This window comes from Nocardia sp. CNS-044 (genome assembly GCF_059570515.1).
This window is the reverse complement of record NZ_JCANSX010000005.1, coordinates 522,682-753,367: the sequence shown is the minus strand read 5'-3', so window position 1 is coordinate 753,367 and position 230,686 is coordinate 522,682. Positions and strand designations below refer to the sequence as shown.

Below are 230,686 nucleotides of genomic sequence, written 5' to 3'. Positions count from 1 at the left end.
GAGGTCGGCGGTACTCTCGGGGCGCTGTACTCGCCGCGGCCGAGGTTCGTCACCGGCCGCGAGCCAGCGGCGGCAGGGGTGGGTGGGATGGCCCCGAGCAGGCGCTTTACAGTGGGTGCGGCGGTGAAGGTAGGGAACCGAAGGCTAGGCAGCAGAGTCGCGCATGGCAGAACAGCGGTGGGCCGTCTCGCGAAGATCGATGATTCGCGGCACGGTGGCAATGGGGGTCGCGTCGGCGGGGGTTCACACGGCCGGTGCGCTGAGACCGGGGCGCGCGTCGGGCGCCCCCGACGGCAGACGGGTGGCGGTGCTCGGCGGCGGGGTCGCGGGACTCACCGCGGCGCACGAACTTGCCGAACGCGGATTCCAGGTCACCGTCTACGAGAGGCGGGCGCTCGGCGGCAAGGCGCGCAGCATTCCGGTGCCGGGCAGCGGATCCGGCGGACGTCCCGATCTGCCGGGTGAACACGGCTTCCGTTTCTTTCCCGGCTTCTACCAGCACATTCCGGACACGATGCGGCGAATCCCGTTCGCGGGCAACGCCGAAGGAGTCTGGAACAACCTGATCGCGATACCCGAGGCGCGCATGTCCCGCCGCGACGGCGACGACTTCCAGATCCCGCTCGGCTTCCGCGCCCGACCGAATCCGCGGCCGGAGGACTTCCGCGAGACCGTCGGCGCCGCCATCGCGACGGCACTGAAAATGCCCGCCGCGGAAGGACTTTTCTTCGCCAACCGGCTGCTCGTGTTCAACACCAGTTGCGACGCCCGCCGCTACGGCCAGTGGGAGCACATGGCCTGGCGCGATTTCGTCGGCGCGCACCACCGTTCGCACGAATTCCGCGCGCTGATCTCGCGCACGCTGACCAGCATCATGGTCGCCGCCAAGGACAACCTCGCCAGCGTGCGCACCATCGGCAACATGGGCGAGCAGTTCCTCGGCAACCCGTTCGAGGTCGGCAACGACGGTGCGCTGGACCGGGTGCTGAACGGCCCGACCAACGCGGCGTGGATCGATCCGTGGACGGCGCGGCTGCGTGAGCTCGGCGTCGAGTTCGCGCTGGGCGCGGAGGTGCGCGGTTTGGAGGTGCGGAACCGGCGCATCAGCGGCGCTCGCATCGTCGACGGCAACGGCAGCCGCACGGTCGAGGCCGATTACTTCGTGGTGGCGCTGGCCGCCGAACAGGCCCGCGCGCTGTGGTCGCCCGACGTGCTCGAGGTGCGCCCCGAGCTGGCCGCGATGGACCGGCTGTTCGTGGACTGGATGACCGGCATCCAGTTCTACCTGCGCAGACCGGCCGAGATCTCCAGGGGCCACACCGCCTACATCGACGCGCCGTGGTCGCTCACCTCGATCAGCCAGAACCAGCTGTGGACGCGCAAGCTCGCCGAATTCGGTGACGGCACTGTGCAGGACTGCCTTTCGGTCGACATCTCCGACTGGAACACCCCGGGCATCCTGTACGGCAAGACCGCCAAGGAGTGCACGCACCAGGAGATCGCGCGCGAGGTGTGGGCGCAGTTGCAGGCCCACCTCAACGATCGTGGCGAGGAACTGCGCGACGCCGACCTGCATTCCTGGTTCCTCGATCCCGCGATCGTCTGGCAGTCCGAACAGCGCCGCAACACCAACGCCGACCCGCTGCTGATCAACACCGCCGGGTCGTGGGAGCTCCGCCCCGAACCGCACGGCGATCTCGAAAACCTGTTCCTCGCGGGCGATTACGTGCGCACCAACGTCGACCTGGCCACCATGGAGGGCGCCAACGAGTCGGCGCGGGCCGCGGTGAACGCGCTGCTCGACGTCGCGGGTTCGGACGCGCCGCGCTGCCGGATGTACACGCTGTACCGCGCGACCGAGCTGGAACCGTTGCGGCGCATGGACGCCGATCGGTACGCGGCGGGTCTGCCGAATCTGTTCGACTGAAGCGGGTGTACCTGCCCAGCAGTGGTTCTCCGGGTCAATGCCTGACAACGGGAGAACACACGCCCGCTGCGCGCCGTCGCCGCACAAGCACACCTGCCAAGGCGGGGGCGTGTGTACTGCCCAAGGGGGCGCTTGTGCGGAGACGGCGCACAAGCAGACCCTGTCTTCCGTTGCCAGGCACTCACATTGAGACCCACCGTCTGTGCAGGTACCCCCGGTATTCGATCGCGCGGGCCGTCGCCGCGGTGCTTCAATCGAAGTATGGGCGAGACCACGAAGATCACCGACCCCGACGACCTGCGTGCGCTGCTCGGTGCGGTGATGCCGCGCGCGGCGACCAAGGAGCGCGTCGCACTGCACCAGCGCGATCGTGAGTGGATCGCCAGCTCCCCGTTCCTGGTGATGAGCACCTGCGACGCCGACGGCAACTGCGACGCCTCGCCCAAGGGCGACCCGGCGGGTTTCGTGAAAGTGCTCGATGATCGCACCATCGCCATCCCCGAGCGCCCGGGCAACCGCAGGGCCGACGGCTACCTCAACATCCTCGCCAACCCGCACGTGGGCCTGCTCTTCCTGATCCCAGGCCGCCGCGACACCCTCCGCGTCAACGGCCGCGCCCGCCTGGTCAGCGACGCCGCCTACTTCGACGACATGGTGGTCAAGGGCCACCGCCCGATCCTCGCCGTCGAGGTCGCCGTCGAACAGATCTTCTTCCACTGCGCCAAGGCGTTCCTCCGCAGCCACCTGTGGGAGCCGGAGCAGTGGCCCGCCGACACCCTCCCCAGCACCGCCTGCCTGGTCAAGGACGTAGACCCGAACATCAAGGAAACGGTAGACGACCTAGAGCACTACTACTCCCCAGAAAACTACGCCGCAAAACTGTACCGCGACTGACTCCCGTCGCAGCCGCTCCCACACGCCCCGTGTACGCGTCACATAGCCACCGCCTATGTGAGGAGTGCACAGACTGTGTGGCCACCACCCCTACCTCGGTGCGACAGCCGTAACTTGCCCGGCGCGCGCCGTGACCCCGACCTCACCGACCACGCTGTCGCGGCGCACCCCGAACCCCGCACATAGACTCTCGGCGTGGCGAAGATATCGATGCGTGGGCGGATCGCCCTGCGGGCCGCGGCGGCAGCGTCGTGGGCCTCGCAGAAGGCGGGACGCGGCAAGGGTTCGATGATCGGCGGCCTGATCGCGCTGAAGATCGACCCGACGATCATGGACCAGCTCGGACGTGGCAGGCGGACGGTGCTGGTCACCGGCACCAACGGCAAGTCGACGACGACGCGGATGACCACCGCCGCGCTGAGCACCCTCGGTCAGGTCGCCACGCAGGCCGACGGCGCCAATATGGACGCGGGCATCGTCGCCGCGCTGAGCACGCACCAGGGTGTGCCGCTGGCCGCCATCGAGGTGGACGAACTGCATCTGCCGCACGTCAGCGACTCGCTGAACCCGGCCGCCGTGGTGCTGCTGAACCTCAGCCGCGACCAGCTGGACCGGGTCGGCGAGATCAACATGATCGAGCGCAAGCTGCGCGCCGGTCTCGCCCGTCACCCCGACACCGTGGTGATCGCCAACTGCGACGACGTGCTGGTCACCTCGATCGCCTACGACCACCCGAACGTGGTGTGGGTCGCCGCGGGCGGCGGCTGGGCGATGGACGCGACGAGCTGTCCGCGCTCCGGCGAGCCGATCGTCTGGGAGGGCGAGCACTGGCGCAGCACCGGTACGGATTTCCAACGGCCGCAACCGGATTGGCACCTACAGGGGAACGACCTCGTCGGCCCCGACGGCGAACGCCACCTGCTCGAGCTGGCGCTGCCCGGCCGGGCCAACCGGGGTAACGCCGCGCAGGCGGTCGCCGCCGCGGTCGCGCTGGGCGCCGAAACGGCCAAGGCCGTCGTCGCCGCGGGTACCGTGCGCGAGATCGCGGGCCGCTACCGGACCGTGCAGGTCGGCGAGCACGCCGCGCGGCTGCTGCTCGCGAAGAACCCGGCGGGCTGGCAGGAAGCCCTGTCGATGATCGAGCCGAGCGCGGCCGGGCTGGTGATCGCGGTGAACGGGCAGGTGCCCGACGGCGAGGACCTCTCCTGGCTGTGGGACGTGCGCTTCGAGCACTTCGAGGGCGTGCAGGTCGTCGCCTCCGGCGAGCGCGCCACCGATCTCGCGGTCCGCCTCACGTACGCGGGCGTCGAGCACACCACCGTCCCGGATCCCTTGCGCGCCATCGCTTCCTGCCCGCCCGGGCAGGTCGAGGTGCTCGCCAACTACACCGCCTTCCGCGACCTCAACCGCGACTTGGAGAATCATGGGTGACTCGACGGTACGGATCGGCCTCGTACTGCCCGATGTGATGGGCACCTACGGCGACGGCGGCAACGCGCTCGTGCTGCGCCAGCGGCTGCGCATGCGCGGCTACGACGCCGAGATCGTGGAAGTCACGCTGCCCGACCCGGTTCCGAACTCGCTGGACATCTACACCCTCGGCGGCGCGGAGGACTCCGCGCAGCGGCTGGCCACCCGGCACCTGCAGCGCTACCCCGGCCTGCAGGAGGCGGCCGCGAAAGGCGCTCCGGTGCTTGCCATCTGCGCGGCGATCCAGGTGCTCGGCAACTGGTACGAGACCTCCTCGGGCGAGCGCGTGGACGGCGTCGGGCTCATCGACGTCACCACCTCGCCCCAGGCCAAGCGCGCCATCGGCGAAGTGACCACCAGTCCCATGCTCGACGGCCTCACCGCCCCGCTCACCGGCTTCGAGAACCACCGCGGTGGAACGAAACTCGGCCTCGAAGCGACCGGCCTCGCGCGCGTCACCCGCGGCGTCGGCAACGGCGTCGGCGACGGACTCGAGGGCGTCGTCCAGGGCTCGGTCATCGGCACCTACATGCACGGCCCGGCCCTCGCCCGCAACCCCGAACTCGCCGACCTCCTCCTCACCCGAGCCCTCGGCGTCGACACCCTCGAACCACTGCACCTCCCCGAGGTCGACCAACTACGCCGCGAACGCCTCCGCGCCTGAGAGCAGCCTTTTCGCGCGGAGTCGCTGGTGACCTCGAGAAGGGGCCGAGCCGAAGGTTGTCGCGAATTGGGTATTCACACTTCGAGCGGAGCGACGTCGACCGAGACGGTGATCGAGCTCTCCTTGGCCTCGGTGTAGATGATGCCGCGCAGTGGCGGCACATCGGCGTAGTCGCGTCCCCACGCCGCGACCACGTAGCGCTCGTCGGCGAGCTGGTCGTTGGTGGGGTCGAAGCCGATCCAGCGGCCCGCGCGTTCGGACGAGTTCCGGCCGGGGACCCACACCGCCGCCCAGGCGTGGGTGGCGTCGGCGCCGACCATGCGCTCCTTGCCCGGCGGCGGGTCCGTGGCGAGGTAACCGGAGACGTATCGCGCGGCGAGCCCGTGCGACCGCAGGCAGGCCGCGGCGATCCTGGCGAAATCCTGGCAGACGCCCGCGCGCGCGAAGAACACGTCGGAGACCCTGGTCGAGACGTTCGTCGAACCCGACCAGTAGGTGAAATCGGTGTAGATGCGGGTCGTCAGATCGGTCACCGCGGCGAGCAGTGGCCGCCCCGGAGTGAGCGAGCGCGCCGCGTAAGCGGTGATCTCCTCGGTGATCTCCGGCGGGTGCAAGTCGAGGGTGAACTCCACGGCCAGCGGGCCGTTCGCATGACTGGGCCGCGCGGACTCCCACGGCAGCCGGGCCGGATCGTCCGTCAGCTCGGCGGGCGGGTCGACCTCGACCGTCGACTCCGCGCTGACGACCAGCTCCCAGTGTTCGGCCGTGACGTGGAAGTAGTGCGTGGTGTTGCCGTACACATCGGTGCCGATGGACCGGTCCGACGGCGCCGGGTCGACGTGCACCTCGTGCGCGAGCACCCGCTGACCGGGGAACTCGCGCGGGGTCAGATAGGCGCGCCCGTAGGAGCTGGTGACCTCCTCGGAGTAGGAGTAGGTGGTGCGATGGGCTACCCGATACCGCCGCGTCGCGCCGTCGCCGCCGATCATCCGACCACCCGCGTGCTGCCCCACAGCGGCTGAATGCCCACCGGCAGCGAGAGTTTCGTCGTCTCGAAGGATTCCGCCACCTTGCGCAGCCGCAGGTGCACACCGTCGAGCAGTTCGGCCAACTCGGTGCGCCTTCCGTTCTCGTCGGTGACGTTCAGGTCGTCAGGATCCACGCGGCGCAGCATGCGCTGCGCGTCGGCCAGCAACCGTTGCGGCCGTGAGGATCCCGAGGCGCCGGGAAGCGCGGCGAAGTTCGCGTCGAGTCGTTCGAGCTGGTAGGCCAGCGATCGCGGATTGCCCCTGTCGAAGAGCAGCAGCCCGGCGACCGCCGAGACCCGCACCGAATCCCGGTGTCGCCGACGGTAACTCACCGACGATTCGGCCGCCTGCAACACCGCTTCGGTGACCACCAGCTCGGCTTCCGCCGGATAGGTCTCGGTCAGCGCCGACGAGAGCAGCGCCGTCACAGCCAGCCCGCGCTCGATGCGCTTGCCGATATCCATGACGCACCAACCGATGTCGCGCACCAATGACTCGGCCTCGATGCCGGACAGCGAGAGCAGGGCGGCCAGCGTCAGGGAATGCACCGCCGAGAGCGCCGTCTCGTCGCCGTCGCTCTCGCGATACTCGGCCAGCGCCCGGTCCACCGAGCCGAGGATCATCCAGGTGTCGTGCGAAAGCTGGTCGCGCACGGCGCGCGCCGAGGAGCCGTACCGGTCGATCGCGTAGGCCAGCGATCCGGGCAGCTCCCTATCGATGGTCAACGCTTCGAGATAGTCGTGCCCCTCGCGGGACGCACCCGCCACCGCGGCCACCCCACCGTTGCCCTCCGATGCGCTCGCGGCTGTGAATCCGTCTGCCGCGCCGCCCAACTCGGACTCCGCACCGCCCGACCCCATCTCGCCACCCGACGCGGGCTCGGCGCCACCCGCCTCCCGCTGCTTCCCACCGCCCGACTCGACCTGTGCACCACCCGGCCCCAGTCCGCCACCGAAGGCTCGGGATTCCCCTCCGCGAGGCTCGGGCTTCGCACCGCCCCGCCCCAGCTTCCCGCCGCCGAGCCCAGGCTTCCCGCCGCCGAGCCCGGGCTTCCCGCCGCCCGATCCGAGATCTCCGCGGCCCGACTCGGCCTCCGCGCCACCCAACCCCGGTCCACCACCGAGGGCTTCGATTTCCCCGCCACCTGACCCCGGCTCACCACTACCAGGCCTGAGCTTGCGATCGTCCGAGCCCTGATCCTCGCGGCCCGACTCGGCCTCCGCGCCACCCAACCCCGGTCCACCACCGAGGGCTTCGGGTTCCCCGCCACCTGACCCCGACTCACCACTGCCGGGCCCGAGCTTGCGATCGTCCGAGCCCTGATCCTCGCGGCCCGACTCGGACTCCCTGCCACCCAACCGCACTTCCCCGCCGAGGGCTTGGGGTTCTCCTCCGCCCGACTTCGGCTCCCCACCAGCCGACGTGGCCTCCGGCGCACCGCCGCCCGACCCCGGCTCCCCGCCGCGCGACTCCAGCTTCGCGCCGCCGTCCCCGATCACCGCGTCCGGCGCGGCCGTGCAGGTCGTCGCGGCCAACGCCGCCATCAGGACCGGCAGCGCCTCCGCGCCCTCCAACCACGGTCGGTAGCGATAGTCCTGATAGCGGTCGTGCGTGGCGATCAGCAGGCGGACCGCCGCCTCCGCGCGCTCGCAGTATCGGCCCATCCAGAACATGTCGGTGAGCACGCGCGGCGAGCTGATCTCCTCGACGATCGGCGCGACCCGCCGCTCACGCTCCTCGCGCGGCGCTTCGGCGCCGACCGCGGTCGTCGTGGCGGGCGCGGCCCGCACCCAGACGTCCTTGGCCGCGATCTTGATCACCGCCCGGTCCGGCTGGGTGCGCTGACGCAGCTGACCGAGGCCGCCCGCCATCGCCGTGTAACCGCCGCGGCGGGCCAGCGAGAACAGCCGCATGCCCACCGGCGCCGCGGCCAGACCGCCGTACCCATGCACCGCCGGGGCCACCGAGAACTGGGCCGGTTCCTGGCCGACCCACTTCCAGCCGTCCGCCTCGATGCGCCGCCGCAGCTCCTCGCGCATCGTCGCCGACAGATCCGGCCCGAACAGCGTGGCTCCGTCCACCGTCGAACGGATGATCAGTTGGTCCAACTCGGCGAGCAGATGCGAACGCTCGCTCGCGTCACCGCCCCAGTACGCGGGTGCGCTGTCCAGCAGCAGTTCCTCGCCGAGTAGCGCGCGGGAGATCCGCGGCAGGAAGCCCGCGAGCGCCGGATTCTCCAGCAACCCGCTGCCCAGCGTGTTCACCACGGTGACCGCGCCGCGGCGCAACACCTCGACCAGCCCCACCACCCCGAGATGCGAATCCGGCCGCAGATCGAGCGGATCGGAGAACTCCGCGTCCACCCGGCGCAGCACGACGTCCACCCGCTTGAGAGTGCCGAGCGAGCGCATCCACAGCGCGCCGTCGCGCACCACCAGGTCGGCGCTCTCGACCAGCGGGAAGCCCAGCGTCGAGGCGAGATACGCCTGATCGAAGGCCGTTTCGGAATGCACGCCCGGGCTCAGCACCACCACGACGGGATTGTCCTCGGCCACCGGCGCCGCCTCGATCAGCAAGAGCCGCATCGCCCTGGCGAACGGGGTGAGCGGGCGCGGGCTGGAGTGCTCGAAGGCCTCCGGGATCGCGGTCGAGACGACGCGGCGGTCGGCCAGCGCGTAACCGGCCCCCGAGGGGGCCTGTGCCCAGTCGGCGATGGCGCGGAACTCGCCGTCGCTCCAGCGGCTGATGTCGCAGGCGTGCAGGAACAGCTGGTGGCGTCCGGGGATCGTGATGCCGTGCGCGGCACGCACGTAACCCACGTTGCCGAACACGAGCTCAGGCGGCAGCAGCCCGGACGTGATGGTGCGGCGCGAGCCGTAGATGTCGGTGAGCACTTCGTCCAGCACCCGCGAGCGCTGCACGAGGCCCGCCTCCAGCCGGGTCCAGTCGTCGGCGGAGACCAGCAGCGGGATCGGATCGAGTCGCCACGGCGTCGGGATCGCGGCCTCGCCCGCGCGCATCACCTCGGTGTAGGTGATGCCGTCGTCATCGATCAGCCTGCGCACCCTGGTGTCCAGCCTGCCGAGCCCGGCCGGGCCGATCTCGACGAAGTCGGCCGAGAGTTCCGACCACATCTGCCGCACGACGCCGTCGGTGTCCACCAGCTCGTCGTAGTAGCCGCCGGTCGGCCTGCCGACCTCGTCGTAGGCGCCGGTGTGGCCGCCCTCGGCCCGGTAGCGGGCGAGCTGCTCGGCGATCTGCGCGCGCACGTCGGCGGCCGTCGCCGCCGGGGGCACCGCATCGGCGACCATGCCGACCTCACCTCCGCTGTCAGACGTTTCGCCATGACGAACGTGCGTCCGGCTCGTGCCGCACCGGTCGCCGGTCGGGTCCGTAGGGGACGCGGTCCGGCGTAGCTCCAGCTTGCCGGGTGCGCCGACGTCGGTCGACCGTGCTGCCATCTTCGCACGCGAATCCGCGGGATCACCCCGAGTCGCGGTAGGTCCACCCGCCCTGACACGCGATCGCGACCCGGTCGCACCGCCCCGCCATGACGTCCGGGCTAGGCGCGCAACATCTTCGGCGGCGATCCCAACCCGTTCAGGTCGCCGACACGCCCACCCGGCCTCCCACCGTCGTCCGGACTCGAGTGCTAAGACCGAATCACCAACCGATCTCGTCAGGAGGTCCCATGCGCGCGACCTGCCCAGCCTGCGAATCCGCGGTAGATCACTGCCACGGCACCCTCATCGTCCACGCCACCCGCGTCCTCGAATGCACCGACGACGACTGCGTAGCATTCGACCACGCCCGCCACACCTTCATCGTCGACTGCGCCGACGTAGCGGGCGGCTGCGCCTGCACAACGGACTCGACCCCCACCCGCCGCCGAGCCTGACCGCCCCTGGATCAATCGATTCCGTCGTCCAGGTCCTGCCAGGTGGCATAGGTATCGAAAGGCACTACGGTCTCGATGGCCGCGGAGCTGCTCCCAGACACGGCTCGGCCGATTCACGTTTGGCTCGGCCCTCCAGCAGCGCGCGTTCGATGTTGCGCGCGATCGCGTTGTGATCGGGTGAGGCCGACTCGCGGTGAACGATCATCCCGTCCTTGATCTCGACGTCGCGCGACATCTCCTCGGGCATGGCCAGGTAGTCGTCCATGTCTACCGGCAGGATGTAGGTCTTCGGCGAAGACCAGTCGAACAGTTCCGACATGTGACCGTCCTTCAGGCTGGTAGTCGCAGGAATCGTAGGTCAGTCCGCACGTCCCGGCCCGTGGCAGGCGGAGAGCCGGTAGGTAGCTCCCCGTACGCTGGCCGGGTGAACTACGACCACGTGTTGTTGCCGTCCGGTGTCGCTGCGAACCTCGCCGAGGTGGAGGCGTATCTGGTCGGGCAGCAGGGGGTGGACGAGGCCGAGGTGGTCGCCGAGATGGCGGCCGAGATCAACGAGGCGAATCTGGAGCTGCCGGAGGAGGACAGCTTTCTCAGCGGTGAGTCGGTGGGCGGGGCGGCGAACGGGTCGGTGCTGCACGTGGCGTGCCCGTACGACGCGATCGGCTACGTGCGGCAGCTGCTGTTCGATATCGCGACGCCGCGCGACTACGCGATCTACGATCCGCAGCTGGCCTGGCTGATCGACCCTGCGGGGCACGTGCCGGTCACCGTCACCCACGGCGGCGCGGGCGCGTTCCCGTACCTCACCAAAACCCTTGTGGACCACTGGATTCCGGAGCTCGCGCCGCCGAACCCCTACCTGATCGTGGAGCGGGGCGACCACGACTACATCCAGACCTACCGGGGCAAGCCCGGCGAGTACACCGTCGAATACCGCGACGGCGGTCCGGAACGACACTACGGCGCCACCCTCGCGGACCCCGCCGCGGTCGCCAACCTGATCTGGGCCTGGACAACCGGCGAACGGGAGGAACTGGCGCGGATCCCGTGGACCCGCGTGGAGTTCTGACCCCTACTGGTTCTGCACGGCGAGCCGCCCGGCGAGCGCCACGAACGACGCGCCGAACACCCGCCGCATCCACGTCACCACGACCGGCCGCGCGATGACGTACGTGCGCACCGCCGCCGCGCACGCGCCGTATCCCGCGAACACCACGAAGGTGGCCAGCATGAAGATCCCGCTCAGCTCGAGCATGCGGGCCAGCGCGTTCGGCGCGCCCGCGGGCACGAACTGGGGCAGGAACGCGAAGAAGAAGATGGTCAGCTTCGGGTTCAGGATGTTGAGCAGCACCGCCGAGGTGATCACCTGGCGAGCTCGCGGCGCGGCCCGTTCCGTTCCGGCGTCCGGGATGGCGAGAGCGCCCTTGTCGCGCAAGGTGTTCCACGCCATGTAGAGCAGGTAGGCGACGCCGAGGTACTTCAGCGTCTGGAAGGCGACGGCGCTGGTGTTCAACAGCGCGGCGAGACCGGTCACCGCCGCGATCATGTGCGGGATGATGCCGAGGGTGCAGCCGAAGGCCGCGACGACGCTGGCGCGCACGCCGCGCGAGAGTCCGGCCGCGAGGGTGAACAGGACGCCGGTACCGGGCGTGGCGACGATGACGAGCGTCGTCAGCAGAAACTCGATGCTCATCCCCCGCACAGTAATCAGAGTGCGCGGCCGGGCGAAAGCCCTTTCGCGGACCACGCACCGCCGGAGCCGAATGCGGAGGTACGCCCAAAGGGCGCAGCCGGACCGCACACAAGCATCGCTCTTACAACGCGCGCCTGCCGGAAAGCGCTCGCCCGAGGGTCAATTCGTCGGCGAACTCCAGATCGCCGCCCATCGGCAGGCCGGAGGCCAACCGCGTCACCGCGAGTCCCGGGAAATCGCGCAGCATCCGCACCAGGTAGGTGGCCGTCGCCTCGCCCTCGGTGTTCGGGTCGGTCGCGATGATCACCTCGCTGACGTCGACGCCGTCCTCTTGATTGCCGATGCGCGTCAACAGTTCCCGTATCCGCAGCTGATCCGGCCCGATGCCGCTGAGCGGATCGAGCGCACCGCCGAGCACGTGGTAGCGGCCACGGAACTCACGGGTGCGCTCGATCGCCTGGACGTCCTTGGGCTCCTCGACCACGCAGATCATGCTGCGGTCGCGGCGCGGGTCGGCGCAGATCCGGCACAGCTCGCCGTCGGAGACGGTGCCGCACACCACGCAGAACTGCACGCCGTCGCGCACCTTCTGCAGCGCGGCCTGCAACCGGTCGATCTCCGGCGGCTCCACCTGGAGCAGGTGAAACGCGATGCGCTGCGCGCTCTTCGGACCGACGCCGGGCAGTTTGCCCAGCTCGTCGATCAGATCCTGTACCGGACCCTCGTACAACCGTCCCGTCCTCGATCAGAAATCCGGCAGCCCGGGCAGCGAACCGCCGCCGAGTCCGCCGGAGAGCGGGCCGAGGCGCTCGGCCGCCAGCCGCTGCGCGTTGCTCATCGCGTCGTTGACCGCACCGATCACCAGATCCTGCAGGCTCTCGACGTCCTCGGGGTCGACCACCTTCGGGTCGATGGTCAGCGAGACCACCTCGCCCGTCGCCTTGATCCGCACCTGGACGAGACCGCCGCCGGCCTGTCCGTCCACCTCGGAGGCCGCGATCTCGGCCTGTGCTTCCATCACCGCCTGCTGCATCTGCTGTGCCTGGGCGAGTAACTGCTGCATGTCGAACTGACCACCGGGCTGCACTGCTCGTCCTCTCTCAGGGGAGATTGTCACGGTTCAGACTAGTCCTCCCGGATATACCCAGACAGTCAACCCCGACCCACCTAACCTGGACCTGGGTCGGTTACCGGTTCGGTGAATTCTGGAGACAGTAATGAACACAAGCCGAGTACTCCTCGTGGGCGCCCTGGCACTTTCGGTGCTCTGCGCTCCGGCGGCCACCGCGGATTCCGATGTGCAGCCTGCGGATTCCGACGTCGTCCCCGCGGCGTCCGACTACGGCGGCGGGTGCGTGCTGTATCCCGACGACAAGGCGGCCACCCTGGATTCGCTGCGGCTGCGCTGCTCGCCCGAGCAGCAGGACGCGATCTTCCACGACGCGCCGCAAGGCGCGGTCCCGATGGGCGTCAAGGACGGCTGGGTGATCCGGCCGAATTACGCCCAGGGCATCACAACCGGTCTGTGGCTCGGCAAGAACTTCTACACCGGTCCCGACGGCGGCTGGCTGCTGAATCGCCTGACCAGATGGGACATGGAGGGCTGGAAGGCCGACGTGTACCGCGCGCCCGCGTTGCTGGACGGCCGCCCGGCTTGGGCGCTGGACTACGCCCCGTCGCCGACGCCGCCCGTCTACGACGAGATCCGCGAGGTGACCCCCGGCGTGTGGTTCGGCTACTCGTGGTGGCGCGGCGCGGTGCAGAACACCCTGCTGTTGACCTTCGCATTGGCGTGAGCGAACGGAGTGAGCGAACCATGTGCCAGCCTGCCTCCGGCATGCCGCAGCCGAGCGTCAGCGAGGCGGTGGCGTGACAGGGTCGCTTGACTCTCCAGTCGCTGGAGGGTGTTCGCTGAACGCATGACCGCGACCGTCTCGATCGGTGAGTTCGCCAGGCTGACCTACCTCAGCGTCAAAACGCTGCGGTACTACCACGACATCGAACTGCTCGAGCCGGTCGAGGTGGACCCGGCCTCGGGTTATCGGCGCTATTCGACCGAGCAGGTGGCGCAGGCCCATCTGATCCGGCGGCTGCGCCGCCTCGACATGCCGCTGCCCGAGATCAAGTCCGTACTCGCCGCGCCGGACATCACCTCCAGGGACAGCGCGCTGCGTGCGCATCTGGAACGCATGGAGGCGGAATTGCAGCGGACCCGGGCGGTGGTGGCGTCGCTGCGTTCGCTGCTGACCGAGCCCGCGCCGATCGCGGTGAGTTACCGCTCGATCCCGGCGTTTCCGGCGCTGGCCCTCGTCGACTTCGTCGAGCGCGACGGTATCGATTCCTGGTGCGGCGGTGCGTTCACGCTGCTCTACGAGACCTTGGCCGCGGCGGGCGTCGAGCCCGCGGGAGTCAGCGGCGCCACCTACTCGCCGGAGTTCTTCGAGAACGACGCGGGCGAGGTGGTGGCCTTCGTGCCGATCCCGTCCCGCGACGCCATCGAGCCTCCCGCGGGACTCGTGGTCGTCGAACTGCCCGCACGTCGCTTCGCCATCGCCGTTCACAGCGGCGCCTTCGAGGACTTCGACCGCACCTACGGAGCGCTGGGCAGCCACGTCGCCGAACACGACACCGCCCTGACGGAGCCGGTGCGCGAGCTCTACCTGGTGGCCCCGAACGACACCGACGACCCGAACGAATACCGGACCGAAGTCTGCTGGCCCATCGGCGGGCTCCGAGAAAAGGAGTGAACGACCATGACGTTGTCCATCGCCCACGTCACCTTCGACTGCGAGAACGCCGCGGCGCTCGCCGGATTCTGGGCGGAGCTGCTCGATCAGCGCGTCGACGAAGGAGCCAGTGAGTTCTTCGCGACGGTGGGACGGGAGTCCGGACTCGCGCCGGTGCTGATGTTCATCAAAGTGCCCGACAAGACGCCGGGCAAGAACGTAGCGCACCTGGACCTGCACGCGGCCGATTGGCGCGAGCACATCGAGCGCGCCATCACCTTGGGCGCCAAGCACATCGGCGATTTCGAGGAGTACGGCGGTCAGTGGACCACACTGGCCGACCCGGAGGGCAACCTCTTCGACATCGGCAAGGCTTGATCGTCGGCCAAGTCCGCACACGACAGCGCGGCCGGACCCCTTCGGGTGTCCGGCCGCGCCGCTACTCGATTCGCTTCGCGCTCAGGCCAGTTCGCGCTTCAAGTTCTCCAGCACCTCGGCCTGGATCTTCTTCAGGCCCAGCGGCGCGAAGATGCCCTCGAAGATGCCGGAGATGCCGCCCGCGCCCTTCCACGTGGTGCGCAGCGTGACCTGGGCGCCAGCGCCCTCCGGCGTCACGGTCCAGGTGTTCACCATGGTGGAGTTCGAATCACGCTCGGTGACAATCGAATCCGCCACCGAGACGACGGCGTGCACGTTGCGCGTGCGCTTCTCGGTGGCCTGCAGGGTCCACTCGGCGACGGTGCCCGCGCCCTTGCCGCCCTCGACCACCTTGTAGTCGCGGTAGTGCGGCGAGAGAATGCGCGGACGCACCGTCTCGTAGTCGGCGATGGCCTCGAGCGCGCGCTTCGGATCCGCGTCGACGGTGATCGAACTGCTGGCGCTGACCTGTCCCACAATGAGCTCCTTGTCCGGATGCGGTGTCTCGACCGCCCCCTATCCTGCCCTGCGCCCGCGCGTGCGTGGCGTCCAGGCTCACGTTGTCCCACCGCGTGTTCGGCCGGGCCCCTGCCACGTCGAACACCGAGTATTCCCGATGCAACATTCCCGTGACATTTCTCCCGGCTCGAGCATTTCTCGGTGGTCGAAGATCACGGTGCGTACTAGCGTCGAGGGGTGGCAGTGAGTCTGTTGGGGAAGGCCGGTCACAGTCCGGCCGCACGCGAATCAGGGTTTGCCGCGCACCGAGCGGGTGTGGATCGCCTTCTGGCGAGTTACCGCGCCATACCCGCGGACGCCAACGTGCGGCTGGCGAAGAAGACGTCCAATCTGTTCCGGGCCAGGGCCAAGAACACCGCACCCGGCCTGGACGTTTCGGGTCTCACCAAGGTCGTCGCGGTGGATGCCGACGCGCGGACCGCCGACGTGGCGGGCATGACCACCTACGAGGACCTGGTGGCCGCGACCCTGCCGTACGGGCTGGCGCCGCTGGTGGTTCCGCAGCTCAAGACGATCACCCTCGGCGGCGCGGTGACCGGCCTCGGCATCGAGTCCACCTCGTTCCGCAACGGCCTCCCGCACGAGTCGGTGCTGGAGATGGACGTGCTGACCGGGGCGGGCGAACTGATCACCGCCCGGCCGGAGGGCGAGCACGCGGATCTGTTCCGCGGGTTTCCCAATTCCTACGGCACGCTGGGATACACCGTCCGGCTGAAGATCGAGCTCGAGCCCGTTCCGCCCTACGTCGCGCTGCGCCACGTGCGGTTCCGCGACCTGCGGGAACTGGAGGCCGCGATCACCCGGATCGTGAACGAGAAGTCCTACGACGGCGAGCGGGTCGACTACCTCGACGGCGTCGTGTTCACCGCCGAGGAGAGCTACCTGACCCTCGGCAGGCAGACCGACGAGCCCGGTCCGGTCAGCGACTACACCGGGATGGACGTCTACTACCGCTCCATCCAGCACGACGGCGCGCGGCCCAAGCGCGATCGCCTGACCATCCACGACTACCTGTGGCGCTGGGACACCGACTGGTTCTGGTGCTCGCGCGCCTTCGGCACGCAGAACCCGAGGATCCGCCGGTTGTGGCCGAAGCGCTATCGGCGCAGCAGCTTCTACTGGAAGCTGGTCGCCCTCGACCACAAATACGACATCGGCGACAAATTGGAAGCCCGCAAAGGCAACCCGCCGCGCGAGCGGGTGGTGCAGGACATCGAGGTCCCGGTGGAGCGCACCGCGGATTTCGTCGAATGGTTCCTGCGCGAGATTCCCATCGAGCCGATCTGGCTGTGCCCGCTGCGCTTGCGGGAGACGGGCGCGCCTGCCGCGACCGGACGTCCCTGGCCGCTGTACCCGATCGAGCCGAACCGCACCTATGTCAACGTGGGGTTCTGGTCGGCCGTGCCCACCGTTCCCGGGCAGCCGAAGGGCGCGGCCAACCGCGCCATCGAGCGCACCGTGACCGAGTTCGACGGGCACAAATCGCTGTACTCGGACGCCTTCTACGACGAGGACGAGTTCGCGGCGCTGTACGGCGGCGAGACCTACACCGAACTGAAGAAACGCTACGACCCGGACCAGCGCTTGCTGGATTTGTATTCGAAGGCGGTGCAACGGAAATGACGACATTCAAGGACCGTTCCGACGTGTTCGCGGACCTGGGAACCAAGCTGAGCATTGCCGAGATCTTCGAGACCCTCGTCGACGGCGAGGTCCCGATTCGCCTGACCGCCTACGACGGCAGCGCGACCGGGCCGGAGGATTCGGACTACACCCTCGACATCAAGACGCCGCGCGGCATCAACTACCTGGCCACCGCGCCCGGCGATCTCGGCATGGCGCGCGCCTACATCGCGGGCGACATGACCGCCACCGGCGTGCACCCCGGCGACCCGTACGACGTCCTGAAGGCGATGCAGGACTTGAAATTCCGCCGTCCGTCGGCGCTCGCGCTGGTCACCATCGCGCGCTCGCTGGGCTGGGAACGGCTCAAGCCGGTCGCGCCGCCGCCGCAGGAGACGCTGCCGCGCTGGCGCCGGATCGCGTTCGAGGGTCTGCGCCACTCCAAGACCCGCGACGCGGAAGCCATCCACCACCACTACGACGTCTCGAACACCTTCTACGAGTACGTCCTGGGTCCCTCGATGACCTACACCTGCGCGACCTACGGCGACGAGAACTGGACGCTGGAGCAGGCACAGGAGAACAAGTACCGCCTCGTCTTCGACAAGCTGCGCCTGAAGGAGGGCGACCGGCTGCTCGACATCGGCTGCGGCTGGGGCGGCATGGTGCGCTACGCGGCGAGGCGCGGCGTCGAGGTCATCGGCGCGACCCTCTCGGCGGAGCAGGCCGAGTGGGCACAGCGGAAGATCGCCGAGGAAGGTCTGTCGGATCTGGCCGAGGTGCGGCATTCCGACTACCGCGACGTGCCCGAAGGCGAGTTCGACGCCGTGTCCTCGATCGGTCTCACCGAGCACATCGGCGTGCACAACTACCCGTTCTACTTCGAGTTCATCAAGAGCAAGCTGCGCGACGGCGGCCTGTTCCTGAACCACTGCATCACCCGCCCGGACAACACCCGCACCACGAAGGCGGGAGATTTCATCGACCGGTACGTGTTCCCGGACGGCGAGCTGATCGGCTCCGGTCGCATCATCTCCGAGATCCAGAACATCGGGCTCGAGGTGCTGCACGAGGAGAACCTGCGCGAGCACTACGCGCTGACCCTGCACGAATGGTGCAAGAACCTGGTCACCAACTGGGACGCCTGCGTCGCGGAGGTCGGCGAGGGCACCGCCAAGGTCTGGGGCCTCTACATGGCGGGCTGCCGACTCGGGTTCCAGCGCAACGTGGTTCAGCTGCACCAGGTGCTCGGCGTCAAGCTACCCCCCGACGGCGCGTGGACGGTCCCGCTTCGCCCCTGGTGGGAGGCCTGAGCTGACGCTGCCCGCCCTTCAGTCCAGGAGCTGCTCCAGGAAAAGGGCGGGTAGCGCCGCATCCTCGAGCTGCTCGGGGGCGGTGTGCATTTCGGAGCGCAGCACGCGCAGGATGGCGACCACGCCGGGGCCCGCGTCCAGGAGCGGGCGGGTCCAGCCCAGTTCGGCGCAGGTGGCGGCGGCGGGGAGCAGCAGGCCGGTGGCCTCGCCGACCCAGCCGGACGCGGCGAGGCATTCGGCGAGCAGCAGCGCGGTGTCCAATTCCGCTCGGGGACGGTCCTGTTCGAGCATCCGGCCGTGCAGGGCGCGGGCGCGGCGCACCGCCGTGTCGTCCGAGCGCAGCGGCTTATGCGCGAGCAGGCCGCGAATGCCCGCGATCTCCTCGGCCTCGGCGGTGAGCGCGGCGGAACCGACCAACCGGTGATGGACAACGCCGAGCGCTTCGGCATGCCCGTCGCCGTGCGCCAGGTACTCCACGGGTAGACCGAGCCGCAGCCGTTCGGCGCGGATGTGCGCGGCGAGCCGGACCAGGCGCTGTTCGGCGGCCACCCGGTCGCCCTCGTCCAGCCGGGCCGCGGCGGTCGCCAGATCGCCGAGCACCGCTTTGACCCGCGCGCCGGTGACGTACGTCGAGATCAGGAAGTCGACTGTCCCGATCCGGGTGACCAGCTGGTGACTCTCGTCGAACAGCCGGTCGGCGACGTCGAGATCGCCTCGGCGGTAGTTCAATTCGCCGAGCAACGCCGAGGCCACCCGCACCGCGTGCGATCGCGGACCCGAGCGGAGCCGCGCCGTCTCCCACGCCTGCTGGAAGCACTGCATCGCCGTGGCGATGTCGAGCTGCTCGTAAGCCGCCGCGCCCTGACCGCAGAGCCCGAACACCACGCCGAGCGGGTCCTTCGAGCTGGCGTGGTACGGGGTCGCCCACTCCTGGATGCTGCGGGCGCCGTCGAAATCGAATTGGCACAGCCGCACGAACGAGGTCAGGTTCGCCGCGGTGGAGACCGTCCACGCGGGCAGCTCGTCGGGGCGCTCGAGGCAGTCCGCGACGCGGTCGAGCACGCCCTCGGTGTGATCGCGCGCGATCTGGTCGGCGGCGGCGAGCACTGCGGCTTCGCATCGCTGCTGGATCACGTCGGCGTCACCGGACGAGCCGCGCGCGAGCATGTTCGACAGCCTGCCGAGCGCGCTGCGCGCCGCGCTGGACTGTTGCAGGTTCACGTTGGCCCGCGCCACCGCCATCAGCAGTTTGGACCGCGAAGCCACCTGTTGCACCGGCAGTTTCGACACCGTGCCGAGCAGGGTGGCCAGCCGGGCGGTGTCGATCAGATCCATGCCGCCGCCCTCGACCAGATCCAGCGCCATCTTCAAATCCGTCGCGGCCAGCGCGTGGTCCACCGACTTACGCAACAGCTGGTGTTCGGCGTACCAGCGGGAAGCCTTGCGGTGCAACGCCTTCAGCCTCCCTGGCTGAGTGCGTTCCAGCCGAGCGCGCAGATGCTCGGCGAACAGCGGCTGTATCCGGTACCACTCCGGGTCGTGCTCGATACGCCGCAGGAACAGCTCGCGCTGCTCGGCCTGGGCGAGCAGCAGCTCGGCCTCGCTGTCGTCGGACAGGGCGGCGGCCAGCGACGCCGACACGCGCTCGGTCACCGAGATCGAGCTGAGGAAGTCGAGCATCCGCGGTTCGAGCGCGTCGAGCACGTTCTCGGCGAGGTATTCGCGGATGCCGTGACTACCTTCGGAAAGCGTCGCGATCAGCTGTTCCGGGTCGATGTTGCCGCGCAGCGAGAGGCTGATCAGCTGGATGGCGGCGGGCCAGCCGTCGGTCGCCTCGTGGATCTGCTCCACCTGAGCCTCGGTGAGCTCGAAACCGTTGCGATCCACCAAGATCTGCTTGGTCTCGGCCACGGTGAGCCGCAGCGCCGCGGACCCGATCTCGACCAGTTCGTCGTGCACCCGCATCCGGCTGGTCGGCAAGCCGGACTGCTCCCTGCTGGTCACCACGAAGCGCAGGTGGTGGCAGCCGTTGTCGAGCAACGCCTCCATCGCGCGGTGCGTGCCGGGATCGGTGATGCGGTGCCAGTCCTCGACCACCACCACGATGGTCTCCCCGCCCTCGTGGATCTCGTTGATCAGAGTGGTGAGGGCGTAGGGCACCGCGTCGCCCGCGCGTTCCTCCAGCGTCTGGTCGAGTCCGGCGCCGATGTCGGGCCGCACCCGGTGGATGGCCTGGATGAGGTGGGCGAGAAACCAGATCTCGTTGTCGTCGTCGCGGTCGATGCCGATCCACGCGACCGGTACCCCGCCGCCGCTCAACTCCGCGCGCCACTGCGCGGCGACCGTGCTCTTGCCGAATCCCGCAGGCGCGTGCAGCACCGCGAGCCTGCGTCGCCCGCCCGCACGCAGGATGTCCAGCAAGCGGGGTCGAGGCACCGGATCGCGAGCCGGGGTCGGTGGGTGGAATTTCGTGGCGGCGGTGGGCGGCAGGGTGGTCGAGCCGCCCGGGTGCTGCGAGACGGCGGGGCGCAACGTCAGCGGCCAACTGCGCCGGGTCACCGCCGGACGGGTGCGCGTGGACGGGTGCGCTTCCACCACCGGACGCGTGCTGTCGAATTCCTCGAGCAACACCGTGGGCTCGAGCAGCGCCATCTCGTCGGGCAGCTGGCCGTGTTCCACCTGGACCGAGCGCAGCAGTGTGCCGAACTCGTACGCCGACTCCGGTCGATCGGCCGGATTTGGCGCCATGGCCCGTTCGATCGCGTCGGCCACATCGGGCGGGATGTCCTGCTCGCGCAGATCCGGCACCGGCTGGCTGGTGATCCGCAGGAACTGCGCCACCACCCGCTCCCCCGCCTGCCGCTCGAAGGCGGCGTGACCGGTGAGCAGGGCGAACAGCGTGGCCCCGAGCCCGTAGATGTCGGAGCGGACGGTCGGCTCCTCGCCCTTGAGCACCTCCGGCGCGGTGAACGCGGGCGAACCGGTGATCAGGCTGCTGGAGGTGCGAAAGCCGCCGGGAATCCTGGCGATGCCGAAATCGGTGAGCTGCGGTTCGCCGTAGCCGCTGAGCAGTACGTTGGCCGGTTTGACGTCGCGGTGCAGGATCCTGGCGCGGTGCGCGCTCTCGATCGCGCCCGCCAGTTTGACGCCTGCCCGCAGTGAATCCGCCCAGGTGAGCGGGCCTTGCTCGCGGATGAGCTGCTCGAGCGAGCCGTGTGTGCAGTACGGCATCACGATGATCGGCATCCCGCTGGCGGTGACGTCGACCTGCAGGATGTCGACGATATTGGGGTGGCCGGAGAGCCTGCCCATGGCCTGCTCCTCGCGCAGGAAGCGTTCGCGGCTCTCGATGTCGATCTCGGAGGAGAGCACCTTGACCGCGACGACCCGTTCCAGCGCGACTTGCAGGCAGCGGTACACGACGCCGAAGCCACCCCTGCCGATCTCGACAGCGCCGGAAAGCCCCATCGCCTCGAGCTCGTCGGCGATGCCGGCCAACTCGGGGCGTGGTGTATCGCGCTGGGTATCGACGCCGCGCTGCGTATCCATGCCGCGCGTATTCGAATCGGCCGGGGCCGGTTCGGGACTCATCTTGCCCGAACCCCTCTGTGGATTCACGTGACCACCTCGAATGCACATCGAATCGGCGTCACCGGCGATCGTGGGACACACCGACATCGGGCACCGGGGCCGACCTGGTGTCCGAATTGTCTGCGCATACTCCAACGTAGCGCGGTGCGGGGCCGGTTGGGCGGAGATTGCCGCAGTGTCGTCCCGACCTGTGATGGGCCCGTCGGCGGCATTCGGCGATGGATCGGGCGCCGGGCTTGTAGGCTCTTTCTTCGTCGAAGACTTCTCTTCACTGGAGAAGTGATCGAGCCGGAGGTGCCGATGGAGCAATCGGAGACGAGCACGGTCTATCGCCGCTATCTGAGCGCGCTGATGGCGCACGGACAGGCCGGAGCGCGGGCCGTGGATCTCGGCGCCACCGATCTCTACGCACTCAACATCCTGGAACTCGGCGGCCCGATGACGCCAGGGGAACTCGGCGCGCGCGCCGGACTCACCACCGGGCCGACAACCCGGCTGGTCGACCGTTTGGAAGAGGCCGGGTACGTGCGGCGGGTCCCGGTTCCGGGCGACCGGCGCAAGATCACCGTCGAGCTGGTCGAAAAACCCGCTGAACTGGATCGCGTGCTGGCCCCCGCCCGGCGGCGCGTCGGCGAGATCATCGCCGGATACGCGCCCGAGCAGCGCGAGCTGCTGTTCGACTATTTCCGCAAAGCCGCCGACGCGTATTTCGAAGCGACAGAAGAATTCCGCGCCGACTGAGCCCGGTTTTTCGAAAGCTCAGCGCACCGCGAGCGCGACGATCTGGGTGATCTGGTTCTCGGCGAAGTTGTCGTCGCTGACCAGCACCAGCGTCCGCTCGCCGGACGGCAGCCGCGGTCCCCAGGTCATGCCCTCGATGTTGTCGATGTCCGGAAGGCCGACGTCGTCCAGGTCGACGAGCAGTCGTTTGGCGACCGGGCGCGCGTCGCCCAGCGCAGCGTCGAGCACGTTGGTCGCGCCCGCGATGTCGGCCTCGTACACGCGGATTTTGTTGCCGACGCCGTCCACGAACGCGCGCTCGAGCACCAGGAACTTCGTCGGATCGAGCGGGTCGGCGGCCAAGATCGAGGCGACGCCGTTGCCGCCGCGCCCCGGCTCGGGCCGCGACTCGGCGAACACCGGCTCCATCGGGTACGCGTACTGCGCGAGCAGCGGCCCGGACCGTGCCCGCACGGTGATGCGCGAGATCGCGCCGGAGGTCACTGTCGCCTCGGGTCCGTCTTGGAGCAGCGGCCCCTCGACGGCCGTGACGAACAGCGCGCCGCCCGCGGCGAAGGTGGCGGCCTCCAGCACCGCGTTGCGGCGCGGCCCGGAATCCGGCCGCATCCGCTCGTTGTCCGGGATCGGCAGTTCGGCCACGAACGTCCCGTCCGGCCGCGCGACGCGCACGGCGGGATCGGCGAGCACGTCGCCCGCGCGCTCACCCTCCTGAGTCCAGAAGTAGTCACCGGTCCACGGATCGACCCGGATCTCCTCGGGATCAACGGATTTCGGCGGATAGAAGCCGCCGTCCGCAGTGCGCAGCGACCGGGTCCCGGTGAATGTCACCGGTCCGACCCCGTTCGCGTCGACCGGGAAGCGGGCGGTGTAACTACGGGCCGGTGCGCGTTCCGAGCGGTCGTCGCTGATCAGCAGGTACTCGCCCGTGGCGGGCAGATAGTCGATGCCGGAAAGCCCGCCGACGACAGTGCCGTGAAAGTCCATGCCGTGCGGCAGGATTCGCTGACCCAGCAGCCGCACGTTCGGCTCGGCCTGCGCTACGGGCAGCGCGACGGCGGAGGCCGCGAGGACGAGAAGGAATCCGATCATGCTGCGCACGAGCCACACGGTATCGGCACTCGCGAACCGCGCGGTGAACTCCATCGGAAATCGGGCCCGGAGACGGCGAAAGCCCGCCACCGCGAAAAGCGATGGCGGGCTTCGCCGTTGCGTGACTACCTACGCGGCGTCGTTACTTCCGCAGCGAGGCGGGAACCTCGAAGCGGTCGCCGTACTTGGCCTTCAGCTCGTCGGCGCGAGCCACGAAGGCCTCCTGGCCGCCCGGGTAACCGACGATGAACTGGTGCACACCACCGGTCCAGGCCGGGTAGCCGATGCCGAAGATCGAGCCGATGTTGGCGTCGGCGGTGGTCTCGAGCACACCCTCGTCGAAGCACTTCTGGGTCTCGATCGCCTCGATGAACAGCATGCGGTCGATGAGGTCCTGGAGCGGCACGTTGAAGTCGGTGACCGACTTGAAGTGCTCACGCAGGCCGCCCCACAGGCCGGTCCGCTTGCCGTTCTCGTCGTACTCGTAGAAGCCGGCCTTCTCCAGGCGACCCGGACGACCCTCGTTCACCATGTACTCGATGACGTCGATGGCCGGGTGCCGCTTCTTGCCCATGGTGGCGTCACCGCGGGCGATGGCCTCTTCGGTCTCTTTGGCGATCTTCAGCATGAGCTTCATGTTCAGCTCGTCCGACAGCTGCAGCGGCGCGGCCGGGTAGCCCGCCTGCGAGCCGGCCTGCTCGATGGTCGAGGGGTCGATGCCCTCGCCCAGCATGGCGATCGCCTCGTTGACGAAGGTGCCGATCACGCGCGAGGTGAAGAAGCCGCGGCTGTCGTTGACGACGATCGGGGTCTTCTTGATCGCGAGGGTGTAGTCGAACACCCGGGCCAGCGCCTCGTCCGAGGTCTTCTCACCCTTGATGATCTCCACCAGCGGCATCTTGTCGACCGGCGAGAAGAAGTGGATGCCGATGAAATCCTCCTGGCGCTTCACGCCGGTCGCGAGACCGGTGATCGGCAGGGTGGAGGTGTTCGAGCCGAGCAGCGCGTCCGCGTCGACGATGTCCTCGATCTCCTGGAACACCTTGTGCTTGAGCTCGGTGTTCTCGAAGACGGCCTCGATCACGAAGTCGACGCCGGCGAAGTCGGCCGCGTCGGCGGACGGCTTGATCCGGTCGAGCAGCGCCTTGGACTTCTCCTCGGTGGTCTTGCCACGGGAGAGGGCCTTGGCCTCGATCTTCTCGGAGTAGTTCTTGCCGCGCTCGGCCGCCTCGATGGTAACGTCCTTCAGCACGACCTCGTAGCCGGCCTTGGCGGAGACGTACGCGATGCCCGCGCCCATCATGCCCGCGCCGAGCACGCCGATCTTCTTGATGTCCTTCTTCGGCACGTCCTTCGGACGCGAACCGCCGTTGTTGATCGACTGCAGGTCGAAGAAGAACGCCTGGATCATGTTCTTCGCGACCGGGCCGGTCAGCAGGTGGACGAAGTAACGCGACTCGATCAGCGAGGCGTTGTCGATGTCGACCTGCGCGCCCTCGACCGCGGCGGCCATGATGGCGCGCGGGGCGGGCATGTTGGTGCCCTTGAGCTGCTTACGCAGGTTGGCCGGGAACGCGGGCAGGTTCGCCGCGAAGGCCGGGGTGGACGGGGTGCCACCGGGGATCTTGTAGCCCTTCTTGTCCCAGGGCTGCACGCCGCCCTCGGGGTTGGCCTTGATCCACGCCTTGGCGGCCGGGACCAGCTCCTCGATCGAGCCGACGACCTCGTTGATCAGGCCGATTTCCTTGGCCTTGCCCGGGCGGTACTTCTGGCCCTGCAGCAGCACCTGCATGAGCGCGCCCTGGAGGCCGAGCATGCGCACGGTGCGGGTGACACCGCCACCGGCGGGCAGCAGGCCCAGGCTGACCTCGGGCAGGCCCAGCTGCACACCCGGCACGTCGGCCGCGATGCGGTAGTGGGTCGCGAGGGTGATCTCCAGGCCGCCGCCGAGCGCGGCGCCGTTGATCGCGGACACGACCGGCTTGCCGAGCAGCTCGAGGCGACGCAGCGCGCCCTTGATGGTGCCCAGCTCGTCCATGAGGGCCTGGCCGTCTTCCGGGCCGACCTTCATCATGTTCTTCAGGTCGCCGCCGGCGAAGAAGGTCTTCTTCGCGGAGGTCAGCACCACGCCGGTGATGCTGTCCTTCTCGGCCTCGAGCCGGTCGACGGTCGCGGTCATCGACGTCTTGTACAGCTCGTTCATCGTGTTGGCGCCCTGGTTCGGGTCGTCCATCGTCAGCACGACGATGCCGTCCGAATCCTGCTCCCAACCGATCATGTTGGTCTCGCTCACAGCTCTGTGTCTCCTTGGTAAATGCTGTCGGTTGGGGTCAGACCCGCTCGATGATGGTCGCGACGCCCATGCCGCCGCCGATGCACAGGGTGATCAGCGCGTAGCGGCCGTTGCGGCGCTCCAGCTCGTCGACCATGGTGCCGGTGATCATCGCGCCGGTGGCGCCCAGCGGGTGGCCCATCGCGATGGCGCCGCCGTTGACGTTCAGCTTCTCGTCCGGGATGTTCAGGTCCTTCTGGAACTTCAGCACCACGGAGGCGAACGCCTCGTTGATCTCGACCAGGTCGATGTCGTCCAGGGTCAGACCCGCCTTGGCCAGCGCCTTGTTGGCGGCCGGGGTGGGACCGGTCAGCATGATGGTGGAGTCGGCGCCACTGGTGGCGGTCGCGACGACGCGCGCACGCGGGGTCAGGCCCGAAGCCTTGCCGGCCTCCTCGGAGCCGATCAGCACCAGCGCGGCGCCGTCGACGATGCCCGAGCTGTTGCCGCCGTGGTGCACGTGGTTGATCTTCTCCACGAAGTGGAACTTCTGCAGCGCCACCGCGTCGAAGCCGCCCATCTCACCGATCACGGCGAAGGAGGGGTTCAGCTTGGCGAGGTCCTCGGCGGTGGTGCCGGGGCGCATGTGCTCGTCGCGGTCCAGCACGACGAGGCCGTTCTGGTCCTTGACCGGAACGATGGACTTGGCGAAGTAGCCGCCGGTGGTGGCCTTGGCGGCCAGGTCCTGCGAGCGCACGGCGTAGGCGTCGACGTCGTCGCGGCTGAAGCCCTCGATGGTGGCGATCAGGTCGGCGGAGACGCCCTGCGGGACGAAGTAGGAGTCGTAGTTGGTGGCCGGGTCGAGGGCCCAGGCGCCACCGTCGGAGCCCATGGCGACGCGCGACATCGACTCGACGCCACCGGCGATGACCAGGTCGTCGAAGCCGGAGCGCACCTTCTGGGCGGCGATGTTGACGGCCTCGAGGCCGGAGGCACAGAAGCGGTTCAGCTGGACGCCGCCGACGGTGTCGGGCAGGCCGGCCACGGTCACCGCGGTGCGCGCGATGTCCATGCCCTGGTCGCCGACCGGGCTGACGACACCCAGGACGACGTCGGAGATCCGGTCCTCGTCGAGGTTCGGGAAGCGGTTGCGCAGCTCCTGGATCAGACCAACAGTCAGGTCGATCGGCTTGACCGAGTGCAGCGAACCGTTCTTCTTGCCGCGGCCGCGCGGAGTGCGGATGGCCTCGTAAATGTAGGCCTCTGTGGTCATATCGGAGTGTTCCTTCCTTGGGGTGCGCCTGCACCGCGTTGTGCGGCACGGCCGCGGGTAACCTCGCCGACCGGCCATGAGACCGACCGTCCGTATTCAGTTTGCCGTGCTCCCGAGGCCCAGCGTGGTGACGCGAGGTTCCGTCTCCGGGCCCGTCGCTCGCACCGCATAACGCTGTACAAAACTTGGCAAGCACCTGCGGACGCACGTTCCGGACACGCCCGTACGCCTGGGCATACCATAGAACGCCGCCACACCGGAGCTCACGGCCACCCGTTCATACTACCGTCGTGTGCGAACTCCGGTTAACTTAACGTGCTCGAGGCGGTGGTTGTCAACCATCCAGCCGTGTGGCACCCAGCTCACTCCTGAGCAATTCCAGGGCGACCTCGTCGGGGTCGTGGCGAGCCTCCGGAGCCACCGGTTCGGCGGCCTGGGCCAGCATTTCCTGCTCCTCTTCCGGAGTCGACGGGCCGGGCACTCCGCCCGAGCCGTAACCCGTGCCGCCGGAGGTCGATTCGTAGTCGCCCGGATCCGGCGGCGGGTAGTCGCCAGGACCGGGATCGTCCGGTAGGTCGGGGTAGTCGGGCGGCGGGATATCGTCGTCGCCGGACCGCGGTGCCGCGGCGGGCCGCTGCTGCCGGGCGGGCGCGTCACCCGCGGCGTTCGCCCTGGTCTGGCTGGGTCGGGAGAACCGAGGCGGGCCGCCCTCACCGCGTCCCGCCGGATTGCCCGAACCGCGTCCGGCCGCCTGCCCGCCTCCCCGTGCGCGACTCGCCTGCTGCGCAGCGGCACGCGGCGCCGCGCCGCCCGCCTCCCACCGGATCTCGTGGTCGCCGCCGAGGACGGCGCGCACCGCCGACCGCACGGCCTCGACATTGCGCGGATCCGACAGTCGCTGCGCCAGCGGCGCGTGCTGATGGGCGAACACGATGACCGCGCCGTCGACCCGCGCCACCGAGGCACCGGACAGCAACGCCTGCACCGTCGGCCCGAACTCCCGAACCTTGGCCCGGATCTCCGTCCACGCCCCTTCCACGGCCCTCAGCAGCTCGTCCCCCTGCGCGCCCGCGGGCTCGTCCGGCAACGCCGCGGTCATCGATTCGGCGCTCGCGGCGGTGCGCGCACCCGCCGCGTCGTCGGCGCGACGGCCTGCCACCGATTCCCCGGTCACTTGACCATAATCGGACGTAGCATCCGTAATCGCTTGCGGCGCTTCATATCCCGCGCGATCGGCGGGACCCGTCGTGGCGCCACGCGGAGTCGCGGGCCGGTCGGCCGAACGGCTCGCCTCGGCCGCGGCGTCACCGGGCGCGACCGCGGCGCCCGCATGGTTCGCGGACCGCCCGGTCGGCGCCGCCGCGTAGCCCTCGGCATCCCGAGGAGCGGCGGGCCGCCCCGACCGAGGCTCCGCGCCGCCCGGCCTGGGATGACCCGCGCTTCGGCCGTCGGCGGGGCCATCACTCGGCGCAGGCTGGCGTGTTGGTGCGTCGTCGGCCTCGACGACCCGAGAAACCGACTGGGCTGCCTGGGCATCGGTGTCGCCCGGGATGGTGCTGGGCGCGACCGAAGCGCCTACGTCGCCGCGCACACGCGGCCCGGATTCGGCGGAAGCACCGGCAGCGGCGGCGTCCGCACCGACGACGTCCCGTTGAGCGAGGGGCGCATCCGCCGAGCCCTCGGCTTGCCCAGCCGGGCGATCGTCGGACCGCCGCGCCGGACGATCCGCATCGCTGAGCCCGGACCGATCCACCGCCGCGCCGCGGTCCTCGACCGGTCCGCCGCCTGAGGTGGGCGCATTCGTGTAGCCCTCGACGGGTACGGAACCGCCGGGGTGTCCTGACCGAGCACCGGCATCGTCATCGGCCGAGCCCGGCGCGGAGTGAACCGTCGTCTGCTGGGCGATGGGCGCACTCACGCCACTTTCGCCGCCGCCCGGTCCGGAGTCGGCTCCGCGCGTCTTGTTCTCGCGCAGCGCGGCGAGCGCCTCCGCACCACGACGACGCGGGGGTTCGCCCGGTGCGCGGGCAGGCGCGGGAGCGGAAACGGGCCCTGCGTCGGCGGCGGAGGCAGCGGTCGAGGCAGCGGGCGGGAGTGGCGCGACGACTCCGCCCGCGAAACCGCGCTCGAGTCGTTCCAGGCGCTGGAGGGTGGCGGATTCGGTGTCGGAGACCGAGGGCAGCAGCATGCGGGCGCAGACGACCTCGAGCAGCAGCCGCGGCGCTGTCGCTCCGCGCATCTCGCCGAGACCCTCGTGCAGCAGTTCGGCGTAGCGGGTGAGGGTGCCGGGGCCGATGCGCTGGGCTTGGTCGCGCATGCGGTCGAGCACGTCACCGGGGCCGGAGACCAGGCCGCGGTCGGCGGCGTCGGGCACCGCGCGCAACAGGATCAGGTCACGGAAGCGCTCGAGCAGGTCGACGGCGAAACGGCGCGGATCGTGCCCGGCCTCCATGACGCTGTCCACGGTGCCGAACAGCGCGGCGCCATCGCCCGCGGCGAGCGCCTCCACCGCGTCGTCGATGAGCGCGACATCGGTGACGCCGAGCAGCGCGACCGCGCGGTTGTAGGTGACGCCCTCCGGCCCGGCGCCAGCGAGCAGCTGGTCGAGCACGCTGAGGCTGTCGCGCGGTGAGCCGCCGCCCGCGCGAATCACCAACGGGTACACCGCTTCCTCGACCGGAACGTCTTCCTGTTCGCAGATCCTGCCGAGCAGGCCGCGCATCGTCGCGGGCGGCAGCAGCCGGAACGGGTAGTGGTGGGTGCGCGAGCGAATGGTCGGCAGCACCTTGTCGGGCTCGGTGGTGGCGAAGATGAAGATCAGGTGGGCGGGCGGCTCCTCGACGATCTTGAGCAGCGCGTTGAAGCCCGCGGTGGTGACCATGTGCGCCTCGTCGACGATGAAGACGCGGTACCGGGATTCGGCCGGTGCGTAGAAGGCGCGGTCGCGCAGCTCGCGGGTGTCGTCGACGCCGCCGTGGCTCGCGGCGTCGAGTTCGATGACATCGAGATTGCCGGGCCCGCCCGGTCCGAGCGCGACGCAGGACGGGCAGACGCCGCACGGCCGCGAGGTCGGACCCTCCACGCAGTTCAGCGAGCGCGCCAGGATGCGCGCCGACGAGGTCTTGCCACAGCCCCGGGGACCGGAGAACAGATAGGCATGACTGATCCGTCCGGTGTCGAGCGCGATGCTCAGCGGGTCGGTGACGTGCTCCTGACCCACCACCTCAGCGAACGTTGCCGGTCGGTACTTCCGGTACAGAGCCACGGCCAGAGGTTACCGGCGACCACCGACAAAGCGGGCGGCGACCGGGGGGTCACGACCGACAGCCCGCCACGGACCTTCGCACCAGCACGCACAGTGTCGCAAAACCCGGCGAATTGTGAGATAGATCACAGAATTCTCCGGGACTTCTTCCGCCGCTTCGTTCCTCTCACGAATTAGCAACTCGGCAGCAATCTTGAAACCGCAGACCGTCCACCGAGGTACGTAACCGTCCGTTCACCTTCCAGCCAGCGGAAATACATACTCACGCCCCGGTTTATCGAAATTTTACGGAGGTAACGAATAAGTCAACCCGTGTGACAGTTACCCCCGGCGCTGGCTACGGTGGCTATTGGCAACTTCGGTAGCCAAACCTTCATCAGGTTGGTGACCCCGGCCGGTCCCTCATCCCGACCGGGGCACAACCTGGCAATCTCCCGGCCCCAGGGCGACATCGCCGAACTCCCACCGCGTATATCGGAGGAACGTTCCCCGTGCCGTCGTGTGACGACATCGCCGCCGCCTGGCTCTCGAATACCGACTTCGCGGACGATCGAGCCGCCGTCGGACTGCTCAGCCGTGCGATCAGCCCCCAGGATTTCGCGCTCAAACGCGATTCGCTGCCGGTGGCGGCCGCCGCCGATCCGTGCACCGCCTCGGCCATCCTGGAACTGCTCGAACGCGGCCAAGTGCCGACCATGGCCGCGATCCGCACCCTCACCGCGCAGAACGAGATGCGCCGCGAGGCCGAGCGCATCGAGCGACTCGGCCGCCGCGCCCAGCGCAGCATCGACGACTTCGGTCGCGTGCTCGCCCGCCTCGCGCACGAACACTGGACGACGCACGGCACCGGCCCGACCCGCCGCGACATCCTTTCCTCGGAGCCGGTGACGACGCTGATCAGGGAGCGCATCGGCGTGATCGCGCCCAACGCGGTCAAACATCTGTGGCTGATCGAACGCGCCCAGCGCGCCGGCTGGATCGCGTCCAACGCGAATCCGCAATCCCTGTGCGCGGCAAGGCGTTTCCACGCGGCCAAGTACGGCAACCGGGTCTCGCTGCGGCCGGTCAACGCGATCGGGACGCTGGTCACCGGATATCTCGCCGAGCATCTCGACGAGCACGGCCGCCCGCCGCGCTGGTCCAACCTCGCGCGCGACCTGCGCGACGATCGCGGGCGGCGCGTCTTCCACGACACCGCCGACGCGCGGGCGCAGGAACTGTGGCTCACCACCGCCGAATGGGTCGCCGTCGAGGACGATCTGCCACTCCCCGGCCGCCGCGGCAGGCGTGCGCTGACCCGCAAGAACCGCGGCTGAGAGGCGATTCCCAGCACGCTGGCGAATTGCCACGCGGCGTCGATTCACCGTCTCGGCCCCTCGACATCCGTGAGTTAACAGCGTTACGCTAACCCCGTTAACTCACGGAGGGGAGCCTCGATGCTCTATCGGATCGCACGACTGACCACGCGATACCCGCGTGCCATCCTGATCACCGCGCTGGCGCTGGTGATCGGCTGCGGTCTGTTCGGCGCCACCGCCGCCGCGCACCTGAAGTCCGGCGGATTCACCTCCGACGACGCCGAATCCTCGCAGGTAGCCAAGATGCTCGAGGACAACTTCGGCGGCTCCTCCCCCAACTTCGTACTGCTGGTGAGCGCCGAGGACGGCGTCGACAGTCCAGCCGCGCGCGCCGCGGGCCTCCGGCTGGTCGATGCCCTGCGCGCGCACGAGGACGTGCGGGCCGTCCAGTCCTACTGGACCACGCCGCCGCCCTTCTCGACCGCGCTGCGCAGCACCGACAACGGATCGAGCGCACTGATCGCCGCGTTCCTCACCGGCGACGATACCGCCGTCCAGAAGACCGCGGGCGACCTGACCGAGCAGCTCACCGGCACCGCCGACGGCATCACCGTGCGCCAGGGCGGCATCGCCGCGATCTATCACGATGTCAACGAGCAGACGACCCGTGACCTGGCCGTCGCCGAGGGCATCGCGATACCGCTGTCGATGATCGTGCTCGTTCTGGTGTTCGGCAGCCTGGTCGCGGCGTCCCTTCCGCTGGCCGTCGGCCTGTTCGCGATCGCCGCCACCCTCGCCATCCTGCGGCTTTTCACCCTGGTCACCGACGTGTCCATCTACGCGCTGAACATGACGACCGCGCTCGGGCTCGCGCTGGCGATCGACTACAGCCTGTTCATCGTGAGCCGGTACCGCGAGGAACTGGGCAACGGCCTCCACCCGACGGCGGCGACCATCCGCGCCGTGCAGACCGCGGGACGTACAGTGCTGTTCTCCGCGCTCACCGTCGCGCTGTCGCTGGCCGCGCTGAGCGTGTTCAACCTGTACTTCCTGAAATCCTTCGCCTACGCGGGCGTCGCGGTGGTCGTGACCGCTGCGGCGGCCGCGATCGTGATCCTGCCCGCCGCGCTCGTGCTGCTCGGAGACCGGGTCAACGCGCTCGACCTGCGCGTCCCGCTGCGGCGGCTGTTGCGCCGACCGGCGCCCGCGGGCCCGGTGCCGCCGGAGCAGTCCGGCTGGTACCGGCTGGTCACGCTGGTGATGCGGTACGCGATGCCGGTGGCGGTGGTGATCATCGCGCTGCTGCTCTTCCTCGGCGCGCCGTTCCTCTCGGTGAAGTTCGGCTACCCCGACGACCGGGTGCTGCCCACGTCCTCGACCAGCAGGCAGGTCGGCGACGAGCTGCGCGCGCACTTCCCGCAGGCCGACCCCGGTGCGAGCACCACGATCGTGCTGGACGGCTACACCGGCGACGCCGCGACGGTGGGCGCCTACGCCGCGCGACTGTCCGAGCTTCCGGACGTGCCCGCCGTGCTGTCCAGCGCGGGCACCTTCGCCAACGGAGCGCGGGTCGGTATCGCGCCGCCCGGCATGGCCAACGACACGGGCACCTACCTCACCGTCGTCAGCTACGTCGATCCCTTCTCCCCGGACGGCGAACGTCAGCTGGACGCGGTCAAGGCGGTGCCCGCGCCCGCGCCCGCGCTGTACGGCGGGGCGGCGGCGGTCAACGCGGATTCGCTTGCCGCGCTGGGCGACCAGCTGCCCTTGGCGGCCGCGCTCATCGTGCTGGCGACCTTCGTCGTGTTGTTCCTGTTCACCGGCAGCGTCGTGCTGCCGATCAAGGCCTTGGCACTCAACACCTTGTCGCTCGCGGCGGCCTTCGGCGCGATGGTGTGGGTGTTCCAGGAGGGGCACCTGTCGAACCTGCTCGGCTTCACCGCGGTGGGCTACATGGTGCCGACCATGCCGATCCTGATGTTCTGCTTGGCCTTCGGCTTGTCCATGGACTACGAGGTGTTCCTGCTCTCGCGGATCCGCGAGGAGTGGCTGCGCACGCACGACAACGACCGCGCGGTCGCCATCGGCGTCGCTCGCACCGGACGGATCTTCACAGCCGCGGCGGTGCTGATGGCTATCGTGTTGGGCGCGATGGTTACCTCGAACGTCTCGTTCATGCAGCTGATGGGTCTCGGCCTGACCTTGACCGTGCTGGTCGACGCGACGATCATCCGCGCCCTGCTCGCGCCCGCCCTGATGCGCCTGCTCGGCTCGGCCAACTGGTGGGCGCCGAAGCCGCTCGCCAGGCTGCACGACCGGATCGGCCTCACCGAGGACGTCGACCACCGCACCAGCGCACGGGAACCGGAGCACGCAGGACGTTCATGACCCTTCACCGCCGACCTCGATCACCGCGCGGTTCCGGCGCCCAGTTGCGTACCGAGATCCTCACCGCCACAGTGGAATTGCTCGCACGCACCGGCCGGGCCGACGCGGTGTCGATCCGCGAGGTGAGCAAGCTGGTCGGCGTCAGCGCGCCGTCGATCTACCGGCACTTCGCCGACAAGGACGCGCTGATCGAGGCGGCGGTGGCCAAGGCCTTCGAGGATCTGGCCGAGGCTCTGCGCGCGGCCACCGACCCCACCGTGTCGCCGATGAACCGGCTGCGCGACCAGGGCCTGGCCTACGTGCGCTTCGCGCTGGAGCACCCGGAGCAGTACCGGGTGGCGACCGGGCCCACCGAGAGCGGCAGCGCAGTGGACCAGGTGCTCACCAGCGGCGCGTTCCAGCATTTCGCGACGACCGTGCGCGACTGCATGGCGGAGGGCTCGATCGCCCCCGGCGATCCGCTGCCGATCGTGCTGGACATGTGGACCGTCGCGCACGGCCTCGCCTCGCTGCTGATCGCCAAACCTCATCTGCCGTGGGGCGATCACGAGCAGCTCGCCGATCGCATCATGAGCGCGGCCTGCCTCGGGCACACGGTGCTGAACATGATCGGCGGCACGCCGAGCCCCGACGAGATCGATACCTGGCTGGACCAAAACCTCCCACAGTGGCGGAAGACATCGTGAGCGTTCGGTAACTTCTTCGCGACGCACGCCCGCGTAGAAGGAGTTACCGCCATGCCACCCACCATCGATCCCGCGGCCACCGCCTGGCTGCTCGGCAGCACCGCGCTGGTGCTGCTGATGACGCCGGGACTGGCCATTTTCTACGGCGGCATGGTGCGCTCCACCGGCGTGCTCAACATGCTGATGATGAGCTTCATCGCCATCCCGCTCGTCACGGTGACCTGGCTGTTGTTCGGCTACAGCCTGGCCTTCGGTCCCGACGCGGGCGGCGGGCTGATCGGTACCCTCGACCACGTCGGCCTGGCGGGCATCGACCCGACCACGGTGCGCGGCACGGTGCCGGAACTGCTCTACGCCACCTTCCAGCTCACCTTCGCCATCCTGACCGCGGCGCTGGTCAGCGGCGCCATCGCCGACCGGGCCAAGTTCTCCGGCTGGATGGCCTTCGTGCCACTGTGGACGCTCGCGGTCTACGTGCCGATCGCGCACTGGGTGTGGGGGCCGGACGGCTGGCTGGCGAAGTTCGGCGCGCTGGACTACGCGGGCGGCTTGGTCGTCGAGATCGCCTCCGGCGCCTCCGCGCTGGCGCTCGCGCTGGTGCTCGGGCCGCGCATCGGCTTCAAGGTCGACGCCATGCGCCCGCACAACCTCCCGTTCGTGCTGCTCGGGGCGGGTTTGCTGTGGTTCGGCTGGTTCGGCTTCAACGCGGGTTCGGCGCTGAACGCCAACGGCCTGGCCGCGGCGGTGTTCCTGAACACACTCGTCGCGGGTTGCCTCGGCATGCTCGGCTGGCTCGCGGTGGAGCGGGTGCGCGACGGGCATCCGACCACGTTCGGCGCCGCCTCCGGCGTCGTCGCCGGTCTGGTCGCGATCACCCCGTCCTGCGGATACGTCGACACCCTCGGCGCGGTCGTCGTCGGACTCGCGGCGGGCACGATCTGCTCCTTCGCGGTCGGCTGGAAGTTCAAGGCCAATTACGACGACTCGCTCGACGTGGTCGGCGTGCACTTCGTCGGCGGCGTGGTCGGCACCGTGCTGGTCGGCCTGCTCGCCAGCCAGGTGATGACCGGCGGCGTGGAAGGTCTGCTGTACGGCGGCGGGCTCACCCAGCTCGGCAAGCAGCTGCTCGGCGCGATCGTCGTCGCGGCCTACGCCTTCGGCGTCTCGTTCGCGCTCGGCAAGGGCATCGACAAGGTCATCGGCTTCCGGGTCAGCAAGGAGGACGAGACCTCGGGCATCGACTTCGCGCTGCACGCGGAGACCGCGTACGCCGAAGGGGTGCACGGGCATTCGCCGCGCGGGCACTTCGGTATCGGCGGCGGGCACACACCGCACGATCGGGACGAGAGCTAGGCCGACGACCGGATGTCGCCGTCACCCACGCGGACCGACCGAATGCCCCCCGCGGTCGATCCTCGCGCACGGGCGCGAAGGCGATAGTCGGTCTGTCTCGAGGACGTCCCGGGGCGAAAGACGGCTACCAGCACGGGGGCTCAGGACACCGCGTCGGCCGAGGCCGCCCAGGCATTGCACTTCTGGACTCGGTTGTTCCGGTAGCCGTACTCGTACCAGAGACCGTAGTTCTGCTTCGATCCGTGGTCGCGGGCGTCACCGGGATCGTCACCGCGTTTGTAGTTGTCCCGCACTGCGTACTCGGCCTGGGTTCCGGTGACCGAGCCGACGTAGGCGGACGAGCCGATGAACATTCCGCCGAAGCACTGCGCGCCCAGCTCCAGGCGACGCGACAACTCCAGACCCCGTGCGCTGCGCGGCCCAGCGTTGTACCGCTCCTCGTGCGTGCGCTTCGAAATACCAGTGATCGCCTCCACGTGGTGACCGTATTCGTGCGCGAACACCATCAGGTAGATGATCCAGTTGTCCCCGTACACGTTGGTCTGGATCTTGTCCAGCGGCATGTAGATGGTGTTGTTCATCGAGCAGTAGAACGCCGCGTAGTCGCCGCCCGAGCTGGTGCACGGCGAGACCGCGTCGACGCCACGCGCGGGGACGCTGATGTTCGGCGGCGAGAACGGCAGATTCTCGTAATCGAGCAGGTCTTTCCACATCTGCCCGAGGCACGTCGAGGCGGACTGGTAGAACGCCTGGGCCGCCGCCACGTTCGGGGCCCAGCGGGAGAACGTGCAGTGGATGTTGTTCAGTCCCGTGTCCGCGTGAGCGAACAGCGGATGGTCACCGAGCTTCGCGACCGGTTGCGGCCCCGCGGGTCTGGTCGGCGTCGCGGAAGTGGTGCGGACCGAACTGCTCGCCCTGGTGGTCGGGCGTGCCGCCGACGTGGTCGTAGCCGCCGCGGAGGTGGACGGAATGGTCGGGGTATAGGTGTAGCTGGGCGTGTACGCCGTTGTCCTGCGGTCGTTCTCGCTCTCGCTGCTCGCCACCGCGATCGCCGCGGCGACCAGTGAGCCGACCATCAGGAAGATGCCGAGCACCCCCAGCACCGCACCGAATCCACCGCCCCCGCGTCGCGGCGGCGGGTAGGGACGCCCGTATCCCGGCGGGCCGTACGGCGGAACGGCATAGCCGGGCGGGCCGTAGGGCGCCGGAGCGTGCCCGGGGTACGGGTAGCCCGGCGGCGGATATCCCGGCGGCGGCGCGTACCCGGGTGGGCCGTACGGCGGCGGGTAGTGCGGCTGGTGGCCGTAACCATATGGGGGCGTGGTCATCTCAGCTCACCCGGTTGGCGGGCGCGGTGAAGGTGTTGCACTGGTTGGTGCGGTTCTTGTCGACGCCCTCTTCGAACCAGTCGCCGCTGTTCGCCGAGGATCCGTGGTCGCGCGCGTCGGTCGGGCCGTCACCGCGGCCCTGCGCGTCGCGCTTGGCGACGCCGATCTGCGCGGAGGTGAGCGCGCCGCCGTCCTCGGAGGAGCCGAGGTACATGCCGTTGAAGCACTGCGCCTGCAACTCGATTCGCCGCGAGAGCTCCAGTCCGCGCTGGCTGCGCGTGCCCGCGTCCACCCGCTCGCTGTTGGCTTTGCGCAGGATGCCGGACACGGCCTGCACGTGGTGGCCGTACTCGTGCGCGAACACCGACAGGTAGACCACCCAGTTGTCCTTGAACAGATCGGTCTGCAACTGGCTGATCGGCATGTAGATGGTCTTGTTCGCCGGGCAGTAGAACGCGGCGAAGTTGGTGGTGGTGCCGGTGCACGGCGTGGAGATACCCGCGGTGGACGCGCTGACGTTCAGCGTCGGCGGCGTGAACGGCAGATTCGCCTTCTGCAACACCGGTTTCCACGCCGACTCGAGGCAGCCCGCCGCGGTCTCGAAGAACTTGCGCGCGGTCTCGACCTGCGTGCTCCACGGGGAGTAATCGCAGTCGGCCGGGATCAGCGTCGCGTTCGGATCGGTGAGCAGCGGGTTGTTGCCCGTCTCCGCGGGGCCCTGGGAGCCGTCCGGGGTGTAGGTGAAGCTGGGCGAGGGTCCGGAGGCGCGGTCGTTGCGGTCGCTGCGAATCGCGGTGCGCACCAACGCGCCCGCCACCAGGAACACCACCACGAGCAGCAGCGAGACGATCCTGCTTCCGCCGCCCTTGCGCGGCGGCCGCGGCGGACGTCCCGGCGGGCCGTACGGCATCGGGGGCGGCATCGGCGGGCGATACCCGGGCGGCTGGCCGTAGCCGTGTGGCTGTCCGTAGCCGGGCGGCGCCGAATAGCCAGGTGGCGGACCATATCCCGGGCGCTGACCGTACCCGGGCGGCGGGCCGTAACCGGGCGGGGGCGGCGAGTAACCGGGCGGCGGGCCATAACCCGGACGCGGCCCGTAGCCGGGCGGCGGAACCTGGTGTCCACCAGGTGGAACCGGTCCATATCCGTACGGTGGTTGGGTCACTCCCCCGTACCCCCTCGCCTCAGATGATCGTCGACAGCCGCTGACGAAGAATAGCAACCTGTCTAGAGTAGGCACCCATGCTGACATTTCGGGGGGCCGCCGCGGGCGCGCTGATTCTCGCCGCCGCGGGATTGGTGGCGACCGCGCCGGGTGCCCAGAGCGAACCGACGCCCGAGGGCGTGACCATCGTCGCAGATCTGAAACTCAGCCGCGAGGGCGTGCTCGAGGTCGACGAGACGGTGACCGTGCCGCCCGGCGAATCGTTCAAGATGTCACTGCCACTTCGCCTTCAGTTGAAGGACGACGTGGAACGGCGGTTCGAGGTCACGGGTATCGACGCGCAGGGCGCGGGCACCGCGACGGTCGCCAACGATCAGTTCACCATCGACGCCAAGCCCGGCGAGTCCAGCTACAAGTACTCGATCCACAACACCGTCAGTGACGCGCCCGGCACCCAGGTCTTCCACTGGCTCGGCGTGATGAACACCGACATCGCGTCCATCAGCGCCTCCCTGATCAGCCCGAGCTACGAAATGGCCATCGTGGACTGCAAACTCGGGCCGCCCGGCAACACCAGGCCGTGCGCCGATGTGCGCATCGAGGCCGACGGCGTGCTCTGGCTGGAGCAGACCGACCTGAACAAGGGCGACGCGATCGACCTGACCCTGCAACTGCCGCCCGGCACCGTCCCCGCGAACGCCGACATCGAGGACAAAAGCGCGCCAGGTCCGTTCTCGGTGACCGGTCCGGTGCTCGCCGCCTTCGGCGTGCTGCTGCTCGCGCTGGCCGGTCTGGCGGCGTTCGTACTGCGCGCCCGTCGCGAGAACGCCGTGGCGGGAAGCGGTTCCGAAACCGTCGACCCGCTGCTGCGCGATGGCAACCAGGTGCAATTCACCTCACCGGAGGGCATCCTGCCCGGTGAGGCGGGCGTGCTGCTCGACGAGCACGCCGACGCGATCGATATCGCCGCCACCGTCGTGGATCTCGCGGTGCGGCGCTACATCTGGATCACGCCCATCGGCGAAAAAAACTGGCGCATCACCAGGGTGAACGCCGCCGACGACCAGCTGCGCGATTACGAGAAGGCGGTGTACGCGGCGCTGCTGCCGGAGGGCGCCGACGCGGTCACCGTCGCCGAATTGCGCGCTCCCGGGCGGGTGCAGGCCGAGCCGATCCGCAAGGCCATGATCGACGACGCGGTGCGCCGCGGCGCCTTCGCCGACCGGTCCCGCATCGGGCTTCCGGTCTGGGTCGGCGGTGCGTTGATCGTCGCGGGTATCGCCGCCACGGTCGGGTTGGCCGTCACATCGGGCTCCGCGCTGGTCGGCGTCGCGATCCTGCTCGCGGGCGTGGCGACCGTGCTGATGCCGAAGTACCTACCGGTGCGCACCCAGGACGGTCGCAGGTTGGCCGGCCAGGTGCGCGCCCTGCAACGCGGTCTGGACGCCACTCGGCGCGAACAGATTCCGCCGACCGACCAGGAGACGGTGTTCTCCCGCGCGCTGCCGTTCACCGTGGTCGGCGGCCGCGCCGACAACTGGATTCGCGCGTTCCGCGACCTCAATCCCGCCGCCGACGCACAACCCGGGCTCTACTGGTTCGGCAGCTTCGAACGCGACCAGAATCTGCACCGGTTCGCCGCCCACTTCCCGTTCTTCATCACGGCGCTCGAGGGACTGTTCACCGGATCGCCGGCCCGCTGACGCACGCCGAAGGCCGGGTTCTCCGAAGAGGACCCGGCCTTCGGCGTTTTCGACGCAATGCCACCGGCGAACCGGGCGTTGGTGTCGGTCGACGAACGCGAACCGCTGTCGGTCGTCGATCGCCAATGGCGCTGATCGGCGAATGCGAACCGCTGCCAATCAGCGACGGCGATGCGATCCGCTGTCAGTCGGCGAACGCGGTCCGTCGCATGGCGGCGAGCGGGTCGGCGTAGAGCGTGCTGAGCGAGGTCACCACGGCGGCGAATTCCTGGACCTTGCCGCCGAATCCGCTGATGCGGATGTCGGTGGGCGGGAGGGTGGAACTCCGCCGGAACGCCTCGGCGACGTGCGCGATGCCGGGACGGTAGCCGGTGAACGCCTGCCCGCCCAGGATGACGCGGTCCGGGTTGAGCATGTCCCGCACCAGCGCGACGGTGCTCCCGAGCATGGCGGCCCGCTCCGCGAGCAGCTCGCGCGCCGGGACCGAACCGCCCGCGGCCGCTCGGTACAGGTCCGCGATGGTCGAGCCCGCGGTTCCGTTGTACGCCGGGATGATTCCGCGCCCGACCGCCCGCGCGTGCAGGGCACGGTCACCGACGGTGACCTCCAAGCAGCCGCGCCTTCCGCAGGTGCACTCGACGTCGGAGCCGGTGGGCAGGTGCGCGATCGAACCCGGGCCGTTGCTCGGGGTGTGCACGCGGCCGTCGAGAGTGACCGCGATGCCAGCGGTTTCGCGCACGTAGAAGAACAGGCTGCTGCCGCGCTGCTGACCCTCGCGCGGTTCCGGGGTCGGCAACAGCAGTTCCGAGCCCGCCATCGCCTCGACGTGCGGCGCCACCGAGACCGGCAGCTCGAGCACGTCGCCGAGCACCGCGCCGACCTGGGCGCCCTTCCATTCCAGTTTGGGGTGGTCGACCACGCCGGTCAGCGGGTCGACGCGGCCACCGATCGCGACGCCGGCCCACAGCGGTTTTCGCCGATGCCAGCGTTGCAGAAAGGCTTTCGCGCTGCGCGCGACGGTCGTGGTCGCGAATTCCTGGCCGGTCTGCGGGGTGGCGATCGCCAGACCGCCGAGGATCCGGCCACGCAGGTCGGCGGCGACGATCTTGGTCGCGGCGGCGCCGATGTGCACGCCGAGGGTCAGATAGGTGTCGTGATCGACCTCGAACGGCACCCGGGGACGGCCGACCGCACCCGAGGTGGTCAGGTCCGGACGCTCACGCAGCAGTCCGGCGTTCAGCAGCGCCGACACCTGACGGTTGACCGTCGCGATGCTCGAACCCGTTGCGCGCGCGGCATTGTCGCGCGAGATGGGTCCGCCGGTCGCGGCGCGCAGCACGGCGGCCGCCGGGTTGTCGGAGATGCGGAGTTCCGGAGCGACGACGGGGCGCTGCACACGGACGCGACCGGTGGCGACCCGCGAAGCGGATCGTTCCAGGGTAGGGATCGACATATGAAGAGTCCTTGCTGAAGTCCCGTCCGAGAAACGGGACGTGCCTACACGAGCGGCGACGAGGCAGCGCGCGCGCCGAAAAGGCGGCTCAGCTGCGACGACGGGAGCGACACAGCTCCCGCGTCAGCGGCAGCCGCAGGCCGAGCGCGGCGGTCACGTAGGTGACCCGCAAGGCGGAGGGGCTGCTGTTGGACATGCAAAAAAAGGTAACACCGAATTCACCGGCGCACCAAGCTTCCGCGATTCTCGGTGTTCGAGGACACAGCGTTTCGCCTGGTCAGCGGCGGGCACGCCGAAGCCCCGCCCACGCGAAAGGCGTTGGGCGGGGCGGTTTTCCACGGCGGCGACGACCGAGGAACCGCGAACGGACCTACTTCGCCGGAGCGGGCGGGTTGAACGGGGCGTTGACCGTCGTGAAGTACTGGATGAGCGCCCCGATGGCGACCGGCGCCGTCACGAAGATCTGGCCAGCGATGGTGCCGAGCGCGCCGACCGCGGCCGCACCGGCGACGCAGCCGACAGCGGCGGCGGGCAGGAAGGGCCCGAACAGGCCGACGATGGTGCCGCCGACCGCCGCGCCGCCCAGGATGCCGCCGACAACGCAGCCGACCGCCGCGCCGCCGAGGCCGCCGACCAGCGTGCCGATCGTGGCGCCCATGCTGATGGTGCTGGTCAACCGGGTCCAGGCCGCGACCTCACGGTCGTACTCGGACTTCCACGGCGCCTTGTCCTCGAACGGGAGCGCGACCGGCTTGTAGGTCGCGTGGTCGAGATCGAGCTGCGGCGTCAGCGTCGCGGTGCGATCCGAGATCTGCGCCGCGATCGGGAACTCGAACTCGTCGAGCCGGAACTTCAGCGGCGTGCCCGCGACCACGGTGCCGTCCGCGGCCTTGATCTTCAGCGCGTCGTCCTCTGCGACGATCGAGCCGGCGTCGGTGCTGATGATCGCCGCGGTCTCGGTCTGCGAGGCAACGTAGTTGATGACGTCCCCGGCGGGGGTCTCCGGACCGGCGACCGCGGTTCCCGCGGTCACGCCGGTCGCCATGGTCACGAGTGCCGCGACCACGGCGAGCTTCCTGATTCTCATACGTACTGCTATCCCTCATCCGATGGAGCTGGTTCGAGGGGAAAGCATCGAGCACCGGCGCATCCGGGACGAGGGAAAAAAGCAGCGAGATTCGAATGGGCAACCGCCGAGCGAAAACCTATTTCGCCGCGGACTCCTTCGCCTCCGCCTTGATCCGCTTCTTGAACGCACGCACCTCTAGCAGGGACTGGGCGTCGGTGATGTCGGCCGCCGAGCGTCGCGAATCCTTCTCCGAATAGGCCCCGGCCGCCTTTTCCCAGCCCTTCGGGCGCACCCCGAGTTGCTTGCCGAGCAGGGCGAGGAAAATGCGCGCTTTCTGGTCGCCGTAACCGGGCAGCGCCTTCAGCCTGCGCAGCACTTCCTTGCCGTCCGGATCGCCGTTCGTCCAAATCGCGGCCGTGTCGCCGTCGTAGTGTTCGACGACGTAGCGCGCCAGTTCCTGGGTACGCCGCGCCATGGAGCGTCCGTAGCGGTGGATGGCGGGCGGAGTCGCGGCCAGTTCCTCGAACGCCTCCTGATCGGCCTCGGCGATCTTGTGGATGTCGAACCCGTCCATCCGGTCGGCGATCTTCTTCGGACCGCGGAAGGCGTGTTCGAGTGGGAACTGCTGATCGAGGAGCATGCCCGTCAGCAGAGCGAACGGGTCCTCCGACAGGAGCTTGTCGGCCTCCGGTTCCTGCGCGAGACACAGTGTGACGGTCACCGTCGTTCCTTTCGGCTTGTCGGCGCGTTCCGTCCGACGATCATCTCACCCGCGTCCAACTGTGCGGTACGCCACAGCCGCGCGTAGGCTCTGGCCATGCCTCAGACGACGGCAATACCTAGGGACGGACACGCGCCCATGGACACCTATTCACTACGCCCGGATCGCTTCGACAGCGCGGGTCAGGATCAATTGGTAGACGTGCGCGACCTGCAGGCCGCGCTGCCCGGTATCCGGCGGCTGCGCACCTGGGCGCACGACGCGCTCGCGCTGCGACCCGGCGAACACGCCGTCGACGTCGGCTCCGGCACCGGCACGGAAACTCTCGCCTTCGCCGACGCGGTCGGACCGACCGGCGAGGCGGTCGGCGTCGAGCCCGATCCGCACCTGCTCGCCTCCGCCGAGCGCCGCGCGAACCAGCTGGGCTCGCGCGCGAAATTCCACTCCGGCGACGCCTACGGCATTCCCTTCGGCGCGAACACCTTCGACGCGGTGCTGTGCGAGCGCGTCTTCCAGCACCTCACCGCCCCGGGTCGCGCGGCGAACGAGATCGCCAGGGTGCTGCGTCCCGGCGGGCGCGCGGTGGTGGTCGACGTCGACTGGGACACCGCGATCGTGCACCCCGGTGACCGGCAGGTGGTCCGAGCGGTGCTGGACACACTGGTCTCGGCGACCACGAACCCGCTCTCCGGCCGCAGGCTGCCCGGCCTGCTGACCCAGGCGGGCCTGGTCATCGACGAGATCGGCTCGCACGCGCTGGTGCAGGACCGCAGCGTGGGTCCCGGCTCGCTGGTCACCCGTATCTCGGCCATGGCGGTGGCGCGGGGCGCCATCACCGAGGCGCAGCGCGACCAGCTGCTCGCCGATCTCGAACGCGGCGCGGACAGTGGCGACATCCATCTGTCGGTGACGATGTTCGCGGTGCTGGCGCACAAGCCGCACTGAGTTCTCTCGCCAGACGTCACAGACGTTCGTTCGCCAGGGCGTCCACACACGCCGACGGCCCTCCGCACCGGGTGCGGAGGGCCGTCTTCGGTTCCGGTGGCGACTACTTGCCGAGCAGCTTCTCGGTGGCCGCCAGCAGCACGCAGGTGGCCAGGCCGTCCATCGCCTTCTCCAGTTCCGGGAGCTTCGGGAAGCTGGGGGCGATGCGAATGTTCTTGTCTTCCGGGTCGTTTCGGTAGGGGAAGGCCGAACCCGCCGCGGTCAGCGCGATGCCCGCGTCCTTGGCCAGCGCGATCACCCGCGCCGCGGTGCCCTCCAGCACGTCCAGGCTGATGAAGTAGCCGCCCTTGGGCTCGGTCCAGGAGGCCACCTTCGACGCGCCGAGCCGGTCCTCCAGGATCTTCAGCACCAGGGCGAACTTCGGCTCCAGGATCTCGCGGTGCTTCTGCATGTGCGCGCGCACGCCGTCGGCGTCCTTGAAGAAGCGCAGGTGGCGCAGCTGGTTGATCTTGTCGGGGCCGATGCTCTTCTTCGCGGCGTGCGAGAGGTACCAGTCCAGGTTCGCGGTGGACGCGCCGAGGAAGCTGACGCCCGCACCGGCGAAGGTGATCTTCGAAGTGGAGGCGAACACGATGGGCCGGTTCGGGTTTCCCGCGGCGGCGGCCATGCCGAGCACGTCGAACACGGGCGCGGCGGTGTCGGTCAGCGGGTGCACCGCGTAGGCGTTGTCCCAGAACAGGCGGAAGTCCGGCGCGGCGGCGGGCATCGAAACCAATTCCCGCACAACGTCTTCGGAGAAGACGACGCCGGTCGGGTTGGAGTAGTTCGGCACCGCCCACAGACCCTTGATCTGCGGGTCGGCGGCGAGCAGCTCGGCGATGCGGTGGGTGTCCGGGCCGTCGTGGCGCATCGGGATCGGGATCATCTCGAAGCCGAGCGCCTCGGTGATCGCGAAGTGCCGGTCGTAACCCGGTGCGGGACAGAGGAATTTCAGCGCGGGCTCGGCGGCCCAGCGGCGCTCGGAATCGTTGGTGCCGTACAGCATCGCGTAGGTGATGACGTCGTGCATCAGCTCGAGGCTCGCGTTGTTGCCCGCCAGCAGGTTGTCCACCGGGATGCCGAGCAGCTCACCGAAGATGGCGCGCAACTCCGGGAGACCGTGCAGCCCACCGTAGTTGCGGCAGTCGGTGCCCGTGCCGTCCCGGTAGTCGCCGTCACCGGGCAGCGAGAGCAGTTCCGCGGAGAGGTCGAGTTGTTCCGGCGAGGGTTTTCCGCGCGTCAGGTCCAGCGTGAGCTTCTCGGTCTCGAGCGTCGCGTAGTTCGCGGTCTGGGACTCGTGTTCGGACACGAGCTCCTCATGGCTCATCAAACCGATCTGCGTTTGCCGGGGCATCCTGAGCAGCCTTTCGAAGCAGCGAAGTGGCGTGGGGTCGATGTCCGTACCGAAGTCGTCCGACCGTCGGTGGACCGTTGACCACGTTACCCGTGTGTTGCTCGGAATTGGGCCGATACCTCCGCCCGCGCTACGGGCATCCGCGGTTCGACGACAGCCGCGTCCGCTCGGCGATCATCCGGAACTGAGGGCAAGCGCCCGATCTTCGGCATGGGCCGGAAATATAGGGGACCCCGCGCACCCGGCAGAGCCCGTTGACCCTTGCTGCCTTCCGGCCCTGGGGGAGTTCACAGGATGCGCGCCGCGCGGGATCCGTCGGCCAGTGTAGCGGGTCCCCGCCGCCCCGTCCGCACGGGGCCGAGACACCTCGCCCATCCCCGCCGCCCGCCCCCTCCGGAAACCGCCTCGACCAGCGCGAAGCCTTACCCCTCGCCCCGACGCCCGGCCCCAATTTGGTGTCCGACCGGGGGCAACCGGTATGCTGCTCCACGGAGGATTCGCCTAGTGGCCTATGGCGCTCGCCTGGAACGCGGGTTGGGTTAACGCCCTCAGGGGTTCAAATCCCCTATCCTCCGCCACAACGGCCCAGGTCGGACACGGTTTCCGTTCCCGACCTGGGCCGTTCCGCATCTCCCCCCCGGCGAACAATTCATCCGCAGCCTGGCGAAGCTCCGCTGGGTCCGCGAGGTGAACACCGAACCGGCGCGTTCGCGCGCCCGCCTCAGCCGTCGAGCCCCATGCCCTGGGCGAGCAGCGGCCACGAGTCGTGCAGCGCCTCTTCCCAGTACGGCCAGTAGTGCGTGCCGACCGGGTTGAATTTGTAGGTCGCCGGGATGTCCAGCGAGTCGAGCCGGTTCTTCAGGTTGGCGGTGCAGCCGTTGACGGCCGCTTCGATGATCACACCGAGGCTGAGGGTGACCGCGCCCATCGGTCCGGGTGCGGCGTTCAGGTAGTACTGGACGTCCTCCATCACCGGGATGCCGCTGCCGCTCGAGACGTACAGCAGCGTGCCGCGCAGCTTCTCCGCGTTGATCACCGGGTCGTTCGCGGCCCACAGCGGGCTGTCGGCAGGGCCGTACATGTTCTCGGTGTCGCCCCCCGCCCAGGTTTCGGTGGCCAGCTTGACGAACTGCTGCCCCATCGGGTCGGCGATCTGCGCGCACCCGCTGTAGGCAGCGACGGTTTTCCACAGGCCGGGCTTGGCCTCGGCCAGCTGCAACACCGATGTGCCCGAGGTGGAGAGACCGGCCAACGCGTTTTGTCCCGTCGAGTTCAGCGTCTGGTCGAGCAGCGGGGGCAGTTCCTCGGTGAAGAAAGTCGTCCACTTGTTCAGCCCGAGAACCGGGTCCCGCTGCTGCCAGTCGGTGTAGTAACTGCCGCGACCGCCGATCGGCAGGACGACGTTCACCGGCTTGTCGGCCAGCCATTCGAGCGCGTGCGTGGCGGCCTGCCAGCTGGCAGTCCCCTCGCCGCCATCCAGACCGCTGAGCATGTAGAGGTTCGGCGCGGGCTCGGACTCGTCGGCCGGACGCTGCACATCGACCTCGATTTCGGTGTCCATCGACGCCGAGTACACCTTCAGGTGCCAGGTGCGCCCCTCTTTGACGACGGAGGTGACGGCCGAGTGCTGCTGCGGATCGGCCGAAACCGTACCGCTGGTCAACGGCACGAACAGCGCGGCGGTCAGTGCGACAGCGGCGGTCCGCGGAGCGGCGATGCTGCGTAGTGCGGAAAGCTTCATCGATAAGTCGATTCCAGTCCATGGGCCGTTTCCGGCCATATTGTCGTCGAAGTGGTCCGGGAACTACGTCTTTCGCGCAGCCGAAATCGTTACCCGGCAAGGTATTCAACGAAGAAGACGCCGGCACGGCGGCCCGGATGGCGACCGCCGTGCCGTCTCGGCCAGCTCCTGCGCCGATCGGACGTCGGCGGGTCGATGTTATCGAGCCGTGCCGACCGGAGCCGGTGCGGAGCTCCGGAAGCGATCCGCGTGCTCGGCCGCCCACTGGGCGAAAGTCAGCGCCGGGCGGCCCAGCACTCGGGGGACGGTGTCGTCCACGGTGGCCGCTTCGGTCGGCGGTGCGGCGTACCAGCCGATGACGTAGTCGGCGTCGGCCTGGGAGACACCCCTGGCCAGGAGCCGGTCGATCGCCTGCTGATGCGAGATCCGGTCGAAGGCGATGTCGCGGTCGATCGCCTTGGACAGGATCGCGAGACGTTCCTGCAAGGTGAGCGATTCCGGTCCGGTGAGGTTGTAGGCCTGACCGGCGTGGCCGTCCTCGAGCAGCGCCGCGGCGGCCACCGCGCCGATGTCGGCCTCGTGCACCAGCGCGCTCGGGAAGTCGTAGGGTTCGCGCACCACGCCCTCGGCGCGGATCGAGTCGACCCAGGTCAGCGTGTTGGACATGAACTCCTGCGGTTCGAGCCGGGTCCACTCCACACCGGAGTCCGCGACAGCCTGTTCGACCGGGCCTACCGCGCCGCCCCACACGACGGTGATGCGACGAACGCCCGCGTCGACGGCGCGGCGAACCAGTTCCTCGCCGACCTCCGCGAGCCCGGCCGTCACGGTGATGTGCAGCCGGGTGATTCCGTCCAGTGCCGGGCCCAAGGTCTCGGGTGCGGTGTGGGTGCCCGTCGCCAGCTCGACGCCCGAGGGGAGTTTCGCGGCCGCCGGATCGCGGGTGAGCGCACGGACGCGCTCGCCTCGACGCAATAGTTCTGCCACGACATGGCGGCCGGTGTTGCCGGTCGCGCCAGTTACCAGTGTTGTCACGGTGTTTCCTTTCCTCGGCGCCGACGCTAAGAGCTCAACCTTGCTCGAGGTCAATGCCGTCGATTCTGGTGTCCCCCGCCGCATCCACGGACCTCGAACGAACCGCCCGTCATCGCGGGCGTGCCGACATCCGAACGCGTTGTCGGCGAGGCCGACGCCGGGAACGCATGTCGGCTGCGATGATTCCGGGGTGACTCAGTGGCTTCCCCTCTTCAGTTCCCTGGTCGTCGCCTTCGTCGTGCTGGTCGGCGTCCTCCTCACCAACCGCACGAACCGTCGCGCGATCGACGCGGCCGACGAGCGCGGCAGCATCGCACTGGAGGCCGCGCAGCGGAACGTGGAGGCGGTCAACGCGGCGGCCGAACAGCGCAGCAGGGCCGCGCTCGAAGCGGCGCAACGGAATACGGAAGCGGCCGAACAGCGTGAGCACGAGAAGTGGCGGCGCGAGTCGGTGCTCGCGGCAGTCACCGCCCTGCTGGAGACCTCGGCCGCCGTCCGGCAGCAGCTGTCCAGCCAGGACTTCGCCTACATCGGGGAGATCGACAGGTTCGGCCTCGATCTGCACGAAAGCATCGGGCAATGCGGCGGATCGGTGACCCGGTTGCGCATCCTGTCGAGCCCGCGTCTCCCGAATCGCTGTGAAGACCTGCTGCGCACGCTCACCGCGGCCGCGAACATCACCGTCCAGAAGCTGACGCTGACTCTCGACGGCGACGCGACCATCGAGGACCTCGACGACATCCGGACGTTGTGGCACAAAGCCATTGCCAGCACCGCCGAGCAGGAGCTGTCGGTCGTCAAGGCCACCAGGGCCGAACTCGGCATCGAACCGCTCCCCACCGCCGAACGCGTTCCCGCTTCGGCCGCGTAGGGCGAAAGGCCGGGCAGCCAGCGCCCCTATGCCCTCGTCAGACCGCCTCAGCGGCCTTGCGCCGGAACGAGATATGCCGGTGGCCGAAGAAACTCGCGACCGCGACCAGCGCCATCACCACGACCGCCGACGGAATGCTCGGCAGGTGCAGCAGTGATACGGCCGCTTGCAGCAGCACCATGTTCATCAGCAGCCCACCGGAATTCACCGCGACGAAGGCGCAGAAATCGCGCAGCACCTGCCCCCGCACCCGGAAGACCAGAGTGCGGTGCAGCACGAACGCGATGACGATGCTGATGCTGTAGGCGGCGGCGGGCGCGAGCGCGGCGGAGACGCGGCCGTCGAAGATCGCCAGCCACATCACCGTCAACGCGATGCCCAGTCCGGTGTTCACCATGCCGACCATGGCGAACGCGATCTCCTGCCGCCGCACGACGCGCAGCAGCGGCCCGGGATCGAGTTCGGCCTGGTCGACGGAGTTCATCGGACGGCGTCCGCCAGCTCGGTCACGCCGGTCTCGTCCGCTGGGGTCGGAGCGGACTCGTCTTCCCGGCGGCCGCGCCGGTACAGCCAGTGCAGCACGCCGACACCGAGCAACCCGGCCAGTGCGCTCGCCGCGCCGATCTGCCAGCAGGGCGGCCGCCAGGCGAGTTCCAGTTCGGCGTTCTGAGTGCCCGCCGGAATATCGACGGCGACAAAGGTTTTCGCGACGTTCTGCACCGGCAGTTCGCGACCGTCGAGGGTGACGCGGTAGCCGGGCCAGGCCAGCCGCGCGAACACCACCCGGCCGCCGCGCTCCGAGCTCACCCGGACGCGGCTGGTCGTGTCCGATTCGGCGAGGGAGGTGGCGGTGACGCCGTCGGTGGCGGAGACGCGGCCGTCGACGGTCGAGAGCAAGCCGTTCTCGCGTTCGAGCACGGCGATGTACTTCTCGTGGCCGGGGTAGTCGACCCACTTCCAGCCCTGCGGTGCGGGCTGGTTGCGCGCGTCCGGGTACAGGGCGGTGTGCAGCACGACCCGGTCCACCTTCATCAGGTCGACGATGGTCTTGCCGGTGGTCGGCTCGACGGCGAAGGCCCTGCGGAAGGCGTCGGGGCAGACGCTGGTGTCCCAGAGCATGCACAGCAGCTCGCCGAACTGGAAATGGCCGTTCGGCGTGTATCCGCTGACGTAGGTCAGCTCCAAGTCCTTGGCGTAGTTGCCGAAGACCAGCGATCCGTACGCGCCGTCCAGGGTGCGTTCCGCGCGCGGAATGAGGGCGCGGTCGCCCAGTTGCAGCGTGGTGCCGGGGAAATCGGGGAAGGCGGCCTTCATCTCCGAGCGCTGCTCCGGCAGGTTCCAACCGAGCGGGGTCGGTTGGGCCGACCACACCTGGAGATAGGCGATCGGGAAGATCGACACCAGCACCAGCGCGCACGCCGCCGCGGCGCCACGACTACGGGCCAGCCACACCACGGCCGCGCCGAGTGCCGCCACCGCGAGGGCGGCGACCACGTGCCACACCGCTTCCTGCGGTGCGGCCGAAACCGAGCGCAGCAACAGCAAGCCGATCAAGCCCGCCGCGATCAACCCGCGCCTGCGCCAGTCCGCGAACGTCGCGAAGCGGCCGAGCAGCACGCAGACGAGCACCAGCAGCCCGAGCGCCACCATCGGCAGCACGCGGGCGGGCCAGCGCAGCGGGCCGATGGCGCCGGGACCCGCGGTCCACATCAGCATGATCGCCGTGAACAGCGCGGGTGCGGTGAGTTCGCGCGCCGAGTCCAGCGCTTTGCGCCAGTCGATGAAGGCCAGCGCCGGGATGACGAACCAGGCGATGTAGACGACCGGCATCGGCTGCACGTAACCCCACCAAGTGGTGAACGCGGGCAGGGTGCTGGGCAGGCTGGCGTTCAACGACTCCGACCACGGCACGGTCAGCAGCTGCTCGTTGTTGATCTGCGCGGTGCCGCGCCAGGTGACCTTGGCCGAGAGCATGCTCGGCAGGTACGTCGCGAGCCCGGCCAGCGCCGCGCAGGCCGACACCGCGAGCAAGCGCAGCGACGGCTGCCACTTCCGCTGGTGGACCAGTTCGCCGACGGCCACCGCGGCGATCATGATCCCGGCCTCGACCGCCGGGAAGATGTACTGCACCGAGATGGCCAGGTACAGGAAGACGAAGGTGGGGATCGGCCCCGAGCGACCGCGCGCGTAGCGCACGCCCGACGCCCACGCGTGCGCCAACCAGGCGGTGCCGGTGAACGCGGTCATCCAGCTGCCCTCGTCGAAGAACAGCAGCCAGCCGCTGAACGGGATGGCGACGCCGGCCAGCGCCGCCCACGGCGCGCGCGACCCGTACGCCAGGCAGATCCGGTAGACGCCGAGGCCGAGCACGATCGCGAAGATCAGCTTGACTACCGTGGCGTACAGCGCGAGATTGTCCACCGACGGCGCGATCAGATCGATCAGCAGCTGCGGCGGATTCAGCAGGCCCGCCTCTTCGATGGTGTAGTTGCCCGCCATCCAGTGCTCCGGCACCAGCATCGGGAAGTCACCGTCGCGCAGCCGCCTGCCCATCATCACCCACAGCGGGGCGTACTGGGACTCGGTGTCGTCGGTATAGAAATGCCGAGCGTTGGCCAGCAGAACCGCGACATACCCCGCGACCACTCCGAGCGCCGTGATGAAGCCCCACTTGTACACCTCGCGCGGAGCGAGAGTTCCACTGTCCACCACGAGTCCCAGACCCTACAGGCAACCGTCCGCGACCGAACGCAAGATGAGCCCCAGCACGCCCCGCGTGGGCGTCACCGCCTTCGCTCCGGCCGTGCACGGGTCAGGGACGGACGTCGTCCGGCAGCGCCCGTCACGCGGCCGGTTCGACCGTCATCTCGACGTGCATGCCTGCCGCGGTCACCATGTTGACGAGCGAGTCCAGGCTGAACAGGTGAACTTTGCCGCGCACCAGATCCGAGACCCGTGGTTGGGTGACGCCCAGCCGATCGGCCGCCGCGGCCTGCGTCCAGCCCTGCGCGGTGATCCGCTCGGTCAGCTCGATCATCAGCCGCGACCGCAGTCGCATGTTCTCCGCCTCCTGTGGGGTGTCCTCGATCGCATCCCACACGCTGTCGAACGTCTCGTCCGCCATCAGCGCTCTCCCTTCTCGCACTCCGCCACGACCTGCTTCAGCCGCTTGGCCGCCAGATCCAGATCCGCCGCCGGGATCTGTTGGGTCTTCTTCTGGAAACAATGCAGGACGTAGATGTAGTCGGCGAGCTTCGCTACGTAGATGACACGAAACGCGCCGTTGTGGTCCCGGACCCGGATCTCACGAACGCCGAGTCCGACGGTCGACACCGGCTTCCAGTCCGTCGGGTCCAGACCACGTTGAACCCGGTCGAGTTGGTACCCGCACTCTCGGCGTGCGGCGAGAGGGAACTCGCGAAGGTCGTCGAGCGCGGTGGCAACGAACCTGATCGGCTTCACGCGGACAATATACAAATTTTTGTATGCGAGCCTACCTTGTTCGACGGATTCGAGGAACCGCCTCGAGAACGGGACGCCGTTGTGGCAGGCCGAAGTCTCGAGTCAAAGGTGGTCGGCGGGCCTAGACTCGGGCTCTGCGAGCTTCGGGGGTTAGCGAGGGAGATGCGTACTCGGTTCGAGTTCGACCTGCATACCGTGGCTTCGCCGGAGCAGGTCGTCGAGTTGTACACCGATTTCTCCGCGGAGCGGCCGCGGCGGTGGCCCGCGCTGTCGGCGCGGCAGTATCGGGTGTTCGAGGTGGGTGAGCACACCGCGGACGTGCTGGAGGGGCAGGACTTTCCGAAGATCACGGCGCGCTGGCGCTACGACTGGTCGACGCCGGGGACGGTGCGCATGCGGGTGGTCGACAGCGATTACCTCGCGCCGGGCAGTTTCCACGAGCTGACGATCCGACCGGCCGACGACGGCGGCAGCGATGTGCACGGGGTGTGGGACAACACCGCGCTGCGCCCGTCCTCCCAGGTGGGGTTGGCGATGGCGCGGGTGATGGGGCGGCGGTTCTTCGTCGCGTATTACACGCGGGTCTTCGACGGGCTCGTCGAGGAAGGCGAGTAGCGGCAGCGCCGACTGTCCTCGTTTCGACGGTCACCACAGTCGTGCGACTATCGCGCAGCGGCAGCGGCAGCGGCGAGCGTGACCGTAGCAAGGTGCGCCGCGCGGGACGAGCCGCGAGACCGGGCCGCATGTTCACTGTTCAGCGGGCCGCGAGCATCGCCGCCACCTCGCGCAGCGCCGTGCGGAGCAGGTCCGCGTATGAATCCACATCGACGACCGCCGCATCGGCGTGGATCGAGACAGTGACGGTGTCGCCGAGGCCGTGCACGCCGTGGGTGAGGTGCATGACCGCGCCTAGGGCGGGAAAGCCGCCGGTACAGCGGACGGGTCCGCCGCCGAAGGTGAGATCGGCGGGTCCGCGGTACACGCTGGAGACGACCGTGTGACCGGCGATCGAGTCGGGCACGCTGTCGATGGGATACCGGTCGACATCGCGGCGCAGGATGCGGGCCGGGGTCACGGCGGTCACGCGATCCTGCGCGGACAGCAGCGGATGCTGGGCCCGCAGCCGACGTTCGGCGAGCGCGGCGGCGATCCGGTCGGCTCGCAGGCGCAGATCCGGTTCGTCGGTGCACAGCTCGACGCCGAGGCTCCGATAGTGGTTGCGAGACACGGACTCACCCGACAGCGCCATCGGCACTTGCGCGCCGAGCCGCAAAACCGGTTCACCCCGCGCCGCAAGGTATTCGGCGAGGGCAACCGACACGGCGGTCAACACCACCACGGTGATCGTCCAGCCCTGTACGCGAAGCTCCTCGGCGTCGCACACGATCATCCGCGCCCGATGATCGATAACCCCAGCCGCCCCGATCTTGTTCACCGCACTCGGCGCGAAGCCCGGCCCCGGCTGCGGTACCGTTCCGGCCGCCGTCAGCTCGGCCAACTCTGTCTGCGCCCGATACGCGCGAAACCCACGAACCGCCGTACGAACCATTCCGGCAGGTAACCGAGCGGCACCCCATGCGGCCCCGGCTATCCCCGACTCTCGCAGGCGCGCAAAGGATTCAGCGATGATGCCGAACAGGTCGCCGTCCGCCGCCCGATCGGCGCCTCGCCCTGCCCCGAGCTCCGCCGCGAACCCCTCGGCCGCTCGCGCCCGGCTGCCAGCGCCGTTATCTACGGCGCGTCCTGTCGCTTGCCCACCGCTGGCAGCACCCGACGCGCTCGGCCGCCCCGTCCCGCCGACGATGTCCTCCCCGGAGAACAACTCCCGCGCGACAGCCGCCGCCCGCATCCCATCCGCCAGCGCATGCGACATCTGGAGCACCACCACCGTGGCGAGCTCGTCGTCCGAGGCCCGCATCGGCGCGCCCGCGACGCCCCGGAAGACGTGCAACTTCCACGGGTGCGACGTGGCGTCGACACCGGTGGCGAGCAGATCGCCGAGCGCGGCCCGCACCGCTGCCCAGTCCGGGCGCGGCAGCGGGTGCTCGATGAACTGACTTGCCGAGTATTCACACGGCACCCAGGACGGATAGCCGAGGTCGCCGGGCGTCTCACGGAGCCGGACCCGCAGGTCCGGTATCCGCGCGCTGCGGGCCGCCACGGCGGTGCGCAGCGTCTCGGTCGACACGCCCGTGTCGGCGAAGCTGTAGAGCAGGAACAGATCGTTGCGGGTCCGGGCCGACAGCCAGAACATGGTCGCGTCCTGCGGCGCCATCGAACTCACGTGGGAGACCCTATAGAAACTATCGATTCCGCGCGGCAACGCTGCTACCGTCTGTAGTAGACCCATTCCACACACGCACGAGCGGAGTGTCGGCCATGGCGAACGGACTCGCGCGAACAGTTGGCGAACAAGCTGATGCGGCGGATCAGCGATATCGCGGCGCGGCATTCATGAAGCGGTCGATCAACAAGGTCTTCCCGACCCACTGGTCGTTCCTGCTGGGTGAGATCGCGCTCTACAGCTTCATCATCCTGCTGCTGTCGGGTGTGTATCTCACATTGTTCTTCGACCCGTCGATGGCGCACGTCACCTACGACGGCGCCTACCAGCCGCTGCGCGGCGTCGGGATGTCACGGGCCTACGAGACCGCGCTGAACATCTCCTTCGAGGTGCGCGGCGGTCTGTTCGTGCGCCAGGTCCATCACTGGGCGGCGCTGCTGTTCGCGGCCTCGATCATCGTGCACCTGTTCCGCATCTTCTTCACCGGCGCGTTCCGCAAGCCGCGTGAGGCGAACTGGGTGATCGGCTCGCTGCTGCTGATCCTGGCGATGTTCGAGGGCTTCTTCGGCTACTCGCTGCCCGACGACCTGCTCTCCGGCACCGGCCTGCGGGCCGCGTTCTCCGGTATCACGATCGGAATCCCGGTGATCGGCACCTGGATGCACTGGCTGATGTTCGGCGGCGACTTCCCCGGCGAGATCATCATCCCGCGCCTCTACATCGCCCACGTGCTGCTCTTCCCCGGGATCATGCTCGCACTGATCGCCGCGCACATCGCGCTGGTCTGGTATCAGAAGCACACCCAGTTCCCCGGGCCGGGACGGACCGAGAACAACGTGGTGGGCGCGCGCATCGTGCCGGTGTTCGCCGCCGATCAGGGCGCGTTCTTCGCCTTCACTCTCGCCGTCGTCGGCCTCATGGGCGGTTTGTTCCAGATCAACCCGATCTGGAACCTCGGGCCGTACAACCCCTCCCAGGTCTCCGCCGGTTCGCAGCCGGACTTCTACATGATGTGGACCGACGGCTTGGCGCGTCTGATGCCGCCGTGGGAGCTGTATCTGGGTCGCTACACGGTCCCCGCCTCGTTCTGGGTGGCGCTGACCATGGGCTTGGTGTTCGTCCTTTTGATCTCCTACCCCTGGATCGAGAAGCGCCTGACCAAGGATTACGAGGCGTACCACAACCTGCTCCAGCGCCCACGCGACGTGCCGGTGCGCACCGCGATCGGCGCCATGGCCATCACGTTCTACGTGGTCCTCACGATCTCCTGCGTCAACGACATCATCGCCTACAAGTTCGACATCTCGTTGAACGCGACGACCTGGGCAGGCCGCATCGGTGTCCTCATCGGGCCGCCGATCGCGTACTTCATCGCCTACCGCCTGTGCCTCGGCCTGCAACGCAGCGACCGCACGGTGCTCGACCACGGCATCGAGACCGGCGTGGTCAAGCGCCTGCCGCATGGCGAGTACATCGAGGTGCATCAGCCGCTCGGCCCGGTCGACGAGCACGGCCACCCGATCCCGCTGGAGTACCAAGGCGCGGCGGTGCCGAAGAAGATGAACCGCCTCGGTTCGGCGGGCAAGCCGGGCACGGGCAGCTTCTTCCGCGCCGATCCGACGGCCGAGTCCAACCGCAACCGCGCCATCGAGCACGAAGAGGAACACCGGCAACTCGCGGTGTTGCGGAGCTACCAGGATCGCATCACCGGAAACGGACACGGCCGCGACGAAACCCAATAGCTCGCAGTCGAATTCGAGCGCGCGAAGGCCCCGAGCCGATTGGACCCGGGGCCCGTGCTGACTGCTCGTCGGACCTGACGTTCAGGCCTTGTCGAACTCCCCCGCCGATACTCCGCTGAGGAATGCGTCCCACTCACCCGGGGTGAATGCCAAGACCGGGCCGACGCCCTTGTCCTTGGTGTCGCGGACAGCCACATTGCCGCCGTCGAGAAATGCCACTTCCACGCAGTTCCCGTCGGGGCCGCTGTATGTGCTCTTACGCCACACAGCGCCCGTCGAATCTACTTCCACGGCACTAGCTCCTTTGCTGCGTCGAGAACGAGAATTTCCAACCGAGATTGTTCTAACTAGCACCGGTATCCGGGCGCAGGGAACGCCGAATACCGTGGTGCGCTTGGTGGTAGCGCGCAACAGTATCGGTGCGCGGTATCGCACTGAAGTTCGGGACGAATACGCCCCGCGGGTTGCCCCCGCGGGCTAAACCCTAGCAGGTTCTTCGAAGGATTTGCCGGTCTCTTGCCAGTTCAACCATCCCATTTGCCAAGCTTGCGAAGGCATTAAGTTGCGGGGACATTGCCAGCCCTGAGCTTTCCGGCGAAAAGCCGCGGAGGGCAATCATTTGTTCCAGCGTGATTGGTCTGTGATCCGTCGATGGAGGCACCGAGGGCCACCCTCTCGCGGCGTCGCCTGGACACGGCGTGGATCATGGATCTTATGGTCGAACGTCCACGCGACGAGGCAGGTCGCGCCCGCAACCCCCGCCCACGAGACCGGTTCGGCCGCCCGCTACCGCTCGGTAGCGAGGGCGTGCCGCGAATTCCGGACGATCTGAATCTGCCGCCCCAGCAAACTCTTACCCTCGCCCAGCAACTCTTGGATGACGGTCTGGCATTCAACGCACACGAGGTATTGGAGGCGGCATGGAAGAACGGGCCGTTCGCCGAAAGGATGCTGTGGCAGGGTCTGGCGCAATACGCGGTCGGTCTGACACACATACAACGCGGTAATCCGAAGGGAGCGCGCACCCTGCTCGGTCGCGCGGTCGGCCGACTGCGGGCCTACGAACCAGGCGATAGCGGCAATTCGGACGACGATTGTCACGACCAGGGTGCGGACGACTCGACAGAACTCCGAAACCGCGCTCTGCCCTATGACATCGATGGCGCGGGACTGATCGCGCGCGCCGAAACGCTTCTCGCCGCGTTGGACTCCGGCGCGGCGATCACCGAGGACGACCTCAAGCCGCGGCTGCGCGTCTGAGCGCCGTCGGTGCGGACGCCTACCATGGCAGTCGTGCCCGCCGCCCAGCTCGACTCACTCGCCCGAGGCGCGGGCCGCTATGCGCCGAGCCCGTCGGGCGACCTGCACCTGGGCAATCTGCGCACGGCACTGCTCGCCTGGCTGTTCGCGCGATCGAGCGGACGCCGGTTCCTGATGCGGATCGACGATCTCGATCGGGTGCGCCCAGGCGCGGCGGAGCGCCAGCTCGCCGATCTCGCGGCCATCGGACTGGACTGGGACGGCCCGGTGGTGCGCCAATCCGAACGCCTGCCGCACTACGACGCCGCCATCGAACGACTCACCGCCGCCGGTCTGACCTACGAGTGCTATTGCACCAGAAGGGAAATTCAGCAGGCCGCGACCGCACCGCACGGGCCGATGGGCGCCTACCCGGGGATCTGCCGCACCCTGAGCGCCGAGGCTCGCGCGCGCCGCAGGGCCGAGGGCAGATCCGCCGCGCTGCGCCTGCGTGCCGCGGCCGCCGAGTTCGAAGTAATCGACGACCTGCACGGCCGCTACCGAGGCCCGGTCGACGACGTGGTGCTGCGCCGCGGCGACGGCACCCCCGCCTACAACCTCGCGGTGGTGGTCGACGACGCCGCGCAGGGCATCGATCAGGTGGTGCGCGGCGACGACCTGCTGCCATCCACCCCGCGCCAGGCCTACCTGGCCAGCCTGCTCGACCTGCCCATTCCGCGCTACGCGCATGTGCCGTTGGTACTCAACGAAAATGGTCAGCGGCTGGCCAAACGCGACGGCGCTGTGACGCTCGCCGACCGACGCGCCCTGGGCAACACGCCCGAACAGGTTGTGAGCTTGCTCGCCGACTCGCTCGGCTACACCGCGAGCACCCCGTCGCAGCTCCTCGAACATTTCGATCCGGCGCGGTTACCGCGAGAACCTTGGATCGTGGCCGCCGACGGGTTGTTGCAACCCAGCGGGTGTCCGTAACGTACCGAATCGACCACTGATCAACCGATCACCACGAGGACAAAAGCATGACGAGCGGTGGGTACGACCCCAACCAGAATCCCCAGGGCGGGTACGGCCAGCCGTACCCCCAGGGCCAGCCGCAGTACGGGCAGCAGCCCCAGTACGGGCAGCAGCCGCAGTACGGTCAGGACCCTTACGGCCAGCAGCAGTACGGCCAGCAGCAGCCGCAGTACGGCCAGCAGCCTCAGTACGGGCAGGACCCCTACGGGCAGCAGCAGCCGCAGTACGGTCAGCAGCCGCAGTACAACCAGGATCCGTACGGCCAGCAGCAGTACCCGCAGCAGCAGGGCTATGGCGCAGGCGGTTTCGGCGGCGCGCAGCCCGGTGAGCTGTGGCCGCGCTTCGCAGCCCGTTTGATCGACAACATCATCGCTGGTATTCCATCGGCCATCGTGCTGACGATGCTCCTGCTCTTCCTGCCCGCGAACCTGGGAACCCAGATTCTCGCGTACGCGGTCTACTTCGCTCTGATCACCGCGTACTTCGTCGGTATGGAGGTGACGCAGGGCACCACCCTCGGCAAGAAGATCCTCGGCCTCCGGGTCGTCGGGCCCGGCGGCGCCAAGATCGACCCGGTCACCTCGCTCAAGCGCAACGTGTTCCTCGCGGCCAGTGTCGTCTACTGCCTTGGCTGGCTGGTCTCGTTCGGCCTCGGCATCTACATCGCCGTCACCATCGAGCAGGACCCGAACAAGCAGGGCTGGCACGACAAGTTCGCGGGCGGCACCCAGGTCGTCAAGGGCTGACCCACCCCCGGCAAACACTCAGGGGCGCTCCCGGCAACGGGAGCGCCCCTGAGTCGTCTTCGGCGCGAGTCGTTTTCGCGGCTCAGGCCCCCGCGATCACACCGATGATGTTGAGCACCCAGTACAGAATGCCGAGCACGATGCCGCCGACCCCGACCCACACGCCGGCTTGGGCCATGCCCTTGCCTTCGTAGTTGCCGGACTGCTTCATCTGGTTCAGCGCGACCACACCGAGCACCAGGCCGATGATGCTCGGCAGCAGGAAGCAGCAGGACGCGACGCCCGCGATGGAGACGATCATCGCGGCGATCGCCAAACCGTTGGAGCCCTGGCTCGGTGGCGCGCCGTACGGCTGATAGCCCTGGGGATAACCGTAATTCGGCTGCTGCGGATAGGGCGCCGGTCCCGACTGGTACGGTGCGCCGCCCGCGGGCTGCTGGTAGTTCGGGTACTGCGACTGCTGCGGATATTGCGGCTGCGAGGGCGGCGGCTGCTGCGGGTACTGCGGGGCGGAGGGGTACCCGGTCGGTTCGGAGTTCGGATACTGCGGTACCGAGCCCTGGGCGCCGGAGTCCGGCGACACGCCTTGGCCGCCGTACTGCTTCCACCACTCGTCGGAATCGCCGGGATTCGTCATGGGTACAGCGTAATGGGCGCAGACGGACGTGGTCTGTCCTTCATGACCGGACCGTCCCACGCGACCCGGTCCCGGCTGGGAGGATGATGCCCGTGAGTGATGTGCATAAATCAGAAGAACACGACGGGTCTGGGTACCCCGCGCCGGACCACGCGGCATTCGCCCAGGTCGCGCGGGGGTACTACACACCGATCGTCGCGCTGTTCACCGCGACGCTGATCATTTCGAATATCTGCGCCACCAAGGGCGTCGAATTCTTCCGCGACGAATCGGTCACGGTGGGACCGTTCCAGATCCTGCCGATCGTCACCGACGGCGCGTTCTTCCTCTTTCCCCTGGCCTACGTCCTCGGCGACGTGCTGAGCGAGGTGTACGGCTTCCGCGCCACCCGGCGCGCCATCTACTACGGGTTCGGCGCCCTTGTGCTGACCGTGCTGTGCTTCGCGATCGTGCTCCGCCTGCCCGCCGCCGGTTTCTACGAGAACCAGGAGGCGCTGCGATCCATCGTCGGTCCGGTGCCGCGGCTGGTGATCGCCGGTCTCGCCGGGTATTTCGTCGGCCAGCTGCTGAATTCCGCGACGCTGGTGCTGATCAAGGAACGGACCAAGGAGAAATACCTGTGGGCCAGGCTGATCGGCTCGACCGTGGTCGGCGAATTCGCCGACACCCTGATTTTCTGCTCGATCGCCGCGGCCGCCATCGGCATCGAAACCTGGCAGCAGTTCGTGAATTACGTGATCATCGGCTTCCTGTGGAAGACGCTGGTCGAGGTGCTGGTCATGCCGCTCACCTACCGGGTGATCGCACTACTGAAGAAGCACGAACCCGGTTACGCGCCGCGCGCCGTCGACCCGCTGCACGCTTAGGACGCGGCCCTACACCCCACTCCGCACACGGCCGGAGCGCAGGCGGAGGTCCGCCCGAAACACGCTGCGCGATGGCGCCCGACGGACCAGTGCGTGCGCCGGGGCCAGCGCATGCGGCCGGGCGAACGCTTGCGTGCGGCCAGCCGAGCGCGCGTGCCGCCGGGCTCCGCAACGTGCAACCGAGCCCAGCACGTGCGCCGCGGCAGCGCGTCTGCCGGACCAGTGCGTGCGCCGAAACCAGCGCATCGGCGGGGCGAGAGTGTGCAACCGGAGGGGGTCGTGCGGACGGAGCCAACGCGTGCAGCCGACTCAGCAGCGCCTGCGCCGGGGCTAGCGCGGCTGCGCGGCTAGCGCGTGTGCTGCGGCTGGCGCATCTGCCGAGCCAGTCCGTACGCCGGTGCCAGCACGTGCGCTGACCGCACCGGGGATCAGGGCGTGCGAATCCGCCCCTTCCAGCGGCCCAGCGTTTCGGCTTTGAACTCGTCGAAGCTGCCGTCGTCGATGCTGGCGCGGATCCGGTCGACCAGCCGAATGGTGAAGCGCTCGTTGTGAATCGTGCACAGTGTGGCGGCCAGCATTTCCTTGGCTTTGAAGAGATGGTGGATGTAGGCGCGGGTGTAGTGCGCGCAGGTGTAGCAGTCGCAGGTCTCGTCGATCGGGGTGAAATCGCGGCGGAAGCGGCTGGTATTGATGTTGAAGCGGCCCTCGGCGACGTAGATGGCCGCGTTGCGGGCGACGCGCGAGGGATTCACGCAGTCGAAGGTGTCCGCGCCGTTCTCCACCGCGACGAAGATGTCCTCCGGCTCGCTGATGCCGAGCATGTGCCTCGGCTTGTCCGGGGGCAGTTCGTCACAGCACCAGCCGACGATGGCGCCGAGGTTGTGCTTCTCCAGGGCGCCGCCGATGCCGTAACCGTCGAAACCCGTTCCGCCCGCGCCGCGGATCGCCTCCAGCTCGCGACATGCCTTGCGGCGCAGGTCTTCGTATTGCGCGCCCTGGATGACGGCGAACAGCGCCTGGTAGGGGCGGTGTGTGCGGGCCGCGGTCAGCCGCTCGTGCTCGTCGATGCAGCGCTGCGCCCATTCGTGCGTGCGCTGTAGCGACTTCTCTTGGTAGCCACGGGTGTTCAGCAGCGTGGTGAGCTCGTCGAAGGCGAACATGATGTCGGCGCCGAGCTGGTGCTGGATGCCCATGGAGATTTCCGGGGTGAACCGGTGCTTGGAGCCGTCCAGATGCGAACGGAAGGTGACGCCGTCGTCGTCGACGGTGGCGAGGCGCTCCTTGCCCGCCGCGATCACATCGTCGCTGCGGACGTCGACGGCTTCCATCGCGAGCACCTTCTTGAAGCCGACGCCCAGCGACATCACCTGGAAGCCGCCGCTGTCGGTGAAGGTGGGCCCCGGCCAGTTCATGAACGCGCCGAGTCCGCCCGCCTCGTCCACGATGTCGGCGCCCGGTTGCAGGTAGAGGTGATAGGCGTTGGCCAGCAGCGCCTGCGCGCCGAGTTCGCTCATCGCCTCCGGCAGCACCGCCTTGACCGTCGCCTTGGTGCCGACGGGGATGAACGCGGGCGTCGCGATCGCACCGTGCGGCGTCTGGATGACACCCGAGCGACCGTGCCGTCCGTCCAGCCGGGCGCCGACGGTGAAGGAGAACGATTCCGGTGCTGACACGCCCTTCATCCTCTCAGGCGCCCCTGTGCGCCCCGCGCCGCGCCCGGGGCGCTGGTCGAAGGGATTCCTTACTAGAGTTCAACTCTAATCAGATATAGACTTCGGTCATGAGCGCCGTCAAGGGGACGAACAAGCGAGCCCTCAAAGCCCAGGAGACGAGACGGCGAATACTCGCGGCCGCCGGCGAGTTGTTCGTCGAGCAGGGCTACGGCGCGACCAACCTGCAAGAGATCGCCGCGCGGGCGGGCGTGGCCGTGCAGACCATCTACTTCACCTTCACCAACAAGCGCACGCTGCTGAAAGAACTGGTCGACGTCACGATCGCGGGCGACGACGAACCGGTGGCGACCATGGAACGGGAGTGGTTCCGCACCGCCATGGCTGCCGCGACCGCGCAAAAGCATCTGCGCGCGCACATCGCGGGCACCCGCCCGGTGCTCGAACGCATCGCGCCGATACACAAGGTGATCGAGACGGCCGCCGCCACCGACCCGGAAGTCGCCGCGATGTGGCCCGCGGACCAACCGGACCCGCGCTACACCGTGCAGCTGCACACCGCCACCGTCATGATGACCAAACCCGGTGCGCGCCGAGATGTCTCGGCGGAAGAAGCCGCCGACCTGCTCTACGGCCTACTCAGCACCGAACTGTTCCTCCTGCTGGTCCGCAACAGAGGCTGGACCGCGCAGCACTGGGAGGACTGGGCCTACACCACCCTCCTCCCCCAACTCTGCGACTAGTCCGTCAAGCCTCCGCCGCGGCCGCCGCGAACTGGGCGCTGTAGAGGCGGTAGTAGGCGCCGCGCTCGTCGAGCAGTCGCTCGTGCGTGCCGTGCTCGACGATCCGGCCCGCCTCCATGACGACGATCAGGTCGGCGTCGCGGATCGTGGAAAGCCGGTGCGCGATGACGAAACTCGTGCGGTCGCGGCGTAGCGCCGCGGTGGCGTGCTGGACGAGCAGTTCGGTGCGGGTGTCCACCGAGCTGGTCGCCTCGTCCAGGATCAGGATCGACGGCTTGGCCAGGAAGGCGCGGGCGATGGTGATCAGCTGCTTCTCACCCGCGCTGACGCCCGAACCCTCCTCGTCGATGATCGTGTCGTAGCCGTCGGGCAGCGCGTGCACGAACCGGTCGACGTACGCGGCCCGTGCGGCGGCGAGGATTTCCGCCTCGCTCGCATTGGGATTGCCGTACGCGATGTTCTCCCGGATGGTGCCGCGGAAGAGCCAGGTGTCCTGCAGGACCATGCCGATACGCGACCGCAGGTGATCGCGGGTGATCTCGGTGATGTCGACGCCGTCGATGGTGATCGTGCCCGCGTCCAGCTCGTAGAAGCGCATGAGCAGGTTCACCAGCGTGGTCTTGCCCGCGCCGGTCGGCCCGACTATGGCGACGACGTGTCCGGGCTCGGCGACCAGCGAGAGCCGCTCGATGACCGGCTTCTCCGGCTCGTACCGGAACGAGACGGCCTCGAACTCGACCCGCCCGCGATCCACCGGCCGGGTGTTCTCCATGACCGGATCCGGGCTCTGCTCCTCGGCGTCGAGGATCTCGAAGATGCGCTCGGCCGAGGCCACGCCCGACTGCAGCAGGTTCGCCATCGCGCCGATCTGGGTCAGCGGCTGACTGAACTGCCTGGAGTACTGGATGAACGCCTGCACCTCGCCGAGCGAGAGATGGCCCGTGGCCACCCGCAGACCGCCGACCAGCGCCACCAGCACGAAATTCACGTTCCCGAGGAACATGATCGCGGGCATGATCAGGCCCGAGATGAACTGCGCCTTGAAGCTGGATTCGTAGAGCGCCTGGTTGCGCTCGTCGAACTCCCTGCCGACCTCGCGGCCGCGGCCGAACGCGGTGACCACCTCGTGGCCGGTGTACGCCTCCTCGACCTGCGCGTTGACCAGGCCGGTGTACTTCCACTGGTCCACGAAGTGCGGCTTGGACCGCTTGGCGATCTGCGCGGTGACGACGATCGCGCCCGGCACGGTGAGCAGCGCGATCAGCGCGAGCAGCGGCGAGATCCAGAACATCATGATCAGGATGCCGAGCACCGAGAACACCGACATGATCAGCTGGCTCATGGTCTGCTGCAAGCTCTGCGAGACGTTGTCGACGTCGTTGGTGACGCGGCTCAGCACGTCGCCGCGCGGCTGGGAGTCGAAGTAGCGCAACGGGAGCCGGTGGATCTTGTCCTCGACCTCGCCGCGCAGCCGCTTCACCGTCCGGTTGATGACGATGTTGAGCAGGTAGCCCTGCAACCAGCCGAACACCGAGGCGCCGACGTAGAGCGCGAGCACGAGCACCAAGACCCGGCCCACCGCGCCGAAATCCACGCCGACGCCGGGCACGACGTTCATGGCGCTGAGCATGTCGGCCAGGGTGTCGTTGCCGCTCGCGCGCAGCCGCTCGACGGCCTGCTCCTTGGACAGTCCGCGCATCGCCTCGAGGTTCTTGCCGACCACGCCGTCGAAGACGAGGTTGGTCGCCTTGCCGAGCAGATACGGGCCGAGGGTGTTGAGCACCACCGAGGTGACCGCGAGGCCGATGATGCACCCGACGTAGAACCGTTCCGGGGCGAGCCTGCGCAGCAGCCGCTTCAGCGACGGCCCGAACGACTTGGCCTTGGCGTCCGGTGCCCCGGGAGCCGGAGCTCCTGGCCTCATCGCGCCTCCTCCACACTCAGCTGAGACGCCACGATCTCCTGGTATTCGGGACAGTCGCGCAGCAGTTGCTCATGGGTGCCGATGCCAGCGATCACGCCGTCTTCGAGCACGATGATCTGGTCCGCGTCCCGGATGGTGGCGATGCGCTGGGCCACGATGATCACCGAGGCGTTCTCGGTCTCCGGCTTCAACGCCTCGCGCAGCCGGGCGTCGGTGGCGACGTCGAGGGCGGAGAACGAGTCGTCGAACAGGTAGATGCGCGGTCTGCGGACCAGCGCCCGCGCGATGGCGAGGCGCTGGCGCTGGCCGCCGGAGACCGTGGTGCCGCCCTGCGCCACCGGCGTCTCCAGACCCTGCGGCATCTCCCGCACGAAGTCGGCGGCCTGCGCGATCTCGAGGCAGCGCCAGAGTTCCTCGTCGGTGGCGTCCGGGTTTCCGTAGCGCAGGTTGCTGGCGACGGTGCCGGAGAACAAGTACGCCTTCTGCGGCACCAGGCCGATCTGTTCGCGCAGCACTTCGAGGTCGAGGTGGCGGACGTCGGTGCCGCCCACGTACACCGCACCGTCGGTGACGTCGATCAGCCGCGGTATCAGGTTCAGCAGCGTCGTCTTGCCGGAACCGGTGGAACCGACGATGGCCGTCGTGGTCCCTGGCTCCACTTGGAAACGGATGGCGCGCAGCACCGGCTTCTCCGCGCCGGGAAAAGCGAACTCGCAGAACTGCAAGTCGACCGAGGCCGGGTCGCCTTCGAACGGCTGCGGCAGCCGCGGCGGCAGCACCGAGGACTCGGTGGCGAGCACCTCGCCGATCCGGTCGGCCGAGACCGCGGCGCGCGGCGCCATCATGGCCAGGAACGACGCCATCATGACCGCCATCAGGATCTGCATGATGTAGGACAACATCGCGGTGAGCGAGCCGATCTGCAGCTCGCCGGAGTCGATCAGGTGCCCGCCGAACCAGATCACCGCCACCGCGGTGACGTTGCTGATCAGCATGACCAGCGGGAACATCAGCGCCGTCAGCCTGCCGACGCGCAGCGAGGCCTCGGTGAGCTCGGTGTTGGCGATGCCGAACCGCCAGGTCTCCTGCCGCTCCCTGACGAACGCGCGCACCACCCGGATGCCGGTGATCTGCTCGCGCAGCACCCGGTTGACCGCGTCGATGCGCTCCTGCATGTCGCGGAAGCCGGGCACCATCCTGGCCACGACGAGCGCCATCGACAACCCGAGCGCGGGCACCGCGATGAGCAGCAGCCAGGACAGACTCAGGTCTTCGCGCAGCGCCATGACGATGCCGCCGACACACATGATCGGCGCCATCACCAGGATGGTCGCCGACATCACGATGAGCAGCTGCACCTGCTGAATGTCGTTGGTGTTGCGGGTGATCAGCGAGGGCGCGCCGAACATGCCGACCTCGCGCGCGGAGAAGGTGCCGACCCGGTGCACCAGCGCGCCGCGCAGGTCGCGGCCCGCGCCCATGGCGGCCTGTGCGCCCAGATAGACCGAGAACGCGGACGCGACGATCTGCACGCCCGTGACCGCGAGCATCCACAGCCCCGTCGTCCAGATGTAGCCGATGTCGCCCTTGGTGACGCCGTTGTCGATCAGATCGGCGTTCAGGCTCGGCAGGTAGAGCATCGCGATGACCGAAACCAACTGGAGCGCAACGACCCCCGCCAATTGCGCGCGGTAGGGGTACAGATGAGCTCTGAGCAGTCTGATCAACATGATGCTTGGCAGGCTACCGGCAATCGGTGACAGCCGTCGTGGCGATTCTCTCTGGGCGGAACCGCAGCTCAGCGCCGCTCCCAGGCGCCGGGATCGCCGGTGAGCGCGTCGACGAACTCGGGCAACCGGTCGGCGACGATGTCGGCGACGGTCACGTTCTCCAGCACCGCGCGGATGTTCACACGCAGCGCGATCCACACCGATTGCAGAGGTTCGGCCGCGCCCGGATACTTCACGTCCTCGGGCCGCTGCCCGCGCACCGAGGCGAGCGGGCCCTCGATCGCGCGGATCACGTCGGCGATGGAGATCTCGGCCGCGGGCCTGGCCAGCGAATATCCCCCGTCGGGTCCGCGCCTGCTGACGACCAGCTCGGCGCGGCGCAGCTCACCGAGCACGGTCTCCAGCACCTTGGGCGGAATCCGCTGCGCGGACGCGATGGCGTCGGCTTTGATCTTGGCGTCGGGCGTGGCCCGGGCGATCTCCAGCAGGGTTCGCACCGCGTAATCGACCTTCGCGGTGATGTGCACGGCTACTCCCAGGCGTGTTCGACGACGCGCACGAATCTACGCGGTGCCGCAGGCGGTCAACACGCAGGTGGCCGAGTCCAGGAGCGTGTTCTCCAGCAGCGAGTCGTCCGCGCCGGGCACTAGTTCCTTGGAAATCAACGCCACCCCGAGAACCTCGAGCGCCGCGCAGGCACGAACCCGCGCCTCGTCGGTGGGATCCGGACCGGCCAGCCAATCGCGCAGCACCCGGTTGCTGTCCATCAGGTCCGGATATCGGTCGGCCATCGCGTTGACGATCGCCACCGCGTCGCGCACACACAGCGCCCCCGCGTCGCGGTGCCGGATGAGCCCGCGCAGGTGCGCACGCAACACCGCCCGCACCCCCTCGGCGTTGTACGGGACCGCGTCGATGTCTTCGACGACCGAACGCAGATGGTCGATGATCGGATCGATGATCGCCAATAGCAGATCCAGCTTCGAGGGGTAGTGATAGTACAGCGAAGCCTTTGTGATTCCTACCGCATCCGCGACCTCGCGAAGGCTCGTCTGCTCGAAACCCTTGGCGGCGAATAGCTTCACAGCGGCGTCGCGGATCGCGATCTTAGTGCCGCTACCTGCGATAACGCTGTCGGGTGCGTCGGGTCCGGCCATTGGATGATCCTCTCGTCGATGCTGCGCGGCGCTAACGTCGCCACCAAAATTGAGGTTGTACCTCCACTTACTCGGTCGGTAGTCTACCTACCGCACGGTAGGCAGAAAGCGTCAGTGGAGGCGGGGACAAGCAGGGAGTCCCGCGAAAGTGCTGTCTACGCGCCACGATCCAGCACGTACCAGTCACCGCTAGGAGTACCCGCGTGTCCGTTTACCTCTATAGATTCGGAAAGTTCGCTTTCCGCCGGAAATGGATAGTGCTTCCGGTCTGGCTTGTCCTCTTCGTGCTCCTCGGTGGTCTGGGCGCGCAGCTCAGCAAACCGATGAGCAACGATTTCAGCATGCCCGAGCTGCCCTCCGCCCGAGCCAACGACATTCTCGACAAGCACTTCCCCGGTGCGTCCGAGGCCTTCAAGTTCGACGCCGTGACCGGAACTTACGTCATCGGCGCGCCCGAGGGTCAGAAGCTGACCGATCCCGCGAATCGCGCGGCGGTCGAGGCGTTCATCGCCAAGCTCAACCAGCTCGACATCGTCGACCACGAGAAGCCGATCGTGAACCCGATCGACGCCGCGGAGAAGATGGGCTGCCTGGAGAACCCCGATCCCTCGCAGTGCAGTGGCTCCCCGCTCAACGTGCTCGGCAAGGACGACCCGAACTCCGTCGCGTTCATGAGCGTGCCGTTCAGCATCGCGAAGTTCACCGACGTCACCGACGAGAACCGCAAGGCCGCCTACGACGTGGGCGCCGACGCGCGGAACTCCGGCCTCGCGGTCGAGGTGAGCGGTTCCATCGCCCAGACCCAGGAGCAGCCGAGCGGTACCGCCGAGCTGATCGGCATGGGCGTCGCGCTGATCGTGATGATCGTGGCCTTCGGCGCCATCGTCGCGGCCTTCGTGCCGATCGTCACCGCGATCGTCGGGCTCGGCGCGGCCACCTCGGTCATCCTGTTGGGCACCTCGTTCATCGAGGTCCCGAGCTTCACCACGTTCCTCGCCTCGATGATCGGCATCGCGTTGTCCATCGACTACGCGCTGTTCATCGTCTCGCGCTACAAGCACGAACTGGCCGTGCAGGATTCGCCGGAAGAGGCGGCGGGCACCGCGCTCGGCACCGCCGGTTCCGCTGTCGTGTTCGCCGGTCTGACCGTGATCATCGCGCTGGCCGGTCTGAGCATCGTCGGCGTCGAGTTCCTGACCTTCATGGGTCTGGGCGGCGCGATCGCGGCGGGCTTCGCCGTGATCACCGCGACCACGCTGATGCCCGCGCTGCTCGGCGCGTTCGGCCGGTTCCTGTTCAAGCCGAAGCTGCCGCTGGTCGCCAAGCACGACCCGGAGGACGACGCCATCGTCACCAACGGCATGCGCTTCGGCCGTCTCATCGGCAAGGCCCCGTGGGCCGCGCTGGTGCTGTCCATCGTCGCGCTCGGCGCGCTCGCCGCGCCCGCGGCCGGTCTGAACCTGGGTCTGCCCGGCGAGGACAGCATGCCCAAGACCTCCACCGTGCGTAAGGCCTACGAGCTGCGGACCGAGGGCTTCGGCGAAGGCAGCAACGGCGTGCTCAACGTCGCGGTCGACCTGAGCAACGTCGCGCCCGAGCGGCGCGACGAGGCGGTCAACGCCCTGCGCGAGCGGCTCGCATCCTACGGGAACATGGACTACGTCACCGAGCCGCAGTTCAGCGGTGAGGACAAGGCGGGCGCGCTGCTCGACGGCGTGCCGAAGTCGGGCCCGAACAACCAGGACACCAAGGACCTGGTGCGCGACGCCCGCGACGCGGAGGCCGAACTGAAGGCGCAGTACGGCATCGAGTACGGCATCACCGGCACCACTGCCATCTACGCCGACGTCGACCACGTGCTGCTCAGCAAGATCGCGCCGTACCTCGCCATCGTGGCGGGCGCCGCGTTCATCCTGCTGATCCTGGTGTTCCGCTCGATCCTGGTGCCGCTGACCGCGGCGCTCGGCTTCCTGCTCTCCATGGCCGCGACCTTCGGCGCGACTGTGCTGATCTTCCAGGAGGGCAAGCTCGGCCTGATCGACGATCCGCAGCCGATCGTCAGCTTCATGCCGATCATGCTCATCGGCCTCGTGTTCGGTCTCGCCATGGACTACCAGGTGTTCCTGGTGACCCGCATGCGCGAGGAGTACGTGCACGGCAAGTCGCCGAAGGAAGCGGTGGTGGCCGGTTACCACCACGGCGCGCGCGTGGTGACCTCCGCCGCGATCATCATGATCTCGGTGTTCGCCTCCTTCATCCTGGAGTCGGACGTGACCGCGAAGTCGTTCGGTTTCGCGCTGGCGGCGGGCGTGCTGTTCGACGCCTTCATCGTCCGCATGGTGCTGGTCCCGGCGCTGCTGGTGATCATGGGCAAGTGGTCCTGGTGGATGCCGAAGTGGCTCGACCGGATCGTGCCGGATATCGATGTCGAGGGTACGAAGCTGCGTGATCTGCAGCAGAAGTCCGTCGAGCTGAAGAAGGAACCGGTCACTGTGAGCTGATCGGATTCGCCAACCGTCGGCCCCGCACCCATGCCTTTGGGTGCGGGGCCGACGTGTTTCCGGGGGTTCTTGCTCTCGTGCCCGGTACGCAGCAGACTCGGGGTGTTCGACTCTTTGCTCGGTAGACCGCCTGCATCGGCGCGGCGGAGGTAATTCGCGAGCGCGGGCGGGTGAGCCCGCGTGTTCGTTCCCGAACCGGCTCGACCCGATCAACCGCGAGGAGAACCCGTTGTCCGTGTATCTATACCGGTGGGGAAAGTTCGCCTTTCGCCGCAAGTGGATAGTCCTGCCGGTCTGGCTCGTCCTGTTCTTTCTGCTCGGCGCGCTCGGCGCCCAGTTGAAGGAACCGATGACCGACGACTTCAGCCTGCCGAACCTGCCGTCCGAACGGGCCACGGAGATCCTCGACGAACACTTCCCCGGCATGTCGGCCGCGTTCGAGTTCGACGCCGTCACCGGCACCTACGTGATCGGCGCGCCCGAAGGGCAGAAGCTCACCGATCCGGCCAACCACCAGGCGATCGAGGCGCTGATCAGCCGACTCGACCAGCTCGACATCGTCGACCACGGCAAGCCGCTGACCGACCCGATCGCCGCGGCCCAGCAGATGGGCTGCCTCGTGCCGGAACCGAACGTCTCCACGTGTAGCGGCGCCCCGCTGAACGTGCTGAACGAGACCGCGCCCGACACCGTCGCGGTTGTCAGCGTGCCGTTCACCCTCGAGGAATTCGCCGACATCACGCCGGAGAACCGCGCGGCCGCCTACGACGTCGCCGACGACGCCCGCGCCGCCGGGCTGACCGTAGAACTCAGCGGCACCATCGCGATCGAGCAACAGGTCCCGAGCGGCAAGTCGGAGATGATCGGCATGGGCGTCGCGCTGATCGTGATGATCGTGGCCTTCGGCGCCATCGTGGCCGCCTTCGTGCCGATCGTCACCGCGATCGTCGGCCTCGGCGCGGCGACCTCGCTGATACTTCTCGGCACCTCGGTGCTGTCCATCCCCAGCTTCACCACCTTCCTCGCCTCGATGATCGGCATCGCGCTGTCCATCGACTACGCGCTGTTCATCGTGTCCAGGTACAAACACGAACTGGCCGTGCAGGATTCGGCCGAGGAAGCCGCGGGCACCGCGTTGGGCACGGCGGGTTCGGCGGTGGTGTTCGCCGGTCTGACCGTGATCATCGCGCTGGTCGGACTGAGCATCGTCGGCGTTCGATTCCTGACGTTCATGGGTCTCGGCGGCGCGGTCGCGGCGGCCTTCGCGGTGCTCGTCGCGCTGACGCTGATGCCCGCGCTGCTCGGCGCGCTCGGGCGGTTCCTCTTCAAGCCGAGGCTGCCGCTCATCGCCCAGCACGACCCGGAAGACGACACCGTCGTCACCAACGGCATGCGCGTGGCCCGGCTGATCGGTCGCATCCCGGTCGTCACGCTGGTGCTCAGCATCCTTGTGCTCGGCCTGCTCGCCGCACCGGCCGCAGGTCTGAACCTCGGTCTGCCGGGCGAGGACAGCATGCCCAAGACCTCCACCGTGCGTAAGGCCTACGAACTGCGCACCGAAGGGTTCGGCGAGGGCAGCAACGGTGTCCTCAACGTCGCGGTCGACCTCACCGACGTGCCGCAGGAGCGCCGGGCCGAAGCGCTGACCGCGCTGCGCGACAAGCTGATGTCCTACCCCGACATGGACTACGTCACCGAGCCGACGCCGAGCCAGGACGGCAACGGCGCGCTGCTCGACGGCGTGCCGAAGGCGGGCCCGAACAACCAGGACACCAAGGACCTGGTGCGCGACGCCCGCGAAGCCGAGGCGGGACTGAACGCCGAGTACGGCATCCGGTACGGCATCACCGGCACCACCGCCATCTACGCCGACATCGACCACGTGCTGCTCAGCAAGATCGTGCCGTACATGGCGATCGTGGCCGGGGCGGCGTTCGTCCTGCTGATCCTGGTGTTCCGCTCCATACTCGTGCCGCTGACCGGCGCGCTCGGGTTCCTGCTCTCGATGGCCGCCACGTTCGGCGCGACCGTGCTGATCTTCCAGGAGGGCAAGCTCGGGCTGATCGACGATCCGCACCCGATCGTCAGCTTCCTGCCCATCATGCTGATCGGCCTGGTGTTCGGTCTGGCGATGGACTACCAGGTCTTCCTGGTGACGCGCATGCGCGAGGAGTATGTGCACGGAGCGTCGCCCAAGGAGGCCATGGTCAACGGCTACCACCACGGCGCGCGCGTGGTCACCGCGGCGGCGATCATCATGATCTCGGTGTTCGGTTCGTTCCTGCTGGAATCCGATCCGACCGCCAAGTCCATGGGTTTCGCGCTGGCGGCCGGTGTGCTGCTCGACGCGTTCCTGGTCCGGATGGTGCTGATCCCCTCGCTGCTGGTGCTGATGGGCGAGTGGGCGTGGTGGATGCCGAAGTGGCTGGACCGGATCGTGCCCGATATCGACGTGGAGGGCGCGCGGCTGCACGCGCTGCGTGCCGAATCGGCCGCGGCGCGAGAATCCGTCGCCGTTCGCGATTGACGCCTCGCGCGGTCGAAGCGGCTCCGCACCCGTTCGGGTGTGGAGCCGTTCTCGCGATAGTCCGACGCTACCGGATTGCTACCGAGTCACTCGCTCGGCCGCGGCATGACACAGTTCGATATTTTGGGGTTCAGTCCCAGGTAATTCAGGGGGCCGGAGACCGCGGTGAGCGCGATCGTGCCGAATCCGGCGCAATTGATCGGTCCGCTGGAGAAGTACTGACGCTGGCCTGCGGCGATCATGCCGACGGCCAACCACACCAGGAGCAGCAGACTGAACCACCGCATCCCGGATTCGCGCGCAGCCCGCCCGTGAGTCACTCGCTCGCGCATAGTCATCGCTTCCTTCCACAATCGCGCCAGGTGGCGTAAGGGGGGAGATACCCCTATGCCCACCGGTTACTCCCAGTGCGCTCGACCACAATTCGGCCGACATTTCGCCACCGGGGAAGGCTTGCGCGGCAACCGGACAGTCAATTTACTTTTACTTCGCACACCTACCTTTCCGCCCGTGGTCGTCACTTCGGTCGAAAAACCGCCGCGCACCTTTCTCCCGCTTCCCACTCGAAGCCCCGTCGATCGGGTGCCCGTGCCGATGCTCGTGCTCGGCGCGATGGTGTCCATTCATCTCGGGGCGGCCGTGGCCAAACAACTCTTCGCGCTCGCGGGCGCGGACGTGGTCGCCTGCCTGCGCATCGTCGTCGCCGGTGCGATCGCACTGCTGCTCTGGCGGCCCGCTCTCCGGGTCGACCGGCGCGCGCTTCGCGGCATCGCCGGGCTCGGAATCGCTATCGCCGCAATGAATCTCAGCTTCTACGCGGCGATCGAGCGGATACCGCTCGGCGTGGCGGTCACCATCGAATTCCTCGGGCCGCTCACTGTCGCCCTGCTCGGATCACGCAAGCCGCGCGACGCGGCGCTCGCGCTCATGGCAGGCGCCGGTGTGCTTCTGCTCATGGATGCCGGCGGGCCGATGTCGTGGACCGGCGTGCTCTTCGCCCTGCTCGCCGGCGCCGGATGGGGCGCGTACATCGCCTGCGGCGCGGTGGTCGGCCGACACACCGCGGGCCACGACGGACTCGCGCTCGCCATGGCGTTCGGCGGCGTGCTCGTTCTGCCTTTCCTTGTGACACAAGGTGGTTCGGCGCTACTGAACCCGGTGCTGCTGGCCGGGGTCGCGGTCGTCGCGGTGTGCTCGTCGCTGGTGCCGCACGCCATCGAACTGACCGCGCTACGGCGGATCGAGGCGTCGGTGTTCGGGGTGTGGATGAGTTTGCAGCCCGCGGTCGCCGCGGTGGCGGGGATGTTGTTGCTCGGTGAAGGTCTGCGCGGGGCGCAGTGGGGCGGCGTCGCGATGGTGGTCGTGGCCGCGGCTGCCTCGGCTTGGTTCGCGGCCGATTCGGGACTGCGCGCGCAGGCCGAAACGGCGCGGCGAGGCGATCGGTCAGGCCGTACGCCGAAAGGTGCGGCGATAGGTGTTCGGGGAGGTGCCGAGAACCGAACGCATGTGCTGGCGCAGCGAATTGGCGGTTCCGAAACCGGCGCGGTGGGCGACGAGATCGATGCTGAGATCACTGTTCTCCAGCAGGTCGCGGGCGCGTTCCAGACGCTGAGCGAGCAGCCAGCGACCGGGCGTCGAGCCCACTTCGTCACGGAAACGGCGGGTGAAGGTGCGCACACTCATGCGCGCGTGGGCGGCCATCTCCTCCAGCGAGATCTGCTCTCCGAGCCGATCGAGCAGCCAGGCGCGGGTGGCGGCGGTGGAGGTCATCGTCGGCTCGGGCACGGGACGTTCGATGAACTGTGCCTGGCCGCCGTCGCGCCAGGGCGGGACGACGCAGCGGCGGGCGACCTGGTTCGCGATCGCGGTGCCGTGATCGCGGCGCACCAGGTGCAGGCATAGATCGATGCCGGCGCCCGCGCCCGCCGAGGTGAGCACATCACCGTTGTCCACGAAGAGCACATCCTCGTCGAGGCGCACCAGGGGGTAGGCGCGGCGGAACTCCTCGGTCCGCATCCAGTGTGTGGTGGCCGGTCGGCCGTCGAGAACGCCCGCGGCGGCGAGCACATAGCTGCCGGTGCAGATGGACACCAGCCTGGCGTCCGGTCTGATCCGGGCGAACGCGTCAGCGAGGCGCGGCGGAAGCGGTCCGCCGACATGCGAGTCATCGCTGTCGCACGGGGGCGGTATGAGCACCGTGTCAGCCTGTTCGAGCGCGTCGGGTCCGTGCTCGACGGCCAGCATGATGCCCGCGTCGGAGCGGACCGGCGCACCGTCGACCGAGCAGACGATCACCTGATACAGCGGGTGCCCCTCGGCGTCGAATGCCTGGCCGAATACCCGGGCTGGCATACCCAATTCGAACAGCGGTACGCCGTCGAGGGCGAGCACCACGACGCGGTGCGGTCGAGCGGTCATGGCCAGATCCTGTCACATATTGTCCGTCCAGCCAGCACTGCGGACAGGAAACGGACGGCAATCTGGTCTCCGCTCACCGAACGAGCAGACAGAAAGGACCGCGCGAATGCCGACCATGCTCGCCGTCACCGCCCGCGAATGGGGCGCGCCCGAGGTGCTCACCCCGATCGAGATCGAGCGCCCGGAGCCGGGCCTGACCGAGATCCTGGTGCGAGTGCACGCAGCCGGTGTCAACCCGGTCGATTGGAAGACTCGGGCCAGCGGCGCCTTCGTCACCTGGGGCGAAGTGCCGATCGTCGGCTGGGACGTCTCGGGAACCGTGGAGGCCGTCGGGCCCGGCGTCACCCGGTTCGCACCCGGCGACGAGGTTTTCGGCATGCCCGCCTTCCCGCGCCAGGCCGGGGCGTACGCGGAATTCGTCGTCGCGCCTTCGCGTCACTTCACCCGCAAGCCGGGCAACATCTCCCATATCGAGGCGGCGGCCCTGCCGCTTGCCGGTCTGACCGCGTGGCAGGCGCTGATCGACACCGCCGAACTGCGTGCGGGACAGCGGGTTCTGATCCACGGCGCGGCGGGCGGTGTCGGACATCTCGCGGTCCAGATCGCCAAAGCGCACGGCGCCTACGTCATCGGCACGGCGCGCGCGGACAAGCACGACTTCTTGCGCGCGATCGGCGCGGACGAGGTAATCGACTACACCGCCGTCGATTTCGCCGCCGAGTTGCGTGATGTCGATATCGTGCTCGACAGCGTCGGCGGGGATTACGGTGTCCGCTCGCTTCCGGTGCTGCGGCGCGGCGGCCGCCTGGTGACGCTGGCCGGACCGGATGGCCTGCCCGACGCGGCGGATGCGGACGCGCGGGGTGTCCGTGCCGACTGGCCGGTGGTCGAACCGGATTCGGCGGGTCTCGCCGCCATCGCCGAGCTCGTCGCGGCGGGCGAACTTCGAGCGGAGATCGACAGGGTGCTGCCGCTCACCGAGGCCGCGAAGGCGCACGCCTACGGCGAGACGGGACGCACGCGCGGCAAGATCGTGCTCCAAGTGGCCGAGCCCGCTACGTAGCCGTGGTTGCGGCGTCGGCGCGTGCTCGAGATCCTCGCCGGAGCAGGCCGTGCCGGAACTCGTGCAGTGACCGAAGTCGGGCCCCGGAGGTCACGCGAGGACCACCGGGGCCGCGATTCCGTCACCGGACGCGCTGACCGCGCCGATTACGGACTCGGTTCCGGCACATTGCAATCCGCGATCTTCGGGTTCACGCCCATGTAGTTGAGCGGGCCCGCGATCACGGTGACCGCAATGGTGCCGAATCCGGCACAGTTCACCGGACCGCTGTCGAAGTAGTCCCGCTGCGCCGCGGCGACCACACCGATCAACAGCCAGATCAGGACAATCACACTTCCGATTCTCATGTAACTCTCGCGCATCGTTCCCACGCGGACGGCTCGGCGGCGCATTAGGCGTCACATCCCTTCCCGCTTCCATCTGTTCGGCGTATACCCGGAATTCGCGGTTCTACCGCCCGAATCGCCCTTTCATCCGCTGGTGCGCGGAGGCCGCGCCCGAGGCACTACCCTTGGCTCGCGGGTCGCCGCCGGGGGGAGTCGTGGCCGCCTGGATCACCGGCTTCTTCGGCGGGGTCTTTCTCGCCATCCCGCTGGCGATCTTCGCGCTGTTCCGCACGCCGAAGGAGGACCGGAACAGCCGGGATCTCGCGATCGGCGCACTGATCTCGTCCGTCGGTTGGATCCTGGTGGCAGCGCTGATCTTCGTCACCCGCTGAGGTCTCGAAAGGCACTGCGGCGGAGCCGATCCGCGGCAGTGCCTTTCGACTTCGACAACAACGGGCATCGGACCGACAAAACGAGACCGCTCCTATACGACGTGCAGCCGTACCGCCGGATCGAGGGCTTTCAAGTCGTCGGGGTCGGAGGTGAGTACCAGCGTTGCCCGCAGTGCCCGCGCCAGCACGATCACGTGCGCGTCCACCACGTCGGCGGTACCGGTGTCAGCGAGCAACTTCCCGACCGCGTAGGCGTGTGTCTCGGCGAGGTCCACCACACGGACGGCGCGAGTCTTCAAGAGCCGAGACACCGCGTGCTGGCGGGGACTGTTGCGCCAGCACTGCGCGAGAACCGTTGCGGGCACGATGACGTCGTAGGTGTTGCGCTGCGCGTACTCGAGGGCGGCCACCGCTGCCGCGCCGCGCTTCTCCAGCCCGATCAGTGCGCCGGAGTCGAGAACGACGATCACGCGGCACCGCCGAGAGCGTCAGCAGCGGCGGCGTTCTCGGCGGCGGTGAATGCGGCGGCGGCCTCGGCGCGGTCGGCGTCGGTGACTCCGGCCTCGGTGGCAAGCTCAGCGACGATCTCAGCGGCAGCAGCCCAATCCGGCTCGCGCTGCGCGAGCTGAGTGAAGTACGCCGACACCGAACCCGCCAGTCCAGCGGCTACCGCGTTGTTCGCCTTCTCGGCGATGTCGTCGGGAATGCTGATGGTGATCTTGGCCATGAAGCCATTCTACCCAGCGGTATGACCGAGTCATACCGCAGAAGCCGAAGTGGCGGGCAGGCGGCGAGTCGTGACGGTGTGTTCGTGCACTTGGAAATAGAAAGCCCCTCACCCGAATGTGGGGTGAGGGGCTTTGGCGGTGGCGGAGGGATTTGAACCCTCGGAGGGGGGTTACCCCTCACACGCTTTCGAGGCGTGCTCCTTAGGCCGCTCGGACACGCCACCGCCGACTAGGTTACCCGACCGGGTCCGGATCGCTAAATCGGCTGGCGAGCGGGGGTGCGGCGGCCGTCAGCGCTGGGTGCGAAAGAAGTCGTCGAGGAGGGCGGCGCATTCCGGTTCGAGGACGCCGCCGCGGACCTGCGGGCGGTGGTTGAGCCGTCGGTCGCGCACCACGTCCCACAGCGAGCCGACGGCGCCGGTCTTCGGCTCCCACGCGCCGAAAACCAGCCGCCCGACGCGGGCCAAGATCAGCGCGCCCGCGCACATCGTGCACGGCTCGAGAGTGACGGCCAAGGTCGCGCCTTCCAGCCGCCAGCCGTCGCCGTGGACCTCGGCGGCGCGGCGCAGCGCGAGCACCTCGGCGTGCGCGGTCGGGTCGCCAAGGACTTCCCTGGCGTTGGCGGCGCGGGCCAGTTCCCGGCCGGACGCGTCGAAGACCACCGCGCCGACGGGCACGTCGCGCGGATCGGCGGCCGCCGCCGCGTCGAGCGCGGCGCGCATCATCGCGACGTCGGACACGAGCGGGTTCTCGGGCAGCACGTTCATGCGCGCACCACGATCACCGCGGCAGCTTGTCCAGCACCGCCGAGAGTTCGTTGGCGAAGCCCAGGCGCTGCGCGATCATGCCGAGCTGCTCGTCCGGGTACAGGTCGGTCTCGGCGAGGATCACGCTCAGCACCGGCTCGGGCAGACCGAGGTCGGCGAGCACGGCGAGATCGCCCTCTTCCCACGGTTCGATGTCGTCGAGTTCGTCGGGCTCGATATCGGGGATTTCGATATTCAAGGCCTCGAGCACATCGGCGGCGATGTCGTAATCGATCGCGGCGGTGGCGTCCGAGACGAGCAGCCTGGTGCCGCTCGGCGCGGGGCGCAACACGATGAAGAACTCGTCGTCGATGTCGAGCAGCCCGAAGACCGCCCCGGAGCTGCGCAATGCCTTCAGCTCGTTTTCCGCGACGGACAAATCGCTGAGCGCTTCCTGGCTCAGCGGACTACACCGCCATTTGCCTTCTTCGCGGACAACCGCAACTGCGAACCCTTCCACGTCGTCGTAATCTTCCGACGCCGCCCTGTTCGTGCCCGAGCGCTGTGCTGCCATGGCCGCAACGGTAGTCGGCTCGAGCTCAAATGTTGAAGTCGTATGCGAATCTGTTCCGGTGACTCGCGACCAGAAAGCACCGGTGTGTGTCCTCGGGACGGGCCTGATCGGCGGTTCCCTGCTGCGCGCCGCCGCGGCGGCGGGTTATTCGGCGTTCGGCTACAACAGATCGCGGGCCGGGGTGGCGGCCGCGCGGGCCGACGGTTTCGACGTCGACGACGACCTGCCCGGCGTGCTCGGCCGGGCCGCGGCCGACGACGCGCTGATCGTGATCGCGGTGCCGATGCCCGCCGTCGACCACATCCTCGCCTCCGTGGCGACCTTCGCACCCGGCTGCGTGCTCACCGACGTGGTGAGCGTGAAGGCGCCGGTCGCGGCGGCCGTACGACAGCACGGTCTGGCCGCACGCTACGTCGGCGGGCATCCGATGGCCGGGACGTCCGAATCCGGTTGGGCGGCCACCGATCCCGAGTTGTTCCGCGGCGCGGTGTGGGCGGTGGGCGTCGATCCCGGCACGCACGCGGACCCGTGGCGGCGGGTGGCGGCGCTGGCGCTGGACTGCGGGTCGGTGGTGGTTCCGGTGGTCGCCGAGGAACACGATCGGGCCGTCGCCCGGATCTCGCATCTACCGCACGTGCTCGCCGAGGCGCTGGCCATCGCGGGCGCGGGCGGCGGGCCGCTCGCGCTAGGCCTGGCCGCGGGCTCGTTCCGGGACGGCACCAGGGTGGCGGGGACCGCCCCGGAACTGGTGCGCGCGATCTGCGAACCGAACGCCGACGCCCTGCTCGCGGTGCTCGAGGAAACGCTGACGGTGCTCGGCGCGGCCCGCGACGCCCTGGCCGAGGACGGTTCGCTCGCGGATCTGACGCGGGCGGGCCACGACGCGAGGAACGGCTACGAGACCGCGCGCCGCTGGGAGATCACCGACGTGCGCCCCGGCGACCACGAATGGCTGGACCGGCTGCGCGAGGCGGGGCAGCGCGGCGGCGTGATCACGGCGGTGGACTTGTGACCACCGTCCGAGAGGAACTGCTGATCCGGTCGCACAGACAACCCGGTGGGCACTGCTGATCCGGGGCGGCACCCTCGTCGCCATCACGTAGACGGCCGAATCGGAGGACGCGGAAACCACCGCGGCGCAAAAGCCTCGGGCTGCTCCGCGACCTCGCGACGGGCTGAGCCGCGTCTTCAGATGCGTTCGGCCAGCCCCGGGTAATCCAGCAGGAAGCCGTCCTCGTCGACGGTGACCGTCGCGCTGGAGACCGGCGACAGCACGCTGATCCCGTCGGCGCCCGCGCTGTAGATCAGGCTGGCTTCCTGCACGAGCAGATCGGGCAGGCGCACGTACACCACCGGCACCTCCAGGTCGTCGACCGCGTGCTGGAGTCCGTAGCGGCGGATCGGCAGGGTGTTGAAGAACGGGCTGAGCACCACGTCCACGTCCAGCGCGCCCGCGAAAGTGGAGCGAACGTGACTGCCGCCGGCGTCGACCAGCCAGTAGTTCTCCTCGTCCCTCGCGATCGATGCGTGCCGCTCCCCCGCCGCCGTGGTCGTGCGCAGCGAGAGCCGTTTCGTGACGCCGTTCTCGTCGGTGACCAGGTCATAGGACGCGCTGAACGCGGGATGGTCCGCACAAGCGCCGCCGATCATGCGACCGGCGGCGCGGATGCGATTGCCGTTCAGCGTCACACGCACCGACTCCATCCGTGTCGCGTTGTGCGCGCGCCACGTCAGAATCGCCGGCCACCGAGGTGCCGCCGGTTTGCTGTCGGGGGCAGGGGCTGGATTGGTCACGTATCTACCGTAAGCGAAAAAAGCCGCCACCCTGATTTTTTGCGGCGCTCGCGGGTCCCTGTGTGGTCACGGCGCGCTACCTCCTCCGGGCCACTCGCGCGCATCACACGAGCGACTCGCGCCACGCGGCGTGCAGTCCGGCGAACCGGCCCGCGCCTTCGATCAGTTCGGCGGGTGCGCCGTCCTCGACGATCCGGCCGTGCTCGAGCACCAGCACGCGGTCCGCGATCGCGACGGTGGACAGCCGGTGCGCGATGATCACGGCGGTCCGGTCCCGCAAGACCGTCTCCAGCGCCCGCTGCACCAACCGTTCGCTGGGGATGTCGAGACTGGAGGTGGCCTCGTCGAGCACGATGACCGCCGGATCGGCGAGGAAGACCCGCGCGAACGCGACCAACTGCCGCTGACCAGCGGAGAGCCTGCCGCCGCGCTTGCGAACGTCGGTGTCGAACCCCTCGGGCAGCTTCACCACGAAGTCGTACAGCCCGACCGCGCGGGCCGCCGCGTGCACCTCGGCGTCGGTGGCCTCCGGCTTGCCGAGCCGGATGTTGTCGGCCACCGAGCCGGAGAAGAGGTAGGACTCCTGGGTGACCATCACGACATTGCGCCGCAGGTCCGCGTCGGAGATGCGGCGCAGGTCGATCCCGTCCAGCGTGACCGTGCCGCCGGACGGGTCGTAGAACCTGGTCAGCAGCTTGGCCAGGGTCGACTTGCCCGCGCCCGTCGCACCGACCAGCGCGATGACCTGCCCAGCCGGAATCTCCAGCGAGAACTCGGGGAGCACCGGCCCGCGTCCCGGCGACCTCTCCGCGTCGAGCGCTTCCGGGCCTGGCGCGGAGTCGTAGCCGAACCACACCCGGTCCATCCGCACCGCGCCCGCGGCCTTGCCCATCGGCGCCGGATCCTTCGGTTCCGGCACCGAGGGCTCCTCCTCCAGCACGCCGGAGATCTTCTCCAGCGCCGCCGCGGCGGACTGGTAGGAGTTGAACACCTGGGCTAGTTCGTCCAGCGGACCGTAGAACTCGTTGAGGTACAGCAGGTAGGCAGCGAGCACGCCGACGGCGAGATTGCCCTCGATCACCTGCCACGCGCCGACCACGATGACGATCACCGTGGTGAGGTTGCCGAGCAGCCGGGTGAGTCCGGCGTAGTCGCCCATGCCGCGCATGGCGGCGGTGGTCGCGGTCCGGTACTCCGCGTCCTCGGCGGCGAGCACCGCCTCGTTGCGCTGCTCGCGGCGGAACGCCTGCACCGCGCGCATACCGCCCATGGACTCGACGAACTGCACGACGACCTTGGCGATGGCGCCGCGGGTGCGCCGGTAACCCGCGCGCTGCCTGCGCTGCGCCCACCTGGTGACCAGCGCGAGCGGCACGAAACCGACGAGCACGATCGCCGCGAGCGTCTGGTCCAGGTACACGAGCAGCACCGCGATGGTGACCACCGAGAGGATCGCGCTCAGCGCCTGGTTCAGCGCGCTCTCCAGCAACTCCTGGAGAGTTTCGATGTCACCGGTGAGCCGGGCGACCGCCTTGCCCGAGGTGTACTTCTCGTGAAAGCTCACGCTCAGCCGCTGCATGTGCTCGAAAAGCCGCACCCGCAGGTCGAACAGCACGCTCTGGCTGAGCTTGCCCGAGACCCGCAGGAAGGTGAAGGTGGTGAGCACGCTGATGCCGAGCACGCCGAGGTAGCCCGCGACGGTGAGTGTCAGCGGCGTCCAATTGCCTTCGGCGCCTTCGGCGATGCCGGTGTCGAGCCCGTAGGCGATGAACAGCGGCGCCGACACGGTGGCCGCGTTGTCGACCACGATCAGCACCAGCGCGAGCACCGCGAGCCTGCGGTACGGGCGCACCAGATCGAGCAGCAGCCGCCGGGACCGCCCGGCCAGCACCAGGTTTCCGGTCTCGGTGACCTCTTTGTCCTCACTGGCGATACCGCGCCAGTCGGCGACCTCGTCGCGCGCCCCCGAATCCGGCTCGCTCGCGGCGTCTTTCGAGGCCGTCTCGGTCGCGTTCACGACACGCCTCCCATCAGTTCGCGATAGCGGGCACTGGTGCGCAGCAGGTGATCGTGGCTGCCCTCGGCGACGATGCGACCCTCGGCGAGCAGCGCGACCCGATCGGCCAGCGCCGCGGTGGAGGGCCGGTGCGCGACGAGCAGCGTGGTCGCGCCCGCCAGCACGGTGCGCAGCCGCTCCTGCACCCGTTCCTCGGTCTCCACGTCCAGCGCCGACAGCGGGTCGTCGAGCACCATGATCCTGCCGCGGTCACCGGCGCCGTCGCGGCCGAGCACCGCGCGGGCCAGGGCCAGCCGTTGCCGCTGGCCGCCGGACAGGCTCAGGCCCTGTTCGCCGATCCTGGTGTCGAGACCCCACGGCAGCTTGTCCACGAATTCCGTTGCCTGGGCGACGTCGAGCGCACGGCGCACGTCCGCGTCGGTGGCCTCCGGATCGCCGAGCGCGACGTTCTCGCGCACGCTCGCCGAGAACAGCACCGGGTCCTCGAACGCCACCGTCACCAGCGAGCGCAGGTCCGCGACCCGCATCGCGGCGACGTCGATGCCGTCGATGGTGATCGCGCCGCCGGTCACGTCGTAGAGCCGCGGAATCAGGTTGAGCAGCGCGGTCTTTCCGCTGCCCGTCGCGCCGACCAGCGCCACGGTTTCGCCCGGCCGCACCGTCAGCGAGACGCCGCGCAGCACTTCGCGTTGCGCGTCCGGCGTCGCGTCCTCGCCCTCGTCTTCGCCGCGCGGGAACGCGAAACGCACATTGTCCAAAGTCAGTTCACCCGCGACGCGCTCGGGCAAACGCACCGGGTCGGCGGGATCGGTGATGTCGATCGGGGTGTCGATGATCTCCCAGTAGCGGTCGGCCGCGGTGCGCGCGTCGTTCAGCTCGGCGAGCAGGAAGCCGGTCCAGATGATCGGCCACTGTAGAAAAGTCGCCAGCGTGATGGCCGCGACCAGGGTGCCGAGCGTCATGGTGCCGTGCGCCACAGCGTAACCGCCGTAGCCGAGCGCGAAGGCGATGGCGAGCTGGGGCATGCCCATCATGGCCGACCAGAGCTTGGCGTCGAGGCGCACCTTCGCGAGTTCGGTCTGTTGCAGCTCGCGCGACTGGGTGGTGAACCGCGAACCGAAGAACAGGCCGCGGCCGAACGCCTTGAGGACGCGCACGCCCTGCACGGATTCCTCCGCGGTGGTCGCCAGGTCACCGGACTGGTCCTGCGAGCGCCGGGAGGCCACCGCGTAGCGCCGCTCGAAGTTGGTCGCGACGAACACCAACGGAATCGCGATGAGGCCGAAGATCAGGCCGACACGCCAGCTCAGCGCGCACAGCACGAGCAGACCGACCGGGATCACCACGATGTGGATCACCAGGAACGGCCCGGCGAACGCGACGAACCGGCGCATGGTGGCCAGGTCGTCGACGGCGCGCGAGAGCAGCTGACCCGACTCCCAGGCATCGTGGCGACCGATCGCCAACGCCTGCAGCTTGCGGAAGATCTTGGCGCGCAACGTGATCTCGAACGCCGTCGCGGGCTTGGAGACCAGCCACCGCCGACCCCAGATGCCGAACGCCTCCAGCAGACCGAGCAGCAGCACCAGCAGCACCGGCACGACAGCACCGCCGAGATCGCGGTGCGCGATGGGTCCGTCGATGATGCGCGCGATCAGCAGCGGAATGACGACCGCGGTCAGCGTCGCGAGCACCGCCAGTGTGGTCGCCCCGATCAGGGCGGCCCGGTGCGGGCGCAGGTATGGCGCGAAGCGCCGCAGGGAATGCAGGCGGCCCGGCGGCGTAGCGGCGGGCCGCTCGGGTCTGTCCGCGTCCGATTCGGCCGACGGCAACTCCAGCGTGACTGACAAGGCTCCCCCTCGTGGTTCGTGGATCGCGGTGTCCGAGAATCGGCCGCCCGGCGATGTTCGCACCGGCATCCGACATCTCAGGGTCGCATCAAGGCTCGCTCCGGCCAACCGATTTTTTCGCACACCGCATTCCCGCAGCCGGTCTAAGCTGCGGGAATGCTGATCGTCGCCGGATATCTACGGGTCACCGATCGCGACGACTACCTGGCGCGCTGCCGGGTGGTCGTCGAACAAGCGCGGGCGGCCGAGGGGTGCCTCGACTTCTGTCTCGGCGCGGATCTGCTGGAGCCCGATCGGGTCAACGTGTACGAGCGGTGGTCGACCCGCGCCGACGCCGAACGCTTTCGCGGCGAAGGCCCCTCGGACGGGCTGGAGACCCGGATCGTCGGCGCGGACGTGCGCGAGTTCGACTACACCGCCGAGACCCGCCTGTAGCGGATCAGCGAATTCCCGCGCCCTCGGGTTCCCGCTCCACCGAGTCCGGGAACGACTGCTGCCGGTAACCGCCGCGCAGCGTGCCTTCCAGATAGGCGGCGCGGCAGGCGCGCCGGGCGATCTTGCCGCTGGAGGTGCGCGGAATCGAGCCCGCGGGCACCAGCAGCAGGTCGCGGACCGTCACGCCGTGCCGCTGCGCGATCGCGCCGCGCACCGCGTCGGCGATCGGGCCCGCCTCCGCCTTGGCCGCGCCGGTGCCGCGTTCGGCGACGACGACCAACTGCTCGGAGGTGTCCTCGGCGTCGAATCCGCTTGCCGCGCCGCCCTGTTCGAAGCACTCGGAGGGCAACTGGTTCGCGGGAACCGAGAACGCGGCCACGAAGCCGGGGCGCAGCGCGTCGCTCGCTTCCTGCGCCGAGTACTCGAGGTCCTGCGGGTAGTGGTTGCGGCCGTCCACGATCACCAGGTCCTTGACGCGGCCGGTGATGAAGAGTTCGCCGTCGAAGTAGGCGCCGAAATCGCCGGTGCGCATCCAGTTCGCGTCCGCCGCGGCGCCTTCCGCGCGGCTGCCCTCCGGCCGCCGGTGCAGCCGGTTGCGGAAGGTCGCGGCGGATTCCTCCGGCCTGCCCCAGTAGCCGATGCCCATATTGTTGCCGTGCAACCAGATCTCGCCGACCTCGCCGTCGGCCCGCTCGACGCCGGTCTCGGGATCGACGATCGCGGCCCACTGCGACAGCGACACATAGCCGCACGACACCTGCGCGATGGCGTTGTCGGCGCCGGGCTCGACCTGCACCATCCGACCCGCGTTCAGTTCGCCGCGATCCACGTAGACCACCTTGGCCTCGTCCTGCGCCCTGGTCGCCGAGACGAACAGGGTCGCCTCCGCCATGCCGTAGCAGGGCTTGATCGCGGTCTTGGACAGGCCGTAGGGGGCGAACGCGTCGTTGAACTTCTTCATCGACGTCACCGAGACCGGCTCGCTGCCGTTGATCAGCCCGATGACGTTCGACAGGTCCAGTTCCTCGCCCGGTTTCGGCAGACCGCGCGCCGCGGCGTGCTCGAACGCGAAATTCGGGGCGGCGGCGAATGTTCCGGCGCCGTCGGAGACCGCGGCCAGCTCCTTGATCCAGCGGGAGGGACGGCGCACGAACGCGCTCGGGGACATGATCGTGATGAACCCGCCGCCGACGGTCGGCAGGATCACGCACAGCAGGCCCATGTCGTGGAACAACGGCAGCCAGGTGACCCCGCGCGAGTTCTCGCTCACGCCGATGGCATCGATCATCTGTAGCAAGTTGGTGCCCACCGCGCGGTGGGTGATCTCCACGCCCGCGGGCGTCCTGGTGGAGCCGGAGGTGTACTGGAGGTAGGCGACGCTGTCGATGTCGATGTCCGGGCGCACCCAACTGGTGCCGACGCCGTCCGGGATCGCGTCCACGGCGATGATGCGCGGCCGCTGCACGGCGGGCAGGTGCCGGAAGAAGTTCCGCACACCCGCGGCCGCCGTGGAGACGGTGAGGATCACCGCGGGAGCGCAGTCGGCGAGCACCGCGTTCAGCCGGTCGGTGTGCCCCTGCTCCTCCGGGTCGAACAGCGGCACCGCGATCGCGCCCGCGTACACCGCGGCGAACAGCGAGATCACGTAGTCCAGACCTTGCGGCGCAAGGATCGCGACCCGGTCGCCCGCCTGCGCCACCTGTTGCAGCCGGGCCGCCACCGCGCGCAGCCGCACGCTGAACTGGCTCCAGGTCAGGTCCTGGTACTCGCCGTCGCGCTCGCGCGAGTAGTCGATGAACCGGTACGCGAGACCGTCCGGGTTCGCGGTGGTGTGCTGGTCGACGAAGTCGATCAGAGTCTTGTCACCCAGGATCGTGATGTTGCCCTGCTCGTCCAGATATTCGCCGAAAGTCTCGGGGATCATCGCCATCCTTTTCCAACGCACTGCGCGAAATCGCGCGGTGACACCGAACACAGATCGACAGCGGAGCGTCGGGAAGGCTAGCAGGTCTGCGGATCGCAGTCATGCGGCACGAGTATCACCCGCTGCCTTCCCCTTGCCTCAGTACCTTCCGAACGCGATCGCCACGTTGTGCCCACCGAAACCGAACGAGTTGTTGATCGCGTAGTCGATGCGGCCATGCCGCGCGCCGCCCTTGACGACGTCCAGGTCGACCTCGGGGTCCTGGTTCTCCAGATTCAGCGTCGGCGGGACGACGCCGTCGCGCACGCTCAGCACGGTGAGCACCGACTCCAGGGCGCCGACCGCGCCGATCGAATGGCCGAGCGCGGATTTCGGCGCGTAGACCGACGCGTGCGAGCCGACCGCCTTGCCGATCGCCAGCGCCTCGGCGGTGTCGCCGATCGGGGTCGCGGTGGCGTGCGCGTTGATATGCGCGACATCGCTTTTCGTCAGTCCGGCGGTGTGCAGCGCCCTGGTCATCGCGCGCGCGGCGCCGGTTCCCTCCGGGTCGGGAGCGACGAGGTGGAAGCCGTCGGAGGTGACGCCCGCGCCGAGCAGCCGGGCGTGGATGGTCGCGCCGCGGGCCTTGGCGTGTTCCTCGGTCTCCAGCACCATCATCGCCCCCGCCTCGCCGAAGACGAATCCGTCGCGGTCCACGTCGAACGGCCGCGAGGCCGCCTTCGGATCGTCGTTGCGGGTGCTCATCGCCCGCATCATGGTGAACGCCGCGATCGGAAGCGCCTGGATGGAGCCCTCCACTCCACCGGTGACGACCATGTCCGCGTCGCCCATCACGATCATCTTCCAGGCGTTGGCGATCGCCTCCGAGCCGGACGAGCACGCCGAGACCGGTGTGCAGACCCCCGCCCGGGCACCGACTTCTATGCCGACGCACGCGGCCGGGCCGTTCGGCATGATCCACTGCACCGCCAGCGGCGAGACTTTGCGGTAGCCGCCGTTGTGCAACTTGTCGCGCTGGTCGATCATGGCCTCCGCGCCGCCGAGGCCGGTGCCGACGGAGACGCCGAGCCGATCCCGATCCACCTCGGGACTGCCCGCGTTGCGCCAGACCTCGCGGGCGAGCACGGTGGCCATCTGCTCCACGTACGCCAGCATGCGGACCTCGTCGGGGGACAGGGCGGTATCGGGGGCCACCTTCAGGTGCCCGCCGATACGCACCGGCAACTCGAACTGGTCGATGAACGGATCCTCGAGGACATCTATGCCGCTCTCGCCGTTCAACAACCCCTTCCAGGTGGAGTCGACATCACCCGCGATCGAAGTGGTCGCCGCGAGGCTGGTCACCACGACATCGGGGAAGTTGCCACGCTTGGTGGACGGAGACTGCATCAGGACTCACTTTCCTGGCGTTCGCATGAGTGTTCCGGGAACTGCGCGCCGACGCCGTCGGCGTCGGAAGGCCAAGCGGAAGAGCAGGAGAAGCAGCCGTGATCTAGATTCGGCCGATTGGGATTATCGAGGAGGCCGAGCTAATCCGCAGCAAGACGCGCGAATCGACACGGTGGCCGCGACCTCCGAGTCGACGCGTACCGGCGGGTCCTGCCGGTGGTCCGCGCGGACGGGCTCGAGTAACGTGCTGTGCGGGACACGGAGCGCGGACGTGTTGGCGCCCGTCGTGGAATCGCGAGAAGGGATGACTGTGACGGGCGGGCGGATGGTCGGGCTGTTCGCCGGGATCGGCGGGCTCGAGCTCGGTCTCGCCGAGCACGGCTGGCGTTCCGAGTTGCTCTGCGAAATCGACGCGGGCGCTCAGGCGGTGCTCGCCGCGCACTTCACCGACGTCCCGCTGCATTCCGACATCACCCGTCTGCGCGGCATTCCCGCGGGCACCGAACTCGTAGCGGCCGGGTTTCCCTGCCAGGACCTCTCGCAAGCGGGCCGCACCGCGGGCATCACCGGCCAGCGCTCGGGCCTGGTCGACGAGGTGTTCCGTCTGGTGCGCCGCAAGCGCGGGCCGCGCTGGCTGCTGATCGAGAACGTCCCGTTCATGCTGCAATTGGGCCGCGGTGCGGCCATGCGGCACATCACCGAGGCGTTGGACGAACTCGGCTACACCTGGGCATACCGCGTCGTCGACGCGCGCGCTTTCGGCCTGCCGCAGCGCCGCCAGCGCGTGCTGATGCTGGCCTCGCGCACCGAGGATCCGCGCCGCGTGCTCTTCGGCGACGACGCGGGACCGCTCGACCTCGGTGACGCGGACAGCGACCCCTGCGGGTTCTACTGGACCGAGGGCGTGCGCGGGCTCGGCTGGGCGGTGAACGCGGTGCCCACCCTGAAAGGCGGGTCGGCGCTGGGCATCGCGAGCCCGCCCGCCGTGCGACTGCCGTCGGGCGAGATCGTGACACCCGGCCTGGTCGACGGAGAACGGTTGCAGGGCTTCGCCGCCGACTGGACCGCGCCCGCCACCACGGTCCGCGGCATCCGGCATGGACACCGCTGGAAACTGATCGGCAACGCGGTCAGCGTGCGGATGGCGGCCTGGGTCGGCGCGCGACTCGCCGCGCCGCTGGATCCGATTCCGCACGATCGGGTCCTGCTGACCGGTCAGCCGTGGCCGACGGCGGCGTGGGGCCGGGGCGGAACGGCCTACCGGGTGCCGGTGTCCACCTGGCCGGTGCACGAGCCGTACGAGGACCTGAAGAACTTCCTCACCGATTCGCGCCTGCTCTCCGCGCGCGCCACCGCGGGATTCCTGCGGCGGGCGGGAATGGGCTCGCTGCGGTTCCCCGACGGTTTCCTCACCGACGTGGAGAACCACCTGGACCGCATGGGCGGCTGGGCGGCCTGAGCCGATGATCGAACGCCCACGCACCGATGCCGCGACCAGCGCCCGGCTGGCCAGGCAGCGGCGCAGCGGGACCGCGCCGGAACTGGCCCTGCGCCGCGAACTGCACCGGCGGGGGCTGCGCTATTTCGTGGACCGTGCGCCCCTTCGCGGCCAACGCCGCCGCGCCGACGTGGTCTTTCCGCGGCGCAAGGTCGCGGTGTACGTCGACGGATGCTTCTGGCACAGCTGCCCTGAGCACGCGACCTATCCGAAGAACAACGCCGAATGGTGGGCGACCAAGCTCGCGGGCAATGTCGCCCGCGATCGCGCCACCGACGCGACCCTGCACGCCGCCGGATGGCAGGTGGTGCGGATCTGGGAACACGAGAACCCGGCCGCGGCGGCCGATCGAGTGCAGGCCGCGCTGGGCCGGAAACCCGGCTGACGCAGGGGTTACCGGTGGCGCACGCGCACCAGCGTGCGCGGCGCGTTGGCGGCGAGATAACCCGACAGCACCATCGTCGCCATCATCGCCAAACCTGCTGCGGCTGTCGCGTATCCGATCATGGAAACCTCCTCGCTTCCACTCCAGACTTGCCGGACAACCTGACAGTAGCCTGTGCACCGCGTGTCGAAGTCGTGCGAACCGCGGGAAACACGCATCTTTCGCCTCGGACTCCGCACCGAACGGTTCGCCGACAATGGGCAGGGTGACCGACGACGGGAGCAGGATCGCCGAACGACGCGCGCAGATCGCGTCCTGGGTGATCGCCGCCGCGATCGCGATCGCCGGGCTCTGCTACTCGTCCTGGGTGCTGGAGTTCGTGCTGCCCATCGACGCCGACCCGGTGAACTCCTTCCTCAGCGAACTCGACGCCGAAGGCAAGCCCTACCGCGAGGTGTTCGGTACGGCGGACAAGATCGTCGGCGCGCTGCTCATCCCCGCAGCGCTCGCCGCGCTGCTGATCTTCCCTCGGCGCAGGCTGACCACCGTGGGCTGGGTGGCGCTGGCTTGCTTCGGCGCGGCGACCATCGCCGACGTGCTGCTCCCGCTGCGCGACTGCACCCCGGGCGAGCCGGGTTGCGGCGAGCAGGACGGGCTGTTCCCGCAGCTGCACCAGCCGCACGCGCTGACCAGCACGCTCGCGGTCACCTCGATCGCGGTCTCGGTCTTCGCGTTCAGCCTGGCGGCCTTCCGCTATCACCGCTGGCGGATCCTGCGCGAGTTCGGGGTTGTCGCGCTGGTCGCCGGGTCCGCGGCGACGGTGTGGATGCTGGTGGCCGACAACCTGTCCGGCGACTACGCGCTCGGCATCGCCCAGCGGATCCAGGTGGGGTCGATGTCGCTGTGGTTGCTCACGCTGGCCGTCGCGGTGGTCGTCGAGGGCAGGGAGTGGGCCGAACCGGTCGGCGGACCTTGACGGGTTCGCGTGGCTGGGGGGCTGTTCGAAATCAATGGTGGCAACCCCGGTTGGTCCTGAAGCATGCTGTCGTCATGGCAGAGCGCGTGAACATCTCCTCGGAATCCGAGTTCGAAGACGTCGTCGGCTACTCACGGGCGGTGCGCGTCGGCGACTTCGTCGCGGTCAGCGGGACCACCGCGGCGGGACCGGGCGGGACCGCCGTCGGAGGCGACGACATCGGCGAGCAGACCAAAGAAACCCTGCGCCGCATCGCCGTTGCGCTCGACCAGGCCGGAGCGCGGCTGGCCGACGTCGTCCGCACGCGGATCTTCGTCACCGACATCGCGCGGTGGCCGGAGGTCGCCGCCGCGCACGCCGAAGTGTTCGGATCGATCCGGCCCGCCGCGTCGATGTACCAAGTGCAGGCCCTGATCACGCCTGCCCTGCTGGTCGAGATCGAAGCCGACGCGGTCGTCACCGATCAGCGCCTCGATCGGCTCGTCGCCGAGTAGTCCTGCGGCCGTGCGCGGTTCGACGGACCTCGCCCGGCCGCGCCCACTAAGGTCGAGAGCGTGACCAGCGACGCGCAGGATCCCACGCCGCACGAACTGCTCGACCAGGTCGCCGACGCGACCGCCCGGTTGCTCGACACCGCACGCGGTCTGGGCGACGGCGACGTCATCGACCCCTCGCTGCTGCCGGGGTGGACTCGCGGGCACGTGCTCGCCCACCTCGCGCGCAACGCCGACAGCCTGCTCAACCTCCTGATCTGGGCCCGCACCGGCATCGAGACACCGCAATACGCGAGCCCGTTCCTGCGCGAGTTCGACATCGACGCGGGCGCGCCGCGGCCGATCGCCGAACAACTTCGCGACATCGAAGCCGCCGCCGACCGCTGGTCGGCCCTCGCCACGACAGCGCCGCCGGAAGCCTGGACCGCCACCGTCCGCACCCGCCAGGGCCGCGCCATCCCCGCGGCCGAAATCCCGTGGATGCGGCTGCTCGAAGTCGAAATCCACCATGTAGACCTCGCCGCCCCCTACAGTCCCGCCGACTGGCCCGCCTCCTTCGTCACCCGCGCCCTACCCCGCGTCGCAGGCGACATCGCCAACCTCCTCACCCCCGACACTCCACCTTTCGACATCCAAGCCACCGACCTCGACTTCACCACTTCCCTCACCCCCGGCGCCCCTACCCACACCGTCCTCGGCCCGGCCGCCTCCCTGCTCGCCTGGCTCACCGGCCGCTCCCCCGGCCGGGATCTGTCCGGCCCGCTGCCGGAACTACCCGCCTGGCGCTGAGCGGCGTCACCGATCCGGCCGAGTGAACCACTCGACGCCATCGTTGACGGTCTTGACCAGCGTGCCGTTCTCGACCAGCTTGTCGACCAAGGAGATGGCCTGATCCGATCGGGCGCCCGTCCTGGCGAGTACCTGCGGCAGGTCGAGCTTGTCGGATCCGATCGTTTCGACGATGTCGCGTTTACGCAGCGTGTCCAGCGCCGTTGCCACATTCAGCCGTCGCACGACCCGCCCGTCCGCGAGCCGCGTCTTCTCGGCGGTCTCCAGCAACAGGGTTCGGACGTGGGCGGCGTCGAGCGTGCGGGCTGTCGCCCAGACGATCAGCGCCGCGATGGCCGCTTCGATCTCCGCCGACGTGCCGGGCTGCACCGGGTCGACGACGACATCGACCGGCCCGGCATGGTCGACGGAACCCGCGATCAACAGGCGCCGCCGAGCAGCACCCGCGGCGTGCTCGACCCCCGAGGCCGCGGTACCGACGACGAGGTGGTCCCGGCCGTGCAGCATCGCCGCGTCCGAGACGTCGTCCACCACGACGATGTCCGCGCACGCCTGCTGGGCGAACCGATCTCGATCCGTCACGCCGTCGAGGGGAACCACTTCGGCGAATACGGCCGCGCTGTCGCCGGTTCCGAACAGCACCGCCCGCCCGGCGACGCCGCGTTCTCCGGCGAACTGGGTGATCGTGCGCGCGAGCTCACCGGCGGTGTCCGACGCCGCCCCGGCCAGCGCGAGCCGCAGCGGGCGCTTCGTCCTGCCCGGGTCCGTCGCCGCGGTGAACAGGTCCTGCGCGTCCACCGGTGCGGTTACCTCCTCGACGTTCTCGCGTGCGAGGGCCGCGAGCGCTTCCGCCGACGGAGGTGTGGCGAGTGCCCGCACTCGGTCGGCGAGCTGGTCCCACTGTTCGAGGCGCGACAGATCGGCGTACAGGCGCGAGAGGACGGCGGGTCCGAAGCGGACGAGGATCGGCTGATTGCTGCGGATCCACTGCCACACCTCGGGCCAGGCCAGCAGGTCCAGCCGTATTTCCCTGGTCCGCGACGGCATGTCGGGGCGGTCGGTCAGCCCGGCGACGCCGTTGGTCGAGGTGATCGCGACCCTGGCGGGCAGGCGGCGGTCCAGCAGTTCACTCAGCGCGCGCAACGCGGCGGCGCCGCGCTCGTCGCCCGCGAGCAGTTCCGCCTCGTCGACGGCGAGCACGAAGCGTGTGTGCTCGAGCTTGCCGAGCAGGTTTCCCCACAGATCGATCGGGTCCTTCGCCAGGCTGCCGCGTGGCAGTTTCATGCCGCTGTCCGTCATCGCGGCCGCCACGGCGTCGTGCAGTATCCCGACCGGGTTGTGATCCCGGCGCCTGCACTTGGACTCGTCGAGCAGCCAGCGAGCGGCGACGAACACCCGGACCACCTCGTCGTCGAGATCATCGAGCACGCGGTCCACGAACGCCGATTTACCGCTGCCCGCGACACCTTTGACGTGCAGTAGCCGGGCGGGCGTCTTTCCGCCCAGCACGTCGATGGCTTGGCGCAGCTCGGTCAGGCGCGAGATGAACCTCGGGTCGCCCTGCGCGATGCCGAACGGGCGGTAGACGCGCGGCCGCAACACGATCGGCCTGCCGCGGGTGCGCTTGTCGATCAGCGCGCCCGGCTCGTTGGCGCCGACGTGCAGCGTCGGCACCACCCAGTTCAGCAGTGCCCCACCGGAGAACTCGTCGGTCGCGATCGCCTGTCTGGCCAGGCGCAGCGCCGTCGCCACCGTGTGCCCGGCGGCGAGCGATTCGTAGAAAGAACTGGTGAAGATCTTCTCGGTGCCGAACGGCAGCACCGTCTGCATGCCGATGACCATCGGGCAGACGTCGCGCACGAAGTAATCGGCGGTGGACATCTGACCACGCCAATCGTCGTCCGCGGCAGCGGCGGGGGCCCGCGCGGTCTCGCATCCCGCGAAGACCGCCAGCCGCAGGTCGGGTAGTTCGGAGAGAATTTTGCAGAGTTCCGCGTTGTGCACGAAACGGCCACGGCCGCTGGCGTCTTCGAGTTTGAAGCCGTTCGGCGCGGCATGCCCGAGGTAGTGGAATATCTGGAACCCGTCGGCTTGGCGGCGAATGGTCTGCCGGATTCGCTCGGTCGACGGACGGTCCTCGACGACGATGTTGAGCCTGCCCTGCCGCACGAGCGGTTGCAGCCCGTCGAGCAAGGCGCGCTTCGCCGCGTACAGGTCGAACAGCGCCTCCCGGTTCTGCTCACCGACCTTCGGCATCGGGCTCGACATGACGATCAGGACGTTCAACGGCGCCTCGATCGGGTCCGGCGCTTGCTGAACCGGGTAGGTGCGAAAGCGCCCGAGCCGCAGGATGTGCGTATCCCGAGCGCAGCCGAGGAAGTCGACCCCTCCGGCGATGCCGTCCTCCGGATCGAGCAGCAGCTCCCACGGCCAGGCGTTGACGTGCTGCGGCGCCGATTGGACGCGGACGAGCACCTGCGCCCCGGCGTGCCTGGCGGCGCCTCGGGTTCGCGCGAACAGATTGTCGATCTCGGGTACTTCGAAGATCAGTCGCGTCAGGACACGCCCGATGTCGACGGCGGTCGATTCGACGCCGGAACAGGCATTGCGCACGACCGCGTTGAGCCACTCGGACGGCGCTTCGAAACCGTCCGGCAGGGTCCAGGTGGGCGGCGGGCGCGGCACGGCATACACCGCGCCCTGGGGCGAGGACGCCGAGACCCACACGCGCCCACCGGCATCCAGCACACTGATGTCGAATCGGTGGAAGGCCTGCGCGGGGTCCGACGGCATCGCTATCCCGGCCCTTCCGCACTGCGGGCGACCTCGTCGAGGTCTACCACGCTCACCAGATCGGTCACCGGATGGACGGTGTCGGCGGACACTGTGATCCGGTAGTCACCGGGGGGCAGGCTGGCCAGGGTGACCTGTCGCCAACCGTCGGACGCCTCGGTCAGCGGATACCTGCTGGACAGGCCACGGCCGAGATCCTTCACCGTCGCGACCAAGGCCGCCGCGGGGTCGACCGTTTTCGCGCGAACGACCATCGGCTCGTCGGTGGTGACGTCCTCCACCTCGAGCGCGACCGGGTCCTTGACGGCGGGGAAGACGTCGACGCCACCGAATTCGGCGGTACGCAGAACGCCGCCCACATGGTCGAGTACCGGATCGTCGTTCTGCAACGACCCGTGCTTCTGGCTCACGAACGAGGCATTGCGCCAGCCGTCCATCAGCTCGTGCGGGATCGCGGACACCTTCGGGACCGTGCCGTCGCCGCCGTCCTCGCCCGCGGCCTTGCGCGCCCACAGCACCTCGATCCGGCCGTCGGTGAGTCGCGCGGCCCACCGCGTCGGCTGGAAGTCGCCGATGACCGGCCGGATCTCGTAACCGGGTCCGGTTTCGGCGATCCGGTCGTCGACCTGCTTGCGCAAGCCGCGGTGCAGCTCGACGGCATCCCGCAGCCGGGCGGCGTCCACGCCGGTGCCACTCCAATCCAGGCTGGCGTCGTCGAGATTCAGCCACTTGCCGTCCGGCCCTGCCACGCAGCGGTACGACGGCAGCAGCTGATACGCCGAGGTGAACGAGCGCAGCAGGTCGGAGAGGTCGACGTCGAACGGTCCCCAGCTCTTGCGGAACCCGTTCGCGAGGAAGTCGAGGGCGTTGATCGACCCGGAATAGGGCGTGCCGAAGGTGATCAACCTGCGGGTGTCCTTCCATCCGTCGAGCTGCTCCAGATAGAGCCGCGAGACGATGCCGCCCATCGAGTGCCCGATCAGGACCAGTTTCGCGTCGGCGGCGCCGGACTTCTCCCGCCAGTTCCGCAGCCAGTCGTGCGCCGACCTGGCGAGTTTCGCTGCGGCCGCCCGGTTGTCGCGCCGCCAGTCGTAGGGGAACTCGAAGTAGTTCTCGCCCTCGACCGCCCCGAACCGCTCGACCAGCTGGTTGCGGAACCGGGTGTAGCCGTCGATCTTCCAATCCAGACCGGGCACGATGTGCAGATCCGGCACGACCCGCGTCGCGACGACGCCGTCCACGTCGGCGGCGGCGGGATCGTCGCCGTCCAGCCGCAGCTTCTTGATACTGCGCCCGAGGGACAACACGCCGCGCAGGACCGCGCCCGGCGTGGGAGCCCACAGCTCCTTGCCGTCGCGGGCCAGCACGGAACCGCCGATTCCGGGGATCAACACGACCACGTCCCGCATGACTGGCCTCCGTCCGATCGTCTGCGGAAGAGTTCGATCTTCATGGTCGCGCGTTTCGCGGGCGCGATCACGAGTACTCGACTACTCGAAAGCCGTGGTCAGACGGTGTGCGCGGGCGCCAGGGCGTCACCGGTGGATATCGGCCCCTGACCCGATCCCCACGCCCGGCCCGCCTCCCCAAGACTCCCGCACCCCCCACCCCTCGGGCACGCGTACTCCGCTACCCGCGTTCTCGGATATCCACTACGCATACCCACCGGTCGGCCGCGACGGAGACCGGTACCGGCGCGCGACCATCACGGCCCGCTGACCGCGCAATCCCGCCGCAAGCCTCCCGCCTGGCGTGACATCATCGTCGATCGGCGTAGCCGGAAATGCGAGAAGGCCTCTCCTTGTACAAAGGAGAGGCCTTCTGAAGAGTGCGCCCGAAGGGATTCGAACCCCTAACCTTCTGATCCGTAGTCAGATGCTCTATCCGTTGAGCTACGGGCGCATAGCGTTGTTCAGTTGTCACCCGGCGAACCGGGTGTGGCGGAGGCGAGAGGATTTGAACCTCCGGTCCCCGTGAAGGGACAACTCATTAGCAGTGAGTCCCATTCGGCCGCTCTGGCACGCCTCCTGGAGCCTTCTCTTCGAGGGCACCGGTCCTTTCGAACCGCCGAGCATGAAGGTTACATGACCCAACGACCAGATAACAAAACGCCTGGTTATCAGCGTAAGTTGCTGTCGAACCAGTCGAAGATCCTGGTTTGGGAAGCGATGGCGGTGGCGTTGTCGTCGTCATCGGCGCCGGGGTTGTCGGCGCGGTGGTGCAGACCGGGGTAGGAGACCACCAGGCTGGCTACGGAGGCGCGGGCGGCGGCGTCGCGCAGCCGGTCGACGTCGGCGGGCGGGGTGGCCGGGTCGTCGGAGCCGAACAGACCGAGCCAGGGGGCCTGGAGGTTGGGGGCGACGCGCAAGAGGGCATCGGCCTCGTCGGTGAGCGGTTCGGTGATGCCCGCGGCGGCGATGCTGACCGCGGCGCCGATCGGGCGGTTGGTGGCGACGAGGAAGGCGGCGGTGCCCGCGTGGTCGAAGCCGAGCACGCCGATGCAGTCGGGGAAGACGCCGCGCCTGGTCAGCCAGTCGAAGCAGGCGTCGAAATCTTCGAAGAGCTCGTCGCCGAAAACCTCGTGCGGGGGCTCCTCGCCGTTGGCCCGGTGGAACAGATTGGGCGCGACGACCGTCCAACCCTCGGTCGCCAGCGCCCGCATGAACTCCAGCAGTGCGCCGCTGAACTCCCGGGATTCGTGCAGCACCACGATTCCGCCGCGCGAGTTGCCCTCCGGTTCGATCACGGTGATGGGCACCCGGCTGCCTTCGGTGGGGCGCTGCTCGAGGTCGTCGCCACCGCGTAGCGGGGCGATATCGTCATAAATGCCCGACATGAAACCAGCGTAGGGCGAGCCGCTGTTCTTCGCGAGAATTTGCACGTGAGCAGCCATTACCCGCAACTTTTCCGGTACGGAAGGGGCGATTCCGGCCTGGGGAATCGGCTCGTGGGCGGACCTCAGGTGGGGACCGGACTCCCTGCTGTCGCCGATTAGGGTGGAGGGGTGACACCGCGCATCCGTCCCGACCTCTCCGCCATCCCGGCCTACACCCCCGGCCGCAGCCACCCGGGCGCGGTCAAGCTGGCCAGCAACGAGACCACGCTGCCGCCGCTCCCCGCGGCGGCGAAGGCGATCGCCGAGGCCGCGGAGCTCGCGCACCGGTACCCGGACAATCAGGCGGCCGACCTGCGCGCCGCGCTCGCCGAGTTCCTCGGGGTCACGCCCGCGCACGTGGCGGTGGGCTGCGGCAGCGTCGCGCTGTGCCAGGAGCTGGTTCAGATCACCTGCGCCGCACCGACCGACGAGGTGCTGTTCGCCTGGCGCTCGTTCGAGGCGTATCCGATCGTCACCCAGGTGGGCAACGCGACGGCCGTGCAGGTGCCGCTGACGCCGGAGCTCACGCACGACCTGGACGCGATGGCGGCCGCGGTGACCGAGCGCACCCGGCTGATCTTCGTCTGCAACCCGAACAACCCGACCGGCACCGCGCACGGCCGCGAGGCGCTGATCCGCTTCCTGGACGCGGTCCCCTCGCACGTGCTCGTCGTGCTGGACGAGGCGTACTACGAGTACCTGCGCCTCACACCGCAGGACCGCCCGGACGGCGTCGAGCTGGGCCGCACCCGGCCGAATGTGGTTGTGCTGCGCACCTTCTCGAAGGCGTACGGTCTGGCGGGCCTGCGGGTCGGCTACGCGGTCGGCGATCCGGAGGTGATCGCGGCGCTGATGAAGGTGCACATCCCGTTCAGCGTGAACCGGGTGGCGCAGGCCGCCGCGATCGCCTCGCTGGAGGCGCGCCTCGAGCTGCTGGACCGCACCGACGCGGTGGTCCTGGAGCGCGACCGGATGCGGGCGGCGCTGCTCGCGGCGGGTTACTCGGTGCCGCCGAGCGAGACGAACTTCGTCTGGCTGCCGCTGGGCGCGCGCAGCGCGGAGTTCGGCGAGGCGAGCGCGGAAGCGGGCGTGCTGGTGCGGCCGTACGGCGCCGACGGCGTGCGGGTCACCGTCGGCGACTCGCACGAGAACGACCAGTTCCTCGCCTTCGCCACCGACCCCGGCGTCCTGGCCCGCTTTCTCTGACAGCGGCGGGTCCGGGCCGATTCCGCGAACTGCGGCGCGTCAGACCGGCGAACCCCCGCGCCGCGTCAGCGGATCGCGGGGTAGATCGTCGGCCATGAGGTGGCGAGCTCGTCGCCCCAGTACGGCCACGAATGCGTCCCGGTTGCACGGAAATTCGCGGTTACCGGAATCCGGAGCGAGGTGAACCGGTCGACCAGCCTGCGGGTGCACGCGTTGGTCGCCGCCTCCAGCGGTCCGCCGAAGGCGATGGTGCTGACCAGGTCCGGGTTGCCCGGCGCGTCGTACTTGCCCGGTAGACCGCTGCCGACGGACAGGTAGATCGCCTTGCCGCGCAACGCTTCCGCGTGCAGCAGCACGTCGTGGGCGAGCCAGTCCGGGTCGTTCTCGTCGCCGAACATGTTGTCCGGCTCGCCCTGATAGGTGGCCACCACGGCACGCGCCTGGGCCTGGCCCATATCGGTGCCCGTGGAGAAGCAGCCGCTGTGCGCGGCCACGGCGCGGTAGAGCTCCGGCCTGCGGAAGGAGAGCATCATCGCGGCCTCGGCGCCCATCGAGACGCCCATGATCGCGTTGCGCCCGTTGCCGTCGAACTCCGCGTCGATGAGCGGCGGGAGTTCCCTGGTCAGGAAGGTCTCCCACTGGTTGGTGCCGAGCACCGGGTCGGGCCGCTGCCAGTCGGTGTAGAAGCTGGCCGGGCCGCCGACGGTGAGCACCACGTTCACGTCTTTGTCTTCGAAGAACCGGTCGGCCTTGCCGAGCTCGATCCAATTGTTGGTGTCGGGTTCGGCGCTGCGCCCGTCCAGCATGTAGACGGTTGGCCTGCTGCGGCTCTGGTCACGCGGCAGCAGCACCTGCACCTGCACGGTGCGGCTCATCGCGGGCGACTTCACGAATACGCGCACCCGGCGGTCGGTGATCGGTTCGATGCGCTCGATCGCGGGCGTGGCGGGCGCCGCCGTGGTGGGCTCGGCCGGAGCGGGTCCGTCGGAGGAGCCGGTGCTCGGCTTGTCGGGCGCGGCCATCGAGAGAGGCGCGCCTGCGCCGAAAGCACCGATGAGCAATGCGGCGCTCATGGCGACGACTGCGAGCCGTCGCCGCGCCCAACGCCGAGACAGCATGCTTGCCATGGTGCCAGAACGCGGGCCGCCATCTCGAGTCCCTGCCCACATTCGAAAGATTTGTGACCAGCGCCACTTTCACGATCCGGGCGTTCACGATTGTTTCGAATTCGGGCACACCGCCAGCACACCGGCCTTACGCTCCCACTCGGGCGATTCTTCAGGCGTCGATGGGGACCGCGATGACCGCACACAGCCGTGACCCCGGCAGAGGTCGGCCTTACGCGCGCCCGCGTCCACACCGCCCGATCGGTTTTCCGGCTACGCAGAGGCTAATTCGGCGAGTCTTGCTAACGCCGGACCGCGCGCCACCGACCAGACGGGTGTGTCCGACGCGCCCCTGAGCGCGAATTCTCTGCTCGATCGTTGTGTCCGTCTGTTTCGCCGCAGTACCTGATGCCCGACCGGAGAAAAGATCGTGAACCACGTGTTGCCCGTTCCGCCGCTCGAAAACACCGCCGACACCGTGCCTTTGGATATGGCGCTGGCCCGTCGCCTGCGCGAGTGCGACGACTTCTACCGACAACCCGAACTCGCCCACCTCTGTGCGCAGCGCCGCCGCACCGCGCTGGAACAGCTGCGCCAGACCGGCACTTACCTACAGACCGCCGAGGAGATTTTGATCGGGGCCAAGCTGGCTTGGCGCAATCACGCCCGCTGCGTCGGCCGAAAGCATTGGCGCTCACTGAAACTGCTCGACGCGCGGCGGGTGCGCTCGGCGCGCGACCTGGCCGAGGTGTGCTGGCAGCACCTGCACATGGCGACCAACGGCGGCGCGGTGCAGTCCATGATCACCGTCGGTCCGCCGCGCCAGGGTGACGGGCGCGAGTACCGCATCGTCAGTCCGCAGTTGCTGCGCTACGCGGGCTACCGCAACGGCGACGGGACGGTCACCGGCGACGCCGCCAATGTCGCGATCACCGAGTTCGCCAGGAAGCTCGGCTGGCGCGGCGCGGGCACGCCGTTCGACATCCTGCCGGTGCTGATCAGCACGCCCGACGAACCGATCAGGTGGTTCGACGTGCCGAGGGAGCTGGCGCGCGAGGTGCACATCGAGCATCCCGACTTCGACTGGTTCGCCGGGCTCGGCCTGAAATGGCATGCGGTACCCGCTGTTTCCAACATGAATCTGGAGATCGGCGGCGTGACCTACCCGTTCGCGCCGTTCAACGGCTGGTACGTCGGCGCCGAGATCGGCGCGCGCAATCTCAGCGACACCAACCGCTACAACATGCTCCCGCTGATCGCCGACATGATGGGCCTGGACACCTCGCATCCGCGCACCCTCTGGCGCGACCAAGCCCTCGTCGAACTGAATCGCGCTGTGCTGCACAGTTATCGCAAGGCAGGCGTGCACATCGTCGACCATCACACCGTCGCGAAACAGTTCTGCGACCACGTGGCGAAGGAGCAGGCGGCGGGCCGCGCCTGCCCCACCGATTGGAGCTGGATCAACCCGCCGATCTCCGCCGGCCTCACCCCGACCTTCCACCGCTACTTCGACCCGCCCGACGACAACTTGCGCCCGAACTTCGTCCGCCGCGAAACCACCTGAGGCCCCGCCGGTCCGACCCGAGCTGTTCCTCGGGTCACAGACCGGTTTGCCAACGCGCAGACGCTGTTACGGTAAACGGAGTATGTACCTCCGGTTAAACGTTTCGGGCGTTTTGTTCAATGGCGAAGGAGGCCACGGGCGATGGTGGCTGTCGGTTTTCCCGGTCCGCGGCTGGAACTCGGGGCTTCGGTCGCCGGAACGCTCGAACGGTGGCGGGCGGCGGTGCACGGCCGCGGCGGCGAGGCGATCCGGCAGCTGGCGCTGATCACCGTGCTCTATCTCGGTTATCGGTTCGGGCGGCTGATCACGGCGGACGACACCGCGCGCGCCTTCGGCAACGCGCACGATCTCCTCGCTGTCGAAGACCGGCTCGGGATGCTGGCGGAGACCACCGTGCAGGCGCCGTTTCTACGTTGGGATCCGCTGGCCGTCTCGGCCAACTTCTATTACGCGACAGCGCACTTCACCGTCGCCGTCGGTGTGATCGTGTGGCTGTGGATCTTCCGCCCCCGGCACTACCGGTTGACGCGCAACCTCATGGTCGGGCTGACCGGCACGGGCCTGCTGCTGCACGTCCTGCTGCCACTCGCCCCACCACGCATGCTGCCGGAACGCGGATTCGTCGACCTCGCCGCCCTGCACGGTCAATCCGTCTACGGCCCATCACATTCCGACGGCATGTCGAACCAATTCGCCGCCATGCCCTCCCTCCACGTCGGCTGGGCCCTGCTGCTCGCCGTCGCCATGATCGCCGCGACCCGCACCCGCTGGCGCTGGCTCGCCCTCGCCCACCCCGCCCTCACCACCGTCATCGTGATCGGCACCGGCAACCACTACTGGCTCGACGCCATCATCGCGGTGCTGCTGCTAGCCGGAATCGCGGTGGCGCACCGCATAATCCTGCCCGCCTCGGCCGCGTGGGAACCATCCGCGCAACCTCATGACGCCCTCCGAATCACGAGCTAGCCGCGTAGGCCAATCCCCGTCCGTCGATCAGCCAGCGGAACCGCTCGAGGGCACCACCTACTCGCAGGCCGAGAGGATCTGGCCGACGGCACATCAGATGCCGCACAACCTAGCTGGACGACGATCCAGATGTCGGTCCGCGACTCGGCAGCCGGGTAAACCATTCGGATCTCTGCTGCACCTGAGCGGACGGCTCAACCATTCGGATCTTTGCTCGCCCTGAGCGGACAGCTCGACGACTCGAGGCTCCGCATCCCCGAGCCAAGTATCCGAATCATGCTCAGCCCAACCACAAGCTGGGGGTCCGGGGGCGAAGCCCGCCGGGCGGGGCGTGGGGGTTGCACCCCCACAAAACATTGCGAAGCGAACCAGGCCCACGCTTTCCGTGGGCATGGGCCACCCATGAGCGGAGCGGAGACGGAGGGATTTGAACCCCCGGTCGCTCTCGCGACGCTCGCTTTCAAGGCGAGTGCATTCGGCCGCTCTGCCACGTCTCCAGGCCCACGATCCTAACGGACGGCTCAATCGGCTCGCTCGCCGATTATCTTGTCGATGCGGGCGAACACCTCGCCGACGACGGCGAGGTGTTCGGGGACGAGCAGGTCGATGAAGTCGGTGCGGACGGCTTCGACGTGGCCGGGGGCGGCCGCTTCGAGGCGGCGCATGCCCTCGTCGGTGAGCTCGGCGACAACGCCGCGGCCGTCCTCTTCGCAGGTGTTGCGGCGCACCATGTGCTGCGCTTCCATGCGCCGGATCTGGTGGGTGAGCCTGCTGCGGGAGGAGAGCACACCGTCGGCGAGTTCGCTCATGCGCAGCGCGCGGCCCGGCGCTTCGGAGAGCAGCACCAGGATTCGGTATTCGGCGAGACTGAGATCGCTGTCGCGCTGCAACTGCTTGTTCAGCGCCGTCATCAGCCGCTGATGGCCGTCCATGTAGGAGCGCCATGCTTGCTGCTCCGTCGGGCTCAGCCAGCGGGGCTCGGCCGTGCGACCGCTTGGTTCGGGTTCCACCGCCTTATTCTAAGCGGCCCTGAACTGGGCAAACCCCGGTTCTGTTCACCGGACGGCGGCGATCGTGCCGCGGTTCAGGTCGGCGACGTTCGCGCATCCGGACAACCCGAGCGCCGAGTCCAGGTCGGCGAGCAGCAGCCGCAGCGCGTGCCGGGCGCCGTCGCGGCCCGCGATGCCGAGACCGTACGCGTACGGCCGCCCGTACAGCACCGCCTTGGCGCCGAGCGCGAGCGCGATCAGCACGTCGGAGCCGCTGCGCACGCCGGAGTCGAACAGCACGTCGGCGCGGTCACCGACGGACGCGACGACCGCGGGCAGCGCGTCGAGCGCCGCGATCGAGCCGTCGACCTGTCGGCCGCCGTGGTTGCTCACCACCACCGCGTCGGCGCCAGCGTCCACCACGAGGCGAGCGTCGTCGGGATGCAGGATGCCCTTCACGGCGATCGGCAGATCGGTCCATTCGCGCAGGTGGGCGAGGTCGGCGGCGCGCAGATTGTGGTTGCCGAACAACCCGACCCAGGTGAGGATCGCGATTCGCATGGCGTCCTCGCTCTCCTCGGGCGGCGTCGGCAGCTTCGCGCGGAACACCGGGTCGGACAGATAGTTGGCGATGCCCTTGCCGTGCAGGAACGGTAGGTGCGCGAGCTCCAGATCCTGCGGCCGCCAGCCGAGGGTCGGGGTGTCGACGGTGACCACGATGGCCTTCGCCCCGGCGCGCTCGGCCCGCTGCACGAAGGACCGCGCCAGCTCGGGATCGTTCGGCCAGTAGAGCTGATACCACCATTCGCCCGCCGCCGCGCCGACCTCCTCGATGGTGGACGAGGCCGCGGTGGACAGCACCGACCCGATCCCGAGTTCCTTCGTGACCTCGGCGACGATCACCTCGCCACCCTCGTGCATCAGTTCGAGAACGCCGATCGGCGCGGTCAGCACGGGCGCGGCCAGCCGGGTGCCGAGCACGTCCACGGAGAGCTCGCGCGCGCCGGGACCGGTGGTGCCGCGCAGCATGCGGGGAATGATCCGGTACCTGTCGAAGGCGGCGCGGTTGGCCGCCGCGGTGCGTTCCGCCGACGCGCTGCCCGCGACGTAGGCGTATTCGGCAGGTCCGAGGACTTCCTTCGCGCGTCTTTCCAAACCCGCGGCCGTCATGGGCAATTCGGGCACGATGCCGCCCAATCCGCCCAGGTAGATCTCGTTCTGGAAGTCGATGAAGCTGCTCACGCGGGGAACGCTAGTCCGTTGTGTCCGTTCCCGCAGGGTCCTCGGCCGATCGGTGGTTCGTCGAGCGGTCGGCGGGCACTATGGGTTGATGCGCGCGATCGAGTTGACCGAATTCGGCGGACCGGAAGTACTCACCTGGGGCAAGGCCCCAGACCCTGTGCCCGGTCACGGCGAGGTGCTGATCGACGTGGTGGCCGCGGGGGTGAACCGCGCGGATCTGCTCCAGCGCCAAGGCCGCTACAACCCGCCCGCGGGCGCCAGCGAGATCATCGGTTTGGAGTGCTCGGGCGTCGTCGCCGAGGTCGGCGAGGGTGTGCGGGACTGGCGGGTCGGCGACCGGGTGTGCGCGCTGCTGTCCGGCGGCGGCTATGCCGAGCGCGTGGTCGTCCCGGCGGGACAGGTCCTTCCGGTGCCGGACGGTTTGGACCTCGCCGCGGCGGCGGCGCTTCCCGAAGTGGCGGCGACGGTGTGGTCGAACCTGGTGATGACGGCCGGTCTGCGCGCGGGTCAGCTGGTGCTGATCCACGGCGGCGGCAGTGGCATCGGCACGCACGCCATCCAGCTGGCGGTGCACAAGGGCGCGCGGGTGGCGGTCACCGCGGGCTCGGCCGAGAAGCTCGCGCGCTGCGCCGAACTCGGCGCGAGCGTGCTGATCAACTATCGCGAGGACGATTTCGTCGCCGCGGTCCGCGCCGAGCGGTCCGGCGCGAACGGGCCGGGCGCCGACATCATCCTCGACAACATGGGCGCGGCCTACCTGTCTCGCAATGTCGAGGCGCTGGCCGAGCACGGCCACCTGGTGGTGATCGGCATGCAGGGCGGGGTGAAGGGCGAGCTGAACCTGGGCGCGCTGCTGTCGAAATGGGGTTCGGTGCACGCGACCAACGTGCGCAACCGCCCGGCCACTGGCGCGGGAAGCAAGGCCGAGATCATCGCCGAGGTGCGCGGGCACGTCTGGCCGCTGATCGCCGACGGCACCATCGTGCCGGTGATCCACGCCGAACTGCCGATCGCGGAGGCCGCCGAGGCGCATCGGATGCTGGACGCCGCCGACACGTTCGGCAAGGTCGTCCTGCGGGTGGACGCGAGCTGAACCCGCCTCACTCCAGCGCGGCGAGCGCGCGGCCGAGCTGATCGATCTCGAATTTGGTTGTGTAGGGCGCGAGTCCGACGGTCACGGCGCCGCCCTCGTCGTTGACGCCGAGCGCGTCGAGCAGCCTGCTTCCGCCGTGCACGCCGCTGAGCGTGCCGATACGGGCGTCGGCCAGTTTGGCGGCGATCTTCTCCGCCTGCATCCCGGCCATGGTGAAGCTGACGGTCGGGATGCGGGTGGAGGCGCGGCCGATCACGGTCAGGTTCGGGATCTTGTCCAGGACGTCCATCAGGTGCTCGAACAGCTGGTCGTGGTAGTCCTGCAGCGAGGTGATGGAGATTTCCAGCCGCTCGCGGCGGGTGCCCGTGGCCCGCTCGTCGAGACCGGCCAAGAAGTCGATCGACGTGGTGAGCCCCGCCAGCAGCGCGTACTGGTGCCCGCCGACCTCGAGCCGTTCGGCGCCTTTCGCGTACGGATTCAACGACATCGACGGAATCCGGTCCAGGAACGCGGGGTCGCGGAACACCAGCGCGCCGATCTGCGGCCCGCCCCACGCGGGCGCGCTCAGCGCGACCACGTCGGCGTTGAGTTCGTCGATATCGATGAGCGCGTACGGCGCCGCGCCGAACGCGTCGGCGACGAGCAGACCGCCCACCTCGTGCACGCGGTCGGCCGCCACCCGCACGGCGGGCGCGGAGCCGACGATGGGTGAGGCCGCGGTGAGCGCCACCAGTCGTGCCGTCGGCCCGATCAGTTCCTCGAACTGCCAGGACGGCATCTCGCAGGTCTCGATCTCGACCTCGGCCCAGCGCACGTGCGCGCCGTATCGATTGGCGATCCGCAGCCAGGGCGCGACATTGGCCTCGTCGTCCAGGCGGGACAGCACGATCCCGGTGCCGAGGCCGAGCCGGGAGCTGAGCGACTCCGCGAGCCAGGCGAGCAGCACCGCCCGATCCGGGCCGAGCACGACGCCCGCCGGATCGCCGCCGACCAGGTCGGCGACGGCCTCGCGGGCGGCGTCGAGGATGGCCGCGCTGCGCACCGCGGCGCCGTTGCGGCCGATATGGGAGAACGACGACGTGCGGAAACCCGTTGACACGGCACGAGATACCGAGTCAGGGACAAGCATGCCCGCCTGCGGATCGAGGTGGATCCAGCCGTCGCCCAGGGACGGTATCAGGCCCCGAACCCTCGCGACGTCGTAAGTCATGTTGGCCACTCTAAGGGCAGCGGGCGAGGCTGCGTAACCGCCTTCCCCTCCCCGGCCGCTCGCGAACGCGACGGCGAGGGACCCCGCCCGGACCGGCCATCGGCACCCGGCCGCGGCTTCGAGGGCGCCGCGGAGCTGGGCATTCGAATCAGCATGGCAACCGACTTTCAGCAAAATCCGAACCACACGACCCGCACAGAATAGTCGGCGCCGCCCTGCCGCGGCACCGACCCGCCTGCACCGGGACCGGCCCGTTCAGCGCGTCCGGCGACTGGCCCGTTCAGCGCCTTCGGCGACTGGCCCGTTCAGCGCGTCCGGCGACTGCCCCGTTTAGCGCCTTCGGCGAGTACGCGACATGATAGGGAACATGACGCACTCGGATGAGTCACCCGATTCCATCGTCGTGGTCGGACCCGACGGGCAGCCGCTGGTCATCCCGGCCGACGCGGGCACCCCGCTGACCGGACAGGTGGTCACCGACAGCGACAAGAAGACCGACGGCTCGGACGACCGCGACGACTCGGGCGAATCGCTCGCCGACATGGTGGAACAGCCCGCCAAGGTCATGCGTATCGGCACCATGATCAAGCAGCTACTCGAGGAGGTGCGCGCGGCTCCGCTCGACGACGCGAGCCGCACCCGGCTCAGGGAGATCCACAAGTCCTCGGTGCGCGAGCTCGAGCAGGGCCTCGCGCCGGAACTTCGCGACGAGCTCGAGCGGCTGACCTTGCCCTTCACCGACGACGCGGTGCCGTCCGACGCCGAACTACGGATCGCCCAAGCCCAGCTGGTCGGCTGGCTGGAGGGCCTGTTCCACGGCATCCAGACCGCGCTGTTCGCCCAGCAGATGGCGGCCCGCGCGCAGCTCGAGCAGATGCGTCAGGGCGCGCTGCCGCCCGGCATCCACACCGTCGACCCGCGCGGCGGGCGCGGCGACCAGTCGATGGGCGGTTCGGGCCAGTATCTGTAACCCCGCTTCGCGGGTGAGGAGTTTCGCGCGTCCCGCGTGTACCAGCGGACCCGGTGCGAGGATGCAGGGGTAGGGTCGAGCACCGTGCCCGCCGCTGCCGCTCGCCCCGACTCCGACGAGAGTTCGGCGCGTCCTGAAGAGAGCCCAGTGCGTTCAGATGACAGCTTGCGTTCTGACAGTTCCGAGACCACCGAAGAGGGTCCGGTGAGTGCCGAGAGCACCGCGCCGGCGCAACCGAGCGGAGCCGAGGCGATGCCGCCGCTGCCCTCCGACTCGCAGACCTTCCGGCGCGCGATCAAGGACATGCGCGACGGCTTCAGCCAGCGCGAACTATGGCTCTCGCTCGGCTGGCAGGACATCAAGCAGCGCTACCGGCGCTCGGTGCTCGGCCCGTTCTGGATCACCATCGCGACCGGCGTGCAGGCCGCGGCGATGGGCATCCTGTACGCGACGCTGCTCGATCAGCCGCTGCGCGAATACCTGCCGTATGTGACCGTCGGGTTGATCGTCTGGAATGTGATCCAGGCGAGCATTCTCGAGGGCTCGGAGGTGTTCATCGCCAACGAGGGCTTGATCAAACAGCTTCCGTCCGCGCTCAGCGTGCACATCTACCGGTTGGTGTGGCGGCACTTGCTGTTCTTCGCGCACAACATGGTCATCTATGTGGTGCTGCTCGCCGCGTTCGGTATATGGGAGAACCTGCGCTGGTCGAGCCTGCTCGCGATACCCGCGATCGGCTTGATCTTCCTGAATTCGATGTGGGTGTCGATCGTGTTCGGCATCTTCAGCACCCGATACCGCGATATCGCGCCGATTCTCAGCAGCACCACGCTGATGCTGTTCGTGCTGACGCCGGTGATGTGGACGACCAAGACCTTGGAAGAGCAGATCGGCGGCGCGAGCGATCGGGCCCGGCTGGTGGAGATCATCCCGACCTTCCACTACCTGGAGATCGTGCGCGCTCCGCTGCTCGGCGAGCCGCAGGAGCTTCGGCACTGGGTGATCGTCGGCGCGATCACCGTGGTGGGCTGGATCGTCGCCGCCTTCGCCATGAAGCAGTACCGTTCGCGCGTACCGTACTGGGTATAGGAGCCGCTGCGATGAGCCGTGTGAGTATCGAAACCCGTCAGGCGTGGGTCGAGTTCCCGATCTTCGACGCCAAATCGCGGTCACTGAAGAAGGCGTTCCTCGGCAAGGCGGGCGGCGCCATCGGGCGCAACCAGTCCGACGTGGTGGTGGTCGAAGCGCTGCGCGACATCACGCTGTCGCTGAAAGAGGGCGACCGGGTCGGCCTGGTCGGCCACAACGGCGCCGGGAAATCCACGTTGCTGCGGCTGCTTTCGGGCATCTACGAACCGTCGCGGGGTAGCGCGCGCATTCGCGGGCGGGTGGCGCCGGTGTTCGATCTCGGCGTCGGCATGGACCCGGAGATCTCCGGTTACGAGAACATCATCATTCGCGGGCTCTTCCTCGGCCAGACCCGCAAGCAGATGCTTTCCAAGATCGACGAGATCGCGGAGTTCACCGAGCTCGGCGAATATCTGCAGATGCCCTTGCGCACCTATTCGACCGGTATGCGGGTGCGGTTGGCGATGGGCGTGGTGACCTCCATCGACCCGGAGATTCTGCTGCTCGACGAGGGCATCGGCGCGGTCGACGCGGAATTCATGAAAAAAGCGCGGCTGCGGTTACAGGAACTCGTCGCGCGTTCTGGCATCCTGGTGTTCGCCAGCCATTCCAACGAATTCCTCGCTCAACTCTGCGATTCCGCGCTGTGGATCGATCATGGACAGATCCGGTTGCGCGGCGGCATCGAAGAGGTGGTGCGCGCCTACGAGGGTCCGGACGCCGGAAACCATGTCGCGACCGTGCTGAAGGAAATGGCAGCGGAGCGGGCGGCGACCGAAAAGACCGAGGACAGCGCACGAGAACTGGAGCGGAACAACGCATGAACGAGCCGACCGGGCAGAACGCCCCGATCAGCGCTGGGGCCGACGCCCCGGTCGACTCGCCCGCGCCGGAGGTGGTCTACACGCCCACCGACACCGGGCCGGACGCCCGCATCATCGCCGTCGTGGTCACCCACAAGCGCCGTGACCTGCTGGCCGAATCGTTGAAGGTCGTCGCCTCGCAGTCGCGACCGGTCGATCACCTCATCGTGATCGACAACGGCAACGAACCCGAGGTCGCCGAACTGGTGCAGCAGCAGCCGGTCGAGACGACCTACCTCGGCTCGGCCCACAACCTCGGCGGCGCGGGCGGTTTCGCGCTCGGCATCCTGCACGCGCTGTCCCAGGGCGCGGACTGGGTGTGGCTGGCCGACGACGACGGCAGGCCCGAAGGCGCCGAGGTGCTCGCCACCTTGTTGGACTGCGCGAAGCGGCACGGCCTCGCAGAAGTCTCCCCCGTTGTCTGCGACATCGATGACCCGGACCGGCTGGCCTTCCCGCTGCGCCGCGGCGTGGTGTGGCGGCGGCTGCGTTCCGAGCTCGGCGACGAGGACTTCCTGCCGGGCATCGCGTCGCTGTTCAACGGCGCGCTCATCGCCACGGCGGCGGTCGACCTGATCGGCGTGCCGGACCTACGCCTGTTCGTGCGCGGTGACGAGGTCGAGGTGCACCGCAGGCTGGTCCGCTCGGGCCTACCCTTCGGCACCTGCCTGCAGACGGCCTACCTGCATCCCAACGGCGCCGCCGAGTTCAAGCCGATCCTGGGCGGCCGGATGCACACCCAGTACCCCGACGATCCGGTGAAGCGCTACTTCACCTACCGCAACCGCGGCTACCTGATGGCTCAGCCGGGTATGCGAAAGCTGTTGCCGCAGGAGTGGATCCGATTCTCCTGGTTCTTCCTCGTCACCCGCCGCGATCCCGCCGGGCTGAAGGAGTGGTTCCACTTGCGCTCGCTCGGGCGAAACGAGCAGTTCGGGAAGCCGGAGAAGTAATTCCGACCCCGGCGCAGACCGAGCCGCCATTCGATTACCGCCGATTTCGGCGTGCGCCCGCTGAGTCGGGTAGGCAATCCAGCCCCTCCGAGCGCGAAGGTGTGCGCTCGATGCGGGCAGCCGGGTAGCGGGCGATAAATCGGTTGCGGGGGTGTCGGGTGTCTGGCAGGGTCTTGGGAAGTTGGCGGTTCGAGACGGAAGTGAGGAGGTGGAGATCGTGACGACGAATGTCCGGGTTGTCGTGCCCGCGTGCGCCGCGCTGCCGCGTGCCGCCGCACCGCACTCCACCTCTGTTTCCTCTCGCTGAACCCGGGTCGGGTTCGGCGCCCGACGAATGGATTCTTCCCATCATGGTCGACTACGACCTGCTCGTTCCCTACGGCTGGACGGAAGCCGTAGCCAATGAATACGCCGCGCTCATCGATGACGGGTGCGTGCCCGCGCGGGTGATCCGGATGGATCGCAGCGAATGCGATGTGGCGACGCCGGACGGCTGGGCGCGCGCGAAATGCCCGCGCTCCGATGCCGATCCGAGCGGCTTGTGCACCGGCGACTGGGTGAGCCTCGACGCGCAGCGCAACGTGCGCGCGCTGCTGCCGCGCCGCTCCGCGATCGTGCGCTCCACGGCCTCGCGGCGGTCCGAGGGCCAAGTGCTCGCCGCCAACGTCGACACCGTGCTGGTCTGCACACCCGCCGACGGCGACGTCGACCTCGGCCGGATCGAACGGATGCTCGCCCTGGCCTGGGAGAGCAACGCGCGACCGGTCGTCGTGCTCACCAAAGCCGATGCGGCCGAGGACATTCCGATCGAGACGGTGCAGGCCGTCGCACCCGGCGCGACGGTGCTCGCGGTCAGCGCGAGCAGCGGGTACGGGATCGAGGTGCTCACCGCCGTTCTCGACGGGACGGTCGCGCTGATCGGCCCGTCCGGCGCGGGCAAGTCGACGCTGGCCAACGCGCTGCTCGGCGCGGAAGTGTTCGCCATCAACGCCGTTCGCGCGGTGGACAAGAAGGGCAGGCACACCACCGTGCACCGGGAGCTGCGCCCGCTGCCCAACGGCGGAACGCTCATCGACACTCCTGGTCTGCGTGGCATCGGCCTGTGGGACGCCGCGGAAGGCATCGAGAAGACCTTCAGCGACATCGAGACCTTCGCCGCGCTCTGCCGTTTCGGCGACTGCTCGCACGAGGGCGAACCCGGCTGTGCCGTGTGCGAGGCCATCGAGACCGGGGCCCTCACCCAGCGCCGGTTCGACAGCTATCGCAAGCTCGCCAAGGAGAACGCGTGGATGGAGGCCAGGGCCGACAAGCGCTTGCAGGCCGAACGCGACCGCGCCTGGCGTGGCATCAGGAAACAGCAACGTCAGATGTATCGGGAGCGAGGGTCACGGCGCTGATTCCCTGAGGTAAGCAGTCCCCTATGCAACTAGTTGCATAGGGGACTGCGCTACGCTTAGCCTGCAAGACGTGGCGTCGCGGGCGCGTCTCGTCCGCGGCACGAACGACAGGAGCAGGTCATGACGGAACCGGGTTCGAAGCCGCTGGCGGGCAAGACGTTGATCATGTCGGGCGGCAGCCGCGGCATCGGTCTGGAGATCGCCAAGCGCGCCGCGGCCGACGGCGCCAACATCACGCTGATCGCCAAGACCGATCAGCCGCACCCCAAGCTCCCCGGCACGATCCACACCGCGGCGGCGGAACTCGAGGAGGCGGGCGGGCAGGTACTGCCCTTCGTCGGCGACGTGCGCCTCGACGAGTCGGTGGCCGAAGCGGTGCGCCAGACCGTCGAACGCTTCGGCGGCATCGACATCGTGGTGAACAACGCCTCGGCGATCGACCTGTCCAACACCGACGCCCTGTCGATGAAGAAGTACGACCTGATGCAGGACATCAACTGCCGCGGCAGCTTCCTGCTGTCCAAGCTGAGCCTGCCGTACCTACGCGAGTCGGCCAAGGCCGGGCGCAACCCGCACATCCTGACCCTTTCCCCGCCGCTGAACCTGGACCCGAAGTGGGCGGGCGCCTCGCTCGGCTACACCATCGCCAAGTACGGCATGTCGCTCACCACGCTCGGCCTGGCCGAAGAGCTGAAGAACGACGGCATCGGCGTGAACTCGCTGTGGCCGCGCACCACCATCGCCACCGCCGCCGTCCGCAACCTGCTCGGCGGCGACCAGATGATCGCGACCTCGCGCACCCCCGACATCTACGCCGACTCCGCCTACCTGGTACTCACCTCGCCCGCCGCGAAGACCACCGGCAACTTCTTCATCGATGACGAAGTGCTCGCCGCCCACGGCATCACCGACCTCGACAAATACCGCGTCGTCCCGGGCGACGCCGAGCTCACCACCGACCTCTTCCTCTGATACTCGAACCGGCCCGGCGGACCCCAACTTTCGCCGGGCCGGTCCCGACTCACCACACCCGCCGAACCGCTCCCCACGAACACCGGCCGCCGCCGACTCACAACCGGTGGCAGGCCCGTCCCCGCAGACCGCGCCAACGCCTCAGCCCAGGCCACCTTGCGAAGCATGTGAACCCTTTGCGAGGCCTATTGCCTGAAAGTCGCTGGCGGAGAAGTGTGGAATGTACCGGTGGCGCCACCGGGCGCTGCCTCGTGCAGAAAGGAGGTGGATCGTGTTCGCACGTTCTACCACTGTTCACGCGCAGCCCTCCGCCATAGACGCCGGGATTGCGCACGTGCGCGACGAAGTAATGCCCGCTGTCGAAGGCATGCAGGGCTGTATCGGGTTGTCGTTGCTGGTCGACCGAGGATCCGGGCGTTGCATCATCACGACGGCGTGGGAAACCGAGCAGGCGATGCGCGACAGCGCGGTCCGGGTCCGGCCGATCCGGGAGCGCGCCGCGGAGACGTTCCGCGGCAACGCCGAAGTCGAGGAATGGGAGATCGCAGTGCTGCACCGCGACCATCGCACGCAAGAGGGCGCCTGCGCACGCGTGGTCTGGGTCGAGGGCGACCCGAACCGAGCCGACACGGCGATCGAGACCTACAAGACCCGCGCGCTCCCGGGGATGGAAGAGCTCGAGGGTTTCTGCAGCGCGAGCCTGATGGTCCACCGGTCCTCCGGACGCGGCGTCTCCTCCACCACGTTCGACAGCGCCTTGGCGATGGACCGCAACCGCGAGCAAGCCGCCCGGATTCGTGAGACCAACACCCAGCACATGGGCCTCCGGGTGACCGACGTCGCCGAATTCGAGCTGGCACTCGCGCATCTGCGCGTACCCGAGCTGGTCTGATACCAGCGCGGCGCCGTCGGCTAGACGGCGCCGCGGCTCGGCTCAGTCGTTGATGCCGTAGAGGCGCTCCCAGTTGGCGCGACTGGTGAGTTCCGGCATGGCGGCGCGGTAGCGCTCCTGCAGCTCGGGCAGCTCACGACGCAGGCGGCGCAGCACACGGAACGTCCGCAGCAGCAGCTGGCGGGCGCGAGCCTTGTCGCGCTGCCGCACCCGGACGCCGGACTGCGAGGCGTCGGTGACCACGACGTGATCGAACAGCGAGACGTGCCACCAGTGCGCGTCCTCGCGGGTGATCCCGATCAGGCCGTGCTGGGTGCGGCCGAACCACTGGTTGATCGCGCGCTTGACGAGCACAAGCGCCTCCCGGCTCGGCTCGCCGCTCGCCCTGCGCAACTGGATGTCGGCCGCGCGCACCGGCGGCGTCGCGGCCGGGTGCTTGATCGTCTCGCCATAGTCGTTGCGGCTGGTGCGGGCGGCGGCCAGCGCGGCGATGCCGCCGTCGCGCAGGATCTTCGGACCCTCGAGGAAGTCCTCGATGCCCTGCAACGTCGTGTGCACCAGCCCGTACTGCATGGCGACCAAGTGCTCGGCGATGTTGCGGAAGAGCTGCTTGGTGATCTTCTTGCCGTCCAGATCGGCGTGCATGGCTCCGACGATGAGCGAGTTGCGCGTGCTGAAGTAGCGCGCCCAGTCGTCGTAGTCCTTCCAGTAGAAGTCCGCGTGCCAGACCGCCGCGTTGGGCAGCGTGACGGTGACGAACCCGTGCTCACGCGCCCGCACGCCGTACTCGACGTCGTCCCACTGGAAGAAGATCGGAACCGGCAGGCCGATCTTGGCGACCACCTCGGCCGGGATCAGGCAGGTCCACCAGGCGTTGTAGCCGGCGTCGACGCGGCGCTCCTGGTTCTTCTTCAGCATGCTGGTGTTGCGCAGCGCCTTGGGCACCTTCTGGCCGTGCCGCAGCTCGTGCAGGTGCACCTCTTCGGCGCCGACGTTGAGGTAGTCGGGGTTGAGCAGGAACAGCATCTGCGCGCCGACCAGGGTGGGTTCCACGGTCAGGTTGGCGAAGGCGTTGAGCCGCAGGACCGTTTCCGGTTCGCAGAGGATGTCGTCGTCCATCAGGATGACGTCCGCGTGCTCGTTGACCGCGGAGACCTCGTAGAGACCGCGCGTGAAACCGCCCGCGCCACCGAGGTTCGGCTGCCGGATGTAGCGCAGCTTGTCGCCGAAGACGGGCTGCACCTCCTGGTAGCGCGGCCGGTCCTGCACCAGATCGGTGCCCTGGTCCACCACGTAGACCGCGTCGATCGCGGCGAGCACCGTGGGGTCGGAGGCCAGCGCGGCCACCGTCTCGGCGCAGTCGGCGGCGCGGTTGAACGTGCAGATGGCGATGGCCACCGGGCGCACCCGCTCCGGCGCGACCGAGGTCCAGGTGAGTTCGGAGATGCCGAGCTCGCCGCCGTCGGCGTCGAACTCCAGCCAGATCGCGCCGCCGTCGACGTACTGATCGAGCGGCGCGGTCAGGGTGAGCGGGCCGCTCGCGTCGACCTTGGCGGTGTCGACGATCCTGCGGTGGCCCGCGATGTCCGAGGCGACCAGACGAACCCTGGCCTTCTTCGTCACGTCGAGCACCATCGTGGCGCGCACCTCGGTGACGGTGGTCCAGCGCTGCCAGTAGCTGGCCGCGAACCGGCCGAAGTAGGTGTTGGTGTGGGCGGTGGCGCCCTTCTCCAAGCGCAACGCCAGTCGTTCCCGCGCCGCGCGGCCCTTGACCACCGCGTAGAGTTCGTCGCTCACCTTGGCCGATGGACCGGTGAAGATGCCCCGCTGCAGGACCATCCGGTCCGGCGCCCGATGATCGGCACGCAGCGAGGCGGGCGCGGCGGCGGGCGTAGCGTGATCGTTCGGTTCGGTAACGGCCTGGGTAGCCGACTGCTCCATGAAGTCCTCGAAATCCTCATTCTTGCCGACGGGACAGACACGCCCCTGGATGCCGTGCGCGGCGGGAGCGAGGATATCAACCGACGTCGGAGCCCGCCCGTCCAGCAACCAGGGGTATCACACCCGTTATTGTTGCTGACTATTTGCTACTTTGCCGGTGAAGACGAATTTGTCGTACGCCCAATACCGGAAGACCACCGCGACGATCTGACCTACCAGTGTTCCCGAGATGTTGTCCGACAGCGGGCTGGAGAGGTCGAGAACGTAGCGGGAGAACCCGAGGCAGCCCAGTTGCAGACCGATGGCGACGACATTGAACACGGCGTAGAGCAGGTACTCGCGCGCCGGATTGTCGGTCCGCTTGTCGCCGAAGGTCCACCACTTGTTGCCGAAGTAGGTCACCACCGTCGCCACCGCGATCGCGATGATCTTGGCGGGCAGCGGCGCGTGGTACAGCACGCCCTCGCCGCCCCAGAACACCAGCACGTTGTAGGTGCCCGCGTCGACGAGGAAACCGATCGCGCCGACCACCAGGAAGGCCGCGCCCTTGCGCAGCGCCGCGACCAGCTTCGTGATCAGCGACTCGCTCGACGGGACCGGGGCGGGCGCGGACGCCTCGGCGGACTCGGAGCGCTCGGGCGTCGACACGGGCTGCTCGGGGAAAGACACCGGGCGACGGTACCCCAGCACCCGAATGCCTCGGGTGCGCGCCGGATGTCCCGAGCCATGTACCCTCCCCCGTGTTCCCCATTCGCGCCGACATCGAGGAATGACCCCGGGTGGACTCCACCGAGCTTCGTATTGCCGCCGTGGTCCCGTGCCACAACGAAGAGGCCTCGGTGGCCAAGGTTGTCGCCGACCTCCAAGCCGCTGTGCCGGGAATCGTCGTCTACGTCTACGACAACCTGAGCACCGACCGGACCGCCGAACTGGCCCGCCAGGCAGGCGCGATCGTCCGCCAGGAACACACCAAGGGCAAGGGCAACGTGGTGCGGCGCGCGTTCGCCGACATCGAGGCCGACGTCTACCTGATGATCGACGGCGACGACACCTACGAGGCGGCCGACGCCCCGCTGATGATCAAGACGCTGCTCGACGGCCCTTACGATCACGTGCTCGGCGTGCGCAAACAGGACGCTTCCGGCACCGCCTACCGCGCGGGCCACGAGGCCGGCAACCGGGTGCTCAACGGCGTGGTCGGAAAGGTGTTCGGCGAGAACGTCGAAGACATGCTCAGCGGCTTCCGGGTGTTCTCCCGCCGGTTCGTCAAGAGCTTCCCCGCGGTCTCCCGCGAGTTCGAGATCGAGACCGAGCTGACGGTGCATTCGCTGCACCTGCGGGTTCCGCAGACCGCCGTTCCGGTCGGCTTCCGCGATCGCCCGGCGGGCAGCGAGTCCAAACTGCGCACCTACCACGACGGTTTCAAGATCCTCGCGCTGATCATCGGCTTGGCCAGGCACGAGCGGCCCGTCGCGTTCTACGGTCTGTTCGGCACGCTGAGCTGGCTGGTCTCGATCGTGCTGACCATTCCGATCGTCATCGAATTCACCAGGACGCACGAGGTTCCGCGCTTCCCCACCCTGTTCCTCGGCTTCACGCTGCTTCTTCTCGGCAGCCTGGCCTGGACCGCCGGGTTGATCCTCGACGGCATCCGCCGGTCCCGCCACGAGGCGGCGCGGCTGGTCTACCTGCGCTATTCGGCGGTCGTCGCGGAGGACGACCCGTTCCGAAACGGCGGTGACGCGTCAGGCCCAGGGGACGCGCGGTGACGACGTCCGCCGATCGCGGCAGCACGGTGGGGGCCGACGGGCACGAGGGGGAGCAAGGTCGGGACGTGTCGGCGAACGGGTCCGCGAAATCGACCGACGGTGCGAAGGTCACGCCGGGCACGGAACAGGCCACGGCCACGCGTGAAGAGGACGCGGCCGACACCACGAAGACGATCGACGCGTCCGGCACGGAACAAGCCGCCACACGCGAAGAAGGTTCGACGTCTTCCGGCGCGTTCGGCACGGTCCGAAAGGCCGGTCGCGCCATCGTCACTCGCTTCGGCGCGGCGACTGTCGCGTTCGCGGTGATCACCGCCCTCTTCGGCTCGCTGTTCGCCGTGCTCTCCCCGCCGTTCTGGGGCCACGACGAGATCACCCAGTTCGGCCGCGCTTACCAGGTCGCGTACGGCGGCTTCCTGCCGCAGCAGATCGAGGACGGTCGCGGTCTCGCCTACGGCGGCGATGTGCCCGTCAATGTCGACGCGCTGATGGGCTATTCGTTCCGCGACTACCAGGACAACCCGCAAGAGCCGGACCCCATGGTGGCCGATCCCGGCGCGTACGACCGGCTGAAGAGCGCCCCGGTCGACTCGCCCATGACGTCGGTCTGGTTCACCAACACCGCCGCCTACTCCCCTGTGCCGTATGTGCCCGCCGCCGTTGGCATTCGGGCCGCGGGGCTTTTCGACCTGGACGTGGGCTCGATGGTGCTGCTGACCCGGCTCGCGGGTCTGCTCGCCTACCTGATCGTGGTCGGCTTCGGCCTGTACGCGCTGCGCGCGCATCGGGTGCAGTGGCTGGCGTTCACCGTCGCGGTGCTGCCGATCGCGGTGTTCCAGGCGGGCACGGTCACCGCCGACACGCTGACCAACGCGCTGGCCATCATGGTGTCCGCGTTGCTGATCAAGGCGCTGTTCCTCGGCAACGGCCTGAGCCGCGCCGAAACGGTCGCCCTGCTCGGCGCGACGCTGCTGCTGCCGGTCAGCAAGCCGACCTACGTACTGCTCGCCATGCTGGTGGTGCTGGTGCCGGTGGACCGCTTCGGATTCTTCGGCGGTGCGGCGGATTCCGGCTTCACCTGGCGCCGACTGGTGCCGTGGGCTTTCGCCGCCGGAGGCGCGCTCGCCTTCGCGGTCTGGATGAAGATCGCGGCGCCCACCGGCGACGGCATGAGCCTGATGCGTCCGCCGCACCAGTGGTACACCGTCAAGCCCGGTGAACAACTCGGCGAGATCCTCGGTGATCCACTGCATTTCCTGAGCGTCTTCGGCGACAGCATCTCCTACCGCGACCAGCGCTGGTTCACCCAGTTCTTCGGCGAACTCGGCTTCGCCTACATCGATGTGCCCGCAGTCGCGGTGCTGGCCTGCCTGCTCGCCTTCGCGGTGAGCGTCGGCATCGCGGACCGGATGAACCCGCGCACCGCCACCTTCGTGCGGACGCTGGTCGTGGCGCTCACGGTGGCGGCCAGCGTCGCGATGATCTACGTGACGCTGTACATGTCGTTCACGCCGGTCGGCTACTACATCATCGACGGCGTGCAGGGCCGCTACTTCGTGCCGCTCGCGCTGGTCGCGTTCGCGGCGCTGCTGCGCTGGATGCCGTTGCGGCTCACCGACGCTCGCGGGAAGACGCCGACGCGGGGACCTGCGGTGACGATTGTCGTCGCGAGCTCGGTCGCGCTGATCGCCTCGGTCGCGAAGTACAGCACCATCGTCTGGGGCTGAGCCTTCCGAGCCGCACGGTGGCCGGCGTCCAGCTCGGGGCCGGCTTCGGCGCGACGGTGGTGTGCGCGGTCGCCGCGGATCGTCGAAATGGCGGCTACCGCTGTCGCAGCGGGCAGATCTAGGGATTCACCGGGCCAGGCCGGTGAACTACGCGAGGTCCAGAGTCTGCTCACCGGCCGCCGTGTAGGCGCGTTCGGTCGCGGCTTTGTCCGGACGCCACCAGGATTCGTTGTCGCGGTACCACTGGATGGTGGCCGCCAGGCCCGCGCGGAAGTCGGCGTAGCGCGGGGTCCAGCCGAGTTCGGTGCGCAGCAGGGTGGCGTCGATCGCGTAGCGCTGGTCGTGGCCGGGGCGATCGGTGACGTGGTCGAAATCGTCGGGGTCGCGGTCGAACGCCTCGAGCAGCATCCGCACCACGGTCTTGTTGTCGAGTTCGCCGTTCGCGCCGATCAGATAGGTCTGGCCGACGCGGCCGCGGTCGAGGACGTCCCACACCGCGCGGTTGTGGTCGTCGACGTGGATCCAGTCGCGGATCTGATGGCCCGCGCCGTAGAGCCGAGGACGCACGCCGTCGATCAGGTTGGTGATCTGGCGCGGGATGAACTTCTCCACGTGCTGGTACGGGCCGTAGTTGTTGCTGCAGTTGGACAGCGTGGCGCGCACGCCGAACGAGCGAGTCCAGGCGCGGACCAGCAGGTCGCTGGACGCCTTGGTCGCGGAGTACGGGCTCGACGGGTTGTACGGGGTGGACTCGGTGAAGGCGGGCGCGTCGGGGGTGAGATCGCCGTACACCTCGTCGGTGGACACGTGGTGGTAGCGCACGTCGTGCCTGCGAACGGCTTGCAGCAACGAGTAGGTGCCGACGATGTTCGTCTGCACGAAGGGCCACGGCTCGGTGAGCGAGTTGTCGTTGTGCGATTCGGCGGCGAAGTGCACCACCGCGTCCACTCCGCTGACCAGCTCGTCGACCAGGTCGAGATCGGCGATGTCGCCGTGCACGAATTCGATGCGGTCGGCCACCGGATCGAGCGACGCCTTGTTGCCCGCGTAGGTCAGGGCGTCCAACACGGTCACCCTCGTGCCGGGCCGCTCGGCCACGGTCTGCTGGACGAAATTCGCACCGATGAATCCGGCGCCGCCGGTTACGAGCAATCGCACGCTACGACCTTACGTGGGCAGGCACCCGACTTCTATGGCGGAGGGCTATCAAAGGCTCTAGCCCGAAGAGTGTGACCTTCGTCTCTTTACGTTTCGCTAGGAGAATGACGACCGGTTTGGTTCGCCGCCGAAAACCCTGGATTCGGGTGCACGTTTCCGGGACCGCACCAAGCCGTGAGGCGCAATGGTGAACAAAATTTGAATTAACGGTCACAAACGGTTCACCACGCGTTAGCTGCTCTAGATTTCGATCATCTAGTCCCCTCCGAACGCTTCACATCGAGGTTCCAAACAAAATGCTGATGAGGAAATTCGCCGCCACCTCGGCGCTGCTGATCGCCGCGCTCGGCGTCACCGCTGGCGCGGTCAACGCGTCGCCCACCGCTCCGGCCGCTGATGCGCCGATCAACTTCACCGCCAGCTCCACCGACACCCAGTCCATCATCTCCCTCGACTCCGGCTCGCTGGTCGTCGAAGACGACGCGCTGAAGATCAAGGCGGCCGACGGCACCGTCGTCGCGGGAACTCCGCTGAAGTTCCGCGTCGACGAGTTCGAATTCCCGATCGCCGCGGAGATCTCCGACCGCACCGCGACCCTGACCCCGCAGCTCGACGTCGACAAGGCCGTGTACAAGCCGGTCGCCCTGCCCTACGAGGACAAGGCGCCCTGGAAGAGCGAGTACGACCGTGAACTCGCCGCGTTCAACCGCATGAAGGACACCATCGGCATGGGCGCCACCATCGGCACCCTGGTCGGCGGCCTGAGCGGCGCGGCCGTGGGCTGCGTCCTCGGCGGCATCGCGGGCGCGACCGTCGCGTCGGCCACCATCGTCGGCCTGTTCGGTCCGTTCATCCCGGCCGCGGCCATCGGCTGCATCGGTGGCATCCTGGCCGTCGGCGCGCTCGGCACCCTCGCGGGTCAGATCCTCGTCACCGCCCCGGTGGCCATCGGTGCCGCGATCCAGTACTTCGCCACCATCAACCAGCCGTTCGTGCCCCCGGCCAAGTAATTCGAACGGCTTGCCGCACAACTGAATTCGCGCGACGGAGTCGCGCTTCAGCAGGCCCCGCCCGGTCCGACCGGGCGGGGCTTTCGCATGCCGGGCGGCCCGACCTCGACGCACCCGCGCCACGACGCGGCGCACATTCTCCGCAACCCGTTCGGTTCCGCTGTGTTCCGCGCCACCGCGCGCTTGACCCGAACAAAAGTTCAGGTTCTACCGTCGAGGCGGAGCCGAGGACCGAACGGCTCCGAACAGGGAATTGTCGAAGCGGATGGTAATCGAGTGAACACAATCTTAACAATACTGATTCCTATGGTTACCAATTGTTTGCGCCTGAGCGCACAATTCCCGGCACATCGCGGATAAGGGGATACGGACAAATGCTGATGAGGAAATTCGCCGCAACCGCCTGGCTGCTGGTCGCCGTCGTGGCGAGCACCGCGGGCACCGCCACCGCGGACACCGAGGGAGCGGGGTTCACGGCGAGCGCCGATGGGCCCGCCGCGACCGGCCACACCGAGACGGCGCGCTTCACGGGGAGCGCCGACGGCACCGCTGTGACCGGCCACCCCGAGACGATCGGCTTGACGCCACGCACCGATGGCATTCCCGTGACCGGCCACCCCGAGACGATCGGCTTCACGGCGAGCACCACCGGCGACACCGCCGTGATCGGCATCGACGCCGGAGCGCTCGTGATCGCGGACGAGGTCCTGGAGATCCGGGCCGACGACGGCACCGTCCTCGCGGGCACGCCGCTGAAGTTCCGCGTCGACGACTTCGAGTTCCCCATCGCCGCGGAGATCTCCGGCCGCACCGTCACCCTTACGCCGCGGCTCGCCCTCGACGAGGCGCGCTACCGGCCCGTCGCCCTCCCGTTCGAGGACAAGGCCCCGTGGAAGAGCGAATACGAACGTGAGCAGGCCGCATGGTCGCGGATGACCAGCACGATCGGCCTGGGCGTCAGTATGGGCGCGCTGCTCGGCGGACTCGGCGGCGCGGCCGTCGGCTGCGTCCTCGGCGGCATCGCGGGCGCGACCGTGGCGGCAGCCACCATCGGCGGACTGTTCGGGCCGTTCCTGCCCGCGGCCGCCGTCGGCTGCCTCGGCGGCATCGCCGCGATCGGCGCGCTGGGCGCGGTCGCGGGTCAGTTGTTCGTGACGGCTCCCGTCGCCATCGCGGCGGTCGCCCAGTACTTCACCACGATCAACGCGCCTTTCCCGGCGAAGTGAGCATTTCGGTCCTGTTGGAAGCGGCGCGCGCCGATGGTGGCGCGCGCCCGATACTCGAGCCCGATCAACGCGCCGTTCCCTGCGACGTGAGCCGGTCCCGCAGGAAGCGGCGCGCGCCGATGGTCGCATAGCCGCCGGTCAGGGCGACCAGCGCGGCGGCGACACCGCGGTGGATGTCGCCGCGGACCACGTGCGCCGTTCCGCTCGCGGTGTCGAGGACGTCGACCATGAGAGCGAGACGCTGCCAGCGCGGTCGGTCGGCGGGCGCGGCGGTCAGGTAACCGAGACCGAGCGCGAGCGCGCGAGCGCCGAAGATCCGGGTCATGTAGCCGAGTTCGGGAGTCGGGCGGGTCAGCGCCAGGCGCGCCGCCGTGCGCGGCGCGGCCAGCGCGGTCGCACCGAGCGCGATGCGACCGTAGGCGAGCGCCGAAAGAGCCCGGTCGAGTGTCATCGGGGTCGTCTCTGTAGCCACCATGAGCTCAGCCTGCCGAAACGCGACATCGGAGTCGATTACGTCAGAGGTAATACGACAGCATCCCGCCCCGGGCGCGGGCCCGGGGCGGGACAAGACTCGTCCGGCCGACCGTGATCAGGCCGTCCGAGCCTGCTCCAACTGCTCGAACCTGGTGCGCACGAAACGCGCGACCCGGCCGAGCGCCGCCCGGGATTCGGGCAGGTTCGGCGCGATGCTCATGAACGCGTGCACTTGGCCGCGCCACAGCTCGACCGCGTGCGGCACGCCCGCCGCGACGAGCCGCCGCGCCATCAGCTCGCAGTCGTAGCGCAGCACCTCGTCCTCGGCGGCGATCATCAGCACCGGCGGCAGCCCGGCGAGCGCGCCGTTCACCGGCGAGAGCAGCGGATCGAGCGCGCCGTCGATCTCCGCGCCGAGTTTCACGACGGCTTCCAGCGCCGACAGCGGGATGTACGGATCGCGCGCGACGTTGACGTACTCGCGCTTGGCGGCGTAGTCCAGGTCCAGCAGCGGGCTCAGCCCGATCAGTCCGGCGGGGACCGGAAGTCCGGCCTGCACCGCGCGCAGCGCGGTCGCGAAGGTCAGGTAGCCGCCCGCCGAATCACCGGCGAAGACGATCCGGGCCGGATCGGCGCCGTGCCGCAGCAGCCAGCGGTAGGCGGTGAGGCAGTCCTCGACCGACTCGCCGATGCTGCCGACCGGCAACTGCCGATAGTCGACATTGACCACCGGAAGACCGATGCGCCTTGCCAGGCTGGCCGCGACCGGCCGGTGCGTCTCCAGTCCGCACACCGCGAAGCCGCCGCCGTGCATGTACAAGACCGCGCCGTGCCGCAGCGCCCGCGCCGCGCCGGACGGGCGCACGATCTCCATCCGGAAACCGCCGAGGGTGACCTGCTCGCGTTCGATGCCGCGCGGGGCGGGGCGCAATCGGGCCAGCCCGTCGATGGCGAAGGCGCCGACGGGAATGGTGGCCCGGGTGATCGGGGCCATCCGCAGCATCGGCCGCACCACACCGCGGCAGGTCGCGAGCAGCAGCCGCGCCGCGGCGCTTGGGCCGTCCGGATTCATCACGATGGCGGAGCCGTCGGCCCTGGTCGCTGTCATCGCGCACCTACCTCACACTGGCGCGCCGACGACCGGACGGAGCCGAACCCCATTCGGGCGAGGCCACGGGCGAGAGTCGACGCTGACATCTCACGCTGCGCACATTCGCGACGCTCCCGGGGCCCTGCGTGGTCACGCAAGCTACCTACCGCGCCCGTCGCTCACGTCGCAGCGCTTTTCAGAAGACCACGCGAAAGTGATCTATGCAACATCAATCGCCCGCCGCGCCGGGCGGCGAAACGTTCGTGATGAATTCGTGCACGAGTCGGAACCTCCCCGAATCCGAGAGCGGTCGAACTGGCAGACTCCAGGACATGCGCGGAATCATCTTGGCGGGCGGCACCGGCTCGAGGCTGCACCCCATCACGCGCGGGGTGAGCAAGCAGCTGGTCCCGGTCTACGACAAACCGATGGTCTACTACCCGCTGTCCACGCTGATGCTCGCGGGCATCAAGGACATCCTGGTGATCACCACGCCCGAGGACGCCGAGGCGTTCGCCAGGCTGCTCGGCGACGGTTCCCGGTTCGGCATATCGATCAGCTATGTCGTCCAGCCCGAACCGGACGGTCTCGCGCGCGCCTTCGTGCTCGGCGCCGACCACATCGGCGGCGAGTGCGCGGCGCTCGTGCTCGGCGACAACATCTTCCACGGCCCCGGCCTCGGCACCAGCCTGAACCGGTTCGCGGGGATCGACGGCGGCGCGGTGTTCGCCTACTGGGTCTCGGACCCGACGGCCTACGGCGTCGTCGAATTCACCGAGGGCCGCGCGGTGTCGATCGAGGAGAAGCCGAAGGTCCCGCGCTCCAACTACGCCATCCCCGGGCTGTACTTCTACGACAACGACGTGGTGGAGATCGCCCGCGGCCTGCGGCCTTCGGCGCGCGGCGAATACGAGATCACCGACATCAACCGCGCCTACCTGGAACAGGACCGGCTGCGCGTCGACGTGCTCGCCCGCGGCACCGCCTGGCTGGACACCGGCACCTTCGACTCGCTGCTCGACGCCGCCAACTACGTGCGCACCATCGAGGAACGGCAGGGACTGAAGATCGGCGTGCCCGAGGAAGTCGCCTGGCGGATGGGGTATATCGACGACGAGCAGTTGCGCGCCCGTGCCGAGCCGCTCGTCCGCTCCGGCTACGGCGCCTACCTGCTCGATCTGCTGGAACGCGGACGGGATTGGTGAGCATGGAGATTCGCGAGCTCGCGGTGCCCGGCGCCTGGGTGATCACCCCGCGCCGGTTCGAGGACGAACGCGGCACCTTCCTCGAATCGTTCAAGGCCTCCGAGTTCGAGAAGGCGACGGGACGCCCGTTCGAGCTGCACCAGGTGAACTGCTCGGTTTCGGCGGCGGGCGTGCTGCGCGGCATCCACTACACCGAAGACCCGCCCGGTCAGGCCAAATACGTGACCTGCGTGCGCGGCGCGTTCCTGGACGTGGTCGTCGACCTGCGGCGGGGCTCGCCGACCTACGGCCGCTGGGACAGCGTGCTGCTCGACGACGTGGACCGGCGCTCGGTCTTCCTGTCCGAAGGGCTCGGGCACGCCATCCTCTCGCTGGAGGACGAGTCCACGGTCACCTACCTGTGCTCCATCGAGTACACCCCCGAATTCGACAGAGACCTGGACGCTTTCGATCCCCGGCTGGCGATCGAATGGCCGAAGGTCGGCCGCGACGGCGCACCGCTGACCTACCTGCGCTCGCCCAAGGACGCCGCCGCGCCGCCGTTCTCCTGAATCCTCTGTACAAAGCCGGAAGCCACGTCCGGCGGCGCGTGCCGCTGGACGTGGCTTCCGATTTTTCGTCGGCCGCTGCGGTCAGCCGACGAGCTCGAGTTCCGGTTCGGCGGCAGCCTGGTGCTGCTTGCCGCGCTTCGGAACGAAGGCCAGCAGGGCGACCAGCGCGCCCACGATGGCGACGCCCGCCGCGAATTCCAAACCGGGACGGTAGGTGTCGAGCATGTCCGCGGGCGAGGCGCTGTGCCCGCCGGAGGAGATGATCGCGGTGGTCACCGCGAGCACGATGGCCGCGCCGACCTGCATGGAGGTCTGCAGCACGCCCGCGGCGAGACCCTGCTCGTCGTCATCGATGCCGTTGGTGGCCTGGATGTTGATGGCGGGGAAGCCGATCCAGCCGATGCCGATCAGCAGCACCGCGGGCAGGATCACTGTCAGGTAGGACGGGTCGGTGTTCAGTCGCAGGAACAGCAGGTAGCCGACGGCCATCACGACCATGGTCACGGCGATGATCGGGCCGGTGCCGAAGCGGTCGACCAGCTTGTCGGAGAACACCGCCGAGAGCGCGACGAGCAGACCGACCGGCAGCAGCGCCATGGCCAGCTTCAGCGGCGACCAGCCGAGGGTGTCCTGCATGTACAGGGTCACGATGAACTGCCAGCTGAAGTACGAACCCGCGACCGCGACGATGGCGAGGCTGGCGCGGACCAGTGACGACTTGCGCAGGATGCCGAGACGAACCAGCGGGTGCGCGACCCGCCGCTCGACGGCGAGGAAGGCCGCGAACAACGCGATCACCGCGACGAACGAACCGATGGTGCGCGCCGAAGCCCAGCCCACTTCGGGCGCGGTGACCACCGTGTAGACCAGCAGCAGCATGGCGGCGGTGGAGAACACGGCGCCGAGGATGTCGTGGCCGCCCTCTTCGGCGGGCTTGTCCTTGGGCACAAGCACCCACGCCGCGGCCAGCGCGGCCACCGCGATCGGCACCGGGAGCAGGAAGGTCCAGCGCCAGCCGACGCCGGTCATCAGTCCGCCGAACAGCAGGCCGGAGGAGTAACCGCCCGCGCCGAACACGGTGTAAATGGACAGCGCCTTGTTGCGGGCCGGGCCCTCGGCGAAGTTGGTGGTGATGATCGACAGACCGGTCGGCGCGGTGAACGCGGCGGCGAGGCCCTTGATGAAACGGGTCAGGATCAGCAGCGGACCCGAGCTGACCAGGGCGCCCGCGAGCGAGGCGATGGCGAAGACCGCCAGTGCGATGAGGAAGACCTTGCGCCGCCCGAGCAGGTCGGCGGTGCGTCCGCCGAGCAGCAGCAGGCCGCCGTATCCGAGGACGTAGCCGCTCACCAGCCACTGCAGGGTCGAGGTGGACAGATCGAGTTCGGCGCCGATGGACGGGAGCGCGACACCGATCATCGAGACGTCGAGGCCGTCGAGGAACAACACGATGCAGAGAGTGATCAGCATGCCCCAGAGCCGTGCGGACCATCTGGTCGGATCGGTCGCCGTCGCGGCGGCCGAGAGCGTTGCCGGTGAAGTCATGCGGAGGACATTACATGCGCACGCATTAAATGCCAACACATTAAATGTCGTTGCATGAACTGGCCTCGGCCACTAAGATGGGGCCATGTCGAAGCCGGCCACAGACACCGCTCGGCGCACCGTCGCGCCCACCGAGCTGGTTGGCGAATGGCGCGAACTGCTCGATCGGCACGCCGCTGTCAGCTGTGCCTTGGAGAAAGCCCTGCAGGGCAAGCACAAGATGGGGCTCAGCGAGTTCGAGACGCTGGACCGGCTGGTCGACGCCGCCTGCGGCAAGTACCGAATGAGCGATCTGGCCAACGACATCTACCTGAGCCAGAGCGCGCTCTCCCGCGCGGTGGCGCGACTGGAACGCGACGGGCTCGTCGAGCGCAGCATGTGCTCCGACGACCGGCGCGCGATCTTCGTCTGCATGACGGAGAAGGGGAAGCAGGCCTACGACGAGGCGCTACCGACGCACCGCGACGTGCTCGGCCGCACCTGGCAGTAAGCCGAACCCCCACGCCGCTCCAGCCATGCGGCCGCACAAAGGCAGATCCGACGGCGCCGATCAGGCGAATCCCACGCCGCCCCTCGGACGTTCACGGCCGCATCGACCGTCCAGTTCGGCCGCCGCCCGATACCGCCCGAGCGGTATCAGACGATCGCGGCGCGGGCGTCGTCCAGCACCTGACGCGCGTCGACCGCGACAGACTTTATGTCGGCGAAAGCCTTCCGGTACCGGTCGATCTCGTTGTCTTTGTCCAGGTAGACCGGGCCGGTGAAGGCCTCGACGTAGACCACCGGCGGCTCCGGCGCCTCACCCATGCGCCCCTCGGGGAATTCGAGCATCACGAACCGGCCCGCCTCCATCCCGGCGTGATACCCGGACTCCGGCGGCACGGTCTCGAGCCGCACGTTCGGCAGATCGCACATGCGCCGCAGGTGCTCGAGCTGGCCCGCCGTCACATCCGCGCCACCGACGCGCCGCCACAGCACCGCCTCGCTGATCACCGCCGTGAGCTGCACCGGCGATTCGCCCCGGGTCACCAAAGCCTGCCTGGCCAGGCGCAACTGGACCCGGCGCTCGATCTCGGCGGCCGGGGCGTCCGGCCGCGCCGCGCTCAGCAGCGCCCTCGCGTACTCCTCGGTCTGCAAAAGCCCTGGCACCAGCTCGTTCTCGTAGGTGGACAGCTGGCGCGCCGCCTCCTCGAGACCGATGTAGATCTCGAAGCCCTCGCCGAGCACGTCGCTGTAGGAAGTCCACCAGCCCCTGGCCTTGGTCTCCTTGGCCAGCGCGGTGAGCGGGCCGACGAGATCGCCGGGGGCGCCGTAGATCTTGCACATCGCCTCGACGTCCAGGCTGCGCAGCGACGTCTGGCCGGTCTCGATCCGCCAGATCTTGGCCTCCGACCACTCCAGCTGCTGCGCGGCCATCCTGGTGGTCATCCTGGCGCGGTTACGCAGGTCCCGCAGGTGTCGGCCGAGTTGCCGACGCGGCATGGTCGATCCGGTTGTTGCCTGCGGTAAAGCCATGCTTTCCCCCTCGCGCCATGCGCCGACGAGACACGGCGAAACTCCCGTGTCACCCGAAATCGGCGCTCCCTACCCAGTGCCCGGAGCCTTCCCGGACGCTCGAACAGCATTGTTTCACAGCAAAACTGACATAGTGCAGGATTGCTGTCACAGGCAGGTCGATGTCGCAAGAGAGACAATGAGGTTCGGCAAGGCCCCTACGTGGAAACTCTGTCTAGTTACCTACTTGCGTGAACCCCGCTTGCGGAAGCGCCAGAACTGCACGGCGCGCACGTCCTCGGAGAGCTGATTCACCGGCTCGGCCACATCCGACAGCGCTTGGAACAGGTCGTCGGCCAGCTCGCTGATGTGCTCCACCCTTGTGGCCAATCGCGAAGCGTTGACCAGGAACTCCAGCATCAGGCGCACGGCGGCGGCGATCGAGAGGCCGAGCGGCACCGCGACCAAACCGGCGAGCACACCGAGCACCGCGGAGATCTGCCACATCCACACGGTGATCGCGATCGGCAGCGCGAGGGCGAAGATCAGGCCGAGCATGTAGGCCAGCGGCAGCAGCGTTGTGGTCGCGGTGCGGTGGAACTGCACATCGATCAGGGCACGCGCGGTCTCCGCGCTCCACTGCCGGAAGGCGCGCGGGCTGCGGAACGGCTCGGCGGGCTCCTCGTCGCGATCCTGTGCCCGGAAGCGCTTGGCGGCCGACTCTTTCCAAGCGATCCAACGAGATTCGGTCTCGTACTCCTCGGGAACGAGCTCCGCGGGAGTGGTCGGTTCGTCGGTCATGTCGCGCATCTTCCCCGCATTCCGCTCCCCGAACCAGCCCCCAGGAACCTCACAGCCCGAACACAGCGGCCCGACAGCGGGATCGCTGAAAGTTGGCCGATGTCAGCGACCCGAACGACCCCGACCGAACCTCCGCCGAATGAGACCTAGTCCACAGTTCAAGAAACTTTGCCGAATCGCGTAACGCCGGGGCCACCGCCCCTCGATACGAACCATGAACGCAGGACCCAGATCTATCGGGGAATGGAGAAAACAGTGCGCACCTCGTTTCCGACTTCCGTCTCCGCGGCCGACATGGACGCCGCGGCGCAGGACTACATCCAGCGCGGGTGGACGGTCGCCGAAACGGCCAACGGGATCTGTCTGATCACCGATGACGAGATTTCCGGCATCGAGGTCAGCGGCGAGCTGGCCGGTGCGGTCCGCCGCTTCCTGCGTGCCAACAACCTGTCCGGGCCGGTGATCGAGTTCCCCGGCGCCGACCGTCGCGAGATCCACCTCGTCACCGGCCTGCGCAAGGCCGCCATGGCGCTGGAGGCGCTGCAGGAGGCGGGCGCCGTCGTGTACACCGACGGCGCGGGCATCCCGCTGCCGCCGAGCAAGCTCTCGGCCGGTTCGGCTTGCTGGGGTGTCGCTCCGCACGAGGCCCGCTGGGTGCCGCCGGTGGTCGCGATCAGCGCCGCGGTCCGTTCGGCGGGCATCCGTCGCCGGGCCCAGCTGACCAGCGTCGCCTGCTGATTCGCTCCCCGAGGTAGGGGACGGCCCGCACTACCGGCCCTGTACGACCGGCATCCGCCCGACGGATGCCGGTCGTCCTCATTTCCATCGCACGTCGCGGCTATGGGACATTCACCAGAAATGTCGCAAATTAGCCTTCCCTTCCGAGCCGCCGCCGGGTCAAGATGGGGTATGGCCCCGATCACAGAGCTCTCCCGCAACCTGTTGCGCACCTGCCCGCTGTGCGAAGCGGTGTGCGGGCTGGAGATCACCCTCGACCGCGACGATCACGTCACCTCGATTCGCGGCGACAAGCAGGACCCCTTCAGCAAAGGCTTCATCTGTCCCAAAGGCGCCAGCCTCGGACATCTCGACGAGGACCCGGACCGCGTCACCGAACCGCTGATCCGCGACCGGGAGACCGGCGAGCGGCGCACCGCGACCTGGGACGAGGCATTCGACTACATCGCCGAGCGCTTTCCGCCGATCGTCGCCGAGCACGGGAACCAGGCGGCCGCACTCTATCTGGGCAACCCGAACGCGCACACCGTGGCGGGCGCGCTGTACCTGCCGGTGCTGATCCGCGCGCTCGGCACCAGGAATCTGTTCTCCGCGAGCACCGCCGATCAGATGCCCAAGCAGGTGGCCAGCGGACTCATGTTCGGTGACCCGCTCACCGTGCCGGTGCCGGATTTGGACCGCACCGACTATCTGCTGATGCTCGGAGCCAATCCGCTCGAATCCAACGGATCGCTGTGCACCGCGCCCGATTTCCCAGGTCGCCTGAAGGCGCTGCGCCGCCGCGGCGGAAAGTTCGTCGTGGTGGATCCCCGGCTGACACGCACCGCGAAGCTGGCCGACGAGCATCTGTTCGTCCGGCCGGGCACCGACGCGTACCTGTTGTTCGGCATCGTGCACACGCTCTTCGCCGAGGAACTGACCGACGTGCGGGTCGAAGTAGCGGGCCTGGACGAAGTGCGCGCGGCGGCCGCCGATTTCACGCCGGAGGTCGTCGCGGCGCGCACCGGGGTGCCCGCCGAGACCGTCGTCCGCATCGCCCGCGAGCTGGCCGCCGCCCCGACCGCGGCGGTCTACGCCAGGATCGGCACCTGCACGGCCGAATTCGGCACCCTCACCCAATGGCTCGTCGACGTGCTCAACGTCCTCACCGGCAATCTGGACTGCCCTGGCGGCGCCATGTTCGCGACCGCCGCGGCGGGCGGCATCACCCGCACCAAACCGTTCCGCACCGGACGCTGGACCAGCCGGGTGCGCGAGCTGCCCGAGTCCATGGGCGAACTTCCGGTGGCCACCCTCGCCGACGAGATCCGCACACCGGGCGCGGGCCAGGTGCGCGCCATAGTGACGGTCGCGGGCAACCCGGTGCTCTCCGCGCCGAGCGGCGCGCGGCTGGACGAGGCGTTCGCCGGGCTGGAGTTCATGGTGAGCGTGGACCGCTACGTCAACGAGACGACCAAGCACGCCGATGTCATCCTGCCGCCGCCGCGCCCGCTCCAGTCCCCGCACTACGATTTCGCGCTGCTCCAATTCGCGGTGCGCAACTATGCGCGCTACTCGCGGCCGCTGGTGCCGCTCGGCGACCGTCCGTCGGAGGCCGGGGTGCTCGCCCGGCTCGGCGCCGCACTGACTGGCAAGCCGCACAACGGCACCGGGGACACCGATCCGCTGACCATGGTTGACGAACTGGTCATCGCCGGAATGCTGCACAAAGCGGGCATTCCGGAACGTCGACCGGAACTGCACGGGGAGACCAGCACCGAGCAGCGCATCGATCTGATGCTGCGGCTCGGGCCCTACGGCGAGTGGAACGGCGGCACGCTGAATCTGAATGTGCTGCTGGACAATCCGCACGGCGTCGATCTCGGCCCGCTGCGACCTCGACTGCCGGAGGCGCTGCGCACCGCTTCGAAGCGGGTGGAGCTCGCGCCCGCGCCGCTGCTCGCGGACGTGGCGCGGCTGCGCGCCAAACTGGCCGCGGACGCACCGGAGTTCGTGCTGATCGGGCGGCGGCACCTGCGCTCCAACAACAGCTGGATGCACAACGTCGCGAGCCTGGTGAGCGGTACCAACCGGTGCACGCTGCAGATCCACCCCGACGACGTCAGCAGGCTCGGACTCGGCGACCAAGCCGTGGTGAAGTCCGCGGCGGGGACGCTGACCGTGCCGCTCGAACCGACCGAGGCAATCATGCCCGGCGTGGTGAGCCTGCCGCATGGTTGGGGCCACGACGGCAGCCCGCAGACGGTGGCGAAAGCCAACGCCGGGGTGAATGCCAATGCGCTGACCGATGATTCGGTGGTCGACGTGCCCTCGGGGAACGCGGTGTTCAACGGCGTGCCGGTGACGCTGACGCCCGCGTGAAACGAAGGCCGCCTGATGCGGCGCCGACCGGCCGGAAACAATTCCGGTCGGTCGGAATTCAGCAAACTTGTGGAAAGCCTTGCGCTAACTTCACATTCAGTGCATCCTCGATGTCGGTTTCGTAGATTTGCCCTGCCCGATCCCATTAAAATGGACAGGATTTCGGTCAAGTCGCGGTTCAGCGTCGAGTCGCGCGGTACCCCGGATTCCGGCGACCAGAGGGGGCTCGATGCCCGGTACACGATGTGGCAGCGACGGCGAGCACGAACTACAGGAAAGATACGGTACGCAGGGCAGAGCCGACCGATTCTACGCAGATCAGGTGGTGGATCGGCTCAACGAGACGATGATCGAATTCATCGGCAGGATGGACATGGCGTTCATCGCGACCGCCGACAAACACGGTGAATGCGACAACAGCTTCCGCGCCGGTCCGCCCGGTTTTCTGCACGTGCTGGACGACCGTACGGTCGCTTACCCCGAGTACCGCGGCAACGGCGTGATGGCCAGTCTCGGCAATATTCTGGAGAACCCACACGTAGGCATCCTGCTAATGGATTTCGTACGCGATCTCATCGGCCTGCACATCAACGGGTCGGCCCGCATCGTGGAGGACGAGACGTTGCGGCGCAGCGTCCCCGACCTACCCTCGAACGTCAAGGGAAGGGCCGCGGAACTCTGGGTCGTGGTCGACGTCGAGGAGGCGTACATCCACTGCCGCAAGCACATTCCGCACCTCGTGCCCGCGGAACGCGAGCGGGACTGGGGCACCGACAATATGCGAGCCAAGGGGGGCGACTATTTCGGTGTGAAAGCCCAGGCGCGGTCCGAACTCGCGGACCTACCGGAATCGGCGCCCGCGCTGGTCAGATGAGCGGAACTCTCGCGTTCGCCGTGCGCGGCTGGTGACGAGCTACGTCCGACAGTCGAGCGGAACCCTTCGCATTCGTTCGGCCGTGCGCGGCCGGTGACGGACCGCGTCTTCGGACGGCGCCTCAGTGGATCTTGAAGATCACCAGCCGCTGCACGACGAAGTTGATGACGGTCGCGGTGCCCTGCGCGACGACGAACGCCAGCGGCACCCGCCACCACTGTTCGCCGATCGCGTAGTACACGACCTGGTTGATGCCGACCTGCACGGCGAAGGTCGTGGCGTACAGCGCGACGACGGCGGCGAAGCGGGCTCGGCTCGGCGGCGCCTGGAACGTCCACCTGCGGTTGATCAGGTACGCCGTGGTGGTGCCCGCGATGAAGCCGATGGACTTGGCGAGCCAGACCGGCAGGCCGAGCGCGTAAAGCAGGACGTACAGCCCGAAGTCCACGATCGCAGACAGGCCGCCGGTCACGGTGAACCGGATGATCTGCGTCTTCAGGTCGACATCGGTACCGGCCGGTTCGTCGACCAGCGGCAGTTCGGCCGGGAGCGGCAGGTGGGGTTCGGCTTGCACGCGCACGAGCGTAACCGGCGCGGCCGGACCTCGTCCGTCGTCTGCCCGCGCAGGGCGCCAACGCCGGAGAGACCGATCCCATACTGACGAGTACGGTGAGATCGACCCGTCCCGCCGTCATGCCTGTAGCCTCTATGCCGATGTCCACGAAAGCTTCGACCGCCACCACGACGAACGGTGTCAGCGGGACCGCAGGTAGCACCGCCAACGGCGCTGCGAGCGCCGACAGCTTCGCGCTGCCGACCCGGACCCTGGCGCTGACCGGGTGGGGTCGCACCGCGCCAACCTCCGCCGAAGTGCTCTCGACCAGCGATCCAGAAGTGATCGCCAAGGCCGTCGCCATGGTCGCGGAGGACAACGACGGCAAGCCCGCCCATCTACGCCGCGGCGTGATCGCGCGCGGGCTAGGCCGTTCCTACGGCGACAACGCCCAGAACGCGGGCGGCCTCGTCGTCGACATGACCGCGCTGAACAAGATCCACCGCATCGACCGCGACACCCGCCTGGTCGACGTGGACGCGGGCGTGAACCTCGACCAGCTGATGAAGGCCGCGCTGCCGTTCGGCCTGTGGGTTCCGGTGCTGCCCGGCACCAGGCAGGTCACCATCGGCGGCGCCATCGGCTCCGATATCCACGGCAAGAACCACCACAGCGCGGGCAGCTTCGGCAACCACGTGCGTTCGATGGAACTGCTCACCGCCGACGGCACCGTGCAGCACATCACGCCGAAGAAGAACGCCAAGCTGTTCTGGGCCACCATCGGCGGCTGCGGTCTGACCGGCATCATCCTGCGCGCCACCATCGAGATGACGCCGACGGAGACCGCGTACTTCATCGCCGACGGTGATGTGACGCCGACGCTGGACGACACCATCGCCTTCCACAGCGACGGCTCCGAGGATCGCTACGAGTACAGCTCGGCGTGGTTCGACGCGATCAGCCCCGAACCCAAGCTGGGCCGGGCCGCGATCTCGCGCGGCAACCTGGCCAAGCTGGATCAGCTGCCGAAGAAGTTGCAGAAGGATCCGCTGCGGTTCAACGGCAAGACGTTCTTCACGCTGCCGGACGTGTTCCCGAACGGGCTGGCCAACAAGTACACCTTCACCCCGATCGGCGAGCTCTGGTACCGCAAGTCGGGCACCTACCGCGGCAAGGTGCAGAACCTGACGCAGTTCTATCACCCGCTCGACATGCTGGGTGAATGGAACCGCGGCTACGGCTCCAACGGCTTCCTGCAGTACCAGTTCGTGGTGCCACCGGAGTCGGTGGACGAGTTCAAGCGGATCATCGTCGACATCCAGCGGTCCGGGTTCTACTCGTTCCTCAATGTCTTCAAGCTCTTCGGCCCGGGTAACCAAGCGCCGCTGAGCTTCCCGATGCCCGGCTGGAACATCTGCGTCGACTTCCCGATCTCGGCGGGCCTCAACGAGTTCGTCACCGATCTGGACCGCCGGGTCCTCGAATTCGGCGGGCGGCTCTACACCGGCAAGGACTCGCGCACCACCGCCGAGACCTTCCACAAGATGTACCCCCGGATCGACGAGTGGATCAAGGTCCGCCGAAGTGTCGATCCCACAGGCGTTTTCATGTCCGATATGGCGAGAAGGCTGGAGCTTCAGTGATCAATGCCGTAGGCAACCCGCAGACCATCCTGCTGCTGGGCGGTACCTCGGAGATCGGGCTCGCGATCTGTGCCGAGTACCTGAAGAAGGGGCCGGCGCGGATCGTCCTCGCGACCCTGCCCAACGATCCGCTGCGCGAGGGTGCGGTGGCGCAGATGGAGGCGGCCGGCGCGAGCAAGGTCGAGGTCGTCGACTTCGACGCGCTCGACACCGACTCGCACCCGAAGGTGATCGACGCGGCCTGGTCCGGCGGTGACGTGGACGTCGCCATCGTGGCCTTCGGCCTGCTCGGCGACGCCGAACAGCTGTGGCAGGACCAGCGCAAGGCCGTGCAGATCGCCGGAATCAACTACACCGCAGCGGTTTCCGTCGGCGTGCTGGTCGGCGAGAAGATGAAGGCGCAGGGTTACGGGCGCATCATCGCCATGTCCTCGGTGGCCGGCGAGCGGGTGCGCCGCTCCAACTTCGTCTACGGCTCCACCAAGGCCGGCCTGGACGGCTTCTACCTCGGCCTCGGCGAGGCGCTGCGCCCCTTCGGCCCCCGCGTCCTCGTCATCCGCCCCGGCCAGGTCCGCACCAAGACAACCCTGGACCACTGGAAGGCCACCGGCGCCAAGGAAGCCCCGTTCACGGTCGACAAGGAAGAAGTGGCGGCACTCGCCGTAGCGGCCTCCGAAAAGGGCAAGGACCTCATCTGGGCCCCCGGCCCCGTCCGCTACCTCATGTCCATCCTCCGCCACATCCCCCGCCCCATCTTCCGCAAACTCCCCCTCTGAGTTTCGGCTCGGACCAGAACTGCCGCGCCATCACCCGATGCTGCGGCAGTTCTCGTTCCATCGCGCGCGGCGATGTACAACAGCGGCCTCGGGAGTCGTAGCTGTTTGTCGTCCGTCGGCCTGCTGCGCATCTGCGCCACCGTGTGCGGGTCGGCAGACGGGCGCTAACCTGAAGACATGACGGCGGCGTACGACCACATGAACCTGCCTGAGCTCGTCGGTCTGTTGACCAAAGAAGAGCAGCAGGACCTGCGTCCTGTCGTCCTGCGCTTGGTCGCCAGCCACGGCGAGCGGACCGAGCCGGAGGCCGAAGGCACGTCGCCGCAGCCGCGCCTATCATTCGCCGGAACAGTCGAAGCTTCGCCAGATTTCGCTGCTACCTCACAGGAAGTTCTCCGGCGCGAGCTCGGCGGCCGCGAGTGATCGTCTGCGATACCGGGCCGCTCCGGGCCGTCGCCAACAAGAACGACAGCGAGCATGCGGCGTGCCTGGCCGCGCTCGAGAATGCGCCCAGGCCGTTGATCGTTCCCGCACTGGTAGTCACCGAAGTCTGCTACATGCTCGGCAGGTTGGGACCGCAGGCGGAAGCTGGTTCCCTCCGATCGTTGGCCGCGGGCGAACTTCAGGTCGAGTCACACACGTCTGCCGACTACACCCGCATAGCGGACCTCGTCGTCAAATATGGGAGCTTCCCGCTCGGCGCCGCCGACGCTTCCGTCGTCGCGGTGGCAGAGCGGCTCGGCGTCACGCGGATCGCGACCCTGGACCATCGCCACTTCCGCCAAGTCGTGCCGACACACTGCGATGTCTTCGAGCTAATGCCTGGCGAAGAGGTGCTTGCTCGGCGGCGGTGAGACCGCTCCCCAGCCTCGGTGCGGCGAGTTTGTTAGCGTGCGGTTCGGATCCGCGGCGGCGACCGGTGCGTGACGAGCCCGGAGCCGACCTACTGAAACCGGAGGCGCTATGAGCACACCTGTCACGGAACAGAGCACCGCGACCGCACCTGGGCGGACGACGCTGTTCCTGAAGCAGGTCGGGGAAGGGGCGCTGGCCGCGGTGGTGGCCGGGGTGGTGGCTGCGGTGGGGCTGGTCGCGTTCTCGTTGGTGGAGTGGCCCGCGTTCAATTCGTCGAATGTGACGCGGGCGTTGACGACGGTGGGGCAGGTGGGGGCGGCTGTACTGCTGGTCGCGTCGATTTGGTTGTTGCGGGTGCGGCGGTGGCCGTTGGTGGCGAAACTGCTTTCCTGGGTGGGGATTTCGGCGTTCGTGACGGTGACGCTCGGGATGCCGTTGGCGGCGACGAAGCTGTATCTGTTCGGCGTTTCGGTGGATCAGGAGTTTCGGACGGAGTATCTGACGCGGCTCACCGACAGTGCGGCGCTGCGGGATATGACGTACGTGGATGTGCCGCCGTTCTATCCGGCCGGGTGGTTCTGGGTCGGCGGGCGCGTGGCGAATGTGCTCGGCATGGACGGCTGGGAAGCGTTCAAGCCGTACGCGATCGGGTCGCTGGCCGTGGCGGCGGTGCTCGCGCTGGTGCTGTGGACGCGACTGATCCGCACCGACTGGGCCGTGGCGGTGACGGCGGCGACCACCGCGGTCGCGGTGACATACGCGTCGCCCGAGGCGTACAGCGCGGTGATCGTCGTGCTGTTGCCGCCCGCGTTGGTGCTGGCCTGGGGCGCGCTCTATCGGCCTGTCGAGGACGCGGCCCGCGCCACGAACCCGCCGAACGGACCCGGTGCGATCCGCGCGGACGAGGTCGCGGCGGATGCGCGAGCGGAAGCGCCTGCCGTCGAGGCTCCGCGGGCTCCCCGGACCGCAGGAGGTTGGGGCGCGGTCGTCGGCGCGGGTCTGTTCCTCGGCGTCGCCGCCACGTTCTACACCCTGCACTTCTTGGTCGCCGCTTTCGCGATCGCGCTGATGGGTCTGGTCGCCGCGGTCGCCGAGGTGTACCAGCGGCGGGCCGCGCGACACCCGAGGGCCGCACGCCGGGCGGCGACCGCGCCGACCGCCGTTCCGTCCGGTCCGGCGTGGCGGGCAGCCGTACCGCCCCTGGTGCGTTTGGCGGCGATCGCGGTGATCTCCGGTCTCGTCGCGTCGGTGGTCTGGCTGCCGTATCTGCTGGAGTCGCTCACCACGACAACCCCCAGCTCCGGCACCGCCCTGCACTATCTCCCCAAGTCGGGCGCGGAACTCCCCCTGCCGATGACCGAGTTCACCCTGCTCGGCGGCCTGTGCCTGATCGGAACCATCTGGCTGGTGGTGCGGGCGGGCTCCTCCCGGCGCGCGCAGGCGCTCGGCATCGGCGTGGTCGCGATCTACCTGTGGTGCCTGCTGTCCATGGTGGCGACGGCGGCGGGGACCACGCTGCTGTCGTTCCGGCTGGAGGCGCCGCTGCTCGTGCTGCTCGCGGCGGCCGGCGCGTTCGGATTCGTGGAGGGTGCGCGGGCCGCGTACCAGGCGTTCAACGAGCCCGCCCGGTTCCGGGTCGCCGTCGTCGCGCTCGCGATCGTCGGCGCGCTCGCCTTCGTCCAGGACATTCCGCACGTGCTGACCGCGGAGATCACCACCGCCTACACCGACACCGACGGCGACGGCAAACGCGCCGACAAGCGCGATCCGTCGGCGGTCTCCTACTACGACGAGATCGACGCCGCGCTGCTGACGCAGACCGGCCGCCCGCGCGACGAGTCGGTCGTCCTCACCGCCGACACCAGCTTCCTTTCCTTCTATCCCTACTGGGGTTTCCAGGCCCTCACCTCGCACTACGCGAACCCGCTCGCCGATTTCGCGGGCCGCGCGGCGACCATCAAGGACTGGAGCAAGCTGGACTCGCCCGCGAAGCTGCTGGAGGCGATGGACAAGAGTCCGTGGCGCGCGCCGGACGCTTTCCTGTTTCGCCGCGGTGGCGACGCCTACACGCTGCGCCTGGCCGAGGACGTCTACCCGAACGACCCGAACGTCAAGCGCTACTCGGTGAGCTTCCCGAAGGAACTGTTCGAGGACCCGGCCTTCACCACCACCGATATCGGCCCCTTCACGCTGATCACCGTCCGGCGCTGACCGCCCAGCGAAGAGAACCCGCAGGTCACAGCCTCCGGCGCCGGACAAATGTGTCGGCGCGGCGATTTCTGGGCAACCGAAGTCTTGGTGCCAGGTTCCGTCCGGCTCGGTGAGCGCGCGCTCTCGGCCTCCGGCGATACCGTTGGCGGCTGATTTCCGGTAGGGCAGAGGGAGAGTTTCACGCGTGCGGTCGAACAGCGCCGATCAGGACACAATGGACGAATCGGCGGAGGACGGCTCGGCGGACAGACGGGTCCTGCTCGAACGGTCCGCGACAGCGCGAAGGCCCGCGCGCGCGATCACCCGTCGAGCCCGCGAGCGGATACGCTCCCGCATCCACCCGGCCGACCTCCTCATCGCCTTCGCCTACCTCGCGCTGGCAGCGACGGTCCTGTCCGCGCAGTGGCGCGACACCGACAGCGGCTACCTGATCAAGAGCGGTCAGGACCAGACGATGTGGGAGTGGTTCTTCGCGGTGACCGCGCATTCGGTCGCGAACCTGGAAAGCCCGCTCGGGACGAATCTCCAGAACTTCCCGGCCGGGGTGAACATGATGGCCAACACCGCCATGTTCGGCGTCGGCGTCCCGTTCACCCCGGTCACCCTGCTCTTCGGTCCGACGGTCACGTTCGTGCTCGCCCTCACCCTCGGCCTGGCCACGACGGCCTACGCCTGGTACTGGCTGTTCGCTCGGGAACTGGTGAGTTCGCGGGCGGCCGCGGCGATCGGCGGCCTGTTCTGCGGCTTCGCTCCCGCGATGATCTCGCACGCCAACGCGCACCCGAACTTCGTCGCGCTGGCGCTGCTGCCGATCATCGCGGGGCTGCTGATCCGCATGGCGAAAACGGGTTTACCTGCCCATAAGTGGTTCTCCGAGTGCGTGCCTGCAACGGAAGGACACGGTCTGCTCGTGCGCCGTCTCCGCACAAGTGCACCCGCCAGGGCGGGGGCAGGGTTACCTGCCCATAAGTGGTTCTCCGAGTGCGTGCCTGCAACGGAAAGACACGGTCTGCTCATGCGCCGTCTCCGCACAAGTGCACCTGCCAGGGCGGGGGCGGTCGCCGCGGCCGCGCCGCGCAACCGGATCAGAGACGCGGTAGCGCTCGCCCTGCTCGTCGCCGCGCAGATCGCGCTCGGCGAGGAGCCGCTGCTGATCTTCGCGCTCGCGTTCGGGCTGTTCGTTGTCGTGTACCACCTGCGCGAGCCGCGACAGGGCGTGCGCGTCCTGCGTGCGCTCGCCCCGACGGTGGCCGCGGCCGCGGGTCTCACCCTGCTGCTCACGGCGGTCCCGCTGTGGTGGCAGTTCTTCGGTCCGCAGAGTTATCGCTCGATCGACCACGGTCCGATGGGCAACGATCTGAAGACCCTGGTGCAGTTCCCGTCCGAATCCCTTGGCGGCGCGTGGGCCCCGGGCCAGAACGTCGCCATCAACGAGACCGAACAGAACGCCTACTTCGGCTGGCCGCTGCTGCTCGTGCTGATCGCCACCGTTGCGCTGCTCTGGCGCGACCGGGTGGTGCGCGCGGCGGCCGCGGTGATCGCGGTGTTCGGCGTGCTCTCGCTCGGCTCCGTTGCCACCCTCGGCAAGCGCCCGACCGGCGTCCAATTGCCGTGGGCGCTGGCCGAACAGATCCCACTGCTGAATTCGGTGCTGGAGACCCGGCTGACGATGGCCGCCGTGCCCGCGATCGCCGCGGTGTTCGCGCTGGCATCCGATCGTGCCGTCGCGTCCTGGAAACAGTCGGCGGTGGACTGGAAGCCGCTCGCCTGGTTCGCGGCGCTGACCTTCGCGCTGTTGCCGTTGACGCCGACCGTCCTGCCCGTGACCGAACGCGCGCCCGCGCCGCGCTTCTTCACCGACGGCGCGGTGCGACAGTACGTCGACGACGGCTCGGTCGTCGTGATCCCGCCGCCGCGTCCGCCCGACGCGCGGGCGTTGCGCTGGCAGGCCGACACGGACTTCGCCTTCCCGCTCGCCGACGGCTACTTCGTCGGTCCGACCGGAGTCGAGAAGAAGGGCAGCTACGGACCCGAGGCCCGGCAAACCGCGATGCTCCTGGTGAAAGCGCAGGACACCGGTGCCGTACCGCCGATCGGCGCCGAGGCGCGGGCCGCCGCGCTGGCGGATCTGCGGTTCTGGCAGGCCGATGTGCTCGTGCTGCCGACCGCGAAGAACTCCGACGTGCTCACCAGCACCGTCACCCAGCTGCTCGGCTTCGCCCCGACGCGCGTCGAGGACGTGTGGATCTGGGACGTCCGCGCACTGGTCTGAAGCGGGCCCCGCCCTCGGTGCCGAGAGTCACGTTCGGGCGGTGATTAGCATGAACGATCGTGCGACCGGACCGATCTACTCGAGCGTTCTCCCGATACCGCCTGATCGCCCTCGTCTCCGGACTTCTCGGATTCGTGCTGGCGCTGCTCACGCCGCTGCTGCCGGTGGAGCAGGACCGGGCGACGCTGGACTGGCCCCAGCCGGGCGCCACCGACGTCGAGGCGCCACTGGTCTCCTATGTGCCGCTGCGGCTGGAAGCCACGCTGCCGTGCTCGACGCTCCAGTCCGGCGCCGACACGGTGCTGTCCACCATCCCGGTCGCCTCCGGCCAGGCCAACAGCAAGGGTCTGGTGGTCTCGATCGCGGACGGCACGCTCTCGGTGCTGCAACGCGACATTCCGCTGTTGTCCGCGCCGGTGGCCGAAATCGCGTCCTGCGGCGGGATCGAGATCGTCTCGACCGCGGCCGCGACCACCGTCGAATTCACCGGCGTGCGACGCGAAGACGGCACCGCCTTCCGCAACACGATCGACCGTGACATCCGGCCGCAGGTGGTCGGCGTGTTCACCGATCTGACCGCCGAACAGCTCGGCGGCGCGAAGCTGCGCGCCGACATCGACTCCCGGTTCTCCTCCACACCGAGCGCACTGAAACTGGCCGCCATGATCGCGGCCGCGGTCTGCACGATCATCGCGCTCGTCGCACTGCATCTGATCGACACCGGCGACGGCAGGCGGGCCCGCCGCTTCCTGCCCGCGCACTGGTGGCGCTTCTCCCCCGCCGACGCCGTGGTGCTCGGCGCACTGGTGGCCTGGCACGTCATCGGCGCGAATACCTCCGACGACGGCTACATCCTCAATATGGCGCGGGCCTCGGAGCATTCGGGCTATATGGCCAACTACTACCGCTGGTTCGCGGTGCCGGAGGCCCCGTTCGGCTGGTCCTACGAGGTGCTGGCCTGGATGACCAAGATCTCCGACGCCAGCCCGTGGATGCGCCTGCCGACGCTGCTCGCCGGGATCGTCTCGTGGCTGGTGATCAGCCGAGAGGTGCTGCCGCGCTTGGGCGCTCGGGTGCGCCGCGACCGGGTCGCGCTGTGGACGGCGGGACTGGTCTTCCTCGCCTTCTGGCTCCCCTACGACAACGGACTGCGCCCGGAACCGCTGATCGCCGCGGGCGCGCTGCTCACCTGGTGCTCCATCGAGCGCGCCATCGCCACCGGCAGGCTGCTGCCCGCCGCCGTCGCCGTGCTCATCGCGGCCTTCTCGCTCGCGGCCGGTCCGACCGGCCTGATCTGCGTCGCCGCGCTGATCGCCGGATCGCGGCCGGTGCTGGAGATCATCGTGAAGCGGGCGCGCGGCTCGGCCACGGACTCCTTCGGCGCCAAGGTCTTCCGCTACTCCGCGCTGGTGTTTCCCGGTCTCGCGGCCGGAACCCTCGTGCTGATCGCGGTTTTCGCCGATCAGACCCTGTCGACGGTGATGGAGGCGACCCGCGTGCGCACGGTCGTCGGCCCGAACGTGGCCTGGTTCGACGAGCGCACCCGCTGGGACTCGCTGCTCATGCTCGCCCCGGACGGCTCGCTGTCCCGACGTTTCGGCGTGCTGCTCATGCTGCTGTGCCTGCTGGTCTGCGTGCTCCAAGTGCTGCGCAAGGGGCGCATTCCCGGCACCTCGCGCGGTCCCTCGGTGCGCATCCTCGGCATCGTGTTCGCCTCGCTGTTCCTGATGATGTTCACGCCGACCAAGTGGACCCACCACTTCGGCGTCTACGCGGGCCTGGCCGGATCGCTGGCGGCGCTGGCCGCCGTCGCGGTGGGCACGGCGGCGATTCGCTCCGCCCGCAACCGTGCGCTGTTCGCGGCCGCCGTACTGTTCCTGCTCGCGATCACCTTCACCGGCTCCAACGGCTGGTGGTACGTCTCCAGCTACGGCGTGCCGTGGTGGGACAAGGCGCCGCTGGTGGCGGGCAAGGGCATCTCGACGCTGTTCCTCGGCCTGACCGGCGTCGCGCTGCTGCTCGCGCTCTGGTTCCACTACCGCGAGCCCTACCGGCGCGAAAGGACCAAGCCCGCCAACGGTTTCGACCGGCTGGCGTCCGCGCCGCTGACCATCGCCGCCGCGCTGCTCGTGCTGTTCGAGTTCGCCTCGCTGGCCAAGGCCGCGGCCACCCAGTACCCGGCGTACTCGATCGCCAAGTCGAATGTCGAATCCCTGCGCGGCAATCCGTGCGCGCTGGCCGACGAGGTGCTGGTCGAGACCGACACCGCCGACTCGCTGCTGCTGCCCTACGAGGGCACGCCAGCCGACGGTCTCGACGCCGAATCGAAGGGCTTCTCCCCCAACGGCGTCGCGAGCGACCTGACCGCCGACGCGGAAGAGACCACCACGGGCGGCGCGAACACGGTGGACAAGGACTCGAAGAACAAGACCACCAACACCACCGGCGCGGGCACCGGCGGCGGCTCCACCGAGCAGGCGGGCATCAACGGCAGCACCGTGGCGCTGCCGTTCGGCCTCGACCCGGCGCGCACCCCGGTCATGGGCTCCTACCAGGAGGGCGAGCAGAAACAGTCGTCGCTGACCTCGCAGTGGTACCGCCTCGAGCTCACCGACAGCATGCGCCACGACCCCGCCTACCGCGTGCTCGCCATCACCGCGGCGGGCCGGATCAGGTCGGTGGACGCCGACGGCGTGGTCACCTACGGCCAGGACCTGCGCCTGGAGTACGGAACCCGCGGCGCCGACGGCGCGGTGACCGCGCTGGGCTCGGTGAACCCGCTCGACATCGGCGGGGCCCCGTCCTGGCGCAATCTGCGGGTGCCGCTCGATCGGCTGCCCGCCGAGGCGAACGCGGTGCGCCTGGTCGCGGTGGACAACGACATCACCTCGAAGCAGTGGCTCGCCGTCACCCCGCCGCGCCTGCCGCGCCTGGCGACCCTGAATTCGGTTGTCGGGGAATCGGATCCGGTGCTGCTGGACTGGCACGTCGGCCTGGCCTTCCCGTGCCAGCGACCGTTCGACCACCACGACGGCGTCGCCGAGGCGCCGAAGTGGCGGATCCTGCCCGACCGCGTCGGCTCCGACGCCTCCAACGCCTGGCAGGACGACATCGGCGGCGGCCCGCTCGGCTGGACCGGACTGCTGCTGAAGGCCGAGACGGTGCCGACCTATCTCGACCACGACTGGGCACGCGATTGGGGTTCGCTGGAGCAGTTCACGCCGTATGATCCCGAGGCGCGGCCCGCGTCGATCGGGGTCACGACGGTGACGCGCGGCGGCATCGCGAAGGACGACCCGATTCGGGTGAAGTAGGCGTCACGGCCACGCGCGGAGTCGAGGCGTCTTCGCTCGGCCGAGCGAGGATTCGAATGCGTCGTCCCGGCACGAATCGGCCGGGACGACGGGGAGTTCGACGCCGAACAGATCGCCGGTCGCCCTACCGACCGGGAGGCCGTACGGTCGGTTTCGAACTGCCGCCCCGCGTCTCGGGCTGCCCACGAAACCTCCTGACGCACTGTCGGTTTCGATGAGGTGACACCTCCGTAACCGATGATTCGAATACGAGACGCGGCCGCGTTTGGACCGTAATCTTGTGGGTATGACAGCAGCCTTCGATGACATGGATCTGCGCGATCTCGTCGATCTGCTCACCGACGAGGAAAAGCGCGAAATACGCCCTGCGGTGCAGCGGGTACTCGGCCGTCTCCCTTCCCAGGAGGTCCTGCGCCGCGAACTCGGGCGCCGCATGCTCGAGGTCTGAGCCGACCCCCCGAAACCTCACCCGCGGCGGCCCGGCGAAAGCCGAAAAGCCGTGAGTACGAGTCTGTCCGAAATCCCTACTACGTCCCCCCGAAAACGCACAGGGCCGTGCGCCGGTGAATTCTCACCTGCGGCACGGCCCTGCCTACGTTTCGGGTCAGAACACCCGCATATCGCCCGGCGACCACATGCCGGAACGGTTCGCCGTCCCGGTCTCCAGGCGGGCGGGCTTGGCGTTCGGGTCGTACTGGTCGTAGCGCTCCAGCGAACCCCAGTCGCGCGCCCAGTCGTCCTTCAGATAGGTCGGCATGGTGGTCGACTTGGCCAGCATCTGCGCGAAACCGAGCGGGCCGCCGAATTCCTCGGCCTGCCAGGTGTTGGTGGAGCTGATGGCCAGCGGCCGGTCCGGCAGGATGCGGTACTTCGGCACCTCGGCCACGCCGTTCTCGTGGTAGAACGGCCGCTGGCACGGGAATTGCAGACCCACCGCCCAGTCCAGCAGGATCGGCTGCTCGGAACCGAGGAAGTCGTTGAGCGAGTTCAGCTTCGGCATCCGCGGCGGGGTGAACGCCAGCCACTGGTCACCGATCAGGATCGGGTCGTTGGCGACGATGCGCACCGCGTCGGCGTCCGGCGCGAGCTCGTCCAGCGGCACCCGCAGGTTGCGCCAGGACGGGAACGGGCCGATGTCGCGCGGCAGGTAGGTGCCGAGTTTCTGCACGCTGCCGTCGGGCTGGCGGCGGCCGTAGTCCACCGTCAGCGACTGGCCGTACTTCATCGAGCCGGTGTCGTCGAAGGAGAGGATGCGTCCGGCGGCCGAGATCACCACCAGTGGGCGTTCGGCCGAGCGCGCGGGCAGCTCGTACCAGCTCGAGGTCAGGTTGGCGGGCTGCTGCACGCCCTCCTGGTAGCTGCCCATGATCGGCGTGGTCGCCGGGTCGAGACCGAAGGGCAGGGCCACGGTGCTGCCGTTGACGCCGAGCGCGCCCTGACCGCCGCCGGTGCCCGCGCTCTCGCCCTCGGCGAAGGCCGCGCCGACCGACTGGGTGGAGGTGTTGCCGGTGCCCGGCTTCACCTCGACGCTGTCGGCGGACAGGTCGTCCGGCACGCCGTTGGGATCGAAGCCCACCGGCTTCGCGCCCGCCAGCGGGTCGCCGTTGGCAGGCGGGTCGGCCGGATCGATGATCGGGTTCAGTCGTCCGCCGTTCGGGTCGGACTCCACCAGCACGTCGTTGGCCAGGCCGCACATGTTGCCGCCGAGCGCGTCGAAGTTGGAGCGGGCCAGCGAGTACGCGGGGTACTGCGAGTAGGCGCCCTTGGCCAGCGAGGCCACTTCGAGCAGCACCATCATCGCGGCGACCACGGTCAGCGGGATGGCGGCGAACTTGCGAATCCGCTTGCCCCGCACCGTCTTCGCCGAGGGTTGCGGCTTGGCGTAGTCCTCGCGCAGCGCGGACCAGGCGACCAGCGCGAGCGCGAGGCCGAACAGGACCAGCATCACCGTGTTCGACTGGTAGCCGCTCAGCGAGATCCGCTTGTCGAACCACGGCACGCCGAAGCTGGACACGTACCAGTAGCCGTTGATGCCGGAGAACGCGATCGCCAGCACGAACAGCAGACCCGCGAGGAATATCGCCCGGTTCTTGCGTGCGCGCAACGCGCTCGCCGAAACAGCGACGGCCGTGACCGCCGCCAGCGAACCGGCGATGCCCGCGTACGCGCCGAAGTGGTGGGTCCACTTCGTCGGGTTGAACATCATGAAGAAGATCGTGCCGAGCACGATGCCCATCAACCGCCAAGTCGGACCGCTCGCGATGCCGGGCACCCGCCTGCGCCGTAGCAGCACCAGCATGGTGGTGAACAGGCACAGCAGCATGATCAGGAAGGCGAAGCGGCGCGAGAGCGAGCCGTCCACCGTCTCCACGAACAGGTAGTAGTAGCGCAGGTAGTCCTCGTACCAGGCCAGGTTCGGGCCGGTGGCCTGACGCACCCGGTTCGCTTCCTGGATACCGGCGAAGGTCTGATCGCTGTAGACCACCGTCAGCACGAGCACGCCCGCCGCCGCGATCGGCGCGAGCAGCGGCAGCGCGCTGTGTTCGCGGTGCCTGCGCACCACGACCCGCACCAGCGGACGGATACCGGCGAGCAGCGCCGCGACGCACATCAGACCGGTCGGCGCGGCCGCCAGCGTGAACGCGGCGATCAGCACCGCCGCCGCGGCGGGCAGCAGGCGTCCGGTCGCGATGGCGCGCTCGATGGAGACCCAGGTCAGCAGCGCGCCGAGCGCGACGATCGGCTCCGAGCGCAGGCCGTTGTCGAACGGGAGCCAGAAGGCGAGGAACACCAGGCCGCCGGTCCACAGCGCCACCTTGCTCGCGCGCACGCCGCGCCCGAGGCGGGGCACCACCTCGCGGCTGATCACCATCCAGCAGAGGATGGCGCAGGCAAGCGCGGGCAGGCGCACCCACGGGCTCGCCGTGGAGATCTCGGCGAACACCTGGATCACGTAGTAGTACCAGCCGAACGGCGCCTCCGGCACGCCGTACCAGCGGAAGTAGTTGGCCATGTAGCCGGCTTCCGGGGCCACCCGCACCATGCTCAGGATGTAGCCGTCGTCGGAGGTGTTGGCGCCGACGAAGTGCCACAGCAGCAGGGTGCCGATCACCGCGCCGTCGGCCCAGGTCGGCTTCAGCCAGTTGGCGGGCAGGAAGCGGCGGTGTCCGCGGCCATCGCTGCTGTCCAGGCGGGCCAGCGCCCCCAGCGCGACGAGGGTGCACAGCAGCGCCGCGATCATCGCGATCATCTTGACGAGCGTCGGGCTGGAGCTGAACCGGGTGTCGACAGTCATGTCGAAGGCCAGACCGGCCGGGACCGCGCCCTTCAGATCGGAGAAGACGCCCACCACCTGCGGCCGCAGATCACCGATCAGCTGACCCTCGACCGGAACCTGGACGCTCTCGACGCCGCGTCCGCCCTCGACCGGCTGGTCGACGGTCCTGGTCAGTCCCTCGAACGCGGCGTGGGTGCGCTCGCGATCGGAGGTGATGACGATCGAGGAACACTCGCCCATCCGCTCACGCTCGGCCGACGCGACCACCGCGTTGCGGTCCACCACGTCGACCGACGACTCGGAGACCCGCACGAACATGGCCTCCAGCGCCGCACGGTCGCCCTGCGGCGGCGCGGTGGCCAGCAGCATGCCGCCCTGCGCGGGCAACGACGCCACCGCGGAACACGGGATGGTCGCCCGCAGGCCGGTCGGCACCTGCGACATCAGCGGCGCCTGCACGTTGCCCAGCGTGCCGCCCTGCGGCCACTTCAGCACCGCGGTGGTCTGCTCGACGGGCAGGAACGGCGTGGCCAGCGCCAGCAGCGCACCGAGCACCCCGGCCACCAGCGCGATTATTCGCGCCGTTCGATAGTCCTTCGGTCGGACCTCGGGTGCGGCGGGAGGCTTCGTCAAGACAGCGGTTGCGGCGTCGGGCACGGTTGGCAATGCTAGCGAATAACGGGACGGCACCGGGTCCCGGAAGCGTGCTGTGAGTTCGCCGAATTTCGATCCGGGGTACTTTTCACCCCGAAACACGACCCGACGTGCTGACCCATTACCGGTCGAATGGAAAGGTGTGGGTATGACCAAGGTGAATCTCGAGACGAATTTCGGAGCGATCGTCCTGGAGTTGGACGCGGAGAAGGCGCCCAAGACGGTGCAGAACTTCGTGGACTACGTGAACGCCGGCCACTACAACGGCACGATTTTCCACCGCGTGATCCCGAACTTCATGATCCAGGGCGGCGGCTTCGAGCCCAACATGCGCCAGAAGGGCACCAACGCCCCGATCCAGAACGAGGCGAACAACGGCCTGAAGAACAACAAGTACACCGTCGCGATGGCGCGGACCAACGACCCGCACTCGGCCACCGCGCAGTTCTTCATCAACGTCGCCGACAACGACTTCCTGAACCACTCGGCGCCCACGCCGTCCGGCTGGGGCTACACCGTGTTCGGCGCGGTCGTGGACGGCGCCGAGGTGGTCGACAAGATCGCGGGAGTGCGGACCGGCTCGGCGGGCATGCACCAGGATGTGCCGCTCGAGGCCGTCGTCATCGAATCCGCGAGCATCGGCTGAGCGCCGAACATAGGAACGCGAATCGGGCCGTCTCCCAAGGGAGTACGGCCCGATTTCGATTCGCTGGGAAGTTACAGCGGCAGCAGGTGATGCTTGCGCGGGTTGCGCTCGAGCTGCTTGTCCTGCAGCAGCTGCAGAGCGCGGCGTAGCTCCAGGCGGGTGCTCGACGGCTCGATGACGGCGTCGATGTACCCGCGCTCGGCGGCCACCCACGGCGTCGCCACGGTCGCGTTGTAGAAGTCGATCATCTGCTTGCGCACCGCGTCGCGCTGCTCCTCCGGCGCCGCCTCGATCTGCCGCGCCCCGATCAGGCTCACCGCGCTCTCCGCGCCCATCACCGCGATGCGGGCGGTCGGCCAGGCCAGGTTCACGTCGGCGCCGAGCTGCTTGGAGCCCATCACGGCGTAGCCGCCGCCGTAGGACTTGCGGATCACCACCGTCACCTTGGGCACGCTCGCCTCGACGAAGGAGAACAGGAAGCGGCCGCCGCGCTTGATGACGCCGATCTTCTCCTGCTCCACACCGGGCAGGAAGCCGGGCGTGTCCACCACGAAGACCAGCGGGAGCTCGAAGGCGTCGCAGAGGCGGACGAAGTGCGCGGCCTTGTCCGAGGCGCGGGCGTCGAGCGCACCGGCGTACACCATCGGCTGGTTGGCGACCACGCCGACGCTGCGACCGTCCACCCTGGCGAAGCCGGTGATGATGTTGCGTCCCGCGGTCGCGCCGATCTCGTGGAAATCGCCGTCGTCGAAGATGCGCAGCAGGATCTCGTGCATGTCGTAGCCCGCGTTGTCGGAGTCGGGCACGATCGAGTTCAGTTCGCGGTCGGAATCGGTGACTTCCGGCTCCAGGCCGGGATTCACGATCGGCGCCCGCTCCGTGCAGCTGGTCGGCAGGAAGCTCAGGTAGTCGCGGACCCACTGGAACGCGGCCGTCTCGTCCTTGGCGACGTGATGGATGTTGCCGTACTCGGCCTGGCTCCGCGCGCCGCCCAGCTCCTCCAGGCTGACGTCCTCGCCGGTGACCTCGCGGATCACCTTGGGGCCGGTGACGAACATGTACGCCTCTTCGGTCGCCACCACCACGTCGGTGTTGATGGGGGCGTACACCGCGCCGCCCGCGCACTTGCCGAGAATCATCGAGACCTGCGGAACGAGGCCGGACAGCGGCTCCTGGCGTCTGCCGAGCTCGGCGTACCAGGCCAGCGAGGTGACCGCCTCCTGAACGCGCGCGCCGCCGGAGTCGTTGATGCCGACGACCGGGCAGCCGACCTTGGCGGCGTACTCCATGATGTAGGCGACCTTGCGGCCGAACATCTCGCCGACCGACCCGCCGTACACGGTCTGGTCGTGGGAGAACACCGCCACGGGTCTGCCGTCCACGAGGCCGTGGCCGGTGACCACGCCGTCGCCGTACAGCGCGGTGGGATCACCGGGCTTGCGCACCAGAGCGCCGATTTCCACGAAGGTTCCCGGATCGAGCAGCATGTTGATCCGGTCGCGGGCGCTGGGGATGCCTTTCTTGGCCCGTTTCGCGACCCCCGCTTCACCCGCCGGTTCCTGCGCCAGATCCAGACGTTTCCGCAGGTCGGCGAGTTTCTCGGCAGTAGTGCTCACTGTGCGCCTTTCGCCTCGATTTCCCCGAGCTTCGCGGTCAGGTCGGCACCGATCTTGCCGATCCGCGGCTCGTCGACGATCTGCAGATGATCACCCGGAATGTGGATGACCTCGAGGTTGGGGATGTACTCGTCCCAGCCGCCGTTGGGGCGCCGGTCCGCGTAGCGCGGCTCGAGTTCGATCATCCCGTCGTGGTAGCGATCGGCGAGATAGAGCACAACGTTGCCGTCATAGCGGGTCGGCGTGGTCTTGGCCAGGTGCCGTCCTTCGACCCAGGAGGTGCGCTGGTGTTCGAGCACACCACCCGGGATCTTGGCGCCGGTCAGCTTGATGAGGTTGGTGACGATCGTGTACTGCTCGTCGTCGTCGGCACCGGCCAGCTCCATGAGCTGCTCCTCGGGCAGTTCGCCCTCGATGCCGTAGGTCTTCTTCGCGAATTCCTGGTAGCGCTGGATGCGCCGGACTCGCTCGGCCGGGCTGTTGTCCTCCGGCTCGGCCGGGATCGCGAGGTCGATCAGTCCGACGTAGCGCACGTCGGCGCCTTCCGCGCGCAGCAGCTGTCCCACCGTGAGCGCGAAGACCGCGCCGAGCGACCAGCCGTACAGCACGTAAGGTCCGTTGCCCTGGATCTTGCGCAGCTCGGGCAGGTACTGCCGCGCGCGCTCCTCGATATCGCCTTCGACGCGCTCGAAGCCGTACATCGGGGTGTCGGCCGGAAGGCGCTTGAGCAGCGGTTCGTAGACCAGCGTGTTGCCGCCCGACGGGTGGAAGACGAAGACCGGCACGGCATTCGAGCCCTCGGGACGCGGGCGCAGGGGACGGATGAAGCCCTCCACGTCGGCACCACTGTCTTGCAGTCCGCGCACGATTTCGGCGAGCTGCTCGATGGTCTCCGAGTCGAGCACGTCGTCGACGGTGACCTCGGCGCCGACCCGGTCGGTGAGGCGGGCCGCCAGCTTCTCGGCGACCTCCTCCTCCAGGATCGGCAGGGTGTTGAAGATGCCGCCCGCCGACTTGCCCGTGACAACGGCCCAGCTGGCGTAGGTCAGCCGCTCGGCGGCGTCGCGCGGCGGCACGCCGTCCTCGTCGGCCTGCGACTGCTGCTCGCCGAAGAGCGCGGCAGCGGCGTCTTCCTCCGGCTCCGAGGGCGCCTCGACCGTCGCGGCGACCGCGGCCGATTCCGCCTCGGCGACAATCTTTTCCGCCTCGGCCTCGATCGTGGTGTTCTCGGCGTCGAGCCCCGGCACCGGCGCGCCAGCGGCCTTCACCGCGGCGGCCGGATCCTCGCCCGATTCCAGGGCCGAACGCGCCGCGGCGATGAAGTCGCCGTCGACGGCGATCTCCTCGCCCGCGGCCTGCTTGTCGGCCATGGCCTGCACCTCGTCGCGGTGCTCGATGGCGTAGCGCAGCACCTTGCCGACCTCGTTGAGGTTCGCGTCGCGCACGGCCTGGATCTGCAGCTGCGGGATGTCGAATTCGTACTCGACGCGGTTCTTGATGCGCATGGCCATCAGCGAGTCCAGACCCAGCTCCATGAGCGGGATCTCCATCGGCAGGTCCTCGACCGCGTAGCCCATGGACTCGGCGACGATGATCGCGAGCCGCTGCTCGATGGTCTGGCTGCCGTTGGGGTCCCAGCGGTCGCCGAAGGTCTCCACGACCTCGGGCTCGGTGACCGTCGCGACCGCGGTTTCGGTAACCGGCTGCGCGACAGCGGTTTCCGGCAGCGCGGCGCCGGAGGTCACGACAGCTTCGAAGAGCAAGCGGAAGGCGTTGCCCTCCTTGGCGTGCACCTGCACCGACGCGCCGCCGAGGTGCGGGGTCAGCGTGGTGGTGAGGGTGCCCGCCGCGGGCAGCGCGCCGTGCGGCACGGATGCACCGAGGGCGACATCACTGAGCACCTGCGCCGCCGCGGCGCGTACGAGCGCGGGCGGCTCGGTGACGGCGCCCGCCTGGACCTCCCAGACGTGGCGGCCGTCCGGCAGCGCGACGTGCGCGCCGGGGACCTTGGTGTTGCCGCTGCCGCTGGTCATCTGCGCCTTCGGCCAGTACTCCTTGCGCACGAACACCGTTCGCGGCACGTCGGCGTAGTCACCGGCGGGCAGCAGCGAGGGCAGGTCGACGGCGTGACCGTGCACGTAGAGCTGGGCCAGCGCGGAGATCACGCCCGCCGACTCGTCTTCCTTGCGCTTGAGCGTCGGGATGAGCTGCGCGTCGTGCAGCCCCGCGGCGAAGGTGGTGCCCAGAACCTGCATCAGCGCAACGGAATTCGGCGCGAGTTCCAGGAACGTGGTGTGCCCGGAGTCCACCGCGAGCTTCACCGCGTTGGTGAAGTACACGCTGTGGCGCATGTTCTTGACCCAGTAGTCCTCGTCGTGGATCGGGTCGTGGCCGGGACGGTAGTACTGCTCCTTGTTCACCGTCGAGTACAGGCCCGTCTTCATGCGGGTCGGCTCGATACCGGCCAGCTCCGCGGCCAGCTCGCCGAGCAGCGGATCCATCTGCGAGGTGTGGCCCGCGCCGCGGGTCTGCAGCACGCGGGCGAACTTGCCCGCCTCCTCGACCTTGGCGACGATCGCCTGCACCTGCTCGGTCGGGCCGCCGATCACCGTGTTGGTCGGCGCGGCGTACACCGCGACCTCCACGTCGGGGTACTCCGGCAGCATCGCCTCGACGTCGGCGGCGCTGAGCTCGACCAGCGCCATGTTGCGCACGTCGTCGTCGCTGATCATCTGCTCGCCCTCGCCCATCAGGCGCGAACGGGCGCAGATCACCCGCACCGCGTCCTCGAGCGCGAGACCGCCCGCGATGTAGGCGCCCGCGACCTCGCCCATCGAGTGGCCGACGACGGCGGTGGGCTCGGCGCCGTGCGCGCGCAGCAGCGCGGCCAGACCGATCTGGATGGTGAAGATGCCGACCTGCGAGGTGCCGACGGTGTAGTCCTGGGCGTCGTCCAGGATCAGCTCGCGAATCGAGTAACCGGCCTCGTCCTGCACCAGCTCGTCGACCTGGTCGACGGTGGCGCGGAAGATCGAGTTCTCCAGGTACAGCTGCTTGCCCATCTTGCGGTGCTGCGCGCCGAATCCGGCGAGCACCCACATCGGGCCCTGCGCGGCCGGGGCGTCGGCGGTGAAGACGCCGGTGCCCGGCTTGCCCGCGGCGATCGCGCGCAGACCGGCGACGGCCTCTTCGTGCGTCTTGGCGACCACGACGCCGCGCGAACGCCAGTGGCTGCGCTTGGCCAGCGAACGGGCCACGTCGGCGAGCGGGACGTCGCGACCAGCGTCGGACTCCAGCCAGTCGGCGAGCACGGCGGCGGCGCGCTTGCGGCGTGAGGGCAGGTAGCCGGACACCGCGAGGATCACCGGCAGCGGCTCTTCGCGGTCGGCCGACCATTCGGCGGGCGCCGCGGTTTCCACCTCGGCTGCTTCCACCTCGGCGGCCGCAGCCTCGACGGCTTCCGCCTCGGCCTCGACGACGATCTCGGTGGCCTCGGCGACCACGTCGGTGGTCTCGTCGTCCAGACGCTGTTCAGCAGACACCTCGACCGGCGCACCCTCAGCGGGTGCGGCAGCAGACGCCACGTACTCCTGAAGCACGACATGCGCGTTGGTGCCGCCGAAGCCGAAGCCGGAGATGCCGACGGTGGCGACGCCGCTGTAGCGCGGGAACTCGGTCGGCTCGTCGACGACCTTCAGCCGCGCCTGCTCGAACGGAATGAACGGGCTCGGGCCCGCGTAGTTGATGTTGGGCGGAATGACGTTGTGCTGGAACGCCATGATCACCTTGGCCAAGCTGGCCGCGCCCGCGCCGGACTCGAGGTGGCCGAAGTTGGTCTTGGCCGAGCCGAGCAGCGCGGGCTTGTCGGCGTCGCGACCGCGACCGACCACTTGGCCGAGCGCGTCGGCCTCGATCGGGTCGCCGATCGGCGTGCCGGTGCCGTGCGCCTCGATGTAGTCGACGGTGGAGGGCTTGATGCCCGCGTCGCGGTAGGCCGCGCGCAGCACGTCGGCCTGCGCGTCCGGGTTCGGCGCCAGCAGACCGTTGGAACGGCCGTCGTTGTTGACCGCGGAACCCTTGATGACGGCGAGAATCCGGTCGCCGTCCCGCTCCGCGTCGGTCAGTCGCTTCAGCACGACCAGGCCGCCGCCTTCGGACCGCACCATACCGTCGGCGTCGGAGGAGAAGGCCTTGATGTGGCCGTCCTTCGCGACGCCGCCGCCCATGTCGAAGCCGAGCGTGGCCATCGGCGTCAGGATCATGTTGATGCCGCCCGCCAGCGCCAGATCGGCATCGCCGTCGCGCAGCGCACGCACCGCCTGGTGCACGGCGACGATCGTCGACGAGCAGGCCGTATCGACGGAGACCGACGGACCGCGGAAGTCGAAGAAGTAGGACACCCGGTTGGGGATGATGCTGGAGACGCTGCCCATGATGGCGTATCCCTGCGCCGTCGCGGGCAGGTTGCCGTCGCGCTCGCCGCCGAGGCCGAGCGCCGCGATCAGCTGGAAGTCGTTGGCGGACGAACCGATGAAGACGCCGACCGACTCACCGCGCAGCTCGCTCGCCGGAATCCTGGCGTGCTCGAGCGCCTCCCAGGTCAGCTCCATCATGAGTCGCTGCTGCGGATCGACGCGCTCGACTTCGATCGGCGACATCGCGAAGAACTCGGCGTCGAAGCCCTTGACGACCTCTTGGTCCAGGTAGCCGCCGAGCGTATTGCCCTCGGCGACGGCTTTCGCGACTTCGGGCTCGCTAAGGAACTCCGACCAGCGACCTTCGGGCCTTTCCCGGATGCCGTCGCCGCGGTTGATCAGGAACTCCCAGGTCGACTCCGGGGTGTCGCCCGCACCGGGCAGCCGGGTGGAAAGACCGACGATCGCGATGTCGTGCGCCTCGCCCGGGGTGAAACGGGCGGTGTAGAAAGCGTCGTCCGCCGACTCCTCGGGCGCCTCGGGCTCACCGTGCACGATGACCTCGGCCAACGACGCGATGGTCGGATGCTTGTAGACGACGGTCGCGTTCAGCATGACACCGGTGAGTTCCTCGATGTCGCCGCCGAGGGCGAGCGCGTCGCGCGAGGCGAGCCCGAACTCCTCCATCGGCCGATCCACCGTGATCTGCTCGATCGGCTGCCCGGTCGCGTCGGCGACCCAGCGGCGCAACCACTCTCGCAGTTCGGCCACCGAGATGTCCGTGGCGGCAGGCGCGGCCGCGCCTTCCGTGGCGGCGGAGGCGATTTCGGTCGTCTGGGTGGGCGTGCCCTCGTTGTCAGCCATCAATTCCTCAAGCTACCTGTCTGCGTAACCGGGCGCGCCGTGAATTGACGCTCGGCGTGGATGAGATCCGCGCCGAGCGTCGCTGGTCGGCTTCTAACTCACCCTGGGCAATTACTCTTCCGGTGCATCGGGGAAAGCCTGCTGGGTGTAACCACCGCGCAAGGTTCCCTCCAGATAAGCGGTCTTGCAGGCGCGCCGGGCGATCTTGCCGCTGGAGGTGCGCGGAATCGAGCCCGCGGGGACCAGCAGCACGTCGCGCACGGTGACGCCGTGGCGCTGCGAGACGGCCGCGCGCACCGCGTCGGCGATCGGCAGCGGATCGGCCTTGCCCGCGCCCGGTCCGCGCTCGCCGACGATGACGAGCTGCTCGGAGGCGTCGTCGGCGTCGAACGTCTTCAGGCCGGAGTGGCTACCCTGCTCGAAGACCTCGGGCGGCAGCTGGTTGGCGGGCACCGAGAACGCGGCGACGAAGCCGGGGCGCAGCGCCTTGCTCGCTTCCTGCGCCGAGTACTCGAGGTCCTGCGGGTAGTGGTTGCGGCCGTCCACGATCACCAGGTCCTTGACGCGGCCGGTGATGTAGAGCTCGCCCTCGAAGTACACGCCGTAGTCGCCGGTGCGCATCCAGTGCCCGTCGGCCTCGGCGCCCTCGGCGTGGCTGCCCTCGGCGAGCCGCTCGGTGACCTTGTTCTGGAAGGTCTTCGCGGTCTCGTCGGGACGGCCCCAGTAGCCGATGCCCATGTTGTTGCCGTGCAGCCAGATCTCGCCGACCCGGCCGTCGGGCAGCTCGTGGCCGCCGCCGTCGCTCTCGACGGTCTCCGGGTCCACGATCACGGCCCACTGCGACTTCGCCACGTAACCGCAGGACACCTGCGCGATGGCGTTCTCGGCGTTCTGGTCGATCTTCACCATCCGACCGGCGTTGAGCTCGTTGCGGTCGACATAGACGACCTTCGCCTCGTCCTCGGCCTTGGTCGCGGAGACGAACAGAGTCGCCTCGGCCATGCCGTAGCAGGGCTTGATCGCGGTCTTGGGCAGGCCGTACGGCGCGAACGCCTCGTTGAACTTCTTCATCGAGGAGGTGGTGACCGGCTCGCTGCCGTTGATCAGGCCGATGACGTTCGACAGATCCAGCGACTCGCCCGGCTTCGGCAGACCGCGCGCCGCGGCGTGCTCGAAGGCGAAGTTCGGTGCGGCGGCGAAGGTCCCGGCGCCGTCGGAGACCGCGGCGAGTTCCTTGATCCAGCGGTACGGGCGGCGCACGAACGCGCTCGGCGACATGATGGTGATGTACTTGCCGCCCACCGCGGGCAGGATCACCGTCAGCAGACCCATGTCGTGGAACAGCGGCAGCCAGGTGACGCCGCGCGAGTTCCAGTCCAGGTTGATGGAGTGGACCATCTGCAGCAGGTTGGTGCCGACGGCCCGGTGGGTGATCTCCACACCGGCCGGAACCCGGGTCGAACCCGAGGTGTACTGCAGGTAGGCGATGTCGTCGATCTTGATGTCCGGGCGGACCCAGGTCTCGCCGACGCTGTCCGGGATCGCGTCGACCGCGATGATGCGCGGGCGCTGCGCCGCGGGTAGCGCGCGGAAGAACTGACGCACCCCGGCCGCGGAGGAGCTCGCGGTCAGGATGGCCGAGGGCTCACAGTCGCCGAGCACCGCGTGCAGGCGGTCGGTGTGACCGGGCTCGTCCGGGTCGAACAGCGGCACCGAGATGGTGCCCGCGTAGATGGCGGCGAAGAAGGAGACCACGTAGTCGAGGCCCTGCGGAGCGAGGATCGCGACCCGGTCGCCCGGCTTGGTCACCTGCTGCAGACGGGCGGCCACCGCGCGCAGCCGAACACCGAATTGCTGCCACGTCAGCTCGTGCACCTCGCCATCGCGTTCCCGCGAGTAGTCGATGTAGCGGTACGCGAGCGTGTTCGCGTCGTTGCGGGTGTGCTTCTCGACGTGATCAACCAGGGTGTGATCCTCGGGAATACGGATGTTCCCGGTTTCGTCCAGGTAGTCGTCGAAAGTCTCTTCCATTCCTTCTTCTCCTCCGAGGCACACGCAGCAGGACGGCGGCGACGCCGCCTGTTACCTGTGAGGCCCCGACTCGCTTTCGCCCGCGGGTGCTCGTCGTCCTAGAGCCAAACCTGCAAATTCGACGCGGTCTGCGCGGTGACCGCTATTGGCTAGATGTTCTCAAACCAGAGACATGTTACAGAGAAGACCGGGTCACTCTTCCCGCAGCAGGGGGATAACCGGTGCGAACGCGTCCATCTGGGTGGGGAAGACGCCGACATACGACATCGACGTGAGTTGCCGCACACGACGGATCTGTTCGGCGATCTCCTCGAACGTCCCGATCGCCACGTAAGGCGAATTCAGGATGTCCTCGACCGAGAGCTTGGTGTCGACCTCGAGGTCGGGATGCAGACCGCGATCGATGGCCGAGAGCGCCATTTCGGCGGTCTTCTCCCGATCGTCGGTGATGACGATCGCGGTGATGGCCCAGTTCAGTTCGATCTGGTCGAACCGCTCGCCCGCGGCCTCTCTGATCAGGTTCACCTTCTCGATGGTCTTCTCCATGGTGATGCCGGAGAGCAGACCCTTACCGTTCTTGGTGGTGACCGGAACGATCGAGATGATATCGGCGTGCTTGGCGGCCAGGCGCAGCATCTTCGGTCCGCCGCCGCCGGTGCAGATCGGCGGGCGCGGGCCCTGCCGCGGACGCGGGGTGCCCTTGATGCCCTTGACCTGGTAGTACTTGCCCTCGAAAGTGCACTCCTGGCCGCGCAGCAGCACGTCGAGGATGGTCAGCGCCTCGTCCAGCTTGGCCAGACGCACGCCCGGCGAATCGTAGACCAGGCCCGCGGCCAGGTACTCGTCCTGCTTCCAGCCCGCGCCGACGCCCACCTCGAGGCGGCCCTTCGACAGCACGTCGATGGTGGCCAGGTCCTTGGCGAGCACCACGGGGTGGCGGAAGCCGTTGGCCAGCACCGACGTACCAAGGCGGATCTTCTCGGTGGCCTGGCTCAGTGCGCCGAGCGCGGCGATCGGACCGATCTGATCACCGAGGTGATCGGGCACGAAAAAGGTGTCGAACCCGTACTCCTCGGCCTGCTGCGCCGTCTGGATGAACTTGCGGGCGCCGCCTTCCTGCTTGTTCCCCTCGCCCGCAGCCCCGAAGCGAAAAGGACGCAACGGGGTGCCCAATGCGGTCAGCTCACCGGCCGATGCGGCGGCTTGTGTCATGAACTCATGCTCCTGGCTGTAAGGAAATACGGCGCGACTCGCGCCCCTGATACTCGGGGGTAGTCGCGATCATCAGCGCACTTTACAACGTGCCGGGGAACTCCCGTACGGTTGCTGCGGCACAGGCTGGCCGAACACACGACGACGTCGGCGTGGTTTGTGCCATCTCACGAATGCGGCGGCCGAGGGGCGCCCTCGATCAGACCGCTCGCCCAGCTCGCCGTCCACTGGGTCGCCGTGGTGCCGTCGCCGTCCACCACGTATCCGTTGTACAAGGCGTGCACCGGATTTCCGACCGCCCGCACGAGCGCGAGCACGCTGGGGATCCAGTTCACCGGGTTCAGCGCCTGCGGCGGCGAATCGCAGATCATGTCGCCCGGTGCGCAGATGGTGTAGGTGCGGTCGGCGAGCGCGCCGAAACCGTCGCGCGGGCCGGTCATCGTGATGCCGGGGACCTTCAGGCCCGTCAGCGCGACCTCCGCGCCCACGCCGGGCGGCGTGGCGCCGATCGGGATGGCGCGTCCCGGGCCGGTGTCGAGGGTGCGTCGCCCGTCGGCGATCAGCGTCACGCCGAGGACCCGGTCGGCGGGAACCGGACCCTTGCCCGCGCCGATCTGCGCGGCGACGTCGCCCGCGATCACCGCGCCCTGGGAGAACCCGGCGATCACGTAGGTCGTCAAGGGGCATTCACGGGATCGCTCGGTCATCATGTCGACCATCCGCTGGGTGCCCTCGGAACGGCTGTTGTTGTAGGACTCCTGACCGTCCGGCGGGATGGCGATCGGGTTCGAGAACTGCGCCACGTACGGCACGGTGTAGACGTCGACCCGCTCGGCGGGGAACTGCTGCCGCACCGGCCCGGAGATGTTGAGCATCAGCGACAGCGGGTTGGCCGCCGGGTTGCGCGGGTCGTCGGCGCTGCTCGACTCCCAGGTGCCCGGCACCGAGATCATCTGCACGTCCGGGCAGGTGGCGGGCTGCGAGGTCGGCGGCTTGGGCGGCGGTTCGGGGCCCGGTTTGGGCACCCGCAGCCGTCCGGCAAGCAGGAACCACAGCAAGATCACCACGACGACGATCAACGCGACGACTGCCAGCGCGACCAGGCACCCCACCGGCCGAAGCCGGCGGGGTCTCGAACCGCCCGCCATCACTGGCAGTAGTTCTGCTTGGCCGTCTGAATGTAGATCTGACCGGCCTGCTCGACCGGCATCTTGGCCGGGTCGAAGGACGGGTCGGAACCGGCCATAGCGTTGACGAACGTGGTCAGGTCCTGCTCGGACGCGCCAGCGGCGACGCCCTGGCAGACGTAGCTACCGATGCTCAGCGCGATATCCGGGCTGGACGGGGTGATGCCCTGCGCCTTCAGCGCGTCGAGGAACTTGCGGTCCTTCTCGGTGAGGTTGGAGGTGTCGGCGGGCGGCACCACATTCGTCGGCACCGGCTCCGGACGCTCCGGCGCGACGGTCTCGACGGGCGGCGGCGCCTGCTCGGGCGCGGGAGCCGGGGTGGTCTCGTGGCCTTCGTGGCCGGTCTCGGCCGGGCTGGTCGGCGCGGCGGCGGGCGCCGACGTCGTCGTGGTCGGCTTCAGAGTCGGCGTGCTCGTCGCGGTCGAGTCGTTGTCACCGCAGGCGCTGAGCAGGCCGGTCGCGGCGATCGCCACGGCGACGCCGAGTACCTTTCCTCGGGTCCGATGCATGTATTTCTGTCCTCGATCTATTGGGCAAGGGGGATCGGTCGCCCCCAGGGTAATGGCAACCACGGGCCGACCGGCGTCAGTCAGCCAACAGACCGGTCGGAATCAAAGACCGTGAACCTCCGATTTGCCGTTCACCACCGTGATGAACCCGGCTTGGAAGTTCTGCCGCACACCGCCTGGAATCGCGAACTCGTCGCTGATCGGATACCCGAGTTTGCCGTTCTCGAAGCCGACGCTCTGCCAGGCGTCCATCATCGGCCCGGTGCGCACCGCCCAGGCTCCGGAGAGCGGGCTCCAATAGATGTTGCCGCCCTCGAATCGGCTGTAGCGGCCGAGATCCTTCAGCGGAAGTTCCTCCGCCGCAGGGAAACCGAGCCAGCTGTTCTCGTATCCCAGCTGGGCGTACTTACCGAGGATCAGCCCGTGCACCCGGTGCACGCCGGTCTTGGCGCTGTAATAGAACGGACCGCCTTCGAAGGCCTGCACCGCGCCGTCCTTGTTCGGCGTCTTGATCTCCGGCGCGGTCGGATAGCCCGCCGGTCCGCGTTCGAAGCCCTGCGCGCCCCATTCGTCGAGGATCGCGCCACGCACCACTTGCGCTCCGGTCTGTGGCGTCCAATACAGCGAGCCGTGCTGGAATGGCTGGAACCGGCCGCGTCCGTCGGGCAGCCCGCGTTCACCGCCGGTCGGCAGGCCGAGCGGGCCCGCGGGTCCGTGCGCGGCCTGGTAGCCGCCGCCGATCATGCCGCCGACCGCGTGCGCGCCGCTCTCCGGCGCGAAGAAGACCCGCCCACCGTGGAAGTCCTGCGCGACACCGCCCGCCACCTGGTACTCCCCGGTGAGACATTCGCCGAGCCAGCCGTTCGCGGCCACCGCGGCGCCGATCGACTCGGCGGGCGCGCACGCGGGCTTGTCGGATTCGATCCCGAGCGCGGCCGCCGCCTGGGGCCAGGACTGGCGCATCTCGAAGTCCCAGTAGGGCCACGAGTGGGTGCCCGATGGCCGGTAGTTGACCTGCGCGGGGATGGACAGCTCGGCCAGCTTGGTGACGAAGTTCTGCGAGGTGAGCCGGGACAGGATCTCCAGCCCCATGCCCGCGTAGTTGGTGCTCACGCCGGGAATGCCGGAGGCCTGATCGAACGGCCCGGTGGCGCCACTGCCGCTGGAGACGTAGATGCTGGTGCCCTCGAGCCGGTCGGCGAGGAAGTACGGGTCGTGGTTCTCCCACTCCGGGCTGGTCGGCGGACCCCACATCGCGGCCGAGTCGAAACCGCCCGCGTCGCGCATGGCGAACTCGATGGCCTGCGGCATGCCGAGCGTGGTCGTGGTGAGGAAACCCGAGTACGAGGCGGCGTACTTGGCGAAACCGGGATTGCGACCGGCGAGGAACATGGCCGCGGTGCCGCCCATCGAAAGGCCCGCCATGCCGCGCACAGCGGCGGCCCGCCACTGGCTCTCCAGCAGCGGCGGCAACTCCTTGGTGAGGAAGGTCTCCCACTTGTAGTTCTTGCCGTTGTTCGGCTGCAACCAGTCGGAGTAGAAGCTGGACTGGCCGCCCACCGGCAGCACCACCGTGACGTTCTTGTCGGCGTAGAAGCCCGCCGCCCCCGCGTCCTTGGTCCAGCCGCTCTCGTCCTCGGTGGCGCGCAGGCCGTCGAGCAGGAACAGCACGGGGAACCTGGCGTCCGGCCGGTTGTTCCAGTCCCTGGCAAGCAGCAACTGCACCTGTATCGGCGCGCCCATCGACGGCGAGTTCACCCACAGCGCCACCCTGCGGTCACCGTGCCAGACCACGTTCTGCACGGTGGCCTCGGCGAGGGCTGCCGTGGGCTGGGCGGCGACAGGCGAGGTCAGCGGGGTGGTGATTCCCGCGGCGAGGGGTAGCACCAGGGCGGTGGCAAGCATGGCGAAACGGCCGCGCGCCGTGCGTCCGCCGCGTCGTCGGACTCTCCCCCATCTACCACACGCAACTCCAGCCACATGAGTTTTCTACTCCGGCAAACCCTCAGTTTCCGGTAGCCGCGCCCATAGCGAACCGGCGTGTCGGAAAACGACGACGCCGCCGCTTCGCGAGGAAGCGACGGCGTCGTGCGGTTGTTCAGTGCGCGGTGATCACCAGGCGCCGGTGGCGTCCAGGATGCCCTTACGCGAGTTCCACAGCTGGCCCTCCCAGTACTTCCAGGAGTGGGTGCCCGCGGCCGGGAAGTCGAAGAAGGCCGGGATGCCGAGCGAGTTCAGGCGGACCTGGAACGCGCGGGTGTTGACCAGCGACAGAGCCTCGAGCGCCATCGCGTTACCGGTGTTGAACAGGCCGACCGGCGAGGCGGGCCGGTCGAACTGACCGGGCAGACCCGACGCCGCCGAGATGTACATCGGCAGGCCCTTCAGCTGCGGCGCGAACACGAACGGGTCCATGCGCAGCCACTGCGGGCTCCACGGCGCGGCCATCGAGTCCACGTTGTAGCGGCCCGCGTCCAGCATCGCGATGCGGATCGCCTCGCGCATGCCCGGCGCCGAGATGTTCAGGTAGCCGGAGTAGGACGCGGCGAACTTGAACTGGTCGCGGTGGTAGGCGGCCAGCGCCAGCGCGGCGCTACCGCCCATGGACAGGCCGATGACCGCGTTGTTGTTCTTGGAGACGCCGTAGCCCGCGAGGAAGTTCGGCAGCTCGTTGGTCAGGAAGCTTTCCCACTTGTAGGTGGTCTTCTGACCGTTGGTGTTGCTCGGCGCGTACCAGTCGGTGTAGAAGCTCGACTGACCGCCGACCGGCATCACCAGGGTGATGTTGTCGTTCTTGAACTGCTCCATCGCGTTGGTCTCGAACGACCACGCGTTGCGGTCGTCGCGAGCGCGCAGGCCGTCGAGCATGTACAGCGCCGCGTTGCCGCCGCGCGATGCCCACTGCACCTGAACCTTGATCGGACCCATCTGCGACGGGACCATCAACTCCTCGTAACCACCGGCCGGCGCGCGCAGCACCGGGGCGTGCACGGGAGCGGCTGTGGCGACGGTCGGGGAAGCCAGTCCGGCGGCGATCGGCAGCGCTAGCGCAGCGGCTCCGACAGCCAGAATTCGATTACGCCAACCACGAGGTGCGCCTCGCCGACCCGACTTGACACTCTTCGGCGCGGCGGCCCTGCCGAAACGCATGAATCCTGCTCACTTTCTGCTGTTGCGGTGCCGCCGCGCCGAACCGGCGGGGCGACACCCGTGCTGCCAACGAGACGCGCGTCACACCGATACCGGTTCCCGACATTCCGGCATCAATCGACGGCGCTACAACGATATGGTCACACTTACGCTCGCAGGAGGATATTCGACGTCCGAATCCTTAGCAAGGCTGCGGTCGACCGGGTGGCCGAAATCCGCCCGCGCACAATCTGTGATCGTGCGGTGACCATACCGCGTTCCAGCAGTGATGTCGTCCCCGAAGGTCAATTTGTTACGTCATCCGAGATGGGCGCTCATATCGGGGAGCATCGCCAGCACCTGGTCCTGCCAGTAATGCCAGTTGTGCACCCCGACCGCCGGGTAGTTGTAGACCACGTTCCCGCCGCCGAGGGTGTCCATCCTGGCCTGGAACGCGCGCGTGTTGGCGAGCGCGAGCGTCTCCAATGCCATGGCGTTGCCGAGGTGATAGGCGTCGATCGGCGCGGTGATCGCGTCGCGCGGTCCGTTCGCGCCGCTGCCAGCGGAGATCCAGAGCCGAGTGCCGTTCTGCCGCAACAATTGCGCGAACATGAACGGGTCGTGGCGCAGCCAGCGCGGGTCCCACGGCGGGCCCCACATGGCGTCGATGTTGAAACCGCCCGCGTCGAGCAGCGCCAGCCGCAGTGCCTCGCGCATGCCGGGCGCCGAAATGTTCAGATATCCGGAATACGAACCCGCATAACGGAATTGATCGGGGTGATAGGCGGCCAGCGCGAGCGCGGCGCTACCGCCCATGGAAAGACCGAAGATGCCGTTGCCGTTGGGATTGAAACCGAGCCGGTCGCGCAGCGCCCAGCGCAGATTCTCGGTCAGGAACGTTTCCCAGGCGTAGGTGATCGTCTGGCCGTTGGTGTTGCTCGGCGCGATCCAGTCCGAATAGAAGCTGGACTGACCGCCGACCGGCATCACGACGTTGATGTTCCACTGCGTCAGGGTCCGCGAGATGTCGGTGTCGATCTCCCAGCCGCTCAGGTCGTTGCGTGCGCGCAGACCGTCCAGCGCGTAGACGACGCGGTTGGTGTTGCCGTCGGCCGCGCGGAAGATGCGCGTCTTGATCGGCCCCATGCTGGAATCGACCCAGAAATCGAAACCGGCCGGATCGAAGCCCGCCGTGGCCGGTGCGGTCAGCCCGGCGGTCGCCGCGCCGAAGGGCACCGCGAGCGCGAGCGCCAGACCGGCGACCGAACGCCGCCACCATCGCCGCCCCCCGGCAACCCTCCCGTTCATGCCCCGGCCCCGCCCGCGCTCGGCATCACCGTGCGTGGTGTGCGCCAGCCCATGATTCGCTCACTGCGTTCGCTCAACCCGTCAACTCGCATCGACCAGACCTTTCGCCCGCGCGGTCTTCATCGACCGCAACCGTCGTGCATGAGGATCGCCACTGGCGCCGAGAACCGGACTAGCACGGGTTTCGGCGGTACTGCCGTTTCGAAGCGGTACTGCTCTTCTATATGTGCATATTCGAAGCAAACCGACGCGAGACGCGCGCCTATATCGGATCGTGATCAAAACCGGACGGCGGCCGGTTCCGCTCCCGGTGGGGCGCCTCCTTATATAGGGGGCCGGTTCTCGATCGCCCGCCAGCGATCGTTCAGCCAACGCGAAGGACCGCTCGGAACCCGATGGCCCCGAGCGGTCCTCGGTGGTTCGTCAGCCGATGTTCGCGGACAGGTCCGGAAGCATGCGCTTCGCCTCGTCGGCCCAGTTGTTCCAGGCGTGAATGCCGTAGGCCGGGAAGGAGTAGACGGCGTTGCCGCCGCCGAGCGTCGCCATGCGCGCCTGGAAAGCCCGGGTGTTGACCAGCGCGAGCGACTCGAGCCCCATGCCGTTGAGGGTGTTGAAGCTAGGCGAATCGGTGGCCGTGGGCAACCCGCTCGCCGCGGCGACCCACAGGCGGGTTCCGTTGCGAATCAGGTTGGGTGCGAAGACGAACGGGTCCATTCGCAGCCACTGCGGGCCCCAGGGCGGCGCCATCGAGTCCACGTTGTAGCCGCCCGCGTCGAGCATGGCCACGCGGATCGCCTCGCGCATGCCGGGGGCGGAGTTGTTCAGGTAGCCGGAGAAGGAACCGGCGAAGCTGAACTGGTCCGGATGATAGGCGGCCAGGGTCAGCGCGGCGCTGCCGCCCATCGAGAGGCCGAAGACGCCGTTGCGATTCGGGTTGAATCCGAGGCGATCACGCAGCGCCGAGCGCAGATTCTGGGTGAGGAACGTTTCCCACTGATACCGGTAGCTCTTGCCGGGACCGCCCGCGAGCACGTTCATCGCGCCGGAGCCGGAGCTGGAGCCGGAACCCGCTGGGATGCCGAGGAGTTCGCTCGGCGCGTTCCAGTCCGCGTAGAAGCTGGACATGCCACCGACCGGCATCACGACGTTGATGTTCTGGCTGGCCAGCAGCGCCGGGACGTCGGTTTCGATCTCCCAGCCGTTCAGGGTCTCGGGCGCGCGCATGCCGTCCAGGACGTAGACGACGCGGTGGGTGTTGCCGTCCGCGGCGCGCAGGACACGGGACTTGATCGGGCCCATGCCCGAGTCGACCCAGAAGTCGAAGGCCGCCGGATTGAACGCCGCCGAGGCCGCGGCTCCGGTGCCCGCCACGGAAACCCCCAGTGGCGCCAACATCGCGACAGCGACTCCGAACGCCCACTTGCGCATCCACGATCCGGATGACGGCTTCGGGCGGTGTTTCCCACGGGCAGTACGCATTCGACTCGACCTTTCCTCGGCGACCGGAGGAGGCAAACAGCAAGCAACTCGACCGGCCCCCTCATCGGGCACGAAGATCACGCGTCCGCGCTGAAAACGGACGTTTCGACCTTTGTGCATGCACTATGTGTATAAATCGGCAACGAATGCTTATATGTTGCTGGAAAGTGATCCAGCCCACAAGGATTCATGGCTTTCCCGCTGCTGATTCGTTGCCTACCCCGCTTGCGGATGCCCGTTCGGCGGACGAAAAAACCGCCCGGCGCGGGGAGCGCCGGGCGGTTTCGGGTCGAGCCTGGAATCAGCCGATGTTGGCCGAGAGGTCCGGAATCATCCGGTGGACCTCGGACTCCCAGTTGCGCCAGTTGTGGATGCCGACGGACGGGAAGCTGTAGGTGACGTTGCTGGCGCCGAGCGTCATCATCCGCACCTGGAACGCCCTGGTGTTGACCAGCGCGAGCGCTTCCAGCGGCACGCCCTGGACGACGTCCATCAGCGAGTGCACGTCACCCGCGGCGGGCAGGCCGCTGCCCGCGGCGATCCACAGGCGGGTGTTGTTGGCCTTGAGCTGCGGCGCGAACACGAACGGGTCCATGCGCAGCCACTGCGGGCCCCACGGCGGCGCCATCGCGTCGATGTTGTACCCACCGGCGCTCAGCATCGCGACGCGCAGCGCCTCGCGCATGCCCGGCGCGGAGATGTTCAGGTAGCCGGAGTAGGACCCGGCGAAGCTGAACTGATCCGGGTGGTAGGCCGAGAGGGTCAGCGCGGCCGAACCGCCCATCGACAGGCCGAACACGCCGTTGCGGTTCGGGCTGAAGCCGAGCCGGTCGCGCAGCGCCCAGCGCAGGTTCTGGGTCAGGAAGGTCTCCCACTTGTAGGTGCTGACCTTGCCGACGGTCTCGTTCCAGCCGGACGAGCCGGTCATCGAGGAGCCCGAGGACGAGCCGGAGGGGCCCGAGCCGGTCGGGATGCCGAGGAAGGTGCTCGGCGCGTTCCAGTCCGCGTAGAAGCTGGACGGGCCGCCGACCGGCATGACCACGTTGATGTTCCACTTGGTCAGCTCGCGGGCGACCTCGGTGTCGATCTCCCAGCCGCTCAGGTCACCGCGGGCGCGCATGCCGTCCAGGGCATAGACCACACGGTTGGTGTTGCCGTCGGCCGCGCGGAAGATCCGCGACTTGATCGGCCCCATGCTGGAGTCGACCCAGAAGTCGAAGCCCTCCGGGTTGAACGCCGCGGACGCGGTGGCGCCCTGGCCTGCCACCGACGCCCCGAGCGGTAGCACGACTGCCATCGAAACCAGGACCGACTTCTTGAGCCATCCACCGGCTCTGCGAGCACGCAGGCGACCAGCCTGCGCGCTGCGCCCGATCACGCCTCGCATTATTTTTTGGGCCTTTCCCTACAGCGACCGGAGAGGGCCGCGCCTCGACGGAGACCGCCGGTCCCCGTCCACGTCGAGTGGACACCCCGGCGGGCATACCGGATGAGCCTAACCCGCCATCGATGCAAGGGCGTTATCAAAAAGAGATAAAGCGGCGTACGACACGTTTATGAGAAGTTCACCAGAAACCACTGGGCCCACGGAGATCCGTGGGCCCAGTGTGACTCCAGAGGTTCAGTTCGGCGGCTGGGGGAAGGGGTCGACCAGCCCGCAGCGCTGGATCTCGTACTTCGGCACCCGCTCGATCCGGTACTTCGCGAACGACAGCGCGTTGCGCAGGTTGTGCCGGAAACGCTCGAAGGTCAGCGGATCGCGCGAGGAGATCAGCAGCGCCTGCGTGTCCGGGCAGGACATGGCCGTGCGCGCCTGGGTGACCCACTTCTCGTCCAGGTACCAGGGCATCCACGGCTTCTTGTCGACCATGCCCGCGTCCACGACGACCCAGTCCGGGTACAGGCTCTTGTCGTGGCCGATGCGGCCGTCGGCCAGCCGCTCGGTGTGCGCCGCCAGCGGATAAGCCAGGCCCATCTGGTCGATGACGCGCACGTCGAGCGGGACGTTCATGCTGGTCATGCCCAGATTCAGGAAGTACACCGTGTGACCGGCGCCGCCGTCGGGGATGGGCTGCGGCGGGGGCGCGATGTACCAGAACGTGAACGCGGGCGAGTTCAGCAGCAGGCCGCCGTTGGGCGTCTCCTGGATGTTGTTCACCATGGCGCGGATGCGCGGGTAGTCGAGGTAGTCCGTGGCCCGGATCGGGTGGTCGTGGCCGGTGTTGAGCACGTAGTAGACGCGCTCGTCGACGATGCCCGACGAGCTGATCTTGGTGCCGGTCTTGATGGCCGTGGTGCCCGAGGCGAACAGCGCCCAGCCGAGCGTGCCGAGCCAGGCGATCAGGATCACCGCGACCGGCCAGTTCGCCGCGCGCAGGCCGCCTTCGGGCAGCCGCAGCGGAATCACCGCGACCGGGAGCAGCAGCAGGAACAGCTGCGGCAGCAACATGCGGCCGTGCATGAAGTCGCCGCCGACGCGCAACGCGTAGATCGTCAGCAGAAAACCGCTGACCAGCACCAGGGTGACCACCGCGGCGGGCGAGCGCAGCCACGCGCTGAACCGGCGCAGGCGCCCCTCGGTCGACGGGCTCCCCGCGGGCGCGACCATCGAACGGGCCGCGACGACACCCAGGACCAGCAGCACGAGCAGCGGGATCCACAGGTAGTACGGCCCGACCAGATCCCACAGGTACGTGAAGCCCTGGCTCCACTTCGCACCGCCCGCGTCCTTCGCGACGGCGGTGTTCGGGTAGGGCAGGCCGTAGTAGCCCATCCGCCAGATCTGGTAGCCCAACGGCACCAGGCCCGCCACGGCGACGATGACCGCGCGCAGCACGATCGGGCGGAAACGGGTCTCCGGCAGCGGCGCGAAGAAGATCATCAGCAGCGCGAGCGCGCCCACGAGGGTCATCTCCGGACGGATCAGCGGTGCGAGTCCGGCGAAGAACACCAGACCGAACAGCCCGCCGAGGCGCACCCGCTCGGCCTGCGCCCAGCGCAGCAGCAAACACCACAGCGCGCCGAGCCAGCAGATGACGAGTCCACTCTCCAGGCCGGAGGTGGCGTAGTCGCGGGCGGGCGGCACCGCGATGTAGACCAGTACACCGGCGGGCAACAGCAGCGCCGACCTGGTGCCGCCCCACAGCCGGGCCGTGCCGAGCATGGCGAACACCATGGCGGCCACCGACAGCGTCAGCGCGATGCCGAGCACCACGTACTCGAGCCGCGCCTGGGTCAGCCAGCTGAAGAACCAGACGATGTAGGTCCACGCCGTGCTGGTGTTGGTCTCGACCCGCTCGTCCATGTTGAACACCGGGCCGTGGCCCGCCAGCAGGTTGCGGACGGTGCGCAGCACGATCAGGCCGTCGTCGGCGATCCAGCGACGCTGCCAGCCGCCGATCGCGAAAAGCGCCGCGGTGAGCGCGATCCCACCGACGAACGTGGCTCGGGATAGGCGCTGGAAAGACGAGGCGGACCGCGCCTGCGCGTTGGCAGTGCGTTCCGCCTCGTCTTCAGTTCGCTCCGCTCCCTCTACCAGCATCTCGTCAGGTGAGATAGACAGCGACACCTACCGCTCCGATCCAGGCGATTGCGAGGAACTGGAGGACGCGATCCCCCAGCGCGATCTCTTCGGGTTCTCCGGCCTCGCCACCGTCGACGTCGACCGCGTAACGCAGGATTGCGATGGTAAACGGGATCATCGAGATCGCGAACCAGGTGGTGTCGTTGGCCCGATCCTGCTCGAAGGCCCACAGCCCGTAGAAGACCACGACCGCGGTAGCCGCCAGCGTCCAGATGAAGCGCAGGTAGGTGGGCGTGTAGTACTCCAGCGACTTGCGGATCTTGGCGCCGGTGCCCAGCGCGATCTGCAGTTCGGCGTAGCGCTTGCCCGCCGCCATGAACAGCGAACCGAACGCCATGATCAGCAGGAACCACTGCGAGAGCGGGATGGCCGCCGCCGCGCCGCCCGCGACCGCGCGCAGCAGGAAGCCACTCGACACGATGCAGATGTCCAGCACCGCTTGGTGCTTGAGCCCGAAGCAGTACGCCAGCTGGATGACGATGTAGACCGCCATCACCACGGCCAGCTGCCAGGCCGCGACGAACGAGCCGACGATCGAGCCGACCAGCAGCACCGCGGAAATTCCGAAGGCCAGGTTCACCGGGACGATGCCCGCGGCGATGGGCCGGAACCGCTTGGTCGGGTGGGCTCGGTCGGCCTCCACGTCCAGCGCGTCGTTGACCAGGTAGATGCCCGAGGCCGCCATGCAGAACACCACAAAGGCGACACCGACGTGGGCGAGCACGTCGATCTCGGTCACCGAGCCCGCGGCGAGCGGGGCGGCGAGCACCAGGACGTTCTTGACCCACTGACGCGGCCGGACTGCCTTGATCAGACCGCCCGCCAGCGTCTTGGGCGGCCCCTTGACAACGGCCTCGGCCAGATCGGCGCCGGTCGGCTCTTCACTCATGTCAACCAAGGCCTTTTCTTGTGCGAACGGTGTTTGATTTGCGGCGCTCCCGGTGCCCTGCATGGTTACGCAAGCTACCCCCTCCGGGCCCGTCGCTCGCCCCGCGGGTCGAGTCGCTTTTCGGCGGCGAGCAGGGCAGCGGCGGACGCGGCACCGAGCGCGGATCCGGCGAGCACGTCGGAGGGATAGTGCACCCCGAGTACGACTCGGGAGAGCAACATCGGCGGTACGAGCACCGCAGGCAAGGGTAGCCCGGTGAGTCTGCCGAGCAACACCGCAGCCGCCGTGGTGGAGGTGGCGTGCGAGGAGGGGAAGCTCAGTTTGCTCGGCGTCCCCACGTTGACCTGCACCGACGGGTCGTTCGGACGCGGGCGCCGGACCACGCGCTTGATCACGATGGAGGCCGCGTGCGCGCCGACCGCGCCCACCGCGACCCCGGCCCACTGCCGCCGCCGCGGCTTGTCGACCAACCACCCCGCGGCGGCGATGCCGATCCAGCCGAGCGCGTGCTCGCCGAAGTGCGACATTCCGCGCGCGGCCGAGACGACCGACGGATTCGTGCCGATGCTCGCCTGCACGGCGTTGATGATCGCGACCTCCGGCGGCCGGGTGGCCGAATCCTGGAGGCTGGGGTTGACCGCACTCACTTATTTGGTTCCGTTCTGATCGATGCCGAAGGCGTTCTCCCAGGCCGCGGTGCTGGTGAGCCGCGGGTGCGCGGCACGGTAGCGCTGCTGCATCTCCGGGAAGCGGGCCGCGAGCTCCTTGCGCAGCCGCATCGCCTCCTTGAACAGGCCGAGAGCCTGGCGCGGATCGCGCTTGCGGTAGACGACGCCGCGGCCGTCGGCCGTGGTGACGGTGACGCCGTCGACCTGCGAGAGCAGGAACCAGCGCGCGTCCAGCGTCGGCACGTTGAGCTGCGGGGTCCGGTGGTGTTCGGTGTGCGCCGGGCGCACGTTGTGCACCAGACCCTTGACCAGCCGGACGACCTTCGCGATCGGGTTCGGCGGCTCGCCCACCGCGCCGACGCCGATGTGGCTGGCCAGCGGCAGCTCCGTCGAGGAGGGCAGGATGACCGCGTCCGGGTACTGCTTGCGCAGCTCGTGCACCGCGCCGAGCGCGCTCGGCAACAGCTGGAACAGCCGCTCCGGGCCCGCGAGGAAGTCGCGGATGGCGAGGTTCTGGATCGCCACCGTCGAATACTCCAGGCAGAGCAGGTGCTTGAGCGTGGCCTTGACGGTGTTGACGATCATGGCGCGCCCGTCGCCCGGCAGGTGCAGCGAGGCGACCACCAGGCGGTTGCGCAGGTGGAAATACGCCTGCCAGTCGATGGCGTCGTCCTTGTCGCTCCACGCCATGTGCCAGACCGCCGCACCCGGCAGAGTGACGGTCGGATAACCGGCGACGCGGGCGCGCAGGCCGTATTCGGCGTCGTCCCACTTCAGGAACAGCGGCAGCGGCTGGCCGAGCTCCTCGGCGACCTGGCGCGGGATCACGCAGGTCCACCAGCCGTTGAAGTCGACGTCGATGCGCCGGTGCAGCAGCTTGGAATTGTCGCGGTCGCGCAGCGGGTACTTGGCGAAATCGTGGTCGTATTCGACGTTGGGCGCCGCCGTCCACATGAAGATGCTCCGGTCGACCACTTCGCCCATGACGTGCAGGTGCGAGCGCTCCTGCAGGTTGAGCATCTGCCCGCCGACCAGCATCGGCGACTTGGTGAACCGAGAGAAGGCGAGCGCGCGCAGGATCGAGTCGGGCTCGATCTCGATGTCGTCGTCCATGTAGACGATGTACTGGGCGTCGGTGGTCTTCAGCGCCTCGTACATGACCCGGCTGTAGCCGCCGGAACCGCCCAGGTTTGGCTGGTCGTGGATGGCGAGCCGGTCGCCGAGCACCGCGGCGGCCTCGGCGAAACCGGGCTCGTCGACGACCTTCTTGGTGCCCTGGTCCGGGATGATGACGGCCTTGATCTTCTCCAGCACCAGCGGGTCGGAGCCGAGCGCGCCGAGGGTCTTCACCGCGTCGGTGGGCCGGTTGAAGGTGGGCATGCCGACCGCGATGCTGCCGTCGCCCGGCGCATCGATCGGCGCGTACCAGCCGCCGGAGAGCAGCGTGACCGCCGTGTCGGTGGTGATGTCGAACCAGATCCAGCCGCCGTCCTCGAACGGGGCGAGATCGGTCTCGAATTCCACCGTCGTCGAGTCGGCGCCCGCCGCGACGGCGAACTCGCTGCCCTGTACGTGGATTCGCGAGCCGTCGGCCTTCGAGCGGTACATGTCCACCCGGCCGTGTCCGGCCAGCTCCAGCCGCAGCACCACCGAGGTCAGCACGCTCCAGCGACGCCAGTAGCTGGCGGGCAGCGCGTTGAAGTAGGTGCAGAACGAGACCTCGGACTCCGCGCCGATGGACAGCGAAGTACGGGTGGTCGCGTGCGCGCGCTTGGCGTTGGTCGCCGATTCCTCCAGGTAGAGGGTGCGCACGTCGAGGGGCTCACCCGGCCTGGGCAGGATGATGCGCTGCAGCAGCGATTTCGCGCGGGTCTCGGTCGTCATCTCTTCCAACATCGGTGAGGAGGTCATTCTGCACTTTCGTCCACGAGGGGCGCGCCCGACTCCAGATGCGGTCGCAGCACATTGTCGAACATGCTCAGCGCGGAGCCGATGGCCATGTGCATGTCCAGGTACTGATAGGTGCCGAGGCGGCCGCCGAAGAGGACCTTCGCCGACGCGGTTTCCTGCTTGGCGCGCTCGCGGTAGGCGAGCAGCTTGGCGCGGTCCTCCGGGGTGTTGATCGGGTAGTACGGCTCGTCGCCGGTCTGCGCGAAGCGGGAGTACTCGCGCATGATCACCGTCTTGTCCGTGGGGTACTCGCGCTCGGGGTGGAAATGGCGCGGCTCGATGATGCGGGTGTACGGCACGTCCGCGTCGTTGTAGTTCATCACCGAGGTGCCCTGGTAGTCACCGGTTTCGAGCACTTCGGTCTCGAAGTCGATGGTGCGCCAGCCGAGTTCGCCCTCGCTGTAGTCGAAGTAGCGGTCCAGCGGACCGGTGTAGACGACAGGGGCGTCCGGGTTCTGCGCGCGCACTTCGTCGCGGACCTCGAACCAGTCGGTGTCCAGCCGGACCTCGATGAGGTCGGAGGCGGCCATGTTCTCCAGCCACTTCGTGTACCCCTGCGCGGGCAGGCCCTCGAAGGTGTCGTTGAAGTAGCGGTTGTCGAAGTTGTAGCGCACCGGGAGGCGGGTGATGTTGCCCGCGGGCAGTTCCTTGGGATCGGTCTGCCACTGCTTGGCGGTGTAGTCGCGGACGAACGCCTCGTAAAGCGGGCGGCCGATCAGCGAGATGGCCTTCTCCTCGAGGTTCTGCGCGTCCTTGGTCTCGACCTCGGCGGCCTGCTCGGCGATCAGCGCCTTTGCCTCGTCGGGGGTGAAGTAGCGGCCGAAGAACTGCGAGATCAGGCCGAGGCCCATCGGGAACTGGTAGGCCTGCCCCTTGTGCATCGCGAACACGCGGTGCTGATAGCCGGTGAACTCGGTGAACTGCGTGACGTAATCCCAGACCTTCTTGTTCGAGGTGTGGAACAGGTGCGCACCGTACTTGTGGATCTCGATCCCGGTTTGCGGTTCCGGCTCCGAGTAGGCGTTGCCGCCGATGTGATAGCGGCGATCGAGCACTAGCACCCGTTTGCCGAGGACATTGGCGGCGCGTTCGGCAATGGTCAGCCCGAAGAAGCCGGAGCCGACGACGATCAGATCGAACTGTGCGGAGGGGTTGGCGGAGGTACCGGGGGACGATGCGACGGTCACGGGAGCCCAGCGTATCGGAAGTCCGCACGCGGCCCGGGGGGAAGGCGGCGGGCGGCCCCGGCAACCGGAATTTCCCGCGTTGTTCGCCGAAACGGCTACGTCGCGGCCATGAAGGCGCTATTACATAGAGGACCGTCCAACTGAACATCTGTCCAGTTGGTGTCGCGTTGGGTTTCCCAACGATCGTCCGACCGGAGTAGTCGTCATGCGTCTTCCGCGCCTCCTCGCCCCGATCACCGGCATCCTCGCGCTGTGCGCGGTCCTCGGCGGCAGCGTCCTGATTCCCGCCACCGCCAACGCCGAGGACGACTCACTAGCCTCGACGCCGATCACCGACGCCGCGGCGCTCTGCGTCACCGGAGCCCCGACTTTCGACGACGTGGTGACCGCCGCCGCCACCGCCGTGCGCACCCTGGTCCCGCCGGAGCAGGTCGCGGGCTACGACCGCCAGGTCGCCGACTTCCGCGCCTCCCTCGCCGCCGTGCGCGTGCACCGCGACGGTCTGCCCAAGCACCCGGGCGCGGTGGGCGAGCGGCCCGAGTTCCTCGACGACCCGATCGTCACCTATCTGGTCAACGGGCTGGACGCGATCCGCACCGGCCGCGTGCACGAGACCATGTCGGTCGCCCACCTCACCGTGAACGACGCGATCGAGGTGTTCGTGCTCGCGACCAGGATCGTGAAGATCCCGGCGCAGCTGGCCGCCAGCATGGTGCCCACCGCCGGTTTCTTCCTGAAGCCGATCGTCGGCGCGATGTTCAACGGCGTGAAGGCGGTGACGCGCAAGGTGCAGGAGTTCATCGCCGCCAACTGCGCGGCGCCGAACGCCTACCCGAAACTCGAGCTGGACGAATATCCGATCGAGCGCGTCGAACTTCCCGCGCCGCTGATCGACCTGGCCAACGCGCTGGTACGCGCCGACGGGACGTGCACGCCGATGGCCGAACTCACCACCGCCACGCTGGTCGAACGCACCAGGGCCTACCTCGACGCCGCCGATCTGCCGCTGGACCGGCCCGCGATGCACGCCGCCGCCGACGCGCTCCAGGCCTTTCTCGGCGAGAACCGGGTCGCCGAGCTGGCGCTGCTGCGCCGCACCGAGGAACTCGGCCCCCTGGTGCACTCGATCGACTACGGGCCACTGACCTTCCTGAGCAATCTCGGCTTCAGCCTCTACGAGGGCCGCGCGCTGAACACCGTTCCGCTCGCCGAGGTGCGCGTCGAGCACGCCTTCGACCTGGCGACGCTCACCCTGGACGTCACCAGTCTGCTGCTGACCGCGGGCAATATGGCGCTCGGCTTCACCGGCGTCGGCTCGAGCGTGACGACACCGCTGTCGATCATCCAGACGCTCGCCTTCTCGCCCGCGACCTATGGCGCGCCGATCCTCAAAGGGGTCATGCAGTCGATGTGCGCGGTCTGAGGATTCGCGCAGTTTGCGGCCCACGCCGAGCGGATGCGCCGTCGCAATTGGCCGAGTCAGGCCGGGAAGCCGACGTCGAGTTCGCCGTGGACGTCTCGGTGTCCACGCGCCAATAGTGTTCGCCCAGTTCGCCGTTGGTGATGTGCGCGATATCGACGCCGGGTGACTCATCGATCGCACCTATCGGTGCGCGCGGAACTCACGCGACGCGGTCCGCGGACGTCCTGGACCGTGGGCGGGATCGGCGGTCAGAGGTACGGGTAGGGCGGCTGGCCGTACGACGGGGGTGGATAAGCGGGTGGGTAGGTGGGTTGGCGGCGGGCGGCGATCCAGCGGCCCGTCGGGCTCGCGACCGAGAGGCCGAAGATCGTGCCGGACAGGAGGAGTGGCAGGCCACCGGCGACGCCGCCGATGGCGACCAGAACGAGTGCGCCGAGCAGGGCGATCGCGGACAGGCCGATGATGATGACGCGCCCCGCGGTCTGACGCATGAACAGCAGCAGTGCGCCGAGCAGCCAGAGCATCGCGATCAGCGCGCCGACGCCGATGCCGATGAACGCGGCGGGCTCCACTTCGTTGTCCGGGTCCAGGGCTTCGAAGAGGCCGATGCAGATGCCGACCGAGCCGAGCAAGCCGACGAGCGTGGACAGCACCGCCGCTATGATGGCTGTCGCGCCGCTCGGTGCGGGCGGCGGAAAACCGTATCCCGGCTGCGGATAGCCGGGCGCGGCCGGCGGATAGCCATAGCCAGGCGGCTCGTACGGATAGCCCATGGAACTCCCCCTTCAATGCATCGAAACCCTACCGCGCCGCTCCGACAGGATCGCTGGACGACCGAGTCCACTCGTGGTCAGTAGTGCGGATACTGCGGCGGGGCATAGGGGTATGTCGGCTGACCGTACATCGGAGCGACCGGGGTACGGCCCGCGGCGACCCAGCGGGCGGTGGGGCCGACGGCGGCAAGGATTCCGATGAGCAGCGGCAGGCTCACGCCCAGGGCCAAACCGACGGTGGCCGCAGCGGATTCGCTCATCATGCCCGCGTCGGTGATGGCGCCGAGGCTGACGAAGCCCTCGATAACCGCCAAGGTGCAGGCCACCACGATGAGCGTGCGCCCCGCGCTCTTGCGGATCAGCAGCAGGATGCCGCCGAGCAGGAGCATGGCCGCGATGCTCGCCGAGATCGCGACCATGATGTAGAGCTCGGGTTCGGCGGAGCCCGAGCTGCCGATCGCACGGCGCACGTCCGCGAGCCGTTGCAGGGCAAGGAAACCGCTGAGGGCGGTGAAGATTTTGTACGCACCCGCGAGCAGCGCGAGCACCCCCGCCATGATGGCGGTACCCCCGCTGGGCGGCGGCGGTGTGTACCCGTACGGCGGATACGCCGGATAACCCGGACCTGGGTACATGTCGAAACCCCCTCGTAGCTGCGCCGTGAACTCTACCGCGCTGTCACCGCGCCGCTCGACCGCGAATCATCCATCGGCGCTCGAGCGTTGAGCAACGGTCGGCGCCGTGCGGCGATCCACCGGCCCGTCGGGCGCGCGACGGAGAGACCGAAGACGGCGCCGGACAGGACGAGTGGGAGCCAGCCCACCAGGCCACCGACGGCGGCGGCCAGAACGAATGCGCCGAGCAGGGCGATCGCGGACAAGCCGATGAGGATGAGCCGCCCCGCATTCCGCCGCAGGAACAGCAGCAGCGCACCGAGCAGCCAGAGCAACGCGATCAGCGCGCCAACGCCGAAGCCGACGAACACGACGGGCGCGACTTCGTTGTCCGAGCCGAGCGCCACGACAAGGCCGAGGCAAGAGCCGACCGCGCCGAGCAAACCGACGAAGGCCGCCAGCACCCCCGTGGTGATCGCGACCACCTCGTCGATGGCGGTAGCGGCACTCGGCGGGGGTGCGCTCGGCGAAGGGGCAGCAGCCGACGGAATCGCGGATGCGGCAAGGGTCACGATGATCACGGGCAGTACCAGCCCCGTGAGATTCACCAGCCAATCACCGTGCACCATGGCCGTCACCGAGCCGACCAGACCCGCGGTCGACGTGGCGATGTCCACCGCCGGACCGCCCTCCTCGGCCCAATGGATGCCGTATTCGGACCGATAGCCGCGTAGTGCGGCGAACACACCGGCGACACCGACGACCGTCCAGACACCGGCGGCGACGAGCACCGTGAAGCGCCCGTCCTCGTCACCGCGGACGGTCAGCACCGCACCGTAGCCGAGTGCGCAGACCAGCAGCAGCGTACCGAGCGCGGTCGAGACCGCGAGCGAATCGTCGTATCGACCGGGATCGGGAAAGAAACCGAAAGCCAGCACGAGCAGCCCGACCAGGTTCGCCGCCGCGCCGATGGCCGCGAACAGCGCCACCGCGGTCGCGAGTGCCCCGACGGGCTCGACCGGCCGCGTGCCCGAACTCTCCTGGCTGTACAGCATGCGTCTCGTCCCTCCGAATCAGCCGGTCGAACACTTAAAGTATGCGCACGGACCGCCCCGCGCGCGGCGATCGGTCAGCGCGGCGATCGGCCCGCCGCGATCCACTCCCCCGTCGCACCGAGCGCGGCCAGTGTGAGGATCCCGACCTGGAAGAACCCGCGTACCAACGCATCACGCTGACCGACCGCCGGACCGAAACCGGCGGCGATGAAACTCGCGAGCGCGAGCAGCGCCGCCACACCGATCACGATGATCCGCCCGGCCGTTTTCCGCCGGAACAGGAGCACTCCCCCGGTGAAGTAGAGCACTCCGATCGATGCGATCACCGCACCGAGCACATAGCCGGCCGGACCGGCGGCCTCGGTGCGCTCGCCGGGTACCAGCCACGGGATCGCCGCGAAACCCCCGATGCCGCCGACCAGCATCGCCAGCACCGCGGCGGTCTTCGCGGGCGCCCCGCTCGGCGGTGGCGCCGCGCTGGAATCCGCTGGCCGCGAATCCGATTCCCGTGCGACCGGCTCGTTCCGATCGATTTCCTGCTCGTGCATGCGTGACCCTCCCGCTTCGAGCGAACCCGACGTCATGCACGCAAAAGCGCCCGCACGCGAATCCGCGTGCGGGCGCTGGGTTTTCACTCCACCAATGGGCGCTGGCTGGGCGCGTCCGCCGATGACCCGCGCATTGACGGAGAGCAAAAGGCGGATGCCTCAGCGCAGGTTGGCCTCCGCGTAGACCTTCATCGCGTCGCGCACGAAGGCGGCGGTGCCTTCGCCGTGCACGTCGTAGTTGACCGCGAATCGCGAGTCTTCGACGTACATTTCGCCGAGTCCGATGAAGGCGTCGGCCGTCACCGGCCGCCCCTGCCAGCCGTCACCGACCCAGGCGCGGTGCCGGGCGACGATGGCCTGCACCTCGTCGCTGTCCACCGGAAGCCCGGCGGCGTGCGCGCGACCGAAGTCCGCGGCGATGTCCAGCTGGGTCTGCTGGAAATCCTTCTTCTGCTGGTCGGTGAGCGAGCGCCACCAGCGGTCACCGCTCTCGTAGGCCTCTTTGCCCCAGCGTTCGATCACCTCGTCCTTGTACTGTGTGTGGTCGAACCCGTCGAAAACCTCTGCTGCCACGAGTTGTTCACCTCTTTCCGTCTTCCGCAGCGTGGTGTGCACCGAGTCGATCTGGCGTCGGATCCGATCCTGTTCCTGCCGAAGCAGTTCCAGGTGCGTACGCAATGCGGCGGCGGCGTCCTGTTCGCCCGCGAGCACTTCGGCGATGACCGGAAGGCCGAGGCCGAGTTCCCGCAGCAGCAGGATGCGTTGCAGCCGCACGAGGGAGTCCTGGTCGTAGTAGCGGTACCCGTTGGCGCCGATCCGGCTGGGCGGCAACAGCCCGAGCTGCCCGTAGTGGCGCAGCGCGCGGCTGGTGGTACCGGCCGCCTTCGCCAGATCCTGGATGGACCATTCGCCTGCTCGGGTGCCCGCGGTCACGACCTGGACTCCTTCCTTCTCTCGTCGGTGAAACCAGTCTGCAAGTTGACGCTACGTCAAGGTCAACCCGTTTTCTCAGCTTTTCGCTCCCACCAGAATGAGCGCATCTTCGGCAGGCTCACCAGCGTCGGCGGCGCCGCGGATCTCCGCGGCCGCACCGACATTCCCGGCCTCGTCGATTCGAACCCGTGCGGTGGTCTGCCCGAGCAACGTCCCGCCCAGCGCGATCGCCATGCCGAGAATCTGCAACCCGGTGAGCGCCTGCCCGAGCGCGACCCACCCGATGACCGCCGCCGAGACCGGGCTGAGCAGTCCGAGGAACGCGACCGACGTGGCTGGCACCTTCGCGATGCCGCGCAACCACAGCCAGTAGGCCGCCGCGGTGCCGATCACGCCGAGGTAGAGGTAGCCGCCGATGGCGCGGCCGTCCATGGCGGGCGGTGCGCCCTCGATCAGCGCGGCGAGCGGGAGGATGAACAGGCCGCCGGCGGTGAGCTGCCAGCCCGTCATGGCCAGCGGGCCGACACCGTCGGGCCGCCCCCACCGCTTGGTCAGCACGGTGCCGAGCGCCATCGAGCCCGCGCCGACGAGTCCGGCGATCACCCCGATGGTGTCGAGTTGAGCGGTGGCGCGCAGCACCACGAGCGCGACGCCGAACACGCCGATCACTCCGGCGAGAACCTTACGGCCGGTTGGCCTTTCGTTCAGCACCCCGGTGGCGAAGACCAGCGCGAACATCGGCGCGACCGCCCCGAGCACCCCGGCGACGCCGCCCGGCAGCCGATAGGCGGCAAGGAACAGCAGCGGGAAGAACGCGCCGATGTTGAGCACGCCGAGCGCGGCGGCGCGGCCGACCCACATTCCCCTCGGCAGCGTGCGCGTGAGCGCGAGCAGCACCAGCCCGGCGGGCAGCGCGCGCATCAGCGCGGTGAAGAGCGGACGGTCCGGCGGCAGGAACTCGGTGGTGACGGCGTAGGTGGAGCCCCAGACGATCGGGGTGAGGGCGGTGAGCGCGAGGGTGCCCGCGTAGGGGTTCCGCGCCGCGGTGGTGATGGACATGTCGGTCGCTCCTCATTGATAATCTCAACGTTGAAATATCTACTCCGACTGGTGTCTCATCGTCAAGTAGATGAACGTTGAAATTCTTAGGACAGAGAGGAGTCGCGATGGGCGACGCAGTCGATCTGATAACCGCGCACTGGCACCGCGAGCGTCCGGACGTGGACGTCTCGCCGATGCACATCGTGGGCCGAATCACCCGCTTGTCCCGGGTCCTCGAGCAGGACCTCAAGCGCTTCTTCGCCGGTCACGGCCTGGAGTTCTGGGAGTTCGACGTGCTCGCGACGCTGCGCCGCTCCGGTGGCGCGGATGGCCTCACCGCGGGCGCGCTGAACCGTGCCGCGATGGTCACCTCGGGCGCCATCACCAACCGCATCGACCGGCTGGCCGCCAAGGGCCTCGTCGAACGAATGCCCTGCCCCGAGGACCGGCGCTCCGTCCGCGTTCGCCTCACCGCCGAGGGCAGGAAGCTGGTCGACGACCTGCTGCCGCTGCACGTCGCCAACGAACAGCGCCTGCTCGACGCCCTCGACACTCAGGATCGCGACCAGCTGGCCGCCCTGCTACGCCGCCTCGCCGAGTCGTTGGGCGACACCGCACTGGACTGATCGTGCAGCCGATGTGATCGCGCCGTCGCCCGGTCAACGGTCGCCGAACACCTCCTCGAGGGACGGCACCGCGAGATCCGAGTTCGGCACCTGACCCGACTCCGGCGTACGCGGCTGCGCGGCTGCACCGGGCAGCGCCGACTCGGGCAGCGCACCACCCGACGGCACGGCCCTGGATTCCGGTCGCGGCGTCGGCGTGGACGCGGTGGTCGGCGCGAGAGTTCCGGGCTGCGCCGCCGAATCCGTCGGCAGCCCTTCGCGAATCGCCGGATCGGGCACCAGCTGCATGAGCGTCGCGAAGTCGACCACCTGCACACCCAACGTCGGCGTCGCGATGATGACGCCATTGGTGAACAGCCGGTAGGTGCCCGCGCGCTGCGGCAGCAGCATCTCCGGGCCGAGCGGCGCGCCGAGCGAGCCCGACTCGCCGCCGACGCGCTGGTACTCGAGCTCGATCGCCGACGGCGTCGACGCGGCCCGGCTGCGCGGGTCGGTCCGCGGATCAGTAGGCGGACGGCCGACGGCGAGTTCCGCTGGCGTCGGCCCCACGTCGAGGGCGTAGATATCGACAGGTTCGCCGCCGTCCGGCGCGGCGGAATACTCCGAGCGCAAGATGTGGCCGTCGCGCAGCAGGACGGTGCCCGCAGTGGAGGCGATGGCCGCGGCGGTGCGCGGATCCTCTTTCGCCGTACCGGGATACACCTGGCAGTCGGTGGTGTCGCAGGTCTGCGCGTACGAATACCTGCGCTCGGCGAGCGCGTAGGAGCGGGCCGCGATGGCCTGCGCGCGCAGCGCCTCGCCCGCGCCCTTGTCGACCCAGTTCGCCTGGACCTCGGCCGGGACCACGCCGAGCAGATAGTCCTCCACGTCGACGCGGTTGATCGTGCGCGCTTGCCCGTTCTCGGTGGCGACGCCGAGCGAGCCGCGATAGGCCGTGCCGCCGCAGAGCGTGAGATGTTCGGTCGCGGGCCGGTTCGGACGGGGATCGAGGGGATAGATCCACGGATCGGAAGTGGCTGTCTGCCATAGGACTTCGCCGTCGCACCCGAGGGTGACGACCACGTTCGCGCCGCCGTCCGGCAGCGGGGTGAGGTGAGCGACCTGGCCCGGCGCCATTTGCCGACCGGCCACCCGGAATCCGGCCTCGGCGTAGGCGTCGAGGGTGGAATCGTCCTGTTCCATGAGCCGCACGGCCAGATTGGTCGGCGGGATGGTCCCGCGTGTCGCGCCCGGGTAGTAGTGCTCGAGTATTCGTTCGGCGAGCCAGCCCTGCTGGGCGCTGTCGAAGGCGCCGACCTGACTCATGCCGCGGCCGTGGCCGGGACCGGCGAGTGGCCTGACGGGCGTGTCGCCGGGCCAGGCGCACAGCGCGAGGGATGTTCCCGCGATAACCGCGGCGCACCCGGTGACGAGCACCGGCCTCAGCGAAATCGGGGCGGGTCGAATTCTGCGCATTCGTATCTCCCATGGTTTTCCAGGACCGGATCGGTTTGGATACCTGTCGGCATGTCGTGCCGTTCGGTCGCATTTCGAGAGCTACATTCGAGCAATCACGTGATTCTAATCCTCAACAAGAGGTTTAGATCTGTGACAGATGTGAACTAGTGTGATCGTTGATGCATCAGGAAGCAAGCCTGATTTCCCGCACCTGATCACCGGTTCGACCTGATTGGAGATGCTCGTGCCGTACCGCAAACCGAAACGCTCCTACGTGCTCCCGATGGTGACCACACTTGCGGTAGCGGCGCCGCTCGCGACGCTCGCACAGGGCGATTCGACCGACTACCGCACGGCCAACGACGCCGAGCTGGCCGCAGTGCCCGCGCAATTGGCGGAAGTGATGCTCACCCAGGCGCCCGACATCACCCTCCCGCTGCGCGAACTGACCGGCCTCGACCTCCCCGACCTGCGACTATCCGATTTACGGATGCTGCCGATCCCGCCCGCCATTCCGATACCGGATGGCCTGCCGGTGCCGCCCGGTGTGCAGCTGCCGAAGGAAATCCCGCTCCCCCGCCTCGATCAAGGCTTGCCCGCCGCGCCGAAACCCGTGCCTCCCGGATTCACCGCGCCGACCACCAATCAACCGATCCCCGGTCAGTCCGCGCAGGGATCCCTCCCGGCACAAGCCCAGCCCGTCGCACCGCTGCCAGGCCCAACCGCCCAGGCGCCCGCGCAGGCGATTCCCGGCCAGTCCGTCCCGGCACCCGCGCCGGCCATCCCGGGCCAGTCCGTCCCCGCGCCCGCGCAGGCCATCCCAGGTCAGACGGTCGAGGCACCGGCGCAGCCCATACCTGGCCAAACGGTCCAGGCGCCCGCGCAGCCCGTCCCCGGCCAGTCCGTCCCCGCGCCCGCGACGCCGAGCCCGGTACCGCAGCCCGGCGTGAAGTTCATCGCCGACCCGGCCGACCTGCCGGAAGGCACCACCCCCGACACACCCGCACTGGCGCCCGGCGCGCTTCCGCCGGAGTTGCTCGACCAGGTGGGCGCGCAGGTGAAGGAGCTGTCCAGGGAGACGCCGTTCAGCGTCGTCGCGCTCACCGCGCGGGATCTGGCGAACACCAGGGCGATGGTCCGCGCGCGCCAACCCAACGGCACGTGGGGGCCCTGGTACGAGTCCGAACCCATCGACACCCGCCGCAACGACCACGCACCGGCCGACGACACCGTCGGCACCGAGCCGATCTACGTCGGGAACACCAACGCGGTCCAGATTCTGGTCACCCGCAAACCGGTCGCTACGACCGCGCAAACTTCCAGTGCGGCACCGGGATCCGGCCCGCTGCAACCAACCCCGGCCGCGGCACCGCGCGACAACGATCCGGCCCAGTTCGCATTGCCGTCGCTCACCGCGGTCCTGATCGATCCCGGTCGCGGCGCCATCGACGGCGCGCTCAACAACGTCGCCTCCGCGCTGCCGGGTGGTGGACCGAATGTGATCACCCGATCCCAGTGGGGCGCGGACGAATCCATCCGCTGCGACGAACCCACCTACGACGACGGTCTCGGCGGCGTCACCGTGCACCACACCGCGGGCCGCAACGACTACAGCAAGGCCGAATCGGCGGGCATCGTCCGCGCGATCTACACCTATCACGCCCAGACGCTCGGCTGGTGCGACATCGGCTACAACGCCCTCGTCGACAAGTACGGCCAGATCTTCGAAGGCCGCCACGGCGGGTTGGATCGCCCGGTGCAGGGCGCGCACGCGGGCGGGTTCAACGAGAACACCTCCGGCGTGGCGTTCATGGGCAATCACGAGTCGGAGATTCCGTCCGAGCAAGCGGTGACCGCCGTCGGCAAATTCGTCGGCTGGCGGGCGCGGGTCGCGGGCCTGGATCCCAAGGGCCACACCACGATGTACTCCGAGGGCACCGAGTACACCCCGTACGCCGAGGGCGAGGCCGTGCGCCTGCCGATCGTGTTCGCGCACCGCGACGTCGGCAACACCAGCTGCCCCGGCGACGCCGCCTACGAGCTGATGGACCGGATCCGCGACATCGCCGCGGGCGTGCCGGGCGGCTCGCCTGCGCCACAGGGTCGGCCGAGTCCGCAGGCGCCGCCGCGCACCCAGTCCGATCTCGCGACGCTCGCCGCGCTGACGGCCAAGCTGCTGAGCATGGTGAACGAGAACATCATCGCCAAGCACTACTCGGCGAAGGGCGGTCCCGACGGCCCGCTCGGCCAGGCGCTGTCCGAGCCGCAGCCCGCCGCGCAGGGCCAGCAGTACGCCAGGTTCGCCAACGGCTACGTCTACACCGCGCCGGACGGTCAGGTCATCGAGGTGATGGGCGCGATCCTGGATCGCTTCCTGCAACTCGGCGCCGACTCGGGCATTCTCGGCCTGCCGCTCACCAACGCCTATCCGGTGCCGGACGGCCTGCGCTCGGACTTCCAGTACGGCTCACTGATCCTGAACCAGCTGACCGGCATCGTCACGACGGTGTGGAAGACCTACAACGAGACGTATCAGCAGGAGATGCGCCGCAACCGGGGCGATGAAGTCGCCGCCCCGCTGCCTGCCGCTCCCGCCCCAGCCGCAGCTCCACTCCCCGCTCAGGCGGACGCGGTCGCTCCGGCACCGGCCTCGCTGCCCGCAGCACCCGCTCCCGCGGCCGACGTGGACCTCGAAGGCTCGGACGCTCCCGCACCAACGGGGCACTAGTCCCTGCGGTCGCAGCACTCGACCGGGAGCTGAAACCCGCTCAGACCCACCAACGTTCGAGCACTTGCGCCACGCCGTCCTCGGCGTTGGTCGCGGTCACCTCGTCGGCCGCGGCCAACGCCTCCGGGTGCGCGTTGGCCATGGCGACGCCATGCCCGGCCATCGCGAGCATCGGGACGTCGTTGGGCATATCGCCGAAGGCGATGATCGTCGAGTGCTGCACGCCAAGCCGCTGCGCGACGGTGGCCAGCCCGGACGCCTTGGTGACGCCGGGCGCCGACAGCTCGATCAGCCCGTGGTCGGTGGAGTAGGTGATGTCCGCGCGATCGCCGATGAGCGGCGCGAGCACCGCGCGCATGTCCCCGCTGAGCGCCCCGCGCAACCGGATGAGCATCTTGATCGCGGGCGTGTCGATCACCTCGTGCCGGGCGACGGCGGTGTCGTCCGGATTCAACCAGGCGTGCTCGTACTCCGGGGAGCTGACGAACTGGGGCGTCGCCGCGTCGTGCGCGCTGGCGCCGATGCGTTCGGCGGCGAGTCCACAGCCGGGCAGCGCTCGTTCGGCCAGGTCGGCGATCCAGCTCAGTGTCTCCACGTCCAGGGAACGGCTCGCGAGCACCCGGTCCGAAGCGCTGTCGTAGATGACCGCGCCGTTGCCGCAGACGCATAGCGGCGCGAAGCCGAGTCCTTCGACTACCGGGTCGATCCAGCGCGGCGGCCTGCCGGTGGCCAGCACGAACGGCACACCGTCGGCGATCAGCGCGGCGACCGCGGCCTTGGTGCGCGCGGTCACGCGTTCGTCGTGATCGATCAGTGTGCCGTCCACGTCGGTGGCAACCATTTTGGGTTTGGGCAGGTGCAGGCGTGTCACCTCTTCCATCCTGCCGGAAAACCGTCTCGGCGCGGTCGCGGTCGGCTCGGGTTCGCCGGACATGCCGGAAAGATGCATGGCACGCGCGTCGACGGCGGCGTCCTTATGATCAGGGGCTAACACTCGAATGCCGGCCGAGCCGGCTGGAGAACCAGAGGACTGATGACCGGCTTCCTGCTACGACGCGCGCTCAATTATGTCGTGCTGTTGCTGCTGGCTTCGTTCTTGACGTTCAGCCTCGCGTCGCTGACATTTCGGCCGCTGGACAGTCTCGAACAGCGCAACCCCCGCCCTCCGCAGGCGGTGATCGACGCCAAAGCCGAGGAATTGCATCTGAACGATCCGATTCCAGAACGCTATATCACCTGGCTGAAGGGCATCCCGAGCGGCGATTTCGGCACCACGCTCGCCGGTCAGCCGGTGAGCGAGGAATTGCCGCGCCGGGTCGCGGTGAGCCTGCGGCTGCTGATCATCGGTTCCCTCGTCGGCACGGTGCTCGGTGTGCTGATCGGCGCTGCGGGCGCGATTCGGCAATACAAATTCAGCGATTACTTCACGACGGTCGTCTCGCTGCTGATTCTCAGCACACCGATATTCCTGCTGGCCACGCTGCTGAAATACGGCGCGCTGGAGATCAATTCGGCGACCGGATCGCAGATATTCCTCTACACCGGCGAGACCTCGGCCAGCGCGATCGAGGGCTTCTGGCCGCAGCTGGTCGACCGGCTCCAGCACCTGGTGCTGCCCACCGCGGCGCTCGCGCTCGGCGGCATGGCCGGATACAGCCGCTACCAACGCAACGCGATGCTCGACGTGCTGCAGAGCGATTTCATCCGCACCGCCCGCGCCAAGGGTCTGACCAGGAACAAGGCGCTGTACAAGCACGGCCTGCGCACCGCGCTCATCCCGATGGCCACCCTGTTCGCCTACAGCCTCGGCGGCCTGATCACCGGCGCGACGTTCACCGAGAAGATCTTCGGCTGGCACGGCGTCGGCGAGTGGCTCGTCGATTCGATCAACGCACAGGACCTGTACGTGGTGGTGACGGTGACGGCGTTCGCCGGTCTGGTCGTGCTGGTGTCGGGCCTGCTGTCCGACATCGTCTACGCGATTCTCGATCCACGGGTGCGTGTGGGATGAACCTGCCTGACCACGGGGTTCTCATCAGGGGGAGAACGGCATGACCGAAGCCGAGATCATCGTCCAAGGCGCGCCCGAGGTCGCCGCGGCCGGGCGGCGCAAGCTGGTGCTGCGGCGTTTCCTGCGCAACAAGCCCGCGGTCGTCGGCGCCGCCGTGCTGGTGCTGCTGTTCGTCGCGAGCTTCGCGCTGCCGCCCTTCCTGCCCTGGGACTACCAGCAGATGGATTACACCGCGCTGCTGAAACCGCCCAGCGCCGAGCATCCCTTCGGCACCACCCAGATCGGCCAGGACGTGCTCGCGCAGACCCTGCGCGGATTGCAGAAATCGCTGGTCATCGGCCTGTGCGTGGCGATCATCTCGACCACCATCGCGGCCACCGCGGGCGCGCTGGCCGGTCTGCTCGGTGGCTGGACCGACCGAGCCATCATGTGGTTCGTCGACCTGCTGCTCGTGGTGCCCAGCTTCATCATCATCGCGCTGTTCGCGCCGCGCACGAAGGGCAGCGGTTCGATCGCGCTGCTGATCGTTCTGCTCGCGGTGTTCGGCTGGATGATCAGCGCGCGCATCGTGCGCGGCCTGACGCTGAGCCTGCGGGACCGCGAATTCGTCAAGGCCGCACGGTATATGGGCGCGCCGACGCGCACCGTCATCGTCAGCCACATCGTGCCGAACATCGCGTCGATCCTGATCATCGACACCACGCTGACCGTCGGTTCGGCGATCATGGCCGAAACCGGCCTGAGCTTCCTGGGTTTCGGCGTGCAGCCGCCGGACGTCTCGCTCGGCTCGCTGATCGCGGCGGGCACCAAGTCCGCGCTGACCTATCCCTGGCTGTTCATGTTCTCCGGTGGCCTGCTGATCGTCACCGTGCTGTGCGCGAACCTGGTCGGTGACGGCCTGCGCGACGCGTTCGACCCGAGCGCCAAGCGGGCTCGCTCGCGCAAGAAGGAGAAGGCAGAGGCATGACCGCGACTGTTGATTCGACCGCGACAGCCAACTCCACAGCACCGCTGCTCGAAGTCTCCGATCTGCGGGTCTCCTTCCCCAGCGAGGAGGGCCGCATCGATGCCGTGCGCGGGGTGAACTACAGCGTCGCCGACGGCGAGGTGCTCGCCATCGTGGGCGAATCGGGTTCGGGCAAGTCGGTGTCGTCGCTGGCGGTGATGGGTCTGCTGCCCGAGCAGGCGCGGATCAACGGATCGATCCGGCTGCGCGGTCGCGAGTTGCTCGGCCTCGGCGACCGGGAGTTGTCGCGATTGCGCGGCAGCTCGATCAGCATGGTGTTCCAGGACCCGCTCTCCGCGCTGACGCCGGTGTACCGGGTGGGCGATCAGATCGCCGAGGCGCTGCTCGCGCACGGCGCGATGAACCGGAAGGAGGCCGCCGAGAAGGCGGTCGAGCTGCTGGAGCTGGTCGGCATCGACGACGCGAAGATGCGCGCCAAGGCGTTCCCGCACGAGTTCTCCGGCGGCATGCGCCAGCGCGTGGTGATCGCGATGGCCATCGCCAACGATCCGGCGCTGATCATCTGCGACGAGCCGACCACCGCGTTGGACGTCACGGTGCAGAAGCAGATCCTGAATCTGCTGCGCAAGGCGCGCGACATCACCGGCGCGGGCGTCATCATGATCACCCACGACATGGGCATCGCGGCGACACTCGCCGACCGCGTCGCGGTGATGTACGCGGGCCGCATCGTCGAAACCGCCACGGCGAGCGCGCTGTTCAACGCGCCGCGAATGCCGTACACGGTGGGTCTGCTCGGCTCGATCCCGCGCATGGACGGCCCGGCGCGCCGACCACTCATCCCGATCGTCGGCGCGCCGCCCGCCATGCACGCGCTGCCGCCCGGCTGCTCGTTCGCGCCGCGCTGCCCGATCTCGATCGACGACTGCCGCGCCGCCGAACCGCCGCTGGAGATGACCGACCCCGGCCACGCCGCCGCCTGCATCCGCACCGAGGAGGTCGGCACGCAGGGGCTGTTCGAGGCGTACCGCTCCGAGATGGCGGAGCCGGAGGCCGAGGTCGAGACCGAGTCTCGCGTGGTGCTCCGGGTCACCGACCTGGTCAAGACCTTCCCGATCACCTCGGGCGTGGTGTTCCAGCGCCGCAAGGGCGAGGTGCGCGCGGTCGACGGGATCAGCTTCGAGGTGCGCGCCGGCCGCACGCTGGCCCTGGTCGGCGAGTCGGGTTCCGGAAAATCCACCACGCTCACCCAGATTCTCGACCTGGTGCGGCCGCAGTCGGGCACCATCGAGATCATGGGCCGCGACGTGTCCACCCTGACCAAGGCCCAGCGGCGCGAGATCCGGCGCACGATGCAGATCGTCTTCCAGGATCCGACCGCTTCGCTGGACCCGCGCCTGCCGATCTTCGACGCGCTTGCCGAACCGCTGCGCATCGACGGACGACCGCGCGCCGAGATCGCTCGCCGGGTGCCGGAGCTGCTCGAGCAGGTCGGTCTGCGGCCCGAGCACGCCGACCGCTATCCCGCCGACTTCTCCGGCGGCCAGAAGCAGCGCATCAGCATCGCTCGGGCCCTCGCGCTCGATCCGGAATTGCTCGTCCTCGACGAGCCGGTGTCCTCGCTGGACGTCTCGATCCAGGCCGGTGTGCTGAATCTGCTGCGCGACCTGCAGACCGAGCGTGGCCTGTCGTATCTGTTCGTCTCGCACGATCTCTCGGTGGTCCGCAACCTGGCGCACGACATCGCGGTGATGTATCGCGGCAAGATCGTCGAATCCGGGCCCGCCGAGCGGATTTTCGCCGACCCGAGCCACGAGTACACCCGCAGGCTGATCGACGCGGTGCCCGTGCCGGTCGTCAGCCGATAGGCAGGAGGGCAGCATGCGGATCCGTTCGAACGGTATGCGGTGGGTCGCGGGAGCGATGGCGGTCGGGTTGATCGCCGCCGGGTGCGGTACGGCCGACGACGACTCGGCGGCGGGTCTGTCCGACGCGCTGGGCACCACGAGCGACATCAACCCCAAGCCGCGCGAGGAGATCCGCGACGGCGGCAATCTGCGGCTGGCCACCACCTCGTTCCCGGCGAACTGGAACACCCTGTCCAACGACGGCAACGAGGGCGAGATCGCCGACATCGAGCGCCCGATGATGCCGCGCGCGTTCCACACCGACGCTTCGGGCGAATTGTCGATCAATCACGACTATTTCACCGATGTCGCGCTGACCAGCACCGATCCGCAGCAGGTCACCTACACGATCAACCCGAAGGCTGTCTGGTCCGACGGAACGCCGATCACCTGGGAGGACATCCGTTCCCAGGCGAACGCGCTCAGCGGCAAGGACAAGCGCTTCCTGATCGCGATCACCAACGGATTCGAGTTCGTGGAGAAGGTCGAGCGCGGCGTCGACGATCGCCAGGCCATCCTCACCTTCCATCATCCCTACGCCGAATGGCGCGGCCAGTTCGCGGGCAACGCCTCGCTGTTCCCCAAGTCGGTGACGCAGGACCCGGAGTCGTTCAACAACAGCCTGGTCGACGCGATGGGTCCGACCGCGGGTCCGTTCCAGGTGCAGTCGACCGATCGCGGCCAGGGCCGGATCGTGCTGGGCCGCAACCCGAAGTGGTGGGGCGAGCAGCCCAAGCTCGACACCATCACCTACTCCGTGCTCGACCGCAGCGCCTGGGTCGCCGCGTTGCAGAACAACGAGATCGACGCGGTGCTGCTCAATTCCATCGATGACGTGAAGAACGTGCGCGGCGCCGAGGGCCTGGTGGTGCGCCGCGCCCCGGGCAATCGCTGGCGGCACATCACGTTCAACGGCGCGCCCGGCTCGATCCTCGCCGATCCGGCGGTGCGAGTGGCTATTTCGAAGGCGATCGACCGCCAGGGTATCGCGACCGCCATCCAGAACGGCCTGGTGGAGAATCCGAAGCCGCTGAACAACCACATCTACTTGCAGGGCCAGCGCGGTTACCAGGACAACAGCCTGCCCTATGATCCGGCCGCGGCGGCGCGCGAACTCGACGCGCTCGGGTGGAAACTCAACGGCGATGTCCGCGAGAAGGACGGCCGCAAGCTGATCATTCGCGACGTGATGTACAACGACGCGCTGTGGGTGCAGGTCGCGCAGATCATCCAGCAGAACCTGGCGCAGATCGGCGTCGGCTTGGTCATCGACCCCAAACCGGGCGCGGGCTACTTCACCGACGTCATCCAGCCGGGCGATTTCGACGCCGCCCAGTTCACCTTCCAGGGTGACGCCTTCCCGCTCAGCAGCATCCGGCAGATCTACTACTACGACCCGAACGATCTGCAGGGCAATTTCGGTCGCATCGGATCGCCGGAGCTGAACGCGCTCATCGAGCGCACACTCCGCGAGCTGGATCCCGCCAAGGCCATCGAGCTGGCCAACGAGGTGGATCGCAAAGTGTTCGAAGAGGGGCACTCGCTGCCGCTCACCCAGTCGGACGGCAGCTGGGGCGTCCGAGCCGAGGTGGCCAACTTCGGCTCTCCCGGCCTGGCGTCCTACGACTACACCAAGATCGGATTCGTGAAATGACCGCAGCAATACACTCTCGTCGTCGGCTCGGCCCAGTGGTCGCCGCGCCCGCGCTGGCCTTCGCGCTGCTGCTCGCGGGCTGTGGCGCGGGAGCCGATGTGCAGTCCGGCTCGAGTTCGATCGGCACCAGCAACGACATCAACCCCCGCGACCGCAGCGAGTTGCGCGAGGGCGGCAATCTGCGCTTGGCGCTGACCGCCTTCCCGGAAACCTTCAACTCCTCGCACGTGGACGCCTCGGGCGACGTCTCCGAGGTGGTCGGCTGGACGCTGCCCGGCACGGTGAATTCGGACGCGGCGGGCGAGCTGACGACCGACTCGAACTACTTCACCGAGATCGAGCTGACCAACACCAACCCGCAGCAGATCACCTACACGATCAACCCGAAAGCGGTCTGGTCCGACGGCGCCCCGATCACCTGGGAGGACCTGCGCTCGCAGGTCAACGCCCTGAACGGGCGCGACACGGCCTACCAGGTGCGCGCGACGCAGGGCTACAGCCGGGTGGAGAAGGTCGAGCGCGGCGTCGACGACCGGCAGGCGATCGTCACCTTCGCCCAGCACTACGCCGAATGGCAGGGGCTGTTCAACCCGCTGTATCCGAAGGCGTCCACCGAGTCGCCGGAGTCCTTCGAGAACTGGGCGCGCAACAGCCTGCCGATCTCGTCGGGACCGTTCCTCGTCGACTCGATCGACCGCGCCCAGCAGCGCATCGTGCTGAAGCGCAACCCGAAGTGGTGGGGTGACACCCCGAAGCTCGACACCGTCACCTTCAGCGTGCTCGACTACTCCGCGCGCATCTCGGCGCTGCAGAACAACGAGCTCGACTACGCGACCGTGTCCGGCATCGACGAGGTGAAGACCGCGACCAACTCGCCGGGCATCCAGGTGCGCCGGGCCGCAGCGCCGCGGTTCTCGCACTTCACCTTCAACGGCGCGCCGGGCTCGTTGCTCGAGGACGCGCGGTTGCGGGTCGCGATCGCCAAGGCCATCGACCGGCAGGGCATCGCCACCGCGACGCAGAACGGCATCGTCGACAATCCCAAGCCGCTGAACAACCACATCTACCTCAACGGCCAGAAGGGCTACCAGGACAACGCTCAGTCGGTGGCCTACGACCCCGAGGGCGCCGCGCGGATCCTCGACGAACTGGGCTGGAAGCTCAACGGCGACGTGCGCGAGAAGGACGGTCGAAGGCTGGAACTGCGCAATGTGATGTACCAGCAGGACACCTGGGTGCAGATGGCGCAGATCGCGCAGCAGAACCTGGCCGCCGTCGGCGTGAAGATGACTATCCAAACCTTCCCTGGCAACGGTCTTTTCACCGACGTGATCGACCCCGGCAACTTCGAGATCTGCCAGTTCACCTGGTCCGGCGGCATCCTGCCGCTCGGCGCGCTGCCGCAGATCTACGCCTACGATCCGAACAACCGGCTCAGCAACAAGGGCCGCGTCGGCAGCCCGGAACTGAACGCGCTGATCGAGGAGACGATCTCCGAACTCGACCCGAACAAGGCCATCGAGCTGGCCAACCGGGCCGACAAGATGATCTTCGACCTGGGCCACTCGGTGCCGATCGTGCAGTCGCCCGGCACCGTCGCCGTGCGCGCGAACCTCGCCAACTACGGCGCGTTCGGCTTGGCCTCCGCCGACGTAACTAAGGTCGGGTTCACACAGTGATGTGACGATCAGGCCGACGCGGAAGGACCAGCTCGATGCGCTTACGTTCCTTGACCACCAGGGTGGCGGTGCCACTCGCCGCGTTCGGCCTGATCCTCACCGGTTGTTCCGACAACGGCGCGATCGCCCCCGGCACCAGCACGATCGGCAGCACCAACGACATCAACCCGGTGGACCCGAGCCAGTTGCGCGAGGGCGGGAACCTGCGGTTGGTGCTGAGTTCGTTCCCGGAGAACTTCAATGTGCTCCATGTGGACGGCAACACCCAGGACGGTGCGGCGGTGGCGGGCCCGACCATGCCCGCGCCGTTCGTCAGCAACGCGGCGGGCGAGCTCTCGGTGGATCACAACTTCTTCACCGACGTGCAGCTCACCAACACCAGCCCGCAGCAGGTCACCTACACCATCAACCCGAAAGCCGTGTGGTCCGACGGCAGCCCGATCACCTGGGAGGACTTGCGCTCCCAGGCGAACGCGCTGAGCGGAAGGGACAACGCGTACCTGGTCGCGGCGCTGAGCGGCTTCGACCGGGTGGAGAAGGTCGAGCGCGGCGTCGACGACCGGCAGGCGATCGTCACCTTCGCCCAGCCCTACGGTGAATGGCGCGGCCAGTTCGGCCCGCTCTACCCGAAGTCGGTCACCGGATCTCCCGAGGCGTTCAACACCGCTAACCGGGACGGGCTGACACTAAGCGCGGGGCCGTTCGTGATCAGCGACATCGACCGCGCGCAGCAGCGAATCACGCTGAGCCGCAACCCGAAATGGTGGGGCGACACCCCGAAGCTGGACGCCATCACCCTGAGCGTGCTCGACCACACCGCCTGGCTGCCCGCCATCCAGAACAACGAGCTCGACATCGCCTACATGGCCGGCATCGAGAACGTGACGGCGGCGCGCAACGCGGCGAACGTGGTCATCCGGCGCGCGCCGGAGCCGAGCTGGTCGCACCTGACCTTCAACGGCGCGCCCGGTTCGCTGCTCGAGGACCCGCAGCTGCGGATCGCGATTTCCAAGGCCATCGACCGGCAGGGCATCGTGACCGCGTCGCAGAACGGCGTGGTCGAGAATCCGAAGCCGCTGAACAACCACATCTTCATGGCGGGCCAGAAGGGCTACCAGGACAACGCCGCGCCGATCTCCTACGACCCGGCCGAAGCGGCCCGGATGCTGGACGAGCTCGGCTGGAAGCTCAACGGCGACGTGCGCGAGAAGGACGGCCGCAGGCTCGAGCTCCGCGACGTGATGTACCAGCAGGACGCCTGGGTGCAGACCGCGCAGATCGTGCAGCAGAACCTGGCCGCGGTCGGCGTGAAGCTGAACATCCAGACCGTGCCGGGCACGGGTCTGTTCAAGGACGTGATCGACCCAGGTAACTTCGACATCGCCCAGTTCAGTTGGGGCGGTAGCGCGCTGCCGCTCGGCGTGTTGCAGCAGGTCTACTACTACGACCCGAACAACCTGATGGGCAACAAGGCCCGCATCGGTTCGCCGGAGCTCAACGCTCTCATCGACAAGACCATCGCGGAGCTGGATCCGGACAAGGCGATCGAGCTGGCGAACCAGTGCGATCAGATGATCTTCGCCGAGGGTTATTCGGTTCCGCTGAACCAGGCTTCGGGCACCTACGCGGTGCGCGACAACCTCGCCAACTACGGCGCGTTCGGGTTGGCGACGCCGGATTACACGAAAGTCGGCTTCCTGAAGTGAGTTCGAGGTCGGCCCACCCGCTGGCCTATCCGATCGGCGTGACGCTCGGCGCCCTCGCGGTCTGTGCCGCGTGGGCGCCGTTCGCCACGGTGGACCAGTTGGCCGGGTTGGCGACGGTGGCGCTGGGGATCCTGGGCTACACCGGGATTCGGCTTCTGGTGGCCTTCGGGGTGCTGTCCTGCGGGTTGCCCGAGGTTCTTCGGGTCGCTCGGGTTCGGCAGCAGCACCGGTTGGTGAGCCGATCGTGGTTGGAGGTCACCGGTCCGGCTGGTGCGCGACGGTGGTTGCCGGTGTACTTCGATCCGGCGCTGGTGACTTTCACGGAGAGCTCGGCCGAGTTCGACGGGCGCGTCCTTCGTGCGGGGGCTCTGCGGCTGTATCCCTCGGGGCGGGCGCGGGATACGGAACCGCCCGGGCGGCTCGTCGACAATCCGAGTCGGCCCGATCCGGACGCACCCGTGCTCGCCGCGAGCCGGGTGACGCGCCGCCTGCTGTTCGACGTGCAACCCGCCGTTGCCGCGCCCTTCGCCGCGCTGCTGTGGATCTACGTCGATGGTGGGGGGCTTGTCGCTTTTGTCGGCGCGCTGTGTGTCGCGGCGGCTACCGCGACCTGGCTGGCGGCCATTCGCGGGTCCGATCCGAGCTAGGCCCAGTCTCGAGTCCGGCCCGATGCATTTGTGGCTCAGATCGTCGCCTGCCATCCGGCGTACCGGCCGTGATGCCGTCTCCGAACTAGGCCGCAAATTGGTCTGACCACTTGACCAGCTGACCACCGAGGCGCACAGTAGACGCATGGCGTTGCAACCTGTGGTCAAGAGGTCGGTGTCGGCGGATGTGTTCGAGCAGATCGCCGCGGATGTGCTCAGCGGTGAGCTTGCGCCCGGGTCGACCTTGCCGAGCGAGCGGCAGTTGGCGGAAGCGCTCGGCGTCTCGCGGCCCGCGGTGCGCGAGGCGCTGCAACGCCTGGCCGCGGCGGGGCTCGTCGCGGTGCGGCAGGGCGACGCGACCACCGTGCTCGACTATCGGCGCGGCGCCGGGCTTGAGGTTCTACCCCGGCTGTTGATCCGGGAGGGCATGCTCGAACCCGCTGTCGCGCGCAGCATCCTGGAGGTCCGTATGCACAACGGGCCGAAGGTCGCCGAGTTGGCGGCCGCGCGGATGGGGGCGTTGGACCAAAGCGGGGCGAGCCAGTCCGGCACCGAGACGAGCACCGAGTTCGAACAGGTGCGAGACGATCTCGAGCGCGTCGTCGCGGCGCTCACGGTCGAGACCGATCCGGTCGCGCTGCAACGGCATGCGCTGGAGTTCTGGGATCACGTCGTCGACGCGGCCGACTCGATCGTGTTCCGCCTGATGTTCAACATGCTGCGCACCGCTTACGAACCCGCGCTCGCGGCGCTGGCCCCCGTCATGTCCGCTGAGGTGGGCAATGCCGAGGGCTACCGCGAACTGGCCGCCGCCATCGTGGCGGGCCGGCCGCAGAAGGCCGCCGACAAGGCTCGGGCCCTGCTCGAACCGGCGACCACCGCCCTGATCGAGGCCCTCGGCGGCCGCTGATCACGCAACACCCGAGGTGACACCATGTCCAAAACCCAGCTGCGCCGAGGTCTCACCCTCGGCGACGCCTTCCACGAGTTCCTCCGCCACCCCTCACCCTGGATGATCGGCACCGCACTGGTTCTCGCCCTGGTCGCCCGAATCCTGGTGGGCGACTGGCAGCTCCGCGACGCAGTCCTGCCGCTGGTGATGCTCGCGGTGTTTCCCGCGTTCGAGTGGGTCGTGCACGTCATGGTGCTGCACTGGCGGCCGAAGCGCCTCGGCCCGATCGCCTTGGACAGCGAGCTGGCCCGCAAACACCGCCAGCACCACGTCGATCCGCGCAACATTCCGCTGATCTTCATCCCGACCCGCTCGCTGGTCTTCGTCATGGTGGCGTTGCTGGCGATCACCGCCTTCGCATTCCCCCGCCTCGGCCTCGGCCTGACGTTCCTGCTGACCATCACGGTGCTCGGCCTCGGCTACGAGTGGACGCACTACCTCATCCACACCGACTACAAGCCGAAAAGGGCGTTGTACCGCGCCGTTTGGCGCAACCACCGGCACCACCACTACAAGAACGAGCACTTCTGGTTCACCGTCACGAGTTCCGGCACCGCGGACCGCATCTTCGGAACGTATCCGGACCCGAGCGAGGTGGACACCTCGCCCACCGCTCGGAATTTGCATGGAGCGCAGGTGAGTTGAGGTAACCGCGTCGCTCGAGGGCGGCCTCTGCCAGCCTCGGCAACCAGTGCAATGCCCCGAAATTCGACGGTAGTCGAATGGTCGCTATTCGATCTTGAAAAGCCACCATACGACTACCGTCGAATCCGTTTCTCTATCGAAAGTAGCCAAATGGCGGCTGGCCCGCCTCGAGCATCGTCCACGTCTCCCATCAGGCGGGCTCGGCCGCGATCACGGCCGTCGCCGCGGCGTTCGACGCCAACCAGATCGCCGATTCCTCCGAGCTGACCAGCGTCTGCTCGGCCCCGTTCTAAGGCGCGGCGGTGCTCGCGCTCGCCGCAGCGGACATCGCCGCGAGGTGACCATGCGAACCCCCCGCCGCGGAACCCACAGCCGCAAACGATTGACAAAGTACCCTAGGGGGGTATGGTAAAAACGACGCCGACGGAGGAAGCCGTCGAAGCAACGAGGAGACAGACATGAGCACCACCGCACCCGCCACAGCCACCTACGCCGTCACCGGTATGACCTGTGGCTGCTGTGTCGGCAAGGTCCGCGACAAGGTCGGCGCACTCCCCGGCGTTACCGCGGTGAGCGTGGACCTGGACGGCGCGACGGTGACCGTGTCGGGACCAGCCCAGCTCGATCGCGCCACCATCGCCGCCGCGATCGACCGCGCGGGCTTCCAGCTCGCCGACTGATCCCCAGCACTACGACCCGGAAAGGGAGCCCCGATGAACGCCACGACCAAGTTCACCGGCTTCACCCTCGGACTCGCGGCGGTCTTCGTCATCGCTCTCGCGACCGGAGCCGCGATCGGCCCGGAACCCACCGAGCCCGCCGCACACGACACACACGGGACCGGGCCCGCCACCGACAGCGGGCCCGGCGCCGAGGAGCTGCCCGGCGGCCTACTGGCCACCGCCGACGGCTACACCCTGAGCCTGGACACCGCGCAGACCACCGCGGCGCCGAACTCGACGCTGCGTTTCCGCATCCTGGATCGACAGGGCGCACCGGTCACCCGCTACGTCCGCAGCCACGACAAGGACCTGCACCTGATCGTGGTCCGCCGTGACATGACCGCCTTCCAGCACGTGCACCCGGCGCTGGACGGCAACGGAACCTGGAGCGTCCCGCTCGACCTCACCCGCGCGGGTGATTACCGCGTGTTCGCCGACTTCACCCCCGAGGGCGGCACGAACCGCACGCTCGGCGCCGACCTCCGCGTCGCGGGCGCCTACGACCCGCGGCCGCTGCCCGCACCCGCCACCACCACGGCGCTGGGCGACTACACCGTTACCCTGGATGGTGCGGTCATTCCCGGCCAGGCCTCGAAGGTCACGCTCTCGGTGAGCAGGGGCGGCAAGCCCGTCACGGACCTCCAGCCCTACCTCGGCGCCTACGGCCACTTGGTCGCGCTGCGTGCCGCCGACCTGGCCTACCTCCACGTTCACCCCGAAGGCCACCCGGGCGACGGCGTCACCACGGCGGGTCCCGGCGTCACCTTCTTCGTGACCGCGCCGACGGCAGGCGACTACCGCCTGTTCCTCGACTTCCAGCACGAAGGGGTCGTCCGCACGGCCGAGTTCACGCTCTCGGTACCGTCGGGCAACGCGCAGACCGGCCATGGCGAGCCAGGCCACGGCCACTGATCACCACATGCCGCAAAGAAAGGAAGACCGATGACGACCGCGACGCAATCACCGGCCACCGGCCAGGTCGAATTGGTGATCGGCGGCATGACCTGCGCATCCTGCGCCAACCGCATCGAGAAGAAGCTGAACAAGCTGGACGGCGTCACCGCCACCGTCAACTACGCGACCGAGAAGGCGCGGGTCGATTTCACCGGTGACGTCTCCCCCGAGGACCTGATCGCCACCGTCGAGCAGGCGGGCTACACCGCCGCCCTGCCCGCACCACCGGCCGAGGAGAAGACCGAAGAGTCGGCCGAGGCGGATCCGACCGCCGCCCTGCGGACCAGGCTGCTCGTCTCGCTGGTGTCGACCGTTCCGGTGATCGCCATGGCGATGATCCCCGCGTTGCAGTTCACCAACTGGCAGTGGCTCTCGCTGACGCTGGCCGCGCCGGTGGTGATCTGGGGCGCGCTGCCGTTCCACCGTGCGGCGTGGACCAACCTGCGCCACGGCACCGCCACCATGGACACCCTGGTCTCGATGGGCACCCTGGCCGCGCTGGGCTGGTCGCTCTACGCGCTGTTCTGGGGCACCGCGGGCACGCCGGGCATGACCCACCCGTTCGAGTTCACCATCTCCCGGATGGACGGCACCGGCAACATCTACCTGGAGGCCGCGGCGGGCGTCACCACGTTCATCCTGGCCGGGCGCTTCTTCGAGGCGAGGTCGAAGCGGCGGGCGGGCGCGGCGCTGCGCGCTCTGCTCCAGCTCGGCGCGAAGGAAGTCTCGGTGCTGCGTCCCGGCGCGAGTGACGGGCACGGAGGCAGTGAGCGTGACCACGGAGGGCCTCGCGGCAATGGAGACCGCGTGGAGCAGCGGATTCCGATCGAACAACTCGGTGTCGGCGACGAATTCGTGGTCCGCCCCGGCGAGAAGATCGCCACCGACGGCGTGATCGTGGAAGGTTCCTCGGCGGTCGACGCGTCGATGCTGACCGGTGAATCGGTGCCGGTCGAGGTGGCCACGGACGACGCCGTCGTCGGCGCGACGGTCAACGTCGGCGGACGGATCGTGGTGCGCGCCACCCGGATCGGCGCCGACACCCAGCTCGCGCAGATGGCGCAGCTGGTCGAGGACGCGCAGAACGGCAAGGCGCAGGTTCAGCGGCTGGCCGACCAGATCTCCGGAATCTTCGTGCCGGTGGTGATCGCGCTCGCGGTCGCGACGCTCGGATTCTGGCTCGGCACCGGCGGTTCCGTGGCGGCGGCGTTCACCGCGGCGGTCGCGGTGCTGATCATCGCCTGCCCGTGCGCCCTCGGATTGGCCACACCGACCGCGCTGATGGTCGGCACCGGACGCGGTGCGCAGCTGGGCATCCTGATCAAGGGCCCCGAGGTGCTGGAGTCGACCCGCAGGGTGGACACCGTGGTGCTGGACAAGACCGGCACCGTCACCACCGGCAAGATGACCCTGCTCGACGTGCTCGCCGCCGACGGCGAAGACACCGATCGAGTGCTGAGTTTGGCTGGCGCGCTGGAGGATTCGTCGGAGCACCCGATCGCGCAGGCGATCGCCAAGGGCGCCCGCGAGAAGGTCGGCGAGCTGGCGGCGGTCGAAGGCTTCGCCAACATCGAGGGCCTCGGCGTGCAGGGCGTGGTCGACGGGCACGCGGTGATCGTCGGGCGGGCCCGGTTGCTCGCCGACTGGTCGCAGCACCTGGACGCCGAGCTGGAGCGGGCCTGGCACGCGGCGGAGTCGGAGGGCAAGACCCCCGTCGCGGTCGGCTGGGACGGCAAGGCGCGCGGCGTGCTGGTGGTCGCCGACGCGGTGAAAGCGACCTCGGCCGAGGCGGTCTCGCAGCTGAAGGCGCTCGGCTTGACCCCGATCATGCTGACCGGCGACAACAAGGCCGCGGCACGGGCCATCGCCGATCAGGTCGGCATCGAGGAGGTCATCGCCGAGGTGCTGCCGCAGGACAAGGTGGCCACCGTCGAGCGGTTGCAGTCCGAGGGCAAGGTGGTCGCGATGGTCGGTGACGGTGTCAACGACGCCGCGGCGCTCGCCAAGGCCGATCTCGGACTCGCCATGGGCACCGGCACCGACGTCGCCATCGAGGCGAGCGACCTGACCCTGGTGCGCGGCGACCTGCGCGCCGCGGCGGACGCGATCCGGTTGTCCCGCAAGACACTCGGCACCATCAAGGGCAATCTGTTCTGGGCTTTCGCCTACAACGTGGCCGCGATCCCGCTGGCCATGGCGGGGCTGCTGAACCCGATGCTCGCCGGTGCGGCGATGGCGTTCTCCTCGGTGTTCGTCGTCAGCAACAGCCTGCGGCTGCGCGGTTTTCGCTCCACGGCGCTGTAGGGCGCGACAACAAACAGAGAGGGCGGGACGGCACCCCACATGGCCGTCCCGCCTTTTCGCGCGGAAATCAGTCGAAGGAGGGGCGCACGACGCTGTGGGCGGTGACCTTGTAGGTCGCCAGGATCACGCCATTGTCCAGGACCTCCGAGGCGGCCAGCTCCATGGTGTCCTCGGCGTCGACGGGTTCGAACAGCCGCTGGCCCTTGCCGAGCAGCACCGGGTAGATCACCAGCCGGTACTCGTCGACGAGGTGATTGGCGCGCAGCGTGTTGATCAGCGCGCCGCTGCCGAAGACCAGCAGATCGTGCTCGGCGCGCAGCTTGGCAACGCCCTCGGCGACATCGCCCTCGATGCGGGTCGCGTTCCACGCCAGCTCGGTGAGCGAGGTGGTGGCGACGTGCTTGGGCATGCTGTTCATCCGGTCCTTGTACTCGCCCTCCTCCGGGTGCTCCGGCCAGGACGCGGCGAAGCCCTCGTAGGTCGTGCGACCGAGCAGCAGCGCGTCCGCGTCGAACACCTCGCGGCTCTTGAAGTTCGCGATGCTGTCGTTCCAGAACGGGAACGTCCACGCCGGGTTCTCGATGATGCCATCGGCCGAAACGAATTCGGAGACAACGACCTTGCCCATTTCATGACCTCGCTTATGTGTTGCTGTGTGCCCGGAACGTCCGGAGCATCTCACACATACAGACGGCGCACGGCCGCGAAACTCATCGCAAGAAAAATCGCTCGCCGTGCGGCCCGCCGCAGCCGTACTCTGCTCGACATGTTCCGGCTCGCCATCGTTCTGGAGTCCGCGGTCGCGGGCGCGATGGCGGCTGCCCTGGCAGCGGCGGCAGTGGCCGCGCTGTTCGACGGCGCCCGACGCTGACCTTCCCCGGGATGTCCCGGGATCTCCGACGGGGAAGGTGCCCCCGTCGAAGAGGTCCCCCCGTGACATTCGGGCGCTCGCCCGGGAACCAAGGAACACACATGTCGAAGCAAACCTATGTCCGCACCAAGCCGCACCTGAACATCGGCACCATGGGGCACGTCGACCATGGCAAGACCACGCTGACCGCCGCGATCACCAAGGTGCTCGCCGAGCGGGGTGGCGGCGCGTTCGTGCCGTTCGACCGGATCGACCGGGCCCCCGAGGAGGCGATGCGCGGCATCACGATCAATATCGCGCACGTCGAATACGAGACCGCCACACGGCATTACGCGCACGTCGACATGCCGGGCCACGCCGACTTCGTGAAGAACATGATCACCGGCGCGTCCCAGCTGGACGGCGCGATCCTGGTGGTCTCCGCGCAGGACGGCGTGATGCCGCAGACCGCCGAGCACGTGCTGCTCGCCAGGCAGGTCGGCGTCGAGCACATCGTGGTGGCGCTGAACAAGGCCGACGCGGGCGACCCGGAACTGCTCGAGCTGATCGAGCTGGAGATCCGCGAGCTGCTCACCGCCCAGGGTTACCCGGGCGACACCGCGCCGATCGTGCGAGTCTCGGGGCTGCGCGCGCTGGCGGGCGACGAGCGCTGGACGGCGGCGCTGCTCGACCTGCTCGACGCGGTGGACGCGCACGTGCCGATACCGGTCCGCTACACCGACGCGCCGTTCCTGCTTCCGGTGGAGAACGTCCTCACGATCACCGGTCGCGGGACGGTCGTCACGGGGGCGATCGAGCGCGGCCAGGTCCGGCTCGGCGACCGGGTGGAGCTGCTCGGTCTCGGCGGTGAGGCGTTGACGACGGTCGTGACCGGCGTCGAAACCTTCGGCCGGACCATGGAGTTCGCCGAGGCGGGCGACAACGTCGCGCTGCTGCTGCGCGGCGTGCAGCGCGGTCAGGTCCGCCGCGGCCAGGTGGTCGCCGCGCCGGGCAGCATCGCGGTGCGCACCCGCTTCACCGCGCGCGTGTACCTGCTCGGTACGGCCGAGGGCGGCAGGCGCACCCCGATCGCCACCGGTTACCGGCCGCAGTTCTACGTGCGCACCGGCGACGTGGTCGGCGACGTCACGCTGCCCGCCGACACCGCGCTCGCCCACCCGGGCGACACGGTCGAGCTCACCGTCGAGCTCGGCCGAGCGCTCCCGCTGGAGCCGAACCTCGGCTTCGCCATCCGCGAGGGCGGCCGCACGGTCGGCGCGGGCACGGTCCTCACCGTCACCTGACCCCGGGCCAGCGAGCGGTTGGCGGGGACCACACAGCATGTGGACGCCTCACACAGGCGGTACCTATGTGAGGCGTCCACACAGTTTGTGCGACCGGGACAGCCAAAGCGTTCGCGGCACTGCCAACGGCTGGTCGAAGCGCCTGCGGCGGCCTGCGATTGGCGGGGCCACACAGCGTGTGGACGCTTCACACAGCCGGTGCCTATGTGAAGCGTCCACACCGTCTGTGCCACCGGGGCAGCCAAGGCGGCTGCGGGGCGTTTCCGTGCTGGGCGGTTGGGTAGTACGGAAGCACCATGGACGCCCACCGTCCGAGGAGCTGCGGGCATGGAGTGGTTCACGGCGCCCGAATACTGGCAGGCCAGGCTGATCTTTCAGCGTGGCTTGGCCGTTGTGTACCTGCTCGCCTTCCTCGGAGCGGCGTTGCAGTTTCGTGCGCTGATCGGCGAGCACGGGATGCTGCCCGCGCCGCGGTTCCTGCGACGGGTCTCGCCGCGGCGCTCGCCGAGCCTGTTCCACCTGCACTATTCGGATCGGTTCTTCGCGGGTGTGGCGTGGGCGGGAGTGGCGCTCTCGGCGGCGATGGTCGCGGGGCTCGGAGATGTGGTGCCGCTGTGGGCGGCCATGGCGCTGTGGACGGTGCTGTGGGCGCTGTATCTGTCGATCGTCAACATCGGCCAGGCCTGGTACTACTTCGGCTGGGAGTCGCTGCTGCTGGAGACGGGCTTTCTGGCGATCTTCCTCGGCAACGACACCGTCGCGCCGCCGCTGCTGGTTCTGCTGCTCGCCCGCTGGCTGCTGTTCCGGGTGGAGTTCGGCGCGGGGCTGATCAAGCTACGCGGTGACCCGTGCTGGCGCGATCTGACCTGCCTCTACTACCACCACGAGACCCAGCCGATGCCCGGCCCGCTCAGCTGGTTCTTCCACCACCTGCCTCGGCCGCTGCACCGGGCGGAGGTGGCGGCCAATCACTTCGCCCAGCTCGTGGTGCCGTTCGGGCTGTTCACGCCGCAGCCGGTGGCGAGCATCGCCGCGGGACTCGTCATCGTGACGCAGCTGTGGCTGGTGCTCTCCGGCAACTTCGCCTGGCTGAACTGGCTGACGATCCTGCTCGCGGTCACGGCACTGGACGCGCGCGTCTTCGGCCCGCTGCCCGGCGCGCCCGCGTTGTCCGAGCCGCCGCTGTGGTTCGCGGGCGCGGTGATAGCCCTGACCGTGGTGACCATCGGCCTCAGCTACTGGCCGGTGCGCAACTTGCTCTCCAAGAACCAGCGCATGAACACCTCGTTCAACCCGTATCACCTGGTCAACACCTACGGCGCCTTCGGAAGCATCGATCGGGTGCGCAACGAGGTGGTGATCGAAGGCACCGCCGACGCCTCGATCTCCGACGAAACGGTGTGGCGCGAATACGAATTCAAGGGCAAACCCGGTGACCCGCGCCGCTGGCCCCGCCAGTTCGCGCCCTACCACCTGCGGCTGGACTGGCTGATGTGGTTCGCCGCCATCTCGCCGCGCTACGCCCGATCCTGGCTGCTCCCCTTCGTCGTGCGACTGCTCCAGAACGACCCCGCGACGTTGCGTCTGCTGCGCCGCTGCCCGTTCCCCGACGACCCGCCCCGCTATATCCGCGCCCGGCTGTACGAATACCGCTACACCAGCCTGCGCGAACTCCGACGCGACCACACCTGCTGGCGCCGCGAACTCGTCGACGAGTACCTCCCACCGCTGACCCTGCACCAAGCCCGCGGCTTCGCCTGATCAGTCCTGCCGACGCAGGCCGACGCCCGCAGCGAAGGCGGAGGCAAGCCTATTCCGGCACGACCCGCTCGTGCGCGGTCAGCAGTACGTGATCGAACCGCGTGCGCAGACCTGCCAGGTCGGCGTCGATGTTCCGCGCGTCGAGCACCAATTGCTGCGCGAGGTCGCGGAGCTTGGTGTTGGTGTGCTGGGAGCGCCAGCGCAGGATCGCGAAGGCCTGGTCGACGGACACGGCGTAGACCAGCGAGAGCACGCCTTTGGCCTGTTCGATCGCCGCTCTCGACTCGATCAGCTCGGGCAGCACGTCCTCGATGACGTCCTCGCGCTCACCCTCGAGGGCATCGGTGAGATCGATGTAGTACCCGGCCGTGCCGATCACGGCGCCGTTCTCGTCGGTCTGATAGTCGCCGATGACGATGACCGGATGCTCCCGGCCTTCGGTATCGATGATGCGATGCCTGCTGCAGAAAGGTTCGGCGGTGTCCACCACCTTGGCGATCATCGATTCGACCAGCTCGCGGTCGTCGGGATGTTTGTGCGAGAGCAGCAACGCCGTCGTCGGTTCCACGGCGCCCGGCTCGTAGCCGTGCATGCGGGCGACCTCGTCGGACCACTCCCATCGCTGGTCCGCGAAGAAAAAGCGGAACTCTCCGGCGTTCGCGCACGACTCGGTGCCGATCACACTGCCGAGCGCGCCGATCGCACGCGGGCTCAGTTCCCTGCCCTCGATCACACGACCAGTATTCCGGCTATGGCCGGAAAGCGCGGGCTTATGTCCGGGGAATCACGCGGTGAGCGGCAGCCGCATCGCCACAGTGGTCCCACCTTCCCCGGTGGTCACAGCGACGTCGGGAATCACTGCCCGGATGATCGCGAGCCCGCGACCGCGCACGGACCGCGTCTGCGGGTCGGGAGGCTTCCAGCGGCCGTGATCGGCGACCGTCACATTCAGCTCGGCCCCGGTGCACGCGGCACGCACGCGCACGGTGCCGCCGTCGCCGCGATGTCCGTGCTCGACCGCGTTGGTGCACGCCTCACCGACCGCCAGCAGCACGTCGTAAGCGCGGTCGGAACCGATGCCGCACCGTTCCAGCCAGTCCTGGAAAGTGTGCCGGACCTGGGCCAAACGATCGGCGGTTGCCGGAAAGTCCAGCTCCAACGGTCTCGGCGGCGTTCGAAGCCGAAGTGAGCGGGACGTGGTCACCTCGCTGCCTCCCTGCAACGTCCATGTCGATTGCCTTCTCGCCCAGAGCAATACCCATTCGCACACCGCGCATGCCCGATCACCCGGTATGAGGTGGCCGATAGTAATGTCCGTCTCCGTATTTGGACGCGGCGATTACGACAGTCACGATCGGGTAAATTGACTTGGGAGACGCTCACAGCCTTGTCGCGCCCAGCGTGACGAGGCTCGATGCTGCAGAGGTGGGAAAGTGGCGAATTGCGAGCTGGGAGGCCGGCGGTGAGCGGCGAGGGCGCGTCCAAGGTTCTCGACGTGGAGGTGCGCGAACACGGCGACGTGGCCGTCGTCACCGTGCACGGCGAGGTCGACATGGCTTCCGCGCCGCAGCTGCAAGCCGCCTTGGAAGAAGCTCAGCGCGGCGGAAAGTCGCTGGTCATCGACATGTTGGCGGTCGGATTCCTCGGCTCGGCGGGACTGAGCGTGCTGCTCGTCGCCTCCGAAGCGCAGCCGACCCGGCTGCGCGTCGTCGCCTCCGACGCGGTGCGCCGCCCGATCGAACTCACCGCGCTCGACGAGCTGCTCTCGGTGTTCCCCTCGCTGGACGCCGCGCTCGCCGCGGACGAGAGCAGCACTCCGAGCTGAGCTCGCCCGGTCAGCGCTGCCGAGGCTTGTCTACAGCCCGCGCACGGCCGGGGTACGCCCTCAGCGCTGCCGCGGCAACCGGACGACCTGTACGAAGAACTCGTCGATCTGCTTGATCGCGGCCACGAACTGGTCCAGGTCCACCGGCTTGGTCACGTACGCGTTGGCGTGCAGTTTGTAGCTGCGCAGAATGTCTTCCTCGGCCGCCGAGGTGGTCAGCACGACGACCGGGATGTGCGTCAGCTCCGGATCGGCCTTGATCTTCTCCAGCACCTGCCTGCCGTCGTACTTCGGCAGGTTCAGATCGAGCAGGATCAGATCGGGTCGCGGCGCGTCAGTGAAGTCGCCCTGCCGGTACAGGAAGTCCAGCGCCTCCTGCCCGTCGTGCGCGACGTGCAGCGTGTTGCCGATCCTGTTGTCCTCGAACGCCTCCCGCGTCATCAACTCGTCACCGGGATCGTCCTCGACGAGCAGGATGTCGATCGGCTGGCCGGGAATGGTCATGCGCTGGCTCCTTCGGTGAGGGGGCTGGACTCCGTGCTCGCGGTTTCGACGGCTTGGAGGGTGAAGCAGAGGCGGGTGCCGTCGCGATAGTCGGTATCGATCCAGATTCTGCCGCCGTGATATTCGACGATCTTCTTGCAGACGGCCAATCCGATTCCGGTGCCGCTGTATTCGTCGCGGCCGTGCAGGCGCTGGAAGATGACGAACACCTTCTCGGCGAATTCCGGCGCGATGCCGATGCCGTTGTCGGTCACCGAGAACTGCCAGCCCTCGGTCGCTTCCGCCGCGCGCTCACAGTGGACGCGCACGACCGGCGGTACGTCGGGCTTGCGGAACTTGATGGCGTTGCCGATGAGGTTCTGCCACAACATCGTCAGCGGGGTCGGCTCACCGAGAATCTCGGGTAGCTCGTCCGGCAGTTCGATGGTCGCGCCGTTCTCCTCGATCGCCGACGAGAGGTTGGTGAGCGCCTTCTGCAACGGCTGGTCGAGCCGGGTCGGCTCGATGCCGTCGCTGATCCGGCCGACGCGGGAGAAGGTCAGCAGGTCGTTGATGAGCACCTGCATGCGCTTGGCGCCGTCCACCGCGAAGTCGATGTACTGCTTGCCGCGTTCGTCCAGCTCCGAGCCGTAGCGCTTCTCCAGCAGCTGGCAGAACGAGGCGACCTTGCGCAGCGGCTCCTGCAGGTCGTGCGAGGCGACGTAGGCGAACTGCTCCAGCTCGGCGTTCGAGCGGCGCAGCTCCTCGGCCTGCAGGTCGAGGTCGGCCTTCTGCTGCTCCAGCAGCGCCTGCTGCCCGCGGGAGGCGCCGAGCTCGGCGACGATCCGGCGACGCATGTCCTCGACGGCCTCGGCGACGAGGGCCAGGTCGGCGGGACCGTGCGCATCGATGCGATGGTCGAAATCGCCGTCGGCGACCCGCTTCGAGGAACCGGTGAGGTAGCCGAGTGGGCGCGCGACCAGCCGCCGAAGCAGCTCGGTCAAGACGACTCCGGTCAGCAGGAAGGCCGCGATCATGCTGGAGAGCACGACGTTGCGCACCGTGCGGGCACGCTCGAGTTCCTCGTTGCCCCGCGCGACCTCGGCCGCGATGTTGTCGTGCTGCGCGGTGGAGGCGGCGCGCACCTCGTCGAAGATGGTCTTGCCGCGCAGCGCCGCGGTGGTCTCGACCGGACGGGTGGTGCCGGAGGTCACGGTCGCGGCGAGCGGGTCGGCGTACTCGTCGCGCCACCGCGCGGCCGCTCGCTCCACCGTCTCGAGATCGGCGATCCGGTCCGGCCGGTCGGCGAGCAGCTCGCGCAGCCGGGCCGCGGCGCGTTCCTGTTCCCGTTTGCCTTCGTCGTACGGCTCGAGGAAGCGCGGATCGGCGGCGATGGCGTAGCCGCGCAGGCCGGTTTCCTGGTTTACCAGCGCGCTTTCCAGGCGGTACGCCTGGGCGGCCGCGGGCATGGTCTGGCTCAGCAGACGGTCGGTGACGCGGTTGGTGTGCGCGATGACCTGTCCGCCCGCGATCGCGCCGACGATCACCACCAGGATCATCACGGCGAGCACGAGCTGGAACCAACCCTGCGCTGTCAGCCTGCCGACGGTCGTTCTCGTCATCGGTCCAGCCTCCCGTCCGCTGCCCAGCGCAGATACAAGATCGCCACGTCGTCGTCCAAACCGCCTGCGGCGCTCGCCAATTCCTCGACGCGACGGATCAGCTCATCGACGAACGGTTCGGTTCGTTCGGCGGGCACCGTGCCCGCCAGTTCGAGCAGGCCCTGTTCACCCAGCCGCTGCCCGGCAGCGCCGACGTGGCCTTCGAAGAGGCCGTCGGTGAACAGCATCAAGCCCGCGTCGTCCGGCAGATCGACCTCGTGACTCGACCATTGGGCGCGTCCGGGCAGGAAGCCGAGGGCGGGTCCGCCCGGCACCTCGAGCCAGTGCAACTCGTCGCCGCGCTGACGCAGCATGCCGGGGTGCCCGGCGCGCCAGACGTGCACTCGGCGGGTCCGCGGGTCGAGGACCAGGCTGGTCGCTGTCGCGAAGGTCTGCCGATCGGTGCGCTCGGCGAGCAGCACCTGCTCCAGCAGACGCAGCTGCCGCAGTCCGGTGACGCCGCTGAGAACCAGTGTGCGCCAAGCCAATCGCAACGCGACGCCGGCGGCGGCGGCATCGGGCCCATGTCCGGAAACGTCGCCGATGACGGCGTGCACCGTGCCGTCCTCGCCTTGGACAACGTCGTAGAAATCGCCGCCGAGCAGCGAATGCGCGCGTCCGGGGCGGTACCGCGAGACCACGTCCACGGTCCGGCCTGGCCCGAGCAGCGGTGTCGGCAGCAGGCCGCGCTCCAGTCGGGCGTTCTCCTGCGCCCGCATCTGGCTGGCCTGAAGTGCCGCGCTGGTGCGTTCGGCGTGCTTGCGCTGGATCGCGTAACGCACTGCGCGCACGAACAATTCGGGTTCGACCCGGCCCTTCACCAGATAGTCCTGCGCGCCGGAGGCGACCGCGTCCAAGCCGGTGCGCTCCTGGTCGAGGCCCGTCATCACCACGACGGCGACCTGATCGTTGTACGCGCGGATCCTGGCCAGCGCCTCCAAGCCCTGGGCGTCGGGCAAATGCAGATCGAGCAGTACGCAGTCGGGAACCGAGACGCGCATCCGCTCACCCGCCTCGGCCAGCGTCCGAACCCATTCCAGGCGCAGACCTTGCGCGACATCGGCGACGAGTTCTTCGACCAGCAGGGCGTCGCCAGGATCGTCCTCGACCAACAGCATCGTCGGTTCCCGGTCCAACCGTCCCGCGTCGACAGCGATATCAGGATCGTGGGTGTGCAACGACACCACGGCCTCCGATCACGACGAACTGGCGCTACCCCAAGGAGCACGCCGACATACTCAGCGGCCGTTTGCTGGACCGAGAGGCAGGAGTGATCGTAGCCGATCTTGGGCACGTGGCGCGGCACACACCTGAGGCCCTTGTGATGGATTGATGTCGAAAACGCACGACCGAAAGAAGTGGGAAGAGCGGATGACGGGATTCGAACCCGCGACCCTCACCTTGGCAAGGTGATGCGCTACCAGCTGCGCTACATCCGCATGCACCGCGCGACGACCCGAGGGCGCGTTGCCGTGCGAGGGGCAACTTTAGTCGGCGCGTGCGGATGATTCAAAATCGGCCCTCCTCACACGGGTTGGGCCGCGTGCGTGAGGGGTGATCGAGGTCGCCGTGCTTCAGCCGACCGGTTCCGGTGCGCGGCGGAACGCGGCGATGTGGGCGGCGGCCCAGTCGGCGTAGACGCGGGGTGGGCGGCCGAGGACGGTTCGCACGTCGTCGGTGCGGACGGCGTTGCGGCCCGCGCGGAGGTAGGCCTGTCCGGCGAGTGCGCCGTCGACGTACTCGGCCGACATGCCCGCAGCGAGCATGTGCCCGCGGGCCTGTTCCTCGGGGACGTCGACGACCTCGATCGGGTGACCCAGGATCGCGGCGAGCGCGGCCGCTTGGTCGGCGGCGGTGAGCAGCTCGGGACCGGTGAGGGTATAGGTGTTGCCCGCGTGCGCGGCGGAGTGGAGGGCTTCGACGGCGACAGCGGCGACGTCGCGCGGGTCGACGACGCCCTGCGCTCCGGCTCCCGTGAGGTTGGGCACCGGCTGCCCCGCGCGGATGGGCTCGGACCAGCTGAGGGTGTTGGAGGCGAAGGTGCTCGGCCGCAGGACGGTCCATTCGAGTCCGCTTTCCCTTGCCGCCTGTTCGCCGGGCAGGTGCCAGGTGCCGACACGGCCGAGGTCCGGCTCACCGGTGCCGATCGCCGAGAGCTTCACGATGCGCCGCACGCCCGCCGCGCGGGCCGTGGCGATGAGCGCGCGGTCGGTGTCGGCGTCCTCCGGACCGAGAACGCCGACCAGGAACGCCGCCTCGACGCCCGTCATGGCCGCCGCCATCGAAGCGGCGTCGTTGTAGTCGCCGCGCACCACCTCGACGCCCTCGGGCATCCGTGCCCGCGCCGGGTCGCGCGTCACCGCGCGGACCGGCACCGCACGCGCGGCCAGCCGACGGACGATCTCACTGCCGATGGTGCCCGTGGCACCGGTGACCAGAACGCACACCAGCATCGCTGCGCCCGTGGCTGACCGAACTCGGGCGAATTCCGTTGGTGCGTGAGTTGTCCGAGCCGTTCGCGCACATCCCGCACACCGCGACCACGATCGTGCTGCGCGCGGAGCAGGGTGGGCGGCGGGAGGCGCTGGTGCTCGGGCCGCGGACCAGGGCGACGTACTCCGTGGCGAAAGCGCCGGCGAGTTGCGTGCGGCTGCGGTTGGCTCCCGGCGCCGCCAACCCGATGTTGGGCGTCGCCGCGAGCGAACTCACCGATCGGGTCGTGCGGCTCGCCGATATGCCGGGCCCGGCGGGCGAACTCGCCGACGAGCTTCGCGAACTACCGCACGAGGAGATCCTCGCCTTTCTGGAACACGAACTACCGCAACGCCTTTCCGAGAACGCCACCCAGCGCGCCCACCGCGGCCTGCTCATCGGCGCCGCGGCCGCGCTCGCCGAGCCGACCGGGCGGTCGATCCCGGCCGTGGCCGCCGACCTCGCCGTCAGCGAACGCCACAAGTTCTTCCGCGGGCACCTGCCCGCCCCGACGCCGTGCCAGGCGCCCGCGTAGGCGTCAGTCGGTGCGGGTCGTGCGGCGGGCCGCCTTCTCGGCCGCTTCGGCGGCGTCCATGGCGTCGGCCTGCTCCAGGGTCGGTGCGCTGCCGCCGAGGCGCGCGGGCACCCAGTAGGCGCCGGGCTCGTGGTCGTAGCCGTTCTGCGCTTCGAGCAGCATCCGCTGCATGGTGGTGCGGAGTTCGGCGGTGAGGTCGGCGGCGGGTTCGTAGGGCTGGATGGGCTCGCCGACGATGATGGAGATGGGAGTGTTGGTGCGGCCCAAGCGTTTCGGGAACCCCTTGGTCCAGACGCGTTGCGCGCCCCAGATGACGATCGGGATGATCGGCACGCCCGACTCGATGGCCATCCGCGCCGCGCCCGACTTGAACTCCTTGATCTCGAAGCTGCGGCTGATGGTGGCCTCGGGGTAGACGCCGACCAGCTCCCCGCGCCGCAGGTAGTCCACCGCGGCCTTGTAGGAGTCGGCGCCCGCCCCGCGGTCGACCGGAATGTGCTTGAGCGCCCGCATGATCGGGCCGGAGATGCTGTTGTCGAAGACTTCCTTCTTCGCCATGAACCGGACGTAGCGCTTGGGTTTGCGCACCGGCAGACCGGCGTAGGTGAAGTCCATGTAGCCGGTGTGGTTGACCGCGATGACGGCACCACCGGTCGGCGGAATATGTTCAGCGCCCTTGACGGTGAACTTCAGACCTTGCACGAAGAAGACGGTCCGGGCCAGCCCGATGATCGTCCGGTAGACGGGTTCCACAATTCCGCTAGCGTAGTCGCAGACTTTCCCATCCGGCAGCTGCGACGCCCGCCGGATCCGGGATCCGCACCGATCGCGCCTAGAAAGAGGATCGTCGAAGTGGAACGCGCCCGACCGCTGCCGTGCGGCGACCGGACCATCAGGAACGCAGCATCGAGCGAGAGTTCCGCGACATCATCCGAGCCGAGACTCCCGATCGCGAACGGCCGCACCGCGCCCGGCGCCCACGCGCCCACGCGCGAACACGTGGTTGGACAGACCGGTACGCCTGACGAACAGGGCCGCCGGAGCACGGCCGCACCGGACAGCGCCGCCCTCGGCACCGACCAACCCGAGGCACCCAGCCGACGCCGAGCCGCCGTCCGCGAACGCGCGGCCGGACGGACCTGCGCGCCTGAAGAACACGCCCACTCGAGCACGGTGGGCCGACGACCCCGCGGCGCGCGGACGCTCGCCGGTGCGCTGGCACTCGGCGGCGCGCTACTCCTGAGCGCGTGCGATTCCGTCTCGGGCATCCCCGGCGACGACCCCGCGCCCGCGAGAGCGCTGACGACCCCACCCGCCGCGACCCCCTCGGCGGCCCCCACCACCGCGCAAACGAGCACCCTCCCCCCGCCGCCCGCCGACGCCCCCGAGGTCGGCGCGGTGCCCGGCGTCCCGGAGGCGGCGACCGCGCTGCGGCGCTGGGCCGCCGACCTGGAGTCCGCCACCATCGCCGAACTCCAGGAGAAGTGCTGGACCATGGCGCCGGGCAATGTGGCCGACATGTACGAGGACAAGCAGACCATCCTCGCCACCATCGCCCAGCCCGGCACCGTCACGGCGAAGACCGTCACCTGGAAGGGCAGGGCGGCCACCGTCACCGTGGAGCGCGACGCGATCGCCACCGGCTACGCCTGCCCGCGCGTGTTCCCGGCCGGCACGGAGATCGGCCCCAACGACGCCGACGCCCGCCACATGGTGCGCCGCTACCTGGCCCGCTTCGTCGGCGAACCGCTCGACCCGGCCGACAAGGAAGGCGACTACCCGCTGGTCTGCAAGGCCACCCCCGCCGAATGGGACCCGGACGGCACCGGAAGCCCGACCCAGCCGCCGCTGGCGAACAACCCGGGCAAGCTGACCGGCGCGACCGACTTCGCCGGTCAGCAGATCTTCTCGGATCGCCTCGGCTCCGGCTACCTCACCGTGGAGGTGCCGATCACCAACTCCTCCGGCGTCACCAAGATCCGCACGTTCACGCTGGCCGAGGGTGACGAGGGCTACTGCATCGGCGACGTCTCCCCGTAGCGGGCACCGTGAGCGTCGTCATGCGAATGCAGCTATTAACCTGGGTGGCTGGCAACGCCCCTCAGGCGTAGGAGGAACAGCTAGTGCAGATCACCAGCGTCGGACACGCCGGATTCCACATTCGAACCGCGGCGGGATCGGTCCTTTGCGATCCCTGGGTCAACCCCGCGTACTTCGCTTCGTGGGTCCCGTTCCCCGACAACACCCAGCTGGACTGGGACGAGCTGGGCAATTGCGATTTCCTCTACGTCTCGCATCTGCACCGCGACCACTTCGACGCCAAGCACCTGGCCGAGCACGTCAACAAGGACGCGACGGTGCTGCTGCCGGACTACCCCGTGCCGGATCTGCGCCGCGAGCTGGAGAAGCTGGGCTTCCACAAGTTCGTCGAGACCGAGGACTCGGTCAAGCACACGGTGACCGGTCCCGGCGGCGAGCTGGACATCATGATCATCGCGTTGCGCGCGCCCGCCGACGGACCGATCGGCGATTCGGGCCTAATCGTCTCCGACGGTGAGACGGTCTGCTTCAACATGAACGACGCCCGCCCGGTGGACATGGACGTCCTGCACGACGCGTTCGGCCACGTAGACATCCATCTGCTCCAGTACTCGGGCGCCATCTGGTACCCGATGGTCTACGACATCCCGTCCCGCACCAAGTCCAACTTCGGCAAGCAGAAGCGCCAGCGCGGCATGGACCGGGCGCGCAGCTACATCGAGCAGGTCGGGGCGACCTGGGTGGTGCCGTCGGCGGGTCCGCCGGTGTTCCTCGACCCGGAACTGCGCTACCTCAACGACGACCGCGGCGACGAGGGCAACATCTTCCCAGACCAGATGGTGTTCCTGGAGCAGATGGAGATCCACGGCAACGAGGGCGGGATCCTGATGATCCCCGGCTCGGTCGCCGACGTGCACGGCAAGGAACTGTCGCTCACCCACCCGTTCGACCCGGCCGAGATCTACGCCGACAAGGCGGGCTACATCGAGCGAATGGCCGAGCGTCTGGCTCCGGTGATCGAGGCCGAGAAGGCGTCCTGGGCGACCGGCGACGGCTCGCTGCTGGAGCCGCTGAAGAAACTGTTCGAGCCGATCATGGCGCAGAGCGACCTGATCTGCGACGGCATCGGCTACCCCGTCGGCCTGGTGATCGGCGACGAGACCGTGGTGCTCGACTTCCCGAAGCGGGCGGTGCGCGCCCCCATCGAGGGTGAAGGCAAGTACCGCTACGGTTTCCGCATCGCGCCGGAGCTGGTGCGCACGGTGCTGCGCGACGACGAGCCCGACTGGGTGAACACGATCTTCCTGTCCACCCGGTTCCAGGCGTGGCGCATCGGCGGCTACAACGAATTCCTCTACACCTTCTTCAAGTGCCTCACCGACGAGCGCATCGCCTACGCCGACGGCTGGTTCTCCGAGGCGCACGACGATTCGGCCTCGACCGAGCTCGCGGGCTGGGAAGTGCAGCGGCGTTGCCCGCACCTGAAGGCCGACCTGTCGAAGTTCGGTGTGGTGGAGGGGAACACCCTCACCTGCAACCTGCACGGCTGGCAGTGGGATCTGGAGTCGGGCCGGTGCAAGACGTCCAAGGGGCACGAGCTGCGGTCACGCAAGCTCTGAGCCGGGTTTTCAGTGGACCCCGGCCGGTGGTCGTCGACCGGGGTCCGCTGCGAACAACTTCGCTGATCAGCGGATCTCTCGGGTCAGCTTGGACGACCACGGACACCAGAAGCAGCCGGGTAGGAAGGCGCCGCACGCCTCGTCCAGATGGTCCTCGACGTAATAGATGCTCGAGTCGCACACCTCGATCGCCACAGTGAAGAAGGTGATCGTGTCGGGGTCCAAGTGGAAGCTCCACCCCGGGTTGTAGTCGGCTGTAGTCTTCCTGATCCGGCCCATGACATGGGTCGACATCGTCTCCTGGCCGGACAGGATGCGGCGCGCTTCTTCGATGCGCTGCTCGTTGGTCAGCCGGATGATGAATTCTTTGCCCGAGTAATCGGTGAATGCGAAGTCCGCCATGACATCTCCCTACCGAAGGTGGTTGGTTGGTCCGCGCGGTTCTGCATCGATGCTGTCCGATCGTATCGGTGGACGAGGGCTGCTGTTCGCGAAATTCGATGCGCGACAATCGATTTGGACCAAAGGTCGGTTTCCTCGCCGGGAAACGTGCCGGGTGGGTCAGCTCCGGCCGTTGGCGGCGGCGCGCTGGCCGTTGCTTCGAGAGGAAAGCTGAGCGCGGACGGCTTTCCTGGCGATAATCAGCTCGCGGGTCGCGATAGCGCCCCGTGCGACGGGCGCGGCGACCCGTCCGTCGGCGTCGATCAGCACGGCCGACGGTGTACCGCGGACGCGATACCGCAGTGCGGCCTCGTTGCCCTGCTGGACCAGCGAGGGGATGTCGCCGAGCCCCTGTTCGACGCCCCAAGCGGCCTGCTCCACGGCGTCACCGTTCCCGACGACCACCATGGTCAGCGCGGTACGCGCCTGCCAGCGCGGCAGCTCGCGGGCCAGCGCGGCGCACAGCTCGCAGCCGGGATGCACGAAGACCAGCAGCACCGGCCGCCCCGCCGCGAGCAGGTCCGCGAGGTTCGTGCGGTCACCCGCGACGTCGAGCAACTCGAACTCCGGCGCGACCGATCCGACCGGAAGGCCCTCGGCGCCCAGCGTGGACAGCGCCTGCTCGTCCAGCCGTCGGCGCAGCGCTCCGACCTGGCCGATGAGCCACGCGATGGCGCCGCACAGCGCCGCGACGAGCGCCAGCCCGGTCGCGGCATCGGCGGGCAGCCCGGCGGGCACCGACGGATGGGCGAACGCGCCCCACAGCGCCAGCGCCGCGAGCAGCATCAGCGCACCGTTGCGTGCGATGCTGCGCGCGCCGATCGGCTTCGCGCTGGCCGCACCGAAGCATGAGCACGCTGGACGTTTCCCGAGCCGCAACAGCCGGACCATCACCGCGGTGAACACCGTCAGCAGCAGCAGCGCGCCGATCGCCGCCGCCGCGGCCGTCCACGGCAGGACGACGCCCACCGCGAGCACCGCCTCGACGACCGGCAGTCCCCACGCCACGGCGGGCACCCACCGCACCGGCACCCCGAAATCCCCCACCGCCTGCCGCGTCCCGGCGCGATCGGCCAGCTTTCCCCAGGCCGACAACCCGAACACCGCGGCGAGCGCCAACCGCGTCACCCACACCCCGTATTCGATCAGCATGGGCCGCACCCTCCCACATCAGCGGTTATTCCAAAACGGAATCGCCGGAAGAGTATTCGAGGTGTTGCGGAGAGCAAACGACAAGCGCCGGTCTGCCGCGCTCGAACTCGGCCGGTGTCCGGCCGCTTCTACGTCACGAGTTGCTGTACGCCAGTCGACCGGGCCGCCGCGCGCCGACCCGGCATGCCCGGGAAGTTGGTCAGTTTGTGAACTCGGACTCGGGAGATGTGAAGTCCGCGCCGGGCCGCTGCTTCGCGGCGAGAGCGACCGCCGCGAACGTGAGCAGGCAGCCGAGGATCGACCACGGTGACAGGGGCGGGCCGGTCGGGGTGAGCAGGTCGAGGGCGATGGCGGCGGCGAGTTGACCCGCGACCGAGGTGAGGCCGAGCAGCAGCACGCCGATCCAGCGGACCGTGAGTGCGGCGAGGGCGATGAAGGCGACGCCGATCGCGCCGCCGAGGTAGAGCCACGGTTCGGTGGGGAATTCGCCGAGGCCGCTGGTTCCGATCAGCAGGGCGGACTCGATGACCAGCAGGGCGAGCAAGCCGACGGCGAAGTTCACCAGGGCGGCGGAGAACGATCCGCCGACCGCGCCGACGCGTCCGTTCACGGCCTGCTGCCAAGCCAGGCCGATGCCCGCCAGCGCGGGCAGCGCGATGAGCAGCGTGGACGGGACCGCGCGCAGCGATTCGGGGAGGGCGAGAGCGCCCGGCGTCGCGCCCGAGCGGTCGGCGACGGCGACGAAGACCGCGCCGACGGCGAGCGCCGCACCACCGACCCGCAGCGCGGTGACCGGAGTCGCGCCGCTGGGCGCCAGACCGAGCCGGTCGACGACCAGACTGCTCGACAGCTGCCCGGCGACGACGGCGACGGTGAACGCGGTGACGCCGATCGCCGCCACGGTCAGCCCCTGGCACGCGACGAAGAACGCGCCGAACAACCCACCGAGCAGCTGCCACCAGCGCAACGTCCGATCACCCAACGCCCGCCCCACCGCCCCGAGCCCCGCGCGCAGCCGTGCACTGAGCAGGAACGCGATGGCGAGCAACATCAACCCGGTCCCGAAACTGACCGTGGCCGCGGCGATCCCATCCTGCAATCGAACCCCGAGCGCACCGTTGACCCGCGCCTGCACCGCCACACCCGCCCCGATGCAGAACCCGCACCCCAACCCGAGTCTCGTCCGCCCGCTCATTTCCGCACCGTACCCGCTGGGTGGAGGGCCGCCGTAGGAGCGATGCGCGCCACGTCAACCCGCGCGCAAAGCCTCGCGGTCGGCGGCGAAGCGGTCGTGCCTGGCGTACGTGCGGTCGCCGCCGTTGCGGGCGATCGACCCGCGGACGAGGCGGGTGCGGACGCGGGCGCCGACGTTCTCGTTCAGCCGGGTGGCGCCCGGGATGACGCGGCGCGGGACTTCCAGCGCGCCGTTGAGCACGGCCGTGGCCAGGACGGCGGACTGGAAGAAGCGGCTGTCTGGCAGGCCGAGGAAGTCGGCGTTGGTGCGGCCGAGCACGATTCGGCTGTAAGCGACCATGTACTGGGTGAGCAGGTGGCGGATCGCGCGTTGCGCCGGGGTGCGGTCACCGATGAACAGTCCGCCCGCCGCGGGGATCAGCGCTTGGGCGAGGCGCTGGGAGTCCTCGTCGGGGATGAACTCGGTGTCGGCCAGGATCCAGAACGAGCGCCAGGTGTCGGTCTCGCAGGTCGGCAGGATCTGCGGGTCGATGCCGAGCAGGAACCCGACGTAGCGCCACAGCTGGAAGACGGCGTCCTTCTCGCGAGCGGAGAACCGCAGGCCGAGCGCCTGCGCGCCGACCAGGTTCGCCATCGAGAACAGGCCGAGGGTCCCGACGGTGAGCACCTGGTTGACCGGCTGATCCCAGGCCGCGTAATCCCAGTCGGGGCGGCGGTTCATGCCCGAGCGCACCAGCGCGTGCATCAGCCGCACCCGCAGCACGCTCTGGTAGCCGACCCCGTTGCGCTCCAGCGAGCCGGGCGTCGTGACATCGAGCCACCACTGCGTGGTCTCCGCGAGCCTGCGCGGCGCCATCGCGTCCAGATCGCCGGTGCCGACGAGCGTCTTGTCCGCGCGGGACGCGAGATAGCCGCCCATCAGCGCGAACATCCCCATCGCGATGCCGCCCCAGACGCTGGTCCGGCCGACGACCCGCGCCCCGCGCTCGATCTTGGTCCGGTCGAGCCAGTACGGCTCGGCCTCCACCTGCTCGAAGAACGCGCGCAGCTCGCGCGGCGCGTCGGGCACCTCGGCGATGCCGCGCACCACGGCGGTCTCGAACATCCGGCGGCCCTCGCCGACCGGCAGCCGCTGGATCATCGCCACCACGTCGTCCGCGAGTGGGTCGCCGACCTGGGCGAATCGGCGGAAGGAGTCCCGCTGCGTCGCGGTGCAGCGCAGGTCGCCCGGCGCGAGCACCGGCACCGCGTACTTGAACGGGAACTCGGTGAACAGCTTCGGAGTCGGCAGGAACTTCCGGTTGTCATGCGCCATTGCATTGCACCCATCACTTCGAGGTTCGCGCCCGATATCAGCGCGTTCTGACTCGACCGTCCCACAAATTCCCATATCTGGCAATATGCTCTGCCAGATATGGGCGCCCAGCTCATAGAAATGCGCCGATCACCGCTGTCCCGCCGCGGAGCGCACCACCGGCCGCGGCAACCAAGCGGGGGTCAGCGCGGCGATCGCCAACATGACCAGGCCGAGCAGCGCCAAGGTCGTCGCCATCGAGAGCCGGATCGTCGCCAGCGCGACGAAGCCGAAGATCACCAGCGACACCACCTCAGAGAGCAGACCGGACACCGAGGTGACGGTCGCGCGGGCCGGTCCCTCGATCGCGTCCTGCAATCGGGATTCGGCGACCACCTCGGCGTTGAGCACGACGCCGTAGCCGATGCCGATCGCGGTGAAACCGATGCCGGTCAGCAGGTACACCGCGTCCGGGCGATCGGTGGCCAGTCCCGAGATCAGCGAGCCGCCGATGAACAGCAACCCGCCGACGGCGACGGCCGCGGCGATGGTGCGGGCCGACAGCCGAGCCGTGCGCCCGGCCAGCAGCGAACCGGTGAGCGAGCCGACGACGGTGAGCCCGACCAGCAGCGGAACCACCACGGTCGGCGCGCCCGCGGACTGCGCGAGCAGCGCGAAATACTCGTCGTAGGCGGTGATGCCGAAGAGCAGCGCGCCGAGCAGCACGCCGTTGCGCACTCGCCGCACCCGGATCGCCTCGCCGACGCCGGTGCGCAGCATGGTCAGGTACCGGGTCAATAGGACGCGCATGGCCGGAGCGAAGGCGGAGGTACGCACACCGGTCCGTTCGCCCGCCGCCGGGGCTCGGCCGTCGCCGGGCACGACGGGATGACCGGGCACGGCAGCGACGGCATCGGGCGCGTCGTCGGTCAGATCGTCGACCGACGCCGCCTTCGGCGCACTCGGCAGCGACACCGCGACGAGCACGTGCAACGCCGCGATCGCCACGCTGGACCAGCCGACCAGCGCGTATCCGCCCACCGCGTACAACGGCGTCGCGGCCAGGATCGCCACCACCACCGCAGCTTCCGCCGCCGCGCGGGCGTAGCCCATGATGCGCGGATAGACGGCGGGTTCGTTTCTGGCGACCAGGTCGTCGTAGATCAGCGCCTCGAACGTGCCCGACTCCAGGGCGCTGGACACACCCCACAGCACAAAGCCGATCGCGAAGCCCGGATAGGACGGCGCGACGGTCCACAGCGTGAACGCGCCGAGCACCAGCACGCCGCTGAGGATCAGCAGGCCGCGCCGGGACACCGTGTCGGCCCAGCCGCCCGAGGGCACCTCCAGGACGAACGCGGTGATCGACCACAGTGCGAGCAGCGAGGAGATCTGCGCGGTGTTCAGGCCGTGTTCGGCGAACAGCAGCGCGTAGAGCGCGTAGAGCGGGATGAGATCGCGCGATCCCTTGAACAGCACCGCACGCGCGGTGAGACCACGGACACCGTGATCACGACCACGTCGTGTGGAGGGTGCGCGTGTAGCTCAATAGCCGTTGATGATCAAGCGCATGTCCTCCAGCTTCGACGCCGGGCCGCGTCCGCGTCAAGCGATTTTCCGGGGCTCAGCCCAGCGGCAGCCAGCCGTTCGCCGCGGGCATCGGATCGTCGCCGATCTCCCGGTCGGCGAACCCGGAGCCGACCCGGCCCTGCCCCTCGTTCAGGTCGTTGATCAACTCCGATACCGGATGCGAGTCGCTGTAGTGGTATCCCTGGGCGAGCGCGAAACCGAGCTCGGTCAGCACCGCGGCTTGGTACTCGGTCTCCACGCCCTCGGCGATGACCTGTAGGTCGAGCGCGCTGCTGAGCGCGGCGATCACACCGAGCAGCGGCGGGGCCGGGGAATCGGAGCGGATGGCCGCCACGAAGGACTGGTCCACCTTGATGATGTCGCTCGGCAGGGTGGCGAGGCGGCTGAGCGAGGAGTAGCCGGTGCCGAAGTCGTCGATGGCGATGCGCACGCCTCGGTCCCGCAGGGTGTGCAGATTCGCGATGGCGGTCTGGGATTCGGCGGCCAGTTCGCTCTCGGTCACCTCGAGCACCAGTTGGTCGGCGGGCCATCCGGTGCTGGCGAGAATGTCGGAAACCCGGTCGGCGTAACCGGTTTCGGCCAGTTCCAGCCCGCTGACGTTGACGTTGAGCGTCAGGTCCAGCTGCGCGAAGGTCTCCTGCAAGCGGGCCGCGTCGGCGCAGGCGCGGCGCAGCACGAGTTCGTCCAGATCGGAGATGAGGTCGTATTCCTCCGCGACCCGGATCAGTCCCTCGGTGGTGACGTCCGGCTGCGCGCTCGACGACCAGCGCAGCAGCGCCTCGACGCCGACCGCCTTGCCGCCGCCCTCGGTCAGGCTGACGATCGGCTGGTAGTGCACGTCCAGCGCGCCGCGGTCGATGGCCTCGCGCAGTTCGACCGCCAGCGGCAGCTGCCTGGAGGACTCCAGCACGGTCCGGTTGCGACCGGCCTGCTTGGCGCGGTACAGACCGACATCGGCCCGGCTCACCAGCAGCGAGCCGGACTCGCCGGGCTGCCACGACGTGACACCCGCCGAGCAGCCGGTGGTGACAGCTGCCCGCAACTGCTCGGTGAGCAGGATCGCGGCCTGTTCGGTGGTGTTCGGCAACAGCAGCGCGAAGGCGTCGCCGCCGTAGCGCGCCAGCCGCTGTTCCTCGGACAGCAGTTTGGACCAGGTGTCGGCCACGCGCTGCAAGACCGCGTCGCCCGCGCGGTGGCCGAGGTGATCGTTGATCTTCTGGAAGCGGTCGAGGTCGACGAGCACCAGCGAAAGGCCCTGCCCGTTGCGGGTGGCCTGCGCGATCGCGGTGTTCAGCGCGCGGTCGAAGCCGCGGCGGTTCAACAGTCCGGTGAGCACGTCGATATCGGCTTCCGAGGCCATCCTGGTCAGGATGCCGACGACGACGCCGACGCCGAACGTCACGCCCGCCGGGATCATGCCCGACCACCAGGGCAGGTCGCGTGCGGGCAGCGCCCACAGACACAGCGCCATGGCGAAGGCGATGTGCGCCATCGCCTGCGGCCACCGGAAGAACAGGGCCGCGTCGCAGGCGATGAAGACGTAGAACGAGGCGAGGCTGATGCCGCCGACCGTGTTCGGGAACGAATGCACCGCGATCGTCACCAGCACGGTCGCGATCGCCACGTAGCCGTGGTGGATGGAATGCGGCAGGCGCGGACCCCACGCGAGCAGCGTCAGACCCAGCGCCAGCGCGATCGCCGCCGCCGTCCCGACCAGTGGCCGATTACCCTCGTCGCCCGGTGCGATGGCCGTGATCACCAGGCCAAGCACACCACCCATGACGTAGAACGCCCCGGTGGTTCGAGCCATGACCATTGCCGTCGCCAGCGCCGATGCCGCCCGCACCCGGGTTCGGGTATCGCCGCGCGCCCCGATTCCTCGCACGGGGAACAGCCTAGACACAAGGCATCTCACTGGTTGCCACATCCCCGGAATCCGCCCGTGGCGAACCAGTGGCTATTGCCCGTGGTCAGCCGGCGGGTCGCAGCACGTCGGTGCCGACGAACGGCACCAGCGCCTCGGGCACGCGCACCGAACCGTCGGCCTGCTGGTGGTTCTCCAGCAGCGCGACGATCCAGCGCGTTGTCGCCAGCGTTCCATTCAAAGTGGCTGCGATCTGCGGCTTTCCGTTCTCGTCGCGGTAGCGGATGGCGAGGCGGCGGGCCTGGAAGGTGGTGCAGTTGGAGGTCGAGGTGAGCTCGCGGTAGGTCTGCTGGCTGGGCACCCAGCCCTCGCAGTCGAACTTGCGCGCGGCCGAACTGCCGAGATCGCCCGCGGCGACATCGATGATGCGGTAAGGCACCTCGATGGCGGCGAGCATCTCGCGCTCCCAGTCGAGCAGGCGCCGGTGCTCGGCCTCGGCCTGGTCCGGCGTGGTGTAGACGAACATCTCGACCTTGTCGAACTGGTGCACCCGGATGATGCCGCGGGTGTCCTTGCCGTAGCTGCCCGCCTCGCGGCGGAAGCACGACGACCAGCCCGCGTACCGCTTGGGGCCGCCGCTCAGGTCGAGGATCTCGCCCGAGTGGTAGCCCGCCAGCGGCACCTCCGAGGTGCCGACCAGGTACAGGTCGTCGTCGGCCAGGTGGTAGACCTCCGCCGAGTGCTGGCCGAGGAAGCCGGTGCCCGCCATGATCTCCGGGCGCACCAGCACCGGCGGGATCATCATGGTGAAGCCGTTGGCGACGGCCTTCTGCGCGGCCAGCTGGAGCAGACCCAGCTGCAACAGCGCGCCGTAGCCGGTGAGGAAGTAGAACCGGGCGCCCGACACCTTGGCGCCGCGCTCCATGTCGATGACGCCGAGCGACTCGCCGAGTTCCAGATGGTCCTTCGGCTCGAAATCGAATTCGCGCGGCGTGCCGACCGTTTCGAGGACGATGTAGTCGTCCTCGCCGCCCGCGGGCGCGCCGTCCTGCACGACGTTCGAGATCGCGCGATGCGCGGCGTCCAGGTCGGCGTCGGCGGCGTGCTGAGCCACCTCGGCCTCTTTGACCTTCACCGACATCTCCTGCGCCTGCGACAGCAGCGCGGGGCGCTCCTCCTTGGACGCCTTGCCGACCAGCTTGCCCATCGCCTTGTGCTCGGCACGCAGGTTGTCGGCGGTGGCGACCGCGGCGCGGCGCGCGGCGTCCGCCTCCAGGAGGGCGTCGACGAGGGCGGGGTCTTCGCCGCGGGCGCGCTGCGAGGCGCGCACCACGTCGGGGTCTTCCCGCAGGAGTCGGAGGTCGATCATGGGCTATCAGCCTAGTCGGCGGACCGTCGGCACTTCACCCCGATATCGGTCTGCGGGTTCAGCGGGTCCGATCGGCGTAGCTCGGCCTTCCGTCGTGACCGCCGATGGACTCCGGCCGGCGCGCTCCGCCGACCTGTTTGCGCCGATATGTCCAGTTCCTGGCCACTCGGGGCGCTGCGCGCGCATAGTTGGCTTGTGGGCACGACTTTCGACGAGACGACCATCGACAATGCCCTGGCCGACTTGGCCGCGGGCGAGAAGACCTGGGCGGCCACCCCGCTGGGCAAGCGCAGGGAACTGCTCGACGAGATCCACAAACGCACCGGCCGCTTCGCCGGTGACTGGGTGCAGGCCGCTCGCACCGTCAAGGACCTGGACGCGGACTCGCCGCTGGTCGGCGAGGAGTGGATGTCCGGCCCGCTGACGCTCCTGCAGGCCACCGCAGCCCTCTCGGCCACCCTGGCGAAACTGGAGGCCGGGCGCAGCCCGCTGGACGGCGTCCGGCTGACCACCGCGCCCGGCGACCGGGTCGCGGTGCCGATCCTGCCCCTCGACGTCTACGACCGGCTGCTGCTCAGCGGCTTCCGCGGCGAGGTCTGGCTGCGACCGGGGGTGGACGCCGCCACCGCACGCCGCCAGGCCGGGTTGGGTCAGCTCGATCCCGCCGCGACGGGCGGCATCGGCGCGGTGCTCGGCGCGGGAAACATCACCTCGATCCCGCCGCTGGACACCCTCTACGAGCTGTACGCGCACAACCGCGTCGTGGCGCTCAAGCTCAACCCGATCACCGATCCGCTGTTCACGGTGTTCGAGATGATCTTCGCGCCGCTCATCGAGCTCGGCGTGCTGCGGATCCTGGTCGGTGGCGCGGAGGTGGGCGGCTACCTGGTTCGCCATCCCGATGTCGCGCACGTGCACATGACCGGAAGCGCCAACACCCACGACGCGATCGTCTGGGGACGCGGGGCCGAGGGCGAGGCGAACCGGCGGGCGGGCACGCCGCTGCTGGACAAGCCGATCACCAGCGAGCTCGGCGGCGTCTCCCCGACCATCGTCGTCCCCGGCGACTGGTCCGACGCCGACCTGAGCTACCAGGCCCGGCACATCGCGACCCAGCGGCTGCACAACGGCGGCTACAACTGCGTGGCCGCGCAAGCCGTGGTGCTCGCCGCCGACTGGCCGCAGAAGGACCGCTTCCTGGACGAACTGCGCACGGCGCTCGAGCTGGCGCCGCAGCGGACGGCCTACTACCCGGGCAGCGAAACCCGCGTCGCCGACGCGCTCGCCTCCTATCCGACGGCGGAGCGGCTCGGCCAAGGCCGGGTGCTGATCGACGGTCTGCCGTCGGCCGAAACGCCCCTGCTGCGCACCGAGTACTTCTCGCCGGTGCTCGGCGTGGTCGAGTTGCCCGGGCGCGGCGGCGAATTCCTCGAACGCGCGGTCGATTTCGCCAACACCGAGCTGACCGGAACCCTCGGCGCCAACGTGCTCGCCGATCCCAAGACGATCGGCAGGCTCGGCACCGCCTTCGATCGCGCGGTGGAGCGTCTTCGCTACGGGACCGTCGCGGTGAACGCGTGGACCGGCCTCGCCTTCCTGTCACCGCGCGCGAGCTGGGGCGCCTTCCCCGGCCACACCGTCGACGACGTGCAGAGCGGAATCGGCGTGGTGCACAACGCCTTCCTGCTCGACGACGTCGAACGCACCGTGGTGCGCGGACCGTTCCGGCCCGCGCCTCGGTCGCTGCTCGGCGGCGAGCTCGCGCTCTCGCCCAAACCGCCGTGGTTCGTCGACAACAGCACCGCCGCCACGACCGGCCGCAAGCTCACCGAGTTCTACGCCGACCGAAATCCGGCGCGGCTGCCCGGATTGTTCCTTT

Annotated in this window: 189 protein-coding genes, 6 tRNA genes, 1 other RNA gene and 1 pseudogene (1 of these 197 cut by a window edge); 91 read left to right on the top strand and 106 right to left on the bottom strand. The window is 68.7% G+C overall.

The annotated features are described in order from the left end of the window. The first annotated feature begins 163 nt into the window (after nt 1-163). The 4 genes from T333_RS04405 (at nt 164) to T333_RS04390 (ending at nt 4,955) form a co-directional block, all read left to right on the top strand. Complete coding sequence (locus T333_RS04405) at nt 164-1,927, top strand: hydroxysqualene dehydroxylase (RefSeq protein ID WP_496423726.1); 1,764 nt, start codon at nt 164-166, stop codon at nt 1,925-1,927. A gap of 261 nt (nt 1,928-2,188) precedes the next feature. Further along, nucleotides 2,189-2,821: a pyridoxamine 5'-phosphate oxidase family protein gene (locus T333_RS04400; RefSeq protein ID WP_354998027.1), complete on the top strand. Its 633-nt coding sequence runs from the start codon at nt 2,189-2,191 to the stop codon at nt 2,819-2,821. Nucleotides 2,822-3,031: 210 nt separating this feature from the next. Further along, nucleotides 3,032-4,252, top strand: coding sequence for a Mur ligase family protein (locus T333_RS04395; protein WP_496424138.1), 1,221 nt, complete (start codon nt 3,032-3,034; stop codon nt 4,250-4,252). After that, the gene (locus T333_RS04390) at nt 4,245-4,955 is read left to right on the top strand and encodes a type 1 glutamine amidotransferase (RefSeq protein ID WP_496423725.1); all 711 of its coding nucleotides are present in this window, start codon (nt 4,245-4,247) and stop codon (nt 4,953-4,955) included. The genes T333_RS04395 and T333_RS04390 overlap by 8 nt, the downstream gene beginning before the upstream one ends. A gap of 74 nt (nt 4,956-5,029) precedes the next feature. On the opposite strand, the gene T333_RS04385 is transcribed toward T333_RS04390, so the two are convergent. Together T333_RS04385 and T333_RS04380 are read right to left on the bottom strand one after the other, a co-directional pair. Beyond that, nucleotides 5,030-5,944 (bottom strand): transglutaminase family protein, encoded by a 915-nt coding sequence (locus T333_RS04385; RefSeq protein WP_496423724.1) that lies wholly within the window; start codon nt 5,942-5,944, stop codon nt 5,030-5,032. After that, nucleotides 5,941-9,294 carry a circularly permuted type 2 ATP-grasp protein gene (locus T333_RS04380; protein ID WP_496423723.1) on the bottom strand — a complete coding sequence of 1,118 codons (3,354 nt, stop codon included), beginning with the start codon at nt 9,292-9,294 and terminating at the stop codon, nt 5,941-5,943. Before T333_RS04380 ends, T333_RS04385 begins: the two co-directional genes overlap by 4 nt. A gap of 380 nt (nt 9,295-9,674) precedes the next feature. On the opposite strand from T333_RS04380, the gene T333_RS04375 reads away from it, so the two are divergent. Beyond that, a complete protein-coding gene (locus T333_RS04375) occupies nt 9,675-9,881 on the top strand; it encodes a hypothetical protein (protein WP_354998030.1) in 207 nt (68 codons plus the stop codon). Nucleotides 9,882-9,945: 64 nt separating this feature from the next. Here T333_RS04375 and T333_RS04370 read toward each other — a convergent pair whose 3' ends face one another. After that, a complete protein-coding gene (locus T333_RS04370) occupies nt 9,946-10,200 on the bottom strand; it encodes a hypothetical protein (RefSeq protein WP_496423722.1) in 255 nt (84 codons plus the stop codon). Nucleotides 10,201-10,305: 105 nt separating this feature from the next. Here T333_RS04370 and T333_RS04365 point away from each other — a divergent pair, with 105 nt between their 5' ends. Beyond that, nucleotides 10,306-10,950, top strand: a complete 645-nt coding sequence (locus T333_RS04365; protein WP_496423721.1) for a hypothetical protein — start codon at nt 10,306-10,308, stop codon at nt 10,948-10,950. 3 nt (nt 10,951-10,953) lie between these two features. Here T333_RS04365 and T333_RS04360 read toward each other — a convergent pair whose 3' ends face one another. The 3 genes from T333_RS04360 to T333_RS04350 form a co-directional block, all read right to left on the bottom strand. Continuing rightward, complete coding sequence (locus T333_RS04360) at nt 10,954-11,574, bottom strand: LysE family translocator (RefSeq protein WP_354998033.1); 621 nt, start codon at nt 11,572-11,574, stop codon at nt 10,954-10,956. Nucleotides 11,575-11,695: 121 nt separating this feature from the next. Beyond that, nucleotides 11,696-12,304 (bottom strand): recombination mediator RecR, encoded by a 609-nt coding sequence (gene recR / locus T333_RS04355; RefSeq protein WP_354998034.1) that lies wholly within the window; start codon nt 12,302-12,304, stop codon nt 11,696-11,698. Between the two features lie 15 nt (nt 12,305-12,319). Next, nucleotides 12,320-12,661, bottom strand: a complete 342-nt coding sequence (locus T333_RS04350) for a YbaB/EbfC family nucleoid-associated protein (protein ID WP_354998035.1) — start codon at nt 12,659-12,661, stop codon at nt 12,320-12,322. A gap of 130 nt (nt 12,662-12,791) precedes the next feature. On the opposite strand from T333_RS04350, the gene T333_RS04345 reads away from it, so the two are divergent. The 3 genes from T333_RS04345 (at nt 12,792) to T333_RS04335 (ending at nt 14,678) form a co-directional block, all read left to right on the top strand. After that, on the top strand, nt 12,792-13,370 hold the full coding sequence (locus T333_RS04345) for a hypothetical protein (protein ID WP_354998036.1): 579 nt from the start codon (nt 12,792-12,794) through the stop codon (nt 13,368-13,370). Between the two features lie 123 nt (nt 13,371-13,493). Further along, a complete protein-coding gene (locus tag T333_RS04340) occupies nt 13,494-14,321 on the top strand; it encodes a MerR family transcriptional regulator (protein ID WP_496423720.1) in 828 nt (275 codons plus the stop codon). 6 nt (nt 14,322-14,327) lie between these two features. After that, entirely contained in the window at nt 14,328-14,678 is a 351-nt protein-coding gene (locus T333_RS04335) for a VOC family protein (protein ID WP_354998038.1), read from the top strand. 81 nt (nt 14,679-14,759) lie between these two features. Here the strand turns inward: T333_RS04335 and T333_RS04330 are convergent, their stop codons facing one another. Continuing rightward, entirely contained in the window at nt 14,760-15,194 is a 435-nt protein-coding gene (locus tag T333_RS04330) for an SRPBCC family protein (protein WP_354998039.1), read from the bottom strand. A gap of 225 nt (nt 15,195-15,419) precedes the next feature. Between T333_RS04330 and T333_RS04325 the strand changes: the two genes are divergently transcribed. Both T333_RS04325 and T333_RS04320 read left to right on the top strand, forming a co-directional pair. Continuing rightward, a complete protein-coding gene (locus T333_RS04325; RefSeq protein ID WP_496424137.1) occupies nt 15,420-16,859 on the top strand; it encodes an FAD-binding oxidoreductase in 1,440 nt (479 codons plus the stop codon). Further along, the gene (locus T333_RS04320; RefSeq protein WP_496423719.1) at nt 16,856-18,172 is read left to right on the top strand and encodes a class I SAM-dependent methyltransferase; all 1,317 of its coding nucleotides are present in this window, start codon (nt 16,856-16,858) and stop codon (nt 18,170-18,172) included. The genes T333_RS04325 and T333_RS04320 overlap by 4 nt, the downstream gene beginning before the upstream one ends. Before the next feature lie 18 nt (nt 18,173-18,190). On the opposite strand, the gene T333_RS04315 is transcribed toward T333_RS04320, so the two are convergent. Further along, nucleotides 18,191-21,721, bottom strand: a complete 3,531-nt coding sequence (locus T333_RS04315; RefSeq protein WP_496424136.1) for a protein kinase domain-containing protein — start codon at nt 21,719-21,721, stop codon at nt 18,191-18,193. 321 nt (nt 21,722-22,042) lie between these two features. Between T333_RS04315 and T333_RS04310 the strand changes: the two genes are divergently transcribed. Then, nucleotides 22,043-22,504, top strand: coding sequence for a MarR family winged helix-turn-helix transcriptional regulator (locus T333_RS04310; protein WP_496423718.1), 462 nt, complete (start codon nt 22,043-22,045; stop codon nt 22,502-22,504). An 18-nt stretch (nt 22,505-22,522) separates the two neighbouring features. Here the strand turns inward: T333_RS04310 and T333_RS04305 are convergent, their stop codons facing one another. The 4 genes from T333_RS04305 to T333_RS04290 all read right to left on the bottom strand — a co-directional run bounded on the left by T333_RS04305 (nt 22,523) and on the right by T333_RS04290 (nt 30,403). Further along, entirely contained in the window at nt 22,523-23,593 is a 1,071-nt protein-coding gene (locus tag T333_RS04305) for an esterase-like activity of phytase family protein (protein WP_496424135.1), read from the bottom strand. A 142-nt stretch (nt 23,594-23,735) separates the two neighbouring features. Next, nucleotides 23,736-25,886 (bottom strand): 3-hydroxyacyl-CoA dehydrogenase NAD-binding domain-containing protein, encoded by a 2,151-nt coding sequence (locus T333_RS04300; protein WP_357255785.1) that lies wholly within the window; start codon nt 25,884-25,886, stop codon nt 23,736-23,738. Nucleotides 25,887-25,923: 37 nt separating this feature from the next. Continuing rightward, complete coding sequence (locus T333_RS04295; protein ID WP_354998044.1) at nt 25,924-27,138, bottom strand: acetyl-CoA C-acetyltransferase; 1,215 nt, start codon at nt 27,136-27,138, stop codon at nt 25,924-25,926. Nucleotides 27,139-27,472: 334 nt separating this feature from the next. After that, nucleotides 27,473-30,403, bottom strand: coding sequence for a DNA polymerase III subunit gamma and tau (locus T333_RS04290; protein WP_496423717.1), 2,931 nt, complete (start codon nt 30,401-30,403; stop codon nt 27,473-27,475). 491 nt (nt 30,404-30,894) lie between these two features. Here T333_RS04290 and T333_RS04285 point away from each other — a divergent pair, with 491 nt between their 5' ends. From T333_RS04285 to T333_RS04270, 4 genes are all read left to right on the top strand, one after another. Further along, nucleotides 30,895-31,719: a hypothetical protein gene (locus T333_RS04285; protein WP_354998046.1), complete on the top strand. Its 825-nt coding sequence runs from the start codon at nt 30,895-30,897 to the stop codon at nt 31,717-31,719. A 120-nt stretch (nt 31,720-31,839) separates the two neighbouring features. Beyond that, nucleotides 31,840-34,089 (top strand): MMPL family transporter, encoded by a 2,250-nt coding sequence (locus T333_RS04280; protein WP_496423716.1) that lies wholly within the window; start codon nt 31,840-31,842, stop codon nt 34,087-34,089. Beyond that, entirely contained in the window at nt 34,086-34,775 is a 690-nt protein-coding gene (locus T333_RS04275) for a TetR/AcrR family transcriptional regulator (protein WP_354998048.1), read from the top strand. Before T333_RS04280 ends, T333_RS04275 begins: the two co-directional genes overlap by 4 nt. A 51-nt stretch (nt 34,776-34,826) precedes the next feature. After that, nucleotides 34,827-36,128, top strand: a complete 1,302-nt coding sequence (locus T333_RS04270; protein WP_496423715.1) for an ammonium transporter — start codon at nt 34,827-34,829, stop codon at nt 36,126-36,128. A gap of 140 nt (nt 36,129-36,268) precedes the next feature. Here the strand turns inward: T333_RS04270 and T333_RS04265 are convergent, their stop codons facing one another. Both T333_RS04265 and T333_RS04260 read right to left on the bottom strand, forming a co-directional pair. Beyond that, complete coding sequence (locus tag T333_RS04265) at nt 36,269-37,456, bottom strand: neutral zinc metallopeptidase (protein ID WP_357255792.1); 1,188 nt, start codon at nt 37,454-37,456, stop codon at nt 36,269-36,271. Between the two features lies 1 nt (nt 37,457). Continuing rightward, nucleotides 37,458-38,378 (bottom strand): neutral zinc metallopeptidase, encoded by a 921-nt coding sequence (locus tag T333_RS04260; RefSeq protein WP_496423714.1) that lies wholly within the window; start codon nt 38,376-38,378, stop codon nt 37,458-37,460. Nucleotides 38,379-38,698: 320 nt separating this feature from the next. On the opposite strand from T333_RS04260, the gene T333_RS04255 reads away from it, so the two are divergent. Then, nucleotides 38,699-40,324 (top strand): DUF2207 family protein, encoded by a 1,626-nt coding sequence (locus T333_RS04255; RefSeq protein ID WP_496423713.1) that lies wholly within the window; start codon nt 38,699-38,701, stop codon nt 40,322-40,324. 184 nt (nt 40,325-40,508) lie between these two features. Here T333_RS04255 and T333_RS04250 read toward each other — a convergent pair whose 3' ends face one another. The 3 genes from T333_RS04250 to T333_RS04240 all read right to left on the bottom strand — a co-directional run bounded on the left by T333_RS04250 (nt 40,509) and on the right by T333_RS04240 (nt 43,567). Next, nucleotides 40,509-41,777, bottom strand: a complete 1,269-nt coding sequence (locus tag T333_RS04250) for an ROK family protein (protein WP_354998053.1) — start codon at nt 41,775-41,777, stop codon at nt 40,509-40,511. 370 nt (nt 41,778-42,147) lie between these two features. Then, on the bottom strand, nt 42,148-42,864 hold the full coding sequence (locus tag T333_RS04245) for a DUF8020 domain-containing protein (protein ID WP_357255796.1): 717 nt from the start codon (nt 42,862-42,864) through the stop codon (nt 42,148-42,150). Nucleotides 42,865-42,982: 118 nt separating this feature from the next. After that, on the bottom strand, nt 42,983-43,567 hold the full coding sequence (locus T333_RS04240; RefSeq protein ID WP_354998055.1) for an HhH-GPD-type base excision DNA repair protein: 585 nt from the start codon (nt 43,565-43,567) through the stop codon (nt 42,983-42,985). Between the two features lie 138 nt (nt 43,568-43,705). Between T333_RS04240 and T333_RS04235 the strand changes: the two genes are divergently transcribed. Beyond that, nucleotides 43,706-44,512 (top strand): methyltransferase domain-containing protein, encoded by an 807-nt coding sequence (locus T333_RS04235; RefSeq protein WP_354998984.1) that lies wholly within the window; start codon nt 43,706-43,708, stop codon nt 44,510-44,512. A gap of 103 nt (nt 44,513-44,615) precedes the next feature. Here T333_RS04235 and T333_RS04230 read toward each other — a convergent pair whose 3' ends face one another. Next, nucleotides 44,616-45,905, bottom strand: a complete 1,290-nt coding sequence (locus T333_RS04230; RefSeq protein ID WP_354998056.1) for an aspartate aminotransferase type Ic — start codon at nt 45,903-45,905, stop codon at nt 44,616-44,618. Nucleotides 45,906-46,127: 222 nt separating this feature from the next. Beyond that, nucleotides 46,128-46,222, bottom strand: an RNA gene (gene ffs, locus T333_RS04225) — signal recognition particle sRNA small type. A 173-nt stretch (nt 46,223-46,395) separates the two neighbouring features. Here ffs and T333_RS04220 point away from each other — a divergent pair. Next, nucleotides 46,396-46,483: transfer RNA gene (locus tag T333_RS04220), tRNA-Ser, on the top strand. A gap of 143 nt (nt 46,484-46,626) precedes the next feature. On the opposite strand, the gene T333_RS04215 is transcribed toward T333_RS04220, so the two are convergent. Together T333_RS04215 and T333_RS04210 are read right to left on the bottom strand one after the other, a co-directional pair. Further along, nucleotides 46,627-47,646, bottom strand: coding sequence for an alpha/beta hydrolase (locus tag T333_RS04215; protein WP_496423712.1), 1,020 nt, complete (start codon nt 47,644-47,646; stop codon nt 46,627-46,629). 198 nt (nt 47,647-47,844) lie between these two features. Next, nucleotides 47,845-48,681, bottom strand: coding sequence for an NmrA family NAD(P)-binding protein (locus T333_RS04210; protein ID WP_354998058.1), 837 nt, complete (start codon nt 48,679-48,681; stop codon nt 47,845-47,847). Nucleotides 48,682-48,871: 190 nt separating this feature from the next. Here T333_RS04210 and T333_RS04205 point away from each other — a divergent pair, with 190 nt between their 5' ends. Beyond that, nucleotides 48,872-49,552: a hypothetical protein gene (locus tag T333_RS04205; protein ID WP_496423711.1), complete on the top strand. Its 681-nt coding sequence runs from the start codon at nt 48,872-48,874 to the stop codon at nt 49,550-49,552. A gap of 37 nt (nt 49,553-49,589) precedes the next feature. Here T333_RS04205 and T333_RS04200 read toward each other — a convergent pair whose 3' ends face one another. The 4 genes from T333_RS04200 to T333_RS04185 all read right to left on the bottom strand — a co-directional run bounded on the left by T333_RS04200 (nt 49,590) and on the right by T333_RS04185 (nt 53,014). Then, nucleotides 49,590-50,036 carry a GtrA family protein gene (locus tag T333_RS04200; protein WP_354998060.1) on the bottom strand — a complete coding sequence of 149 codons (447 nt, stop codon included), beginning with the start codon at nt 50,034-50,036 and terminating at the stop codon, nt 49,590-49,592. Continuing rightward, the gene (locus tag T333_RS04195; RefSeq protein WP_496423710.1) at nt 50,033-52,261 is read right to left on the bottom strand and encodes a hypothetical protein; all 2,229 of its coding nucleotides are present in this window, start codon (nt 52,259-52,261) and stop codon (nt 50,033-50,035) included. The genes T333_RS04200 and T333_RS04195 overlap by 4 nt, the downstream gene beginning before the upstream one ends. Before the next feature lie 133 nt (nt 52,262-52,394). Further along, nucleotides 52,395-52,676, bottom strand: coding sequence for a helix-turn-helix domain-containing protein (locus T333_RS04190; RefSeq protein ID WP_354998062.1), 282 nt, complete (start codon nt 52,674-52,676; stop codon nt 52,395-52,397). Continuing rightward, entirely contained in the window at nt 52,676-53,014 is a 339-nt protein-coding gene (locus T333_RS04185; RefSeq protein ID WP_354998063.1) for a type II toxin-antitoxin system RelE/ParE family toxin, read from the bottom strand. The genes T333_RS04190 and T333_RS04185 overlap by 1 nt, the downstream gene beginning before the upstream one ends. Nucleotides 53,015-53,176: 162 nt before the next feature. On the opposite strand from T333_RS04185, the gene T333_RS04180 reads away from it, so the two are divergent. Continuing rightward, nucleotides 53,177-53,629, top strand: a complete 453-nt coding sequence (locus T333_RS04180; RefSeq protein WP_496423709.1) for a hypothetical protein — start codon at nt 53,177-53,179, stop codon at nt 53,627-53,629. 139 nt (nt 53,630-53,768) lie between these two features. Here T333_RS04180 and T333_RS04175 read toward each other — a convergent pair whose 3' ends face one another. Beyond that, nucleotides 53,769-55,289 carry a wax ester/triacylglycerol synthase domain-containing protein gene (locus T333_RS04175; protein ID WP_496424134.1) on the bottom strand — a complete coding sequence of 507 codons (1,521 nt, stop codon included), beginning with the start codon at nt 55,287-55,289 and terminating at the stop codon, nt 53,769-53,771. Between the two features lie 104 nt (nt 55,290-55,393). On the opposite strand from T333_RS04175, the gene qcrB reads away from it, so the two are divergent. After that, the gene (qcrB, locus tag T333_RS04170) at nt 55,394-57,040 is read left to right on the top strand and encodes a cytochrome bc1 complex cytochrome b subunit (RefSeq protein ID WP_354998066.1); all 1,647 of its coding nucleotides are present in this window, start codon (nt 55,394-55,396) and stop codon (nt 57,038-57,040) included. Between the two features lie 81 nt (nt 57,041-57,121). On the opposite strand, the gene T333_RS04165 is transcribed toward qcrB, so the two are convergent. Next, nucleotides 57,122-57,331 (bottom strand): DUF397 domain-containing protein, encoded by a 210-nt coding sequence (locus T333_RS04165; RefSeq protein WP_357255823.1) that lies wholly within the window; start codon nt 57,329-57,331, stop codon nt 57,122-57,124. A gap of 423 nt (nt 57,332-57,754) precedes the next feature. Here T333_RS04165 and T333_RS04160 point away from each other — a divergent pair, with 423 nt between their 5' ends. Genes T333_RS04160 through T333_RS04150 form a run of 3 tightly spaced genes read left to right on the top strand, consistent with a single transcriptional unit; the run spans nt 57,755 to nt 60,060 of the window. Continuing rightward, the gene (locus T333_RS04160; RefSeq protein WP_354998068.1) at nt 57,755-58,300 is read left to right on the top strand and encodes a DUF309 domain-containing protein; all 546 of its coding nucleotides are present in this window, start codon (nt 57,755-57,757) and stop codon (nt 58,298-58,300) included. A 33-nt stretch (nt 58,301-58,333) separates the two neighbouring features. Then, the gene (gluQRS, locus tag T333_RS04155; protein WP_496423708.1) at nt 58,334-59,272 is read left to right on the top strand and encodes a tRNA glutamyl-Q(34) synthetase GluQRS; all 939 of its coding nucleotides are present in this window, start codon (nt 58,334-58,336) and stop codon (nt 59,270-59,272) included. 47 nt (nt 59,273-59,319) lie between these two features. Then, nucleotides 59,320-60,060 (top strand): RDD family protein, encoded by a 741-nt coding sequence (locus tag T333_RS04150; protein WP_354998070.1) that lies wholly within the window; start codon nt 59,320-59,322, stop codon nt 60,058-60,060. An 82-nt stretch (nt 60,061-60,142) separates the two neighbouring features. Here T333_RS04150 and T333_RS04145 read toward each other — a convergent pair whose 3' ends face one another. After that, nucleotides 60,143-60,697: a DUF4190 domain-containing protein gene (locus T333_RS04145; protein ID WP_357255827.1), complete on the bottom strand. Its 555-nt coding sequence runs from the start codon at nt 60,695-60,697 to the stop codon at nt 60,143-60,145. A gap of 83 nt (nt 60,698-60,780) precedes the next feature. Between T333_RS04145 and T333_RS04140 the strand changes: the two genes are divergently transcribed. After that, the gene (locus tag T333_RS04140; protein ID WP_354998072.1) at nt 60,781-61,563 is read left to right on the top strand and encodes a queuosine precursor transporter; all 783 of its coding nucleotides are present in this window, start codon (nt 60,781-60,783) and stop codon (nt 61,561-61,563) included. A gap of 428 nt (nt 61,564-61,991) precedes the next feature. On the opposite strand, the gene tgt is transcribed toward T333_RS04140, so the two are convergent. Continuing rightward, nucleotides 61,992-63,245 (bottom strand): tRNA guanosine(34) transglycosylase Tgt, encoded by a 1,254-nt coding sequence (gene tgt, locus T333_RS04135; protein ID WP_496423707.1) that lies wholly within the window; start codon nt 63,243-63,245, stop codon nt 61,992-61,994. A 98-nt stretch (nt 63,246-63,343) separates the two neighbouring features. Between tgt and T333_RS04130 the strand changes: the two genes are divergently transcribed. Next, nucleotides 63,344-63,976, top strand: coding sequence for a TetR/AcrR family transcriptional regulator (locus tag T333_RS04130; protein ID WP_496423706.1), 633 nt, complete (start codon nt 63,344-63,346; stop codon nt 63,974-63,976). A gap of 4 nt (nt 63,977-63,980) precedes the next feature. Here the strand turns inward: T333_RS04130 and T333_RS04125 are convergent, their stop codons facing one another. From T333_RS04125 to T333_RS04110, 4 genes are all read right to left on the bottom strand, one after another. Further along, nucleotides 63,981-65,900 (bottom strand): ABC transporter ATP-binding protein, encoded by a 1,920-nt coding sequence (locus T333_RS04125; protein ID WP_357255833.1) that lies wholly within the window; start codon nt 65,898-65,900, stop codon nt 63,981-63,983. Continuing rightward, a complete protein-coding gene (locus T333_RS04120; RefSeq protein ID WP_496423705.1) occupies nt 65,897-67,630 on the bottom strand; it encodes an ABC transporter ATP-binding protein in 1,734 nt (577 codons plus the stop codon). Before T333_RS04120 ends, T333_RS04125 begins: the two co-directional genes overlap by 4 nt. Before the next feature lie 68 nt (nt 67,631-67,698). After that, nucleotides 67,699-68,157, bottom strand: coding sequence for an RrF2 family transcriptional regulator (locus tag T333_RS04115; protein ID WP_357255837.1), 459 nt, complete (start codon nt 68,155-68,157; stop codon nt 67,699-67,701). A gap of 36 nt (nt 68,158-68,193) precedes the next feature. Beyond that, nucleotides 68,194-68,787, bottom strand: a complete 594-nt coding sequence (locus T333_RS04110) for a TetR/AcrR family transcriptional regulator (protein WP_354998078.1) — start codon at nt 68,785-68,787, stop codon at nt 68,194-68,196. A gap of 203 nt (nt 68,788-68,990) precedes the next feature. Here T333_RS04110 and T333_RS04105 point away from each other — a divergent pair, with 203 nt between their 5' ends. Then, a complete protein-coding gene (locus T333_RS04105) occupies nt 68,991-71,288 on the top strand; it encodes an MMPL family transporter (RefSeq protein ID WP_354998079.1) in 2,298 nt (765 codons plus the stop codon). A 229-nt stretch (nt 71,289-71,517) separates the two neighbouring features. Beyond that, nucleotides 71,518-73,815, top strand: coding sequence for an MMPL family transporter (locus tag T333_RS04100; RefSeq protein WP_496423704.1), 2,298 nt, complete (start codon nt 71,518-71,520; stop codon nt 73,813-73,815). A gap of 86 nt (nt 73,816-73,901) precedes the next feature. Here T333_RS04100 and T333_RS04095 read toward each other — a convergent pair whose 3' ends face one another. Further along, nucleotides 73,902-74,102 carry a hypothetical protein gene (locus T333_RS04095; RefSeq protein ID WP_354998081.1) on the bottom strand — a complete coding sequence of 67 codons (201 nt, stop codon included), beginning with the start codon at nt 74,100-74,102 and terminating at the stop codon, nt 73,902-73,904. 100 nt (nt 74,103-74,202) lie between these two features. Here T333_RS04095 and T333_RS04090 point away from each other — a divergent pair. Continuing rightward, nucleotides 74,203-75,177 (top strand): annotated as a pseudogene (locus tag T333_RS04090) (EamA family transporter); the annotation flags it as partial. 81 nt (nt 75,178-75,258) lie between these two features. On the opposite strand, the gene T333_RS04085 reads toward T333_RS04090, so the two are convergent. Beyond that, nucleotides 75,259-76,233: a GlxA family transcriptional regulator gene (locus T333_RS04085; protein WP_496423703.1), complete on the bottom strand. Its 975-nt coding sequence runs from the start codon at nt 76,231-76,233 to the stop codon at nt 75,259-75,261. A gap of 106 nt (nt 76,234-76,339) precedes the next feature. Here T333_RS04085 and T333_RS04080 point away from each other — a divergent pair, with 106 nt between their 5' ends. Further along, nucleotides 76,340-77,296: an NADP-dependent oxidoreductase gene (locus T333_RS04080; RefSeq protein WP_496423702.1), complete on the top strand. Its 957-nt coding sequence runs from the start codon at nt 76,340-76,342 to the stop codon at nt 77,294-77,296. A gap of 146 nt (nt 77,297-77,442) precedes the next feature. Here T333_RS04080 and T333_RS04075 read toward each other — a convergent pair whose 3' ends face one another. Beyond that, nucleotides 77,443-77,643, bottom strand: coding sequence for a hypothetical protein (locus T333_RS04075; protein ID WP_067789709.1), 201 nt, complete (start codon nt 77,641-77,643; stop codon nt 77,443-77,445). Between the two features lie 194 nt (nt 77,644-77,837). Between T333_RS04075 and T333_RS04070 the strand changes: the two genes are divergently transcribed. Then, on the top strand, nt 77,838-78,014 hold the full coding sequence (locus tag T333_RS04070; RefSeq protein ID WP_496423701.1) for a hypothetical protein: 177 nt from the start codon (nt 77,838-77,840) through the stop codon (nt 78,012-78,014). A gap of 92 nt (nt 78,015-78,106) precedes the next feature. Here the strand turns inward: T333_RS04070 and T333_RS04065 are convergent, their stop codons facing one another. The 5 genes from T333_RS04065 to T333_RS04045 all read right to left on the bottom strand — a co-directional run bounded on the left by T333_RS04065 (nt 78,107) and on the right by T333_RS04045 (nt 80,062). Continuing rightward, nucleotides 78,107-78,484, bottom strand: coding sequence for a PIN domain-containing protein (locus T333_RS04065; protein WP_496423700.1), 378 nt, complete (start codon nt 78,482-78,484; stop codon nt 78,107-78,109). Further along, nucleotides 78,481-78,741 carry a hypothetical protein gene (locus T333_RS04060; protein WP_354998086.1) on the bottom strand — a complete coding sequence of 87 codons (261 nt, stop codon included), beginning with the start codon at nt 78,739-78,741 and terminating at the stop codon, nt 78,481-78,483. The genes T333_RS04065 and T333_RS04060 overlap by 4 nt, the downstream gene beginning before the upstream one ends. A gap of 134 nt (nt 78,742-78,875) precedes the next feature. Beyond that, nucleotides 78,876-78,966 (bottom strand) — tRNA-Ser (locus tag T333_RS04055). A gap of 66 nt (nt 78,967-79,032) precedes the next feature. Next, the gene (locus T333_RS04050; protein WP_496423699.1) at nt 79,033-79,509 is read right to left on the bottom strand and encodes a nucleoside deaminase; all 477 of its coding nucleotides are present in this window, start codon (nt 79,507-79,509) and stop codon (nt 79,033-79,035) included. Between the two features lie 13 nt (nt 79,510-79,522). Next, complete coding sequence (locus T333_RS04045; protein ID WP_354998088.1) at nt 79,523-80,062, bottom strand: tRNA adenosine deaminase-associated protein; 540 nt, start codon at nt 80,060-80,062, stop codon at nt 79,523-79,525. 58 nt (nt 80,063-80,120) lie between these two features. Here T333_RS04045 and T333_RS04040 point away from each other — a divergent pair, with 58 nt between their 5' ends. Continuing rightward, nucleotides 80,121-81,074: a prephenate dehydrogenase gene (locus T333_RS04040; RefSeq protein WP_496423698.1), complete on the top strand. Its 954-nt coding sequence runs from the start codon at nt 80,121-80,123 to the stop codon at nt 81,072-81,074. A gap of 176 nt (nt 81,075-81,250) precedes the next feature. Here the strand turns inward: T333_RS04040 and T333_RS04035 are convergent, their stop codons facing one another. From T333_RS04035 to T333_RS04025, 3 genes are all read right to left on the bottom strand, one after another. Beyond that, nucleotides 81,251-81,856, bottom strand: a complete 606-nt coding sequence (locus T333_RS04035; protein ID WP_354998090.1) for a putative glycolipid-binding domain-containing protein — start codon at nt 81,854-81,856, stop codon at nt 81,251-81,253. Between the two features lie 103 nt (nt 81,857-81,959). After that, a complete protein-coding gene (locus T333_RS04030) occupies nt 81,960-83,873 on the bottom strand; it encodes an ABC transporter ATP-binding protein (protein WP_496423697.1) in 1,914 nt (637 codons plus the stop codon). After that, nucleotides 83,870-85,723, bottom strand: coding sequence for an ABC transporter ATP-binding protein (locus T333_RS04025; protein ID WP_496423696.1), 1,854 nt, complete (start codon nt 85,721-85,723; stop codon nt 83,870-83,872). The genes T333_RS04030 and T333_RS04025 overlap by 4 nt, the downstream gene beginning before the upstream one ends. Before the next feature lie 156 nt (nt 85,724-85,879). Between T333_RS04025 and T333_RS04020 the strand changes: the two genes are divergently transcribed. Continuing rightward, complete coding sequence (locus tag T333_RS04020) at nt 85,880-86,158, top strand: putative quinol monooxygenase (protein WP_496423695.1); 279 nt, start codon at nt 85,880-85,882, stop codon at nt 86,156-86,158. Between the two features lie 4 nt (nt 86,159-86,162). Here the strand turns inward: T333_RS04020 and fadD32 (T333_RS04015) are convergent, their stop codons facing one another. Both fadD32 (T333_RS04015) and T333_RS04010 read right to left on the bottom strand, forming a co-directional pair. After that, nucleotides 86,163-88,082: a long-chain-fatty-acid--AMP ligase FadD32 gene (gene fadD32, locus T333_RS04015; RefSeq protein ID WP_496423694.1), complete on the bottom strand. Its 1,920-nt coding sequence runs from the start codon at nt 88,080-88,082 to the stop codon at nt 86,163-86,165. A gap of 138 nt (nt 88,083-88,220) precedes the next feature. Beyond that, nucleotides 88,221-89,471, bottom strand: coding sequence for a KasA/KasB family beta-ketoacyl-ACP synthase (locus T333_RS04010; protein WP_496423693.1), 1,251 nt, complete (start codon nt 89,469-89,471; stop codon nt 88,221-88,223). A gap of 304 nt (nt 89,472-89,775) precedes the next feature. On the opposite strand from T333_RS04010, the gene T333_RS04005 reads away from it, so the two are divergent. From T333_RS04005 to T333_RS03985, 5 genes are all read left to right on the top strand, one after another. Then, nucleotides 89,776-90,930: a DNA cytosine methyltransferase gene (locus T333_RS04005; protein WP_354998095.1), complete on the top strand. Its 1,155-nt coding sequence runs from the start codon at nt 89,776-89,778 to the stop codon at nt 90,928-90,930. 4 nt (nt 90,931-90,934) lie between these two features. Continuing rightward, nucleotides 90,935-91,354 carry a very short patch repair endonuclease gene (locus T333_RS04000; protein ID WP_357255862.1) on the top strand — a complete coding sequence of 140 codons (420 nt, stop codon included), beginning with the start codon at nt 90,935-90,937 and terminating at the stop codon, nt 91,352-91,354. A 265-nt stretch (nt 91,355-91,619) separates the two neighbouring features. After that, the gene (locus T333_RS03995; RefSeq protein WP_357255864.1) at nt 91,620-92,330 is read left to right on the top strand and encodes a DUF998 domain-containing protein; all 711 of its coding nucleotides are present in this window, start codon (nt 91,620-91,622) and stop codon (nt 92,328-92,330) included. Nucleotides 92,331-92,404: 74 nt separating this feature from the next. Continuing rightward, complete coding sequence (locus tag T333_RS03990; RefSeq protein ID WP_357255866.1) at nt 92,405-92,824, top strand: RidA family protein; 420 nt, start codon at nt 92,405-92,407, stop codon at nt 92,822-92,824. Between the two features lie 60 nt (nt 92,825-92,884). Continuing rightward, a complete protein-coding gene (locus tag T333_RS03985) occupies nt 92,885-93,613 on the top strand; it encodes a maleylpyruvate isomerase family mycothiol-dependent enzyme (RefSeq protein ID WP_496423692.1) in 729 nt (242 codons plus the stop codon). A gap of 6 nt (nt 93,614-93,619) precedes the next feature. Here the strand turns inward: T333_RS03985 and T333_RS03980 are convergent, their stop codons facing one another. The 5 genes from T333_RS03980 to T333_RS03960 all read right to left on the bottom strand — a co-directional run bounded on the left by T333_RS03980 (nt 93,620) and on the right by T333_RS03960 (nt 99,242). Next, a complete protein-coding gene (locus T333_RS03980) occupies nt 93,620-96,406 on the bottom strand; it encodes a CHAT domain-containing protein (protein WP_496423691.1) in 2,787 nt (928 codons plus the stop codon). Between the two features lie 2 nt (nt 96,407-96,408). After that, complete coding sequence (locus tag T333_RS03975) at nt 96,409-97,815, bottom strand: lipase/acyltransferase domain-containing protein (protein ID WP_357255870.1); 1,407 nt, start codon at nt 97,813-97,815, stop codon at nt 96,409-96,411. A gap of 420 nt (nt 97,816-98,235) precedes the next feature. After that, nucleotides 98,236-98,308, bottom strand: a tRNA-Arg gene (locus tag T333_RS03970). Nucleotides 98,309-98,344: 36 nt separating this feature from the next. Next, a tRNA-Ser gene (locus tag T333_RS03965) sits at nt 98,345-98,434 on the bottom strand. 91 nt (nt 98,435-98,525) lie between these two features. Further along, a complete protein-coding gene (locus T333_RS03960) occupies nt 98,526-99,242 on the bottom strand; it encodes a dienelactone hydrolase family protein (RefSeq protein WP_354998102.1) in 717 nt (238 codons plus the stop codon). A gap of 168 nt (nt 99,243-99,410) precedes the next feature. On the opposite strand from T333_RS03960, the gene hisC reads away from it, so the two are divergent. Further along, on the top strand, nt 99,411-100,487 hold the full coding sequence (gene hisC, locus T333_RS03955; RefSeq protein ID WP_354998103.1) for a histidinol-phosphate transaminase: 1,077 nt from the start codon (nt 99,411-99,413) through the stop codon (nt 100,485-100,487). Nucleotides 100,488-100,552: 65 nt separating this feature from the next. Here hisC and T333_RS03950 read toward each other — a convergent pair whose 3' ends face one another. Further along, nucleotides 100,553-101,605, bottom strand: coding sequence for an alpha/beta hydrolase (locus T333_RS03950; protein ID WP_496423690.1), 1,053 nt, complete (start codon nt 101,603-101,605; stop codon nt 100,553-100,555). A 478-nt stretch (nt 101,606-102,083) separates the two neighbouring features. Here T333_RS03950 and T333_RS03945 point away from each other — a divergent pair, with 478 nt between their 5' ends. Both T333_RS03945 and T333_RS03940 read left to right on the top strand, forming a co-directional pair. After that, nucleotides 102,084-103,160 (top strand): nitric oxide synthase oxygenase, encoded by a 1,077-nt coding sequence (locus tag T333_RS03945; RefSeq protein WP_496424133.1) that lies wholly within the window; start codon nt 102,084-102,086, stop codon nt 103,158-103,160. Nucleotides 103,161-103,301: 141 nt separating this feature from the next. Next, nucleotides 103,302-104,126: a phosphatase PAP2 family protein gene (locus T333_RS03940; protein ID WP_496423689.1), complete on the top strand. Its 825-nt coding sequence runs from the start codon at nt 103,302-103,304 to the stop codon at nt 104,124-104,126. A 412-nt stretch (nt 104,127-104,538) separates the two neighbouring features. Here T333_RS03940 and T333_RS03935 read toward each other — a convergent pair. The 3 genes from T333_RS03935 to T333_RS03925 all read right to left on the bottom strand — a co-directional run bounded on the left by T333_RS03935 (nt 104,539) and on the right by T333_RS03925 (nt 106,357). Continuing rightward, nucleotides 104,539-104,623, bottom strand: a tRNA-Ser gene (locus T333_RS03935). Between the two features lie 24 nt (nt 104,624-104,647). Then, a complete protein-coding gene (locus T333_RS03930; RefSeq protein ID WP_354998987.1) occupies nt 104,648-105,058 on the bottom strand; it encodes a MarR family winged helix-turn-helix transcriptional regulator in 411 nt (136 codons plus the stop codon). Between the two features lie 123 nt (nt 105,059-105,181). Continuing rightward, complete coding sequence (locus tag T333_RS03925; protein ID WP_496423688.1) at nt 105,182-106,357, bottom strand: alpha-hydroxy-acid oxidizing protein; 1,176 nt, start codon at nt 106,355-106,357, stop codon at nt 105,182-105,184. Nucleotides 106,358-106,445: 88 nt separating this feature from the next. On the opposite strand from T333_RS03925, the gene T333_RS03920 reads away from it, so the two are divergent. Next, nucleotides 106,446-107,450 (top strand): NAD(P)H-quinone oxidoreductase, encoded by a 1,005-nt coding sequence (locus T333_RS03920; protein WP_357255888.1) that lies wholly within the window; start codon nt 106,446-106,448, stop codon nt 107,448-107,450. Between the two features lie 7 nt (nt 107,451-107,457). Here the strand turns inward: T333_RS03920 and T333_RS03915 are convergent, their stop codons facing one another. Then, nucleotides 107,458-108,660: a cysteine desulfurase-like protein gene (locus tag T333_RS03915; protein WP_067789854.1), complete on the bottom strand. Its 1,203-nt coding sequence runs from the start codon at nt 108,658-108,660 to the stop codon at nt 107,458-107,460. Between the two features lie 367 nt (nt 108,661-109,027). Between T333_RS03915 and T333_RS03910 the strand changes: the two genes are divergently transcribed. From T333_RS03910 to T333_RS03880, 7 genes are all read left to right on the top strand, one after another. Beyond that, on the top strand, nt 109,028-109,630 hold the full coding sequence (locus T333_RS03910; protein ID WP_354998112.1) for a bacterial proteasome activator family protein: 603 nt from the start codon (nt 109,028-109,030) through the stop codon (nt 109,628-109,630). Between the two features lie 252 nt (nt 109,631-109,882). Then, nucleotides 109,883-110,719: a galactan export ABC transporter permease subunit Wzm/RfbD gene (wzm, locus tag T333_RS03905; protein WP_354998988.1), complete on the top strand. Its 837-nt coding sequence runs from the start codon at nt 109,883-109,885 to the stop codon at nt 110,717-110,719. Between the two features lie 11 nt (nt 110,720-110,730). After that, nucleotides 110,731-111,582, top strand: a complete 852-nt coding sequence (gene wzt / locus T333_RS03900; protein WP_354998113.1) for a galactan export ABC transporter ATP-binding subunit Wzt/RfbE — start codon at nt 110,731-110,733, stop codon at nt 111,580-111,582. Continuing rightward, nucleotides 111,579-112,574 carry a galactofuranosyltransferase GlfT1 gene (gene glfT1 / locus T333_RS03895; RefSeq protein ID WP_354998114.1) on the top strand — a complete coding sequence of 332 codons (996 nt, stop codon included), beginning with the start codon at nt 111,579-111,581 and terminating at the stop codon, nt 112,572-112,574. The genes wzt and glfT1 overlap by 4 nt, the downstream gene beginning before the upstream one ends. A 350-nt stretch (nt 112,575-112,924) precedes the next feature. Beyond that, nucleotides 112,925-113,971: a ribosome small subunit-dependent GTPase A gene (gene rsgA / locus T333_RS03890; RefSeq protein ID WP_496423687.1), complete on the top strand. Its 1,047-nt coding sequence runs from the start codon at nt 112,925-112,927 to the stop codon at nt 113,969-113,971. A 120-nt stretch (nt 113,972-114,091) separates the two neighbouring features. Next, the gene (locus T333_RS03885; RefSeq protein ID WP_354998116.1) at nt 114,092-114,943 is read left to right on the top strand and encodes an SDR family oxidoreductase; all 852 of its coding nucleotides are present in this window, start codon (nt 114,092-114,094) and stop codon (nt 114,941-114,943) included. A 271-nt stretch (nt 114,944-115,214) separates the two neighbouring features. Next, entirely contained in the window at nt 115,215-115,835 is a 621-nt protein-coding gene (locus tag T333_RS03880; RefSeq protein ID WP_354998117.1) for an antibiotic biosynthesis monooxygenase, read from the top strand. Nucleotides 115,836-115,877: 42 nt separating this feature from the next. On the opposite strand, the gene T333_RS03875 is transcribed toward T333_RS03880, so the two are convergent. Together T333_RS03875 and T333_RS03870 are read right to left on the bottom strand one after the other, a co-directional pair. Continuing rightward, entirely contained in the window at nt 115,878-117,776 is a 1,899-nt protein-coding gene (locus T333_RS03875; RefSeq protein WP_496423686.1) for a glycosyltransferase, read from the bottom strand. A 126-nt stretch (nt 117,777-117,902) separates the two neighbouring features. Beyond that, on the bottom strand, nt 117,903-118,445 hold the full coding sequence (locus T333_RS03870; RefSeq protein WP_496423685.1) for a GtrA family protein: 543 nt from the start codon (nt 118,443-118,445) through the stop codon (nt 117,903-117,905). Nucleotides 118,446-118,555: 110 nt separating this feature from the next. On the opposite strand from T333_RS03870, the gene T333_RS03865 reads away from it, so the two are divergent. Then, nucleotides 118,556-119,545 (top strand): glycosyltransferase, encoded by a 990-nt coding sequence (locus T333_RS03865; RefSeq protein WP_357256235.1) that lies wholly within the window; start codon nt 118,556-118,558, stop codon nt 119,543-119,545. Then, on the top strand, nt 119,542-121,272 hold the full coding sequence (locus tag T333_RS03860; RefSeq protein ID WP_496423684.1) for a DUF2142 domain-containing protein: 1,731 nt from the start codon (nt 119,542-119,544) through the stop codon (nt 121,270-121,272). Before T333_RS03865 ends, T333_RS03860 begins: the two co-directional genes overlap by 4 nt. A 147-nt stretch (nt 121,273-121,419) precedes the next feature. On the opposite strand, the gene rfbB is transcribed toward T333_RS03860, so the two are convergent. Continuing rightward, entirely contained in the window at nt 121,420-122,430 is a 1,011-nt protein-coding gene (rfbB, locus tag T333_RS03855) for a dTDP-glucose 4,6-dehydratase (protein ID WP_496423683.1), read from the bottom strand. 296 nt (nt 122,431-122,726) lie between these two features. Here rfbB and T333_RS03850 point away from each other — a divergent pair, with 296 nt between their 5' ends. Continuing rightward, nucleotides 122,727-123,440: a DUF8020 domain-containing protein gene (locus tag T333_RS03850; RefSeq protein WP_354998123.1), complete on the top strand. Its 714-nt coding sequence runs from the start codon at nt 122,727-122,729 to the stop codon at nt 123,438-123,440. Between the two features lie 374 nt (nt 123,441-123,814). Continuing rightward, on the top strand, nt 123,815-124,666 hold the full coding sequence (locus T333_RS03845; protein WP_496423682.1) for a DUF8020 domain-containing protein: 852 nt from the start codon (nt 123,815-123,817) through the stop codon (nt 124,664-124,666). A gap of 64 nt (nt 124,667-124,730) precedes the next feature. Here T333_RS03845 and T333_RS03840 read toward each other — a convergent pair whose 3' ends face one another. Further along, entirely contained in the window at nt 124,731-125,141 is a 411-nt protein-coding gene (locus T333_RS03840; protein WP_496423681.1) for a hypothetical protein, read from the bottom strand. A gap of 114 nt (nt 125,142-125,255) precedes the next feature. Next, on the bottom strand, nt 125,256-126,248 hold the full coding sequence (locus T333_RS03835; protein WP_354998126.1) for an alpha/beta hydrolase: 993 nt from the start codon (nt 126,246-126,248) through the stop codon (nt 125,256-125,258). Nucleotides 126,249-126,562: 314 nt separating this feature from the next. Between T333_RS03835 and rfbA the strand changes: the two genes are divergently transcribed. Both rfbA and T333_RS03825 read left to right on the top strand, forming a co-directional pair. Next, complete coding sequence (rfbA, locus tag T333_RS03830) at nt 126,563-127,435, top strand: glucose-1-phosphate thymidylyltransferase RfbA (protein WP_354998127.1); 873 nt, start codon at nt 126,563-126,565, stop codon at nt 127,433-127,435. 2 nt (nt 127,436-127,437) lie between these two features. Next, entirely contained in the window at nt 127,438-127,986 is a 549-nt protein-coding gene (locus T333_RS03825) for a dTDP-4-dehydrorhamnose 3,5-epimerase family protein (protein WP_357256231.1), read from the top strand. An 81-nt stretch (nt 127,987-128,067) separates the two neighbouring features. On the opposite strand, the gene T333_RS03820 is transcribed toward T333_RS03825, so the two are convergent. Further along, the gene (locus T333_RS03820) at nt 128,068-129,531 is read right to left on the bottom strand and encodes an MFS transporter (RefSeq protein ID WP_357256230.1); all 1,464 of its coding nucleotides are present in this window, start codon (nt 129,529-129,531) and stop codon (nt 128,068-128,070) included. Between the two features lie 85 nt (nt 129,532-129,616). Between T333_RS03820 and T333_RS03815 the strand changes: the two genes are divergently transcribed. After that, nucleotides 129,617-130,021, top strand: a complete 405-nt coding sequence (locus tag T333_RS03815) for a MarR family winged helix-turn-helix transcriptional regulator (protein WP_354998130.1) — start codon at nt 129,617-129,619, stop codon at nt 130,019-130,021. 146 nt (nt 130,022-130,167) lie between these two features. Here T333_RS03815 and T333_RS03810 read toward each other — a convergent pair whose 3' ends face one another. Together T333_RS03810 and T333_RS03805 are read right to left on the bottom strand one after the other, a co-directional pair. Beyond that, on the bottom strand, nt 130,168-131,046 hold the full coding sequence (locus T333_RS03810) for a helix-turn-helix domain-containing protein (protein WP_354998131.1): 879 nt from the start codon (nt 131,044-131,046) through the stop codon (nt 130,168-130,170). Nucleotides 131,047-131,268: 222 nt separating this feature from the next. Then, on the bottom strand, nt 131,269-131,826 hold the full coding sequence (locus T333_RS03805; RefSeq protein ID WP_354998132.1) for a DUF4282 domain-containing protein: 558 nt from the start codon (nt 131,824-131,826) through the stop codon (nt 131,269-131,271). Between the two features lie 255 nt (nt 131,827-132,081). Here T333_RS03805 and T333_RS03800 point away from each other — a divergent pair, with 255 nt between their 5' ends. From T333_RS03800 to T333_RS03790, 3 genes are all read left to right on the top strand, one after another. Then, nucleotides 132,082-132,564: a hypothetical protein gene (locus tag T333_RS03800; protein WP_354998133.1), complete on the top strand. Its 483-nt coding sequence runs from the start codon at nt 132,082-132,084 to the stop codon at nt 132,562-132,564. Between the two features lie 171 nt (nt 132,565-132,735). After that, on the top strand, nt 132,736-134,925 hold the full coding sequence (locus T333_RS03795) for a molybdopterin oxidoreductase family protein (protein ID WP_357256228.1): 2,190 nt from the start codon (nt 132,736-132,738) through the stop codon (nt 134,923-134,925). 229 nt (nt 134,926-135,154) lie between these two features. Beyond that, a complete protein-coding gene (locus tag T333_RS03790) occupies nt 135,155-135,799 on the top strand; it encodes a pyridoxamine 5'-phosphate oxidase family protein (protein ID WP_357256227.1) in 645 nt (214 codons plus the stop codon). Nucleotides 135,800-135,920: 121 nt separating this feature from the next. Here the strand turns inward: T333_RS03790 and T333_RS03785 are convergent, their stop codons facing one another. Continuing rightward, a complete protein-coding gene (locus tag T333_RS03785; RefSeq protein WP_354998136.1) occupies nt 135,921-136,379 on the bottom strand; it encodes a GtrA family protein in 459 nt (152 codons plus the stop codon). A 134-nt stretch (nt 136,380-136,513) separates the two neighbouring features. On the opposite strand from T333_RS03785, the gene dprE1 reads away from it, so the two are divergent. The 8 genes from dprE1 to T333_RS03745 all read left to right on the top strand — a co-directional run bounded on the left by dprE1 (nt 136,514) and on the right by T333_RS03745 (nt 147,871). Beyond that, nucleotides 136,514-137,995, top strand: coding sequence for a decaprenylphosphoryl-beta-D-ribose oxidase (gene dprE1, locus T333_RS03780; protein WP_496423680.1), 1,482 nt, complete (start codon nt 136,514-136,516; stop codon nt 137,993-137,995). Next, nucleotides 137,992-138,771 carry a decaprenylphospho-beta-D-erythro-pentofuranosid-2-ulose 2-reductase gene (gene dprE2 / locus T333_RS03775; RefSeq protein WP_357256226.1) on the top strand — a complete coding sequence of 260 codons (780 nt, stop codon included), beginning with the start codon at nt 137,992-137,994 and terminating at the stop codon, nt 138,769-138,771. Before dprE1 ends, dprE2 begins: the two co-directional genes overlap by 4 nt. Before the next feature lie 177 nt (nt 138,772-138,948). After that, entirely contained in the window at nt 138,949-139,194 is a 246-nt protein-coding gene (locus T333_RS03770) for a hypothetical protein (RefSeq protein WP_357256225.1), read from the top strand. Next, nucleotides 139,191-139,625, top strand: coding sequence for a type II toxin-antitoxin system VapC family toxin (locus T333_RS03765; RefSeq protein ID WP_357256224.1), 435 nt, complete (start codon nt 139,191-139,193; stop codon nt 139,623-139,625). Before T333_RS03770 ends, T333_RS03765 begins: the two co-directional genes overlap by 4 nt. A gap of 109 nt (nt 139,626-139,734) precedes the next feature. Continuing rightward, on the top strand, nt 139,735-141,837 hold the full coding sequence (locus T333_RS03760; protein ID WP_496423679.1) for an arabinofuranosyltransferase: 2,103 nt from the start codon (nt 139,735-139,737) through the stop codon (nt 141,835-141,837). Between the two features lie 214 nt (nt 141,838-142,051). Beyond that, nucleotides 142,052-144,109: a glycosyl transferase gene (locus T333_RS03755; protein ID WP_496424132.1), complete on the top strand. Its 2,058-nt coding sequence runs from the start codon at nt 142,052-142,054 to the stop codon at nt 144,107-144,109. Between the two features lie 59 nt (nt 144,110-144,168). After that, nucleotides 144,169-147,423 carry an arabinosyltransferase domain-containing protein gene (locus tag T333_RS03750; RefSeq protein WP_496423678.1) on the top strand — a complete coding sequence of 1,085 codons (3,255 nt, stop codon included), beginning with the start codon at nt 144,169-144,171 and terminating at the stop codon, nt 147,421-147,423. Between the two features lie 286 nt (nt 147,424-147,709). Beyond that, complete coding sequence (locus T333_RS03745; RefSeq protein WP_169810867.1) at nt 147,710-147,871, top strand: hypothetical protein; 162 nt, start codon at nt 147,710-147,712, stop codon at nt 147,869-147,871. Between the two features lie 156 nt (nt 147,872-148,027). Here T333_RS03745 and T333_RS03740 read toward each other — a convergent pair whose 3' ends face one another. After that, complete coding sequence (locus T333_RS03740; RefSeq protein ID WP_496423677.1) at nt 148,028-151,357, bottom strand: arabinosyltransferase domain-containing protein; 3,330 nt, start codon at nt 151,355-151,357, stop codon at nt 148,028-148,030. Nucleotides 151,358-151,502: 145 nt separating this feature from the next. Between T333_RS03740 and T333_RS03735 the strand changes: the two genes are divergently transcribed. Then, a complete protein-coding gene (locus T333_RS03735; protein WP_496423676.1) occupies nt 151,503-152,000 on the top strand; it encodes a peptidylprolyl isomerase in 498 nt (165 codons plus the stop codon). Between the two features lie 71 nt (nt 152,001-152,071). Here T333_RS03735 and T333_RS03730 read toward each other — a convergent pair whose 3' ends face one another. From T333_RS03730 to glf, 16 genes are all read right to left on the bottom strand, one after another. Continuing rightward, complete coding sequence (locus T333_RS03730) at nt 152,072-153,616, bottom strand: acyl-CoA carboxylase subunit beta (protein WP_354998145.1); 1,545 nt, start codon at nt 153,614-153,616, stop codon at nt 152,072-152,074. Next, on the bottom strand, nt 153,613-158,895 hold the full coding sequence (pks13, locus tag T333_RS03725; protein WP_496423675.1) for a polyketide synthase Pks13: 5,283 nt from the start codon (nt 158,893-158,895) through the stop codon (nt 153,613-153,615). Before pks13 ends, T333_RS03730 begins: the two co-directional genes overlap by 4 nt. Before the next feature lie 111 nt (nt 158,896-159,006). Continuing rightward, nucleotides 159,007-160,926: a long-chain-fatty-acid--AMP ligase FadD32 gene (gene fadD32, locus T333_RS03720; protein ID WP_354998147.1), complete on the bottom strand. Its 1,920-nt coding sequence runs from the start codon at nt 160,924-160,926 to the stop codon at nt 159,007-159,009. Nucleotides 160,927-161,118: 192 nt separating this feature from the next. Continuing rightward, entirely contained in the window at nt 161,119-162,138 is a 1,020-nt protein-coding gene (locus T333_RS03715; protein ID WP_354998148.1) for an LLM class F420-dependent oxidoreductase, read from the bottom strand. Between the two features lie 167 nt (nt 162,139-162,305). Next, nucleotides 162,306-163,286 carry a cutinase family protein gene (locus T333_RS03710; protein WP_354998149.1) on the bottom strand — a complete coding sequence of 327 codons (981 nt, stop codon included), beginning with the start codon at nt 163,284-163,286 and terminating at the stop codon, nt 162,306-162,308. Then, on the bottom strand, nt 163,286-163,834 hold the full coding sequence (locus T333_RS03705) for a DUF732 domain-containing protein (RefSeq protein ID WP_354998150.1): 549 nt from the start codon (nt 163,832-163,834) through the stop codon (nt 163,286-163,288). The genes T333_RS03710 and T333_RS03705 overlap by 1 nt, the downstream gene beginning before the upstream one ends. Before the next feature lie 102 nt (nt 163,835-163,936). Beyond that, a complete protein-coding gene (locus T333_RS03700) occupies nt 163,937-165,739 on the bottom strand; it encodes an alpha/beta hydrolase-fold protein (RefSeq protein ID WP_496423674.1) in 1,803 nt (600 codons plus the stop codon). Nucleotides 165,740-165,946: 207 nt separating this feature from the next. Continuing rightward, nucleotides 165,947-166,984, bottom strand: coding sequence for an alpha/beta hydrolase (locus tag T333_RS03695; RefSeq protein WP_354998152.1), 1,038 nt, complete (start codon nt 166,982-166,984; stop codon nt 165,947-165,949). A 297-nt stretch (nt 166,985-167,281) separates the two neighbouring features. Then, nucleotides 167,282-168,271 carry an alpha/beta hydrolase gene (locus T333_RS03690; RefSeq protein WP_354998153.1) on the bottom strand — a complete coding sequence of 330 codons (990 nt, stop codon included), beginning with the start codon at nt 168,269-168,271 and terminating at the stop codon, nt 167,282-167,284. A gap of 423 nt (nt 168,272-168,694) precedes the next feature. Then, nucleotides 168,695-169,750, bottom strand: a complete 1,056-nt coding sequence (locus T333_RS03685; protein WP_354998154.1) for an alpha/beta hydrolase — start codon at nt 169,748-169,750, stop codon at nt 168,695-168,697. A gap of 301 nt (nt 169,751-170,051) precedes the next feature. Then, on the bottom strand, nt 170,052-171,047 hold the full coding sequence (locus T333_RS03680; RefSeq protein ID WP_354998155.1) for an alpha/beta hydrolase: 996 nt from the start codon (nt 171,045-171,047) through the stop codon (nt 170,052-170,054). A gap of 324 nt (nt 171,048-171,371) precedes the next feature. Further along, a complete protein-coding gene (locus T333_RS03675; RefSeq protein ID WP_496423673.1) occupies nt 171,372-173,291 on the bottom strand; it encodes an arabinofuranosyltransferase AftB family protein in 1,920 nt (639 codons plus the stop codon). Between the two features lie 4 nt (nt 173,292-173,295). After that, on the bottom strand, nt 173,296-174,222 hold the full coding sequence (locus tag T333_RS03670; RefSeq protein WP_496423672.1) for a decaprenyl-phosphate phosphoribosyltransferase: 927 nt from the start codon (nt 174,220-174,222) through the stop codon (nt 173,296-173,298). A 74-nt stretch (nt 174,223-174,296) separates the two neighbouring features. Next, nucleotides 174,297-174,812 (bottom strand): phosphatase PAP2 family protein, encoded by a 516-nt coding sequence (locus tag T333_RS03665; protein WP_496424131.1) that lies wholly within the window; start codon nt 174,810-174,812, stop codon nt 174,297-174,299. 57 nt (nt 174,813-174,869) lie between these two features. Continuing rightward, nucleotides 174,870-176,801 (bottom strand): glycosyltransferase, encoded by a 1,932-nt coding sequence (locus T333_RS03660; protein WP_496423671.1) that lies wholly within the window; start codon nt 176,799-176,801, stop codon nt 174,870-174,872. Continuing rightward, nucleotides 176,798-178,027, bottom strand: a complete 1,230-nt coding sequence (gene glf, locus T333_RS03655) for a UDP-galactopyranose mutase (protein ID WP_496423670.1) — start codon at nt 178,025-178,027, stop codon at nt 176,798-176,800. Before glf ends, T333_RS03660 begins: the two co-directional genes overlap by 4 nt. 205 nt (nt 178,028-178,232) lie before the next feature. Here glf and T333_RS03650 point away from each other — a divergent pair, with 205 nt between their 5' ends. Then, nucleotides 178,233-179,450 carry a hypothetical protein gene (locus tag T333_RS03650; protein WP_496423669.1) on the top strand — a complete coding sequence of 406 codons (1,218 nt, stop codon included), beginning with the start codon at nt 178,233-178,235 and terminating at the stop codon, nt 179,448-179,450. A gap of 248 nt (nt 179,451-179,698) precedes the next feature. Here the strand turns inward: T333_RS03650 and T333_RS03645 are convergent, their stop codons facing one another. The 6 genes from T333_RS03645 to T333_RS03620 all read right to left on the bottom strand — a co-directional run bounded on the left by T333_RS03645 (nt 179,699) and on the right by T333_RS03620 (nt 184,432). Continuing rightward, nucleotides 179,699-180,223 (bottom strand): hypothetical protein, encoded by a 525-nt coding sequence (locus T333_RS03645; protein ID WP_496423668.1) that lies wholly within the window; start codon nt 180,221-180,223, stop codon nt 179,699-179,701. Between the two features lie 77 nt (nt 180,224-180,300). Next, a complete protein-coding gene (locus tag T333_RS03640) occupies nt 180,301-180,858 on the bottom strand; it encodes a hypothetical protein (protein ID WP_496423667.1) in 558 nt (185 codons plus the stop codon). A 32-nt stretch (nt 180,859-180,890) separates the two neighbouring features. Further along, nucleotides 180,891-181,892 (bottom strand): hypothetical protein, encoded by a 1,002-nt coding sequence (locus tag T333_RS03635; RefSeq protein ID WP_496423666.1) that lies wholly within the window; start codon nt 181,890-181,892, stop codon nt 180,891-180,893. Between the two features lie 74 nt (nt 181,893-181,966). Continuing rightward, on the bottom strand, nt 181,967-182,440 hold the full coding sequence (locus T333_RS03630; RefSeq protein WP_496423665.1) for a hypothetical protein: 474 nt from the start codon (nt 182,438-182,440) through the stop codon (nt 181,967-181,969). A gap of 159 nt (nt 182,441-182,599) precedes the next feature. Then, nucleotides 182,600-183,373 (bottom strand): MerR family transcriptional regulator, encoded by a 774-nt coding sequence (locus tag T333_RS03625; protein WP_496423664.1) that lies wholly within the window; start codon nt 183,371-183,373, stop codon nt 182,600-182,602. Nucleotides 183,374-183,448: 75 nt separating this feature from the next. Then, entirely contained in the window at nt 183,449-184,432 is a 984-nt protein-coding gene (locus tag T333_RS03620) for an EamA family transporter (protein WP_496423663.1), read from the bottom strand. Nucleotides 184,433-184,539: 107 nt separating this feature from the next. Here T333_RS03620 and T333_RS03615 point away from each other — a divergent pair, with 107 nt between their 5' ends. Next, a complete protein-coding gene (locus tag T333_RS03615) occupies nt 184,540-185,040 on the top strand; it encodes a MarR family winged helix-turn-helix transcriptional regulator (protein ID WP_357256197.1) in 501 nt (166 codons plus the stop codon). A gap of 33 nt (nt 185,041-185,073) precedes the next feature. Here the strand turns inward: T333_RS03615 and T333_RS03610 are convergent, their stop codons facing one another. Then, entirely contained in the window at nt 185,074-186,495 is a 1,422-nt protein-coding gene (locus tag T333_RS03610; RefSeq protein WP_496423662.1) for a SpoIID/LytB domain-containing protein, read from the bottom strand. A 265-nt stretch (nt 186,496-186,760) separates the two neighbouring features. Here T333_RS03610 and T333_RS03605 point away from each other — a divergent pair, with 265 nt between their 5' ends. After that, nucleotides 186,761-189,205, top strand: a complete 2,445-nt coding sequence (locus tag T333_RS03605) for an N-acetylmuramoyl-L-alanine amidase (protein ID WP_496423661.1) — start codon at nt 186,761-186,763, stop codon at nt 189,203-189,205. Between the two features lie 40 nt (nt 189,206-189,245). On the opposite strand, the gene T333_RS03600 is transcribed toward T333_RS03605, so the two are convergent. Beyond that, complete coding sequence (locus T333_RS03600; protein WP_354998991.1) at nt 189,246-190,085, bottom strand: HAD family hydrolase; 840 nt, start codon at nt 190,083-190,085, stop codon at nt 189,246-189,248. Nucleotides 190,086-190,238: 153 nt separating this feature from the next. On the opposite strand from T333_RS03600, the gene T333_RS03595 reads away from it, so the two are divergent. The 12 genes from T333_RS03595 to T333_RS03540 all read left to right on the top strand — a co-directional run bounded on the left by T333_RS03595 (nt 190,239) and on the right by T333_RS03540 (nt 205,353). Beyond that, nucleotides 190,239-191,216: an ABC transporter permease gene (locus T333_RS03595; protein ID WP_141807929.1), complete on the top strand. Its 978-nt coding sequence runs from the start codon at nt 190,239-190,241 to the stop codon at nt 191,214-191,216. 40 nt (nt 191,217-191,256) lie between these two features. Further along, the gene (locus T333_RS03590; RefSeq protein WP_354998170.1) at nt 191,257-192,183 is read left to right on the top strand and encodes an ABC transporter permease; all 927 of its coding nucleotides are present in this window, start codon (nt 191,257-191,259) and stop codon (nt 192,181-192,183) included. After that, complete coding sequence (locus T333_RS03585) at nt 192,180-194,051, top strand: ABC transporter ATP-binding protein (protein WP_354998171.1); 1,872 nt, start codon at nt 192,180-192,182, stop codon at nt 194,049-194,051. Before T333_RS03590 ends, T333_RS03585 begins: the two co-directional genes overlap by 4 nt. 13 nt (nt 194,052-194,064) lie before the next feature. Continuing rightward, on the top strand, nt 194,065-195,744 hold the full coding sequence (locus T333_RS03580; protein ID WP_496423660.1) for an ABC transporter family substrate-binding protein: 1,680 nt from the start codon (nt 194,065-194,067) through the stop codon (nt 195,742-195,744). Continuing rightward, nucleotides 195,741-197,423 (top strand): ABC transporter family substrate-binding protein, encoded by a 1,683-nt coding sequence (locus T333_RS03575; RefSeq protein WP_496423659.1) that lies wholly within the window; start codon nt 195,741-195,743, stop codon nt 197,421-197,423. The genes T333_RS03580 and T333_RS03575 overlap by 4 nt, the downstream gene beginning before the upstream one ends. Nucleotides 197,424-197,458: 35 nt before the next feature. Beyond that, a complete protein-coding gene (locus T333_RS03570) occupies nt 197,459-199,129 on the top strand; it encodes an ABC transporter family substrate-binding protein (protein ID WP_496423658.1) in 1,671 nt (556 codons plus the stop codon). Further along, entirely contained in the window at nt 199,126-199,776 is a 651-nt protein-coding gene (locus T333_RS03565; protein ID WP_354998175.1) for a hypothetical protein, read from the top strand. Before T333_RS03570 ends, T333_RS03565 begins: the two co-directional genes overlap by 4 nt. Nucleotides 199,777-199,921: 145 nt before the next feature. Further along, nucleotides 199,922-200,686, top strand: coding sequence for a FadR/GntR family transcriptional regulator (locus tag T333_RS03560; protein WP_496423657.1), 765 nt, complete (start codon nt 199,922-199,924; stop codon nt 200,684-200,686). Between the two features lie 24 nt (nt 200,687-200,710). Beyond that, nucleotides 200,711-201,373 carry a sterol desaturase family protein gene (locus T333_RS03555; protein ID WP_496423656.1) on the top strand — a complete coding sequence of 221 codons (663 nt, stop codon included), beginning with the start codon at nt 200,711-200,713 and terminating at the stop codon, nt 201,371-201,373. A gap of 458 nt (nt 201,374-201,831) precedes the next feature. Beyond that, on the top strand, nt 201,832-202,053 hold the full coding sequence (locus tag T333_RS03550) for a heavy-metal-associated domain-containing protein (protein WP_496423655.1): 222 nt from the start codon (nt 201,832-201,834) through the stop codon (nt 202,051-202,053). A gap of 33 nt (nt 202,054-202,086) precedes the next feature. Beyond that, nucleotides 202,087-203,007 (top strand): DUF8832 domain-containing protein, encoded by a 921-nt coding sequence (locus T333_RS03545; RefSeq protein ID WP_354998180.1) that lies wholly within the window; start codon nt 202,087-202,089, stop codon nt 203,005-203,007. Nucleotides 203,008-203,037: 30 nt separating this feature from the next. Continuing rightward, nucleotides 203,038-205,353, top strand: a complete 2,316-nt coding sequence (locus T333_RS03540) for a heavy metal translocating P-type ATPase (protein WP_496423654.1) — start codon at nt 203,038-203,040, stop codon at nt 205,351-205,353. Between the two features lie 67 nt (nt 205,354-205,420). Here T333_RS03540 and T333_RS03535 read toward each other — a convergent pair whose 3' ends face one another. Continuing rightward, complete coding sequence (locus tag T333_RS03535) at nt 205,421-205,981, bottom strand: dihydrofolate reductase family protein (protein ID WP_354998182.1); 561 nt, start codon at nt 205,979-205,981, stop codon at nt 205,421-205,423. A 344-nt stretch (nt 205,982-206,325) separates the two neighbouring features. On the opposite strand from T333_RS03535, the gene tuf reads away from it, so the two are divergent. Both tuf and T333_RS03525 read left to right on the top strand, forming a co-directional pair. Continuing rightward, the gene (gene tuf / locus T333_RS03530; protein ID WP_496423653.1) at nt 206,326-207,507 is read left to right on the top strand and encodes an elongation factor Tu; all 1,182 of its coding nucleotides are present in this window, start codon (nt 206,326-206,328) and stop codon (nt 207,505-207,507) included. Nucleotides 207,508-207,834: 327 nt separating this feature from the next. Beyond that, nucleotides 207,835-209,268, top strand: coding sequence for a lipase maturation factor family protein (locus tag T333_RS03525; protein ID WP_496423652.1), 1,434 nt, complete (start codon nt 207,835-207,837; stop codon nt 209,266-209,268). Nucleotides 209,269-209,317: 49 nt separating this feature from the next. Here T333_RS03525 and T333_RS03520 read toward each other — a convergent pair whose 3' ends face one another. Further along, entirely contained in the window at nt 209,318-210,001 is a 684-nt protein-coding gene (locus T333_RS03520) for a PAS and ANTAR domain-containing protein (RefSeq protein ID WP_354998185.1), read from the bottom strand. 51 nt (nt 210,002-210,052) lie between these two features. Further along, on the bottom strand, nt 210,053-210,472 hold the full coding sequence (locus T333_RS03515; protein WP_354998186.1) for an ATP-binding protein: 420 nt from the start codon (nt 210,470-210,472) through the stop codon (nt 210,053-210,055). A gap of 258 nt (nt 210,473-210,730) precedes the next feature. Between T333_RS03515 and T333_RS03510 the strand changes: the two genes are divergently transcribed. Beyond that, complete coding sequence (locus tag T333_RS03510; RefSeq protein WP_354998187.1) at nt 210,731-211,093, top strand: STAS domain-containing protein; 363 nt, start codon at nt 210,731-210,733, stop codon at nt 211,091-211,093. Nucleotides 211,094-211,153: 60 nt separating this feature from the next. On the opposite strand, the gene T333_RS03505 is transcribed toward T333_RS03510, so the two are convergent. The 5 genes from T333_RS03505 to T333_RS03485 all read right to left on the bottom strand — a co-directional run bounded on the left by T333_RS03505 (nt 211,154) and on the right by T333_RS03485 (nt 215,690). Further along, nucleotides 211,154-211,597: a response regulator gene (locus T333_RS03505; RefSeq protein ID WP_354998188.1), complete on the bottom strand. Its 444-nt coding sequence runs from the start codon at nt 211,595-211,597 to the stop codon at nt 211,154-211,156. Next, on the bottom strand, nt 211,594-213,198 hold the full coding sequence (locus T333_RS03500; RefSeq protein WP_496423651.1) for a sensor histidine kinase: 1,605 nt from the start codon (nt 213,196-213,198) through the stop codon (nt 211,594-211,596). The genes T333_RS03505 and T333_RS03500 overlap by 4 nt, the downstream gene beginning before the upstream one ends. After that, nucleotides 213,195-214,355 carry a PP2C family protein-serine/threonine phosphatase gene (locus T333_RS03495; RefSeq protein ID WP_354998992.1) on the bottom strand — a complete coding sequence of 387 codons (1,161 nt, stop codon included), beginning with the start codon at nt 214,353-214,355 and terminating at the stop codon, nt 213,195-213,197. The genes T333_RS03500 and T333_RS03495 overlap by 4 nt, the downstream gene beginning before the upstream one ends. Before the next feature lie 248 nt (nt 214,356-214,603). Then, nucleotides 214,604-214,676 (bottom strand) — tRNA-Gly (locus T333_RS03490). A 135-nt stretch (nt 214,677-214,811) separates the two neighbouring features. Beyond that, nucleotides 214,812-215,690, bottom strand: coding sequence for an NAD(P)H-binding protein (locus T333_RS03485; protein ID WP_496423650.1), 879 nt, complete (start codon nt 215,688-215,690; stop codon nt 214,812-214,814). Between the two features lie 50 nt (nt 215,691-215,740). Here T333_RS03485 and T333_RS03480 point away from each other — a divergent pair, with 50 nt between their 5' ends. Next, the gene (locus T333_RS03480; protein WP_496423649.1) at nt 215,741-216,244 is read left to right on the top strand and encodes a hypothetical protein; all 504 of its coding nucleotides are present in this window, start codon (nt 215,741-215,743) and stop codon (nt 216,242-216,244) included. Between the two features lie 3 nt (nt 216,245-216,247). Here T333_RS03480 and T333_RS03475 read toward each other — a convergent pair whose 3' ends face one another. Next, nucleotides 216,248-216,997 carry a lysophospholipid acyltransferase family protein gene (locus tag T333_RS03475; protein ID WP_354998192.1) on the bottom strand — a complete coding sequence of 250 codons (750 nt, stop codon included), beginning with the start codon at nt 216,995-216,997 and terminating at the stop codon, nt 216,248-216,250. Between the two features lie 420 nt (nt 216,998-217,417). Here T333_RS03475 and T333_RS03470 point away from each other — a divergent pair, with 420 nt between their 5' ends. Further along, the gene (locus T333_RS03470) at nt 217,418-218,284 is read left to right on the top strand and encodes a hypothetical protein (RefSeq protein ID WP_496423648.1); all 867 of its coding nucleotides are present in this window, start codon (nt 217,418-217,420) and stop codon (nt 218,282-218,284) included. An 83-nt stretch (nt 218,285-218,367) separates the two neighbouring features. Beyond that, on the top strand, nt 218,368-219,903 hold the full coding sequence (locus T333_RS03465; RefSeq protein ID WP_496423647.1) for a Rieske 2Fe-2S domain-containing protein: 1,536 nt from the start codon (nt 218,368-218,370) through the stop codon (nt 219,901-219,903). Nucleotides 219,904-219,969: 66 nt separating this feature from the next. Here T333_RS03465 and T333_RS03460 read toward each other — a convergent pair whose 3' ends face one another. The 7 genes from T333_RS03460 to serS all read right to left on the bottom strand — a co-directional run bounded on the left by T333_RS03460 (nt 219,970) and on the right by serS (nt 228,807). After that, nucleotides 219,970-220,305 carry a BP74-related protein gene (locus tag T333_RS03460; RefSeq protein ID WP_354998195.1) on the bottom strand — a complete coding sequence of 112 codons (336 nt, stop codon included), beginning with the start codon at nt 220,303-220,305 and terminating at the stop codon, nt 219,970-219,972. Between the two features lie 159 nt (nt 220,306-220,464). After that, a complete protein-coding gene (locus T333_RS03455) occupies nt 220,465-221,496 on the bottom strand; it encodes a TlpA family protein disulfide reductase (RefSeq protein WP_496423646.1) in 1,032 nt (343 codons plus the stop codon). A gap of 199 nt (nt 221,497-221,695) precedes the next feature. Next, entirely contained in the window at nt 221,696-222,691 is a 996-nt protein-coding gene (locus T333_RS03450; RefSeq protein ID WP_496423645.1) for a DMT family transporter, read from the bottom strand. Between the two features lie 54 nt (nt 222,692-222,745). Continuing rightward, on the bottom strand, nt 222,746-224,005 hold the full coding sequence (locus tag T333_RS03445; protein ID WP_357256163.1) for an oxygenase MpaB family protein: 1,260 nt from the start codon (nt 224,003-224,005) through the stop codon (nt 222,746-222,748). Between the two features lie 129 nt (nt 224,006-224,134). Beyond that, nucleotides 224,135-225,463: an MFS transporter gene (locus tag T333_RS03440; RefSeq protein WP_496423644.1), complete on the bottom strand. Its 1,329-nt coding sequence runs from the start codon at nt 225,461-225,463 to the stop codon at nt 224,135-224,137. Between the two features lie 145 nt (nt 225,464-225,608). Beyond that, a complete protein-coding gene (locus T333_RS03435; protein WP_496423643.1) occupies nt 225,609-227,459 on the bottom strand; it encodes a putative bifunctional diguanylate cyclase/phosphodiesterase in 1,851 nt (616 codons plus the stop codon). 85 nt (nt 227,460-227,544) lie between these two features. Then, a complete protein-coding gene (gene serS, locus T333_RS03430; protein WP_496423642.1) occupies nt 227,545-228,807 on the bottom strand; it encodes a serine--tRNA ligase in 1,263 nt (420 codons plus the stop codon). A 147-nt stretch (nt 228,808-228,954) separates the two neighbouring features. Here serS and T333_RS03425 point away from each other — a divergent pair, with 147 nt between their 5' ends. Beyond that, a protein-coding gene (locus T333_RS03425; protein WP_496423641.1) for an aldehyde dehydrogenase family protein crosses the window boundary here: on the top strand, nt 228,955-230,686 show its 5' portion. Its footprint extends 17 nt past the window's final position; the window shows 1,732 of its 1,749 coding nt (coding positions 1-1,732); the start codon lies at nt 228,955-228,957; its stop codon lies off the right edge, out of view.

Coding starts and splice junctions, on each gene's coding strand:
- T333_RS04405 (WP_496423726.1), top strand. CDS start 164: ATGGCAGAACAGCGGTGGGCCGTCTCGCGAAGATCGATGATTCGCGGC.
- T333_RS04400 (WP_354998027.1), top strand. CDS start 2,189: ATGGGCGAGACCACGAAGATCACCGACCCCGACGACCTGCGTGCGCTG.
- T333_RS04395 (WP_496424138.1), top strand. CDS start 3,032: ATGCGTGGGCGGATCGCCCTGCGGGCCGCGGCGGCAGCGTCGTGGGCC.
- T333_RS04390 (WP_496423725.1), top strand. CDS start 4,245: ATGGGTGACTCGACGGTACGGATCGGCCTCGTACTGCCCGATGTGATG.
- T333_RS04385 (WP_496423724.1), bottom strand. CDS start 5,944: ATGATCGGCGGCGACGGCGCGACGCGGCGGTATCGGGTAGCCCATCGC.
- T333_RS04380 (WP_496423723.1), bottom strand. CDS start 9,294: ATGGTCGCCGATGCGGTGCCCCCGGCGGCGACGGCCGCCGACGTGCGC.
- T333_RS04375 (WP_354998030.1), top strand. CDS start 9,675: ATGCGCGCGACCTGCCCAGCCTGCGAATCCGCGGTAGATCACTGCCAC.
- T333_RS04370 (WP_496423722.1), bottom strand. CDS start 10,200: ATGTCGGAACTGTTCGACTGGTCTTCGCCGAAGACCTACATCCTGCCG.
- T333_RS04360 (WP_354998033.1), bottom strand. CDS start 11,574: ATGAGCATCGAGTTTCTGCTGACGACGCTCGTCATCGTCGCCACGCCC.
- T333_RS04345 (WP_354998036.1), top strand. CDS start 12,792: ATGAACACAAGCCGAGTACTCCTCGTGGGCGCCCTGGCACTTTCGGTG.
- T333_RS04340 (WP_496423720.1), top strand. CDS start 13,494: ATGACCGCGACCGTCTCGATCGGTGAGTTCGCCAGGCTGACCTACCTC.
- T333_RS04335 (WP_354998038.1), top strand. CDS start 14,328: ATGACGTTGTCCATCGCCCACGTCACCTTCGACTGCGAGAACGCCGCG.
- T333_RS04320 (WP_496423719.1), top strand. CDS start 16,856: ATGACGACATTCAAGGACCGTTCCGACGTGTTCGCGGACCTGGGAACC.
- T333_RS04315 (WP_496424136.1), bottom strand. CDS start 21,721: ATGGATACGCAGCGCGGCGTCGATACCCAGCGCGATACACCACGCCCC.
- T333_RS04305 (WP_496424135.1), bottom strand. CDS start 23,593: ATGATCGGATTCCTTCTCGTCCTCGCGGCCTCCGCCGTCGCGCTGCCC.
- T333_RS04295 (WP_354998044.1), bottom strand. CDS start 27,138: ATGACCACAGAGGCCTACATTTACGAGGCCATCCGCACTCCGCGCGGC.
- T333_RS04280 (WP_496423716.1), top strand. CDS start 31,840: ATGCTCTATCGGATCGCACGACTGACCACGCGATACCCGCGTGCCATC.
- T333_RS04275 (WP_354998048.1), top strand. CDS start 34,086: ATGACCCTTCACCGCCGACCTCGATCACCGCGCGGTTCCGGCGCCCAG.
- T333_RS04270 (WP_496423715.1), top strand. CDS start 34,827: ATGCCACCCACCATCGATCCCGCGGCCACCGCCTGGCTGCTCGGCAGC.
- T333_RS04265 (WP_357255792.1), bottom strand. CDS start 37,456: ATGACCACGCCCCCATATGGTTACGGCCACCAGCCGCACTACCCGCCG.
- T333_RS04260 (WP_496423714.1), bottom strand. CDS start 38,378: ATGCCGCCCCCGATGCCGTACGGCCCGCCGGGACGTCCGCCGCGGCCG.
- T333_RS04255 (WP_496423713.1), top strand. CDS start 38,699: ATGCTGACATTTCGGGGGGCCGCCGCGGGCGCGCTGATTCTCGCCGCC.
- T333_RS04250 (WP_354998053.1), bottom strand. CDS start 41,777: ATGTCGATCCCTACCCTGGAACGATCCGCTTCGCGGGTCGCCACCGGT.
- T333_RS04245 (WP_357255796.1), bottom strand. CDS start 42,864: ATGAGAATCAGGAAGCTCGCCGTGGTCGCGGCACTCGTGACCATGGCG.
- T333_RS04235 (WP_354998984.1), top strand. CDS start 43,706: ATGGACACCTATTCACTACGCCCGGATCGCTTCGACAGCGCGGGTCAG.
- T333_RS04230 (WP_354998056.1), bottom strand. CDS start 45,905: ATGCCCCGGCAAACGCAGATCGGTTTGATGAGCCATGAGGAGCTCGTG.
- T333_RS04215 (WP_496423712.1), bottom strand. CDS start 47,646: ATGAAGCTTTCCGCACTACGCAGCATCGCCGCTCCGCGGACCGCCGCT.
- T333_RS04200 (WP_354998060.1), bottom strand. CDS start 50,036: ATGAACTCCGTCGACCAGGCCGAACTCGATCCCGGGCCGCTGCTGCGC.
- T333_RS04190 (WP_354998062.1), bottom strand. CDS start 52,676: ATGGCGGACGAGACGTTCGACAGCGTGTGGGATGCGATCGAGGACACC.
- T333_RS04180 (WP_496423709.1), top strand. CDS start 53,177: ATGCGTACTCGGTTCGAGTTCGACCTGCATACCGTGGCTTCGCCGGAG.
- T333_RS04175 (WP_496424134.1), bottom strand. CDS start 55,289: ATGGCGCCGCAGGACGCGACCATGTTCTGGCTGTCGGCCCGGACCCGC.
- qcrB (WP_354998066.1), top strand. CDS start 55,394: ATGGCGAACGGACTCGCGCGAACAGTTGGCGAACAAGCTGATGCGGCG.
- T333_RS04160 (WP_354998068.1), top strand. CDS start 57,755: ATGGTCGAACGTCCACGCGACGAGGCAGGTCGCGCCCGCAACCCCCGC.
- T333_RS04150 (WP_354998070.1), top strand. CDS start 59,320: ATGACGAGCGGTGGGTACGACCCCAACCAGAATCCCCAGGGCGGGTAC.
- T333_RS04145 (WP_357255827.1), bottom strand. CDS start 60,697: ATGACGAATCCCGGCGATTCCGACGAGTGGTGGAAGCAGTACGGCGGC.
- T333_RS04140 (WP_354998072.1), top strand. CDS start 60,781: ATGATGCCCGTGAGTGATGTGCATAAATCAGAAGAACACGACGGGTCT.
- tgt (WP_496423707.1), bottom strand. CDS start 63,245: ATGAAGGGCGTGTCAGCACCGGAATCGTTCTCCTTCACCGTCGGCGCC.
- T333_RS04130 (WP_496423706.1), top strand. CDS start 63,344: ATGAGCGCCGTCAAGGGGACGAACAAGCGAGCCCTCAAAGCCCAGGAG.
- T333_RS04125 (WP_357255833.1), bottom strand. CDS start 65,900: ATGAGGCCAGGAGCTCCGGCTCCCGGGGCACCGGACGCCAAGGCCAAG.
- T333_RS04120 (WP_496423705.1), bottom strand. CDS start 67,630: ATGTTGATCAGACTGCTCAGAGCTCATCTGTACCCCTACCGCGCGCAA.
- T333_RS04110 (WP_354998078.1), bottom strand. CDS start 68,787: ATGGCCGGACCCGACGCACCCGACAGCGTTATCGCAGGTAGCGGCACT.
- T333_RS04095 (WP_354998081.1), bottom strand. CDS start 74,102: ATGCGGTGGTTCAGTCTGCTGCTCCTGGTGTGGTTGGCCGTCGGCATG.
- T333_RS04085 (WP_496423703.1), bottom strand. CDS start 76,233: ATGACCGCTCGACCGCACCGCGTCGTGGTGCTCGCCCTCGACGGCGTA.
- T333_RS04080 (WP_496423702.1), top strand. CDS start 76,340: ATGCCGACCATGCTCGCCGTCACCGCCCGCGAATGGGGCGCGCCCGAG.
- T333_RS04075 (WP_067789709.1), bottom strand. CDS start 77,643: ATGAGAATCGGAAGTGTGATTGTCCTGATCTGGCTGTTGATCGGTGTG.
- T333_RS04060 (WP_354998086.1), bottom strand. CDS start 78,741: ATGGCCAAGATCACCATCAGCATTCCCGACGACATCGCCGAGAAGGCG.
- T333_RS04050 (WP_496423699.1), bottom strand. CDS start 79,509: ATGAACGTGCTGCCCGAGAACCCGCTCGTGTCCGACGTCGCGATGATG.
- T333_RS04045 (WP_354998088.1), bottom strand. CDS start 80,062: ATGGCAGCACAGCGCTCGGGCACGAACAGGGCGGCGTCGGAAGATTAC.
- T333_RS04020 (WP_496423695.1), top strand. CDS start 85,880: ATGCTGATCGTCGCCGGATATCTACGGGTCACCGATCGCGACGACTAC.
- fadD32 (WP_496423694.1), bottom strand. CDS start 88,082: ATGATCCCCGAGACTTTCGGCGAATATCTGGACGAGCAGGGCAACATC.
- T333_RS04010 (WP_496423693.1), bottom strand. CDS start 89,471: ATGCAGTCTCCGTCCACCAAGCGTGGCAACTTCCCCGATGTCGTGGTG.
- T333_RS04005 (WP_354998095.1), top strand. CDS start 89,776: ATGACTGTGACGGGCGGGCGGATGGTCGGGCTGTTCGCCGGGATCGGC.
- T333_RS04000 (WP_357255862.1), top strand. CDS start 90,935: ATGATCGAACGCCCACGCACCGATGCCGCGACCAGCGCCCGGCTGGCC.
- T333_RS03990 (WP_357255866.1), top strand. CDS start 92,405: ATGGCAGAGCGCGTGAACATCTCCTCGGAATCCGAGTTCGAAGACGTC.
- T333_RS03980 (WP_496423691.1), bottom strand. CDS start 96,406: ATGCCGTCGGACCCCGCGCAGGCCTTCCACCGATTCGACATCAGTGTG.
- T333_RS03975 (WP_357255870.1), bottom strand. CDS start 97,815: ATGCGGGACGTGGTCGTGTTGATCCCCGGAATCGGCGGTTCCGTGCTG.
- T333_RS03960 (WP_354998102.1), bottom strand. CDS start 99,242: ATGTCGGGCATTTATGACGATATCGCCCCGCTACGCGGTGGCGACGAC.
- T333_RS03950 (WP_496423690.1), bottom strand. CDS start 101,605: ATGCTGTCTCGGCGTTGGGCGCGGCGACGGCTCGCAGTCGTCGCCATG.
- T333_RS03945 (WP_496424133.1), top strand. CDS start 102,084: ATGGCGCTGGCCCGTCGCCTGCGCGAGTGCGACGACTTCTACCGACAA.
- T333_RS03940 (WP_496423689.1), top strand. CDS start 103,302: ATGGTGGCTGTCGGTTTTCCCGGTCCGCGGCTGGAACTCGGGGCTTCG.
- T333_RS03930 (WP_354998987.1), bottom strand. CDS start 105,058: ATGGACGGCCATCAGCGGCTGATGACGGCGCTGAACAAGCAGTTGCAG.
- T333_RS03920 (WP_357255888.1), top strand. CDS start 106,446: ATGCGCGCGATCGAGTTGACCGAATTCGGCGGACCGGAAGTACTCACC.
- T333_RS03915 (WP_067789854.1), bottom strand. CDS start 108,660: ATGACTTACGACGTCGCGAGGGTTCGGGGCCTGATACCGTCCCTGGGC.
- T333_RS03910 (WP_354998112.1), top strand. CDS start 109,028: ATGACGCACTCGGATGAGTCACCCGATTCCATCGTCGTGGTCGGACCC.
- wzm (WP_354998988.1), top strand. CDS start 109,883: ATGCCGCCGCTGCCCTCCGACTCGCAGACCTTCCGGCGCGCGATCAAG.
- wzt (WP_354998113.1), top strand. CDS start 110,731: ATGAGCCGTGTGAGTATCGAAACCCGTCAGGCGTGGGTCGAGTTCCCG.
- glfT1 (WP_354998114.1), top strand. CDS start 111,579: ATGAACGAGCCGACCGGGCAGAACGCCCCGATCAGCGCTGGGGCCGAC.
- rsgA (WP_496423687.1), top strand. CDS start 112,925: ATGGTCGACTACGACCTGCTCGTTCCCTACGGCTGGACGGAAGCCGTA.
- T333_RS03885 (WP_354998116.1), top strand. CDS start 114,092: ATGACGGAACCGGGTTCGAAGCCGCTGGCGGGCAAGACGTTGATCATG.
- T333_RS03875 (WP_496423686.1), bottom strand. CDS start 117,776: ATGGAGCAGTCGGCTACCCAGGCCGTTACCGAACCGAACGATCACGCT.
- T333_RS03850 (WP_354998123.1), top strand. CDS start 122,727: ATGCTGATGAGGAAATTCGCCGCCACCTCGGCGCTGCTGATCGCCGCG.
- T333_RS03845 (WP_496423682.1), top strand. CDS start 123,815: ATGCTGATGAGGAAATTCGCCGCAACCGCCTGGCTGCTGGTCGCCGTC.
- T333_RS03840 (WP_496423681.1), bottom strand. CDS start 125,141: ATGGTGGCTACAGAGACGACCCCGATGACACTCGACCGGGCTCTTTCG.
- T333_RS03835 (WP_354998126.1), bottom strand. CDS start 126,248: ATGACAGCGACCAGGGCCGACGGCTCCGCCATCGTGATGAATCCGGAC.
- rfbA (WP_354998127.1), top strand. CDS start 126,563: ATGCGCGGAATCATCTTGGCGGGCGGCACCGGCTCGAGGCTGCACCCC.
- T333_RS03825 (WP_357256231.1), top strand. CDS start 127,438: ATGGAGATTCGCGAGCTCGCGGTGCCCGGCGCCTGGGTGATCACCCCG.
- T333_RS03820 (WP_357256230.1), bottom strand. CDS start 129,531: ATGACTTCACCGGCAACGCTCTCGGCCGCCGCGACGGCGACCGATCCG.
- T333_RS03815 (WP_354998130.1), top strand. CDS start 129,617: ATGTCGAAGCCGGCCACAGACACCGCTCGGCGCACCGTCGCGCCCACC.
- T333_RS03810 (WP_354998131.1), bottom strand. CDS start 131,046: ATGGCTTTACCGCAGGCAACAACCGGATCGACCATGCCGCGTCGGCAA.
- T333_RS03805 (WP_354998132.1), bottom strand. CDS start 131,826: ATGACCGACGAACCGACCACTCCCGCGGAGCTCGTTCCCGAGGAGTAC.
- T333_RS03795 (WP_357256228.1), top strand. CDS start 132,736: ATGGCCCCGATCACAGAGCTCTCCCGCAACCTGTTGCGCACCTGCCCG.
- T333_RS03790 (WP_357256227.1), top strand. CDS start 135,155: ATGCCCGGTACACGATGTGGCAGCGACGGCGAGCACGAACTACAGGAA.
- dprE1 (WP_496423680.1), top strand. CDS start 136,514: ATGTCCACGAAAGCTTCGACCGCCACCACGACGAACGGTGTCAGCGGG.
- T333_RS03770 (WP_357256225.1), top strand. CDS start 138,949: ATGACGGCGGCGTACGACCACATGAACCTGCCTGAGCTCGTCGGTCTG.
- T333_RS03760 (WP_496423679.1), top strand. CDS start 139,735: ATGAGCACACCTGTCACGGAACAGAGCACCGCGACCGCACCTGGGCGG.
- T333_RS03755 (WP_496424132.1), top strand. CDS start 142,052: ATGGACGAATCGGCGGAGGACGGCTCGGCGGACAGACGGGTCCTGCTC.
- T333_RS03745 (WP_169810867.1), top strand. CDS start 147,710: ATGACAGCAGCCTTCGATGACATGGATCTGCGCGATCTCGTCGATCTG.
- T333_RS03735 (WP_496423676.1), top strand. CDS start 151,503: ATGACCAAGGTGAATCTCGAGACGAATTTCGGAGCGATCGTCCTGGAG.
- pks13 (WP_496423675.1), bottom strand. CDS start 158,895: ATGGCTGACAACGAGGGCACGCCCACCCAGACGACCGAAATCGCCTCC.
- fadD32 (WP_354998147.1), bottom strand. CDS start 160,926: ATGGAAGAGACTTTCGACGACTACCTGGACGAAACCGGGAACATCCGT.
- T333_RS03715 (WP_354998148.1), bottom strand. CDS start 162,138: ATGACACAAGCCGCCGCATCGGCCGGTGAGCTGACCGCATTGGGCACC.
- T333_RS03710 (WP_354998149.1), bottom strand. CDS start 163,286: ATGGCGGGCGGTTCGAGACCCCGCCGGCTTCGGCCGGTGGGGTGCCTG.
- T333_RS03705 (WP_354998150.1), bottom strand. CDS start 163,834: ATGCATCGGACCCGAGGAAAGGTACTCGGCGTCGCCGTGGCGATCGCC.
- T333_RS03700 (WP_496423674.1), bottom strand. CDS start 165,739: ATGCTTGCCACCGCCCTGGTGCTACCCCTCGCCGCGGGAATCACCACC.
- T333_RS03695 (WP_354998152.1), bottom strand. CDS start 166,984: ATGCGTTTCGGCAGGGCCGCCGCGCCGAAGAGTGTCAAGTCGGGTCGG.
- T333_RS03690 (WP_354998153.1), bottom strand. CDS start 168,271: ATGAACGGGAGGGTTGCCGGGGGGCGGCGATGGTGGCGGCGTTCGGTC.
- T333_RS03685 (WP_354998154.1), bottom strand. CDS start 169,750: ATGCGTACTGCCCGTGGGAAACACCGCCCGAAGCCGTCATCCGGATCG.
- T333_RS03680 (WP_354998155.1), bottom strand. CDS start 171,047: ATGGCAGTCGTGCTACCGCTCGGGGCGTCGGTGGCAGGCCAGGGCGCC.
- T333_RS03675 (WP_496423673.1), bottom strand. CDS start 173,291: ATGCTGGTAGAGGGAGCGGAGCGAACTGAAGACGAGGCGGAACGCACT.
- T333_RS03670 (WP_496423672.1), bottom strand. CDS start 174,222: ATGAGTGAAGAGCCGACCGGCGCCGATCTGGCCGAGGCCGTTGTCAAG.
- T333_RS03660 (WP_496423671.1), bottom strand. CDS start 176,801: ATGACCTCCTCACCGATGTTGGAAGAGATGACGACCGAGACCCGCGCG.
- T333_RS03650 (WP_496423669.1), top strand. CDS start 178,233: ATGCGTCTTCCGCGCCTCCTCGCCCCGATCACCGGCATCCTCGCGCTG.
- T333_RS03645 (WP_496423668.1), bottom strand. CDS start 180,223: ATGGGCTATCCGTACGAGCCGCCTGGCTATGGCTATCCGCCGGCCGCG.
- T333_RS03640 (WP_496423667.1), bottom strand. CDS start 180,858: ATGTACCCAGGTCCGGGTTATCCGGCGTATCCGCCGTACGGGTACACA.
- T333_RS03635 (WP_496423666.1), bottom strand. CDS start 181,892: ATGCTGTACAGCCAGGAGAGTTCGGGCACGCGGCCGGTCGAGCCCGTC.
- T333_RS03630 (WP_496423665.1), bottom strand. CDS start 182,440: ATGCACGAGCAGGAAATCGATCGGAACGAGCCGGTCGCACGGGAATCG.
- T333_RS03620 (WP_496423663.1), bottom strand. CDS start 184,432: ATGTCCATCACCACCGCGGCGCGGAACCCCTACGCGGGCACCCTCGCG.
- T333_RS03615 (WP_357256197.1), top strand. CDS start 184,540: ATGGGCGACGCAGTCGATCTGATAACCGCGCACTGGCACCGCGAGCGT.
- T333_RS03610 (WP_496423662.1), bottom strand. CDS start 186,495: ATGCGCAGAATTCGACCCGCCCCGATTTCGCTGAGGCCGGTGCTCGTC.
- T333_RS03605 (WP_496423661.1), top strand. CDS start 186,761: ATGGTGACCACACTTGCGGTAGCGGCGCCGCTCGCGACGCTCGCACAG.
- T333_RS03600 (WP_354998991.1), bottom strand. CDS start 190,085: ATGGAAGAGGTGACACGCCTGCACCTGCCCAAACCCAAAATGGTTGCC.
- T333_RS03595 (WP_141807929.1), top strand. CDS start 190,239: ATGACCGGCTTCCTGCTACGACGCGCGCTCAATTATGTCGTGCTGTTG.
- T333_RS03590 (WP_354998170.1), top strand. CDS start 191,257: ATGACCGAAGCCGAGATCATCGTCCAAGGCGCGCCCGAGGTCGCCGCG.
- T333_RS03585 (WP_354998171.1), top strand. CDS start 192,180: ATGACCGCGACTGTTGATTCGACCGCGACAGCCAACTCCACAGCACCG.
- T333_RS03580 (WP_496423660.1), top strand. CDS start 194,065: ATGCGGATCCGTTCGAACGGTATGCGGTGGGTCGCGGGAGCGATGGCG.
- T333_RS03575 (WP_496423659.1), top strand. CDS start 195,741: ATGACCGCAGCAATACACTCTCGTCGTCGGCTCGGCCCAGTGGTCGCC.
- T333_RS03570 (WP_496423658.1), top strand. CDS start 197,459: ATGCGCTTACGTTCCTTGACCACCAGGGTGGCGGTGCCACTCGCCGCG.
- T333_RS03560 (WP_496423657.1), top strand. CDS start 199,922: ATGGCGTTGCAACCTGTGGTCAAGAGGTCGGTGTCGGCGGATGTGTTC.
- T333_RS03555 (WP_496423656.1), top strand. CDS start 200,711: ATGTCCAAAACCCAGCTGCGCCGAGGTCTCACCCTCGGCGACGCCTTC.
- T333_RS03550 (WP_496423655.1), top strand. CDS start 201,832: ATGAGCACCACCGCACCCGCCACAGCCACCTACGCCGTCACCGGTATG.
- T333_RS03545 (WP_354998180.1), top strand. CDS start 202,087: ATGAACGCCACGACCAAGTTCACCGGCTTCACCCTCGGACTCGCGGCG.
- T333_RS03540 (WP_496423654.1), top strand. CDS start 203,038: ATGACGACCGCGACGCAATCACCGGCCACCGGCCAGGTCGAATTGGTG.
- T333_RS03535 (WP_354998182.1), bottom strand. CDS start 205,981: ATGGGCAAGGTCGTTGTCTCCGAATTCGTTTCGGCCGATGGCATCATC.
- tuf (WP_496423653.1), top strand. CDS start 206,326: ATGTCGAAGCAAACCTATGTCCGCACCAAGCCGCACCTGAACATCGGC.
- T333_RS03525 (WP_496423652.1), top strand. CDS start 207,835: ATGGAGTGGTTCACGGCGCCCGAATACTGGCAGGCCAGGCTGATCTTT.
- T333_RS03505 (WP_354998188.1), bottom strand. CDS start 211,597: ATGACCATTCCCGGCCAGCCGATCGACATCCTGCTCGTCGAGGACGAT.
- T333_RS03500 (WP_496423651.1), bottom strand. CDS start 213,198: ATGACGAGAACGACCGTCGGCAGGCTGACAGCGCAGGGTTGGTTCCAG.
- T333_RS03495 (WP_354998992.1), bottom strand. CDS start 214,355: ATGCTGTTGGTCGAGGACGATCCTGGCGACGCCCTGCTGGTCGAAGAA.
- T333_RS03485 (WP_496423650.1), bottom strand. CDS start 215,690: ATGCTGGTGTGCGTTCTGGTCACCGGTGCCACGGGCACCATCGGCAGT.
- T333_RS03460 (WP_354998195.1), bottom strand. CDS start 220,305: ATGGCGGACTTCGCATTCACCGATTACTCGGGCAAAGAATTCATCATC.
- T333_RS03455 (WP_496423646.1), bottom strand. CDS start 221,496: ATGCTGATCGAATACGGGGTGTGGGTGACGCGGTTGGCGCTCGCCGCG.
- T333_RS03450 (WP_496423645.1), bottom strand. CDS start 222,691: ATGAGCGGGCGGACGAGACTCGGGTTGGGGTGCGGGTTCTGCATCGGG.
- T333_RS03445 (WP_357256163.1), bottom strand. CDS start 224,005: ATGGCGCATGACAACCGGAAGTTCCTGCCGACTCCGAAGCTGTTCACC.
- serS (WP_496423642.1), bottom strand. CDS start 228,807: ATGATCGACCTCCGACTCCTGCGGGAAGACCCCGACGTGGTGCGCGCC.